Origin of the sequence: Synechococcus sp. BIOS-E4-1, from assembly GCF_014279995.1 — a bacterium.
In the GTDB taxonomy this organism is placed as follows: domain Bacteria; phylum Cyanobacteriota; class Cyanobacteriia; order PCC-6307; family Cyanobiaceae; genus Synechococcus_C.
In genome coordinates this window covers 2461720-2682462 of sequence record NZ_CP047935.1, presented here as the reverse complement: position 1 = coordinate 2682462, position 220743 = coordinate 2461720, and the positions used below count along the sequence as shown (strand labels likewise).

At 57.3% G+C, this 220743-nt stretch carries 243 protein-coding genes, 4 tRNA genes and 2 pseudogenes (1 of these 249 only partly in view); 117 read left to right on the top strand and 132 right to left on the bottom strand.

Annotated elements, in window-relative coordinates; translation table 11 throughout:
* Positions 1–1630: 1630 nt before the first annotated feature.
* Together SynBIOSE41_RS14640 and SynBIOSE41_RS14635 are read right to left on the bottom strand one after the other, a co-directional pair.
* Complete coding sequence (locus SynBIOSE41_RS14640; protein ID WP_255475807.1) at positions 1631–1831, bottom strand: hypothetical protein; 201 nt, start codon at positions 1829–1831, stop codon at positions 1631–1633.
* Between the two features lie 414 nt (positions 1832–2245).
* Positions 2246–2422 (bottom strand): hypothetical protein, encoded by a 177-nt coding sequence (locus SynBIOSE41_RS14635; RefSeq protein ID WP_186538547.1) that lies wholly within the window; start codon positions 2420–2422, stop codon positions 2246–2248.
* 340 nt (positions 2423–2762) lie between these two features.
* On the opposite strand from SynBIOSE41_RS14635, the gene SynBIOSE41_RS14630 reads away from it, so the two are divergent.
* On the top strand, positions 2763–3041 hold the full coding sequence (locus SynBIOSE41_RS14630; protein WP_186538545.1) for a DUF3104 domain-containing protein: 279 nt from the start codon (positions 2763–2765) through the stop codon (positions 3039–3041).
* Between the two features lie 302 nt (positions 3042–3343).
* On the opposite strand, the gene SynBIOSE41_RS14625 is transcribed toward SynBIOSE41_RS14630, so the two are convergent.
* Positions 3344–3688: a hypothetical protein gene (locus tag SynBIOSE41_RS14625; protein ID WP_186538543.1), complete on the bottom strand. Its 345-nt coding sequence runs from the start codon at positions 3686–3688 to the stop codon at positions 3344–3346.
* Positions 3689–3783: 95 nt separating this feature from the next.
* Between SynBIOSE41_RS14625 and SynBIOSE41_RS14620 the strand changes: the two genes are divergently transcribed.
* From SynBIOSE41_RS14620 to mscL, 3 genes are all read left to right on the top strand, one after another.
* Entirely contained in the window at positions 3784–4317 is a 534-nt protein-coding gene (locus tag SynBIOSE41_RS14620; RefSeq protein ID WP_255475806.1) for a hypothetical protein, read from the top strand.
* 1509 nt (positions 4318–5826) lie between these two features.
* Positions 5827–6237, top strand: a complete 411-nt coding sequence (locus SynBIOSE41_RS14615; RefSeq protein WP_186538540.1) for a hypothetical protein — start codon at positions 5827–5829, stop codon at positions 6235–6237.
* Between the two features lie 280 nt (positions 6238–6517).
* Positions 6518–6907 carry a large conductance mechanosensitive channel protein MscL gene (gene mscL, locus SynBIOSE41_RS14610; RefSeq protein ID WP_186538538.1) on the top strand — a complete coding sequence of 130 codons (390 nt, stop codon included), beginning with the start codon at positions 6518–6520 and terminating at the stop codon, positions 6905–6907.
* A gap of 315 nt (positions 6908–7222) precedes the next feature.
* On the opposite strand, the gene SynBIOSE41_RS14605 is transcribed toward mscL, so the two are convergent.
* Positions 7223–7417 (bottom strand): hypothetical protein, encoded by a 195-nt coding sequence (locus SynBIOSE41_RS14605; protein WP_186538536.1) that lies wholly within the window; start codon positions 7415–7417, stop codon positions 7223–7225.
* A gap of 662 nt (positions 7418–8079) precedes the next feature.
* Here SynBIOSE41_RS14605 and SynBIOSE41_RS14600 point away from each other — a divergent pair.
* The gene (locus SynBIOSE41_RS14600; protein WP_186538535.1) at positions 8080–8631 is read left to right on the top strand and encodes a hypothetical protein; all 552 of its coding nucleotides are present in this window, start codon (positions 8080–8082) and stop codon (positions 8629–8631) included.
* Between the two features lie 813 nt (positions 8632–9444).
* Here the strand turns inward: SynBIOSE41_RS14600 and SynBIOSE41_RS14595 are convergent.
* Positions 9445–9744 (bottom strand): hypothetical protein, encoded by a 300-nt coding sequence (locus SynBIOSE41_RS14595; protein ID WP_186538534.1) that lies wholly within the window; start codon positions 9742–9744, stop codon positions 9445–9447.
* A gap of 1340 nt (positions 9745–11084) precedes the next feature.
* Between SynBIOSE41_RS14595 and SynBIOSE41_RS14590 the strand changes: the two genes are divergently transcribed.
* On the top strand, positions 11085–11387 hold the full coding sequence (locus tag SynBIOSE41_RS14590) for a DUF1330 domain-containing protein (RefSeq protein WP_186538532.1): 303 nt from the start codon (positions 11085–11087) through the stop codon (positions 11385–11387).
* A gap of 297 nt (positions 11388–11684) precedes the next feature.
* Here SynBIOSE41_RS14590 and SynBIOSE41_RS14585 read toward each other — a convergent pair whose 3' ends face one another.
* Both SynBIOSE41_RS14585 and psbN read right to left on the bottom strand, forming a co-directional pair.
* Positions 11685–11882, bottom strand: a complete 198-nt coding sequence (locus tag SynBIOSE41_RS14585) for an AlpA family transcriptional regulator (protein WP_231857151.1) — start codon at positions 11880–11882, stop codon at positions 11685–11687.
* Between the two features lie 41 nt (positions 11883–11923).
* Positions 11924–12133, bottom strand: a complete 210-nt coding sequence (psbN, locus tag SynBIOSE41_RS14580; protein WP_186541281.1) for a photosystem II reaction center protein PsbN — start codon at positions 12131–12133, stop codon at positions 11924–11926.
* Positions 12134–13354: 1221 nt separating this feature from the next.
* On the opposite strand from psbN, the gene SynBIOSE41_RS14575 reads away from it, so the two are divergent.
* From SynBIOSE41_RS14575 to SynBIOSE41_RS14565, 3 genes are all read left to right on the top strand, one after another.
* Positions 13355–13591 carry a hypothetical protein gene (locus tag SynBIOSE41_RS14575; RefSeq protein ID WP_186538530.1) on the top strand — a complete coding sequence of 79 codons (237 nt, stop codon included), beginning with the start codon at positions 13355–13357 and terminating at the stop codon, positions 13589–13591.
* A gap of 302 nt (positions 13592–13893) precedes the next feature.
* On the top strand, positions 13894–14265 hold the full coding sequence (locus SynBIOSE41_RS14570; protein ID WP_255475802.1) for a DUF3104 domain-containing protein: 372 nt from the start codon (positions 13894–13896) through the stop codon (positions 14263–14265).
* Between the two features lie 353 nt (positions 14266–14618).
* Positions 14619–15179 (top strand): orotate phosphoribosyltransferase, encoded by a 561-nt coding sequence (locus tag SynBIOSE41_RS14565; protein WP_186538528.1) that lies wholly within the window; start codon positions 14619–14621, stop codon positions 15177–15179.
* Between the two features lie 168 nt (positions 15180–15347).
* On the opposite strand, the gene SynBIOSE41_RS14560 is transcribed toward SynBIOSE41_RS14565, so the two are convergent.
* Positions 15348–15527, bottom strand: a complete 180-nt coding sequence (locus SynBIOSE41_RS14560; RefSeq protein ID WP_186538526.1) for a hypothetical protein — start codon at positions 15525–15527, stop codon at positions 15348–15350.
* A gap of 152 nt (positions 15528–15679) precedes the next feature.
* Here SynBIOSE41_RS14560 and SynBIOSE41_RS14555 point away from each other — a divergent pair, with 152 nt between their 5' ends.
* Entirely contained in the window at positions 15680–15916 is a 237-nt protein-coding gene (locus SynBIOSE41_RS14555; protein ID WP_066910371.1) for a hypothetical protein, read from the top strand.
* Positions 15917–15938: 22 nt separating this feature from the next.
* On the opposite strand, the gene SynBIOSE41_RS14550 is transcribed toward SynBIOSE41_RS14555, so the two are convergent.
* Complete coding sequence (locus tag SynBIOSE41_RS14550) at positions 15939–16184, bottom strand: hypothetical protein (RefSeq protein ID WP_066910369.1); 246 nt, start codon at positions 16182–16184, stop codon at positions 15939–15941.
* A 1123-nt stretch (positions 16185–17307) separates the two neighbouring features.
* On the opposite strand from SynBIOSE41_RS14550, the gene SynBIOSE41_RS18180 reads away from it, so the two are divergent.
* The gene (locus SynBIOSE41_RS18180; protein ID WP_066910363.1) at positions 17308–17538 is read left to right on the top strand and encodes a hypothetical protein; all 231 of its coding nucleotides are present in this window, start codon (positions 17308–17310) and stop codon (positions 17536–17538) included.
* 385 nt (positions 17539–17923) lie between these two features.
* Here the strand turns inward: SynBIOSE41_RS18180 and SynBIOSE41_RS14545 are convergent, their stop codons facing one another.
* From SynBIOSE41_RS14545 to SynBIOSE41_RS14535, 3 genes are all read right to left on the bottom strand, one after another.
* The gene (locus SynBIOSE41_RS14545; RefSeq protein WP_186538524.1) at positions 17924–18289 is read right to left on the bottom strand and encodes a hypothetical protein; all 366 of its coding nucleotides are present in this window, start codon (positions 18287–18289) and stop codon (positions 17924–17926) included.
* Between the two features lie 249 nt (positions 18290–18538).
* Positions 18539–18778 carry a hypothetical protein gene (locus SynBIOSE41_RS14540; RefSeq protein WP_156486661.1) on the bottom strand — a complete coding sequence of 80 codons (240 nt, stop codon included), beginning with the start codon at positions 18776–18778 and terminating at the stop codon, positions 18539–18541.
* Positions 18779–18990: 212 nt separating this feature from the next.
* Complete coding sequence (locus tag SynBIOSE41_RS14535; RefSeq protein WP_231857149.1) at positions 18991–19326, bottom strand: hypothetical protein; 336 nt, start codon at positions 19324–19326, stop codon at positions 18991–18993.
* An 881-nt stretch (positions 19327–20207) separates the two neighbouring features.
* Here SynBIOSE41_RS14535 and SynBIOSE41_RS17865 point away from each other — a divergent pair.
* Positions 20208–20408, top strand: coding sequence for a hypothetical protein (locus SynBIOSE41_RS17865; RefSeq protein WP_222930546.1), 201 nt, complete (start codon positions 20208–20210; stop codon positions 20406–20408).
* 124 nt (positions 20409–20532) lie between these two features.
* Here SynBIOSE41_RS17865 and SynBIOSE41_RS14530 read toward each other — a convergent pair whose 3' ends face one another.
* Both SynBIOSE41_RS14530 and psbF read right to left on the bottom strand, forming a co-directional pair.
* On the bottom strand, positions 20533–21117 hold the full coding sequence (locus SynBIOSE41_RS14530; RefSeq protein WP_186538522.1) for a pentapeptide repeat-containing protein: 585 nt from the start codon (positions 21115–21117) through the stop codon (positions 20533–20535).
* Positions 21118–21685: 568 nt separating this feature from the next.
* Complete coding sequence (gene psbF / locus SynBIOSE41_RS14525; protein ID WP_066910550.1) at positions 21686–21829, bottom strand: cytochrome b559 subunit beta; 144 nt, start codon at positions 21827–21829, stop codon at positions 21686–21688.
* A 672-nt stretch (positions 21830–22501) separates the two neighbouring features.
* On the opposite strand from psbF, the gene SynBIOSE41_RS14520 reads away from it, so the two are divergent.
* Entirely contained in the window at positions 22502–23143 is a 642-nt protein-coding gene (locus SynBIOSE41_RS14520; protein WP_186538521.1) for an alpha/beta fold hydrolase, read from the top strand.
* 46 nt (positions 23144–23189) lie between these two features.
* Here SynBIOSE41_RS14520 and SynBIOSE41_RS14515 read toward each other — a convergent pair whose 3' ends face one another.
* The 6 genes from SynBIOSE41_RS14515 to SynBIOSE41_RS14490 form a co-directional block, all read right to left on the bottom strand.
* Positions 23190–23435: a lactate dehydrogenase gene (locus SynBIOSE41_RS14515; RefSeq protein WP_186541274.1), complete on the bottom strand. Its 246-nt coding sequence runs from the start codon at positions 23433–23435 to the stop codon at positions 23190–23192.
* A gap of 68 nt (positions 23436–23503) precedes the next feature.
* Positions 23504–23806, bottom strand: coding sequence for a hypothetical protein (locus SynBIOSE41_RS14510; protein WP_066910336.1), 303 nt, complete (start codon positions 23804–23806; stop codon positions 23504–23506).
* A 232-nt stretch (positions 23807–24038) separates the two neighbouring features.
* Complete coding sequence (locus SynBIOSE41_RS14505) at positions 24039–24260, bottom strand: hypothetical protein (RefSeq protein ID WP_186538519.1); 222 nt, start codon at positions 24258–24260, stop codon at positions 24039–24041.
* 63 nt (positions 24261–24323) lie between these two features.
* A complete protein-coding gene (gene gluQRS / locus SynBIOSE41_RS14500) occupies positions 24324–25220 on the bottom strand; it encodes a tRNA glutamyl-Q(34) synthetase GluQRS (protein ID WP_186538517.1) in 897 nt (298 codons plus the stop codon).
* A gap of 53 nt (positions 25221–25273) precedes the next feature.
* The gene (locus tag SynBIOSE41_RS14495) at positions 25274–25549 is read right to left on the bottom strand and encodes an HU family DNA-binding protein (protein WP_006043393.1); all 276 of its coding nucleotides are present in this window, start codon (positions 25547–25549) and stop codon (positions 25274–25276) included.
* Positions 25550–25701: 152 nt separating this feature from the next.
* Positions 25702–26367, bottom strand: coding sequence for an MBL fold metallo-hydrolase (locus SynBIOSE41_RS14490; RefSeq protein ID WP_186538515.1), 666 nt, complete (start codon positions 26365–26367; stop codon positions 25702–25704).
* Between the two features lie 69 nt (positions 26368–26436).
* On the opposite strand from SynBIOSE41_RS14490, the gene SynBIOSE41_RS14485 reads away from it, so the two are divergent.
* Positions 26437–28536, top strand: a complete 2100-nt coding sequence (locus tag SynBIOSE41_RS14485; protein WP_186538514.1) for a glycogen-debranching protein — start codon at positions 26437–26439, stop codon at positions 28534–28536.
* A 22-nt stretch (positions 28537–28558) separates the two neighbouring features.
* Here SynBIOSE41_RS14485 and SynBIOSE41_RS14480 read toward each other — a convergent pair.
* Positions 28559–28629: transfer RNA gene (locus SynBIOSE41_RS14480), tRNA-Gly, on the bottom strand.
* Between the two features lie 89 nt (positions 28630–28718).
* Between SynBIOSE41_RS14480 and SynBIOSE41_RS14475 the strand changes: the two genes are divergently transcribed.
* The 5 genes from SynBIOSE41_RS14475 to plsY all read left to right on the top strand — a co-directional run bounded on the left by SynBIOSE41_RS14475 (position 28719) and on the right by plsY (position 32974).
* Positions 28719–30077, top strand: a complete 1359-nt coding sequence (locus SynBIOSE41_RS14475; protein ID WP_186538512.1) for an MFS transporter — start codon at positions 28719–28721, stop codon at positions 30075–30077.
* 23 nt (positions 30078–30100) lie between these two features.
* Positions 30101–30850 carry an ABC transporter permease gene (locus SynBIOSE41_RS14470; protein ID WP_066910542.1) on the top strand — a complete coding sequence of 250 codons (750 nt, stop codon included), beginning with the start codon at positions 30101–30103 and terminating at the stop codon, positions 30848–30850.
* 17 nt (positions 30851–30867) lie between these two features.
* Positions 30868–31275: a DUF3119 family protein gene (locus SynBIOSE41_RS14465; RefSeq protein WP_186538510.1), complete on the top strand. Its 408-nt coding sequence runs from the start codon at positions 30868–30870 to the stop codon at positions 31273–31275.
* A gap of 125 nt (positions 31276–31400) precedes the next feature.
* Complete coding sequence (locus SynBIOSE41_RS14460) at positions 31401–32375, top strand: DUF3086 domain-containing protein (protein ID WP_186538508.1); 975 nt, start codon at positions 31401–31403, stop codon at positions 32373–32375.
* Positions 32375–32974, top strand: a complete 600-nt coding sequence (gene plsY / locus SynBIOSE41_RS14455) for a glycerol-3-phosphate 1-O-acyltransferase PlsY (RefSeq protein WP_186538506.1) — start codon at positions 32375–32377, stop codon at positions 32972–32974. The genes SynBIOSE41_RS14460 and plsY overlap by 1 nt, the downstream gene beginning before the upstream one ends.
* A 42-nt stretch (positions 32975–33016) precedes the next feature.
* Here the strand turns inward: plsY and SynBIOSE41_RS18175 are convergent.
* A pseudogene (locus tag SynBIOSE41_RS18175) lies at positions 33017–33202 on the bottom strand (orotidine-5'-phosphate decarboxylase); the annotation flags it as partial.
* A gap of 174 nt (positions 33203–33376) precedes the next feature.
* Between SynBIOSE41_RS18175 and SynBIOSE41_RS14445 the strand changes: the two are divergent.
* Positions 33377–34756 (top strand): NAD-dependent succinate-semialdehyde dehydrogenase, encoded by a 1380-nt coding sequence (locus tag SynBIOSE41_RS14445; protein WP_186538503.1) that lies wholly within the window; start codon positions 33377–33379, stop codon positions 34754–34756.
* Between the two features lie 85 nt (positions 34757–34841).
* Here the strand turns inward: SynBIOSE41_RS14445 and pyrF are convergent, their stop codons facing one another.
* From pyrF to SynBIOSE41_RS14430, 3 genes are read right to left on the bottom strand one after another with little or no spacing between them, the layout of a single operon-like run.
* Positions 34842–35579 (bottom strand): orotidine-5'-phosphate decarboxylase, encoded by a 738-nt coding sequence (gene pyrF, locus SynBIOSE41_RS14440; protein ID WP_186538501.1) that lies wholly within the window; start codon positions 35577–35579, stop codon positions 34842–34844.
* Positions 35579–36823 carry a tyrosine--tRNA ligase gene (tyrS, locus tag SynBIOSE41_RS14435; RefSeq protein ID WP_186538500.1) on the bottom strand — a complete coding sequence of 415 codons (1245 nt, stop codon included), beginning with the start codon at positions 36821–36823 and terminating at the stop codon, positions 35579–35581. Before tyrS ends, pyrF begins: the two co-directional genes overlap by 1 nt.
* A 42-nt stretch (positions 36824–36865) precedes the next feature.
* Entirely contained in the window at positions 36866–37192 is a 327-nt protein-coding gene (locus SynBIOSE41_RS14430; RefSeq protein ID WP_066911269.1) for a DUF1825 family protein, read from the bottom strand.
* Positions 37193–37316: 124 nt separating this feature from the next.
* Between SynBIOSE41_RS14430 and SynBIOSE41_RS14425 the strand changes: the two genes are divergently transcribed.
* From SynBIOSE41_RS14425 to SynBIOSE41_RS14405, 5 genes are read left to right on the top strand one after another with little or no spacing between them, the layout of a single operon-like run.
* Complete coding sequence (locus tag SynBIOSE41_RS14425; RefSeq protein ID WP_186538498.1) at positions 37317–38042, top strand: response regulator transcription factor; 726 nt, start codon at positions 37317–37319, stop codon at positions 38040–38042.
* A gap of 34 nt (positions 38043–38076) precedes the next feature.
* Entirely contained in the window at positions 38077–38658 is a 582-nt protein-coding gene (locus SynBIOSE41_RS14420; RefSeq protein WP_186538497.1) for a type II secretion system protein GspK, read from the top strand.
* A gap of 5 nt (positions 38659–38663) precedes the next feature.
* Positions 38664–39251, top strand: a complete 588-nt coding sequence (locus tag SynBIOSE41_RS14415; RefSeq protein ID WP_186538495.1) for a GIY-YIG nuclease family protein — start codon at positions 38664–38666, stop codon at positions 39249–39251.
* 37 nt (positions 39252–39288) lie between these two features.
* Positions 39289–40779: a leucyl aminopeptidase gene (locus tag SynBIOSE41_RS14410; protein WP_186538493.1), complete on the top strand. Its 1491-nt coding sequence runs from the start codon at positions 39289–39291 to the stop codon at positions 40777–40779.
* A 26-nt stretch (positions 40780–40805) separates the two neighbouring features.
* Positions 40806–41063 (top strand): hypothetical protein, encoded by a 258-nt coding sequence (locus tag SynBIOSE41_RS14405; RefSeq protein ID WP_186538491.1) that lies wholly within the window; start codon positions 40806–40808, stop codon positions 41061–41063.
* A gap of 21 nt (positions 41064–41084) precedes the next feature.
* On the opposite strand, the gene SynBIOSE41_RS14400 is transcribed toward SynBIOSE41_RS14405, so the two are convergent.
* The 9 genes from SynBIOSE41_RS14400 to SynBIOSE41_RS14360 form a co-directional block, all read right to left on the bottom strand.
* Positions 41085–41261 carry a hypothetical protein gene (locus SynBIOSE41_RS14400; RefSeq protein WP_186538490.1) on the bottom strand — a complete coding sequence of 59 codons (177 nt, stop codon included), beginning with the start codon at positions 41259–41261 and terminating at the stop codon, positions 41085–41087.
* 179 nt (positions 41262–41440) lie between these two features.
* Complete coding sequence (gene msrA, locus SynBIOSE41_RS14395) at positions 41441–42061, bottom strand: peptide-methionine (S)-S-oxide reductase MsrA (protein WP_186541272.1); 621 nt, start codon at positions 42059–42061, stop codon at positions 41441–41443.
* A gap of 11 nt (positions 42062–42072) precedes the next feature.
* Positions 42073–43251, bottom strand: a complete 1179-nt coding sequence (lpxB, locus tag SynBIOSE41_RS14390; protein WP_186538488.1) for a lipid-A-disaccharide synthase — start codon at positions 43249–43251, stop codon at positions 42073–42075.
* Entirely contained in the window at positions 43251–44102 is an 852-nt protein-coding gene (gene lpxA / locus SynBIOSE41_RS14385; RefSeq protein WP_186541270.1) for an acyl-ACP--UDP-N-acetylglucosamine O-acyltransferase, read from the bottom strand. The genes lpxB and lpxA overlap by 1 nt, the downstream gene beginning before the upstream one ends.
* A 5-nt stretch (positions 44103–44107) precedes the next feature.
* Positions 44108–44536, bottom strand: coding sequence for a 3-hydroxyacyl-ACP dehydratase FabZ (gene fabZ, locus SynBIOSE41_RS14380; RefSeq protein WP_066911304.1), 429 nt, complete (start codon positions 44534–44536; stop codon positions 44108–44110).
* Between the two features lie 42 nt (positions 44537–44578).
* Entirely contained in the window at positions 44579–45433 is an 855-nt protein-coding gene (lpxC, locus tag SynBIOSE41_RS14375; protein ID WP_066911248.1) for a UDP-3-O-acyl-N-acetylglucosamine deacetylase, read from the bottom strand.
* Positions 45433–47766 (bottom strand): BamA/TamA family outer membrane protein, encoded by a 2334-nt coding sequence (locus SynBIOSE41_RS14370; protein ID WP_186538486.1) that lies wholly within the window; start codon positions 47764–47766, stop codon positions 45433–45435. The genes lpxC and SynBIOSE41_RS14370 overlap by 1 nt, the downstream gene beginning before the upstream one ends.
* A 45-nt stretch (positions 47767–47811) precedes the next feature.
* Positions 47812–48564, bottom strand: coding sequence for a phosphoribosylaminoimidazolesuccinocarboxamide synthase (gene purC, locus SynBIOSE41_RS14365; RefSeq protein WP_066911242.1), 753 nt, complete (start codon positions 48562–48564; stop codon positions 47812–47814).
* The gene (locus SynBIOSE41_RS14360) at positions 48561–49556 is read right to left on the bottom strand and encodes a hypothetical protein (RefSeq protein ID WP_066911239.1); all 996 of its coding nucleotides are present in this window, start codon (positions 49554–49556) and stop codon (positions 48561–48563) included. The genes purC and SynBIOSE41_RS14360 overlap by 4 nt, the downstream gene beginning before the upstream one ends.
* 101 nt (positions 49557–49657) lie before the next feature.
* On the opposite strand from SynBIOSE41_RS14360, the gene purD reads away from it, so the two are divergent.
* Positions 49658–50974, top strand: a complete 1317-nt coding sequence (gene purD / locus SynBIOSE41_RS14355; RefSeq protein WP_186538485.1) for a phosphoribosylamine--glycine ligase — start codon at positions 49658–49660, stop codon at positions 50972–50974.
* 24 nt (positions 50975–50998) lie between these two features.
* Entirely contained in the window at positions 50999–53092 is a 2094-nt protein-coding gene (locus SynBIOSE41_RS14350) for an ATP-binding protein (protein WP_186538484.1), read from the top strand.
* Here SynBIOSE41_RS14350 and kaiC read toward each other — a convergent pair whose 3' ends face one another.
* The 3 genes from kaiC to SynBIOSE41_RS14335 form a co-directional block, all read right to left on the bottom strand.
* On the bottom strand, positions 53093–54631 hold the full coding sequence (gene kaiC / locus SynBIOSE41_RS14345; protein ID WP_186538483.1) for a circadian clock protein KaiC: 1539 nt from the start codon (positions 54629–54631) through the stop codon (positions 53093–53095).
* 66 nt (positions 54632–54697) lie between these two features.
* The gene (kaiB, locus tag SynBIOSE41_RS14340) at positions 54698–55057 is read right to left on the bottom strand and encodes a circadian clock protein KaiB (RefSeq protein WP_066911227.1); all 360 of its coding nucleotides are present in this window, start codon (positions 55055–55057) and stop codon (positions 54698–54700) included.
* Entirely contained in the window at positions 55054–55944 is an 891-nt protein-coding gene (locus tag SynBIOSE41_RS14335) for a circadian clock protein KaiA (protein WP_186538482.1), read from the bottom strand. Before SynBIOSE41_RS14335 ends, kaiB begins: the two co-directional genes overlap by 4 nt.
* A 126-nt stretch (positions 55945–56070) precedes the next feature.
* On the opposite strand from SynBIOSE41_RS14335, the gene rplU reads away from it, so the two are divergent.
* Entirely contained in the window at positions 56071–56445 is a 375-nt protein-coding gene (rplU, locus tag SynBIOSE41_RS14330) for a 50S ribosomal protein L21 (RefSeq protein WP_186538481.1), read from the top strand.
* Between the two features lie 51 nt (positions 56446–56496).
* Positions 56497–56763, top strand: coding sequence for a 50S ribosomal protein L27 (gene rpmA, locus SynBIOSE41_RS14325; protein ID WP_066911218.1), 267 nt, complete (start codon positions 56497–56499; stop codon positions 56761–56763).
* A 19-nt stretch (positions 56764–56782) separates the two neighbouring features.
* Here rpmA and SynBIOSE41_RS14320 read toward each other — a convergent pair whose 3' ends face one another.
* A complete protein-coding gene (locus tag SynBIOSE41_RS14320; RefSeq protein ID WP_186538480.1) occupies positions 56783–57244 on the bottom strand; it encodes a DUF2127 domain-containing protein in 462 nt (153 codons plus the stop codon).
* Positions 57245–57256: 12 nt separating this feature from the next.
* The gene (locus tag SynBIOSE41_RS14315) at positions 57257–58018 is read right to left on the bottom strand and encodes a bifunctional 2-polyprenyl-6-hydroxyphenol methylase/3-demethylubiquinol 3-O-methyltransferase UbiG (protein WP_186538479.1); all 762 of its coding nucleotides are present in this window, start codon (positions 58016–58018) and stop codon (positions 57257–57259) included.
* A gap of 81 nt (positions 58019–58099) precedes the next feature.
* Between SynBIOSE41_RS14315 and truB the strand changes: the two genes are divergently transcribed.
* Positions 58100–59002, top strand: coding sequence for a tRNA pseudouridine(55) synthase TruB (gene truB / locus SynBIOSE41_RS14310; RefSeq protein ID WP_255475798.1), 903 nt, complete (start codon positions 58100–58102; stop codon positions 59000–59002).
* 50 nt (positions 59003–59052) lie between these two features.
* Positions 59053–59796, top strand: a complete 744-nt coding sequence (locus SynBIOSE41_RS14305) for a YebC/PmpR family DNA-binding transcriptional regulator (protein WP_186538478.1) — start codon at positions 59053–59055, stop codon at positions 59794–59796.
* On the opposite strand, the gene SynBIOSE41_RS14300 is transcribed toward SynBIOSE41_RS14305, so the two are convergent.
* From SynBIOSE41_RS14300 to SynBIOSE41_RS14290, 3 genes are read right to left on the bottom strand one after another with little or no spacing between them, the layout of a single operon-like run.
* Positions 59774–63478, bottom strand: a complete 3705-nt coding sequence (locus tag SynBIOSE41_RS14300; protein WP_186538477.1) for a hydantoinase B/oxoprolinase family protein — start codon at positions 63476–63478, stop codon at positions 59774–59776. The two genes, SynBIOSE41_RS14305 and SynBIOSE41_RS14300, sit on opposite strands and share 23 nt — an antisense overlap.
* A complete protein-coding gene (locus tag SynBIOSE41_RS14295; protein ID WP_255475797.1) occupies positions 63475–64284 on the bottom strand; it encodes a glucosamine-6-phosphate deaminase in 810 nt (269 codons plus the stop codon). Before SynBIOSE41_RS14295 ends, SynBIOSE41_RS14300 begins: the two co-directional genes overlap by 4 nt.
* Positions 64281–65696 carry a SpoIID/LytB domain-containing protein gene (locus SynBIOSE41_RS14290; protein ID WP_255475796.1) on the bottom strand — a complete coding sequence of 472 codons (1416 nt, stop codon included), beginning with the start codon at positions 65694–65696 and terminating at the stop codon, positions 64281–64283. The genes SynBIOSE41_RS14295 and SynBIOSE41_RS14290 overlap by 4 nt, the downstream gene beginning before the upstream one ends.
* A gap of 88 nt (positions 65697–65784) precedes the next feature.
* Between SynBIOSE41_RS14290 and rnz the strand changes: the two genes are divergently transcribed.
* Positions 65785–66756, top strand: coding sequence for a ribonuclease Z (gene rnz, locus SynBIOSE41_RS14285; RefSeq protein WP_066911203.1), 972 nt, complete (start codon positions 65785–65787; stop codon positions 66754–66756).
* 87 nt (positions 66757–66843) lie between these two features.
* Complete coding sequence (gene psbV, locus SynBIOSE41_RS14280) at positions 66844–67356, top strand: photosystem II cytochrome c-550 (RefSeq protein WP_066911293.1); 513 nt, start codon at positions 66844–66846, stop codon at positions 67354–67356.
* Positions 67357–67427: 71 nt separating this feature from the next.
* Here the strand turns inward: psbV and SynBIOSE41_RS14275 are convergent, their stop codons facing one another.
* The 4 genes from SynBIOSE41_RS14275 to serA all read right to left on the bottom strand — a co-directional run bounded on the left by SynBIOSE41_RS14275 (position 67428) and on the right by serA (position 70841).
* Positions 67428–67814, bottom strand: coding sequence for a hypothetical protein (locus SynBIOSE41_RS14275; protein WP_186538475.1), 387 nt, complete (start codon positions 67812–67814; stop codon positions 67428–67430).
* Between the two features lie 106 nt (positions 67815–67920).
* Entirely contained in the window at positions 67921–68220 is a 300-nt protein-coding gene (locus tag SynBIOSE41_RS14270) for a ferredoxin (protein ID WP_066911287.1), read from the bottom strand.
* A 150-nt stretch (positions 68221–68370) separates the two neighbouring features.
* Positions 68371–69255, bottom strand: coding sequence for a 50S ribosomal protein L11 methyltransferase (gene prmA, locus SynBIOSE41_RS14265; protein ID WP_186538473.1), 885 nt, complete (start codon positions 69253–69255; stop codon positions 68371–68373).
* On the bottom strand, positions 69255–70841 hold the full coding sequence (serA, locus tag SynBIOSE41_RS14260) for a phosphoglycerate dehydrogenase (RefSeq protein ID WP_186538471.1): 1587 nt from the start codon (positions 70839–70841) through the stop codon (positions 69255–69257). Before serA ends, prmA begins: the two co-directional genes overlap by 1 nt.
* Positions 70842–70987: 146 nt before the next feature.
* On the opposite strand from serA, the gene SynBIOSE41_RS14255 reads away from it, so the two are divergent.
* The 6 genes from SynBIOSE41_RS14255 to SynBIOSE41_RS14230 all read left to right on the top strand — a co-directional run bounded on the left by SynBIOSE41_RS14255 (position 70988) and on the right by SynBIOSE41_RS14230 (position 75099).
* Complete coding sequence (locus SynBIOSE41_RS14255; protein WP_186541259.1) at positions 70988–71518, top strand: hypothetical protein; 531 nt, start codon at positions 70988–70990, stop codon at positions 71516–71518.
* Positions 71515–72294, top strand: coding sequence for a photosystem II S4 domain protein (locus SynBIOSE41_RS14250; protein ID WP_186538469.1), 780 nt, complete (start codon positions 71515–71517; stop codon positions 72292–72294). Before SynBIOSE41_RS14255 ends, SynBIOSE41_RS14250 begins: the two co-directional genes overlap by 4 nt.
* 73 nt (positions 72295–72367) lie before the next feature.
* Positions 72368–72439, top strand: a tRNA-Val gene (locus SynBIOSE41_RS14245).
* Between the two features lie 28 nt (positions 72440–72467).
* Positions 72468–73856 carry a UDP-N-acetylmuramoyl-L-alanine--D-glutamate ligase gene (gene murD / locus SynBIOSE41_RS14240; RefSeq protein ID WP_186538467.1) on the top strand — a complete coding sequence of 463 codons (1389 nt, stop codon included), beginning with the start codon at positions 72468–72470 and terminating at the stop codon, positions 73854–73856.
* 24 nt (positions 73857–73880) lie between these two features.
* The gene (locus tag SynBIOSE41_RS14235; RefSeq protein ID WP_255475793.1) at positions 73881–74342 is read left to right on the top strand and encodes an EVE domain-containing protein; all 462 of its coding nucleotides are present in this window, start codon (positions 73881–73883) and stop codon (positions 74340–74342) included.
* Positions 74293–75099 (top strand): hypothetical protein, encoded by an 807-nt coding sequence (locus SynBIOSE41_RS14230; RefSeq protein ID WP_255475792.1) that lies wholly within the window; start codon positions 74293–74295, stop codon positions 75097–75099. Before SynBIOSE41_RS14235 ends, SynBIOSE41_RS14230 begins: the two co-directional genes overlap by 50 nt.
* Here the strand turns inward: SynBIOSE41_RS14230 and SynBIOSE41_RS18170 are convergent.
* From SynBIOSE41_RS18170 to SynBIOSE41_RS14210, 4 genes are all read right to left on the bottom strand, one after another.
* A complete protein-coding gene (locus SynBIOSE41_RS18170) occupies positions 75051–75254 on the bottom strand; it encodes a DUF2811 domain-containing protein (protein WP_255476061.1) in 204 nt (67 codons plus the stop codon). The genes SynBIOSE41_RS14230 and SynBIOSE41_RS18170 overlap by 49 nt on opposite strands.
* A gap of 427 nt (positions 75255–75681) precedes the next feature.
* A complete protein-coding gene (locus SynBIOSE41_RS14220; RefSeq protein ID WP_186538461.1) occupies positions 75682–76062 on the bottom strand; it encodes a DUF1818 family protein in 381 nt (126 codons plus the stop codon).
* On the bottom strand, positions 76059–76286 hold the full coding sequence (locus SynBIOSE41_RS14215; protein ID WP_066911176.1) for a DNA-directed RNA polymerase subunit omega: 228 nt from the start codon (positions 76284–76286) through the stop codon (positions 76059–76061). Before SynBIOSE41_RS14215 ends, SynBIOSE41_RS14220 begins: the two co-directional genes overlap by 4 nt.
* A 25-nt stretch (positions 76287–76311) precedes the next feature.
* On the bottom strand, positions 76312–76596 hold the full coding sequence (locus tag SynBIOSE41_RS14210) for a hypothetical protein (protein ID WP_066911173.1): 285 nt from the start codon (positions 76594–76596) through the stop codon (positions 76312–76314).
* A gap of 39 nt (positions 76597–76635) precedes the next feature.
* On the opposite strand from SynBIOSE41_RS14210, the gene SynBIOSE41_RS14205 reads away from it, so the two are divergent.
* From SynBIOSE41_RS14205 to SynBIOSE41_RS14195, 3 genes are all read left to right on the top strand, one after another.
* Positions 76636–78279, top strand: coding sequence for an Hsp70 family protein (locus tag SynBIOSE41_RS14205; RefSeq protein WP_186541255.1), 1644 nt, complete (start codon positions 76636–76638; stop codon positions 78277–78279).
* Positions 78280–78352: 73 nt separating this feature from the next.
* A complete protein-coding gene (locus tag SynBIOSE41_RS14200) occupies positions 78353–79198 on the top strand; it encodes a hypothetical protein (RefSeq protein ID WP_186538459.1) in 846 nt (281 codons plus the stop codon).
* A gap of 39 nt (positions 79199–79237) precedes the next feature.
* A complete protein-coding gene (locus SynBIOSE41_RS14195; RefSeq protein WP_186538458.1) occupies positions 79238–79459 on the top strand; it encodes a ferredoxin-thioredoxin reductase variable chain in 222 nt (73 codons plus the stop codon).
* On the opposite strand, the gene pyrR is transcribed toward SynBIOSE41_RS14195, so the two are convergent.
* Entirely contained in the window at positions 79444–80004 is a 561-nt protein-coding gene (gene pyrR, locus SynBIOSE41_RS14190) for a bifunctional pyr operon transcriptional regulator/uracil phosphoribosyltransferase PyrR (protein WP_186538456.1), read from the bottom strand. The two genes, SynBIOSE41_RS14195 and pyrR, sit on opposite strands and share 16 nt — an antisense overlap.
* 149 nt (positions 80005–80153) lie before the next feature.
* Here pyrR and gpmI point away from each other — a divergent pair, with 149 nt between their 5' ends.
* Both gpmI and secG read left to right on the top strand, forming a co-directional pair.
* Complete coding sequence (gene gpmI / locus SynBIOSE41_RS14185; protein ID WP_186538454.1) at positions 80154–81785, top strand: 2,3-bisphosphoglycerate-independent phosphoglycerate mutase; 1632 nt, start codon at positions 80154–80156, stop codon at positions 81783–81785.
* A gap of 24 nt (positions 81786–81809) precedes the next feature.
* Positions 81810–82040 carry a preprotein translocase subunit SecG gene (gene secG, locus SynBIOSE41_RS14180; protein ID WP_186538453.1) on the top strand — a complete coding sequence of 77 codons (231 nt, stop codon included), beginning with the start codon at positions 81810–81812 and terminating at the stop codon, positions 82038–82040.
* A gap of 485 nt (positions 82041–82525) precedes the next feature.
* On the opposite strand, the gene SynBIOSE41_RS14175 is transcribed toward secG, so the two are convergent.
* From SynBIOSE41_RS14175 to groES, 3 genes are all read right to left on the bottom strand, one after another.
* Positions 82526–82888, bottom strand: coding sequence for an MscL family protein (locus SynBIOSE41_RS14175; protein WP_255475791.1), 363 nt, complete (start codon positions 82886–82888; stop codon positions 82526–82528).
* Between the two features lie 109 nt (positions 82889–82997).
* Entirely contained in the window at positions 82998–84632 is a 1635-nt protein-coding gene (gene groL, locus SynBIOSE41_RS14170; protein ID WP_066911151.1) for a chaperonin GroEL, read from the bottom strand.
* A gap of 74 nt (positions 84633–84706) precedes the next feature.
* Positions 84707–85018, bottom strand: a complete 312-nt coding sequence (gene groES / locus SynBIOSE41_RS14165) for a co-chaperone GroES (RefSeq protein WP_066911278.1) — start codon at positions 85016–85018, stop codon at positions 84707–84709.
* Between the two features lie 219 nt (positions 85019–85237).
* On the opposite strand from groES, the gene atpD reads away from it, so the two are divergent.
* Together atpD and atpC are read left to right on the top strand one after the other, a co-directional pair.
* The gene (atpD, locus tag SynBIOSE41_RS14160; protein ID WP_066911150.1) at positions 85238–86701 is read left to right on the top strand and encodes a F0F1 ATP synthase subunit beta; all 1464 of its coding nucleotides are present in this window, start codon (positions 85238–85240) and stop codon (positions 86699–86701) included.
* A gap of 79 nt (positions 86702–86780) precedes the next feature.
* A complete protein-coding gene (gene atpC / locus SynBIOSE41_RS14155; RefSeq protein ID WP_066911149.1) occupies positions 86781–87191 on the top strand; it encodes an ATP synthase F1 subunit epsilon in 411 nt (136 codons plus the stop codon).
* 166 nt (positions 87192–87357) lie between these two features.
* Here atpC and SynBIOSE41_RS14150 read toward each other — a convergent pair whose 3' ends face one another.
* The gene (locus SynBIOSE41_RS14150; protein WP_255475790.1) at positions 87358–88083 is read right to left on the bottom strand and encodes a M23 family metallopeptidase; all 726 of its coding nucleotides are present in this window, start codon (positions 88081–88083) and stop codon (positions 87358–87360) included.
* Positions 88084–88471: 388 nt separating this feature from the next.
* Entirely contained in the window at positions 88472–88975 is a 504-nt protein-coding gene (locus SynBIOSE41_RS14145; protein ID WP_066911139.1) for a 30S ribosomal protein PSRP-3, read from the bottom strand.
* Positions 88976–89100: 125 nt separating this feature from the next.
* Here SynBIOSE41_RS14145 and SynBIOSE41_RS14140 point away from each other — a divergent pair, with 125 nt between their 5' ends.
* On the top strand, positions 89101–89841 hold the full coding sequence (locus SynBIOSE41_RS14140; protein WP_370594131.1) for a TIGR01548 family HAD-type hydrolase: 741 nt from the start codon (positions 89101–89103) through the stop codon (positions 89839–89841).
* A 14-nt stretch (positions 89842–89855) separates the two neighbouring features.
* Here SynBIOSE41_RS14140 and SynBIOSE41_RS14135 read toward each other — a convergent pair whose 3' ends face one another.
* Positions 89856–91208: an aminopeptidase P N-terminal domain-containing protein gene (locus SynBIOSE41_RS14135; RefSeq protein ID WP_255475789.1), complete on the bottom strand. Its 1353-nt coding sequence runs from the start codon at positions 91206–91208 to the stop codon at positions 89856–89858.
* 53 nt (positions 91209–91261) lie between these two features.
* Between SynBIOSE41_RS14135 and SynBIOSE41_RS14130 the strand changes: the two genes are divergently transcribed.
* Genes SynBIOSE41_RS14130 through ald form a run of 5 tightly spaced genes read left to right on the top strand, consistent with a single transcriptional unit; the run spans position 91262 to position 97084 of the window.
* Positions 91262–92275, top strand: a complete 1014-nt coding sequence (locus SynBIOSE41_RS14130) for a CNNM domain-containing protein (RefSeq protein WP_066911135.1) — start codon at positions 91262–91264, stop codon at positions 92273–92275.
* Positions 92272–93582: a GTP-binding protein gene (locus tag SynBIOSE41_RS14125; protein WP_186538449.1), complete on the top strand. Its 1311-nt coding sequence runs from the start codon at positions 92272–92274 to the stop codon at positions 93580–93582. Before SynBIOSE41_RS14130 ends, SynBIOSE41_RS14125 begins: the two co-directional genes overlap by 4 nt.
* Before the next feature lie 2 nt (positions 93583–93584).
* A complete protein-coding gene (locus tag SynBIOSE41_RS14120) occupies positions 93585–94175 on the top strand; it encodes a nicotinate-nucleotide adenylyltransferase (protein WP_186541249.1) in 591 nt (196 codons plus the stop codon).
* A 6-nt stretch (positions 94176–94181) separates the two neighbouring features.
* Positions 94182–95915 (top strand): NAD+ synthase, encoded by a 1734-nt coding sequence (locus SynBIOSE41_RS14115; protein WP_186538447.1) that lies wholly within the window; start codon positions 94182–94184, stop codon positions 95913–95915.
* 29 nt (positions 95916–95944) lie between these two features.
* A complete protein-coding gene (gene ald / locus SynBIOSE41_RS14110) occupies positions 95945–97084 on the top strand; it encodes an alanine dehydrogenase (RefSeq protein ID WP_066910947.1) in 1140 nt (379 codons plus the stop codon).
* Between the two features lie 4 nt (positions 97085–97088).
* Here the strand turns inward: ald and SynBIOSE41_RS14105 are convergent, their stop codons facing one another.
* From SynBIOSE41_RS14105 to SynBIOSE41_RS14095, 3 genes are read right to left on the bottom strand one after another with little or no spacing between them, the layout of a single operon-like run.
* Positions 97089–97514, bottom strand: coding sequence for a YchJ family protein (locus tag SynBIOSE41_RS14105; RefSeq protein ID WP_255359967.1), 426 nt, complete (start codon positions 97512–97514; stop codon positions 97089–97091).
* A 5-nt stretch (positions 97515–97519) separates the two neighbouring features.
* Entirely contained in the window at positions 97520–98590 is a 1071-nt protein-coding gene (locus SynBIOSE41_RS14100; RefSeq protein WP_255475786.1) for a DUF3326 domain-containing protein, read from the bottom strand.
* On the bottom strand, positions 98587–98778 hold the full coding sequence (locus SynBIOSE41_RS14095) for a hypothetical protein (RefSeq protein ID WP_186538445.1): 192 nt from the start codon (positions 98776–98778) through the stop codon (positions 98587–98589). Before SynBIOSE41_RS14095 ends, SynBIOSE41_RS14100 begins: the two co-directional genes overlap by 4 nt.
* Between SynBIOSE41_RS14095 and SynBIOSE41_RS14090 the strand changes: the two genes are divergently transcribed.
* Both SynBIOSE41_RS14090 and SynBIOSE41_RS14085 read left to right on the top strand, forming a co-directional pair.
* On the top strand, positions 98777–98929 hold the full coding sequence (locus SynBIOSE41_RS14090) for a hypothetical protein (RefSeq protein ID WP_186538443.1): 153 nt from the start codon (positions 98777–98779) through the stop codon (positions 98927–98929). The genes SynBIOSE41_RS14095 and SynBIOSE41_RS14090 overlap by 2 nt on opposite strands.
* Position 98930: 1 nt before the next feature.
* Positions 98931–101471 (top strand): DUF1254 domain-containing protein, encoded by a 2541-nt coding sequence (locus SynBIOSE41_RS14085; RefSeq protein ID WP_186538428.1) that lies wholly within the window; start codon positions 98931–98933, stop codon positions 101469–101471.
* Between the two features lie 41 nt (positions 101472–101512).
* Here the strand turns inward: SynBIOSE41_RS14085 and SynBIOSE41_RS14080 are convergent, their stop codons facing one another.
* From SynBIOSE41_RS14080 to SynBIOSE41_RS14035, 10 genes are all read right to left on the bottom strand, one after another.
* Entirely contained in the window at positions 101513–101848 is a 336-nt protein-coding gene (locus SynBIOSE41_RS14080; protein ID WP_186538421.1) for a 2Fe-2S iron-sulfur cluster-binding protein, read from the bottom strand.
* A 151-nt stretch (positions 101849–101999) separates the two neighbouring features.
* The gene (locus tag SynBIOSE41_RS14075) at positions 102000–102950 is read right to left on the bottom strand and encodes a F0F1 ATP synthase subunit gamma (protein WP_186538420.1); all 951 of its coding nucleotides are present in this window, start codon (positions 102948–102950) and stop codon (positions 102000–102002) included.
* 11 nt (positions 102951–102961) lie between these two features.
* Complete coding sequence (atpA, locus tag SynBIOSE41_RS14070; RefSeq protein WP_066910967.1) at positions 102962–104482, bottom strand: F0F1 ATP synthase subunit alpha; 1521 nt, start codon at positions 104480–104482, stop codon at positions 102962–102964.
* 57 nt (positions 104483–104539) lie between these two features.
* Positions 104540–105088, bottom strand: a complete 549-nt coding sequence (atpH, locus tag SynBIOSE41_RS14065; protein ID WP_186538419.1) for an ATP synthase F1 subunit delta — start codon at positions 105086–105088, stop codon at positions 104540–104542.
* Positions 105088–105609 (bottom strand): F0F1 ATP synthase subunit B, encoded by a 522-nt coding sequence (locus SynBIOSE41_RS14060; RefSeq protein ID WP_186538417.1) that lies wholly within the window; start codon positions 105607–105609, stop codon positions 105088–105090. Before SynBIOSE41_RS14060 ends, atpH begins: the two co-directional genes overlap by 1 nt.
* Entirely contained in the window at positions 105606–106073 is a 468-nt protein-coding gene (locus SynBIOSE41_RS14055) for a F0F1 ATP synthase subunit B' (protein ID WP_186538415.1), read from the bottom strand. Before SynBIOSE41_RS14055 ends, SynBIOSE41_RS14060 begins: the two co-directional genes overlap by 4 nt.
* Positions 106074–106162: 89 nt before the next feature.
* Complete coding sequence (gene atpE, locus SynBIOSE41_RS14050; RefSeq protein ID WP_007098848.1) at positions 106163–106411, bottom strand: ATP synthase F0 subunit C; 249 nt, start codon at positions 106409–106411, stop codon at positions 106163–106165.
* Positions 106412–106581: 170 nt separating this feature from the next.
* The gene (atpB, locus tag SynBIOSE41_RS14045; RefSeq protein ID WP_066911088.1) at positions 106582–107307 is read right to left on the bottom strand and encodes a F0F1 ATP synthase subunit A; all 726 of its coding nucleotides are present in this window, start codon (positions 107305–107307) and stop codon (positions 106582–106584) included.
* A gap of 25 nt (positions 107308–107332) precedes the next feature.
* Positions 107333–107668: a hypothetical protein gene (locus SynBIOSE41_RS14040; protein WP_066911091.1), complete on the bottom strand. Its 336-nt coding sequence runs from the start codon at positions 107666–107668 to the stop codon at positions 107333–107335.
* 104 nt (positions 107669–107772) lie between these two features.
* Positions 107773–108975, bottom strand: a complete 1203-nt coding sequence (locus tag SynBIOSE41_RS14035) for a bifunctional 2-polyprenyl-6-hydroxyphenol methylase/3-demethylubiquinol 3-O-methyltransferase UbiG (protein WP_186541247.1) — start codon at positions 108973–108975, stop codon at positions 107773–107775.
* Positions 108976–109134: 159 nt separating this feature from the next.
* On the opposite strand from SynBIOSE41_RS14035, the gene SynBIOSE41_RS14030 reads away from it, so the two are divergent.
* From SynBIOSE41_RS14030 to SynBIOSE41_RS14000, 7 genes are all read left to right on the top strand, one after another.
* Complete coding sequence (locus tag SynBIOSE41_RS14030; RefSeq protein ID WP_186538414.1) at positions 109135–112050, top strand: phycobilisome rod-core linker polypeptide; 2916 nt, start codon at positions 109135–109137, stop codon at positions 112048–112050.
* A gap of 414 nt (positions 112051–112464) precedes the next feature.
* Positions 112465–112950: an allophycocyanin gene (locus SynBIOSE41_RS14025; RefSeq protein ID WP_066910979.1), complete on the top strand. Its 486-nt coding sequence runs from the start codon at positions 112465–112467 to the stop codon at positions 112948–112950.
* A gap of 39 nt (positions 112951–112989) precedes the next feature.
* Positions 112990–113478, top strand: a complete 489-nt coding sequence (apcB, locus tag SynBIOSE41_RS14020) for an allophycocyanin subunit beta (protein WP_066910982.1) — start codon at positions 112990–112992, stop codon at positions 113476–113478.
* A gap of 5 nt (positions 113479–113483) precedes the next feature.
* Complete coding sequence (locus tag SynBIOSE41_RS14015) at positions 113484–113684, top strand: phycobilisome linker polypeptide (RefSeq protein ID WP_006851140.1); 201 nt, start codon at positions 113484–113486, stop codon at positions 113682–113684.
* Positions 113685–113811: 127 nt separating this feature from the next.
* Positions 113812–115062, top strand: coding sequence for an FtsW/RodA/SpoVE family cell cycle protein (locus SynBIOSE41_RS14010; protein WP_370594241.1), 1251 nt, complete (start codon positions 113812–113814; stop codon positions 115060–115062).
* Between the two features lie 85 nt (positions 115063–115147).
* Positions 115148–115816 carry a cytochrome c biogenesis CcdA family protein gene (locus SynBIOSE41_RS14005; protein ID WP_066910985.1) on the top strand — a complete coding sequence of 223 codons (669 nt, stop codon included), beginning with the start codon at positions 115148–115150 and terminating at the stop codon, positions 115814–115816.
* A 2-nt stretch (positions 115817–115818) separates the two neighbouring features.
* Positions 115819–117111 carry a cytochrome c biogenesis protein ResB gene (locus SynBIOSE41_RS14000; RefSeq protein ID WP_186538412.1) on the top strand — a complete coding sequence of 431 codons (1293 nt, stop codon included), beginning with the start codon at positions 115819–115821 and terminating at the stop codon, positions 117109–117111.
* Here SynBIOSE41_RS14000 and queF read toward each other — a convergent pair.
* Complete coding sequence (gene queF, locus SynBIOSE41_RS13995; protein WP_066910991.1) at positions 117083–117493, bottom strand: preQ(1) synthase; 411 nt, start codon at positions 117491–117493, stop codon at positions 117083–117085. The two genes, SynBIOSE41_RS14000 and queF, sit on opposite strands and share 29 nt — an antisense overlap.
* Before the next feature lie 163 nt (positions 117494–117656).
* Here queF and SynBIOSE41_RS18425 point away from each other — a divergent pair, with 163 nt between their 5' ends.
* The 3 genes from SynBIOSE41_RS18425 (at position 117657) to SynBIOSE41_RS13980 (ending at position 118673) form a co-directional block, all read left to right on the top strand.
* Entirely contained in the window at positions 117657–118004 is a 348-nt protein-coding gene (locus tag SynBIOSE41_RS18425; protein ID WP_370594129.1) for a DUF4278 domain-containing protein, read from the top strand.
* 70 nt (positions 118005–118074) lie between these two features.
* Entirely contained in the window at positions 118075–118302 is a 228-nt protein-coding gene (locus SynBIOSE41_RS13985; RefSeq protein ID WP_186538404.1) for a hypothetical protein, read from the top strand.
* Positions 118303–118334: 32 nt separating this feature from the next.
* Positions 118335–118673, top strand: coding sequence for a P-II family nitrogen regulator (locus SynBIOSE41_RS13980; protein WP_186538402.1), 339 nt, complete (start codon positions 118335–118337; stop codon positions 118671–118673).
* 18 nt (positions 118674–118691) lie between these two features.
* Here SynBIOSE41_RS13980 and SynBIOSE41_RS13975 read toward each other — a convergent pair whose 3' ends face one another.
* Positions 118692–119519, bottom strand: coding sequence for a TlyA family RNA methyltransferase (locus tag SynBIOSE41_RS13975; RefSeq protein ID WP_186538400.1), 828 nt, complete (start codon positions 119517–119519; stop codon positions 118692–118694).
* Positions 119520–119617: 98 nt separating this feature from the next.
* Here SynBIOSE41_RS13975 and SynBIOSE41_RS13970 point away from each other — a divergent pair, with 98 nt between their 5' ends.
* The 4 genes from SynBIOSE41_RS13970 to fumC all read left to right on the top strand — a co-directional run bounded on the left by SynBIOSE41_RS13970 (position 119618) and on the right by fumC (position 122730).
* Entirely contained in the window at positions 119618–119833 is a 216-nt protein-coding gene (locus SynBIOSE41_RS13970; protein ID WP_066911000.1) for a hypothetical protein, read from the top strand.
* A 61-nt stretch (positions 119834–119894) separates the two neighbouring features.
* Positions 119895–121190: an adenylosuccinate lyase gene (gene purB / locus SynBIOSE41_RS13965; protein WP_186538399.1), complete on the top strand. Its 1296-nt coding sequence runs from the start codon at positions 119895–119897 to the stop codon at positions 121188–121190.
* Between the two features lie 15 nt (positions 121191–121205).
* Complete coding sequence (locus tag SynBIOSE41_RS13960) at positions 121206–121313, top strand: adenylosuccinate lyase (protein WP_066911005.1); 108 nt, start codon at positions 121206–121208, stop codon at positions 121311–121313.
* Positions 121314–121332: 19 nt separating this feature from the next.
* Entirely contained in the window at positions 121333–122730 is a 1398-nt protein-coding gene (gene fumC, locus SynBIOSE41_RS13955; protein WP_186538397.1) for a class II fumarate hydratase, read from the top strand.
* 11 nt (positions 122731–122741) lie between these two features.
* Here fumC and SynBIOSE41_RS13950 read toward each other — a convergent pair whose 3' ends face one another.
* Positions 122742–125516, bottom strand: coding sequence for an RNA helicase (locus tag SynBIOSE41_RS13950; protein ID WP_186538395.1), 2775 nt, complete (start codon positions 125514–125516; stop codon positions 122742–122744).
* Positions 125517–125589: 73 nt separating this feature from the next.
* On the opposite strand from SynBIOSE41_RS13950, the gene SynBIOSE41_RS13945 reads away from it, so the two are divergent.
* From SynBIOSE41_RS13945 to SynBIOSE41_RS13925, 5 genes are read left to right on the top strand one after another with little or no spacing between them, the layout of a single operon-like run.
* Positions 125590–126738: an aminotransferase class I/II-fold pyridoxal phosphate-dependent enzyme gene (locus tag SynBIOSE41_RS13945; protein WP_186538381.1), complete on the top strand. Its 1149-nt coding sequence runs from the start codon at positions 125590–125592 to the stop codon at positions 126736–126738.
* A complete protein-coding gene (locus SynBIOSE41_RS13940) occupies positions 126738–127478 on the top strand; it encodes an alpha/beta hydrolase (RefSeq protein WP_186538375.1) in 741 nt (246 codons plus the stop codon). Before SynBIOSE41_RS13945 ends, SynBIOSE41_RS13940 begins: the two co-directional genes overlap by 1 nt.
* On the top strand, positions 127478–128239 hold the full coding sequence (locus SynBIOSE41_RS13935) for a methyltransferase (RefSeq protein WP_186538374.1): 762 nt from the start codon (positions 127478–127480) through the stop codon (positions 128237–128239). The genes SynBIOSE41_RS13940 and SynBIOSE41_RS13935 overlap by 1 nt, the downstream gene beginning before the upstream one ends.
* Positions 128236–128907 (top strand): dethiobiotin synthase, encoded by a 672-nt coding sequence (gene bioD / locus SynBIOSE41_RS13930; RefSeq protein ID WP_186538372.1) that lies wholly within the window; start codon positions 128236–128238, stop codon positions 128905–128907. The genes SynBIOSE41_RS13935 and bioD overlap by 4 nt, the downstream gene beginning before the upstream one ends.
* Positions 128904–129059: a hypothetical protein gene (locus SynBIOSE41_RS13925; protein ID WP_170953744.1), complete on the top strand. Its 156-nt coding sequence runs from the start codon at positions 128904–128906 to the stop codon at positions 129057–129059. Before bioD ends, SynBIOSE41_RS13925 begins: the two co-directional genes overlap by 4 nt.
* 18 nt (positions 129060–129077) lie before the next feature.
* Here SynBIOSE41_RS13925 and SynBIOSE41_RS13920 read toward each other — a convergent pair whose 3' ends face one another.
* Positions 129078–129362, bottom strand: coding sequence for a hypothetical protein (locus tag SynBIOSE41_RS13920; RefSeq protein ID WP_255475783.1), 285 nt, complete (start codon positions 129360–129362; stop codon positions 129078–129080).
* Positions 129363–129422: 60 nt separating this feature from the next.
* Between SynBIOSE41_RS13920 and bioA the strand changes: the two genes are divergently transcribed.
* Entirely contained in the window at positions 129423–130706 is a 1284-nt protein-coding gene (gene bioA, locus SynBIOSE41_RS13915) for an adenosylmethionine--8-amino-7-oxononanoate transaminase (RefSeq protein ID WP_255475782.1), read from the top strand.
* Between the two features lie 23 nt (positions 130707–130729).
* Here the strand turns inward: bioA and SynBIOSE41_RS13910 are convergent, their stop codons facing one another.
* Together SynBIOSE41_RS13910 and SynBIOSE41_RS13905 are read right to left on the bottom strand one after the other, a co-directional pair.
* Entirely contained in the window at positions 130730–130996 is a 267-nt protein-coding gene (locus SynBIOSE41_RS13910) for a DUF3143 domain-containing protein (RefSeq protein WP_231857169.1), read from the bottom strand.
* A complete protein-coding gene (locus SynBIOSE41_RS13905; protein WP_255475781.1) occupies positions 130938–131498 on the bottom strand; it encodes a J domain-containing protein in 561 nt (186 codons plus the stop codon). The genes SynBIOSE41_RS13910 and SynBIOSE41_RS13905 overlap by 59 nt, the downstream gene beginning before the upstream one ends.
* Positions 131499–131526: 28 nt before the next feature.
* Here SynBIOSE41_RS13905 and rsmG point away from each other — a divergent pair, with 28 nt between their 5' ends.
* Positions 131527–132291: a 16S rRNA (guanine(527)-N(7))-methyltransferase RsmG gene (rsmG, locus tag SynBIOSE41_RS13900; RefSeq protein ID WP_066911027.1), complete on the top strand. Its 765-nt coding sequence runs from the start codon at positions 131527–131529 to the stop codon at positions 132289–132291.
* On the opposite strand, the gene SynBIOSE41_RS13895 is transcribed toward rsmG, so the two are convergent.
* The 14 genes from SynBIOSE41_RS13895 to rpsT form a co-directional block, all read right to left on the bottom strand.
* Positions 132267–133424, bottom strand: a complete 1158-nt coding sequence (locus SynBIOSE41_RS13895; RefSeq protein ID WP_255475780.1) for an aldo/keto reductase — start codon at positions 133422–133424, stop codon at positions 132267–132269. The two genes, rsmG and SynBIOSE41_RS13895, sit on opposite strands and share 25 nt — an antisense overlap.
* Positions 133425–133474: 50 nt before the next feature.
* The gene (locus SynBIOSE41_RS13890; RefSeq protein WP_186538368.1) at positions 133475–133873 is read right to left on the bottom strand and encodes a ferredoxin; all 399 of its coding nucleotides are present in this window, start codon (positions 133871–133873) and stop codon (positions 133475–133477) included.
* 30 nt (positions 133874–133903) lie between these two features.
* A complete protein-coding gene (locus tag SynBIOSE41_RS13885; protein WP_066911036.1) occupies positions 133904–134296 on the bottom strand; it encodes a DUF1257 domain-containing protein in 393 nt (130 codons plus the stop codon).
* The gene (locus tag SynBIOSE41_RS13880; RefSeq protein ID WP_066911040.1) at positions 134296–134499 is read right to left on the bottom strand and encodes a DUF2997 domain-containing protein; all 204 of its coding nucleotides are present in this window, start codon (positions 134497–134499) and stop codon (positions 134296–134298) included. Before SynBIOSE41_RS13880 ends, SynBIOSE41_RS13885 begins: the two co-directional genes overlap by 1 nt.
* A 71-nt stretch (positions 134500–134570) precedes the next feature.
* Positions 134571–135380: a HEAT repeat domain-containing protein gene (locus SynBIOSE41_RS13875; RefSeq protein WP_186538367.1), complete on the bottom strand. Its 810-nt coding sequence runs from the start codon at positions 135378–135380 to the stop codon at positions 134571–134573.
* Between the two features lie 15 nt (positions 135381–135395).
* On the bottom strand, positions 135396–135521 hold the full coding sequence (locus SynBIOSE41_RS18165; protein ID WP_255355652.1) for a hypothetical protein: 126 nt from the start codon (positions 135519–135521) through the stop codon (positions 135396–135398).
* Positions 135522–135560: 39 nt separating this feature from the next.
* Complete coding sequence (locus SynBIOSE41_RS13870) at positions 135561–137324, bottom strand: sodium:solute symporter family protein (protein WP_186538365.1); 1764 nt, start codon at positions 137322–137324, stop codon at positions 135561–135563.
* A 28-nt stretch (positions 137325–137352) separates the two neighbouring features.
* Positions 137353–138393: a 23S rRNA (adenine(2503)-C(2))-methyltransferase RlmN gene (gene rlmN / locus SynBIOSE41_RS13865; protein WP_186538363.1), complete on the bottom strand. Its 1041-nt coding sequence runs from the start codon at positions 138391–138393 to the stop codon at positions 137353–137355.
* Positions 138390–138542, bottom strand: coding sequence for a high light inducible protein (locus SynBIOSE41_RS13860; RefSeq protein ID WP_066911119.1), 153 nt, complete (start codon positions 138540–138542; stop codon positions 138390–138392). Before SynBIOSE41_RS13860 ends, rlmN begins: the two co-directional genes overlap by 4 nt.
* Positions 138543–138610: 68 nt before the next feature.
* Complete coding sequence (locus SynBIOSE41_RS13855; protein WP_186538361.1) at positions 138611–142714, bottom strand: DNA-directed RNA polymerase subunit beta'; 4104 nt, start codon at positions 142712–142714, stop codon at positions 138611–138613.
* 47 nt (positions 142715–142761) lie between these two features.
* Positions 142762–144666, bottom strand: a complete 1905-nt coding sequence (locus SynBIOSE41_RS13850; RefSeq protein WP_186538360.1) for a DNA-directed RNA polymerase subunit gamma — start codon at positions 144664–144666, stop codon at positions 142762–142764.
* A 48-nt stretch (positions 144667–144714) separates the two neighbouring features.
* The gene (gene rpoB, locus SynBIOSE41_RS13845) at positions 144715–148008 is read right to left on the bottom strand and encodes a DNA-directed RNA polymerase subunit beta (protein ID WP_066911056.1); all 3294 of its coding nucleotides are present in this window, start codon (positions 148006–148008) and stop codon (positions 144715–144717) included.
* Between the two features lie 271 nt (positions 148009–148279).
* Positions 148280–149065 (bottom strand): TatD family hydrolase, encoded by a 786-nt coding sequence (locus tag SynBIOSE41_RS13840; protein WP_186541238.1) that lies wholly within the window; start codon positions 149063–149065, stop codon positions 148280–148282.
* Between the two features lie 74 nt (positions 149066–149139).
* Positions 149140–149445: a 30S ribosomal protein S20 gene (gene rpsT, locus SynBIOSE41_RS13835; RefSeq protein ID WP_186538358.1), complete on the bottom strand. Its 306-nt coding sequence runs from the start codon at positions 149443–149445 to the stop codon at positions 149140–149142.
* A gap of 110 nt (positions 149446–149555) precedes the next feature.
* Between rpsT and hisD the strand changes: the two genes are divergently transcribed.
* Positions 149556–150878, top strand: coding sequence for a histidinol dehydrogenase (gene hisD / locus SynBIOSE41_RS13830; RefSeq protein ID WP_186538357.1), 1323 nt, complete (start codon positions 149556–149558; stop codon positions 150876–150878).
* 3 nt (positions 150879–150881) lie between these two features.
* Here hisD and rpiA read toward each other — a convergent pair whose 3' ends face one another.
* The 4 genes from rpiA to SynBIOSE41_RS13810 form a co-directional block, all read right to left on the bottom strand.
* On the bottom strand, positions 150882–151598 hold the full coding sequence (rpiA, locus tag SynBIOSE41_RS13825) for a ribose-5-phosphate isomerase RpiA (protein WP_186538355.1): 717 nt from the start codon (positions 151596–151598) through the stop codon (positions 150882–150884).
* A gap of 37 nt (positions 151599–151635) precedes the next feature.
* The gene (locus tag SynBIOSE41_RS13820) at positions 151636–152709 is read right to left on the bottom strand and encodes a trypsin-like peptidase domain-containing protein (RefSeq protein WP_255476059.1); all 1074 of its coding nucleotides are present in this window, start codon (positions 152707–152709) and stop codon (positions 151636–151638) included.
* Between the two features lie 104 nt (positions 152710–152813).
* Positions 152814–156377 (bottom strand): glycosyl hydrolase family 18 protein, encoded by a 3564-nt coding sequence (locus tag SynBIOSE41_RS13815; protein ID WP_186538354.1) that lies wholly within the window; start codon positions 156375–156377, stop codon positions 152814–152816.
* A gap of 181 nt (positions 156378–156558) precedes the next feature.
* On the bottom strand, positions 156559–157263 hold the full coding sequence (locus SynBIOSE41_RS13810; protein ID WP_186538353.1) for a response regulator transcription factor: 705 nt from the start codon (positions 157261–157263) through the stop codon (positions 156559–156561).
* Positions 157264–157463: 200 nt separating this feature from the next.
* Here SynBIOSE41_RS13810 and grrP point away from each other — a divergent pair, with 200 nt between their 5' ends.
* The 8 genes and pseudogenes from grrP to SynBIOSE41_RS13765 form a co-directional block, all read left to right on the top strand.
* Positions 157464–158384 (top strand): extracellular substrate binding-like orphan protein GrrP, encoded by a 921-nt coding sequence (gene grrP / locus SynBIOSE41_RS13800; RefSeq protein WP_186538349.1) that lies wholly within the window; start codon positions 157464–157466, stop codon positions 158382–158384.
* 36 nt (positions 158385–158420) lie between these two features.
* Positions 158421–158732, top strand: coding sequence for a GrrA/OscA1 family cyclophane-containing rSAM-modified RiPP (gene grrA / locus SynBIOSE41_RS13795; RefSeq protein WP_186538348.1), 312 nt, complete (start codon positions 158421–158423; stop codon positions 158730–158732).
* Positions 158729–159874 (top strand): cyclophane-forming radical SAM/SPASM peptide maturase GrrM/OscB, encoded by a 1146-nt coding sequence (grrM, locus tag SynBIOSE41_RS13790; RefSeq protein ID WP_186538346.1) that lies wholly within the window; start codon positions 158729–158731, stop codon positions 159872–159874. The genes grrA and grrM overlap by 4 nt, the downstream gene beginning before the upstream one ends.
* Before the next feature lie 158 nt (positions 159875–160032).
* Complete coding sequence (gene rimP / locus SynBIOSE41_RS13785; RefSeq protein ID WP_186541234.1) at positions 160033–160500, top strand: ribosome maturation factor RimP; 468 nt, start codon at positions 160033–160035, stop codon at positions 160498–160500.
* 54 nt (positions 160501–160554) lie between these two features.
* Complete coding sequence (nusA, locus tag SynBIOSE41_RS13780; RefSeq protein ID WP_186538344.1) at positions 160555–162018, top strand: transcription termination factor NusA; 1464 nt, start codon at positions 160555–160557, stop codon at positions 162016–162018.
* On the top strand, positions 162015–162296 hold the full coding sequence (locus SynBIOSE41_RS13775) for a YlxR family protein (RefSeq protein ID WP_186538343.1): 282 nt from the start codon (positions 162015–162017) through the stop codon (positions 162294–162296). Before nusA ends, SynBIOSE41_RS13775 begins: the two co-directional genes overlap by 4 nt.
* A 61-nt stretch (positions 162297–162357) precedes the next feature.
* Entirely contained in the window at positions 162358–165744 is a 3387-nt protein-coding gene (gene infB, locus SynBIOSE41_RS13770; RefSeq protein ID WP_186538341.1) for a translation initiation factor IF-2, read from the top strand.
* A pseudogene (locus SynBIOSE41_RS13765) lies at positions 165744–166307 on the top strand (low-complexity tail membrane protein); the annotation flags it as partial. The gene infB and the pseudogene SynBIOSE41_RS13765, both read left to right, overlap by 1 nt.
* 504 nt (positions 166308–166811) lie before the next feature.
* On the opposite strand, the gene SynBIOSE41_RS13760 reads toward SynBIOSE41_RS13765, so the two are convergent.
* The gene (locus SynBIOSE41_RS13760) at positions 166812–167033 is read right to left on the bottom strand and encodes a DUF3493 domain-containing protein (protein ID WP_074162624.1); all 222 of its coding nucleotides are present in this window, start codon (positions 167031–167033) and stop codon (positions 166812–166814) included.
* A gap of 82 nt (positions 167034–167115) precedes the next feature.
* Between SynBIOSE41_RS13760 and SynBIOSE41_RS13755 the strand changes: the two genes are divergently transcribed.
* The 19 genes from SynBIOSE41_RS13755 to SynBIOSE41_RS13660 all read left to right on the top strand — a co-directional run bounded on the left by SynBIOSE41_RS13755 (position 167116) and on the right by SynBIOSE41_RS13660 (position 182671).
* Positions 167116–167188 (top strand) — tRNA-Thr (locus SynBIOSE41_RS13755).
* A gap of 145 nt (positions 167189–167333) precedes the next feature.
* Positions 167334–168512, top strand: a complete 1179-nt coding sequence (locus SynBIOSE41_RS13750; protein ID WP_186538339.1) for a hypothetical protein — start codon at positions 167334–167336, stop codon at positions 168510–168512.
* Between the two features lie 51 nt (positions 168513–168563).
* Positions 168564–168989, top strand: coding sequence for a hypothetical protein (locus SynBIOSE41_RS13745; RefSeq protein WP_186538337.1), 426 nt, complete (start codon positions 168564–168566; stop codon positions 168987–168989).
* Between the two features lie 43 nt (positions 168990–169032).
* Positions 169033–169245, top strand: coding sequence for a hypothetical protein (locus SynBIOSE41_RS13740; RefSeq protein WP_186538335.1), 213 nt, complete (start codon positions 169033–169035; stop codon positions 169243–169245).
* Between the two features lie 8 nt (positions 169246–169253).
* Positions 169254–169472, top strand: a complete 219-nt coding sequence (locus SynBIOSE41_RS13735) for a hypothetical protein (RefSeq protein WP_186538333.1) — start codon at positions 169254–169256, stop codon at positions 169470–169472.
* A 10-nt stretch (positions 169473–169482) separates the two neighbouring features.
* The gene (locus tag SynBIOSE41_RS13730) at positions 169483–169626 is read left to right on the top strand and encodes a hypothetical protein (protein WP_186538331.1); all 144 of its coding nucleotides are present in this window, start codon (positions 169483–169485) and stop codon (positions 169624–169626) included.
* Positions 169626–172130, top strand: a complete 2505-nt coding sequence (locus SynBIOSE41_RS13725) for an ATP-binding protein (RefSeq protein ID WP_186538330.1) — start codon at positions 169626–169628, stop codon at positions 172128–172130. Before SynBIOSE41_RS13730 ends, SynBIOSE41_RS13725 begins: the two co-directional genes overlap by 1 nt.
* 179 nt (positions 172131–172309) lie before the next feature.
* On the top strand, positions 172310–172492 hold the full coding sequence (locus SynBIOSE41_RS13720; RefSeq protein WP_186538328.1) for a hypothetical protein: 183 nt from the start codon (positions 172310–172312) through the stop codon (positions 172490–172492).
* Positions 172493–172545: 53 nt separating this feature from the next.
* On the top strand, positions 172546–172776 hold the full coding sequence (locus tag SynBIOSE41_RS13715; protein WP_186538326.1) for a hypothetical protein: 231 nt from the start codon (positions 172546–172548) through the stop codon (positions 172774–172776).
* On the top strand, positions 172776–175277 hold the full coding sequence (locus SynBIOSE41_RS13710) for a DUF3987 domain-containing protein (protein WP_186538325.1): 2502 nt from the start codon (positions 172776–172778) through the stop codon (positions 175275–175277). Before SynBIOSE41_RS13715 ends, SynBIOSE41_RS13710 begins: the two co-directional genes overlap by 1 nt.
* 244 nt (positions 175278–175521) lie before the next feature.
* Positions 175522–176187: a hypothetical protein gene (locus SynBIOSE41_RS13705; protein ID WP_186538324.1), complete on the top strand. Its 666-nt coding sequence runs from the start codon at positions 175522–175524 to the stop codon at positions 176185–176187.
* Positions 176187–177659 (top strand): hypothetical protein, encoded by a 1473-nt coding sequence (locus SynBIOSE41_RS13700; protein WP_186538323.1) that lies wholly within the window; start codon positions 176187–176189, stop codon positions 177657–177659. The genes SynBIOSE41_RS13705 and SynBIOSE41_RS13700 overlap by 1 nt, the downstream gene beginning before the upstream one ends.
* Complete coding sequence (locus SynBIOSE41_RS13695; RefSeq protein ID WP_186538321.1) at positions 177614–178075, top strand: hypothetical protein; 462 nt, start codon at positions 177614–177616, stop codon at positions 178073–178075. The genes SynBIOSE41_RS13700 and SynBIOSE41_RS13695 overlap by 46 nt, the downstream gene beginning before the upstream one ends.
* Before the next feature lie 518 nt (positions 178076–178593).
* A complete protein-coding gene (locus SynBIOSE41_RS13685; RefSeq protein WP_255475778.1) occupies positions 178594–179766 on the top strand; it encodes a carbamoyl-phosphate synthase in 1173 nt (390 codons plus the stop codon).
* Positions 179767–179944: 178 nt separating this feature from the next.
* Positions 179945–180217 (top strand): Nif11-like leader peptide family natural product precursor, encoded by a 273-nt coding sequence (locus SynBIOSE41_RS13680; RefSeq protein ID WP_186538317.1) that lies wholly within the window; start codon positions 179945–179947, stop codon positions 180215–180217.
* Between the two features lie 237 nt (positions 180218–180454).
* Positions 180455–180883: a hypothetical protein gene (locus SynBIOSE41_RS13675; RefSeq protein ID WP_186538310.1), complete on the top strand. Its 429-nt coding sequence runs from the start codon at positions 180455–180457 to the stop codon at positions 180881–180883.
* Positions 180883–181833 (top strand): hypothetical protein, encoded by a 951-nt coding sequence (locus SynBIOSE41_RS13670; RefSeq protein ID WP_186538308.1) that lies wholly within the window; start codon positions 180883–180885, stop codon positions 181831–181833. Before SynBIOSE41_RS13675 ends, SynBIOSE41_RS13670 begins: the two co-directional genes overlap by 1 nt.
* Before the next feature lie 41 nt (positions 181834–181874).
* On the top strand, positions 181875–182291 hold the full coding sequence (locus tag SynBIOSE41_RS13665; RefSeq protein WP_186538307.1) for a hypothetical protein: 417 nt from the start codon (positions 181875–181877) through the stop codon (positions 182289–182291).
* Entirely contained in the window at positions 182288–182671 is a 384-nt protein-coding gene (locus SynBIOSE41_RS13660; RefSeq protein WP_222930545.1) for a hypothetical protein, read from the top strand. The genes SynBIOSE41_RS13665 and SynBIOSE41_RS13660 overlap by 4 nt, the downstream gene beginning before the upstream one ends.
* Before the next feature lie 5 nt (positions 182672–182676).
* Here SynBIOSE41_RS13660 and SynBIOSE41_RS13655 read toward each other — a convergent pair whose 3' ends face one another.
* From SynBIOSE41_RS13655 to psbA, 4 genes are all read right to left on the bottom strand, one after another.
* Complete coding sequence (locus SynBIOSE41_RS13655) at positions 182677–183006, bottom strand: hypothetical protein (RefSeq protein WP_186538303.1); 330 nt, start codon at positions 183004–183006, stop codon at positions 182677–182679.
* Positions 183007–183787: 781 nt separating this feature from the next.
* Complete coding sequence (locus SynBIOSE41_RS13650) at positions 183788–184063, bottom strand: hypothetical protein (RefSeq protein WP_186538301.1); 276 nt, start codon at positions 184061–184063, stop codon at positions 183788–183790.
* Positions 184064–184140: 77 nt separating this feature from the next.
* Positions 184141–184461, bottom strand: coding sequence for a thermonuclease family protein (locus tag SynBIOSE41_RS13645; RefSeq protein ID WP_255475775.1), 321 nt, complete (start codon positions 184459–184461; stop codon positions 184141–184143).
* A 543-nt stretch (positions 184462–185004) separates the two neighbouring features.
* Positions 185005–186084, bottom strand: coding sequence for a photosystem II q(b) protein (gene psbA / locus SynBIOSE41_RS13640; RefSeq protein WP_066904623.1), 1080 nt, complete (start codon positions 186082–186084; stop codon positions 185005–185007).
* Between the two features lie 398 nt (positions 186085–186482).
* Here psbA and SynBIOSE41_RS13635 point away from each other — a divergent pair, with 398 nt between their 5' ends.
* Positions 186483–186653, top strand: coding sequence for a hypothetical protein (locus SynBIOSE41_RS13635; RefSeq protein WP_186538299.1), 171 nt, complete (start codon positions 186483–186485; stop codon positions 186651–186653).
* 61 nt (positions 186654–186714) lie between these two features.
* Entirely contained in the window at positions 186715–186864 is a 150-nt protein-coding gene (locus SynBIOSE41_RS13630) for a high light inducible protein (RefSeq protein WP_186538297.1), read from the top strand.
* Between the two features lie 400 nt (positions 186865–187264).
* Here the strand turns inward: SynBIOSE41_RS13630 and SynBIOSE41_RS13625 are convergent, their stop codons facing one another.
* Positions 187265–187462 (bottom strand): hypothetical protein, encoded by a 198-nt coding sequence (locus SynBIOSE41_RS13625; protein WP_186538295.1) that lies wholly within the window; start codon positions 187460–187462, stop codon positions 187265–187267.
* A gap of 1148 nt (positions 187463–188610) precedes the next feature.
* On the opposite strand from SynBIOSE41_RS13625, the gene SynBIOSE41_RS13620 reads away from it, so the two are divergent.
* Positions 188611–188847: a hypothetical protein gene (locus tag SynBIOSE41_RS13620; RefSeq protein ID WP_186538293.1), complete on the top strand. Its 237-nt coding sequence runs from the start codon at positions 188611–188613 to the stop codon at positions 188845–188847.
* Between the two features lie 75 nt (positions 188848–188922).
* Here SynBIOSE41_RS13620 and SynBIOSE41_RS13615 read toward each other — a convergent pair whose 3' ends face one another.
* Complete coding sequence (locus tag SynBIOSE41_RS13615) at positions 188923–189231, bottom strand: hypothetical protein (RefSeq protein WP_186538291.1); 309 nt, start codon at positions 189229–189231, stop codon at positions 188923–188925.
* Positions 189231–189476, bottom strand: coding sequence for a hypothetical protein (locus SynBIOSE41_RS13610; protein ID WP_186538290.1), 246 nt, complete (start codon positions 189474–189476; stop codon positions 189231–189233). Before SynBIOSE41_RS13610 ends, SynBIOSE41_RS13615 begins: the two co-directional genes overlap by 1 nt.
* Positions 189477–189615: 139 nt before the next feature.
* On the opposite strand from SynBIOSE41_RS13610, the gene SynBIOSE41_RS13605 reads away from it, so the two are divergent.
* The gene (locus SynBIOSE41_RS13605) at positions 189616–189840 is read left to right on the top strand and encodes a hypothetical protein (protein ID WP_186538288.1); all 225 of its coding nucleotides are present in this window, start codon (positions 189616–189618) and stop codon (positions 189838–189840) included.
* A 108-nt stretch (positions 189841–189948) separates the two neighbouring features.
* Here SynBIOSE41_RS13605 and SynBIOSE41_RS18420 read toward each other — a convergent pair whose 3' ends face one another.
* From SynBIOSE41_RS18420 to SynBIOSE41_RS13580, 5 genes are all read right to left on the bottom strand, one after another.
* Positions 189949–190230, bottom strand: a complete 282-nt coding sequence (locus SynBIOSE41_RS18420) for a Nif11-like leader peptide family natural product precursor (protein ID WP_186538286.1) — start codon at positions 190228–190230, stop codon at positions 189949–189951.
* A gap of 468 nt (positions 190231–190698) precedes the next feature.
* Positions 190699–190929, bottom strand: coding sequence for a Nif11-like leader peptide family natural product precursor (locus SynBIOSE41_RS13595; protein WP_186538285.1), 231 nt, complete (start codon positions 190927–190929; stop codon positions 190699–190701).
* Positions 190930–191071: 142 nt separating this feature from the next.
* The gene (locus tag SynBIOSE41_RS13590) at positions 191072–191305 is read right to left on the bottom strand and encodes a Nif11-like leader peptide family natural product precursor (RefSeq protein ID WP_186538284.1); all 234 of its coding nucleotides are present in this window, start codon (positions 191303–191305) and stop codon (positions 191072–191074) included.
* 182 nt (positions 191306–191487) lie between these two features.
* Positions 191488–191772 (bottom strand): Nif11-like leader peptide family natural product precursor, encoded by a 285-nt coding sequence (locus SynBIOSE41_RS13585; RefSeq protein ID WP_186538283.1) that lies wholly within the window; start codon positions 191770–191772, stop codon positions 191488–191490.
* A gap of 179 nt (positions 191773–191951) precedes the next feature.
* A complete protein-coding gene (locus tag SynBIOSE41_RS13580) occupies positions 191952–192236 on the bottom strand; it encodes a Nif11-like leader peptide family natural product precursor (protein WP_186538282.1) in 285 nt (94 codons plus the stop codon).
* 347 nt (positions 192237–192583) lie between these two features.
* Between SynBIOSE41_RS13580 and SynBIOSE41_RS13575 the strand changes: the two genes are divergently transcribed.
* Positions 192584–192865, top strand: coding sequence for a DUF3104 domain-containing protein (locus SynBIOSE41_RS13575; RefSeq protein WP_255475774.1), 282 nt, complete (start codon positions 192584–192586; stop codon positions 192863–192865).
* A gap of 61 nt (positions 192866–192926) precedes the next feature.
* On the opposite strand, the gene SynBIOSE41_RS13570 is transcribed toward SynBIOSE41_RS13575, so the two are convergent.
* The 5 genes from SynBIOSE41_RS13570 to SynBIOSE41_RS13545 form a co-directional block, all read right to left on the bottom strand.
* Entirely contained in the window at positions 192927–193094 is a 168-nt protein-coding gene (locus SynBIOSE41_RS13570) for a hypothetical protein (RefSeq protein ID WP_186538281.1), read from the bottom strand.
* 274 nt (positions 193095–193368) lie between these two features.
* Positions 193369–193572, bottom strand: a complete 204-nt coding sequence (locus tag SynBIOSE41_RS13565; RefSeq protein WP_186538280.1) for a hypothetical protein — start codon at positions 193570–193572, stop codon at positions 193369–193371.
* 474 nt (positions 193573–194046) lie between these two features.
* A complete protein-coding gene (locus tag SynBIOSE41_RS13555; protein ID WP_186538278.1) occupies positions 194047–194373 on the bottom strand; it encodes a hypothetical protein in 327 nt (108 codons plus the stop codon).
* Between the two features lie 264 nt (positions 194374–194637).
* The gene (locus tag SynBIOSE41_RS13550) at positions 194638–194907 is read right to left on the bottom strand and encodes a hypothetical protein (protein ID WP_186538277.1); all 270 of its coding nucleotides are present in this window, start codon (positions 194905–194907) and stop codon (positions 194638–194640) included.
* Between the two features lie 236 nt (positions 194908–195143).
* Positions 195144–195217: transfer RNA gene (locus tag SynBIOSE41_RS13545), tRNA-Arg, on the bottom strand.
* A gap of 67 nt (positions 195218–195284) precedes the next feature.
* Here SynBIOSE41_RS13545 and SynBIOSE41_RS13540 point away from each other — a divergent pair.
* Positions 195285–196058 (top strand): helix-turn-helix domain-containing protein, encoded by a 774-nt coding sequence (locus SynBIOSE41_RS13540; RefSeq protein ID WP_186538276.1) that lies wholly within the window; start codon positions 195285–195287, stop codon positions 196056–196058.
* A gap of 2 nt (positions 196059–196060) precedes the next feature.
* Here the strand turns inward: SynBIOSE41_RS13540 and SynBIOSE41_RS13535 are convergent, their stop codons facing one another.
* Positions 196061–196288, bottom strand: a complete 228-nt coding sequence (locus tag SynBIOSE41_RS13535; RefSeq protein WP_186538275.1) for a hypothetical protein — start codon at positions 196286–196288, stop codon at positions 196061–196063.
* Positions 196289–196312: 24 nt separating this feature from the next.
* The gene (rsmI, locus tag SynBIOSE41_RS13530; RefSeq protein ID WP_186538274.1) at positions 196313–197179 is read right to left on the bottom strand and encodes a 16S rRNA (cytidine(1402)-2'-O)-methyltransferase; all 867 of its coding nucleotides are present in this window, start codon (positions 197177–197179) and stop codon (positions 196313–196315) included.
* Between the two features lie 23 nt (positions 197180–197202).
* Here rsmI and SynBIOSE41_RS13525 point away from each other — a divergent pair, with 23 nt between their 5' ends.
* The gene (locus tag SynBIOSE41_RS13525; RefSeq protein ID WP_186538273.1) at positions 197203–198120 is read left to right on the top strand and encodes a 3'(2'),5'-bisphosphate nucleotidase CysQ; all 918 of its coding nucleotides are present in this window, start codon (positions 197203–197205) and stop codon (positions 198118–198120) included.
* A gap of 9 nt (positions 198121–198129) precedes the next feature.
* Here SynBIOSE41_RS13525 and SynBIOSE41_RS13520 read toward each other — a convergent pair whose 3' ends face one another.
* From SynBIOSE41_RS13520 to sppA, 14 genes are all read right to left on the bottom strand, one after another.
* Complete coding sequence (locus tag SynBIOSE41_RS13520) at positions 198130–200295, bottom strand: polyribonucleotide nucleotidyltransferase (RefSeq protein ID WP_186538272.1); 2166 nt, start codon at positions 200293–200295, stop codon at positions 198130–198132.
* Positions 200296–200455: 160 nt separating this feature from the next.
* Complete coding sequence (gene rpsN, locus SynBIOSE41_RS13515; RefSeq protein ID WP_066906178.1) at positions 200456–200758, bottom strand: 30S ribosomal protein S14; 303 nt, start codon at positions 200756–200758, stop codon at positions 200456–200458.
* A gap of 43 nt (positions 200759–200801) precedes the next feature.
* Positions 200802–201884, bottom strand: coding sequence for an RIP metalloprotease RseP (gene rseP / locus SynBIOSE41_RS13510; RefSeq protein WP_186538271.1), 1083 nt, complete (start codon positions 201882–201884; stop codon positions 200802–200804).
* Between the two features lie 18 nt (positions 201885–201902).
* Entirely contained in the window at positions 201903–203180 is a 1278-nt protein-coding gene (gene serS / locus SynBIOSE41_RS13505) for a serine--tRNA ligase (RefSeq protein WP_186538270.1), read from the bottom strand.
* Between the two features lie 59 nt (positions 203181–203239).
* Entirely contained in the window at positions 203240–203401 is a 162-nt protein-coding gene (locus SynBIOSE41_RS13500; RefSeq protein WP_186538269.1) for a hypothetical protein, read from the bottom strand.
* Between the two features lie 72 nt (positions 203402–203473).
* Positions 203474–204973 (bottom strand): AAA family ATPase, encoded by a 1500-nt coding sequence (locus SynBIOSE41_RS13495; protein WP_066906015.1) that lies wholly within the window; start codon positions 204971–204973, stop codon positions 203474–203476.
* Complete coding sequence (locus SynBIOSE41_RS13490; protein WP_186538268.1) at positions 204966–205520, bottom strand: DUF177 domain-containing protein; 555 nt, start codon at positions 205518–205520, stop codon at positions 204966–204968. Before SynBIOSE41_RS13490 ends, SynBIOSE41_RS13495 begins: the two co-directional genes overlap by 8 nt.
* Positions 205517–206656: a membrane protein insertase YidC gene (yidC, locus tag SynBIOSE41_RS13485; protein ID WP_186538267.1), complete on the bottom strand. Its 1140-nt coding sequence runs from the start codon at positions 206654–206656 to the stop codon at positions 205517–205519. Before yidC ends, SynBIOSE41_RS13490 begins: the two co-directional genes overlap by 4 nt.
* Positions 206657–206731: 75 nt before the next feature.
* Complete coding sequence (locus SynBIOSE41_RS13480) at positions 206732–207154, bottom strand: PH domain-containing protein (protein ID WP_066906009.1); 423 nt, start codon at positions 207152–207154, stop codon at positions 206732–206734.
* Positions 207151–207552 (bottom strand): ribonuclease P protein component, encoded by a 402-nt coding sequence (locus SynBIOSE41_RS13475; RefSeq protein WP_186538266.1) that lies wholly within the window; start codon positions 207550–207552, stop codon positions 207151–207153. Before SynBIOSE41_RS13475 ends, SynBIOSE41_RS13480 begins: the two co-directional genes overlap by 4 nt.
* A gap of 18 nt (positions 207553–207570) precedes the next feature.
* Positions 207571–207708: a 50S ribosomal protein L34 gene (rpmH, locus tag SynBIOSE41_RS13470; protein ID WP_074159280.1), complete on the bottom strand. Its 138-nt coding sequence runs from the start codon at positions 207706–207708 to the stop codon at positions 207571–207573.
* Between the two features lie 53 nt (positions 207709–207761).
* Positions 207762–208349 carry a DUF2808 domain-containing protein gene (locus tag SynBIOSE41_RS13465; protein ID WP_186538265.1) on the bottom strand — a complete coding sequence of 196 codons (588 nt, stop codon included), beginning with the start codon at positions 208347–208349 and terminating at the stop codon, positions 207762–207764.
* 99 nt (positions 208350–208448) lie between these two features.
* Complete coding sequence (aroH, locus tag SynBIOSE41_RS13460; protein ID WP_186538264.1) at positions 208449–208829, bottom strand: chorismate mutase; 381 nt, start codon at positions 208827–208829, stop codon at positions 208449–208451.
* Positions 208826–209638 carry a signal peptide peptidase SppA gene (gene sppA / locus SynBIOSE41_RS13455; protein ID WP_186538263.1) on the bottom strand — a complete coding sequence of 271 codons (813 nt, stop codon included), beginning with the start codon at positions 209636–209638 and terminating at the stop codon, positions 208826–208828. The genes aroH and sppA overlap by 4 nt, the downstream gene beginning before the upstream one ends.
* 53 nt (positions 209639–209691) lie before the next feature.
* Between sppA and SynBIOSE41_RS13450 the strand changes: the two genes are divergently transcribed.
* The 3 genes from SynBIOSE41_RS13450 to SynBIOSE41_RS13440 are packed head-to-tail and all read left to right on the top strand — an operon-like array spanning position 209692 to position 213610.
* Entirely contained in the window at positions 209692–210654 is a 963-nt protein-coding gene (locus SynBIOSE41_RS13450; RefSeq protein WP_186538262.1) for a DMT family transporter, read from the top strand.
* Positions 210651–211754, top strand: a complete 1104-nt coding sequence (locus SynBIOSE41_RS13445) for a glycosyltransferase family 4 protein (RefSeq protein WP_186538261.1) — start codon at positions 210651–210653, stop codon at positions 211752–211754. The genes SynBIOSE41_RS13450 and SynBIOSE41_RS13445 overlap by 4 nt, the downstream gene beginning before the upstream one ends.
* On the top strand, positions 211754–213610 hold the full coding sequence (locus tag SynBIOSE41_RS13440; RefSeq protein WP_186538260.1) for a glycosyltransferase family 39 protein: 1857 nt from the start codon (positions 211754–211756) through the stop codon (positions 213608–213610). The genes SynBIOSE41_RS13445 and SynBIOSE41_RS13440 overlap by 1 nt, the downstream gene beginning before the upstream one ends.
* Here SynBIOSE41_RS13440 and SynBIOSE41_RS13435 read toward each other — a convergent pair.
* Positions 213604–214149: a DUF721 domain-containing protein gene (locus tag SynBIOSE41_RS13435; RefSeq protein ID WP_186538259.1), complete on the bottom strand. Its 546-nt coding sequence runs from the start codon at positions 214147–214149 to the stop codon at positions 213604–213606. The two genes, SynBIOSE41_RS13440 and SynBIOSE41_RS13435, sit on opposite strands and share 7 nt — an antisense overlap.
* Before the next feature lie 81 nt (positions 214150–214230).
* Between SynBIOSE41_RS13435 and SynBIOSE41_RS13430 the strand changes: the two genes are divergently transcribed.
* From SynBIOSE41_RS13430 to SynBIOSE41_RS13415, 4 genes are read left to right on the top strand one after another with little or no spacing between them, the layout of a single operon-like run.
* Positions 214231–215010 carry a PspA/IM30 family protein gene (locus SynBIOSE41_RS13430; protein WP_066905993.1) on the top strand — a complete coding sequence of 260 codons (780 nt, stop codon included), beginning with the start codon at positions 214231–214233 and terminating at the stop codon, positions 215008–215010.
* 43 nt (positions 215011–215053) lie between these two features.
* The gene (locus SynBIOSE41_RS13425) at positions 215054–216247 is read left to right on the top strand and encodes an aminotransferase class I/II-fold pyridoxal phosphate-dependent enzyme (RefSeq protein ID WP_186538258.1); all 1194 of its coding nucleotides are present in this window, start codon (positions 215054–215056) and stop codon (positions 216245–216247) included.
* Positions 216229–217014 (top strand): biotin--[acetyl-CoA-carboxylase] ligase, encoded by a 786-nt coding sequence (locus SynBIOSE41_RS13420; protein ID WP_255475773.1) that lies wholly within the window; start codon positions 216229–216231, stop codon positions 217012–217014. The genes SynBIOSE41_RS13425 and SynBIOSE41_RS13420 overlap by 19 nt, the downstream gene beginning before the upstream one ends.
* A gap of 30 nt (positions 217015–217044) precedes the next feature.
* Positions 217045–218016: a M23 family metallopeptidase gene (locus SynBIOSE41_RS13415; RefSeq protein WP_186538257.1), complete on the top strand. Its 972-nt coding sequence runs from the start codon at positions 217045–217047 to the stop codon at positions 218014–218016.
* Here SynBIOSE41_RS13415 and SynBIOSE41_RS13410 read toward each other — a convergent pair.
* The 3 genes in view from SynBIOSE41_RS13410 to SynBIOSE41_RS13400 are tightly spaced (at most 39 nt apart) and all read right to left on the bottom strand, a layout consistent with a single transcriptional unit that may run on beyond the window.
* Complete coding sequence (locus SynBIOSE41_RS13410) at positions 218011–218751, bottom strand: response regulator transcription factor (RefSeq protein WP_186538256.1); 741 nt, start codon at positions 218749–218751, stop codon at positions 218011–218013. The genes SynBIOSE41_RS13415 and SynBIOSE41_RS13410 overlap by 6 nt on opposite strands.
* Before the next feature lie 39 nt (positions 218752–218790).
* Positions 218791–219528, bottom strand: a complete 738-nt coding sequence (locus tag SynBIOSE41_RS13405) for an ABC transporter ATP-binding protein (protein ID WP_186541229.1) — start codon at positions 219526–219528, stop codon at positions 218791–218793.
* On the bottom strand, positions 219512–220743 hold the 3' portion of the coding sequence (locus tag SynBIOSE41_RS13400) for an NAD(P)H-quinone oxidoreductase subunit N (protein WP_186541228.1). 340 nt of this gene lie beyond the right edge of the window; the window shows 1232 of its 1572 coding nt (coding positions 341–1572); the start codon falls outside the window, past its right edge; it ends in the stop codon at positions 219512–219514. The genes SynBIOSE41_RS13405 and SynBIOSE41_RS13400 overlap by 17 nt, the downstream gene beginning before the upstream one ends.

Genomic DNA, 220743 nt, shown 5'->3' with positions numbered 1-220743 from the left:
GGCTAAGTCCCAACTCGGAGGGCGCAGCTGTGATTGGACAAACCAGGCTGTATTGCAGCAAAGGCGACGGGTTCCGCCTCATCGAAGTGCCGACCGAACGGGCTTCATACGAAGCCGAAAGGATCAAGAAGCAAGGCTGGGTAGTCGATGCTGCCATTCCTTTATAAAACCAGACTGCTCGCAGACTGGAGGGCCTAGGGGAAAAATCGGCAGCGATGTTGCTCGAAGTGCTCGTTCAAGCAAGCTTTTAAGTGAGATTAAATTCAATCTTAAAATGGATTCAATAAACGCAAAGCCAATTATTTGGCGCAAAATTTAAAGTTATCTGATGCTCGGAAGATACTTGTTCAGACAAGTCCAGGAAAAAGCAATTGAACACCAATCATGATTGGATCAGCTCAATACCAAGAAGAAGAGATTCCTCCTGATGCCGACTTGCCTGCCATTGGAAGCCATCCGATCCAGGAATGTACAAATTGTTGTAGCCGCAACGAAAAAGAGAGCAATACTTACAACCTCAACGAGCGAGTCACACATCACCTGAGACGGTTCATTGGCGGTCCCTAGCGGTCAAAGCCAAATTCGACACATCAGAGCTCCAGCAGGCGTGATAGTTGTCCCGTATCGATTGAGAACACACATTCACAACGTCAATTCCAGAGACGACCATCCCGTCTCCAACTCTTCAACAACTGACAGTCGTGTGAAAGCAAGACTGGGAATGGTTGTGTTTTGGGTTTTAGCCCTACAAAGAAACCAGCACGAACGATCACCATTGCTCACCTATGGGGTGTGTGAACGAACAAGAGACGCATTATCACTCCAATAACTAGCAGGGACGCCCTAGCTGGCAGGTCACGCTGTATGGCTCTCGGGCGGGATGGCTTTAGCATCTGCTGCAGCACCTAAGGCAAGGCGCTGCGGCTGATGCATCAGTCGCCGCTAAAGCCTCATGAACCAGCTCGGCAACATTTGAACGTTTACACAACGTTACGGTTGGGCTATATTGTTACGTAAATTTACGACGTGAATCGATGGTCGCCTTTCCAAGCTCAATCCAGGCAACGTCGTCCATGGATTACGAGGAACTTCTAGAAGAAATGAAAAAACTGGATATTGCTGATCTGATATTGATTCATCGCAGAGCTGCACTGACCTGAGTCGTGCTTGCTCAGAAAAACATAATGTGAAATCTCACAGAAATACTATACAAAATTATTTTTTCATCTCTAGCAGATTGCACATACAGCTCAGATGTGATGAATGAAACTGTTCCGAATGGATACTTCCCTGACTGGACAGAACAGAGAAACGCAAAAATCCATGACTAAATTCTCAGACACTATTTAAACAAATCATTCGACATTCATTGCAAGGCCTGAAGAAACGGAGTCTGTCTCAGAGAAACAGACTCCGTTAGGGATTTGCAGCTCGACCACAGAGCAGTGCCATGAGCCTCTCGAAGGCCTGATTGCTCGAACAACAAAATGCTGGCAAGGGTGGCTCACTCTGATCAATCATCGGAGCCTGCACAGTTCAAATCCAGCGAAAACCGTCGAACTCGCATGAGCTCGACAGAGTCAGAACTGAGCTCCCAAACAGCTGCTGAACAGGGGCACTGCACAACAGATCAACTGCGAACCGTGGTCTTTTGCCCATGCTTGACAGGGCGCTGACGACTTTTCAGCGCCTTGAGCATCCCCTTTTCAAGGGAAGTCAGCTTGGGCGAGGTCTCATGCAACGCTGCCCTGGCCCGCTCTTTGGCGGCATCCATGAACCTCTCTGTCTTGTCCTTCGCTTCAAATGCCATGATCTTCGGATGGTCCTCCATCAAAAGTTACACATACAAATCCAAGCTGTCCTCAAATCCATCAACTCTTTGCTGCAGCTGGAGCTGGCAGGATCCTGATCAACAGGCAAGACCCACTGGCCTTGCTCCATCGGGCGGGAGCAGCTGCTCTGAAAAGCAAGGGGTTACTCGCAACCTTGATCAGCGCGAGTACCCATACCGAGCTGCAACACCATTGATCCAGCCAGTCAGCAGTTTGTCGGCAAAGAAGCAAACGAGACCAAGGACACAAGGTGCGCCGAAGGAAGCAGCTTCTCAACCAAAATCAATATCGCAAATTAGCGTTGTCGACGCTCAGACCGATCCGCAGGAAGTTGCTCGATATCGGCAATTGCTGAAAGAAATATCCTCTATGCGAGATATTCACAGTCGTCTGAACAGCTGATCAAGCCGTACTCAGGACGTCATTCCCAGGGAAGATTTCTCCGACTGTTGCTTCCCACGACGCAGCTTCACCCAGGCTTGACCCACAATGGTGGCTTTTTTTATATCAACACGACCAAGATCGGAGTCGTCAGGGAATTCACGCCTGTCAACAGCAAGCAACTCCTCTCTTTCCTCGTTGGTGAGCATAGAGATTGACTAGTGAAAAGACAATTATAAACCAAACAATAGAAGTGCTTAAAGGCACAAATGAACTGAATTAAACGATCAGTGCATCGAAACCATGAGGAATAGACACTCAAAAGAGATGGCGATCCAATCGTCACTATGGGGGGAGGGTGTGGATTGAAGCAGATCCGACACTTCGAAAAAACACAGCGAAGAGAAGCATGAAAGCAAACTCCTTAAAAACCCCATCATCGAATAAGTCCTAATGCTTATGGACCACTTCGACTCAAGCCCTTAGAAAGCAATTATCGCCTTAGGCGATATCAGGGTGTGAGGTTCTGATCAGCAAAGCTGGAGAACCATGCCAAAAGGCAATGACCGTCCACCATTTGTCGGGGTGAAGGCTGGAGACTTCGTGCTCGTGCAATCAACACTGAATCCTGATCCGACTGATACAAATTGGTGGATTGGCTGGATTGTTGGATATCCAGATCAGTTCAAAGAAATACATGGCGTCACAATGCTGACTGTGGTTGATACCGAAAGCGGCGAAGTACGACAAGTCAATGCCGAACAGACAACGCGTTTAAGCCTTGCAGGCATGGAAAAAGGCAAAGTTGTTCCAATGGTGCGTGCCTGACCAACACAGACTGCATGTCCAGCAATAAAATCTCAAAGAACAACCACAATTCATGCAAAGCCAGGCTGAAAAGAGGGATCAAAAGCCTGGATTTCAACTGATCATGAATCAGGCCACAGTATTTCGAATTGCGCTAGCAGCTCTGCTGATTGCATCTAGAAATCTTGTACGGAAAAAGCAAACGACCTTAGTGCAAGCATTCAATAGATGCATGGAACTAGTGTCGTTCAAAAGGTCACGGCAAACAAATGATGTGCAACCAATGCTGAAGGCCGAGGACCTGCGAAGGCATTTTGATGAATTCAATCAAATCTTCGACACAACAGGAATACCGGCGGTCTGAAAGGAACAAAATCTTCTTCCTTGGAAGGAATATCACCAAGTATCATTCCAGCTTGCCAAGGGGAGTCATGAAGAGCTTGAGAGCGTGCGACCAAAACAGATGCTAAGTAGTTCTTACTCCATGCTGACATGGGATCCAAATTCAAAATCTGGCAAACTGAGCGATCTCCGACATAATTGCAAATCTGTGAGAAATAGAAGGCCAAGTGCTGTATCCACAACAGGTCAGCTTTAATAAACAAATGACTGGATCCACCATCACCAGCAGCTGTGATTTCATGACTGAGCTGTTGGGAGCTGATCACAATGTTCGAATGATGCAGACGATGGTGTGAGCTGAGGCAACGGCAAACGATAGAGCAAGGACATCATCATGGGGATACAGCTAGGCGAGGGTCCGTTGACATCCAACACTCAGCCTCTGGTGGGGCTCACTGAAGCCCAACGCCTTGGTCTGCGCGACTTACTGATCGATGTGAGCCAGGCCAGGGACTGGTCATGGGAGCTTCCGGTCCTTCTAAGAGATCGATGCTGGCTTCGCCTCGACCGCATACAGCTCAACCAGCTGCTGCGACACATTCCCCCGGATGGACGCGATGAGGCACCTGAACTAACCCATTACCAACGACTCATAGCGGAGGGAAGCGATCCATTACTGGCTCAGCAGAAATGCTGGCAGGAGTTTGGGATGGAAGATTGTCAACGAGCCCTGCATGAATACTGGGAAAGTCGCGACAGAGAAAACCACGGCTGGACTGCACGACGATATCGCCAGCTTGTGAGCATTTACAGAGACCAGATTGAGCGGGGAGTGGCAGCAGTACCAATGCTCGTACTGGCTCGCCAGGACACAGCCGAGAAACACCAGGTCCACTGGATCACAGGGACGACGCCGGCCGAAGAACTAGTCGATATAAAACTAAACTATTGCTGAAGCAGTACAAATTGAGTTCACCAATATCCCTACAACAGTGACACTGTGAGGCCAATCAAAGATGCAGCAACCGGTTCAGCAAGCCCTACGATCTTAAAATACTATGCAACCAAAGTCCCGGGGTTCTTTCGATTAATTGTTACAAACACTGACATAGCCAATAGGATCAATTTCAACCCCGATTGGACGTTCGATCTGCCCGTTAAAGTAGAAACCACCTGATGGGCTTAGGAACTCCCCCCCGATGATGCAGTGAATTATATTCTACCCCCTCAAGAACAAAGACTGAAAAACTTTAAAATCCACTGACGTAAACATGACAAGCTCCATCAACATTTACCCTCTATGATCCCGAATGAGTTCCTACATCAAAGATCTCCAAGCTCCCATCATTTTGGTCAATACGGATCAATTGATTGCCAATATGTAAATGACTTCAACCATTGTTAGTAATCCAAATGCCATCATCAGGAGCAATGACAATAACGTAAGGAGAATCCAAATAATCGCCCAAAAATTCGCTCTGAAGCCTCAGACCGGCAACAGAATCAAAGCTGAACTTGGCCACGCCACCCTGGTTCCTATCTCCACCTTTTTGAAAAGTCAGCCATACATCCCCATCAGAATCGATCGCGACGTCAAAAGGTGCATAAAGACCTGATTGATCAAAAACAATGAGCTCACGACAATCAAGTCAAAGCTGCAAATGGCGAAATAGACTTGCAGAAGCACATTGCAAAGCCAACGGTTCTCAACAGCACGATCACTTGACAATGCAACAGACATGTCAGAAAGGCTTCAAGCAGAGGACAGCTGAGCTGGTTATTGCTATAAAAAAAGTTTATAGCCTGCAAGGAACATATCCGAAAACAAACTCAAAGCATTTCTAGAAAAAGTAAAATCCGATCAAATCTCCAGCAGAGAATAAAAGAATCTAAATGCGAAGGTTGCATCGTAGACCTTGCCAAACAAGCATGATTTTTTATCACCATAGACGACTTAATCGACGTTGAACTGGGACTCGAAAGCCAAACAGTGACAGAGTTAAGCAACGAAGAAATCAACAAAATAGATGAGTAGAAAAGCGATATACCAGCAACCTAAGCAATATTAAATAAACAATTGCAAAATCAGCTGACGACTTTGCCAAAGAATGGTAAGTTAATCATTAAAGAGCCAAGCGTCAGCAAACGAACAGATGCAAACAATGATACTCTCATTAGTATTAATATACTACCCAAGCTTTCATCCTCAGTGATAATCAATAACTACAAAATGCCATGAACGCTGCGAGACCAAGTTTCTACGAATTCAAAGCCAACTACGACTCGCAACCAGAACAATGGAGAAAGAGGCTCACGGCCATTTACAGGACCGATCAGGACGTAGCCATCGCAGCATGGACATTGATCATGTCAATGGACGACTTAATGCTTGAAGTCGAAGAAACAGCCATTTTTCTTGAGCAGATTTACTCAAAAAAATAAGCATTAGATCACCAATTAAGCAATGAAAGAATCAACAAAAAAACTCGATTTAATCAGTGTGTTAAAAAAAGCTTTTGCATTATTAAGTCAACACGCTTTGATGTCAGTCGTATGTGTACTCCTACTACTCTCATCACCCACACAATCAAAAGCAGATATACAAAAGTACAACATCGTAACTGATGAATTCTATGGGCTCAACGCAGAACGAATCTTACTTGTTCCAGTTGCTGATGCTGCAGATAAGACCGTGCGGATGACGGGCAAATGCAAAAGCCGAGGGGCAACAGAGCTCTATCTCGAGGATGACCCCGTGAATGCCAGAGAGAGGTGGTATGTTCTGACTAAAAATGATAGTACCAAAGCTGATCAAGAAATATGCCTGACAGGAAATCTGCCGGCATGGTTTGAAAAACTATCATTTCTTAGATAAAATTACTCGAAATCATTTGAATCCATCGATATTTCGTCCAGAGATGTCGAATTACTCCTAGACATCCAATCACGAACTGAATAAAATCAATCAAAGACATCAATACCGTCTTACTCCCTTAACGAGACCTATCAATCACAACCTGAGTAACGCTCAAGGGCTAGCAGCCTCAAAATCCAATGGCGCACGAACAAACAGGGAGCAATATAAATCATCCACTAAGAACAATAGGGCTTTTGAAAATCCATGGCTAAAGCAAGGAAGAGACAACCCTTTTCGCATGCCAAAAAAAACCACATTCTTTTCGGATTTCAAAGCTTTTATCAACAAAGGCAATGTTGTCGACCTGGCAGTTGCCGTCATCATCGCAGGTGCGTTTGGAAAGGTTGTGAACGCAACTGTTCAATTGATCATGACCAATGCACTTGAACCAGCATTGAAAGAAGCGAATGTTCAATCACTAGCTAAATTACCAGGTGGAGAAATCATTGTTGCAGCAATAGACTTTGTTGTTATTGCTTTTGTCTGTTTCCTTGTCGTGAGGGCCGTTGAAAAGATGAAACGCAAAAAAGAAACCGTTGAAACATCAAAACCTGACCCCCAGGTTCAACTGACATCAGCCATCACACGCTTAACAGAAGTGATGGAAAGCTTCAATAACAAGTCCTGAGACCTCGATCAACTACTTCCGAGCCCGCAACTAAAAAATCAGAAGTCATGCGAGCTCAGTCCCAATCAGACAGTCCGAAATCAACTTATGGAAACAACGTCATCAGCCATCAAGCAGTCCTGTGAAAATGCTGCTTAACGAAGCAGATTTCATACCGACCAGCTAAGGCTCAAACCCCCAGGAGCAAACTTGGTTCAGCGTGATGGAGAAACACCTAAAGCTGATGATGCGAGGCCATCAAAACGCTCGTGGCTCAAACATACTCAACGTTGCAATCATCAGTGCAACGTTGGAGACCCTCCGCATCAGCAGCTGTTAAGCGGCCTTGCGCCGTCGTAAAGAGAAGCTTGGAAACGAGCGCTTGAGCGTCTCGATTTTTTCGTCCAACCTCTTCTTCGCTGAGACAAGTACAGCTTCACTCGCCCAGAAAGTGTAAAGCTGGACAGCAGTCACAAAAAAGACTGCACCAACTACCACCAGAACAAGACCGGACAGCTGATTGAAATCCATTGAGCTTCGCTTGCATACCTCTACTCAATAGTCATGGTCAATTGGTCTGTCAGCGTTCCTGCTGTTTCGGTCGCGAATCGTTAACCGCTACCGGCTCGAAAGGTGAACAACCGGGTCGCATCGTCCATCCAGGCCACATCCACAAGAAATTCATCGGCCAGAGCCTCACCGGTAGCGTAGCAGGCATTTTTACCTATTTACAATAGTTTACAAAGACCTGTAAGCTTTAATCCAATTAAATAATAAAGCCGTTTAACGATGTTAATGAATGAGCTCTGCATAAAACAACAAGTTAAAGCAGATCGGATCTTTATGGACTTTAAATACACAGAACCAGGCTCTACAGAACAGCATCAGTCTCTAAAGATGTTGAACGATCTGATTATTGAGTGGGCTCACTTCTTTGCGAACAAAGAAAGAAGATCATGCGTAACATCCCTGCTGCAGCCAACATAACAATTCAACTGAAGAATCATCAAATACTGATCAAGGCTGAGCTTTTTTGGTATCAAGCCCTAAATCTTCTACAAAACACAATGAGGATATCCTGAAAACCAATCGTTCAGTTAAAACAGTAAAGATAATTATATCGAGCCATCCAGCTCTGCAATCCAAGAATAAAATAAAAGACTAATCCTAGTCATGGCCATTAAAAGTTCATTATGAATCATGATCTAAATGAAGAGTTAGCGACCCGCTCAAACGAATTAGCAGAACTATCAAGAATGGCACCAGACGATCGAATCGCACGAATTGTCTGGTCCAGGATTCAGAATGATTTGGAACGAGAGGACAGCTTGACTCACGGAATACAATATTGCGTTTCAAATATTTATCATTTCATCAAGGTACAAATCCAGGAAAATGAACAAACCAGCTTTGCCCTTAGAAGCTGCGCTGATCTGATTCAACAGTTAGGTTGGAATGCTGGAGATATTTTTGCCAAAGACTATTCAAAGACTGTTTTTATTGACTACATCAAAGAAGCGGTTGCAATGTACACAGACACAAGGCAGCAGCATTGTGAAGACGCTCAGTGCCTTCTTGCGATGAACATGATTCACATGGTTATACAAGATATCGAGTATGTGATTAAAAAAAGGCCCGCCCAGGAGAAGCAATTATTGATAGCGTTAAGAACTGCTGCAAATTTGCGTAATCAAATGCTTAATATCTTTGGGTATCAATCAACCGCAACAGATAATAATTTTTGATTGAATTATAAAAGTTTACCTCTAAACCAACAAGAAGATGTGCGATGCAGCTCAACTGGCAAATTAAGGCCGCAGAGAGGATGAGCAGCTGCCTGCTTTGATTACTGCTCGGCTACCAGCTGTGTGAATGTCTGTGCCTTCCCTTCAACTTGACGGAGCTTCCGTTCACTTTCATAGATCCACCATTACGACCTTTGACCTTGAGCTTGCCACTGTCATTGAGCTTGACCTTGCGTGCCATCGAGGCTTTAAGTTCGCACTTCCAGCCGTTGCATCAATAGCTGAAGCCCCCGTCAGTGCAGACAAGCCAAGTGTTGCAACAAATTTCATTGTTAACGATGAAGCTCCACTCTTTTGGTAGTTGAAGATCCTCATCCTTGGCTTCTGCAAATAAGGAAATACGGCCAGAGCCGGATCATTCTTTGCAAGATTGTGAACAAAAATACAGCCCAGAATCGTGTTTGTAGGGGGTGCCTGATGGATCACTATTGCAGGGCTTAAACGATCAACAGCCTGGGCGTTGGCCCGACTAGCCACAGTTCTGTATGTGATTGATCCATATCAAACCAGCTGATCAAGATCGCCTTCCCTTACAGATCGCACTGGAGCGTCAAACAACTATGAGTTTTTACTGATTCAGCTCTACCCCAGTATCTAGCACTTTAATCTTGAGCGATTCGTCGTACATCCGCGACTCGAAGCGCCGTGCAATCCGGCTCCTGGCCTTATGCAAAAAATCTCGATTGGCCGTAACATTATATTCATACATTTGCTTATCACCCATTGATTTAATCACCAAATCACTCAGTCTGATTAATCCCAAGTCAGAGATATCACTTGGCGACCAATTTCTGAAAAATTCAACCAAATTGCACTCACCCGCCTTGATGATTTTAACTTCTCCTCCGGAATGCTGCTTTCGGTAATATTCCCACTCAATCCGGTCATTGACTCTGTTACACCAAAGAGCAGATTCACAAGCACTTTTCCATACTTTTTTACTCGGCATCGCCAATTCACGCTGATGTTGTACACCACATCATAATCAGTTTCGTAAAACATACAAACTTTTTCAATGCAATGCTGGTATGAACCCTTGAGCTGGATCCTCATGGCTCACAATGCCAAGATTCAGGCTCGGACAAGACGGGATTCAACTAAGTCATACAACTCAGGCTGACTACTTCGTCTGAAAGCATGCATCAATGCAAGCCTGGGGAGAATTAATCTTCAATCGTCTCCATGGATTGTTTTGCCATAAAATCTTTATCAAATTGCAGCAGCTGAGGGGGCGAGACTTTAACAAATCAATCCAAGTTGCCTTGCTACTTGACAGCGCACCATTTTTCATCTTCATGATCAGCAATAACGGTTTCAATATTGCAGAACCTTACGGCCACACATGAATCGATCTCATTCTAAAGCACCTGCAACTTGGGTGCTTCCTGCTTCGATCGCTTTCGCGGGACTGTGCATCTTCGGAGCGGGCTTGGTCATCCACGAACCTCTGGAAAAAATCGCAACTCGTCAAAGTCACACGATCATCATCGAAAACATGACGACTGAGCCTTTGGTCATCGCACCAAACAGGCCTTGATGAGGGACTGAGCCCTTGTTCTGGTCAGAGCAGAAACTCAGCACAGCTGAGCAGATCATTCCCCTGGGAGAGCCTGGTCTGAACAGAACAGCAGCGAGGCCCCCCGGGCTTCAAGTGCTCACTCCCGCCTGAGCTCAACAGCCTCAGGTGTATTCGATTCTGCTTGAGGAGAATCCTTGATATCTGAGAACTCTCTCTGAGACAGGAGCACTGTGGCGATCACAATGCCGACAATGCCCAGGAGAGCGAGAAAAACTTTCATTGCCAGAACTCTGCTGAATCAGTTCTGGCCTCCCTTGAGGCTCAGGTCTACGGGGCAGTGACCAATTTTTCTCTCAAGGCTTCAATGGATACATTCTGATCGGTTGTCGTGAGCGACGGCAACCCTGAATCACGTGAGTCGCCAACACGGCCATGGGTGAGCAAACACAACCAAGGCCTACAGAGGACGCGAGGTTTTGCAGAACACAGTATAAATACTCATCACCATTCATAATCAGCTTCATTCACGGTTAACGCACCACCGATCTGACAATGATTGCGTATCTGGCCTTGTTCTGGGTGTTTGTGCTCGCGGTTTATTTCCGCTTCCGGGATGATGAGTTGAATCCAGACAGCTGATGCTGATCGCCGTGGCACTACTGCTGCTTCTCTCTTTCTGCTTGTCAGACATTGAGAAATAACGCTCAAGCTACCGCCTTGATCACAAGCCAATGGATTCACTGCTGTGCCAATAAGCCATCAAATAGTCATCCGCTCAAGGCCACCGATCTCTTTGCAAGAAAGTCCAATGAACAATGAGAATTGCGCCCATCAGACGTGATCGCCAGAATCAATGGGACCGATTCATCAAGTAATGGCGAAAGGCTACTGGCTGGCGACAGGCCGAATCAACGATCCCAGAGGATTCATGGTGTATGCAGCCGCCGCTGAAGCATATCTCCAGAAGTGTGGAGCAAAAATGTTTATCCGGGACGCTCACACTGATGTGAGGGAAGGCAACCCAGGCCATCTCACTGTTCTGATCGAATTTCCGACCGTCGAAGCAGCGAAAGCTGCCTATGAGGCGCCTGAATATCAGGACATGATTCGTCTGAGGACTCCGAACAGCGAAGCCTGTTTCAGCATCCTGGAAGAAGGAGACAAGCTTGCCCGCTAAGTTTCAGCATGCATCCATACATGAACGAAAGCAATCAACCACGGATCAGTCTGGGTCATTTCATCCTGCTTGCTGATGCAAGTGATGCAGACTAATCCAGAAATGCGTGCCAACTTGAAGGTCTGATCGCGGTCTCGACAGGATGCGATTGGTCGTCTACAGCAAAACCGGCACTGTCATCCTCTGCAGTGTCGGACTAGACGGTAGAACCGAATGAAATACATATAAAGATGCAGCATCGAACCTTTAACAAATTCGAGGCACTCATGACAAAACTAACAATCATTTCAAACACTTCTAGCTCTGATGCATCTTTTCCTTCATCCATTCGATAATATCCTGTTCTAACCACACAACCGTTCTTGCACTAATTTGTATCTGCTTTGGAAAATTACCCTTTTCCATGTGGGTGTAAATGAATGTTTTCCCAACTCCAGTCATCTCAATCACCTGCGCAAGCCTTAGGAAGCGAGGTGCACCAGCGTCATTAGCCAAGGCGAATGATATTCGATGTGGGCATGGGGCAACTCAAGAACTCAGGAATTCATTGCATCATGGCTCGCATGGGAATGTCCGCCACGGGCGACAGCGCGACCCTGGCCTTGATGAGAATGCGCAATGCCTAGTTTGTGCAACCTGGCATGCTCTTCAATCTGATCCGTCAACTGCACAGAGCCAGCACCAAATGCGGTGTAAATCCCATACAAGAGGGTCCCCAGAACCAATGCGGCCAGCGAACCAATCATCAGATATGCCGAAAAGTCTTGACTTGTAAGCTCCATGAGCCCTATTTAATACTCAGTTAATACTGGCTGCTCAAAAAGGCCTTGCTGTAACGATTGCTTCGCCAAGCATTTACAATTGGCATAAATACAAGCCTTAAAGATTAACGCTGACGCGTTAATTCTATGTACGGATATCGGGCGAATGCAACTAGCAGCAAGACAACACGATGCATGCCTATGTGAGCAAATGCGCGAGCAAGAGGCACGGATGCACAAAAGCGATCCGCTCGAAACAATTTTGCCTCAGAGGAGGAATAAACATCGGAGCGGCAGGCCTGTGCGGCGAACTTCTGCGAACATCCACGAACTTGAAAAACCATTTTTGCGGGCACACACCAGCCGCATGGAACTCATGACGAAGCAAATTGACAGTGGCTAGTCAATCTCTCGGCTTTTGGCCACAAAGGATCAACTCACAAGAGCTGAAATCACCGCGAAGAGCTGCAACGTCTTGCCAGTCCACCGAGCCAGGGTTCGACGGATGCCAATCCGATTTTCGTCCCATTCAGGGCTCATCAATGCATGAACCGAAGCCGGTCAAAACGCCTGAAGCCTCGCAGCAGAAGCTCACTGAAGTTTGGCTCACACAGACTGGCCGTCAATCTGCAGAGAGCCAGGGCAGCGTCAACTGACAGACATGACAAGACAAGACAAGACAGCGCAAGGGCGATGGATGAGTGACATCTTTCCAGCATCACGAATGGAGCTCACGCCCGGTGGCCAGAAACCTGGCCCTATCAGGATCAGAACAGAGTGATGCTGTGATCCCTGAATGATCAGGCAACGTTCCGCGACAGCACACTCTCTCTTGGCCCAGCAGTACCATTGGATTGCTTAACCGCCCGTTAACCTCTTTAAGGCCTTTGTGCCACGAGATCCTGAAAGCAGGTGAAATAGATGAATCCGGACAAACAGCACCGCAAACTTTTCAGGCTCAAGCTCAAAGCTGAGGAATGCCTAACGAGGGAGCAGGCTCAAAAAATCATACGCAAAGCGGATAAAGCTCATAGAAAGCTTTCTGAAGGCCACAACAACGCAGCCTGATGGATTGATCCCGGTGTGATCCCCAGGCAGCAAACGACGAACAACATCACTCTCGGATCTTGCGAACCGGTAGAGATGCGGGTCGACAGGGGGCTTCATTGTGGTGACGATCGGTGCAACTGCCACCATCACGGCCCAATGGATGAAACCACACTGGCAATGGAGGAGCATTGGCCTGTTGAGGAGCAGCTCAAACTGGTCAACCAAGCCTGCGATCGGATCGAGCAGATTCTGGATGACCTTGTGCAAGACACGGCATGTTCCAATCATGCGATTCGCGATCTGCTGAGCACACTGTCAGAACACTGGTCTGACAGTGAACAAACCATGGACTGGGAAGCGCCAATGCGCGGCCAGCAACTTGAGGCCTGTTGACTTGCCCCCAGAGCCTCACAAATTCAAGGATCCCGACTCAATTCATGCGCCTTCACGAAGCATGTGATGCAAGGGTCTGGGGTGAACCGATGCCAGGTTGTCAGTCCAATCGTCGACAGGTTCGATTGGTCGCCTAACTGCGACTCCGGCGCTTCCCTGCAGTTGCAGCGCCGGATTAGGCGAGACCAGATGCCTGAAGGGTCTCCAGCGAGAAGTGTCGGAAAAACCACCATGCGGGAAGAACCGCAGAGCCGAGAGTGACGAATACCTAATCCTTGCAAGTGCGTGTCTTTACTCTTTCCTTGGGCGACGAACCAGGGTTAGACCTGAGGAAGAACAAACGTACTTCCATGCCGATTTACCCTCCCTTGGGACCTCCCACATCAAATGTCATCGATGCCGCTTCAGCTTTCCTGTCGATTCGACCTGGACAGTTCGTCATCGTCAGAGAGCTGACTTCTGCCACCGAAAGTGTTGATATCGAAAGAAACTGGTGGTTAGGGCAAGTGATTTTCTGCAAGGGATGGGGGAAACATTCAAGGCTGAACTCGCTTTTTCAGGTGGCGGACGTTGACGACGGCGCAATACGCTGGGTTCATCCCACCCAGGTGACCCACGTTCTGCATGGACTGGACGGGATTGGACAGGAAGGCTGGGATGGATTCGAGGACTGATCGATTCTCCGCAAAAAGCTTGAGATAAAAAAAAAGGAGGCCTTCACGGCCTCCGTCTACCTATCACCAAAGGAGAAGTGCTCGACGCCTCTCCTGTCTTCAGTATGTGTATCGCACAGAACATGTGCCTGAGATCACATACTCATTGCCGAAGGGCAGCTTGCTCTGGTATGGGATTGCAGAATCGGCAATCGGCAAAGCCCAGGTTGGGCTTGTCACTCCCCCACGATCGAGGGGCAGATCGTCATGTTCAGTGGATGATTCACCAGCAGCCTTGGTGAAGCTCCTGGACTGCCTTAGCTGGGGTCATCGTGAACAGGGGTTGTGAAGACGATCGAGCGCAGCCGAGATGGTTGGAGGTTGAAAAAATTGCCAATCTGGGAGCATGCTCGTGTGCCGTGATGATGCCTAGCCAACCGACACAACAAGCAACGAGAAAAATTCTGGAGTCAAGCGGAACGCTGATAGAAAACGATCACTTTGTCTATGCCTCGGGCGATAATGGAGCTGGGTGGGTGGCGAAGGATCTCATCAACCTCAGGCCTGAATTAGCCTATCAACTCGGCCAATTACTCGGGAAAGAAATTAAGAATAACGGCCTATATCCTGATATTGTCTGTGGACCTGCAATTGGCGGGGTGATTTGCGCCCAATACACAGCACTGGCAGTTGGCAGTCGCTGTGTATTCACCGAGCGCGTAGTCAACAAAGAAGGGGGAACTATTAACTTTGAAATCAAGCGAGGATACGCGGAGATTCTCAAGAATAAATCTGTTTTAATTGTCGACGATATTATCAACACAGGGTTTTCGGTGCGCCTCACTTATCAAGCCGTCGTTCAAGCAGGAGGAAAACCTCTGGGGATTGCCGCCTACGTGAATCGCGGCAATGTTGGAGCCAACGAATTAGGATGAAAATTTTATTTTTCTCGACGAAATAAGATTACCAGCCTGGCCTGAAAAGGACTGTCCTCTCTGCAAATCAGCCAAACCCGTGAATATTCAGTACGCACACGGAGCAGAATTCACCAGACAACGTCAAACTTTTCAAGCTGAAAAGCCATAAACTTCCATCATTGCACTTCAGATAGTCTTGGGTTGATCCACAAGGGTTGCCGAGAATTCTTGAAAAGCAACAGCTGCATCTACAGGGCTTGAATTATATTTTGATTCCCACTGATCGACCAAAGCGCGCATATCTTGCCACATATCGACCATGGCGAGTGGGTTAAATCCGGCAGGCTGGGATGAAGTATTTGACATGGATGAACTTGGCACAAGACCGCTTCCTTCTAATTGATCAGCAGCAACACTGTTGATCAGCTCTTCAGCGCAGCAACAATCAGCGATCTCAGATCAAATCAGCTGCACTGTCCCACCAGGAGTCATGATCAAGATCATTTCTGCCCTGATTCATGTCCCGAGCCACGCAACTCTTCAAAAAGCTCGACAAGTTGCTGAGCCAGCACGAAACCTTTGGAGACACCCCGGAAGCATTTGTGGATGAACTGCTGAGCAAGCTTGATGGTCAAATCAAGGCCATCCACGACAAAAACAAGCCAGACCACTGGGCTGCCATCTACGTGGAAAGGGACCGGGCTCGCATCAAAACAGCTGTGCTCAACAAAGTGATGGACCGCAGCGCACAGTGAAACCGAAACAGACTGAGGCTGATCAAGCCTCGGCTCTCCTGGAATCAATGATCCTGGCCAGTTCAAGCATGTATCCCGCAGTACACCAGCGGCCATGGCTGCGGGCACGATTCTCCACGTCAGAACGGATCTCTGCCGTTTCGGCCATCAGCAGATCCAACTCACACTGAGGAAGTTCATAGAGCTCCTGGAGTTCCACCTCACGACCCAGCAGATGACTACGAAACCATTTGCGCACCTGTTCCTGGAGTGGGATCTCTTGTGACATGCAACCGAAGGAGCAACGACCAGTCTGGCTGCTGAACCCGTTTTCAGAACTCAGCTTGCACGTCTCAAAAACTTGCTCACTGTGCCAGAGCTCGTTTTAGTAATGCAGATGCGAAAAATGGATGACCCGTGTTCTGAAAGACAACTGGCTTTCACTAGCTATTGCATCACTGTCTCTCAGCGGACTGCTATGGCTGGAGATGATCCCTGGGTAAGGAGGCTTCGCGCCCTTCCAATCAGCTCTGAGATAGGACAAAATCGGCCATGACAGAGTTGGTTGCATGTTGATCGCATTGCTTCTTTCAGGACCAGTCACACCTCCAATGCCAGCCTTGGAAAGGCAAACACCCGTAATGGAAGAACAGCCAGGCCTGCAAATAGAGACCTTTCAGCTGAATATCGATCAACAGGGGTTCAATTGCTCAGCAGGGGTCTTAGCCACAGGAAACAAAGCACCTCACGCTTACAGCACATCAAACAATACATTCGAGAGCGAGCTACAAATTCACGCCGCTCGCTGCAGAACACGGTTCTGAAAGTCTGCCCAGAATGGTGGCAAATCAGCAAAAGCTATCGTCTTGATGCAGTTCAATTCACTTAACTTCAGAGTGGCTCATCCGGACCTGGCAAAGGCTTCCTACTCTTGCCTTTAGGCAACAACGATTTCAAAGCACCAATCATGTCATTGGTTCGAGAAACATAGACAAAACTCCCTAGAAAAAAAACTGTTGCAATAACAAAAACAGTAGACGTCAGGGCATCTAGCTCAAGATTTCCAATCAGCAAACCCATCATGTTCCGCGCCCTGAAATGACACAAGATTGCAATGAATTAACAGTACCCCCGGGCGCTCCGCTGAAGCAATACCAAGACACAAAATCAATCGCTGCGTCAAAACAGACAAGAGCTACAAAATGCTCATAAGCGAGTCCGAGCGTCTTGCTTGAAAGACGAAAACGCTGTCCATCGAGTCAGCAAGCGCGCACGGCTGTTCAACTCATGCATGACTCACGGCAGGACGTCGCTTGTCCGGTGAGCCTGCAGGAGAAATGGATATCATCGGATTGTTGGCAGTTTCGGCAGGTCTGACTTAAAACACTTTCAAGCAACACCTAAGGCACACCATGCGTCCATCACTCCTACTCCTGCTGACTCTGCTAATGGTGCCGGCTGCAGCTCTGGCCCAGAAAAAAATTCCCAAAGCTCAGGGACACAACCAATGCCCACTGGGTTACGTCAACACGCTTGGCACGACCTGTGTTTCGCCAATCTATTATGAGGTCGCACCTACGAATGGAGAAGCTTGCAAGTCTGGATGGATGAATATTGGTGCTGGCTATTGCAGAAAAAAGTGAAGCCTGATTACCCCACATTTTGATTGCAAGGCCTTCAAAAAATCATAAAAACACTGCTACAAGTCGACTAGAAGAAACAATTAGGCAAAGAAAATCTTCTTCAAGCCTGCGTTACTGATAGCTGCAGTATTGATTGGCATGCCAGCAAGGTCACCTTGCTGAGCCTCCAACGATCCTTGAGTGCTCCCAGAAATTAACAGCCGAATTTATAATGTTATTGAGAAGAAAATCGAGAATAGCTGATGCCAGTCCGAAGGAATCAAAACAAGTCGAAAGCAATACTTGACCAGCTTAAAGACTATTATATCTCTTGGACGCCAAACACAATGAATCAGTCTTTGCAGAAACTATATAAAAGCAGCTGTCCCAAGGAAAGCCCAGAGTCCTACATCATACCCAAAGAATGAAATAAACCCTTGCTAACAAATACAAGCATGCAAATAGAGGTGAATGCGACAAGGTTAATCGCCGCAATATCGAAAACCACTGGACTTCGCTCAGCCTGCTCAGCACCTCCAGCAGAGAACGACTGATTGATATCGTCCCAGTAGGCCAAAACAAAACCTTTTTTAGCCGTCAGACTTCCAGAGCCAGTCACAATTCGACTTTTACTCTGGCTGGCAATCTGCTGACGGTCAATCTTTTCAGCTTCGCGCCTGAAAGCATTTTGGAACCAGTTGACGTGGCTAAAAAAACCAACCGTGAACCAGAAAATAAGCGAAACACCAATTAAAGCACTGAGCATGACCATGCCAGACTGATCCTATTGCAATAACTGATCAGCAATCATCTCCTGCAAACCAATCGAGCAAGTGTCATTTGAACCCAAAGCGAAAATCATTTGATACTATCAACAGCACTTCGTAAATTACAGGCAGGCTTTTGTATCAATTTTAAGGCTCCTATGTAGCACCGGCTGGCTTCCGTTCTTGAGCTTGCGCAATGCAAAGTGATTAACGCTGGAAGAAAAAATCATCAGGGATCAGCCAGCTTCAATCCATCAGGACTTTCCAGATGGCAGCTGTGCACGGTAATCGTCGGCAACGACATCCAGAAGCCCTAAGACGTAACGGTCACTCGCTCCAATGTCACTTTGAAGGGTTTGAAGGGTCGCACGAATATCTTCTATCGCAACATTGATTTGATTTTCAAGTTGTGACTGGCTGGGCTGCCATTCCTCAGTGAAAGATGTCGAGGAGGCAATTTTCAGGTTGATCGAATCTTGGGGCTTCGGAGGCATGGAGGATCCTCGCCGTGGAGCCTGGGAATTCCGTGCTTGGTACGCCATGAGGATCTCTTTTAATTTAAGTTTTTCATCACAAGGCAAAGAAGACTGTCAAATAGCCAACCAGCTGACCATTCAAAGACAACGCAGCCAGGCGAAAAGATCAGCAGAGCCAGAACAGAGACAAGCCGTGCCAGACCTGCAAGCTCGATAAAAGACTCCCCTGGTTAAGAGCCACGCTTGCGTCCCAAAACTTTTCTTGTAACTACGCCATCTTCTTTCTGGTAAAGAACAAGGCGGTTATCTTCTAATGTGTTGAAGCTCAGGATGCCCTTGGATCGATATTGACGATTAAAGGGAACAACCCATGATGTACCCATGGCCATGACATAGATCAATTCTTGTTGATCAGCGCTGATGCAAAAGCGCACTTTGGCATCCTTATAAACGCCAACGTCACTAACATATTGAGCCTTGAAATAATCACAACCCTGAGCACGTTGAAACTCATCTTTGATATTGGCTAGTGCAAAGCTGTTGAAACTGAGACCGAGCAGCGCCAAGAACCCAAGGCCTGGGACGCACTTCATAACCAACCCCTCATACGTAGCAGAACAGAAGCAGCATGGCGCGTTACAGGTGCGATGCAAGCGGTTTGAAGCCATTACCACGTGGAATGATCATCATCAACAGCGCAACGCAGTGGAGGCCAGCCATTGCAATCGCTACTTGAACTTGATCTGATCAATACATCCTGCTTTGAACGTGGCAGTAATTTTTCGCCATCACAGAGACAAGCTTTGTCAACACTCCACTTCGGAGAATCTGAAGAGGCGATGCCTCGACTCACTGATCCAGTGTTTCTCGAACATGCTGAGGCCCAAGTTGGACCATGGTGGGAGGCTCGCATTCGCTTGCTGTTGAAGCAGGGTTACCCTGAAGAGGGCGGTGCTCTATTCAGGGAGTTCGAAACTCCTGATAAAGGTTTCTAATCGTTTGAGCCAAAACCTGGCTGATTCGTCCAGCCAGACAGTGAGCAATTAACCATTGAACCAACAGAACGCAACGGCTTGCCATGCTGGACAGTCATCTTGATGAGGCCTCCATTTGCAGGGGTGCTCGATGAGCAAATGACTCGTTGGTGCTCATGGGAAAGTGATTGGCAAACAAGAGCAGACCAGTTTTTTCTGATGATCAGATCTTGTGGTTAACCTTTACAACACGTCCATCACAAGCACTTGATTGACCGTTGTTTTATTATCAACTTTGCTAGTGACTTTAAAGCTTAAGCTCTCTCGAGGCCAAGCACTTTAAAACGTAAAAAGTCTTTCGTACAATGAACAACACAACGAGCGACTAACAAAGCCACCACTCAAAATTAGTTTAAATGACTAGGTTTTCTCAGATCTTCCATACAATGACACCTGACAATACAAGCAACACAATGCCCAGTCCTGAAGAATACATACCAGAGAGAGCTCTAACCTACTCAGAAATGATGAATGAAGGCAGAAAGAATCTGTCAGATGGTAATCATCAAGAGGGAGATGACCTTCAAAAACGAGTGGAGGAGCTTGAGAGAAAGGTGAATCACCTTGAAAAGGTGATTCAACGCCAACTGCGCCTCGGTCGGATGGTTGATTAGTCAAGCAAGAATGTCGGTGGTTTTGAAGACAGTCAACATCTTGATAATACTCTTACTTTAGGACAAAGAGTTAATGATTGACCCAAGCAGAGAATGAAAGCAATCCTGAAAGCAGTTAGAACAATTACGACTTAGCAGACCTCATATCCAAACTCAAACAATCAAGACTGTCGTAAGTCTCAACGCCAGTTACCGGATTAACACCAGAAGCTCTTGAACACATCGCCTCACGCTGTGGATCATCAATAATGGCCCCAGAGAAGTCTGCTCCATCAATGGTCGTTGCCATAAAGAAGCTCTTGGTCAGCACAGAATCTCTGAAGTTCACATTTGTGAGATTTGCTTCTTCGAAGTGAGTTGCATAGGCGATACTGCCTTCAAGATTTGCCCCCTCAAGATCAGCGCGCTTGAGAGTCGCAACGCTGAATAAAGCACCTCTTAGATCGAGTCCGGACAGATCGTAATTGGATAAATCATATTTAACGAATTCCTTGGTAATGGGTTTTCCGTCTTCATCTCGTTCGTAAAAAGGATATTTTTCTTTAAAAGCCTCTGTCGCCTGATCACTTCCCTGCAGACTTCGATCAAGACCGACATCCGGGAGGCCACCACCACTGGGATAAATCGCCAATGCTTTTGATGGCAGCATCAGTAATGCGCAGAACACAATCGCAAGGAATGGTCGAAATAATTGACTGGCAATTCGCATAACTGATTTCATTAAACACTCCCTTTATTCAAAAAGCTACGGCAAGCAAGTGCGGCACTCTGACAACATGACCCACCTGAACGATACAAATCGAGCATTGGGGAGAGCAAAATCGCACCTTCTTGAATCTCATTGGTCGCCCGAACAGGTCCTAGATGAATGACTATGCTGCGGACTCGAAGTATGGTTTCAGTAGAGTTCTCTACCACTATTGGAAGATCAAACTCAAGCACTTCTTGCAGAGCTTATTCGACAAGCTCTCATCAGAATACATAGCGGCGAAGCAGGAGCAGACTCAGCACTCTACAGAGCCATTTACACACTTCAAGAACAAAATATTATTGAAAACATTGCTTCAACCTTGCAATAGAATTTTTTCTGCAAGAAATTCAATTTATTTAAGCCGAAATCAAGCTTTCAGCGGCGAAACAGACCTAAAATTGAGCGCAAAAATCAACCGACCAGATAAATATAACCCGAAACTAAATACATAGAAAACCAAATCAATGCCGAAAAATAGACTGCGGCAAAAACAAATTCTTCAACAAATTCAAAAGAATCCATTTGTTCAGTAAAGCGTTGCTCTACGGATAAACTGCATTGCTGCGAGCGCTCCCAAAAAGAACACAGTTGGAATACCTAATGCATTGACTGCCAGAGTCCTGACCGTAAATACAGGATAACCTCCATCTTTTCTTTTGAAAGGAGCCAAGGGACTATCGATCCACTCTTTACGGTTCTGAATCGATGGCACCCCAAAAAACTGCTTTCCCCAAACAATAATTTCCCACCGAGTAAGCCAAAATGCCGTGCTGACAACTGAGAACGCGATTGGAGAGGCAACCAAAAGGATCTTGTAATTGAACACAACAATCACTCATTTCGAATACCTTAAAAGCCGGCCCTGCCCCCCGGGTATTGATTGATGCACTATTTCAGCCTCAATGCTGCACTTGCATCGACTCATTTTTATCAATCAAATTGAACGGAATAATGTGATCCTTTGAGAGCAGCAAGCATCATTTGCATTCCAAGGTCGATCTAATTTGATCAACTCGCTGCCAATTTCACTGGTAGAGCCAATTCTGATGCTTCAGCGAGCAACATAAATCCAAGCCATGGATCATGATTTTACGCACCTTTAGTACAGATGCTCCACGTCAAAAACATTGTGCGGCGAAACAATTTGACCATCCTGAAGAAACATATTGGTTGATTGACAAACATGGAAATCAAGTCAACGCGCTCAATGTCCTGCTTCGCTCAGTGAGCCACCAATCAAGTGCAGTACGGAAAGGAGCAGTCCTCATCCCTCTCCAGCCCTTCACATTCAGGTCACGCCCGTCTTGACTGAGCGAAGAAAGACGTTCCGCCTGAGAACAGCATGGACAACACACTGACGTGTGGCCCATTAACGGGTCCAGCGACCGTGCTGCTGGCCCATGGGGCCGGCGCCGGCATAGACACGCCTTTCATGCAGAAGATGGCTCAGGGCCTTGCGCAGAAGGGGTGGCAGGTCATCCGCTTCGAATTTCCCTACATGACCCAAAGACGCATCAGTGGCCGCAAAGCACCACCGAACAGAGCCGACGTTCTGTTGAAGTATTACGTCGACCAGGTGCAATCTCTGGATGCCAATCAACCTCTGATCATCGGAGGCAAATCAATGGGGGGGAGAATCGCCAGCCTGGTTGCCGATGAGTTGTGGAGCGGAAACAGGATTCTGGGATGCATCTGTCTCGGCTATCCCTTTCATCCCCTAGGCAAACCAGAGACATTGCGAGTGAAGCATTTACAGAATCTGCAAACCCCCACTCTTGTTGTTCAGGGAGAACGTGATGCGATGGGCAGCAAGGAGGAAGTGAAAAACTATGCGCTCTCAGAGCGATTGAAGCTTGCCTGGATGCCAGATGGTGATCACAGTTTCAAGCCGAGAATACGTTCAGGTCGTCGCGAAGGGCAGAACTTCGATCTGGCTGTGGAACACATGCATGACTTCCTGCGTGGGCTGATGAATCTGGAGTGACGGTCCCCATGACATCCACGCGGGAGGAATGCTGTGGATCCAGCCCTCAGGTTTGGTTACCTCCCAGCATGTCGTCGTACCCCTCATAGGGGTTGTATTCCGCCCATCCAGGGCTGGCCTGATCCATCAGGCCGAACTCACCGTCAATCATGTCGGCTCGGGTGTTGCCGTAAGGCACTGTGTTGCAAGTGATCCCTCCACCAGCGACAGGCTGGCAGTCATCGAAACGCACCTGTGCCCGAACGGCACTAACCAGACTGGCGCTGATCGTGACCAGAGCCGCAACATTCATCAGAAACAGATTCATGACGGACGCTTGATGCATGGCCTCCCATTCTGAACGGAATCGTGAACTTCAGATCAAAGGCCTGAACAAAGACGCTCACTCTCACGCAAAGTCTCGATGGCTTTCTGGTCACGTTGTTCAGCAAGCTGCACCATCACCACTTCCGCCTGCAGTCCAAGCAGCAAGGTCTGACAGGGATAGAGCTCGCTCTCGCCGGCACGCTGCTGCAGCGCCTCTGTGATCACAAGAGCTCGATCACAGCTGTTTTCATTGAAGCTGCGGAAACATGCGAGCAGAAGCGGCCTCACGCCAGCCAGCGACGTTGCATGCACTGGTGCTTCAACGCTGCCAATCACAAGAGAGACAGTTGCAGGCATCAATGCTCTGAGCAAATTTTTCAAGACATTGTTGATAAGGAGACATGACCGAGGCCAAAGACCTGAATTGCTTCACAGAATTCAAAAGCAAACGCCAGGCCTGAAGCCTGAGATCAACTGAAAGAATGCATCCACTCGATCAATGATCGGATGTACACCGACTGGACCGCGGTTGCACTTCTACTGTTCACAGCTGTACCGCTGTTGGCTGTCGTGGCGACAGCCACATTTTTTATTTGGCAGAAGCGGAAGTCGCCGCTGCCCTGAACATGTCCTCTTTGAACCTCTCAGCTCTCTCCTCAAGGGAGTGAACAACGGAACCACCTGTCGTTGAGGGTATGGAGGTGGAGACCGGCTGGACCACACCTCTGCCCAGACAGTTCTGACAAGTCCTGAAGCGCTGCTCGGTGATGCGTTTGATGCCACTGCCGCCGCAGCTGGAGCAGATCGCCATGTCCGAGCCAAAAACGCAACTTCAGTGTGGAAGCTGCAGACGCCTGTGATCCCGAAGGCTTCCTTAAGAATTTGATTGGTCGAAACAAGCCTGCAGCGCCAATGGCCTGGCTCGAATCTCCTGCAGCAACTCGCACACCGATAAAGAGCAGTGCTGGTCAACCAGACCCAGTGAACCAGCCAGCCAGCCCACCACTCTCTGCGACGACCACTGCTGATCCCGAAGAGGGGCCAGCCCTGCGGCCTGTTCGCGCTTGGAGAGCTTCTGCCCCTCCGGATCGCAAAGCAGCGGTGTGTGTCGATAGCTGGGAGGTGGCTCCTCCAGCGATGCGATCACCGCCTGCTGAGCAATGCACACAGCCGCCAGATCGGCGCCCCGAACCACCTCGGTGATGCCCAGTGCCAGCTCATCCACCGCCGTTGAAAGGTGGTAAGCGATGAATCCATCAGCACGCCGCAGGACCAAATCACCACAGAGCGGTTCATCTGCGGCCTTCACTTTCAGCCTCCAGGACGGCAGGCGTCCATCCTGAAGACCCCAACCCCTTGCCATCTCCCTGCAGGTTCCTGGGTAGCGCCGTCCGGCACCGAGCTGGCGGCGACTGCATCGGCAGGGATAAAGCAGCTGGTCATGCCGAAGTGCAGAGAGGCAGGCGTTGTAGAGCCAGAGGCGCTGGCTCTGCATGATCACTGGACCATCCCAGTGCAATCCAAGCCAACGCAGGTCTTCGAGGGCGGACTCGACCGCGCCGACCCGGATACGTGGAGTATCGAGATCATCAATCCGCAGTAACCATTCACCTCCTAGTAGACGGGCCTGTAGCCAGGAGATCAGAGCCGTGCGCAGGTTGCCCAGATGCAGAGGACCCGAAGGAGTCGGAGCAAAACGTCCGCGATAACCCTTCAGACGCCGTTGGCGACCCTGCTCAAACACAGCCTGAAGACGATCTGGAAGGTTCACACAAGAAAGGGTGGCCCTAAAGGACCACCCCGATCAAGAGTTCTTGCAGGGAATCAGCCCTGAACGCGGTCCTTGAACATCTTGCCGGCGGTGAAGGCAGGTACGCGCTTGGCAGGAATCTTGATCTTTTCACCGGTCTTGGGGTTCAGACCCTGACGGGCAGAGCGCTCGCGGGGCTCAAAGGAACCGAAACCAAGAATGGAGACCTTCTTGCCCTCCACAACGGAATCGATGATGGTTTCGATAGCGGCGTCCACCACCAGAGACACATCGGTCTTGGTGAGCTCGGTGCGGGCGGCAACCAGATTGACGAGGTCAGCTTTGTTCATTGGGTAGGGGAAAGTGGCGGAAGCGGTTGGATCGACGATGCGGAGGTCGACATCCGCACGGCTTCCCTGAGCGCGCTAATCGTATGGAGACAATCGCTGTGCGGCAACCGAAAAACACCGTGCCGCAATGCTTTCACCGAATCTCGTGTGTATCAGACCGTGTCAAATGCTGCTTCTGACTGCAGATACCAGCTGTTGAAGGGGGCTAAATGGCCACCACGCAGGGCCCCAAGAGCCGCCCCAGAGGCCAGTCGTGGACAAGCTTCTGAAGGGAGCCACCGACGGAGTTGACGGAGGCTGCGCTGCTGTCGGGGCCAATGAAACGTGCGCCGATGCTGCAGAGGTGCCAATTGATCCCTAGCCACCGGCACGAGCAAACGTCCGCAGAACAGCACATTCACCGGCACCGGAGCATGCACAACGGCATGACCGGGAGTGGGTCCAGGCGTCCAGAGCAGTCGCAGGCCTGAGAGAGTGACAGTCTCCTCGGAGAATGTTTCGAGCTGTTCAACGCCCGGCAACAGATAGGCCTCCTGCTCTTGAACGAGCACGGGCCATTGCATGCGCTCCTGCAGACGACGCAGGCGTCCATGCCCCTCACGGCTGGTGAGGAGAATTCGGGCGCATCGGCCATGCGCCAGTTCCTGCAAGGCTTCCAAGGTGGCTTGGGTCAGCGGCGGACAATCGATCAGAACGGGTTCAGGATCCACGTCGAGCCACCAGGACGAGCCTCCACGACAGTCACGATTGGGCGGAAACAGCCAGAGATCAGGCCGGATCTGTAGAGGAGGACGGCCTGGCTCCAGCGAGGAGGTCATCACAGACACGATGAGTCACCGGAGCTATCACTACTTTGAAGGCTTCACCTGCCTCCTGGGAGTGGATCTTTGAGCGCGATCCGACGAGGCAAACCTTGGCCTCTTGGCAGCAGCATCACCGCCCAAGGTGTGAATTTCTCTGTGGCAGCTCCAGACGCCAACCGGGTGGAACTGCTGATTTTCCCTACGGCTGACGCCAGCAGCCCCGAACAGCTGATTGATCTGAACGACAGCAAACACCGCTCCAGTGACTACTGGCATGTAGAGGTGGAGGGCCTGACGGCAGGTTGCTGCTATGGCTACCGGGTGTTCGGTCCGCTCGCGCCTGGGGGCCATGGATTCCGGCCCGCGAAGGTGCTGTTGGACCCCTGTGCCAGAGCGATCACGGGCTGGTCGATCTATCGGCGTGAAGCCGCCACCGGTGCTTCACCCAACACCCATTGTTGCTTGAAGGGACTGGTCTGCGAACGGGATCGCTTCGATTTCGAGGCCCACCCCAGACCTCGGCACAGCTGGCAGCAGACAGTGATTTACGAGCTGCATGTTGGAGGCTTCACTCAACGCAGCGACAGCGGCGTCGCCCCGGATCGAAAGGGCAGCCTGCTGGGAGTGATCGACAAGATCCCCTATCTCAAGCAGTTGGGTGTGACCACGATCGAACTGCTACCCGTGCAGGCCTTCGATCCGCAGGACGCACCCCCTGGGCGCGACAACGTTTGGGGATACAGCCCACTGAGCTGGTTCGCTCCGCATCAGGGCTATGTCGGCGGCGATGACCCGATGAAGGCCAGAGATCAAATGCGTGACCTGGTGGCAGCCTGTCATGACGCGGGCCTGGAGGTGTTGCTCGATGTTGTCTACAACCACACAACCGAAGGCAATGTTGATGGCCCCACCCTGAGCTGGCGTGGATTCGCCGATCGCACTTACTACCACCAAACAGACAAGGGGGACTACCAGGACGTGAGTGGCTGTGGCAACACCATTGCAGCCCACCAGCCACTCAGCCGTGAGCTGATTCTGGAGTCGCTGCGCTGCTGGGCCTTGGAGTTGGGGGTGGATGGCTTTCGCTTTGATCTCGGCATTGCCCTGAGTCGTGGCGAAGGACTGAAGCCGTTGGATAAGCCCGCACTGTTCGAAGCGATGGAGGCCGACCCCCTGCTCAGTGAGCTCAAACTCGTGAGCGAACCCTGGGATTGCGGTGGTCTCTATCGACTCAATGACTTCCCGGCTCGGCGTATCGGGACCTGGAACGGGCGATTTCGCGATGCCGTACGCAGCTTCTGGAAAGGCGACGACAACAGCACTTGGCCCATGGCACAGCGCCTGCGTAGCAGCCCTGATCTCTATGACGGCAAACCAGCGGGCTTGGGCCGCTCCGTGAATCTGCTCACGGCCCACGACGGATTCACACTGATGGATCTGGTGAGCTTCAACAGCAAGCACAACCTCGCCAACGGTGAGGACAACCGCGACGGTGAGAATCACAACAACAGCTGGAACCATGGCGTTGAAGGTCCCAGCAGTGACCATGCCATCACCGCCCTGCGCAGGCGGCAGCAACGCAACATGCTGAGCACATTGCTGCTGGCACGAGGCGTGCCCATGCTGTTGATGGGCGACGAGGTTGGACGCAGTCAGGGAGGCAACAACAACACCTGGTGCCAGGACACCCCGCTCAGCTGGATGATCTGGTCCGAGGAACACTGCGACAGGGAGCTGCTCAACTTCGTGAAGCGACTGCTGACAGTGCGCTCAGAGCTTTCGGCACTGTTGAACCCTGTGGTTGCTCATGGCGAACAGCCACAGCAGCAGCGCCGCAGCAGTGATCCTGATGGCCTGTGGCGCCAGTGGCACGGAGTGGAACTGGGCAAACCCGACTGGGCCAGTTGGTCCCATTGCCTGGCGATGAGCCTGCATCGCGGCAAGCAGGGAGCAGTGCTCTGGGCTGGCTTCAACGCTTACTTCAAGGCCATGCACTTTGATCTGCCGAAGCCGGCTTCTCCCTGGCACCGCTTGATCGACACAGCCCTTCCCGCAGGTGAGGACCTTCCCAAGACACTGGAACCCTGGAGTCCGAGCGGCGTCCCCCTCGAAGCCAGAAGCCTGGTGGTGATGATTGCTCGCGAGTATGCCAACACGCTCAAACTCCAAGAAGCGAACTTCTGAGAAACCTGGGGTTGGAACGTCAAGCGGGCGGCGGGAATCGAACCCGCATCATCAGCTTGGAAGGCTGAGGTTTTACCACTAAACTACGCCCGCACAAATACATCTGTACCAACGCCTTGAGTGGCGTGATCTCAGGTGTTGTGCGCATTCATTATGGCGGTCCGTCTGCCCCTCCCTGCTTGATGAGCACCAGCACCCTTCCAGGGGGATCCCGCCGCCGCCTGATGGTCGCCTACGGACTGGGTGATGCAGGCACGGGACTGGCTGCAACGCAGCTTGGCTTCTACCTGTTTCCGTTCTTCACCTGTGCGGCAGGCCTGCCCGCCATCATCGCCGGCTCATTGCTCATGGTGATCAAGGTCTGGGACGCCATCAACGATCCGTTGATCGGCTGGATGAGCGACCACACCAGCAGCCGCTGGGGTCCACGCATTCCCTGGATGCTCGGAGCCGCTCTTCCCCTTGGCATTGCTCTTGCAGCGATGTGGTGGGTCCCGGAAGGCAACACACTTCAGCGCACCGCCTACTACGTGGTGATGGCAATTCTGCTGATGTCGGCATACAGCAGCGTCAATTTGCCCTATGCGGCACTTTCCACCGAGCTGACCACAAGCACGGCGATTCGCACACGTCTGAACGCAGCCCGCTTCACTGGTTCCATTCTCGCCGGGCTCAGCGGCCTGATCGTGGCCTCCATCGTGTTGACCGACGGCGCCGATGGTTATCTGCGCATGGGACGCATCACAGGCACAATCGCTGCATTAGCGACATTGGCATGCTGCTGGGGCCTTGCACCGTTCGCCAAGCGAGCTCAACGACCGAGCAACCAGGCTGAACCCGTCCTGGAACAGATCAAGAGGATTCGCTCCAATTCACGCTTTCTGATGGTTCTCGGGCTGTACCTCCTGCTCTGGTTCGGTCTGCAGTTGATGCAGGTCGTCGCCCTGATCTGGCTGGTCCAGGTCGTGAGGGTCCCCCCCGACCTTTCCACCTGGATTCTGCTGCCCTTCCAGCTGAGCGCCCTGGTTGGCCTTCAGCTCTGGAGCCTGCTCTCCAACCGCAGCGGCAGGCTTGTGGCGCTGCGATGGGGAGCCGGGATCTGGATCATGGCCTGCCTGCTCTCAACGATCTTTCCGCCAATGCAGAACGGGGGAACGACGGGGGAACTGATTCCCCTGATCGGCCTGATCATGCTGGTGGGCCTTGGAGCGTCTACTGCCTATCTGATCCCCTGGTCACTGCTGCCAGATGCAATTGATGCAGACCCGACCCATCCCGCCGGTCTTTACACCGCCTGGATGGTGTTTGGCCAGAAGCTGATCATCGGGGGCAGCATGAGTGTGTTCGGCGCGCTGCTTTCACTCACCGGGTATATCTCCACTGAAATGTGCGACGGCGCACTCAGTTTCATCGAACAGCCCCAGAATGCTCTTCTCGCCATTCGAATGAGCATGGGTTTGATCCCAGCCATCCTGGTCATGCTTGGCCTGATGGTGATAAGACGCTGGCCCGACCGCGGTGCCCACCTGCAACGCGCATGACCTCCTTCCGATTCCGAACCCAGTTGAAATCGCCACGATGGCTGAACAGGCTGGGCAGCAGCCTGATCATCGGCGGACAGGCGGTGACCGCCACCGTCCAGGGGCGCATCAACACCATCGACCTGCTGGATCAGCTGCAGGAGGCCGGACCCGGCAGCTTTCTGATCGTGATCATCACCGCACTGGCTGCGGGCACGGTGTTCAACATTCAGGTCGCCAAGGAACTCAGCAACATGGGTGCCAGCACAACAGTCGGCGGCGTTCTGGCGATTGGCCTGGCGCGTGAGATTGCGCCACTGCTGACGGCCACCCTGCTCACAGGCAAGGTGGCTACCGCCTATGCGGCGCAGCTGGGGACCATGAAAGTGACCGAACAGGTCGATGCCATCACGATGCTGCGCACCGATCCGGTGGAATACCTGGTCGTTCCCCGCCTGATCGCCATGGTGGTGATGGCCCCTGTGCAGTGCCTGTTGTTCTTTGCGGTGGCGCTCCTGGGAGGTCAGATCAGCAGCACGGAGATCTACCAGATCCCTCCTGAGGTGTTCTGGACCTCAGCACGCACCTGGCTTGTGCCGGATGACCTTCCTTTCATGCTGGTGAAAGCATTGGTCTTCGGAGTGCAGATCGCGGTGCTTGCCTGTGGTTGGGGCATGACCACCCAGGGAGGGCCGAAGGAGGTGGGCACCAGCACAACCGGTGCGGTGGTCATGATTCTGGTGACCGTGGCCCTGATGGACGTCCTCCTGACTCAGATCCTTTTCGGAGGCTGAAGAAACCCCTTAAATCCATGACCACAACAACCTCTAGTCCTGACCAAGCCCCCGTGAGCATCAGCCCAAGCCCGCGACTGGCGCTGCTGATCATTCTCTTCAGCATCTGCCTGCTGCCACTGCCGTTGAACCCATGGCCGACCATGGTTGTAGGGCTATTCGGTGTTTTCCTGTTGGTGCAAACTTACATCCTGCGTCTTGAGTTCACCGGCGACACTTTGGTGGTCTGGCGTGGACAGCAGGAATTGCGCAGATTTCCCTACGCCGAATGGCAGAGCTGGCGACTGTTTGCTCCCTGGCTGCCAGGCCTGTTTTATTTCCGCGAAATCAAGAGCATCCACTTCCTGCCGATCCTCTTCAATCCTGCTGAGCTGCGCCAGCAGCTTGAACAGCGGGTGGGCTCCCTGGAAACTCCCCAGCCCTGAGCCAGCACCACCCATTTTCAAAGCCGGCATCCAGTTCGCAGCACAATCACCGGAACGCAACGAGAACGTTGTGTTTAGGCCATGAACCCGGCGATCCGCTGAAATGAGTTGAGGACAAGCCGACCATGCCTGACGACAACGATCTGCCACTCCAGGACGCGCCGCAAGCCAAAGTGACGCACAGCGAGGCCTCCATCGCCGCAAGCGATGACGTGGAACCTTCGTCTGAATCGCTGATCCAGCTGGCACTGACGGATCTTCAGTCTCGGCGAGACAGACTGCAACAGGAGATCGACACCCTCCAGCAGCGCAAGCAGCAACTGGAGCAGGAGATGTCTGCCAGCTTCGCTGGCCAGTCCGATGCGATCGCGAGACGCGTGAAGGGGTTTCAGGAGTATCTGGGTGGAGCCCTTCAGGGGCTTGCCCAGTCGGTGGAAACGCTCGAGCTGGTGGCGCAGCCCGTGGTGGTGAAGCCTTCACCACTGGATGCCCAGGCAGCTGAAGCCGCCGCAGAACAGGCGATGGCCAACGCCGACAGCGCTCCGGCACTGGCCGACACCTTCCGTCCCGACGAGGAGCTGATCCGAGACAACCTCAGGCGTTTTATGGAGCAGCCCGACTTCTACGCCGAACCCTGGAAACTGCGCCGCAGCCTGGACGACAGCGACATCACTCTGCTCGAGGACTGGTTTTTCAATCAAGGAGGCAGGGGAGCCCAGGCCAGCCGCGGCAGTCGACCTCGCAATGTGCTGCTTGCGGCTGCCCTGATCGCTGTCATCGGCGAGCTTTACGGCGATCAGTTCCAGACCCTGGTTTTGGCAGGACAGCCCGAACGCCTGGGCGACTGGAGACGAGGCCTGCAGGATGCTCTCGGCCTGGGTCGGGAAGATTTCGGCCCGAGCAGCGGCATCGTTCTGTTTGAACGAGGCGATGCTCTCGTGGAGCGGGCGGACCGACTGGAGGAACGTGGTGAAGTCCCCCTGATCCTGATCGATGCTGCGGAACGGGTGGTGGACATTCCCGTGCTTCAGTTTCCGCTCTGGCTGGCTTTTGCAGCTGGGCCAGGCGAAACCTACGACGACGAAGACGACCTGCTCTGATGCCCATCCTCACGCTGCTGCTCGGCTACCTGCTCGGCTCCATTCCCAGCGGCTTCCTGGCCGGCAAATGGTGCAAGGGCATCGACCTGCGCACGATCGGCTCCGGCTCCACCGGCGCCACCAATGTGCTTCGCAACGTCGGGAAAAAGCCCGCGCTGGCCGTGTTTCTTGTGGATGTGGCCAAAGGCGCTGCTGCGGTGTTGCTGGCAAGAGCCCTCAACCAAAGCTCGGCTGTGAACGACTGGATCCAGGTGCTGGCTGGCCTTGCTGCCCTGGCCGGTCATATCTGGCCGGTGTGGCTGGGCTTCAAGGGTGGCAAGGCAGTCGCGACCGGTTTCGGCATGTTTCTGGGCCTGGCCTGGCCGGTTGGTCTGGCCTGCTTCGGAATGTTCATGGCCGTGTTCAGCTTCAGCCGGATCGTGTCGCTCGCCAGCGTGGTAGCAGCGCTGAGCCTGCCTTTGCTGATGGCTGCCGGTTCGGACAGCAACGCCAATCTGGTGATGGCACTGGTGGCAATGGGCCTTGTGCTCTGGAGACACCGCAGCAATCTTCAGCGGCTGATCAACGGCACCGAACCACAGGTGGGCCAGAAATCTTGAATCCAGCGGGCCGGTCTTGGATGCTCTCAGACTGAGCTATGATCAATGCACCAGCTCCTGGCAGCAGAAAGAGAAGGCAGCGCTCGGGTCTGCTGCCGTGGATATCGGCCGAGCGACCGAACTGCCTTTGGGGCGAATGCTTGGAGTGACCAGTGAGAACGGCTCCGGGTGCTGTGCCCGCAACGCTGAAGCCTCCAGAGGTGAGCACACATAGCCGCCGATGCAGGCACGAGGAATGATCTACGGAGCTGCAGGAAAGCAGCACCACGGAGAACTTCTGCGCAGAGGAGCATGCGTTGCTGAGAGAGCTTTAACACCAGCCCTCCAACACCTGGGTTGAGAGATCGCTGTCAGTTGCACGAACCATTGCAAAGATGCTGACCAGGAGCAAGCAAAGCGCTGATGAGCGAGTCTGAATTCGTCTCGATCAATCCAGCCAGCGGCGATGAACTAGCTCGGTATGCAGCACTGAGTCCCGCTGAAACGCAAGACAAAATCCTGCGCTGCCATCAGGCATTTCTGAAATGGGAAAAGGTTTCACCCCAGGATCGTGCCAGTGCTCTGATGGCCATTGCCAGGCAGCTCGAAAGGGATCGCGAGCAACTGGCTGGCCTGATCACCCAGGAGATGGGCAAGCCTTTGCGTGAATCACGATCCGAGCTCGATAAATGTGCCTGGGCCTGTCGCCACTTCGCCGAAATGGGGCAGCAATATCTCCGTAACGACTGCATTGAACTTGATGAATCCCGGGCCAATCTGATTGCGAGCCCCCTTGGGGTGATCTTTGCCGTCATGCCCTGGAACTTTCCGTTCTGGCAGGTGTTTCGTGCTCTAGCGCCTGCCTTGGCGGTTGGAAACACCCTGGTTCTCAAAGGAGCCTCCAATGTGCCCGGCTGCAGTCAGGCCATTGAGAGGTTGGTTCGTCAAGCCGGTCTTCCCGACCATGTGGTCACCAACCTGGCAATCAGAGCTGCGGACACTGGGGAGGTGATTGCCAATCCCCTTGTGCGGGGTGTGACGCTCACCGGCAGCGAAGCTGCAGGACGGGCTGTGGCGTCTTTGGCAGGAACCCATCTCAAAAAATGTGTTCTCGAGCTTGGTGGACAGGACCCCTACATCATTTTGGAGGATGCGGACATCGCACTCGCCTCTCAGAAATGTGTCCAGAGCAGGATGCTCTGCTCTGGACAGGTCTGCATTGCTGCCAAGAGGTTGATCGTCGTCAAAGCGGTGTACGACGCATTTCGCACTGCAGTGCTTCAGAGGCTGGAGCTGTTTCATCCAAGCGATCCAATGGATGAACAATGCTCACTGGGGCCTCTTGCACGCCGCGATCTCCGTGATCAGGTCCATCAGCAGGTACAAGCCAGTGTTGCAACGGGAAGTGACCTGATCCAAGGGGGCATGATTCCTGATCAACCCGGTTGGTGGTACCCGGCAACTGTGCTCGAGAACGTTCAACCGGGCAGCGTTGCCTTTGACGATGAGGTGTTCGGTCCGGTGGTGAGCCTTGTGCGGGCAAGAGATGAAACGGAGGCCATGGAGCTGGCGAACTCAAGCCGTTTTGGACTCGGAGCAGCCATCTTTTCAGCGAGCCGCGATCATGCCCTTGCTCTGGCCTCTGAACAGCTACAGGCAGGCTCAATCGCCATCAACGATTTTGTGAAAAGTGATCCCAGGGTTCCTTTCGGGGGATGCAAAGACAGTGGCTTCGGACGCGAGCTCGGGAAACTTGGAATTCACGAGTTCGTGAACGTCAAAAGCATCGTTATGGCTAACTGATCGCTTCTGGAAATCGCAGGAGGCTTGCTCACCCCACCAGCCTGCAAAAGGTCGTGTGACCGAGAAGCAGCACAAGCTCCGGGCTTTATTCAGTCTGACGGCTCTGCCGATCCAGCTCTGCGCAGCAGGCGGCAAACGCCGCGCTGGGATCCTCGGCTTTGGTGATCGGCCTGCCGATCACCAGCTGGCTGGCGCCCGCTGCAATCGCTTCCGCCGGCCCCATCACCCTGGCCTGATCACCCACAGCAGCGCCCTTCGGACGAATTCCCGGCGTGACAAGTGCAAACGGCTCCGGGTGCTGTGCCCGCAACGCTGAAGCCTCCAGAGGTGAGCACACACAGCCGCCGATGCCAGCAGTAGACGCAAGCTGCGCCAACGCCGGCACGCGCTCGGCGATGCTCTGGCTGATGGCGAGTTCCTGTTGCAAATACTGCTCGTCCCAGCTGGTGAGCACCGTCACCGCCAGCAACGTGGGTACCGGAAGCCCGGCGCTCTGCGCCCCCTTCACCGCCGCGGCCTGGGCAGCCTGAAGCGCTTCGCTGCCGGCGCAGGCATGCACCGTGATCAGTTCCGCACCCAGTGCCGCTGCCCGCCGGCAGGCACCCGCCATCGTGGCCGGGATGTCGTGGAACTTCAGGTCGAGAAACACCCGCAGGTCTTGATTGCGCAATTGCGCCACCACCTGAGGGCCGGCCTGCACGAACAGCTCAAGACCCACCTTCACCCAGCGCAGTCCCTGCACCTGTGCAGCAAAGCCCAAGGCCTGATCCGGGGCCATGCCATCGAGAGCAAGGATGATCCGATCGGCGGGGTGGATTGCCATCAGGCCACCAGCCTGCGGAAGGTCTTCTTGCCAAGCTGCAGCACCTTGCCCTGAAGCTCGGCCGCCGTGGCGAATTCCTGATTGGGATCGGTGATCTTCTCCCCCTCCAGCCGGGCAGCACCACCCTTGATCTGACGCCGGGCCTCGCTGCTGCTGGCGCAGATGCCCACAGCACTGAGCAGATAGAACGCCTTGGCTGGAAAATTCACCGCTGCAAGTGACGCCTCGGGCACATCCGCGCCGGCATCCCCGCCGCTGCTCACCAGTGTCGCCGCATCGGTCTGAGCTTTTTGAGCGGCCTCCATGCCATGGCGGCTGGCGGTCACCGCCAGAGCCATCGCCTTCTGCTTATCGCGTGCGTTGTCAGGCAAATCCTGCGCACTCAGATCCGTCAGCAATGTCACGTAGTCATCAATGGCGGCATCACCGACCTTCTCAAGCTTGGAGTACATCGACAGTGCGTCTTCCTCCAGACCAACAGTATTCCCAAGGCTTTTGCTCATTTTCTGCACACCATCAAGACCCACGAGGATCGGCAGCAGAAGACCGAACTGCGTCCCTGATCCGAAATGGCGCTGCAGGTCGCGACCCATGGCCACATTGAACTTCTGATCAGTGCCGCCCAGCTCCACATCAGCATTCACCGCCACGGAGTCGTAGCCCTGCAGCAACGGATAAAGAAATTCATGCAGTGCGATCGGTGCACCACTGCCATAGCGCTTGGAGAAATCATCCTTGGCCAGCATCTGGCCCACGGTGGCTGTCCCCAGCAGGCCAATGATCTGAGGCAGATCAAGACCTTCGAGCCACTCGCTGTTGCGGCGCACCTCAAGGCGGCCAGGTGTCTCAAAATCCAGCAGAGCCGTCTGCTTCGGCTGACCCTCGCCCAGCTGCGCCAGGTAAGTGGCTGCATTGGCCTCAACCTCTTCGGCTGTGAGCTGCACCCGCGTGGCGCTCTTGCCTGTTGGGTCACCAATCCGGGCGGTGAAGTCGCCGATGATCAGGACTGCTGTGTGCCCCGCATCCTGAAAAGCACGCAGCTTGCGGAAGAGGATGCTGTGCCCGAGGTGGATGTTGCTGCCGGTGGGGTCAATACCAAGCTTGATACGCAGGGGCCTGCCCTCACGCTCTGCCTGCGTCAACCTCGCCGCCAGCGACTGATCAGCATCATCGCCAACTCCTGCTGGGAACAGATCGGCCATGCCACGCGACAGCCATGCCGGCAGAGACGGTGTCGAAGCCATGGTCTAGGCGGAGCGATTGCGGGCTGAATCGTACGGGCCGCTTCAACTGGGCGGCTGGTCCAGCTGACTTTTCATCCGTTCCAGTGTGCCTTGCATCTGCTCAAACATCTGCTCTGGGGTAATCCCAAACTGACCCAGCTGGCTTCGCAGCTGCTCCACAGTGAGCTTGGCCTGGAAATCTTCCGACAGCTCAAAGCGCTTCATGAACACGCGGTATCGCTCCATGAGCTCCTCCATCGTGTCGATGAACTTCTTTTTGCCCTCGCGGTCAAACTTGCCGTAATCCGACCCCAGCTGCATCAACTGCTGATAGTCGCCGAACAGACGCTTGGCTTCCTCCTGAACGATCTCGGAGTCGAAGAACGCCATGGCCCACCCATCAACTTGAGCAATTCTGGACAATTTGAGCTCCCCATAACAGTGCGGATCCACGCCCCCCGATTCACGTCAACATGAATGGGTCAGCGTCAATGGCCCCGAGCCTCTCCCTTCCTTGGATCTCAGCGAACGGATCCCCTCTCTTCAGCAACGGTCCCGCCAGGGTCACAGCCTGCTCAAGCGCAGTCGCACCGCCATTGCTAGCGCCGACCTTGTTCTGCTCAGCAGCTGGACAGCCTGGTTCGAAGGACAGGGACCTTTGGTGGCTGCCTGCACCAGCGAAGATGACTGCCTGCTGAGCCTTCAAAACAGCGCTGCCAACCTGTTGCTCTGCACGGACACCCTCGAGAGCGGCAGTGGCACCAGCCTCGTGCGCCGGGCTAGGGACCACAACCCCGACATCAAGGTGTTGATGCTGCTTCAGCGTCCCATCCCGCGCACGATCCTGGATGCCATCGATGCCCGCTGCCATGGAATCTGCTCGGCTCAGGCCACCGGAACCGGCACGGTGGCGGCAGCTCTCACGGCCATCGACACCGACGGGCAGTACCTCGATCCACTGATCAGTGGCGTGTTGCACCACAGCAGGCTGAGCTGCAGCGGCGATCAGGTGCCACTGCAGGAACTCACCATGCGCGAAGAGGACGTGCTGCGCGGCCTCTGCCGAGGCATGACCAATCAGGAGATCGCCGACGCTTTGGTGGTGTCGATTGACACCGTGAAAAGTCATGTCGGCAGCCTACTGCGCAAGTTGCCGGCCAGAGACCGAACCATGGCTGTTGTCACAGCATTTCGTGAGGGGCTGGTGCAGGTTCCCACCAGGCCGCCGCGCTGGACCTAGGGTCCTGGCCAGGCTGCAAGGGAGAAACGCGGCGATGGCTCGCCGGCATTGGCTCGATCCACTGGCCCGCAAGGTGCTCCAGGCCATGGGTGACCTGCCCAGGGATCCAGTGCGCGTGGACCCCAGACCCTGGCCTGCAGAAGAAACAACGGTCGCTCCGAGTTGGTGCATCGACGTGAACAGAGCCAGCGCAGAGCAGTGGCGCCAGCTGCCGGGCTGCAGCGAAATCATGGTGGATCAGTTGCTGCGCCTTCAGCAGGGCGGGGTTCAGTTCAGCCAGATGGAGGATCTGGCTCAGCTGCTCGACATCTCGGAAAATCTCTGCGAGCAGTGGAGACCCCATCTGGTTTTCCGCTGGCACGGGGATGCCCCGCAGTTACCGGAGCAGGCACCGCTCGATCTGAATGCCGCCAGCCCTACCCTGCTGGCCACAACCCTCCCGTGGCCCGATGACCGGGTGGAACGCCTGCTCGCAGAACGGCGGCGCGAACCGTTTCAGAACCTCGCGGATCTACAGGAGCGGCTCTGCCTGCCCCCGGCAACTGTGGAAGCTCTGATCGGGCGTGTTCGTTTCGGCTCCAGACCTGCAGGCCCAAGCCTGCCGCCACGAGGTTGATCGCGATGCCTGCCTCTCCTCGCCAGGGGAACCTTTTCGAACAGGCGACACCTGCCGGTCAGGACAACAACCCTGCGGAGTTGCCACTGAATAGGCAGCAGCTCCAAAGCTGGCAGCAGCGCATCCACAGCTTCCAGAGCCCTCTGTTTCAGGCGGACGGCCGAAGTCAGGAGCAGGGCAGCCTGTTCAGCGGCCATGACGATCCAGCTTCAGGGATTCAACCCTTGTCACTCAAACCACTCCCGCTGAGTTTCTGGCGATGGCCGCAGAGCCCCCATCAGGGGGCGGCGCTGTACTGGGTCATGGACCGTCCCGCAGATCTGGAACACCCGATCCTGCTTTACATCGGAGAGACCATGGCGGCCGATCGGCGCTGGAAGGGAGAGCATGATTGCAAGGCCTACCTTGCGGCTTATCAAGAGGCCTGCGTGGACTGCGGCCTGAGCTGCAGAACCAGCATCCGTTTCTGGGGCGATGTACCCAGGGCCACCCGGGCTCGACGAAAGCTGGAACAGACCCTGATCCGACGCTGGCAGCCACCGTTCAACAAAGAATCGCGCGAGCGATGGGCCACGCCGTTTCAAGCCGCCTGAGCACAGCTCCTAGCATCGGTTCAGGCAACGGCTCTCCATGAAAATCTCCCTCTCTCCGGCCACCCCTGAGGCCTGGAGTGGTTCCGTTCTTGCGCTTGGCATTCCTCAGGACGACCCCCAAGGTCTGGTGGAGGCGATGGAACAACGCTTCAACATTCAGCTGTCGGAATGGCTGAAGCAGAAGCCCTTCACAGGCAAGAGCGGTGATCTGGCCAGCCTTCAACTGCTGCGAAGCGACTGCACGACCCTGGTGCTGCTGGGGCTGGGGGATCCCGACTCTGTGGATCGGGACAGCCTGCGCATGGCCGCCGCCGCCGCCGCCCGTGCCGCACAAGGCCAGAGTGGCTCTCTCGGCCTGATGCTGCCGATGGGATCCGAAGACCCCATCGGCGATGCCACTGCCGCTGCTGAAGCTGTACGACTGGCTCTTTACAGCGACCTGCGCTTTCGCAGCAAGCCCGAACCGAGCCTGAGACCTGAACAGCTTGAGCTGCTGGGCCAATGGCCAGGGGGCCTGAACCAGACGCTGGAAACAGTTCACCCGGTCTGCGCCGGGGTGGAGCTGGCCAGGGAGCTGGTGGCGGCGCCACCGAACAGCGTCACCCCGGAGGAACTGGCCCGAACCGCGGCAACCCTCGCCCACGAGCACGGACTTGACCTCACCGTGCTCGAACGTGCCGACTGCGAGGAGCGCGGTATGGGCTCTTACCTCTCGGTCTGCCAGGGCTCTGACATGGATCCCAAATTCATCCACCTGACCTATCGCCCCAGCGGCGTAGCCAAGAAGCGCCTCATTCTGGTGGGCAAGGGGCTCACATTTGATTCCGGCGGCTACAACCTCAAGGTCGGGGCTGCCCAGATCGACATGATGAAGTTCGACATGGGCGGCAGCGCTGCTGTCTTTGGAGCCATGCGCAGCATCGCTGAACTACGCCCAGCGGGAGTGGAGGTGCACATGCTTGTGGCCGCGTGCGAAAACATGATCAACGGCTCCGCGGTTCATCCCGGCGACATCGTCACCGCGTCCAACGGCACCACGATCGAGATCAACAACACCGATGCGGAGGGCAGACTCACCCTCGCTGATGCCCTGGTGTACGCCTCCAAGCTCAAACCCGATGCGATCGTGGATCTGGCGACGCTCACCGGAGCTTGTGTGGTTGCCTTAGGCGATGAGATCGCCGGACTCTGGACCCCGGATGATGCGCTCTCGAGTGATCTGGAAACCGCTGCAAACAACGCCGGAGAGGGCCTCTGGCGCATGCCGCTTCACAGCTCCTACCGCAAAGGCCTCAAATCGCTGCTGGCCGACATGAAGAACACCGGACCCCGCCCCGGTGGATCGATCACGGCCGCACTGTTCCTCAAGGAGTTCGTGGATGCCGGCATTCCCTGGGCCCACATCGACATCGCAGGCACGGTCTGGAGCGACAAGGGCCGCGGACTGAATCCCTCAGGTGCCACGGGCTACGGCGTGCGCACGCTGGTGAACTGGGTGTTGAAGCAGTCCTCAACCGTCGAGGCCTAAATTTCAATCTCAACGAAGCAAGCTGCATGGCCTCCAGCCCCTTTCGCTGGTATGTACGCGCCCAGCTGGGCGTTCTGCTGTTACCTGCCGGCCTCTGCCTGTTCGGGGAGGCCGTCAGCCGCAGGACACTTCAGCTGGCTGGAAGTGATGGCGGTCCATGGTGGTGGTACGGGACACTCAGCCTGATCGTGATCAATGCGGGCGTGGGGCTGATGATCGAATCGGGGCTGCTACGGGGTTATCCCGGACGTAGACCAAACGCCACAGACATACAGAATCCCTGACGATATAGAACGGAACCCCAGTCAGGACGCGACGACCATGGAGAGGGAATGGGGATTCTCGAGAGCATGAATCTGCCAGCGTGCCCTCTCCGAGCAACTGGCCATGACTCGCTCCAAGTCATCAGAGGCCTGCTTCGGAGATGGATACGGACCAACATGACGCGTCACAAGACCGTCTTTGATGATCAGCAGATACATACAGACCTTTCACAACTCACTGCAGAATGGTACGCAATCCAAACTGTGTCGTCGATGGCGTAAAACCCGCACCTTCACTGCGAAGTGGCTGATTCAGAGCGCAACGACCGCTACAGAATTTCCTCAGATTCTCGCAATCAAACCACCAGGAGTTGCTGAGTTCTGGTCTCTACAAACACCTACTTCGTCCAGGAATCACCGGTGCGAGCTTGGTCACCCCAGACCTGATCGAGGCGCTTATCCCTTCCGCAGGCCCAGCGGTAATACTTGTATTTGACTGAATTCAATTCGGCGAAATTCTGGTGGTAATCCTCAGCAGGCCAGAACTTTTCAAGAGGTTTGATCTCCACCTTGAGAGCGGATTGAGACACTCCAAGTTCCCTGGCCGCCTCTGACTGACTGGCGAGAGCCTCGCTGTTCTGTCGATCACCGCTGGTGAAGATCACGGGTCGGTAGGAGTCTCCGCGATCACAGAACTGACCCTCACCATCGAAGGGATCCACGTTGCGCCAATACGACTGAAGAAGCCTGGGGTAACTGATCCTGGTCGAGTCAAACAGCACTTCCACCACCTCCTGATGCCCAGTGGTTTCAGCACTCACCTGGTTGTAGGTCGGATTGGACACGCTGCCGCCGCTGTAGCCGCTTTCCACAGAGATCACACCAGGAAGTTTCTCTAGATCACTCTCCATGCACCAGAAACAGCCTCCAGCCAACACGGCGCTCTGTTGCTCGGCAAGCACTGAGGCGGGTGAAATCAGGAGCAAAGCTCCCACCAACAGGGATAACAAGATGCGGATCACAGGTGAACTCAGGTCGACAGCTGATCAAGGATTGCGGCAGCGGCGCGATCGGTCACTCCCGGTTCCCCCAGCGTTTGGCGCAGACGTTCATAGCCAATCAACATCCGTTGGCGCTCATCAGTGCTCTCCAACAAAGGAATGGCCTGAGCAATCAACTGGTCGGCACTGAAGTCTTCCTGCAAAAATTCAGGGACTAAGCGCTCCTTGAGCAGCAGATTCACTGGCGAAATGTGATCCACATGGAAGCGAAGCAGATGGCGTGCGACCCAGGCCGTCATGCGGCTCACCCGGTATCCGACCACCTGAGGGACTCCCTGAAGGGCCAGCTCAAGATTGACAGTTCCCGACTTGCCGAGGGCGAGATCCGCTGCGCTGAACAGTGACGGTTTGAGGGCATCAGCATCGGCGGCTGGAATGACCCGTCCACGCACATCGGCGGCTTCAAGCGCCTCCTGAAGTTCACGCTCAAAACGACTGAGACCTGCCGGCACCATCACCATCAGCTTCGGATCTCTTGCCTGCAGACGTGCCGCCACCTCCGCGAGCACGGGCATCAGATAGCGCAACTCCTGCGGCCTGGATGCAGGCATCAGCAGCAGCAAGCGTTCCTTCGGATCAAGGCCGAGCTGGCGACAGGCTTCAGCACGGTCAGGATTGCGGCCAGCAAGATCGAGCAGAGGATGGCCAACCCAGGTGACCTGCGCACCATGGGATGCATAGAAGGATGCTTCCTCCGGGAAGATCGCAAGAATGCGATCAGTGAAGGACAGAAGGCTGCTTGTGCCTTTGTCATTCATGCGCCATGCCCATTCCTGAGGAGCGATGTAGTAGGTAATGGGAACCTGCGGCAACTTGCGGCGCAGACGCTTGCCGAGACGCACATTGGCGCCCATGTAGTCAATCAGCACCACTGCATCAGGGGGCCGAGCACTGAGTTCCCTGTTGACCCTCGACTGCAGCTTCAAGGTGGGGACAACCTGTGGAAGGTGCTCCAGAAGACCGATCGAGCCCAGTGGAGCCGTATCGGCAAGAAGTTCCGCGCCAGCTGCATGCATGCGTGGTCCCCCCAGGGCCAGCACCTCAAGATCAAGGCTCCTCAAACGAGCCTGCCGATGCAAGGCCTGCACCAGAAGACTTCCCTGAAGATCACCAGACACCTCACCGGTGCTGATCAGCACACGCACCATCAGCGACCACCGACAGCAGGCATGGGGCCACGCCTTCCCTGACTGATCGATCCCTCGAGGAAAGAGCAGAGATGATCGGCCAGAGGCATCAGGGGCTGCTCACGAGCAAGACGCAGACCTTCAGCAATCACATGGTCCGAGCGATAGAGCAGCGACCAGATGTCCTGAAGCTGCTTGATTTCCTGCCCCTGATCCTTGCGATCAAGGCCCCGCCTGCGCAGACCCACGCGATTGAGGCCTCGCACCCTTCCGGGGTGGCCCTCAACGAGGCAGTAGGGAGGCACATCCCGGTCCACCCTTGTCATGCCTCCAACCATGGCCATTCCGCCGATCTGAACGAACTGGTGAATCCCCAGGCATCCACCTATCACTGCCTTGTCCTCGATCAGAACATGCCCGGCAACCTGGATGCTGTTGGACATCACGATGCCGTTGCCCAGAAGACAGTTGTGCCCCAGATGGCAGTAGGCCATTAACAGGTTGTGGTCGCCGATGCGGGTCTGCTCTCCCTCATCGGTGGCCCGGTTGATCGTGACGCATTCACGGATGGTGTTGTGATTGCCGATCACCACCTCTGTCGGAGCGCCTTTGTACTTGAGATCCTGAGGCTCGAGCCCGAGGCAGGCACCCGGAAAAATCTTGTTGTGTTCGCCAATGATGAGTCGACCGTCCAGCACCGCGTGGGGCCCGACCCAGGTATGAGGGCCAATGCGAACATCAGGACCCACAACGGCACCAGGGCCAATCACCACACCAGTGGCAAGCTCGGCCCGGGAATCGACTGCCGCAAGCGGATGAATCTGGGGAGGACGGTCCTCAGCAGTCACGGCGGGGGATCGCTGTTCACTCATCATGGTCAGTCAACCAGCGAGAACATGAGCTCCCCGGAGCAGACCAGTTGACCATCCACCGTGGCCTCAGCCTTCACCTTGCCAAACCGCTTGCGTTTGAGACTCAGCAGCTCGCAGGTGATCAGCAGCTGGTCACCGGGGATCACCGGACGGCGGAAGCGCACGCCATCGATACCGGCAAAAACAAAAAGACCTTTGGGAAGATCGGGCATCTGGGTGACGATCAGACCACCCACCTGCGCCATGGCCTCCACGATCAACACTCCAGGCATTAACGGACGTCCAGGGAAATGGCCCTGGAACTGAGGCTCATTGAGGGTGATGTTCTTGATGGCCACAGCTTTTTCACCGGGCACATGCTCCAGAACACGATCCACAAGCGCAAAGGGATAGCGGTGGGGAAGCAGTCCCATGATCTGCTCCGCAGTGAGCAGAGGCTGGGCTGCGGCGGTGGCGGAGGAGGAAGTCAAATCGGTTCAGGGCTGAGCATTGGATCGATCGGCCAGGGCCGCTGCCAGGTCGGTGTGCAGACCATGGGAGCCGCGGTAGACCAGCACCTGCGCCCGCGGAAAACCCACAAGCGCCAGATCACCGATCAGGTCAAGAAGCTTATGGCGCACCGGTTCATCGGGATAGCGCAGGGGTGGATTCAGCCAGTGGTCGCCATCACAGACCAGAGCGTTATCAAGGGCACCACCCTGAATCAGCCCCGCTGCACGCAGTTGATCCACCTGCTCACGGAAGCCGAAGGTGCGAGCCGGAGCGATCTCCGCCACGAAACTGTCCGGCGTCAGTGCCAGTGCACATTGCTGACGACCGATGGCCGGCTGGGGGAAATCAATCACGCCCACCAGCGTGAACTGCTCAGCTGGCGTGGCGGTGATCACACTGCTGCCGCGATGCAGAGCGATCGGCTGCCGCAGCTGCGGCCTAGCCGGAGCAGGTGTTGATGCCGGGGCAAGGCCTGCCTCGGCGATGGCTTCCACCCATCCCTGGGAGGAGCCATCCAAAAGAGGAATCTCCCTGCCTTCAACTTCGAGATGCACATGGGTGAGACCGCACCCGGCGATAGCAGCAAGCAGATGTTCCACCGTGGCGAGCTTTCGGTCACCCAGCTCGAGAGTGGTGCACAGCGGGCTGTCACGCACCTGGGAAGGCTCCAGTCTGAGCGGGTCGCCGCCGTTTGTTGGCCAGCTCACCCAGACGCCCGGCTGGGTCGAAGGCTGCAGGGTGACTGAGACCTCTTCACCGCTGTGCAGGCCAATGCCGCTGCGTCGGGCCGGACCCTCAAGGGTCCAGGCTCCGTCGTAATCATGAGGCCACAGGACCATCAGAACTTCCAGCCGACGCCCAGATTGAAGCGGTACTCTCCCGTGAAGTTTTGGCTGGCCACCTCCAGACGCAGAGGTCCTACAGGTGTGGTGACGATCACACCAATACCTGGAGAGACACCCGAACCTGGTTTGTCGAGCAGCTCACCTGGTTTGCCGGGGACATTGGCCTGGGATCCGAAATCGGTACCTGCATCGATGAACACTTCGCCCTGGAAGATGCTGAAGATAGGGAAGCGGTACTCAATGGTTGCTTCGCCGAAACTGCGCCCGACAGCCAGATCACAGTCGAACCAGCCGCGAACCGAGTTAGATCCACCCAGACAGAAGGCTTCATAAGGGGGCAACTGACCGATCACGGTGCCTGCCTTGATCTGGAAGGCCAGAGCCTGAGGACAATTCTCCGGTTCACCCTCCTTGGGGCGACAGCCCTTGGCGATCTTCAGCCACTTGACAGGAATGAAATGGGTGTAGCTGGTGCGGATGCGGTTGAAGGTCGGAGAGTTCTCTCCAACAGAGAGATATTGTTCCGTACCGAAACTGAAGAAATTACCTGAGGTCGGATTCCGACCATCATTCAGTGTGCTGTAAGTGGTTGCGACCCGAATACTGGCGAGCGTGTTCTGATCAGCGCAATTGAAGGCGGTACAAATCACCTCATCCTTGTTGACACGATCGTTTTTGATTCTTCTGCTGGCGATGCCGTAAGGCCTTGTCTCACCCGCATAGTTGATGGGACGGACAGCCTGAAGATTCAGTCCAGCCAATACCTGCCAGGGCACCTTCTTGAAAGGATCGCCGCCATTGAGCGGACGAGCAAAAATCACATTTCCGCCAATACGCTCCAAAGCGATTGAATCGCCCTCAAAATCAAACCAGCTGGTATCAGAAAACTCATCATTTGCCTCATCAACATTATCAAATTTGCTTCCAGCGGGATTATTGCTGGAGCTAATGGAATAGGTCTTAGATGAGTCGTTATCAAAGTAATCATTCAGAGCAACAATATCTCCATCGTCCTGACTTTGGAAGACCTGAGGAACTTCCCGGCTAAGGAAGAAGGAGGTCCGGAAGGAGGTGCGATGGTTGTCTCCTTTAATCCAGGGATCGGAGAACGTGAGGTTCGCAAGTCCACCGAACTGACCGTAGGTGAAGTTCAGTGCCAGGTCCCAGGCACGACCGAACAGATTGCTGTCGGAAAGCTGGAGCTGGCCAAAGACACCCTGACTCTGGCTGTAGCCGAGACCACCTGAGAGCGAGCCAGTGGACTGCTCGACGATGCCCAGAACGATGGTGATGAAGCCTGGCTCACCAGTGACAGGCTGCAAGGTCACCTTCACATCACTGAACAGCGATGTGCCATACAAACGACGGATGTCGCTCTCAAGCTGGGTGCGGTTGAAAGGTTCCCCGGGCTTGATGGAGATTTCCCTGCTCACCACCCACGGCTTGGTCTTGCCCTTGATCGGCTCTCCTTTCTCATTGGTGTCCTCCCCTTCCTTGTTGATGAATTTGACCTCGACACCGGCCACGGTGCCGATCAGCACCTTCAGCTGCACCACCCCATCAGGACTCACCCTGGTGGGTCCGCTAACACGGGCCAGTGAATAACCCTGATCGGCGTACCACTTCTGCAGCTCTTTCATGCGCAGCTGCAGCTCATTGAGGTTGAGCGTGCGGCCGTAATCGGAACTGAAGGTGTCCTCAATCACCTGAGGTTCGATCTTGTTGTCTTCAGGCTCAAGAACAACCTGGGTCATCACCGGGTTGGGAACCACCTGCACCGCCAGTTGCACACCCAGCGGACCGTTGATCGGCTCAATTCGCACGTCTGAGAACCATCCCGTGGCGTAGATCGCATCGAGATCAAGCTTCAGTTCCTCTCTCGTCACCCTGCTGCCAGGGCGCACACGCATGGCGTCATAGGCCGCGAGCTCGAGACGTTCCTGCTCTGGATGTCCATCGATGCCCTCAATGATCACCTCAGTGATCAACACCCTGGGCTGTTGTGGCCCCTCGTCAATCGGCTCGGCAACGGGAGTTGCGGCCGGGGCAGGGGTGACCTCGATCTGCTCAACGTCGATCTGCTCCTCGGTCAGCTCTGCCTCAACACCCTCTGCCTCGACTGCTTCTGCCTCAACGCCCTCTGCCTCAACTGCTTCTGCTTCAACATCCACCTGGATCTCTTCAGCCTGAGCAGCTTCGATCTCAGTCCCATCAGGCTCAGCCTGGGCTTGCCCCGGCAGGCCGCTGATCAATGGAAGGGCGAGGGCAAATCCCACGGCACCTCGCCGAACGGCGTTCTTGGTTCGGCTGGAGGAGAAAGCGACCATTGGGGAGACGGAAGTCGGCCGTGCCGGCCACAAACGTCGGTGAACTTAACTGCAGTTGCGGGGTGTCGGGCAGGCCCCTTGTACCCGTTTGCAGACCTCCCCGTAGGCCTCGATCACACCGCCCAAATCCTTCCGGAAGCGGTCCTTGTCGAGAATGCGTTTCTCCGCATCCATGCAGGACAGATCCCAGAGTCGACACGTGTCAGGACTGATCTCATCAGCAACAAGCAGCTCACCTGTGGCATTCAGTCCAAGCTCCAGCTTGAAATCAACCAGCTGCAGGTCGACACTCCTGAAAAAAGGAATCAGCACGGAATTCACCTTCCTGGCCAATGACTCGATCCGCCCCCGCAGCTCTCTGGAGACCAGACCCAAAAGTTCCAGGCGTGCATCCGTCAGCAACGGATCACCCAGGCCGTCATCTTTGTAATAGAGGTCAAGCAGAGCCGGTTCAAGTGCTGTGCCCTGGGCGATCGGCGTCTCGCGACAGAGCGATCCGGTGGCGATGTTGCGCAACACAACCTCAACTGGAATCACCTCGACGCGCTGGACAAGCATCCAGGTTTCCTCAGCGATTCCGCAGTAATGCGTGGGGATTCCCTCTCGCTCCAGCAACTCGAACAGACAGGCTGAGATCAGGCAGTTGAGACGCCCCTTGTCATCCAGCTGAGCCTTCTTCTGAGCGTTGAATGCAGTGGCGTCGTTCTTGAACTCCACCAGCACCTGCTGGTCGCTTGAGCCTGCATAAATGCGCTTGGCTTTGCCTTCGTAAAGAAGGTCGCCGTGAGAAATGGTCATGGCTGCTCGTTGACGCCGGTCGCGCCGGCTTCAGGTGCTGGTGATTCTCCCAGCGCGGCATGGCCACCCGGTGCCCTTGGCGAGCGCAGTTCCTGCTGAAGTTGCTGTTGTTGCTCCAGCGACCCTCCCGGCAGATCCTGATCGAGATCCAGCAGTGTGAAGCGATCATCCAGCCTGGTTGCCAGTCGCTGCAAGCGTTCGCGGGGACGTTCACCGCTGCCGCCGCTGGCAAGCTCCAGACGCAGCTGCAGCCGCAGCAAGTCCTCCGCCTGGTTCCAGGCCTGCTCCGCCGCGGCCTGATCGAGAGCCGCCTCGATCAGAGACACACTGCGTTCGGACTCCATCACATCCAGCAGCTCTGCAGCGAGACCAAGACGACGTGCTGCGATCACACCTGGCGTTCGGCCCGCAAGCAGGGTGATCACAGCCTGCTCGGGCTGCCCGGAGGCGATCTGCGCTTCTGCCAGAAGGTCAAGAGCTGAGCGAGTTAAGGGCAGTCCTTGCTCATCCAGACCCACGACAAGCTGCTCAGCATCGAGCCTGGTGAGGTCTCCTTCCGCCAGACGCAGCAGAGCCAGAACAATGCGCTCCTGATCCAATGCCGCACTGGCAGCCTGCCAGGACAGCAGCAGCCATTCCCGCCTTCGGCGACCGGGACCGGGGCCATAGCGACTGAGAACCACTTGGGCACTGTCCGGCGCCTTGCAGGACATCAGAGCCCTGGCATTGGCCATCACCACATCAAAACGCTGCGGTGCAGGAGCAACCAGCATGAGCCGATCACGCAGCAACTGGAGACGTTCATTGAGACCAAAGCTGGCCGACTCCTCGCAAGCCAACTTCAACTCAGGGATACCTCCTTCGATCAGAACGGTCTCGAAGGACTCCTGAAGCATGGGCCCTGAGGATTGGAGCGACACCGAGGAACCTGGCGCTTCGGAGCCAGGCACCACCGCCAAAAGAAGTGTCAGAGGCAGGGGGAGCAAACCCATGGGCCGGAAGGCGTTCAACAAAGATGGAACGATCTCTCCGCCATCAACAACAGCGGAGCGACGTTCAAACCTAAGGGCCTCCGCCCGAAACGCTTGCCTCCATGGCCCATTCCAGCTCCCGTCCTCAGCCCCTCCCACCGCTCCGACATCTGCTCGTGGTGGGCGGTGGTGGCCGTGAACAGTCTCTGGCCTGGGCCTTACGCCGCTGCCCAGGAGTGGAGGCTGTATGGGTCACTCCGGGAAACGGAGGGACCGTCGACCTCGACGACTGCAAGTCGCTGGGGATTGGGGAACAGGATGCCGAGGGCCTGCTCAAAGCCTGCCTGGAGCAAGCAATCGATCTCGTTGTGATCGGACCAGAAGCCCCCCTTGCCGCTGGGTTAGCCGACCGTTTGCGCGATGCAGGACTGGCCGTGTTTGGCCCCAGCGCCGATGGAGCCCAGCTTGAGGCGAGCAAGGCCTGGGCCAAGGCTTTGATGTGGGAAGCTGGAATCCCCACCGCTGGCCACTGGACCGTCGCCAGCGTCAGCGAAGGGCTTGAGCTACTGGAACAGCTTCAACGGCCACTGGTGGTGAAAGCCGATGGCCTGGCTGCCGGCAAGGGAGTCACCGTCGCCGAAACATTCGAAGAAACCGCAGCGGCGATCCGTGACGCCTTTGCCGGACGCTTCGGCTCCGCAGGCGAACGGCTGGTTCTGGAGGAACGCCTGCAAGGTCCTGAAGTGTCTGTTTTCGCCTTATGCGATGGCGAGCGCATGGTGCTGCTGCCGCCAGCCCAAGACCACAAAAGGTTGCTCGAGGGCGACAGGGGACCGAATACCGGGGGCATGGGCGCCTATGCACCCGCTCCGTTGCTTGATGAAGCCGGACTCCAGCGGGTTCAGCAGCTTGTGCTCGAACCCACCCTGCAAGCACTGAGGGATCAGGGAATCCAGTACAGAGGCGTGATCTATGCCGGCCTCATGCTGACCCCGGAAGGTCCACAGGTGATCGAATTCAACTGTCGCTTCGGTGATCCTGAATGCCAGACCCTGATGCCCTTGATGGGTCCAGAACTCGCAACGGTTCTGCAGGCCTGCGCCCTCGGGTGTTTAGACCTGGCACCCGAACTGTCGATTGCCAGCATGTGCAGCGCTTGTGTTGTCGCCGCCGCTGAGGGCTATCCCGAGACTCCACGCAAAGGGGATGTGATCCAGCTGCAGTCGGATCCCGACAGGCAACGGCAACTGTTTCATGCCGGCACATGTCGTCAGGCCGATGGCACGGTGAAGACTGCCGGCGGAAGAGTTCTGACCCAGGTCGCCCAGGCGGCGGACTTTGATCAGGCCTTCGCCAGCGCCTATGCAGGCCTCGAATTGGTGCGTTTCAACGGGATGCAGTTCCGCCGCGACATCGGTCATCAGGTGCGCCGGTCCTAGTCTCGGTTGATGTGCTCCGGCGGAATGGCCAGCGATCCAGCCACGGCTCAAAAAGAGGCCCCGGCGGAATGGGCAACTCCAAGCGCCGGAGCTGAGGAAACAACCGCAAGAGGTTTGTGGCCGCAGGCTCGCTCCTGGTGGGCCGAATTCAGCCTTCAGACCAAACTGCTGGCCGTGGCAACCCTTGTGGTGAGCCTAATGATGACGGGCATCACCTTCTTCGCGCTGAACGGCATTCAGCGCGACACGGCAATGAATGACACGCGTTATGCCAGGGATCTGGGCCTGCTGCTGGCCGGGAATGTCAGCGAGCTGGTGGCGGAAGGACGGGACCGCGAACTCGCCAACGTCACAGAGACCTTCTGGCGTTCGAGCAGAAGTCTGCGCTACATCTTTTTCGCTGATCCGGATGGCATTGTCTACCTGGGGATACCCGTCAGCGGCAGTGACGACGCCAGCAACGAGGATCTGCGCCTGAGCCGGCGTCTGGAACTGCCGGATGAACTGCGCAACCGCACCCAGAATCCGCTGGTCCGCCAGCACATGACTCCCCAGGGTCAGGTCACGGATGTGTTCGTGCCGTTGGTGGAGAACAACAACTACCTGGGCGTATTGGCTCTGGGTGTGAACCCCAATGAAACCGCTCTGGCCAGCGCAGCCCTCACCCGTGAGGTCACGGTGGCGGTGTTCATCTCCATCTGGGTTCTGGTGATTCTGGGCGCTGTTTTCAACGCACTGACCATCACCCGTCCGGTCAAGGAGCTATTGAGAGGCGTCCGATCCATTGGTGATGGTGACTTCCGTGCTCGCATCGGCCTGCCGATGGGTGGCGAATTGGGAGAACTGTTGGATGGCTTCAACGCCATGGCTTCTCAGCTGCAGGACTATGACGCCGCGAACATCGAAGAATTACAGGCTGCTCAGGTCAAGCAGGCGTCGCTGATCGCCACCATGGCGGACGGCGCGGTCTTGCTAGATGGTGATGGCCGAATCGTGCTCGTCAACCCGACGGCGCGACGCTTGTTCCGCTGGGAAGGTCGCAATCTCGAAGGCCAGGACTTTCTCAATGAGCTGCCGGAACTGCTGTCCGTTGAACTGCATGAACCGCTCGATGCTGTGTTCTCCAAGCAAACCGACACCAATGAGCTGCGTAGCAGTGTTGGCGATCCACCGAGGACCCTGCGTTTCGTGATCCAGGCGGTTCGCGAGCCAAGCGGCGACACCCTCAAGGGTATCGCCGTCACCATCCAGGATCTGACGAGGGAAGTGGAGCTGAATGCCGCTCAGAGCCGTTTCATCAGCAACGTCTCCCACGAACTGCGCACACCGTTGTTCAACATCAAGAGTTACGTGGAGACTCTCCACGACATGGGAGACCAGCTCAGTGAAGAGGATCGAAAAGAATTTCTTGGAGTCGCCAATTCAGAGACAGATCGCCTCACCCGCCTGGTGAACGACGTTCTCGATCTATCCAGGCTGGAATCCAATCGCGTTGTGCAGTTTTCTCCGGTCGATCTCCGTCCTGGCCTGGAGCAAGCCCTGCGCAGCTATCAACTCAACGCAAGCGACAAGCAGGTTGAACTGAGCCTGGAAGCCGACCGCGACCTCCCCGATGTTCTAGGCAATTGGGACCTGATCCTGCAGGTGCTCGACAATCTGATCGGCAATGCTCTGAAGTTCAGTCGCAGCGGCGGGCGATTAACGGTCAGGGCTTACACCTGGCCAGACAGCTGTCAGATGACACCTTCAGAAGCAGAAATCCACAGCAACGATGGGCCCACCTGCATCCTGAGTTCACCACTGCCGAAGATCCGGGTTGAGGTCTGTGACACCGGCTATGGCATCAGTGAAGAAAGCCAGCAACGCATCTTTGAGCGCTTTTACCGGGTTGAGAATGCTGTTCACACCGAGGTCGGCACTGGCCTAGGACTGTCGATCGTTCGAGGCATCCTCGAAAAACACGGCAGCATGATCTCAATGGCCAGTGAGCCTGACGTTGGCACCACATTCTGGTTTGAGCTTCCGCTGGCTCAGGAAGATCCTGAGGAATTGAGGTGGAGAGCTGAGCGCCAGAGTGACGAAGAACGCCTTGCTTTGACGCCGAACACAGAAAGCTGATCAGGCGTCGGGAGCCACGCCGCGGGCGATGCGCGAGAGCTCACTGCGCTCATCACTGCTGACCCGATTGGGCACCCCGGAGATGATCCGCTCAAAGTTGGAGAAGGAATCCTTGATCTGCGGACCGTTGCCGGTGATCACGAACTCACGGATGCCCTTGTCATGCCAGGAACCACGCATCTTGAACACATTGACGGCACGGGCCATTTCTCCACGGATCTCCACATACTGCAACAGCAAAATCGTGTCGGTGATGGTGGAGATATGGGAATCAGTGATCGAATGGCTGCCCATGAACTCCTCTGAGGTGTTCGTGAAGAAACCGGCGATTTCTTCCTGTTTCGCATATCCGGTCACACCGATCACGAATTGACGGAAGGCATTGTGGCTGACACCGCGCGCCAAGGCGGACAAGGAGTCAATCGCCATCCGCGAAGGCTTGAACTGACTGATCTCCGTCTTGATGATCTGCAGGTGATCCTCGAGGCCAGTCGATTCCGGATAGGCGCAGATGATCTTGAGTAGTCCGTCCTGCTCCATCTGTTCGAAATCAATACCCCAGCTGGTGCCGTTGCGGAGCAGCTGGGCTCGCGATTCCTCGTAGGCAAACAGGATGGCGCGTTCTTTGTTGCGGCAAGCATCCTCGATGAAATTCGAGACAAGCAGCGTCTTGCCAGTACCCGTGGCTCCGGTGGCCAGGATGATCGAGTCTTTGAAGAAACCACCGCCGCACATCTCATCGAGTCGGGGAACGCCCGAACTGATGCGCACATTCGAAGACCGCTGAGTGAGTTGCATGGCACCGAGCGGAAAGATGCTGATCCCATGTGCACCCATCGTGAATGGAAATTCTCCCTTCATGTGCGTGGTACCGCGCAGCTTGAGAATCTCCACGGTGCGCCGCCGGCGTTCGCCCTCCAGCACATTGCGCAGGATCACCACGTTGTCGGATACGAACTCTTCAACGCCGTAGCGAGCAATCGGACCGTATTCGTCGATGCGCTCCGTGGTCATCACGGTGGTGACACCGATTTCCTTGAGACGAGCAATCAGCCGGAAGATCTCGCGACGGACAACGAACACAGCGTCGTACTGCTGAAATACCGCAGTAATTGAATCGATCGCCACCCGTTTCGCCTTGTATTTGCGAATGGCGTAATTGATCCGCTCGATCAGACCGGACAAGTCGAAACTTCCGGCCACATCCTGACCATCGGGATCGGGGGATGCATCAAGGATGAACAACTTGTCCTGTTCGACCATTTCCTGCAGATTCCATCCGAAGCTGGCGGCATTGCGGAGGATGTCGAGAGGCGATTCTTCGAAGGTGACAAAAATTCCCGGTTCGTCGAAGTGGGCGACGCCGTTGTGCAGGAAATGCAGTGAAAAAACTGTTTTGCCGGTACCGGAGGTACCGCTGATCAGCGTGCTGCGACCGATGGGAAGGCCTCCCTGACAGACGTCATCAAAACCCTCGATCCCAGTCGGAAGCTTCTGAACCTGCATCTGTGGAGAACCACTGGAGCTGGAAATCTGCATAACGACGCTCTTATGGCTGCAAGGTAAGGAAAAAACGAGTCATCACCTGCTGGTGCACGGGCAGGCTTAAGAATCTGATTCGGCTGACTCCACCTCTTCCAACGCATCCATCAACGATGAAGTGAGACTGTTGTCGGTGAGTTCGTCGTAGAGGAGGTCCAGTCCGATCAGCACCCGTTCACGGTCGGACAGATCGCCGATGATCCGACGTACCGGAGGGGGGAGGATTTTAGAGAGAGTTGGTGTGGCGAGGATCTTGTCCTCCTCCGCCAGCTGCGGATTTTTGAGCACATCGATCACTTTTAGGGCGTAGACGCCTTTGAACTCCGTCTCGAGGATGTTGCGCAGAGTCTTGAGCGCCCTCATGGAGTTCGGCGTGTTGCCGGCCACGTAGAGCTTGAGGATGTAAGTCTTGCGTGGGCTCATGGGGCCACCTCCGGATCGGTGAGAACGCGACGTTCCCCGGCCGCGGGTGTCAGAGAGACCTCAGCAGGTATCGAACGTCGATACATCTCGCAGAGGTGAGCCATGACATCGAGCAGAGCGAGGCGATAGTCCTGAAGAAAATCGTTTTTATGCCCTTCAAGTCTGAGCTGCTTCCAGAAGTCGTCAATGAGATTCATGTGGATCTCCACAGCTCGGGTGATCGGCAGATCCCCGAAGAAGGCTGTGTTCACGAAACTCTCCAGTGCCTGGTTAGCCGCAGCCGGATCCCTGAAGTAGCTGATCAACAGATCCCGATAGGTGCGCTGAAGTGACTGAACGAGGTCCCGCTGCTCATCAGGAGGCAGGTTGGCCAGAAAGCGGGAGGGGTCTCGCTTGTAGAAAACGCCCAGATACCCGAGTCGCTCCTGCAGGCGACTAGACAGCTTCCAGGCACTGCCATCCATGGAAGGCATGGCGTTCTGTTCAGCGCCGTCTTCGGGTCTGGCATCCTTCTGCCCCTGGCGCAGGAAGCGAGAAATGGAGGCATCAACGTTGTAGCCCAGCTGCTCCAGCTGATCTCCAGGCAGATGGACCTCTTCAGGGTGGTAATCCACACGCCCCATCAACTCACCCACCACCACAGCGGGGAACAACAAACCCTCACTGCCGAGAGCTTCACGGGTCTTGTCATCCAGCAGGCACTGCTCAATCACGACGGCATCCACCGCTTCACGCTGGCGGGAGAGCAGTTCAACAACACCCTGACCCGACTCGACGGCACCGAGATCAACGGGTGCATAGCGATTCACCGGCAGCCATTGGCAGCAGATCTCAACGAGATCTCTCGTCTTGAGCAGCAAAGCGATCGTAAGTGCCGGACGAGCCATCACCGCGACAGGATCCTGAGCTGAATCTTGACGAAAGGGGCCAGGAAGACCGAGGATCTTTGTTTGTCTTTCGATTGCGGCTCAGGCCAAATCGGCTTGTCCGAGCCTGACCGCGTCCCTCAGCACATGGCCGAATCCAGCTCAACAACCTCTGCAGCTCAAGAAACGGGCACCTACGCGATCGTCGAGGCATCCGGTCAGCAGTTCTGGCTGCAGGCCAATCGTTACTACGACCTCGACCGACTGAACGCTGAGGTCGACGCGACCGTAACTCTCGACAACGTTCTCCTCGTGAAGGATTCCAAGGGCACAACTCTTGGCAAGCCTTATGTGAAGGACGCCAGTGTGGAGCTGAAGGTGATGGCGCACCGCCGCGGCCCCAAGGTGATCGTTTACAAAATGCGCCCCAAAAAGAAGACCCGTCGCAAGAATGGTCATCGTCAGGAGCTGACCAGAGTCATGGTTCAGTCGATTTCCGTCGCTGGCAAACCCATCAGCTGATCATCCGGATCAATTTCAACCAACATTCTCCCTCCTCTTCCATCCCTCCCCATGGCTCATAAGAAAGGCACAGGTTCAACCCGTAACGGCCGCGACTCCAATTCCAAGCGTCTCGGAGTGAAGGCTTACGGCGGAGAATCCGTCACCGCCGGCTCCATCCTGATCCGTCAGCGCGGCACTTCAGTTCTGCCCGGAGTCAATGTTGGTCACGGCAAGGACGACACTCTCTTTGCACTGACTGATGGCGTGGTGAAGTTCGAGACGATCCGACGCGGACTGCGCAATCGCAAGCGCATCAACATCACCGCTGCTGTTTGACCATCACGACGTCTCCTGATCAAGGACGCCGCTCTGAGCTCAGTGCCATACGGGTTGTCAACACAAGGCCAATCACGGTGAGCCCCAGAACAATCCATGTTCTGGGGCTTTGTTCATGCAAGGCATCGACGACTTCCAGAGGCAGAGCGAGGCCGAGGACTCCGACAAGCAACCACTCGCCCCAGCGGCGACCCACCCATGTGGCCCAGGCCGCCACAAGGATCAAGGCGGCATAGAGCCCCGAAACAAAAGCCAGACGCATCAGACGTGTCGGGCCCAAAAGAGTTCCCTTCACTGCCAGCGAAGAAAGAAATTGACGGTCCGCCTTCCCCCAGGTTTCGGCGAAATCCGACAGCTCGGCATAGTGAACATCCCCAAATACAGCGGCCAGGCTGATCGCAAGGAGAACTCCGGCCAGAAGGAGCTTCTTAACCACAATCAGACGAATCAGCCAGCGACCCTGTCCTGAGATCTGGGCCATCGATCGTTCAGCTCAGCTGTCCTCAATCGGACGGTAGACCCTGGTTGTGATCAGCAGTGGATGAAACAACTCCAGGAAGCGGCTCTGCAAGCAGCGAAAAAAGTCTTCCACCAGCCGCGGGTCATCGAAGTGAAAGGGGTACTCACCGTCATGCCCCTTGAAGAAATACCAGTTGAGTAGAGCCCGACCGCCGGGATTGAGGCGTTGGTGAAACTCCATCAACTGCCTCGAGGGATCAGGAAGGTGCTCAAGCACATCAAGACACACCACCGTGTCGAAACGCCGACGGGGAAGACTGTCGAGATCGCGGTGGACACTCACACGCTTCTCAAGTCCCAGACGATTAGCACGGTCCTGGACAAATCCACGGTTCTGAGGATTGAGATCCACAAACCAGACATGCCGAACGCTCTCCAGACCCGCTGCAGCCAGAGCATGCGTTCCAATACCGCCTCCGAAATCGAGCACATCGCCATGAGCAAAAAGCTTCTGCAGCCGCAGAGTGTCTGCGATGTAGTCGGCACTGCTGAGATGCCAGGCTGCCAATTCGAACAGATGGCCCGTGCCAACCGTGTCCTCATAGAAATCAGCCGCTCGCTCAGGATCGAAAGCACCCGGATGCATCGCTGCCAGATCCTCAGTGCTCTGAGGCAGTCGCTCGGCGACTTCCGCTGCTGAGAGCGATAGGTAAGACGCGAGATGCTCCTTCACTGAGAAGCCGCTGTTGAGAAACTCTTGAATGTCCACACCAGCGGAGGCATTGAGTGACTGCATGGACCATCAGGACGCGATCGGGCAAACCTACGTGCGAGCCCACTGGTGCCAAAGGCAGGGTGCCACAGTCGACAGCTGGACATGGCTTGCACATTGACTGCGCCCATCGGCTTCGCCGTGATCGACAAGCCGGCTGGAATCACCTCCCACACTTGCGTCGCTCGCATCAGGCGAGTGCTGGGCATCCGCAGAGTTGGACATGGCGGCACTCTGGATCCCGCGGTGACCGGTGTCCTGCCGATCGCAGTGGGACAGGCGACGAGGTTGTTGCCTTACCTGCCTGGTGAGAAAACCTATCGAGGCGTGATCCAGCTGGGGATCACCACCAACACCGACGACCTGCAGGGGGATGAACTGTCCAGACAATCAGTCCCAGACCTGAGCTCAGAAACGCTGGACCAGGCACTGAGTCGGTTCCTCGGCGCGATTAGCCAACAGCCCCCTCAGGTCTCAGCCGTGCACGTGGATGGTGAGCGTGCTTACGCCAGGGCCCGTCGCGGCGAGCAGATGGAGCTTGCGGCACGGCCTGTGACCATTCATCAACTGCGACTGCTGGGGTGGAGTGCAGCGCAAGCCCGTTTGAGCGTGGAGGTGCATTGCTCAGCAGGCACCTACATCCGTTCACTTGCCAGAGATCTGGGTGCAGCACTCGGATGTGGAGGTTGTCTGGCCAGCCTGCGGCGAACCCAGGCCCTCGGCTTCCATGACAACCAAGCGGTGGCTCTGCCTGCCGCGGCGGACGAGGTCGGCAAGGGGGAAATGACCTTGATGCGCCCCGAGCTGGCCTTGCCTCATCTGCCGAAGCGCCTGCTCAGTGCCAGCGAACAACTGGACTGGAGCTGTGGGCGCCGGATCGCCCCCGGCATCAGCGGCGCAGCTGATGCTGTGGTCGTTCTCAGTGACGGAGGGCGCATGCTCGGCCTCGGTGTTCCCGATGGAGAGGATGGTCTGAAACCGAAGGTGGTGTTTGAAGCGCGGGGGTGATGCTGCGAGCTCAGTACTTTGCAGTAAGCAAACGGACGCCGAAGCATCCGATGGCAGGCCACAGCAAATGGTCCCAGATCAAACGCACCAAGGCCGTGGTGGATGCCAAGCGAGGAGCTGTATTCACCAGGATCGGACGCGAAATCAGCGTGGCTGCACGCCAGGGCAGTGACCCTGATGGCAATTTCCAACTGCGCACGGCGATTGTTAAGGCCAAGGCCGCTGGTGTACCAGCAAGCAACATCGAAAGAGCCATCGCCAAAGGCTCCGGAAAGGCTGGTGACACGGAACAGCTTGAATCAATCCGCTACGAGGGTTATGGCCCCGGAGGAGTGGCTGTTCTGGTGGAAGCACTGAGCGACAACCGCAACCGCACCGCTGCCGCTGTACGGCTGGCCTTCAGCAAACACGGCGGCAACCTCGGCGAAAGCGGATGCGTGAGCTATCTCTTCCAGCACCGCAGTGAAGTGAGCCTCAGGAGCCCGGCGATCAATGAGGAGGCACTGCTGGAATGCCTGCTCAATCTGGAGGCCGATGGTTATCAGCTCAGAAGTCCCGAGGAAGCCCTGGTGCATGGTCCCTTCGAAGCGCTCGAATCCCTGCAGAAAGGACTGCGCGATCAAGGCTGGGGGGTCTCGGAATGGGGTCACTGCTGGCACCCCCTTACCCAGGTGAGACCGGACAACGAAGAGAGCACCCAACAGTGTCTGAAGTTGCTGGACGCCTTAAAGGAACTCGACGACATCTGCAGTGTCAGCGCGAACCTCGAACTCAGCGATGACCTGACCGCATAAGTGGCTCAAAGCCACCACCACCGGGAGTGCCGATCAGCAGTCGATCCCCTGGATTGACCTGAAGCTGCACGCAACCATCCAGCTCCTGTACCGTTCCATCGGCCCGGGTCAGCAGCGCCGTTCCCGCTTCGCCCGGTTCTCCCCCGGCCAGGCCGAAAGGGGCAACAATCCTGGAACCAGACAAGAGCGCTGCCGTCATTGGTTCCAGAAAGCGGAACTCCCTCTCCAACCCGTCGCCTCCAGGCCAACGACCGACTCCGCCGCTACCTCGACGGAAGCCGAAGCGTTCAAGCCTCACTGGAAATCTCTGCTCGAGAATCTCAGGGTCAGTGAGCCTGGAGTTGGTCATATGGGTCTGCACTCCGCTTGATCCAGCGAAGCCCTGGCCTGCTCCTCCGCCACCGGCGATGGTCTCGTAATACTGCCTGCGCCCGTCACCGAAGGTGAGGTTGTTCATCGTTCCCTGGGCCGCGGCCATCACCCCTAGAGAAGCAAACAGCAGATTGCAGAGCGCCTGCGATGTTTCCACATTGCCGCCGACGACTGCAGCCGGCGAGCTGGGGTTGAGCAGAGAGCCCTCCGGGACGATCAGGGTCAACGGCTGGAAACATCCGGCATTGAGGGGAATCGGCTCCTCAACCAGACAGCGAATCACATAAAGGACGGCAGCCTTGGTCACCGCCAGTGGAGCGTGAAAATTGTGCTTGCCCTGGGGACTGGTCCCACAGAAATTGAGCAAAGCCTCTTGCCGTTTCCGATCGACCTTCAAGGCCAGCTTGAGCCTTGCACCGTTGTCGAGATCAACCTCGAAGGTGCTGTCCTGAAAACGGTCGATCAGGCGCCGAACAGTGGCTGCAGCATGGTCCTGAACATGCTGCAGATAGCGCCGAACACGCTGGCAGCCCTCCAGCTGCAGCAGCTGATCGAACAATTCAGTGCCCAGATGATTGGCCGCTGCCTGGGCCTGAAGATCTGCCCAGAGAAGTTCGGGGTCTCTTGGGGGTGAGCTGAGCCCCTGCAGAAACTGATTCCAACCTTGCCGATCCGGCGTTCCCCTGGCGGACAACCAGTGGTTGCGCACCAGCAGACCTTCCTCCTCAATACTGGAGCTGAAGGGAGGCATCGAACCTGGTGTTAGACCACCCACATCGGCGTGGTGCCCGCGACAGGCCACAAAGGCGAAGGGATCGTGACCTCCCTCCACAAAACAAGGTGTGATCGCCGTGATATCAGGCAAGTGGGTGCCACCGTGGAATGGATCGTTGCTGATCACGGTGTCTCCGGCCGCCAGCGCAGGCCTCTCACCTCGTTGGATCTGCTCCAGCAGATCCACGACCGCATCACTCATCGAACCCAGGTGCACAGGGATGTGAGGCGCATTGGCCACGAGCGCCCCTTGCGAATCGAACAGCGCACAGGAAAAATCCAGCCGCTCCCTCATGTTCACGGATCGACTGGTCTGACGCAGCCGTTCTCCCATGCGCTCAGCAATTTGCATGAAACGGTGATGAAAGAGGCTGAGATCCACAGGATCCGGGACCTTGTCCTGCTCGTCAGTCGCTCCACTGGCGTCCGTCCTGGCATAAGACCTCGAAGAGGCAGCCCTGGATGTCCCCTCGAGCAGCACACTGTCGTCATCCAGCAGCCGGGCCTTCCACCCTGGCTCCAGAACGATGCTCGCCGTGGGGTCCAGGATGAGCGCGGGCCCCGACAGCTGCTGATCGCACTTCAACTGCCAGCTCTCCAGCACAGGCACATCACACCAGCCCTGCTCTCTCCAATGAACCTGAGCCCGCTGAACCCTCACTGATGAGTGGGCTTCGGCGCCATGGCCTTCAGCATTGGATTGAAGGGAGCTCTCCGCCCTCGCATCAAGCACCTCCACCTCGAGGCGTTCGGCGATCAGAGGGGCCGTGCGAGGCGGCGTGTAGCCAAACCGAAGCCGATGAGCCTGGTCAAACCTGGTTTCAAGTTGATGCAGATCCAGGTCTTCAACACCTGATGCCAGTAGGAGCATCAGACCTTGTTCGCCAGAGGCATCGCGCAGCTCGATCCTGATCTGACGCTCCGCTGCTGCCGAAGACCCTGCGGAGAGCTGCTGCAGTCCCACGAGTGCTGTGCTCAGGTCAGACCTGACCATGGCCGGCAACTGAGTCAGCAATGTCGCGTCAAGTGGACGACGGATGGAACGCTGATGCAGCTGGCGCTGACGGGCCTGGCCAAGGCCATAGGCCGAGAGCACCCCAGCCAGAGGGTGGAGCAGCACCTGCCTGAGACCTAGAGACTCGGCCAGTCGACAGGCCAGCTGCCCTGCAGCACCGCCATAAGCAACCAGCACTCCTCCACGGATGTCATGGCCACGGAAGAGGGAGACATGGCGGATCGCTCCGGCCATCGCCTCGACAGCGAGGTCAAGAGCACCTTCGGCCAGCTGCTCGGGGGCCTGGCCCAGTAGAGAGGAAAGCGCCTGAAACTGTTGACGGGTCGCCTGTAGATCAGGAGGCTGATCGCGATCAGGCCCGAAAACTGCCGGGAAGGCATCTACCTGCAGTCGGCCCAGCAGCAGATGGGCATCCGTGATGGCCAGAGGGCCACCTCGGCGATAGCAGGCAGGCCCTGGTTCAGCTCCAGCCGAGCGTGGACCCACCGTCAGGCGACCACCATGAGCACTGATGATCGATCCCCCTCCTGCCGCCACGGTATGGATCGGCAGCCGCGACGCTGTGAGCTGAAATCCGGCAATCTCGGTTTCAGCATTGCGTTCCCACTCCCGGTCAGCCGCGCCCGAAGGCAGACAGAACACATCCGTGCTCGTGCCCCCCATATCCACACCCACGAGGGCCGAGGCTCCAAGGCCCGCTTGTTGAGCGGCGGCAACAGCTCCGATCATGCCGCCGGCAGGGCCCGAAAGGATTGTGTCTTTGGCGAGCAGTGAATCTGGATGTTGCAGAGCTCCACTGGAGGTCATCACCCGCAATCGGGCCTGATCACCCAAAGCAGCTTGAACCTGATCCAGGTAGGCGGAAAGCACAGGCCTGACGGCAGCCTCCACCACCGTGGTTTGTCCTCTTGGAACCAGGCGCGGCAGTGGGCTGGCCTCATGGGAACAGACCACTGTTCTGAACCCAGCGCTACGAACTAGCTGCGCCAGCGCCTTTTCATGTATGGGATCACGCCATGCATGCATCAGCGCAATGGCGCAACAGCGGATGCCGTTCTGGTGATGACGCTCAAGCCTCTGCATGAACTCGTCCTCGAGCAGCAGTGCTTCCAACTCCCGTCCATCCGCATCCAGGCGACCGGGAACCTCTTCAACGGCGGCCAGCAACGTTGGTGGCTTGGCAATGGCCAGAGCAAAGAGGTCCTGACGGTGCTGGTCACCGATCAGCAACAGGTCAGCCAGGCCTCGATTGGTGACCAGCAGCACAGGCTCTCCCGCCCCCTCAAGCAGTGCATTGGTGGCAACGGTGGTGCCCAGCCGCAGTTCCTCGATCAATCCAGGATCAATCTGCTGCTCGGGAGTGAGCTGCATCAACTCGCGCATGGCGGCAACAGCCGGATCCCCGGGAACATCCGGCTGTTCAGAAAGCACTTTGCGCACCAACAACCGGCCGGATGGATTGCGTGCCACCAGATCGGTGAAGGTGCCTCCACGGTCAATCCAGAACTGCCAGCTGTTCAAGACAACAGCGGCAGGTGAGCACAGGCCGCATCATCCACCCAGACATGCACTCTTGAATGGCGCTGCAGCCAGCTGGCAGGTACTTCGGCACTGCAGGGGTCCAGCAAAGCTGTCCGCAGAATCTCTGCTTTGGCGGCTCCGGTAACGATCAGATGGATCTCCTCAGCAGCAAGAATCTCATCAAGACCAAGGGTGATGGCCTGCTCAGGGACCCTATCGGGGCTTCCGCCGAAAGCACTGGCATTCTGAATCCGCGTGGCTCGCTGCAACGTCACGACGCGGCAGCGACTGCCGGGTTGTGACGGTGGCTCGTTGAAACCCACGTGACCATTGCCACCAAGACCCAGCAGCTGAAGACCGATACCGCCTGCCTTCTGCAACGCAGATCCATAGCGTCGGGCCTCTTCGGCTGGATCCTTGGCCGTTCCATCCGGCAGCTGCAACTGGCAGGGAGAGAGATCGAGATGACAACCCAGTTGGGCATCCATATAGGCGGCGAAGCTGCGGTTGTCTCCGGACGACAAGCCCACGTATTCATCAAGGTTGAAACTCAGCCAGCAGCGTTTCAACTGTTCGAGCTGTGGTGTTGGCCATGCCACCAGACGCTGAATCAAAGCCTCGTAGAACGGTTCCATGGTCCTTCCCGTCGCCATTCCCAGCGGCTTGAAGCGCTCCCCTTCAAGGGCCTGGGTGAGATGGGCCGCCACGTGATCCACGATTGCCTCCATCAGCGCGAGCGGCTCCGGGCGGCGATGCAGCGCAAGTCTGGACAGAAACTGGGGCACGCAACGATCGCGGCAGGTCAACCCATCAAGGCTGGCTCCGAACCAGTGCTGAATGCCACTGATGGGTCATCAGCCGGTCGGTACGGCCTGATCGTTGCTCCGCGGTAGTAGTGATGGAGAATTTCACGGAAATCAGCGCCCTGACTGGCCAGTCCGTGGGCTCCCCACTGGCTCATGCCCACTCCGTGGCCATAACCCTGGCCTGCTGCTTCCAGCACAATCGTGCCGCGGGAAGTCACTGAAATACTTCCAGCGCGAGTCGATGCGGTCAAGCCCGCTCTGGGCGGAGGTGGGGGCAAGGGAGCCGCTGTTTTGACGGGCGCTGTTGAAGCCGGATCAGCCGCTCCGCCAGTACCGCTGGCGGAATCACGCCAGAGTCCGATCAGCTGCGGCGCTGACTCTGATCCATGATCGGCGGGATCAATGGACCCGCCAGCATCTTCCAGCTCTGCCTCCAGCAAAGAGAAACGCACCATCGTGCTCTTCAAGCCCAGACGCTGACGCAGTTGACGACCTGTGAGTACGAGGGACCCAAGCGGGCCTTGAATCCGAGCTGAACGGACCCTGCCGGTTGAGCTGGTGCTGAGCACACTCAACCGCTCCACTCCACCGGTCTCTTCAAAGCGGCGGCGCAGATCGCCTTCATCGAAACGTTGGTTCCAGCGATGCACAGGACTGTGCTGGTCATGATCTTGAACGCTCACGAGATAGGGCAGCTGGTTTTGCCAGACCTCTCCGCTGGGCTCAGTAGACCCCCCGGAACTGCTGTGAAAAACAGCATTGATCAAGCGGCCGTTATGCACCAGAACAAGAGAGCGGGTTGTGGCGACCGCGCTGCGGGTGCTTGGCGTCTCCGATTCGATGCCTTTGTAAACCTGGCTGCTCACCGTGGCCTTCACATCGAAATCCGGCTTGCGTCCCCGTTGGCGAAGGGCGTAGGTCCGGGCAGCGACGGCCTGGGCCTGCAAGGCTGCCAGCGGCCACTTGGCAGGCATCTCACTGCCAACGACACTGGGGAGATAGGTCTCAATGCCCAGCTGATTAATGGCCTGGATCCTGCCGTTGCGGACCAGGAGTACCAGATCTCCGCGATAGCGCCGGCGCCCGAGCCAGATCCCACGGGGGTCAGTCGTGCTGATCCGAATCGAGGCGAGGCCATCTGCACTGGCATCCGCAAGAGTCAGGCGCCCCCCCCGCAAGCGAACCTGCAGACGCTCCAGGCGGCGTTCGTGACGGGCGATGCCATGCACGAGCAGGGGCTGATCGCCATCGGAGCGCAGGATCAACTCCGAGCCTTCTGCCACCAAAACACGCATCTGCGGCTCCTGGGCAGTGACCGCAGTCCTGGCTTCAGCGGCCAGGGCAATCACAGCCAGTGGCAGCGTCAGGGCTGCTCCAGCAGCAGCACGACCGATGGAAATGTGCAGAACCACTCATCAGGCCAATGGTTGCTCAGTGTGCCCCGCCCTGCGGACTGCAGCCAGGCCTTCATGGCAGATTGACCATTGAGCCCACCATGCCGTGCAGGTCACCTTTCTCGGCACCAGTTCTGGAGTCCCAACCCGAGCCCGCAACGTTTCAGCGGTGGCCGTGCGACTGACTCAGCGTTCGGAACTGTGGCTTTTCGATTGTGGAGAAGGAACCCAGCACCAGTTCCTGCGCAGTGATCTGAGGCTGTCCCAGCTGCGCAGGATTTTCATCACGCACATGCATGGTGACCACGTTTTCGGTCTTCCAGGCCTGCTGGCCAGCCTCGGGCTGAGCGGCAGCAGTGGTGGTGTGGATCTGTATGGCCCTGATCCCCTCGAAAGCTATCTGGAGGGGGTGCTGCGAACCAGCTCAACAAGAATCGGCTATCCACTCAAGGTGCACAAAGTCCGCAGTGCCGCTGAAGCAGGTCGCATCGTTTTTGAAGATGCAGATCTGACCGTGCGGGCCACACCACTGCACCATCGAGTCCCTGCCTATGCCTATCGCGTTGAGGAAAAGCCGAAGCCGGGTCGCTTCGACATCAACAAGGCTCGGGAGATGGCGATCCCCCCCGGACCTGTCTATGCCTCTCTCAAGCGAGGCGAAACGGTCACCCTTGAAGATGGACGGCGAATTGACGGCAAAACGCTCAGCGGGCCAGAACAAGCCGGGGCGAGTCTCATCTATTGCACGGACACTGTGTTCTGCGAAGCAGCCGTGGCCTTGGCCAAGGGTGCAGACCTGCTCATTCACGAATCCACCTTTTCCCACGCCGAGGCCGACATGGCCTTTCAGCGACAGCACTCCACAAGCACGATGGCGGCCCAGACCGCAGCTGAAGCGGGTGTCGGACAACTTGTCCTCACCCATCTCAGCCCCCGTTATGCACCTGGCAACGCTGTGACTGCAGACGATCTGCTTGCGGAAGCCAGAGCGATTTTCCCGAACACGATCCTGGCGAAGGACTTCCTCTGCCTCGAGGTGACCGCTTCATCAAGGACCGCATGCTGCAACAGTTCGTGATCGGTGCACCCTGAACGGCGTCACTTTGATACCTCAGCGTGATACAAGAGCTTGGTGCGCTGTATCCATCAGTCTCTGGCATCCTTCATGGTTCCTCTTCTCTTCAACCTGCGAAAGTCGCTGATTCGACTGCTGATCGTCCTGCCGGTGCTGGCTGTCTTGTCGATCAGCTCACCCGTTCATGCCGCCCTCTGGGATACGGAGACACTCACCGTGCCTTCCGACCCTGAAGGCACAGCGGTGACCTTCAGCGAACAGCAGGTCAAAGCGGGTCGAAAAGTTTTCAACACCAGCTGCGGCACCTGCCATGCCGGCGGCATCACCAAAACCAACCACAACGTTGGTCTCGACCCGGAAACCCTGGCACTGGCCACACCGTCGCGCGACAACATCGCCGCGCTGGTGGACTACATGCAGGATCCCACCTCCTATGACGGCGAGTACAGCATTGCCGATCTTCACCCCAGCATGCGCAGCCGTGATCTGTATCCAGCGATGCGAGATCTCACCGATGAAGATCTGCAGTTGATGTCGGCCTATATCCTCGTGGCTCCGAAGGTTCTCGGCCAGGAATGGGGCGGCGGCAAAATTTATTTCTGAGCAACAGGGGACGATCTGGTGAATGCTGGATCGATCCAGTGAGCTAATGGCCCAGTCGTCGAGCTTTCCCTTCAGGGCGCAAGATTGCTTGGATCGAGTGATCTGGGCCGACGGCTGTACCACCACTCCTGCATTTCAGCGGTGAAGCGCATCGGGAAGAGCGTAAGCACTGTGTTCGTAGGTCTGGATCCAGGTTGAAGCAGTTCAACTGAATAGGACGGGCAACGACGCGACCCGAGATCAGCGACAAAGCGACGACCGACACGTCGCCAACTTGGTTCCTTACTGCGCCAAGCCAGGCGACAACAGGGCCAGGGAAGTTCTTCGCGGTCATACAGGCGGCAGCAGGGCCCGATCACCCGAAAGCTGTACTGGCCTCCAGAACTGGTGTGAACCGAACCATGGTCAAGCAGCCCTTCCACTTCAGGTCTCAGCGGTGCAGCGGGAACGGCGGTCATCGACAGGAAGAGAGCCACGTGACACCACACTGACAGCAAAAAGCCACCCCCGCGTGGAGGTGGCAATCGATCCTTCTTCCAGATTTTCGGATCAAGAGTCCGGAGTTCAGTAGAGCTCCTCTTCAGCGTGGGTCTTGATGGTGCAGTCGGAGGTGGGGTAGGCCACGCAGGTCAGCACAAATCCGGCTTCGATCTGATCATCATCCAGGAAGCTCTGGTCGGATTGGTCAACCGTTCCAGATGTGATTTTTCCGGCACAGGTGGAACAGGCACCCGCACGGCACGAATAAGGCAGGTCAATGCCTTGCTCTTCAGCAGCATCGAGGATGTACTGATCGTCAGGAACCTCAATGGTCTTGTTGAGGCCCTCGCTTTCGGAGACCAGGGTGACCTTGTAAGAAGCCATGGATGGAGTGAATTTGCAGAGGCTCGTAACAAACGAGCCTGCCGGACTGATCATTTCTACATCGCCCAGGCGTCAAGGCACACGCTTTAGCGACTATTTCGGCGTAAGCCCAATCAAAACAGAAACATTTATAAGGGCCACTTATCAAGGCTAGCGCCGAATCTCGAGCAAACCCCATCGACCTTGTGCAGCAAGCGGCTCGACCATCCAGCCCAGGCTCTCCAGCGCTTGTGTGAGCTTTGGTGCCTGTTCGACCAGCAGGCCACTAAGCAAACCCCGCCCGCCAGGACGAAGAACAGATTCAAAGTGGGGCGCAAGCGCTTCGATCACCGGAGCCAAGATGTTGCAGAGCAGGAGATCTGCAGGCTGATCATCAAGCAGCTTCGCCAGCACGTCCACCGACCCCTGGGTGACCCTGAGCGCATCAACGGAGAGGCCATTCAGAACAGCGTTATCGGTCGTTGCTCTTACAGCCAAGGAATCGGTGTCGACGGACAGCACCTGGCGAGCCCCAAGCCCGAGTGCCGCAAGCCCGAGCACTCCACTGCCGCAACCCAAATCCGCGACCCGCAAACCTGAGGGAGGCTCTTGCTCAAGTGCTTCAAGGCATAGACGGGTGGTGGGATGGCTGCCGGTTCCGAATGCACTGCCTGGATCCATTTTCAGGACAAGCCTGTGAGCGTGCTCTTCAGGCACATCAAGCCAGGCGGGCAGGATCAGCAGACTCTGCCCTACAGGGTCTGGCTGCCAGTGCTGTTTCCAGCTGAGGCTCCAGTCTTCATCGGCCAGTTCATCCCACACCGGCTGAGCCAGAGCGAGGCCGAAGGTGTCAGCCAGGGGCATGAGGCTGCTGAACAGCTCTGAGCGCTGATCCTCAGGCCATTCGTGGGCTGGCAACCAGGCCAGAAGGGTGCGCTGATCGGGTGTCTCAGGTGCATGCTGAACAGCGACCCGGTGCAGACCGAGAACATTCAGCTTCCAGAACAGCGATTCCTCCAGCTCAGGCTGAACCGGCAAAGACAAGCGCCACCACATCACAGCGTGACGGGATGGGCTTCCTGAATCCCGTTAATGCCGTTGATGGTGGCCAGAAGCGCAGGTGGAATCGGATCATCAATACTGAGAACCATCACGGCATCTCCGCGCACGATCCTGCGGCCCACCTGCATCGAGGCGATGTTGACGTTGTGCTCGCCCAGCAGAGAGCCGAGATGGCCGATGATTCCTGGCATATCCCGATGACGGGTAAAGAGCATGTGACGACTCGGCGGCACATTCACCGGAAATTCGTCGATGGTCGTGACCCGCAGTTCACCATCCGCGAACACCGCACCCGTCACACTGTGTCCACCCTGGCCACCGCGGGTGGTGAGCTGCAAGGATCCCCCGGCGAAATCGCGGCTGGCATCGTCCTTGACCTCCAGTACATGAATTCCTCGCCCTTTGGCTTCAAGAGAGGCATTGACATAGTTAATGCGTTCTCCGAGAGCGCTGGTGAGCAGTCCCTTGAGCGCTGCCACCACAAGGGGCTGAGAGGGGTGATTGGCGAACTCACCCTGAAGACGAACCTCCAGTTCCTGCACCTGGCCACCGCTCAGCTGACTCACTAGCAGACCAAGGGTCTCGGCGAGCTGCAGGTGGGGCTTGAGACGCTCCATGATTTCTGCGCTGAGACCGGGGATGTTGACGGCACTGCGAGCGGGGAGTCCAAGCAGGACATCGCGGATTTGCTCAGCCACATCGGTCGCCACATTTTCCTGGGCTTCTTCGGTGGAGGCTCCGAGGTGAGGAGTCAAAACAAGCCCGCGCTCGACTGCACGCAGTGGAGAGTCCTGGCCCAGAGGTTCAGATGCGAACACATCCAGACCAGCCCCGGCAATCACACCGTTGTCAATGGCTTCGGCGATGGCAGCTTCATCAACGATGCCCCCGCGAGCGCAGTTCACGATCCTGGCCGTAGATTTCATCGAGCGGAGAAGCTCGGCGTTCACGAGATTCTCGGTATCGGGCGTTCTGGGGATATGCAGCGTGATGTAGTCGGCCTGACGGAACAGATCCTCCAGGGTCGTAAGCCGGACCTGCATCTGCTGAGCCCGGTCAACCGAGATGAAGGGATCGAACGCGATCACCTCCATGCCCATCGCTTTGGCAACCTTGGCCACGTGTGAGCCGATTTTTCCCAGTCCCACAACCCCGAGCACTTTTTTATAGAGCTCATTACCCACGTATTTCTTGCGATCCCAGGAACCGGTACGCATCGATGCGTGCGCCTGAGGCACATGGCGGGACAGAGACAACAACAAGGCCAGCGCATGCTCTGCAGCAGCGATCGTGTTGCCCTCGGGCGAATTCACGACCAACACACCTCTCTGGGTGGCGGCAGGAACGTCAACGTTGTCGACCCCCACTCCAGCCCGACCGATGATGCGCAGACGATCCGCAGCCTCGATCACATCAGCGGTGACCTGAGTGCCAGAGCGGATCATCAGAGCGTCATAGTCACCGATGATCGACTTGAGCTCGTCCTGAGACAGGCCTGTCCGCTGGTCCACTTGGGCCACCTGCCCAAGAATGTCAATCCCAGCCTGATCAATGGGGTCTGAAACAAGAACTTTGGTCATCCAGCGGCGGAGAGAAAGCCATTTAGAAGTTTAGAGATCGGTCCGAACATCACTGTTGAGCAGGGAGATTGACCTCCTCCAAATTCAGGCTTCCCGCTGAATTATTGGCCTTCCATGGAGAATGGCAGCCCGCACCGAATCGCCCCATGCCCGTCTGCGTCCTGGTGCTCAAAGAACGCGCCTCTGCAGAAACTCTGGTCCAGGACCTGCAGGATTCAGGCACACCCCTCATGCGCGTTGTGCTGGTCGCTCCTGAACAATCTGGAGACGCTGAAGGTGGCCTCAAGGCAGAGCAGATCGAGAACGTCGATCTGCTCAATCCGAACATGGCCCGCAGCCGCCGCCAGCGATCCATGTCTCGCTGGCTGATGCCCTTCGGCTTCATAGCAGGGCTCACCTTCACCCAAATCACCACACTCGACACCTTTGCGCGCTTCGGTGATATCGGAGAAGCACTGATTGGCGGGCTGCTCGGACTCGGCTCAGGGTTAATGGGGAGCTACGCCGCAGCAGCAAGTGTCCCCTCCGACAACGAGGACGGAGTCCGTATTCTGCGCAATCGGCACAACGAGCAGTTTTGGTTGCTACTGCTGGAAACCCGAGCAGGTCTGGAAGTGCCCTGGCAACTGGTTCAGAAAGTACGTCCTCAGCAGGTGGTTCGCCTGAGTGAACTGTGAGTCTTCCCCGTGAGTCGTTGATCGAAGGGCTCGCTGAGCCCGAGGCAATGCACCGCCTGATCGAGCAGGCGGAAACGGTGCTGCGCACCTGGCAGCCGAGCTGGAGCAGTTTTTTGAGCGGACCTGAACTGGAAGACTCACGCCGTCTCGAGGCACTGACTGAACTGCGTTTGGTCCGAGACGGTGGGAGACCAGACACCGAACGCTGTCGTCTCCAGCTCAGTCGCAGCGATCAGGAACCGCAACCTGAGCCGGCTCCAATCTCGGGATTGAGGCTCGAGGGCAATTTCCTGTTCGACCGTGCTGAACCGCAAGACATGCGCCAGGCGCTGATTGACCTTGGCGTGAAACCTGATGGGCTTGGCGATCTCTGGCTTCGGGGTGATCGTGGAGCCCAGGCCGTCTGCACACCGGAGGCCGCGAACCATCTCAACGGCCTGACCGGACAAGTGCGTGACGTAACGCTGTCCGTGGAGGCAGTGAGCATCGACTGCTTGCAGTGGCCAGCCCAGAGACTGCCGAAGCGGTTCACCAGCGTGGAAGCATCCTGCCGACTCGATGCCATCGCCTCAGCGGGTTTCGGACTGTCCCGCTCCAAAGTGATTCGTCAGATCCGGGATGGAAGACTGCGGCTCAACTGGTATCCAGTCCGCCAGGCGAGTCGGGAACTGAAAATCGGCGACCGCCTCCAGCTTCAGGACCGGGGAAGCGTGGAAGTACTGAATCTCGAAATCACAAAACGAGATCGCTGGAGAGTGGAGATCCTGCGCCGGTGAGCTGCTAACTTCAGTCGCATCCGGTGGGCAAGCGCTCAACCGTCACCGCAGATCCTCTGAAGGGTGAAAATGCGGGCGATTAGCTCAGAGGTAGAGCACTACCTTGACACGGTAGGAGTCACTGGTTCGATTCCAGTATCGCCCACTTCCCTCGTGAGTAGAGAACGAAAAGCATGACCCTGAGTGTCGTGGTCGGACTCGGACGCTCTGGGATCGGGGCAGCCCGTCTGCTCAAGGCCCAGGGATCAGAGGTGGTGGTTCTCGAGAAGGCTGAGAACGATGCCTGCAGGCGAAAGTCAGCCGGGCTGAGACAGCAGGGCATTGATGTCCAGCTCGGACAACCCCTGGAGATATCCAGTTTCGAGCCCTGGCTCGATGAGCTCGATCAGGTGGTGATCAGTCCGGGAATTGCCTGGACGCATCCAACCCTTGAGGCATTACGAACGCGGGGAGTTCGGGTGAAGGGAGAGATGGCTCTGGCCTGGGAGACCCTGAGGCAACGTCCATGGATTGGCATCACTGGCACCAATGGGAAAACCACCGTGACCCATCTTCTCCACCACGTGCTCAGCCATGGCGGATTGAAGGCTCCGATGGCCGGCAATGTGGGATATTCCGCCGCAGAACTGGCCCTGGGATGTTTAGAGGGCTCCAGCCCTCCGCCCGACTGGGTCGTCATGGAGATGAGCAGCTACCAGATCGAAGCGGCTACCGAAGTGGCCCCGCGCATCGGGATCTGGACGACGCTGACACCTGATCACCTGGAGCGACATGGGTCACTAGACGCTTACAGAGCAATCAAGCGCGGACTGCTTGAACGGTCCCAGCTGGCGATTCTCAATGGCGATGACCCAGACATCAGCCGAACTCGCTGCAGCTGGGGAGAGACCAGGGTGAACTGGGTCAGCGCCAGCAGGGAGTGTTCAAACAGCTCGAGCGCTCGGTTGAGTGTGAGTGACGACGGCTGGGTCTGCGAAGGAGAGCGAAGACTGTTCTGCGCTGAGGCCCTCGCCATGCCCGGAGAGCACAATCAGCAGAACATGCTCCTGGTCACTGCAGCGGCTCTCGAAGCTGGATTAGCTCCGGAAACCATTGAATCAGCATTGCGCTGCTTCGATGGGGTCCCCCATCGACTCGAATCGCTAGGAACCGTTAAGGGCATTGCCGTTTTCAATGACAGCAAGGCAACCAACTACGACGCAGCTGCCGTGGGTTTGCAGTCCGTACCCAGTCCGGTGGTGCTGCTTGCAGGCGGTCAAACCAAACAGGGCGACGCTCAGCCCTGGCTGCAGCTGCTGAAAGAGCGCAGCAGCGCCGTTGTGCTGTTTGGTTCAGGGGCTAAAGAACTGCTTGGCTTGATCGAAGCGTCTGCCTTCCCCGGAGCCGTGTCCATCCACAGAGGCCTGGATGATGCTGTTCCCCATGCTCTTGAACTGGCCCGACACCACAAAGCTGCGAGCCTGCTGTTGTCACCGGCATGCGCCAGCTTCGATCAATACACCGATTTTGAAGCTCGTGGCAATCACTTCCGTGAGCTGATCCAAGCGAGCCAATCAAACTAGTCTGGAGAAAATTTCGTAGAACGCGTGGCCTACTGGCTGATGAAAAGTGAACCCGATGTTTACGGGATTCATCATCTTGAGCAGGAGCAGACAACGCTCTGGGACGGTATTCGCAATTATCAGGCGCGGAATTTCATGCGCACGATGGCCGTTGGCGATCAGGCCTTCTTTTATCACTCCAATTGCAAGCCTCCTGGGATCATTGGACTGATGGAAGTGATCGAAACAGGACTTGTGGATCCCACACAGTTCGATCCATCCTCGAAATATCACGACCCTGCGTCGAAAGCGGAATCACCACGCTGGCACTGCGTGCGTCTGGCCTATCGAGGCCGATTTCGGGACATCTTGAGTCTTGAGGACCTGCGTCAGTCCTACCAACCTGAGGAACTGGCCGTCGTTCGACGCGGTAATCGACTCTCCATTCTTCCTGTCGATGACCGAATCGCTCAGGATCTCCTCAATCGACTTGGCTCAATTCAGTGAATCGAGGGACCGTCGCCCGACAGAGCGAATACCTCTCACAACAATCATCCCCAGAGCCTGGATTGGTTTCAGTCAGGCTCCCTGGCGCTTTGTGGGCCTGACAGCTCTGATGCTGATCACCGTCACTGGCCTGAGTTTGATCTCAAAAGATCTTCAGCAAGGGGAGGGCTGGTGGCAGTCAGCCCTCAGCGATGTGCTCTTTGTTGCAACCATCCCCACAACTCTTCTGCCGATTGTGGCCTTGCTGCATCTGGCCGATCAGCTCCTTCCTTCAATCCAATCCACAGCACAGAACGAACCTGTGCAGGAGCGGCAACGACTTCGGTGGATCTTTAGACAGACCACATCCCTGGTGCTGCTGGAAGGGGTCATCCTGATCGGAGGCCTGAACATGATCAGGATCATCGGAGCACTGATTGCCAGGCAGAGCGGAGTGATCTCCACAGTGGTTCTGCTTGCGGGAGGACTGGTATTGATCCTCTGGACGTTGAGTCAGACCCTGGCCCTTCCACTTCTGGTCCATCACGGCCATCGCCCACTTGCGGCGATGGAGCACAGTCGAAGGCTGGTTCAGAACAATCGACTGAAGGTTCTCGCTCTGCTTGGCCTGCTCATCGGCGTGAACCTGATTGGCCTGATGGGAGCCTTCATCGGCCTGCTCCTCAGTATTCCGTTCAGCGCCTTGCTGCTGATGGCCAGTTGTCGAACTCAAACGCCCTGGGTCAAGGATTCTCGACGGAACATGTTGCCCACATAAAGGCGAGTGATTTCTCTCGACTCCACGCCGTGCTGAATCAGGAATCCAGCCAGAGCAGCCTGAATAAGACGGTACTGATCCCAGTTCGGGCAGCGCTCAATGAACGCAACCATGGCTTGCTGCAAGGGTTGGGGGAGCTCGGAATGAAAGCTCACTGCTGACTCACAAGAATCGGCGGTCGCCTGTCGAGCAGCAGAGGCTGAAGCAGAAGCCTTAGCAACCTCCAGCAGCGGATCTGAAACTGAAGCCTGCTCTAACGGATCGGCCAACTGCATGCAAACGCCTCGAATGCCAACTAGTTCTCCACAAATACTGACTTGCGTCAAGAAGCGGCCAAGGAGGCATTCCCACTGATTCTCCCAATGAGACTTCAGCCGCCGGAGCCCTTTACAGCGAGCGATCTGCTTCACCAGAGCCGAAAGAGTCACAGCTGTGATTCGTCAACCACAACAGTCCCCCGAAATCAGGTTTTCCACAGAAGTCCGCCATACAAGCCGAAACGCGGTGAAGCCTGTGGAAAACATTGTTTTGTCCGTGGGGAATGCTGGGGGAAAATCAATGAAGAGGCAATGATCAGCTGCTCTAATCATTACTGTTGTCCCACAACGTTCTCATCGCCTCCGCGATGGCCTGCGCAGCAGGGTCAGGCCAGCAGACTTCAAAGCCACGAGCCTGGTCACCATCACCGCTGCAGATGCCCCGAAGCGTCCAGCGTGATCGATCACCTTCGAGGCAGACCCACCAACTGCCACGCTCCAGCTCGATGCTGATGGATTCCTCCGCCATAAGCTGGGCACAGATGGATCGATGTTGATCTGTCAGATCAGCGAACAGTGAAGCCAGCTCGCAGGCTTCACTCTCCTTGAGTTCGAGGGCCCAGTGTTCTCCACCGATCAGGACGGAAAATACCGGGCGGGAAGGATCCCTGGATAATCTCCAGCCGGAGCCCTCCTCTTGAATCATCCAGGAAGAAGATCGGGCTGATCCTGTTCATCGCTCAGCTCAACGATGGCGCGCTGCACAGGCTTGACGCTGGATTCTTCAAGCAGACCATCGAAATCGTCAAAGCGACGCTGTTTGGCACGGAAAGCAATCCGAACCGTGGTCAGATAGCGATTGCTGGCCTGACGGATCAGGCTTTCACCGCGCTTGGCGAGATCCTGATGATCGACTCCGGCAGAGAGCATGCCAACAACTCATGAATAACTAATCCTAGGTGAAGAGATCACTGTGGAAAGGAACATGCATGGGGTAGCTGCGTTGCGGGCGGCCCGGGACCCTCAGAACAATCTGTCGACCCAGCCCCATCGCCACCAGCGGTCTGCGTAAATGACTGAGCAATGCACTCACTTCCTCGAGATGCTGCGCATCCACGCACTCAATACGGATGCTGCCCCAGCTGCGTGACATCCTGCAGTCTCGCAGCGGTTCCAGCTCTGCCTCGATCTGCGGATCCTCCCGATAAAAGGAAAAGACCAGCCTTCTTAAGCGATCCATCGTTGCTCCCCGTAGCCTCGACCTGACTCCAACCTGCCCATAGCGGTGGTTCAGCCCCTCGCTGCCGAACAAAACCTTCATCTTTCCGGCGCGTCTTACAACGTCGGCACCCTGGCGATCGACCTGGGAAGCACCACCACAGTGGTTGCTTTTCAGTCTGCTGAGCGATCAGAGGTGGATCTGCTCGATCTACCTCTGATCACCCGTGAGCAGGGAGCGATCCCATCGCTCATCTGGGCCGAGGACGCGGTCTCAGGGCCAGCGCTGGTTGGGCTTGAGGTGCTGGAAAACGGTTTACACGAACGCGATGCTCCTCAGCTGCATCGCGACTTCAAGCGTTGGATCGGCATGCCATCAGATCCACAGAGTGCCGAAAGACGACTCAGCCCGGAACAGGCCGGTGCTCGGCTTCTCACGGAAATCTGGAAGCGGATGCCCCCGGAACTCAGCATCGAGCGACTCGTGCTGACAGCCCCGGTGGATCAGGGCTCCGGCTATCGCGACTGGCTTCTCAAAGCCTGCGAACCGATGCAGGTCGCAGAGATCGCCTTGGTGGACGAACCAACAGCTGCTGCCCTCGGGGCTGGACTAGAAGCCGGCTCCAAGCTTCTCGTCGTCGATCTTGGCGGAGGAACTCTGGATCTATCCCTTGTCGCCCTCGAAGGGGGTGAAGGTCGTGCTGCTCCAGTGGCCCAGCTGCTTCGCTTCCGCGGCCAGGACCTCACCAACAGCCGTCAGGCGCTACGTCAGGCCAAGGTCCTCGGCAAAGCGGGCATCAACCTGGGTGGCAGGGATCTTGATCGCTGGATTCTCGACGAACTCTGTCCAGGCGGCCTGCCGGAGGAGGGTGATGGGCTGATGGCTCTGCTGAATGCGGCGGAACGTCTCAAATGTCGTCTCAGCGATCCCGATATCCCGAATCGGGAGCGCCTCTCGGAAATAGCCAATGGCCCGGAATTCGATGCGCCGAGCAACCTGTCGATGGATCGACACAAGTTCAGTCGCCTGCTGCAGGAGCGAGGGCTGTTTGATGCCCTTGAAGGACTGCTCAGCAAGACCTTGCGCGATGCCGAACTCAACGGCTGTCCGGCCGTGGATCTTGATGCTGTGGTGGTGGTTGGGGGAGGCGCCCATCTGCCCCAGCTGCGCGATTGGCTGACAGAGAAGCTTTCACCCACACCACTGCTGACACCCCCGCCGATGGAGGCGGTGGCCTGCGGTGCCCTGAGCCTCACTCCCGGAGTTCGCATGCAGGACCTGCTGCAACGGGGAATCTCACTGCGCTGCTGGAACCAGCGCAGCAACAGCCACCACTGGCATCCTCTGTTCTTACCGGGTCAGCCCTGGCCATCCAGCAAGCCGCTGGAGCTGATATTGAGCGCCAGCGGTCCCGACCAGCAGTCGCTCGAGCTGGTGCTTGGAGAGTCCAGGGGGGAGACAAGACATGAAGTCGTGATGGTCAATGGTCTGCCCCGGGTGCTGGAAAAAACCGATGGTTGGGATGACGTCACAAGGCGGCCCGACACCGCCTGTGAGCTCGCTCTGGACCCTCCCGGACAGCCTGGAGAAGATTGTCTAAAACTGCGTTTCCATCTCAATGATCAGGCGGAACTGATCCTGGAGGGAGAGGATCTGCGCACCGGCGAAAGCCTTGAGCCGAGACCACTTGGGACCGTGCGGTGATCGCGCCGTCCACAATGGCGTGTGTGTTGGCGGCAACATCCATAGAAAGGTGTCTGTCGTTCCCTGACCACCATTGGCGCTGCGTCGCCATCTCCCGAGTTTTTGGCTGATCGCCACACTGGGTGGTGTTGCATCCCTTTGCGGTTATGCGTACTGGTGGGAACAGCAGTTGCCTGGACGCCTGCGTGAAGCCGCTTCACAGGGAGATCTCGAAGCCTGCCTGCGCTACGGCGAACAGCTGGCGGCACTCCGATGGCTGGACCGGGAAGCCCCCAGCGAGCAGGCAGTCTGCCGTCGTCGTCAGGCTGAACTCGCCTGGGAGGGAGGCGACAGCACCCAGGCACTCAACCTGCAATCACAGCTTGTCAATTCGAATGTTGGCAGTGAAGAGCAGCGAAGAAGTGATCGTTCCAGATTGCTCCAGTGGCGCCAGGCACTGCGCGAGCGGGCACTTGATCAGTTCCGAGCGGGTGATCTCGAACAAGCCCTCATCACTCTCAGCCCCCTGGAACAAAAGGGACAGAGGCCGGGAACACAGCTCAGCGACAGCCTGCGAGAGACCTGGAACCGCAACAAGGTCGATCACGAACGGCTCAAGGACAAAGTTCAGCGACAGCAATGGTGGGAAGCCCTGAGTGTGCTCAATCAACTGGACCACCCCTGGTGGCAGACCCATGCCCTGCCTCTCCGCAGGCAAGTGGAGGAAGCCATTCAGAATCTGCGTGACCGGCAGGAGCACCACAGCCATGGGGCCTTACCTGCTCATACGGTCGATCCTGAACGTCTCAACACGGCTGTGGAAGAGCGACTGTCCAGCGGTATGGATCCATGGAGTGCCTTCGTCGCCGGTTGTGCTGATCTGGGCGGAGAACTGGTGGAGGAAGGGCCCGAGAGTCTCTGCAAGTCGAAGAGACCGTGAAGTCCGTGACAAGATGATTCTCAATGAGATCGTCCACTCATGCAGCCTGGCGACAAGGTCGTTGTGACCTCATCGGTGGTGGTCTACAACCACCCCCAACACCGTGGTGAAGCCTTCGATATGAAGTGCAGCGAGGGGGATGTGGTCAATGTCCTGACGGAATGGAAGGGGCGCCCGATAAGCCCCACCCTGCCGGTGCTCGTGGCCTTCGGTCGCTACAAGGCCCATTTCCGCGGTGAGGAGATTCAGTTCTCCGCCTGAAGACTCCTCAGAAAGACCCCTTCTTCCCCATCCACATCCATCAATCTGAGCTCAATGGTTTCGGTCCGCCGAGTGGGAACCGACCGACCGCAGAAATCAGGCTGAATCGGCAGTTCCCGATGGCCGCGGTCCACCATCACCAACAACATCACGCGGCGTGGCCTTCCCCAGGCCTGGATCGCTTCCAGAGCGGCACGCACCGTGCGGCCGGTAAAAATCACGTCATCGACCAGCAGCACATCACGTCCTTCGACACTCACCGGCAGCTCAGTCGCCTGCACAGGCCTCATGGCCACTCGCTCGAGATCATCGCGATGGAAAGTCGGATCGAGTGTGCCCTGGGCAATCGTCTGACCGCTCTGCTCCTGGAGGAAGCGCGCCAGCACAGCTGACAACTGAACACCCCTGGTGGGAATTCCCAGCAGCATCAACGTCTCGACCTCTCCCACGCATTCAAGAACCTGGGAGGCCAGCCGCGACAGTGTTCTGCCGACGTCCTCGGCCGAAAGGATCTCGATTCGCTCACTGTTCCCAGACGTCACCATGACCGATGCAGTGGGACAGGCGACTGTATGTCGGATATCACCTTCAAGATCCGCAAAAGCTGACCATCGTCAGCGCAAGAGTTCACCATGGGCGGGATCCGGGGGTAACTTATGAATCTAGAGAAGACCTTAAGAACGGATAGAGCTGAGTGAACGTTGCTGATCGCCATACGGGACGACCAAGCAGGGAGCGATCCATTGCTCCTGTTGTTCTGGCGATCCTGGACGGGTGGGGCGAGCGCAGCGACGCCGACCACAACGCCATCCGAGCCGCCAGCACTCCCGTCATCGATGCTCTGCGTCACGCCTACCCCCAGACCTTGATCCAGGCCAGCGGCTCCTATGTGGGATTGCCCGATGGACAGATGGGCAATTCCGAAGTCGGGCATCTCACCATCGGCGCGGGCAGAATCATTCGTCAGGAACTGGTGCGGATCGGCGACACGGTGCGCGAAAACCAGTTGAGAGCCGTCCCAAAACTCCGTGAACTGGCCGAACGTCTGCGTGCCAGCAACGGCACTCTTCACCTGCTGGGCCTCTGCTCAGACGGTGGTGTGCACAGCCACGTGGATCACCTGTGCGGACTGCTGCGCTGGGCAGCCGACGAAGGCCTGAAACACGTTTCAATCCATGCGATCACCGATGGACGGGACACCCCCACGCAGAGTGCTCCGATCTACTTGAAGCAGGTTGAGGACACCAGCCAGTCCTGTGGCGTAGGTGAAATCGCCAGCATCTGTGGTCGTTACTGGGCTATGGACCGCGACCGCCGCTGGGAGAGAACCTCACGTGCCTATGAACTGCTCACTTCCCCTGAGGTTCCGGTGAGTCAGCTGTCGGCGGCTGAAGTGCTACAAGCCAGCTACGACGGCGGCACCACCGATGAATTCATGGAACCGACACGTCTGCGTGCCACCCGTCTGAAGGATGGCGATGCCCTGCTGATGTTCAATTTCAGACCTGACAGGGCGCGCCAGATCATTCAGTGCCTGGCGAAAGAGGATTTCGCCGACTTCGAACGGCCCCAAAAGCCTCAGCTGGACGTCGTCACGTTCACGCAGTACGAAGCCGGTCTACCTGTGGAGGTTGCTTTTCCACCCGAGTCCCTGGATGACCTGCTGGGTCAGGTTGTGGCATCGAGTGGACTGCGCCAGTACCGAACGGCTGAGACTGAGAAATATCCCCATGTGACCTACTTCATGAACGGTGGTGTGGAGCAGCCGCTGGAAGGAGAAGACCGTCATCTGGTGCCCTCTCCCCGCGTTGCCACCTATGACCAGGCTCCGGCCATGAACGCCGAAACCCTCACCGTGAGCTGTATCGAAGCCATCGAGAAGGGGGTTTATTCCCTGGTGGTGATCAACTACGCCAATCCGGACATGGTGGGACATACCGGCGTGATGGAGGCCGCTACGGAGGCCATCGAGAAGGTCGACGAATGCGTTGGACGCCTGCTCGATGCCGTGGGTCGCATGGGTGGCACGATGATCATCACGGCCGATCACGGCAACGCCGAGCGGATGCAAGGCGACGATGGTCAGGCCTGGACGGCCCACACCACCAATCCGGTGCCATTGATCCTCGTGGAAGGGGAGCGCAGGAAGCTCCGTGGCATGGGTAACGCAATTCGCCTGCGCGACAACGGCGGGCTGGCAGACATCGCACCCACTCTTCTGCAGCTGCTCAATCTCGAGAAACCCGAGGCCATGACCGGAAGCACCCTGATCGAACCGATTGAGACACCCGTGCCCTCCACAGCGCGCCTGCCTCAACCGGTCTGATCGGCTCGGGCATAAAATCTGCCCATGGTTATCACTGTTCTCTCCTGGATCTGGATCGGCAGCGGCCTCTTGCTGATCCTGTTTGTCCTGCTGCACAGCCCCAAAGGCGATGGCATGGGTGGGCTCGCCGCTAGCGGAAGCACTTCCTTTACAAGTGCCAGCAGCGCGGAAGCAACCCTCAACCGAATCACCTGGACCACCCTGGCCATCTTTCTCACGCTGGCTGTGATCCTCAGTGCCGGCTGGCTGAACTGAATCAGCAGAGCCGACAACAACAGGCCCCACCCAATCGGGACCCAATGAAACCGGGGAAAACCAATTCTTTGCGGATAAGCCTCCTCACCGTGCTCATTCCCGTCGACTCCGCGGTTTTCAACCTCTTCCGACACGCGGAACGTCAGACCAGGGCCTCGCAACAGTCCTGCGATGAGCAGCGTCCCTAACGTCGCCGATCCATAAGCCACCAGCACGGCCTGAAACTGGCGCCGATCAATTCCAGCCTGTTTTCGCCCCCGAGAGCCGCAACATTCGCAGCAGCATGTTGCAGCGCGGAACTCAGCAGCTGAAATCCTGGAGCGACCAGGAGAGCGATCAAAAATCGCCTCAGTCGGGGCTGGCACGTATTGAGCGTAACCATCGATACCACTTCAGCACCTCTGAGCCAAAAACTGTTCATTAAGAACATTTGGCGAAGCTCGCGGCACTCCGAGATCGACGGTTCGACAGCAACGCCCTGAAGGCTAAGCGTCGCTTTCAGGAGACTCCAGACCGCGCAGTTTCTCCACGCCTGAGGTGGCCAACCGCTCAGAGCGATTGATCACCTTGATGATCAGAAACAGGGCCCAGCCCACGAGAAGAGAATTGAGTACAACATCGAGAATTCGGCCAATTGCAAGCTCCCCGTCGAAATAGGGAATCGCCAGGCTCTGCCAGCCACCACCACGCACGAGAGGGTTCAGCAGAGGCATGAGGAGATCTTTGCTGATCGCGTCAACGATCTGCTGAAACTGCGTGCCGACCACCACTGCAATGGCAAGATTCAGAGCATTGCCCTTCTGGAAGAAGAACTCCTTGAACTCGCGCAACCAACGACGAAAAAACATCACAGGACCTGGGAGATACTTCATTCAATCCTGAGCCGGGCACAAAAAAAACCCCGCAAAAGCGGGGCTTGATCGGCCGCCGAGGCGGCTCTGGTTGAGAAGCAGCGAATTAATAGTCGAAATCGCCACCGCCCATGCCGCCACCGGCTGGTGCGGCGTCTTTTTTCTCGGGCATGTCAGCAACGATGCATTCGGTGGTCAGCACCATGCCTGCGATTGACGCAGCGTTTTGCAGACCGGAACGCGTCACCTTGGCAGGGTCGACAATGCCGGCAGCCAGCATGTCGACATAGTCACCGTTGGCAGCGTTATAGCCATCGTTGAAGGCCTTGGCCTTCACGTTTTCAGCCACAACGGCCCCGTTGACACCTGCGTTCTCAGCGATGCGCATCAGTGGTGCAGTCAGAGCGGCAGCCACGATATTGGCTCCGATCAGCTCCTCACCCTCCAGGCTGGACGAGGCCCACTGCTCGAGCGTGGGTGCCAGGTGAGCAAGGGTGGTGCCACCGCCAGGCACGATGCCTTCTTCCACAGCAGCTTTGGTCGCGTTGATGGCATCCTCAAGGCGAAGCTTCTTGTCCTTCATCTCGGTTTCGGTGGCAGCACCCACCTTCACCACGGCAACACCACCGGCGAGCTTGGCCAGTCGCTCCTGAAGCTTCTCCTTGTCGTAGGTGGACTCGGTTTCATCCATCTGCTTGCGGATCTGCTCACAACGCGCTTTCACGGCCACATCATTGCCTTCGGCCACGATGGTGGTGGTGTCCTTGTTGATGGTCACGCGACGCGCAGTGCCGAGCATCTCGATCTTGGCGTTCTCAAGCTTCAGACCGGCGTCTTCGGTGATCAGCTGACCATTGGTCAGCACAGCCATGTCTTCCAGCATGGCCTTACGGCGGTCACCAAAACCAGGAGCTTTTACTGCAGCCACATTCAGGACACCGCGGAGACGGTTCACCACCAGGGTGGCAAGAGCTTCCTTCTCAATGTCCTCAGCGATGATCAGCAGAGGCTTGCCAGTGCGGGCAATCTGCTCGAGCACGGGCACGAGATCCTGCACGAGGCCGATCTTTTTGTCAGTGAGCAGGATGTAGGGCTCGTCCAGGACGGCTTCCATTCGCTCGGTGTCGGTGGCGAAGTAGGGAGAGATATATCCCTTGTCAAAGCGCATTCCCTCGGTGACCTCCAGTTCGGTGGTCATCGACTTGCCCTCTTCCAGGGAAATCACGCCTTCCTTGCCAACTTTGTCCATGGCATCGGCGATCATCCGGCCCACTTCCTCGTCGTTACCAGCGGAAATGGTGCCCACCTGGGCGATGGCATTGCTGTCGGCAATCGGCTTGGCGTTTTCTTTGATCTTGTCGACCAGAAAATCGGACGCTTTGTCGATGCCTTTTTTAAGGGTGATGGCATTGGCACCGGCGGCAACATTGCGCAGGCCAGCCTTGACCATTGCATGGGCCAGAACGGTCGCAGTGGTGGTGCCGTCACCGGCTGCGTCATTGGTCTTGGATGCAGCCTGACGAATCAGAGCAACGCCGGTGTTCTCAATATGGTCCTCGAGTTCGATCTCTTTGGCGATGGTGACACCGTCATTGATGATCTGGGGAGCACCGAACTTCTTTTCAAGAACAACGTTGCGACCCTTGGGGCCGAGGGTCACAGCAACGGACTCGGCCAGGATGTCAATGCCCTTCTCAAGAGCGCGGCGAGCGTTCTCGTTGTAAATGATGCGCTTGGCCATGGGGGCGGAAATGGATGGAAAGGAATAGTTGGTGACTACCGACCTGTCTCAAGCTCGTGGCAGTCAGGGGCCGGTCAGTTGACGATGGCGAGAATGTCCTTCTCGGACAGGAGCACGAACTCATCGCTTCCGAGCTTGATGTCGGTGCCTGCGTACTTGCTGTAGAGGACCTTGTCGCCAACGCCCACTTCAGGAGACTGGCGGGAACCGTCGTCGTTGCGCTTACCAGGGCCAACTTGAACGACTTCGCCCACCTGAGGCTTTTCCTTGGCGGTGTCGGGGAGCAGGATGCCGCCGGAGGTTTTCTCCTCGGATTCTGAAACCTTGACGAAAACGCGATCGCCGAGGGGCTTAACAGTGGAGACGCTGAGAGAAACAGCTGCCATGGGTTCTTGCAGGAGCAGGGACAGTGCGCCGAAGCGCCGATGCGACTCGAGCTGGCACTCAAGGTCGTCGAGTGCCAACATATGTCCGGGTTCTGCACTTCGGCCACGGGACAAGCGTGCGGGTGACCGAACCACTCCCCCCACTCTCGCGACGGTGGTATCGTTGCCCCGCTCAGGAAGGGATAGCCCTAGACGCTTCCCTCTCACACCCCCTTACTTATGGCCGCTGCTGCTCCCGCCTCCGCCGGTACCAAGGGCGTTGTCCGCCAGGTGATTGGCCCGGTTCTGGACGTGGAATTCCCCGCCGGCAAGCTGCCCAAAATTCTCAACGCTCTTCGCATCGAAGCCACCAACACTGCCGGGCAGAAGGTCGCTCTAACCGCTGAAGTTCAACAGCTGCTGGGTGATCACCGTGTTCGCGCCGTTGCCATGAGTGCCACCGACGGCCTCGTTCGTGGCATGGAGGCCCTCGATACCGGTGCACCGATTTCAGTGCCCGTTGGCGAAGGAACCCTTGGTCGCATTTTCAATGTTCTCGGAGAGCCTGTCGACGAACAGGGACCTGTTAAGTCCGACGCGACAGCGCCGATCCACCGTTCAGCACCCAAGCTGACTGAACTGGAAACGAAGCCGAAAGTCTTTGAGACCGGCATCAAGGTGATTGACCTCCTGGCTCCTTATCGCCAGGGCGGAAAAGTTGGACTGTTCGGTGGTGCCGGCGTTGGCAAGACCGTGCTGATTCAGGAACTGATCAACAACATCGCCAAAGAACACGGTGGTGTTTCCGTGTTCGGCGGAGTGGGTGAGCGCACCCGTGAGGGCAACGACCTTTACGAGGAATTCAAGGATTCGGGCGTGATCAACGCCGATGATCTCTCCAAGTCAAAGGTGGCGCTCTGCTACGGGCAGATGAACGAGCCCCCCGGTGCTCGCATGCGTGTGGGCCTCTCAGCTCTGACGATGGCTGAGCACTTCCGCGACGTGAACAAGCAGGACGTTCTGCTGTTCATCGACAACATCTTCCGTTTCGTGCAGGCAGGCTCAGAGGTGTCCGCCCTGCTTGGACGCATGCCTTCCGCTGTGGGTTATCAGCCCACCCTCGGTACCGACGTTGGCGAACTTCAGGAGCGGATCACCTCCACTCTGGAGGGCTCCATCACCTCCATCCAGGCTGTCTACGTCCCTGCTGACGACCTGACTGACCCGGCTCCTGCAACCACCTTTGCTCATCTGGATGCCACCACGGTGCTGAATCGTGGCCTGGCCTCCAAGGGCATTTATCCAGCTGTGGATCCTCTGGACTCCACCAGCACCATGCTCCAGCCCGCTGTTGTGGGTGACGAGCATTACCGCACAGCTCGCAGCGTTCAGTCCACGCTTCAGCGCTACAAGGAACTGCAGGACATCATCGCGATTCTCGGTCTCGACGAACTCTCCGAAGATGATCGCCGCACCGTTGACCGTGCCCGCAAGATCGAGAAGTTCCTCTCTCAGCCCTTCTTTGTGGCTGAGATCTTCACCGGTATGTCCGGCAAGTACGTGAAGCTCGAGGAAACCATCAGTGGTTTCAACCAGATTCTTGCTGGCGAACTGGATCACCTCCCCGAACAGGCTTTCTACCTCGTTGGCAACATCGACGAAGTCAAGGCCAAGGCCGCGAAGATGGCCGAAGAAGCCAAGTGATGCCAACAGAGGGCATCAATACATGCCCTCTGCTCTTTTCACTTCGCCACCACGCTTTTCACCAAAACACTTCATATCCATGTCCCTCACCCTCCGTGTGCTGGCACCCGACCAGAGCGTCTTCGATGGCTCTGCTGATGAGGTGATCCTCCCCAGCACTACTGGGCAGCTGGGCATTCTCCCCGGCCACGTCTCTTTACTGGCCGCACTTGATGTGGGAGTCCTGCGTGTTCGTGCTGATGGAAGTTGGAAATCCATCGCCCTGATGGGTGGGTTTGCAGAAGTGGAGGCCGACGATGTCACCGTGCTCGTCAACTCAGCTGAATTAGGAAGCTCGATTGACGGCAATTCTGCTGAAAGCGAATTGCAGGCTGCACGCAACGCCGTCAATAAATTGGAAGGACAGCCGACCTCTCCTGAGAAAGTCAAAGCCCAACAAAGCCTTAATCGCGCAAGAGCCCGCGCACAGGCAGCGATCAATCAAAGCTGATTGATTATCAATGCAACTGCCCCAGCAGTTTCACATTCGGGGCAAGACATTAAGACAACATCAATTTTTAATCTTGGCGTAGCCCCTTACAGGCTCAGCTCATATCAATCTACAAAAGAATCGATGCAGCTCAAGCCTGTTAACAACCAGTCATTAATCCCAAGGTTCATACCTTTTCTTCGATTGTGATTCCCTTCAAGAATGAAGCGGGATCAATTGCGATATCTTCTGGTGATCTGATCTCAAAATGGAGATGAGGTCCAGTGCTGCGACCTGTATTGCCCATCCTGGCGATCAGATCACCGCGACTGACACTCTCACCAACCCGAGCAAGAATCTCATTGCAATGCGCGTAGCGCGTCTTGTAACCATCAGGATGCAAAATTTCGACCATCAGTCCATAAGCACCTAAAGAGTCTGCGAAAATCACTCGTCCAGAGCGCGAAGCACGAATGGATGTTCCAACGTGATTGGCAATATCAATGCCTGAATGATGCCGTGACCAGCGCGGCCCAAAGCCCGAAGTGAAAACACCTGAAGCTGGCAAAGAATAAGCTTTCAGCAACAACTCGTTCAGATAATCGGCGAAGGATGCGAACGAACAAACCTGAGCAAGAGAATCGGATTCCGTTTCATAGCTCTCGACAGACCACGCCACTTGAGGAAGCAATACAGAATCACCGACAACAACGGGAGATTCCTGCAAACAATATTGCTCAAACAAAGCAATCATGGATCGCTTGTTCAACAGTTGCTGAGAAGCCTGAAAAACATTTTTTCCACGCTTTCCGCTAAGGCCAGACATCTCAGATTCCTGAAACTTGAATTGACCAACGTCATTCAAGATTTCCAGGCTCGATGTGGCTGCAAAGGTTGCAGAGGAACAGGCCAAGTGCGAACAAGGAGGAGAAGGAAATCAACCCATCAAAAATATTCCGTAAGACTGTAACAGACTATTGCGGACCCCAGATAGCCATATTCGCTGGGATTGGCGATCAGTATCACTCTCAATGAATCAAATGATAATTCTGATGCATGGCCGCATCAACAGCAGCACTCAAGGCAAACCAGCCTTGACCCGAACACCATTAAATGCTGCCTTCAATCAGCCAGAGAAGATCTACGCCATCAATTCACAACTGCACCAAGTAAACATTCTGAAAACAATCCGATCATCGGGACAAAGGCTGCGGCAGCTTGCAAGAAAACTGCTCTCTCGACATTAAAAAGCAGGCAATGAATTGCCTGCTAGAAACGAACAAAATTCTGCTCAATGTCAATCAAGCGGTACCGCAGAAGGTCACATCAGGGAACTTGAGCTTGGCATCATCCAAACTCTTGCCCTTGCCTTCTTCCTGCCAGTAATTGATCACTTCAGTGGCTTTGTTCAACACCTCAACGCGTTCGTTATCGGTGATCCAGGACTTACCTTCAAGTTCACTTTTCAGAGTTTCCCAGGCATCTTCACGAGGCCAGAAAAAGTAAGCCGTCAAAGGACTGGGACCACCACCAACAATTTGATCAACGGCAAGCGCCACGTTGTCGGGCAACCAGAGAATCTTCAACAGGAAGCGTCCCTCATCGGCCTTCGGGGTGTATCCGGATGGCACTCCATCAGCATCGATCGTGGCTGATGCCAACGCAGCACTGCCGCCACGCATCACCGGACGACCTTCCTTCGGCTCCTGCTGCTGATCGGCCTCAGTGCTCTGAGGAGCCTGATCAGCTGCTGCTGCCTCTGTCACGACCTCTTGGTCGACGGCAGCTCCTTCGGAAACCGTCATGGTGTCAGCGCTCAAGAATCAAGGACAAAGAACTAATCTACCAGCCGCCAAAACCCATCCCCCTGGACCGGCATCCATCCACCAGCCAGCTTCTGCTGTTCGATATCGACGGAGTGATCCGCGACGTGTCAGGCAGTTACCGCAGAGCCCTCCAGGCAACTGTGGAGCACTACAGCGGCTGGCTGCCAGCACCGTCCTGCATCGACGCCCTCAAGGGCGAAGGACGCTGGAACAACGACTGGGACGCAAGCCTCGAGCTGCTGCGCCGGCATGGCGCATCCCTGCCCTCCAGACGGGACCTGATCGATGTCTTCAGCGATTTCTACTTCGGTGGCGATCCCGATGGCGATCCAAGCGCCTGGACGGGATACATCAGTGATGAACCCTTGCTGGTGCGACGGGACTTCTTTGCCACGCTGGATCAAAACGGTTGGCGTTGGGGATTTGTGAGTGGCGCGGAGCCTCCATCCGCACGTTTCGTGCTGCAGCAGCGACTGGGACTGGTCAATCCCCCTCTGGTCGCCATGGGCGATGCCCCTGACAAGCCTGAACCCGGTGGTCTTTTGCAGCTCAGCGACAGTCTCTTGCCCCATCGCAGCGGGGGGGTCGTCGCCTATCTGGGTGACACGGTTGCCGATGTCAAGACTGTTCTCAATGCCAGGGTCCAACGCCCCGATCGTCAATGGATCAGTCTCGCGGTGTCGCCACCGCATCTTCTGCCCGGCAGCAAGGAGAGAAGCGTCTATGAACGGCAACTGATCGCCGCCGGCGCGGATCTGGTCCTCTCCAGTACTGAAGCAGCCATTCAATGGTCGATGGGCAGCAACGGCTCTGAACTTCTGGGCCACTCAACATCCGATCGCTGACGCTGCTGGGCCTCCTAGCGCTCCATGTCTTCCACGGCTTTGAGAGCTGCGGAAGTGAGCACTTCATGACCGCAGGGGACTTCGCCAAGGTCCCTGACCGCAACATCGTCCTCGATGCGAATACCGATGCCCTTCCAGCGCTCGTCAATCGCAGGCTGTCCCTCGGGAACCGCAAGCCGGTCACTGACGTAAAGACCAGGTTCCACCGTCAGCACCATGCCGGGTTCCAGCTCCACGTGATGCTCCCCGAGCCGATAGGCGCCGACGTCATGTACGTCCAACCCCAGCCAGTGCCCGGTTCGGTGCATGTACAGATGGCGATAGCAGCCCTGCTCAATCAGACCATCCACCTCTCCCTCCAGAAGGCCCAGATCCACAAGACCCTCCACCAGAACACGCACAGCCGCGTCATGAACGTCCTCGGCGGTATGCCCTGGCTTAACCCGGCGAATCGCCGCTTCCTGTGCCGCCAACACCAGGCAATAAAGCTCCCGCTGCTCGCCACTGAAGCGACCGCTCACCGGGAACGTCCGCGTGATGTCCCCGTTGTAGTAATCGCGAAGTGAGCAACCCGCATCGATCAGCAGCAGATCTCCGTCTTGAAGGACTGCGCTGTTGTCGATGTAATGCAGAACACAGGCATTGTCTCCGCCGGCGACGATCGAGCCGTAGGCGGCTCCACGGGCCCCTGACTCAAGGAAATGCTGTTCGATCAGAGCCTGAATCTGTCGCTCGTTCATCCCAGGGCGCACGGCAGCTCTAGCCAGCTCATGGGCGGAAGCAGAGATCCGCCCGGCTTCACGCAGACGTTCCAGTTCAGCGGGTTGCTTGCGCAAGCGCATCCGATGCAGCAGCGGGCAGGGTGCAAGCAGCGCCAGTGCAGCCCTGCCGGTACGCGATGCCCGATCCAGTTGCGCACCCCACGAACGCAACACCAGGGGTTCGATCGATGGATGGCTGCCGACACGGAAAGCGATGCCCTCCGCACCGTCCAGGTATTGCGGCAGCAGGGCATCGAGCTCCTGGCGCGGATGCGAGAGATCAGCACCGAAGCGCTCCACTGCACCCTCACACCCCCAACGTCGACCGGTCCAGACCTCAGCAGCTGGCTCACGGGGATTCACAAAGAGCACAAACCGCTCACCCTCGGGGCGATGTGGCAGGAAAAGGGCCACGGCATCGGGCTCATCAAACCCGGTCAGGTACCAGAAATCACTGTTCTGGCGGAAGGGCCACTCCGTATCGGCGTGGTGAGTGACCAGGGTCGACGCTGGAATCACTGCAGCGGCCTCACCCAGTTCTGCCATGAACCGCTCACGGCGATCCGCGAACAGCTGAGCATCAAAAACAGGGGCGAGATCAGCCACGACAGAGACAGGGCACCGGAGAAACGTCAGGATGGCAGTCAAAGCGTCCGCGCATGACCTCCGACCTGCTGATCCTTCTCTTGTTGGTGGTGGTGGTGCTGACCGGATCCGCCCTCTGCTCCGGGGTGGAAGCAGCGCTGCTGACCGTGAATCCGGTGCGAGTGCATGAACTGGCAGCCCGGCCGAAACCTGTGGCCGGAGCCCGCAGGCTGGCGCAGCTGCGGCTGCGCCTGGGTCGAACCCTGTCGGTGCTAGCGATCACCAATAACGGCTTCAACATCTTCGGAAGCCTGATGCTCGGCGGCTATGCCTCCTGGGTGTTCACGGAAAAGATGGACGCGGGAAATGGTGCTCTGGCCCTGTTCTCTGTCAGCCTCACGGTTCTGGTGATTCTGCTCGGGGAGATCCTGCCCAAGGCGATCGGAAGCCGCCTGGCATTGCCGGTCTCGCTAGCAAGCGCTCCGGTTCTTCACTGGCTTGGCGTTTTCATGCGACCGCTGGTGCTGCTGCTGGAGCGACTCCTTCCTGCGATCACGGAAGAGAGTGAGATCAGCACGGATGAGGAAGAGATCCGGCTGCTGGCGAAGCTCGGATCTCAGAAAGGGCAGATCGAAGCCGATGAAGCCGCCATGATCTCCAAGGTGTTTCAGCTCAATGACCTCACCGCTCGTGATCTGATGACACCGCGGGTGGCAGCTCCAACACTTGATGGCGCCTGCAACATCGAGAAGTTGCGAGTCGAACTGCTCGACAACGAAGCCCAGTGGTGGGTGGTGCTCGGCGATGCGGTGGACAAGGTGCTCGGCGTCGCCAACCGTGACCGTCTGCTGAGCGCCCTGGTGCGCAACAAGGGACATCTGACACCAGCCGACCTCAGTGAACCGGCTGAGTTTGTTCCCGAAATGATCCGAGCCGACCGCCTGCTGACCGGCTTCCACCGCGATAACAGCGGTGTGCGGGTCGTGGTGGATGAATTCGGTGGCTTTGTGGGCGTGATTGGCCCAGAGGCCGTGCTGGCCGTGCTGGCCGGCTGGTGGAGAAACACCTCAGGCGAGGCCGCTCCATGAGTGCCCTGGAGGATCGCTGCAGAGATCTGCTGCAGGGCTGGCGAGACAGGCTGGAACTGAATGGCCGTGAACAGGGACTTCTGGCCGGTGCGCTTCGGCTTCTGGATCACCAGCTTGAACGCCTGGAGCGAAGCAGGCTGCGGATCTCGGTGTTCGGCCGAGTGGGCGTCGGCAAGTCCAGCCTGGTGAATGCCCTGGTCGGTCAGCAGCTGATGGCCACGGATGTGGCCCACGGCTGCACGCGTCAGCAGCAGGCCGTGGCCTGGCCAAGAACCATTTCAGGACTGCAGAACGTCCAACTGGTCGACACCCCTGGCATCGACGAGGTGGATGGTCCGGCTCGAGCACGACTGGCGGCCAGGGTGGCCCTGCATGCCGATCTGGTGCTTCTTGTGCTGGACGGCGACATCACGCGGGTGGAACTGGAGGCCCTGGATACGCTCCAGACCATGGGCAAGCCGGTGTTGACGGTGCTGAACCGCAGCGACTGCTGGCCAGAGGATCAACTGCCGGATCTGCTGCGCAAGATCCACAGCCGACTTCCAGCAGGGCTGCCGGCTCCGCTGGCGGTGTCCGCCGCACCGCGCAAGGCGGTTCAACTGAGCGATGGCCGCATCCGCAGCCGTGAGCAACCAGCCGACGTGGAAGCACTGGCGAGCGGTCTCAGCCGTCTGCTCGAACAACATGGCCAGAGCCTGCTGTTGCTCAACAGCCTCAGGCAGGCCACACGAATTCAGCAACAGCTGGAGACAGGAAGATTGCAGCGACGCCGGAGGGAAGCCCAGGGGCTGATCGGGCGCTACGCCGCACTCAAGGCCACCGGCGTCGCCGCCAACCCGCTGCTGCTTCTGGATCTGGCTGGGGGATTCGCCTGTGATGCGGCCCTTGTCCGCCAGCTGTGCTCTCTCTATGGCCTTCCTCTCGGGGGACCGGCGGCTCGCAAATTGATCCGCCAGCTGAGTGGGCAGAACGCTCTGCTGGGGGGTGCACAGCTGGGGCTACAGGTCGCCTTGGGCTCGTTGCGGCAGCTGTTGCTGCTGGCCGCACCCTTCAGTGCTGGCCTGACACTGGCCCCTGCCGCACCAGTGGCCCTGGCCCAGGCGGCACTGGCCGTGCACACGACACGACGCACCGGTCGGATGACGGCACGCTGGCTGCTGGAGGAACGGGGCCGGGGGCGTCGACTTCAGCCAGGGCCAGCCACTCTGATGCGGCGGCTGGCCCAGTCGGATCGTGGCATCGTCGAGCTGATGCAGGAGTGGCCCCAGCCGCAGTCGCGCCCGCCTCTGCCATCACTGTTGCCCTGACCATGGCGACAAAAGCCAGAGCTGAGATTGCCTTGCTCGGGACCAGTGCCGACCCTCCGACCGTGGGCCATCAGGCACTGCTGGAAGGACTGTTAACCCAGTTTGACCGAGTCGCCACATGGGCCAGTGACAACCCGATGAAACACCATGACGCCGATCTTGAGCAGCGTTGTGACCTGCTGAAAACCCTGGTTGAATCGATCGCCAGTCCCAGGCTGCAACTGGCCCAGGAGCTGAGCAGCCCCTTTGCCGTCACCACACTGGAACGGGCTAGCGAACGTTGGCCTGACCACCGCCTCTGTTTTGTCGTGGGAAGCGATCTCGCTCAACAGATCCCATCATGGAAAGAGTCTCAGCGCATGTTGCAGCAATGCAATCTCAGCATCGTGCCCCGTGAGGGATGGCCCCTGGAGCTGTGCACTCTGCAGACCCTTCGCCAGATGGGAGCCGCTGCAAGGGTGCTGCCTCTGGGCATTCCCGCTGCTGCCAGTTCACAGGTGAAACAAAAGCAGAAACGACAGCAGGTGCCGGAATGCCTCTGGCCGCTGCTGCTGAAGCACAATCTTTATGGATTCAATGCCGCCAACTCCTGAGTGCCGATGCGCGTTGCCCTGGCCCAGATCAATCCTGTTGTGGGCGACTTGCTGGGCAATGCCACCCGCATTCTGAAAAGTCTCGACAGCCTGATCGAGACCACGGGCAGCCAACCGGACCTGCTGGTCACGCCCGAGCTGTCGCTCTGGGGTTACCCACCAAGAGATCTGCTGTTCAGCCCCACTCACCTGCAACGGCAACGGGAGGCCCTCGACGCTCTCCGCAGTGGTCTTGCCGACCGTCAGTCAGACATCGCTCTGCTGGTGGGAATCGCTGATCCAGCAGACGACGCCTTGCATCCTGCGCTGTTCAACGCCATCACCCTCGTGCAAGTCGGTGGCGATCACGTGGTGGCCCGTAAGCAACTTCTTCCCAGCTACGACGTCTTTGACGAAACGCGTTATTTCAGGCCGAGCCATGGAGCTGGGCAGATCACACTCAGCAGCGGAGACCGCAACTGGCGACTGGGGATCACCATCTGCGAAGACCTGTGGGTCGACCAAGAACTGCATGGCCGTCGTCTGGTGGGACCAGACCCTGTGGCCGATCTGATCCCCTCAAGGATCGATGCGCTGATCAACTGCTCAGCCTCACCCTTTGGCCGCCGAAAGGCTGCTCTGCGGCGCCAGTTGGCGGCACGGGCGGCGCAGCGCCTCGGCTGCCCGGTGGTATACGTCAATCAGGTGGGAGGCAATGACGAACTGGTGTTCGACGGTGCCAGCTTCGTGATGGGCAACAACGACGAGACGCCGCTTCTGCAGCTTCCGGACTGCCGTGAAGCGATACAGATCTGGAATGCCGCAGACAGGGCCCCATCGACAATCACTGAATCAGCCACGACGCAGCGAACCCAGACTGAACAGCAGGAGATGGAAGCGCTGTTCCGCACTCTGGTGACTGGTGTGAAGGACTATGCCGGCAAATGTGGCTTCCAGAGAGTCCTGCTTGGCCTGAGCGGAGGCATCGACTCAGCGCTGGTGGCTGTGATCGCTGCCGCGGCCCTCGGATCCGATCAGGTGCAAACCCTGCTGATGCCGTCCCCCTGGAGTTCGGACGGCTCACTCAGAGATGCTCTCAAGCTTGCGGATCGACTGGGAATCGCCCACACCATTGTTCCCATCGAAAACCTGATGGACGGCTTCCAGGCGACCTTGACCCCTGCCCTGGAGAGCCTTCCATCAGGGGTGACAGCCGAAAATCTGCAGTCACGCATCCGCGGCACTCTGCTGATGGCCATGGCCAATCAGCAGGGACAGCTGCTGCTGACCACGGGGAACAAATCAGAACTCGCGGTGGGCTACTGCACCCTCTATGGCGACATGAACGGCGGCCTGGCCGTGATCGGTGATCTGTACAAATCAACCGTGTTTGCGTTGTGCCATTGGATCGACAGCAGCGAGGCAAGCTTGTGCCGCAAGGAACTGGCCCTACCGGCCGAGGGAGAGCTGATCGGCAGCGCAATCCTCGAGAAACCTCCCAGTGCCGAACTGCGTCCAGACCAGAAAGACAGTGACTCACTCCCCGACTACGACCGGCTTGACCCCCTGCTGATCGACATGATCGAACACCGCCTCAGCGGGCAGGAGCTGACGGCTGCTGGCCACGATCCTGAGGAGGTGCAACGGATCGAGAACCTATTCAGGAGGGCTGAGTTCAAACGGAGACAGGCAGCGCCGTTGCTGAAGGTGAGTGCTCAGGCGTTCGGCAGTGGCTGGCGGCTGCCGATCGCCGCCGTCTGAGCCACATTGAAGACACGACTCCGTCCTCCATGGCCCATTCCGTTCTGACGGCCCCGATGGCCAGTATCGGGGTCCCAACTGAGATCAAGGCCGATGAACAGCGTGTGGCGCTCACCCCGGATGCGGTCCGTGAACTGGTGACCCAGGGCCTTGAGGTACGGATCCAGAACGGAGCCGGGGCCGGAGCAGGCATCAGCGACGACGCCTTCGCAGCGGCAGGAGCCAGGCTTGTGAACCGCGAGGAGGCCTGGGCTGCACACTTGGTGGTGAAGGTGAAGGAGCCGCAGCCGGAGGAGTTCAGTCTTCTGCGCGACGACATGGTGCTGTTCACCTACCTGCATCTGGCGGCTTACAGCCAGGTGGGAGAGGCCCTCCTGGATGCAGGCACCACAGGGGTGGCCTACGAAACGGTGCAATTGGAGAACGGAAGCCTGCCGCTGCTGGCCCCGATGAGCGAAATCGCAGGCCGACTTGCAGCGCAGGTCGGTGCCAGGCTTCTGGAACGGCCCAATGGCGGGCGTGGGGTCTTGATTGGTGGGTGCACCGGCGTGCGTCCAGCCCGCGTTGTGGTGCTGGGAGCCGGCACGGTGGGCTGGAATGCAGCACGACTCGCTGCGGCTATGGATGCCGAGGTGCTGCTCCTCGATCGCTCCCCCGAGCGGTTGCGCAGCCTTGAAGCAGACCGGCGTGGGCGCCTGATCAGCATGGTGAGCAGTCGCGGACTGCTGGAGCGCCTGGTTCCAACCGCGGATCTGCTGATCGGCGCCGTGCTGACCCCAGGAGGGCGGGCGCCGACATTGGTGGATGAGGAGATGGTGAAGCAGATGATGCCGGGATCAGCGATCGTCGACGTCGCTGTTGACCAGGGGGGCTGTATTGCCACAAGCCGTGAGACAACTCATACGGATCCAACGGTGTTCATCCATGGCGTGCAGCACTATGCCGTTGGCAATATGCCCGGCGCCGTGCCCTTCACCTCCACGGAAGCCCTGGTGAGCGTGACCTTGCCCTACATCCTCGGCATCGCTGGACGCGGCCTGGAAGAGGCCGTGACCGAACGTCCGGAGCTGCTTTCAGGGCTGAACACCGTGCAGGGTGCGGTCTGTCATCCAGGAGTCGCGAAAGCTCTTGGAGTACCACCGCGGCACCCGATGGCCTGCCTGCGCTGACAGGTCAATCCAGCGGACCGATGTAAAGCCATGGGCCTGTCGGTTCGCCATCACGCCTGCGGAACAGCGAGTGTTCGCTCAACACCTGCCGTGCTCCACCGACGCTGAAGACGGCCTCGAAACTCACGGACCCTTCCAGATCATCCGATTGACCGGCCGTGGTGTCCAACACCGTGAGGCCATGCCATCGGGTCTGCCGGCAGCTGGCACGCAGCTCACGCCGCCGCTCAACAGGTGTCCCGACGGCACCGGGATGGGTGGCGATCAGATACTCCACCTGCGCGAGCGCGTATGCGGAGTAGCGAGATCGCATCAACTGTTCCGCAGTCACCGCCTGCAGCCTGCCCCTGTGCAGTGGACCGCAGCACTGGTCCAGAGTGAAGCCGCTTCCACAGGGACAGGGTCGCGTTGGGACCTTGGCAAAGCCCATTGCCATTACTTCAGCTCCCGCAGAGAGGGCAGAGGACGGACAAGAGATGCGATGGCGAGGCCCTCGCGCAGGGCGACCAACAAACCGGCAGCTTCGGCATAAGAGCTCGCCTTCAGCACCTGAGGCCCCACATCGAGGGCCTCCGCAGTCACCGACAACATGCCTGGGTTGCTGACGGCTATCACTGGAACATCCCGTTCCAGACAAGCAAGCACAGCCTCCCCCCCAAGCGCACCATCCGGCACCACAACGGCCCCCAACTGCTCGGCGACAAGATCATCGGGCGCGATCGAACAGCCAGAAGAGAGATCCAGCAGGTCCGGCGCCCTGCTCAGACCCACCAGCACACAGGCGAGAAATGTGTAACCAAGCTCCTCGCCGGCAGCGCGTGGGTCAAGGTCAATGTCGAGGGGCAGAGCCGCAAGCGCTGGAGCATGGGCGCAGGGCATCTTCAGATGCCGAACCAGCAGATGACTGATCACGGCTTCAGCTCCGGCGAGAACATCCACTCCACTCCCGTGGCGGTAGGCAGTCAAAGCCTCACTTGTGTGATCGTCGGGGAAACGCGCCACCACAGCGATAGCGGTTGACCCTGCTGCCTTGAGGCGCTCTGCCGCTCTCAGAAGCGCGTCGGGTCGATCCAAGGTGCCCCAGCTGGTGCCGCTAGGGCCAGCAGCCAGATGCACACCCAGAGGCTCATCGGTGCTCACCACAGCGTTGACGTCAAGGCCAAGACTGGCCCTGCAGCCCTCTGCGACCTGACGATGTCGCAGCAGCAGATCCGATTCGATGCCGGCATCCAGCAACAGGCCGATGCGCTGACTGCGCCTGGGGCGCAGCCCCCAGGCAGCTGAGGCAAAACGATCGAGGGCGTAACCCTCGACGTAGTGAATGCGCGGATCACGCCAGTACAGCGAGGCGCCGTTGATCACATTGGGATGGGTAATCAGGCAACCGCTGGCCGCTGCCAGCAGACGGGCACTGGGCAGGGCATCACCTGCGAACCCCCCAATCTCACAGCCGATACCGGTCGGCACGACCATCAGCGTGGGCAGCGGTGCCGTGGTCAGCGTCATGAGTGAATCAGCACCGCTTCGACCTCAACCGCAGTTTGGGCTGTCTCAGAGGAACGATCGATGGAGGTGATGGCCCAGCGCAGCGGTTCGCCCTCCCGTTGAAGCTGCTGGAGAACCCAGGAACGCAAGCCATGAGTGGCAAGCGGTTCGGAACTGGTCAGCGACAACCGCCTGAAAGTGAGCTTCATGACCAACAGGCAAAGAGCAGGAAACAAATCAGGAGACGCCAAGCTGATTTTCGCGGATCAATACACCGGACTCTTTGTGGATGCGGTGCGCCACGAACCGTCACAAGCACGAAAACCATCACTACAACGGAAGAAAGTCGACACGAGCTGACATGCCTGCAAGCTCCTGCCCAAGCCCTCTGTCAGGTGCCACCACAACCGATTCACCCGACAGCTTGTTGTTCTTCTATGGGTTGTTATACGAGAAGGCCAAGTCCGCAGCCAAAAACAGCGCATCAGAGGAAACAAAAAATCCACTCATCAGTCCACGCGAATTAGCGATGATCGAAAGCAGCGGCACCTACATCGGTGCCGTCATCGCGACTGTTTGGGGACTACCGATCCAGCAGTTTTGGCAAAAGCAAGGGCTGTACATCAACAACGTCGAAGACGGCGGGAGCTCTCCGAACAGCTTTTACAACGCCCTGGATATTGATGATGGCGACACCATTGTATCGCCAAATACAGAGGTTCTTTACTCCAATGCTTTCCTCGACCTTTCAAACAAGGTTGTCACTATTAGATATCCAACACCAGAAATTAACGAAGGGGTTTATACAGGCATTCAGGTGATTGACCCTTACACCAACGTCCAGTTCAGCGATGGTTCAGCGAATCAAATCAAGCAGGACAACAACAGCCAGGGCATTGCAAAAAGAACTTTTTACTGGGCCGGCGCATCTAGCCATGTCATCAATCAGGCACTAGCCAAAGATCCTGACGCCATCGCCCTCACCAGTCCACAGGCCTGGGTTCTCGGTCGCATCAATGTCGACCCCTATCTGAGCAGCAACAGCAAGACCGACAGCGATCCAACCCCCTATCAGAAGTTGATGCAGAGCCAGTCACAGGCACTGGCAATCGACAAGATCCGACGATTGAACCATGAATTCAAAGCAAAGGTCAACTACACCGGCGACATCACACCGACCAGGGACTACTCAACCTCTGACGTCACAAAAAACGAAACAACCACAACCGTTGATTTTTTCACACAACTCTCAAATGCCGTCTACAACAACAGCTACAAAGGTCAACCGCTTGTTTTCTACTCTGGAACCAACATCAATGGCGAGCTAAAACCAACAGGAACGCTTTACGATCAGCAAGAACTCTTCAACGCCTTCGGGGCCGGCACCTATTCGATCGGACTGACAGCCCGGAGCAACAGCAATCAATATTCCTTCCCGGAAGGCAGCAACCCTGAGATCATCAACAAAGGGCATGAAGACGCCCTCAGAGCGATTGACCTGATCAGCAGCTCCACAAATCCCACAGAAGAGGATCATTACTGGACCATCAACACCACACTGGGCCAATACGAACCGAACTACGCAGGCTGGATAACCGCCGCCGCCGTTGCGGATGTTGGGCTTGGGGCAAACCTGGCATCGGACGGCACCTATCCACAGACGAGCAAGGGAATTGGCAAGAGCCGCAAACACCCAGAGGATTTATCCTCCCAACACGATTACAGCATCACTTTCACGCCTGAAAACAGCAAGCTTGCACCAATCAATCAACCAGGTTTCTGGTCAGTCACCGTTTACGAAAACGACAATTTTCTTGTTGGAACAGACAAAGACAATCTCAACAATTTTTACCTGAAAAACGAATTCGATCCCACGACAGGAGTTTATTCGCTGGGATCCAATCAATTTGACTACGCGGAGAATTACGGGGAGGTCGATCTCTCCATCACTCTCGCCTCCACATCACCAGGCTCAAACAGCACCGGACAATACTGGCTGCCGACCCCTGCTGAAGGCAGCAGAAATGACCAGTTCAATGTGATCCTCAGGCTGTACAACCCAACTCCAACTCGCGCCAATGGGGACAAAGATGCATCAATTTTCAGTCAGGATTCCGATCAGCGCTGGACGCCTCCCTTCATCAAGAAGCTTGGCACCACGACCAACGGCCCGCTGCAGTTCGGTCGTATACATCTTGACAAGGGAGAACGGGTTCATGATTGGTCCGAACTGGACACAGTGATCACTGACGAAAACGGGCAGTACGCGCAGTCATCCTTTGCGGGAGAGGGAACCTTGGTGTTTCACGGCGGGACAGATATCCTCACCGGCCAGCCTTATGAAGGCTTGCTGCTGGCTGATGCGGAATCGAATGTGATTTCACCACTCACGACCATCGACTGGGCACTCCAGCGCAACGGACACTCTGAGCAGAGCCGAGATCAGATTATCGATGGAATCGTGAATGCAGCCTATGAAGGTCTCAGCGGCACAATGATGAATGAGCACGCGAAGGGGCTGAATGCGGTGACGCACACCGCGCCTCATCAAGTCATTCGCAGTTCCTTCCGCGAGGCTCAGGATGTCGCCAAAAGCCAGGCAATCCTCAATCGAGCGATAGGTCGAGCGCTGACTGGTCTTTGGCAAAACATCAATGGGCATGACCTTCCTGATGTCAACAAGCTGGACAAATACAAGAGTGCCGTGATCAATCTTGCCAAGGAATTTGAAGCCATAGGCAACCTCAACTCCAATTCATTCAGAGATGCAGATGTGGCGCAGGCTCTGGACTTCGTCCAGTCCGGCAGCGGAGCTGCGCTGCGATCCCTTCTGAGCATCGGGACAGAGATGCGTGACATGGATTACTACAGCTTCATTGAGCTGTTGAGCGCTGAAGCCTGAACGCATCTCTGGACGAAAAGCAACAAACCCTGATGAGAACATCAGCTCTGGTACTGGCCGAACTGAGCCTGATAAAGCGCATCCTCCTGACCTGCAGCCGCGATGAGATCAGAACGTGGGAAGGAAACACAAAGGAGAGCGAAGCCCTTTTTGCGCAGATCCTCCTTGACACCCATCGCGTCAGGCTGGTGCACCTCACCCTCTTGGATGCGTGCGGCACAGGTGGTGCAAACTCCTGCGCAGCAGGAGCTGGGTAGTGGCACTCCGGCCTCTTCCGCAGCCGACAAAACGATCTGATTGTCGTGGCACTGAAAATGATGCTGCTGGCCATCAAGCTCAATGGTGACGGCATAAACCGCTGGAGTGTTGTCGCTCATCTGTCCTGGAATGCTCCCGTCGATGGCCTCGTCTCAGCGTAGAGCCCGCCTGAATCCACCCCAGCCACACACCGTCAGCACCGCACAAAAAAAGCCGGCCCCATGGCCGGCTGACTAACCCATACAGATTGGCAATCAGTTTGAAAGCGGATCAGACCATTGCGGCGGCGCCACCCACAACCTCAAGAATTTCCTGAGTAATGGCCGCCTGACGGGCCTTGTTGTAGTCAAGGGTGAGTGTCTTGGCGAGCGCCTTGGCGTTGTCGCTGGCATTGTTCATCGCCATCATTCGGCTTGCCAGCTCAGACGCCGCGGCCTCCTGGAGCGATCTCAGCAGCTGATTCTGCAGGTAAAGGGGCAGAAGGGCATTGAGCAATTGGTCAGGGCTCTGCTCAAAGACAATGTCCGAAGGCAGCTGAGGCTGAGTATTGGCCGGCCCTGCACCAGATTCAACCCGCAGCTCGCCGTCTTTTGTCGTGAGACGGAAGATCTCGTCATCAGCCTCAGCAATACCTTGAGGATCAAGGGGAAGCAAAGTCTGAACAACAGGGTTGCAGCTCACCAGGTTGATGAACTTGGTGTAGATGATCTCAACACGATCGGTGCTCTCGGATAGAAACTCCGCGAACACTTCGTTGGCGATCGATCCTGCTTCATCCGCTGTCGGAACCTGCTCAAGACCAGTGAAGGTGGCCTGGATCGGGTAGCTCCGATTGGTGAAATAGCTGATGGCTTTGCGACCGATCAGAACCAGATCGACCTTGTATCCCTTGCCCTGAAGCTCAGCGAAACGCGTCTCAGTGCGTTTGATGATGTTGGCGTTGTAGCCACCACAGAGACCACGGTCACCGGTGACAGCCACAAGGGTGATGGTCTCGACGTTGCGCTGCTCAAGCAAGGGAGCATCGGCATCCTCGAAACGCATGCGTGCCTGGAGGTTTTCAAGCAGTCGAGCGAGACGATCCGCGAAGGGGCGACTTCGCAACACCTGCTCCTGGGCACGCCGAACCTTGGCCGCAGCCACGAGGCGCATGGCCTCGGTGATCTTGCGGGTGTTCTTGACAGATTTGATCCGATCTCGGATCTCCTTCAGATTTGCCATATCTCAGGGCCTCAGTTGGCGGAAGCCAACATGGTGGAGGTGACTTCGGAGATGGCCTCCTTGAGCATGGTTTCAGCCTCAGGGCTGAGCACCTTTTCGTCCTGAACCTTCTTGATGAACTCAGGCTTGTTGCTCTTCAGGTACTCACGGAGCTCCCGGGAGAACTGAACCACCTGATCTTCGGGGACATCATCAATCAGACCCTTGACCCCTGCGTAAACAATGGCGACCTGCTCGGCCAGGATCAGTGGACTGAACTGAGGCTGCTTGAGTAGCTCACGCAGACGCTTGCCGCGTCCGAGCTGTTTCTGGGTTGCCGCGTCAAGATCGGAAGCGAACTGTGAGAACGCAGCCAGTTCGTCGAACTGAGCGAGTTCCAGCTTCAGGGTGCCGGCGATTTTCTTGATGGCCTTGGTTTGGGCTGCACCGCCAACCCTGCTCACTGAAATACCCACGTTGATGGCAGGGCGCAGACCCGAGTTGAACAGATCGGAACTGAGGAACACCTGACCATCGGTGATCGAAATCACGTTGGTAGGGATGTAGGCGGAGACATCACCCGCCTGGGTTTCGATAATCGGCAGAGCAGTCATGGAGCCCTTGCCCATGGCATCAGACAACTTGGCAGCTCGTTCGAGCAAACGGCTGTGGCAATAGAACACGTCGCCGGGGTAGGCCTCACGTCCGGGCGGACGACGCAGCAGCAGTGACATCTGTCGGTAAGCCTGGGCTTGCTTAGACAGGTCGTCGTAGATGACCAGGGTGGCCTTGCCCTTGTACATGAAGGCTTCAGCGATCGAAGCACCCGTGTAGGGAGCGAGATATTGCAGAGCGGCGGGATCGGAGGCATTTGCAGCAACGATCACGGTGTAATCCAGTGCGCCTCGCTCTCGCAGAACCTCCGTCACCTGGGCGACGTTTGCCGCTTTCTGACCAATGGCCACATACACACAAACAACGTCCTGATCGGCCTGATTCAGAATGGTGTCGATGGCGATAGCAGACTTACCGGTCTGACGGTCACCAATGATCAGCTCACGCTGGCCACGGCCGATGGGAATCATCGCGTCAATCGCGGTGATTCCGGTCTGCATGGGCTCATGCACCGACTTACGCTGAATGATTCCCGGAGCGGGAGACTCAATCAAACGGGTCTCAGTTGTGGCGAGATCACCCTTGCCGTCGAGGGGAACGCCCAGGGAATTCACGACGCGACCCAGGAGGGCGTCACCAACCGGGACCGAAGCGATCTTGCCGGTTGCACGGACGGTGCTGCCTTCCTGAATACCGAGGCCTTCACCCATCAGCACGGCGCCGACATTGTCATCCTCAAGATTGAGGGCAATGCCTTCAGTACCATCTTCGAACTCAACGAGTTCGCCGGCCATTACCTCTTGAAGGCCGTAAACGCGGGCGATTCCATCACCCACCTGCAGGACAGAACCAACGTTGCTGACAGAAACAGACTTGTCGTAGTCCTCGATCTGCTGCTTGAGAATCGCGCTGATCTCGTCGGGACGGATGGAAACCATGGCTGGTAAACCCTTTGACGGGGAATAAAAGAAAAATCTGAAGGGTGAAAAAAACGATCAGCTCGCCTTAGCAAGCGAAAGACCGAGTCGCCTTACTTGGCCGGAAAGACTAGCGTCGATGACCTGAGATCCCACATTGATGACGAAGCCGCCAATCAGGCTCGGATCGATGGTGAGGTCAATCTCAACGGACCCGCTGCCGACCATGGACTCAATCTTGGCGGTCAGTGATGCCTTTTGAGTGTCAGTCAGTGCCTGAGCCGAGCGGACATGCGCCAGCGAGATCTTGCGGGATTCGCGGTAGAGCTCGAGATACCGACCCAGGACGGCATCAAAAGCGGTGAGGCGATAACGATCGGCCAGAACCTTGAGCAGATTCAACAAGGAAGGCTGAATCTGCTGGCTCAGAAGTTGCTCCAGGGCTTTCTTCTTGGCCATCGGCTCAAGCACTGGTGAGGTCATGGCATCACGCAGTGACTCGCTGCTGTCCCAAAGAGCAATGAGCTCCTTGCACTGGGCTGCCACGTCCTCTGACTCATTGCGAGCGTTGGTCACCTGCAGCAACGCTTCGGCGTAAGGGGTGGCCAGGGTGTTGAGAAGAGGCATCAGGCGTCCTCCAGATTGTTGATGGAGGCGTCGATCAGACGGGCTTGAGCTGAAGCATCAAGACGTCCGGGCAGATCCGCCATCACCTTGTCGATGGCAGCCAGGGCAGCTTCGCGCCGTAGCTGCTCTGTGAGACGTGCACCTTCGGCGTTCAGATCGGCAAGAGCATCCTGCTTCAGGGCAGCCATTGCCTCGATGGTGCGCTGCTCACCATCCACACGGATGGCCTGTGCCCTGGCTTTGCCATCGGCGCGGATCTTCTCAGCTTTTTCTTTGGCAGAACCGAGATCGGCCTGCGCCTTACTCAGCTCTGTGGTGGCAGTTTTGAGTCGGGTTTCCGCATCGTTCAATTCCTTGAGAATTGACTCCCGGCGACGCTCAAGGATGCCGCCCAGCAATCCCTTGAGGAAATAAACCAGCAACCCAATGACAATGACCAGATTGATCAGGTTCGTGTCAAGGGGATTGAGGTTGATTGCGAAACCACCCTCTGCTGCAAACAAGGTGACAAGAGACATCATGAAACGGCCAGCAGACGTTGAATGATCTTTGCGCTGAACTCATCGACTTTGCTCATGAGCTGCGACTGAGCCTGCTCTCGCTGTGTCTCAATCTCACGGCGGGCTTTTTCCCTTGTGCGATTGGCATCGGCTTCGGTTGTCGCGATGGCTTCGCGATACAGATTGTCGACCTCCTGCTCAGCTTCGAGAATCGCGGCCTGAGCGGCCTGGCGAGCACCGCGGAGTTGTTCAGTGAGTTCAGCCTCTAAACGCTGGACCTGCTCAAGCTTCTGCTTGGCATCAGCAAGGCTTGTGGAGATGTAACCCTCACGATCTTCCACGACCTTGCCGACCGGACGGAAGAAGAGGGAATTGAGCAGGAAGGTCAGGAGAACCACCTGAACAGCCATTACAGGCAAGGTGGCATCGAGGTCAAAAAGACCTCCCTCCGGCACCGCTGCTTCAGCAAGCAGAAGCCAGGTCATGAAAAAGGAGCGCTGAGGAAAAGCTGATGAAGAGAAGAGTGATCACACCGGGGAGCTGCCTTCATACGAGGGAGCTCCCTGAAGATGGATCAACCGGCGAAGGGGTTGGCGAACAGAAGCACCAGAGCCACAACCAGGCCGTAGATCGTCAGCGATTCCATGAATGCCAGCGAAAGCAGCAGGGTGCCGCGGATCTTGCCTTCAGCTTCAGGCTGGCGGGCGATACCTTCAACAGCACCTTGGGAAGCGCTGCCCTGACCGATACCAGGGCCGATAGCCGCCAGGCCAACAGCCAGGCCAGCAGCAACGACGGAAGCTGCGGAAGTGATGGAATCCATGTTGAGAGCGTTGGGGGGGGGGTGCGCCGTAGCGCTGAGCAAATGAAGTGGGGATTGGTTCCCCCTGCGCAGGGACACTCTCTGTTGCAAGAGAGCGGGCCCGAGTCATGAGCGTCGGACCTACGCGCACAAGTGTTTAGCAGATCGCCTTAACGGCGAGCATTTGTCGCCTAGTGGTGTTCATGCAAACCTTCACCGATATAGAAGGCAGCAAGTGTTGCAAAGATCAAGGCCTGGATCGCACTGGTGAAAAGTCCAAGCAACATCACAGGCAGAGGAACGATCAAAGGAACCAGATAAACAAGAACTCCAACCGCAAGTTCATCTGCCAGGATGTTTCCGAAAAGACGGAATGACAGTGAAAGAGGTTTTGTAAATTCTTCAATGATCTTGAAAGGAAGCATGATCGGAGTTGGCTCTACATAGAGCTCAAAAAACCTCAGACCTTTTTTGCTTAGACCGGCATAGAAATAAGCAAGGGAAACGAGCAGAGCCATCGCCACTGTGGTGTTGATGTCTGCCGTAGGGGCACCCAGCTCGCCTTCAGGAAGTTCAAATACTTTCCAAGGGATCAGAGCACCACCCCAGTTGCTCACAAAAATGAACAGGAACAGGGTTCCGATGAAAGGAAGCCACTCTCGATAATATTTTTCTCCGATCTGGTCACGAGCGAGATCACGCAGATAATCCCAGAGAAATTCGAGCAGGTTCTGGACGCCTCTGGGGTCGCGATCCAGCTTGCGAGTACCAACAAGGACGACAGCAAGAAGTGCGCCGATCAGGATCCAGGAACTCAGAAAAACCTGGCCGTGCAGATTGAGGTTGCCGATCTGCCAATACAGATGGTTTCCAACCTCCAGTTCGGCGAAAGGCAGTGTGAAAGGCAGCAAAGCCATTGAATGCAGAAGGGGATGCGCGAGCTCAGCCGTCAATGACGGTCTGAAGAATCAAGGCGGGTTTATAGAGAAGGAAGCCGATGAAAGCAGGAAGGATCTCGAGCTGGGGGAACTTGGCCGCTGCAACAACGAGCAGCACAGGGACAACCAGCTGAAAACGACCCACTTGACGGGAACCTCCGCCGAGCCGAGCCACGCTGCGGGCGAGGAGGCGCAGGTAGAGAACACCAGCGCAGGAACCCACCAACAGGCTGCGGGCAACCATGGCGTCAAAACCAACCAGTGCGACGAGAACCGCAACCAGTGAAACCGCCAGAGTGGCCAGCATCAGGCGTTGTTGAAGTCTGGCGTAGTCGGCCATTCCAGAATCGATCGCAACGGATGCCGCGGATGATTCGGTGGGGTCGTTAGCCAGCAAACATTGCCTGAGGAGGCGCGCGGAATCTATCACGCGTTTTCTCAGGCTCAGGTTCTGCAAGCTTGCAGAAGCAGCAGCCGGCGCGACAGGAGACCTCTTGCAACCGAGACGGTCTCAGGCCCGAGGTTGAGGTCACCCAAAGGGGTTTCTGGATGGTGCTCAACAGCTTGCAGCAGTGCCAGCTCGGATTCTGAAAGAGCGATCGGCTCCAGATCCGGGCCCAGAAGGCTGGAGGAAGGCCATCCCCATAGACACGACTGTCGTCGACCAATCGCCTGGAGCAAGGCTGAATCGTCCTCCCAGCGGTTGGGATGGACAGGTCGTTTCGCCACAAAAAACTCGAAGTGACTGATCTCGGGATCGAGGTCTTCAACGAGCAGCCATTGTTCAAGCTCAGGAAGCATTGCTGCACGCTCCAGCAGTTCACCTGAAAGCAAGCGGTTCAGATCCCATACGGAGGGATTCGAAAAGCCGGCGAACTGCAGTCCGGCGGCATTAATCAAGCTGAACAAGCGACCGAGGTCGTAGCTGGTCTCCTGCGGATGGAGATACATATCAGCGAAATTCGAGTCGGCAGCGGTATCGATCAGCCAGCGTTGCTCATGGTTCTGGCGCAGACGATTGCCCTCAGGCAAAACCTGAAAAAGTTGACGGCCAAGCCGCAGACCTTCAGCACCGCTGCCAGCACCCAATCGCAACAGCGCGCTTTGGGTTCGATGAATCTCCCAACGTCCCCCATCGGCGTAGAGGAACAAATGGATCAAACCCGTGTCCGACAACAGCGAACCCAAGGCCTTCAGACCCGCAAGTGGCTCACGCAGGTGATGCAGAACGCCCACAGAATTGATGAAGTCGAAGGGTCCCTCGCCCTCCAGATCGAGAAGACTGCGCTGCTCCTGGCGTAAACCATCCACCTGATCTGCGGCACCGGATCGCTTCAATCGCTCACGGGCCACCTCAAGGGCTCCTGCACTGATATCCACCGCCAGAACCTGGGATCCGGGATTGAGATGACAGAGGTAATCGGTGCTGACACCTGTTCCACAACCCGCATCAAGAATGCGCAGAGAAGCCGCTTCGTCAGCGTGCGATGGCAAGGCGCCGTGCACGGCTGCCAGAACGCTTTCATGGCACCAGCGCCAGTTGTAGCCAGGAGGCGGTCCGTCCTGAAGAGGATCCCCCGGATATGGGAACCGGTCATAGAAGTCACTCACCACAGGGGTGGCGGCATCCGAGGGCTTGGGGTTCATCGGCGCGTCGGTTTCCGGTCTCATTATTCGGTCTGAAGCATTTCAGGGGGGGCATTGGGAACAGGCCTGAAGGACCCACCCCTGCAAACATTTGTTCATGCCTGTTCGGGAGCCCTCAGAACGAGCCGTAACGTGGCCGAATCCGGCTTGCTCCCGTTCATGACCGTGACCGCCAGCAGCGGCAGCCCAAGGGTCTCCCCCCAGCTGTTCGACACCCTGCCGCTTTCCAGCGTTCGTCAGGCGGAACAACAGGACCGTTTCCCGGACGGGGGCGAACTCGACACGCTTATCACGTTCTTCCGAAGCGGCAATGACCGCCTGGAAGCGTCAAAGATCATCGCCAGCAATGCGGAAGCGATCGTTGCCCGCGCGGCGAACAGGATTTTCGTCGGAGGAACTCCCCTTTCGTTCCTCGAGGCGCCGCTCAGCACAGGCGAGGTGTCCCAAGCCCAGGCTGTCGATGCCGCCCCGCTTGCGGCTGACCAGGCCGCTTTCGAACAATCCGTGCGCACCTTCACGGGCGACAGCAGCATCACCAAGCGTGGCAACTTCTTCACGCGGCTGTTCGATGTCGCCGGCGGTGATGCCGATGTACGAGTCGTCCTGCCCACCGGCTTCACCGCCATCAGCGTGGCCAAGTACGGCCCAGCATTCATGCGCAAATCGGTGCGCGACCTGGGCTGGTTTCTTCGCTACGTGGGCTACGCACTGGTGGCCGGTGACCCCAGCATCCTTGCGGTGAACACGCGCGGACTGCGCGACATCCTCCTCAAGAACTGTTCTCTGACCGCCACCAACGTGGCCCTTCAGGAGATGCGAGGAGCCTGTGCGGAGCTGCTTCGGGAGCGACCGGAAGCCCGCCGTCTGACCATCGACTGCTTCAACGTGCTCCTGCAGGAGCTCGCCGTTGCGACGCCCTCCACCAAACAGAAGCTCGGCAGCCGCGTCAGCCAGGGGCTTCAGCTTCCAGCGATCTATGCCCTGGCATCAGAAACAGCACAGCGTTTTGAAATGCGCCCTGGCCTGTCCGGAGCAGAGAAAGCTGAAGTCATCCGAGCCGCTTATCGACAGGTCTTTGAGCGCGACATCGCCAAGGGCTATTCCCAGAACCCCTGCCGTTCGGAAGCAAGCCAGCTGGTGCAGGGCAAGATTTCCATGCGCGAATTCATCCGCGCCCTTGGACGAAGCAAGGAGTACCGGAATCAGTTCTACGGACCCTTCGTGAACAGTCGGGTTGTGGAACTGGCTTACCGTCATTTTCTCGGACGTGGCGTCAGTTCTCTCGAGGAATTCCGCAAAGCATTTTCGATCGTCAGCGAGCAGGGCCTGAATGGTCTGGTTGATGTGATCGTCAACGGCAGTGAATATGCGCAGACCTTCGGTGAGGAAACTGTTCCTTACCTGCGCGATCTGGGTGAAGAGGCACAAGAGAGTGCAGGCTGGGGATCAAACCGTCGTTTGTTCCGCTTCAGTGCGCCGTTCGAGGGAGCACCTCAATACGTGACTCTCTATGCGTCCTACCGGCAACCTCTCGCTGATCAGCACGCTTACGGCGGCGGCAATGATCCGGTCGGCAATCAGTACGGAGCGATCTTCCCTTCGGACACCGCTTCTGTGACGACGCGTCCCGCACCGTTCAGCTATGACACCCGCCGCCTGCTGGTGAGCAATGGCATGGCGCAACCCGGACAAATGGACAGTCCTCAGTTCCGGGGCAGTCGTCCGCGCAAGGTGGGACCGCGAGTGATTCGACTCCAACAGATCGCCACCGGCGGTGCGGCGGTTCCACGCCGCGGCGGTCAGCCAAGCGTTCGCAACACCGAATCCTCCACCCAGGCGGTGATCAAAGCCGTTTACATCCAGGTGCTGGGCAACAGCGGCTACGAAGGAGAACTGCTCAAATCCCAGGAAGCACGTCTCGAAAACGGAGACATCAGCCTGCGGGACTTCATTCGCAGCGTGGCACGCTCGGATGCCTTCCGCCGTCGCTACTGGGAAGGCCTCTACATCGCCAAGTCCATCGAAGTGATGCACCGACGTCTGCTTGGCAGGCCCACCTTTGGTCGCTGGGAAATCGACGCTCTCTTCGACACGGCAGCTCGCCATGGTTTTTACGGTTTGGTCGATGCACTGATCGACAGCAAGGACTACAGCGACTGCTTCGGTGAAGACACCGTGCCCTATGAACGCTTCATCACTCCAAAGGACCTGACCACTCGACGAGCTCCTGGATTACGCAGATCCCTGGATCCCTCAATCGGAGCCAGAGTCAACGTGTCGATGGCTCCACGGCCAGAAGCAATCCGCCGCGAAGCATTGCGAACGACCGGTGACATCACCAAGAGAAATCTTGTTGACCAGAGTCGCAGCAGGATCTCCGGTGGAAAGTGGACAACCGACATCAAGGGCTTTACTCCCCCGGAACAGCTGGCCGCTTTCATGCTTCAGCGCTCATCGCGTTCCGCAGCAACACTCAACCAGTGGTCCAAAACATCCCAGTCCAACCGTGGACAAACTGGACTTCAGGCGGCACTTCCTCTCGGCGATGCCGGTGGTTACAAGCGACGCGAGGGGCTTCCCACCCAGGCCTCTTTGGCACGCGTCTCCAACGAATCCGAACTGCGGGAGATCCTTGATGCGACCTACCGACAACTGCTCAACCGCGTCCCCCTCGAGACAGAACGCCTCACCACGGCGGAGTCACTGCTGAGAGATGGACAAATTGACCTCGATGGCTTCGTCGAATCAGTTGCACTCAGCGAGCCTTTCCAGGATCGACTCTCACGGATGGCACCACTTCGTGCTGCCACTGCAGCGAGCATCGCTCTTCTCGGCAGAGCCTCAACTCCTTCGGAGACCAGCCGTTTCCTGCAGGTCAGAGCAGCCTCCGGTCAACCCACGGCTGTGCGCAATCTGCTGGAACTCCGCGCCGAGATCGGCTCCGAACCTTCGGATGTACCAGGGCTGAGCACGCTGAGCTCACGCAGTGGTGTTCCCCAGTCAACCATCACTCGAACAGCAAGCCTGTACGGCGGCAACGCTGGTTTGACCCCCCGACCTGATGAAGCTCTCTGAACACGCCGTTCAGGAAGAGAGTTTTGCCGCAAAATAACATCAATCAACGTTTGAGACGGAGTTATCAAGACCTCCGACTTTTTGCTGACTGTTTATAAAAAAGAACTTCAAAAAAACAGCGAGAAGTTCAAATAGAGCGGCCCACACTGGCAATGAAGATCTGTTACCGGGACACAGACTCTTCAGGACGCTGCCTGAGAATTAAGGGGGTTCATACGCACCTGGCCCTGCGAGGAGCGCGAATTCCACAACGGAAGATCAACAGATACAACATCTGATGGCCTTCCGACTCGGATCTCCGTGATCCGAGGCACTGCGGCCCTTAAGCTGCTTCACGATCTCAATCGAGATCACCACACCACTCACCGGATATCGGCCTCCTACGGGTGGCTGCTTGCTTCGAGGTAGAACTGCATGAGCATCGTCTCCAACTCGATCATCAACGCGGACGCCGAAGCCCGCTATCTGAGTCCAGGAGAACTGGACCAGATCAAGGCGTTCGTCAGCGGAGGCCAACGTCGCCTGCGAGTCGCTCAGGTTCTCAGCGAGAGCCGTGAGCGCATCGTCAAGACTGCAGGCGGACAGCTCTTTCAGAAGCGTCCTGATGTCATCTCTCCTGGCGGCAATGCCTACGGAGAAGCCATGACCGCAACCTGCCTGCGGGACATGGATTACTACCTCCGCCTCGTGACCTACGGCGTCGTCGCTGGTGACGTGACCCCGATCGAGGAGATCGGCGTAATCGGAGCCCGTGAGCTCTACCGATCCCTCGGCACCCCCCTCGAGGCCATGGCAGAAGCCGTTCGTGAGATGAAAACCGTGGCAATGGGCATCCTTAGTGGTGCTGATGCCGAGGAAGCCGGCTTCTACTTCGACTACGTGGTGGGCTCTCTCGCCTGATCACCGGAACCAACGCCCCTTCACGTCACTCCTGAGTCCATGCAAGACGCGATCACCAACGTCATCAACAAGTCCGACGTCCAAGGTCTCTACCTGGATACGGCATCCATGAGCAACCTCGAGAGCTACTTCGCCAGTGGTGAACTGCGCGTGAAGGCTGCCGCAACCATCAGTGCGAATGCTTCCGCCATCATCCGCGACGCCGTGGCCAAGGCGCTGCTGTACTCGGACATCACCCGTCCTGGCGGCAACATGTACACCACCCGTCGCTACGCAGCCTGCATCCGTGACCTGGACTACTACCTGCGGTATTCCACCTACGCCATGCTCGCCGGCGACACCTCCATTCTCGACGAACGTGTTCTGAACGGTCTCAAAGAGACCTACAACTCCCTGGGAGTACCTATCGGAGCAACGGTCCAGGCCATTCAGGCGATGAAGGAAGTCACCGCCTCCCTGGTCGGACCCGATGCAGGCAAGGAAATGGGTGTGTACTTCGACTACATCTGTTCCGGTCTCGGCAACTGAGCCCCATGCGGTTGTTCAAAGTCACCGCTTGCATCCCCAGCCCTGAGAAGGTTCGGACGCAGCGCGAATTGCAGAACACCTTCTTCACCAAGTGGGTTCCCTACGACAGCTGGTTCGCTGAACAACAGCGGATTCAGAAACAGGGTGGACGCATTATCAAGGTGGAGCTCTGCACCGGCGGTCAACAGGTCAACGTTGGTAACTGATTCGAATTCAAATGTGTGTTGAAACCCGGCCTCTGGTCGGGTTTTTTGTTGAGCTCCCTTGGCAAACCGTCTCAAGGACGGCTCAATACATGCAACACCTACGATCGTTTTGAGCAGCCCCACCGTGATCTCCAGAAGGAGTCGATCCTCACGTCAGGGCACCCTGCGGGAACGACAAAAGGCTGCCGCTGAATCCAAGCCTCTATGGGAGCGTTATCTGCCGCTCGAATGGTCACTCTGGCCTGCGGAAGCACGTCTGCTGCTCACACTCACAGCGATCTGGAGCCTGGCAGGCCTGCTGGTGCTCGCTTCTGCCAGCTGGTGGGTCGCTGCGCGTGAACAAGGTGAGGGGGCTTATTACGTCAAAAGACAATTGGTGTGGATGGCAGCCAGCTGGAGCCTGATGTCATTCACAGCATCGATCAATCTGCGGCGCTGGCTGAAACTGGCCGGACCCGCACTCTGGATTGGCTGCCTCTTGATCGCAGCGACCCTGGTGATGGGAACCACCGTGAATGGAGCCAGCCGCTGGCTGGTGATCGGACCGATTCAGATTCAGCCTTCCGAACTCGTGAAACCGTTTGTGGTGCTGCAAGCGGCAAACCTCTTCGCGCATTGGAAACGGAACGGGCTGGATCAAAAGCTTCTGTGGCTGAGCAGTTTCGGGATTCTGGTGCTGCTGATTCTCAAGCAGCCCAACCTGAGCACCGCTGCTTTAACCGGCCTGCTGATCTGGCTGATGGCCTTTTCAGCAGGACTGCCGCTCTTTCAGCTGTTCGGGACAGCGATCGGAGGAGCGCTTCTTGGCACCGCAAGCATCCTGATCAACGAATACCAGCGTCTGCGCGTGATTTCCTTTCTGAATCCCTGGAAGGATCCGCAGGGTGATGGATATCAACTGATCCAAAGCCTGCTGGCGATCGGCTCGGGCGGGGTTTTCGGCCAGGGATTCGGTCTCTCCACCCAGAAACTGCAATATTTGCCGATTCAGAGCACCGACTTCATCTTCGCGGTCTACGCCGAAGAATTTGGACTGGTGGGGTCCTTGCTGCTGCTTCTGTTCCTGATGTTGATCGGCTATCTGGGACTACGCGTTGCTCTCCGATGCCGAAGCAATCAGGCCAGGCTTGTTGCCATTGGTTGCGCAGCACTGCTCGTGGGCCAATCGGTGATGAACGTGGCCGTGGCATCCGGAGCCATGCCAACAACCGGACTGCCGCTGCCGCTGGTGAGCTACGGAGGCAACTCACTGCTCTCGAGTCTGATGATCGTGGGACTTCTGATCCGCTGCTCTCTCGAATCCACAGGATTGATCGGTGGGCGCGGTCAAGCTCAACGACTGGTGTCTGATCGACGCCGTCCACGTCCTGATCGATAGGCTGAACTCCGAGTTTTTCTGAACCGGCTTCACCATCGCCCTCCTCGACCTGGCACTGTCCGATCTGGCCCGAAGTGGTGAAGACCTGCTGAACCATGCACTTCAGCAGCCTGGCCCGCTCAGCCTTGGGGCCGTACTGGTCGTGGGAGCCCTCACCAGTCTGGGACCGTGCTCACTATCGCTGCTACCGGTGACGCTGGCCTACCTCGCCGGATTTGAAAGCGAACAACCTGCTTGGCAACGCAGCCTTGCCTTCTGCGGAGGCATCGTTGGAGCTCTGGTGATGCTGGGCAGCCTGAGCGGATTGCTGGGGGGCATTTACGGCCAGGTACCGGGACTGATTCCCACCCTGGTGGCTTTGCTGGCCGTGGTGATGGGGCTCAACCTGCTTGGAGTTGTACGACTGCCCCTACCGGCAGGCCCGGATCCCAATGCATGGAGTCGCAAGGTGCCTGCACCGCTGGCGCCGATTGCGGCTGGTCTGGCGTTTGGCCTTGCAGCTTCACCCTGCACCACACCTGTTTTGGCAGTTCTGCTGGGCTGGATCGCCAGCAGTGGCAATGCAATCACAGGGCTGATCTATCTCAGCAGCTTCGGAATCGGCCAGGTGCTGCCGTTGCTGCTTGCCGGAAGCATGGCGGCATCCCTTCCCAAACTGATGGCGATGCGCTCGATCAGCCGCTGGATCCCCAGCATCAGCGGTGTCGTTCTGCTCACGATCGGCACGCTCACCCTGCTGACGAGGCTGGTCTGAGCATGCGTGCGTTGAAACGATTGCTGGCACTGCTCTCCAGCTTGCGCCTAGCCATTCTGCTGCTGCTGATGATTGCACTGGCCAGTGCCGTCGGCACAATCATCCCTCAGCAGGAAGCGCCTGAGCTTTACCTGGAACGCTTCAATGCCGACCCATGGCTGGGATTGATCAACGGAAACCTGATGCTGCAGATGCAGCTCAATCACGTTTACTCAAGCATCTGGTTTCTCTCGCTGTTGGCACTGCTCGGGCTGGCACTCACCTTGTGCAGCTGGAGACGTCAGTGGCCGACGCTGAAGGCTGCTCTGCGCTGGACCGATTATTCCCGCCCACGCCAGCTGAGCAAACTGGCCTTGGCAGAGACCGTCGCCTGCAATGACAGCAGCACCGCACTGAATGACCTGGCCTCGGAGCTCAGAGGGCAGGGCTGGAACGTCAAACAACAGAGCGGTCGACTCGCCGCCCGACGGGGCGTTGTCGGCAGGGTTGGGCCTCTGCTGGTTCACACAGGTCTGGTGATGCTTCTGATCGGAGCTGCCTGGGGTGCCCTGGCAGGCCAGCGGCTGGAGCGATTCCTCGCTCCTGGACGCTCACTTGATCTGCTCAGTCCAGCCGGCGAAAACAGGCTCAGCCTCACCTTGCAGGATTTCACGATTGAAAGGGATCCAGCCGGTCGACCGGAACAGTTCAGTTCCACCCTGCTGCTCAGCCCCCAGGGCAACCCTGAAGAGCAACGCAGGATCAGCGTCAACCATCCCTTGCGCTATCAGGGCATCACTGTGTATCAGGCGGACTGGTCGCTGGCGACGATCACCGTGCAGATTGGCCGCAGCCCCCTGCTGCAACTGCCACTGAGCACCTTCCCCGAGCTCGGGGATCAGATCTGGGGACTGGTGCTTCCCACCCGTCCTGACGGAAGTGAACCGGTGTTCCTCAGCACCGGAAGTGAACAGGGCCCTGTGCAGGTGTTTGATTCAGACGGAGGTCTGATCACCAATCTCAGGCCTGGAGGAGAGGGTGCTGAGGTTCAGGGACTGCCGCTGAGAGTGGTCGAGATCATGCCGGCCAGCGGATTGTTGCTCAAACGTGACCCCGGGGTGCCACTGGTTTATGCAGGCTTCGCGATCACCCTGTTGGGGGGTGGATTGAGCATGGTGGCCACGCGTCAGATCTGGGCTGTTGCTGAAATCCAGCAGGCCAAACTGCACATTGGCGGTCTTTGCAACCGAAACCTTGCGGGCTTTGCCTCGGAACTCCCCCAGCTGATCAACAGGGTTGACGCTCTCCATGGCTGACGCGCACAACGGTGTGCACGTTTCCTCGGGGATAGAAATCAGCCTCCAACTGCATCCAGACCGGATCACAGGCCTCGACCAGATCATCAAGGATGCGGTTGGCAACCTCTTCATGGGAGATCGTGCGATTCCTGAAACTGTTCACGTAGAGCTTGATGGCCTTCAGCTCAACAACCCGAGGCCCCGGTTGATAGAGAAGTCGCAGCACAGCGAAATCGGGATAACCGGAGAAGGGACAGAGGCAGGTGAATTCCGGGAGCTCTATCGAGACCTCATAGGTGCGGCCCTGGCGAGGGTTGTCAAAACAGATCAACTCGGCATCGGCAATGGCCCTCTCCCCGTAGAGGGGAGTGCGGGTGACCTCTGCGGAAGATGCACTCATGGTCGAAAAGCGACACAACGGTTTGTAAAGACCTTAAAACCCGACACGACTGCCGCGAGCTCAGGACAAGACTTGAGAGACAACGGTTTCAGCCCTTGATTCACCTCAAACTGTTCACCATGAACAACATTTTTGCGGTAGTAATGCATTGAAGGACAAACCGTTGGGCTCGGGCCTGCTTTCACAGGCCTCTTCAGCCGGAAGTAGTCACCCGCGTGGCGAAGCAACGCTCCTTACCACGAAGCGGTCCCGATCAACGATCGGAGCACTCACCATCCTCTTCGAGGCCACGCCAATGACCACCACACAACGCACCTATCGCGGCATCCCCTACGACCCGGCGCAGCATGAGCGCCTGAGCCCGGTCAAGGTTGACCACACCTATCGCGGTCAGCACTATGACGCTCCTCTGAGCCACTCCGTGGCGACTGAATCAACTGTGGAACTCCACTACCGCGGCAGCGTTTATCAGCACCGCCGAGAACAGGCCAGAAAGCCGGTCAACTCCTGATTCGGTATCAACGCGTACATCCGCGAAAAGATCGGCGGGTCGTAATGGGGTTGACGTGTGAACCCTTTTCATGGATCTCCGCTTGCTCGCTGAAGGCCCTTCCTTCCGGTTGGTCGCGGCCAGCGTTCATGGAATCCTCTGGCTTCAGACGCATTTCGAATCCGAGCACTGGGAGCTCCTCGCCGAAGGTCACGTGATCGTGAGTCGGTCAGACGCGGAAACACTGATGTTTGACGCCTCCGAAGCCGGCCTGAACGTGAGTCCTCTTCCATCCCTCTCCCCGACACAACACGCCTGAGCTCTTAGCTTTCCCAAAGCCGGATACCAGCAATGAAAAAAGTCGAAGCGATCATCCGCCCCTTCAAGCTTGAAGACGTCAAGCTGGCCTTGGTGAACGCGGGAATCGTCGGGATGACCGTGAGCGAGGTACGCGGTTTCGGGCGACAGAAAGGTCAGGTTGAGCGTTACCGCGGCTCGGAATTCACCGTGGAATTCCTGCAGAAACTCAAAATCGAAGTGGTCATCGACGATGGTCGTGTTGAAACCGTGGTCAATGCCATTGCAGAAGCCGCGAAGACCGGAGAAATCGGTGACGGCAAGATCTTCATCTCACCGGTTGACACCGTGGTTCGGATCCGTACGGGCGATCGCGACGGATCAGCTCTTTAGAAAACCGTTTTCCTCTCTTCACTCGCTCAAGGTTGCTGAGACGACTTTCTCGACCAGAGTTTCGGGGACCTCTTGGTTGAAACGAGAGGTCAACCAAAGCAGATATTCATGGTTACCGGCTGGACCGGTGAGTGGAGAAGCCACCAGCCCTGTTGGCTTCCAGCCCAGCGGCTGTGCCGCTTGGATCACGGCATTAATGGCATCAATATGGGCAGCTGGGTCACGCACCACACCACCCTTTCCAACTCTCTGCCGTCCAACCTCGAACTGCGGTTTCACCAACACGATGGCCTCGCACTCATTGGCTTGAGCGGCTTCCACGCTCATCAGACCACGCAGGGATGGAAGCACCAGTGAGAGGGAAATGAAAGACACATCCGCCACGGCCAGTGTCGGGCGCTGATCGTCTTTCCCATACAACTGCTCGGCTGTCAGACGCCTCAGGTTGGTGCGTTCTCGCAACACCACCCGCTCATCGGTGCGCAGGCTCCAGGCGGTCTGGCCGTAGCCGACATCAATGCCATAGACGCAGCTGGCGCCGTGCTGAAGCAGGCAATCGGTGAAACCACCGGTGGAGATTCCACCGTCGAGGCAGACACGTCCGTTCACCTCAACGGGAAAGGCATTCAAAGCACCCAGAAGCTTTTCTCCACCCCTGGAAACAAATCGCGGCGGTTGCTCCACCTGAATCAGTGCCTCTTCCGCCACTTCCTGTCCAGGCTTCTCAAGACGCTGTCCATGGACATCACGCACCTTGCCGGCACGAATCAATCGCTGGGCCTGCTGGCGTGATGAGGCCAGGCCCAAAGTGAGCAGATGAAGATCCAGCCGGCGTTTACGAGCCATTTCTTCATAAAAGCAGAGGCGAAATCCGAACAAACCTGCGTGGTTCTCCCCGGAACCCAGACAACTCCTTGAGGATCGATCCGAGCCGCAATACGGTCATGTCCGCCAAGCAGCAGCCACGTCACCGACCAACACCTCGAAACGTGGTCGAACTCCTGCATCCCGGCACTTTCGTCACCATCGAGAACCACCCCAGCGATCTGCCCCCCTTCCAGGTGATCGAATGTCGAGGTGGACTCTGCACGGTTCGACAACAGGCGTGGGGACAACACGTGCAATGGGAAGTGGAACATCGTCGTCTGCGTTCTGCCTGAACGACTGGAGACGAACCTGCGTCACCGTATGGTCGAGGATTGACCATTTGTCTGCGATCCCTTGATCGAGCGCTACACCCTGCCCGAGATGGGCGCGATCTGGACCGACCAGGCCAAGTATCAGAGCTGGCTTGATGTTGAAGTGGCGGCCTGCGAGGCCAACTGCAGCCTGGGACGCGTTCCCGATGAGGCGATGGAGGACATCCGCAGCAAGGCGGCTTTTGAGCCAGCGCGGATCCTTGAGATCGAAGCCGAAGTGCGTCACGACGTGATCGCTTTTCTCACCAACGTCAACGAACACGTCGGAGACGCGGGTCGCTATATCCACGTGGGAATGACCAGCAGTGATGTGCTGGACACAGGTCTGGCCCTGCAGCTCAAGGCCTCTGTCATTCTGCTGAGGAAAGAGCTGCGCGCTCTCGACGACGCCATAACCAAACTGGCGGCAGAGCACAAGTCCACCGTGATGATCGGTCGCTCCCATGCCATTCATGGTGAACCGATCACGTTTGGATTCAAGTTGGCAGGCTGGCTGGCGGAGACCCGCCGCAACGCCGAGCGACTCGAACGGCTGGAGCGCGATGTGGCCGTGGGCCAGGTGAGCGGGGCCATGGGCACCTACGCCAACACCGATCCGGAGGTGGAACGTCTCACCTGCGACCGACTGGGCCTGACTGCCGACACCGCAAGCACCCAGGTGATCTCTCGCGATCGGCATGCTGATTATGTCCAGACCCTGGCACTGGTCGGGGCCTCACTGGACCGCTTCGCCACTGAAATCCGCAACCTGCAGCGGACGGACGTTCTCGAGGTGGAAGAGAGCTTTGCCAAGGGGCAGAAAGGCAGCTCAGCCATGCCCCACAAACGCAACCCGATCCGCAGTGAACGCATCAGCGGTCTGGCCAGAGTGCTGCGTAGCTACGTCGTGGCTGCCCTGGAGAATGTGGCTCTCTGGCACGAGCGAGATATCAGCCACAGCTCAACCGAACGGATGATGCTCCCGGACTGCTCGGTGACGCTGCATTTCATGCTGCGAGAGATGACAGCCGTGCTGGCAGGTCTGGGGGTGTACCCGTGGAACATGCTACGCAACATGAACGTGTATGGGGGCGTGGTGTTCAGCCAGCGCGTGCTGCTCGGGCTGGTGGATGCAGGCATGAGCAGGGAAGACGCCTATCGAGTGGTGCAGCGCAATGCTCACAGCGCCTGGAACAACGACGGAGGGGATTTCCGCAGCAATCTTGCAGCGGACCCCGAAGTCACCGCCAAGCTCGGCCCGCAGCAACTGGACGATTGCTTCAGCACCGATCTGCACCAGGCGAACCTGGGGGTGATCTGGGACCGTCTGGGACTTTGAGATCTGGTCTTAACCATGTTCTGGACCCCCTATGCAGACTGGATTTACGTGGTCGTGAGCGTCAGCGGCATGCTGCTGATCATTGCCCTCGTGCTCAGGCCCGGAGCGGGTCCACGCCCCTAACGCATTCACTTGCCCTGCGATGTCAGACGCGACCAGGATCGAACACGACAGCATGGGGGCTGTGGAAGTCCCTGCAAAGGCACTCTGGGGTGCGCAAACACAGCGGTCTCTGAGGAACTTCGACATCGCTGACGACCTCCTGCCGGCGGAGCTTATTCATGCTCTCGCCCGCATCAAACAGGCAGCGGCAAGCGTGAATGCTCGCCTTGGCGTCATCAGTGAGAGCGAATGTTCAGCCATCGCGACGGCTGCCTCAGCGGTTGCAGCTGGTCAGCACGATGATCAATTTCCCCTGCGCGTCTGGCAAACCGGCAGCGGCACCCAGACCAACATGAACGTCAATGAGGTGATCAGCAACCTGGCAGCTCAGGCGGCGGGTGAACCGCTCGGCAGCCACAGGCCCGTCCACCCCAATGACCATGTCAATTGTTCCCAGTCCACGAATGACGCCTTCCCAGCGGCGATTCATGTGGCAGCCGTGGAAGGTGTCGAACGTCGACTGCTTCCTGAACTGGATCGATTGATCGCTGGTTTTGCCGCCAAAACCGAGCTCTGGCAGGACCTTGTCAAGATCGGCCGCACCCATCTGCAAGATGCGGTTCCGCTCACCCTTGGACAGGAGGCCTCAGCGTGGCGCGACCAGATCGCGGCCGCCCGCACTCGCATTGCATCCAGTCTTTCGGAGGTTTATCCACTGCCACTCGGCGGCACTGCGGTGGGAACCGGTCTGAATGCCCCCGACGGTTTCGCAGAACAGGCTGCGCAGGAGCTGGCGCAGCTCACAGGACTCGCTTTCAGCTCAGCCGCCAACAAATTCGCTGTGATGGCAAGCCATGACGGGCTGGTCCATGCGATGGCACAGCTTCGCCTGCTTGCCGGAAGCCTGCTGAAGATTGCCAATGACATCCGCCTGCTGGCCTGTGGCCCACGCGCAGGACTCGCAGAGCTGCACCTGCCGGAGAACGAACCAGGAAGCTCAATCATGCCGGGCAAAGTGAACCCAACCCAGTGCGAAGCGATGGCCATGGTCTGCACTCAGGTGATCGGCCTGGATGCTGCAGTGGCGATGGCCGGCGCCGGCGGCCACCTACAGATGAATGTCTACAAACCGCTGATCGGCTTCAATCTGCTCCGCTCGATCACCTTGCTCACGGATGCCTGCCGCTGCTTCCGGGTGGCCATGGTCGAGGGAATCGAACCGAACAGGGCCAGGATTCAGCGTGATGTTGAGCAGTCGCTGATGCTGGTGACACCTCTGGCTCCGATGATCGGGTACGACAAGGCCAGTGCCATTGCGAGATACGCCCATGAGCAGGGCCTGAGCCTGCGCAATGCTGCGCTGGACCTTGGCTATGTCAGCGCTGAGGACTTCGACCGCATCGTCGATCCCGCTGACATGGCACGTCAGCAGGGCTGAAGAGAGCGCCATCAGGCGACCCGTTCCGTAGCGGGATTGAGACCCTCTGACTCCGCTGCAGCGGCCTTCTGCAGATCATCAGCTTCGGCAACTGGAAAACGGTTGATCGCCTTGAGGGCCTGACGGGCATGGCTGCGCAGCTGCTCACTGATCGCTTCGCAGTAGGGAACCTGTGCCAGCAGATCCACAGTGCGGCGCATGATCCGCACCACATCACCTTCATCCAGAGAGGTGTTGGCAATCAGGTCATTCCAGGCCGTGCCGCTGGCCCATGCCTCCACCAGTCCCATCAGCTCGGGCTCCCACCAGGCCGGCACAACAACCTGATGACGTTCCTGCGCCCGCAGCAACTCACGACGCAGACCGGAGAGGTCGTGCAGTGCCTCCTCGGCACGGGGTGGCGCCGGGAAGCCGCTCCAGAGGTCCGGACGGTTCACCTCAGTGCTGATCGCTTCAAAAACGGCGGCCAGTTCTGAAGGCGGAAGATCATCAAGGTGACCGCTCATCAGGGCCAGACCCAGCCAGAGTTCGTTGTCGCCACGGAGAGCCGCCACCGTGCGACCGATCTCCGTGGGTTCGAGCTCATCAAGGGCTGCGAAGTGCTGAAGGATCTCCATCAGAGCCAGAAAGGTCTCCCAGTGGCGGTTGGCGCGGTGGTGAAGCAGTTGCTGCCGCTCAGCGATCTCCAGCTCCAAGTCCTCCATGCGCCGGCGGTGCTTCTTGAGCTGCTTGCGATCTCCCCAGCGATGGGCGGGGTGGGCTTCCAGATCAGCCTCGAGCCTCTGCACCGTCTGCGCCTGGGAGAGCACTTCTCCTGCCAGGTCGTACTGAGGGGTCGTCATGTCATGGCGCTGAGCCATGTGCCCCACCGCCAGAGCCAAACCCCCGCTGCTCTGATCCCCATGGCGGAGCTCACCGGAACGAGCGAGTTCAGGCGTTCGAACTCCATCCACCTGCAGGCAGCTCAGCTCCGCATGCAGGCTCACCACCGCCTGACAGGGCAACATCAGCCAGACGTTGTCGATGGTGAGGCAGAGCAGCAGCGGAAACTGTCCCGGGCCCTCGCACTTCTCCACGATCACCGCCGGTGTGACGCCACCACGCAGTTGCGGGGCCTTCAGGCTGACCAGCGTTCCGACGCTCGCAAACTGCAGCGCCAGGGTGAGCTCATGCGCCAGGGTTTCCTCGGCCTGTTGCTGAAGAATGCGCATCAGTCGCCGCTCTTCGCGCAGGCGCCCTCGCCGTTTTTCGTAGTCCTCAAAGTCTTCCCACGGCACGTCACCGGCCGACCCCTGTAACTGCCCGAGCTGTAGACGCAACTGCTCAAGAATCTCCTCCTCTTCCACCAGGTCAAGGCTGGCCAGATAGCGGCCGAAGCTGCGTTCAACCAGCTCGCGCGCCTTGGCCAGATCATGACGCTGCAGCAGGTTGAGAACCATCCCATAGCTGGGAGTGAACTGGCTCACCAGCGGATCTGGAGGGCTCGTTGCCAGCTGACCCGCTTCGCGAACTCCTTCGAAACGGCTCTGCACCGTGACCACATACCCCTGAGAGTCGAGTCCACGCCGTCCTGCTCGACCAGCCATCTGCAGAAACTCACTGGCCATCAATGGACGATGGCCACGCTCTGTGCGTTTGGACAGTGACGCAATCACTGTGGTGCGCGCGGGCATGTTGATGCCCGCCGCCAGTGTTTCTGTGGCAAACACCACCTTCACCAGACCCTGCTGGAACAACTCCTCAATCAGCTCCTTCCACGCAGGGAGGACTCCTGCATGATGCGCAGCAATGCCACGCAGCAGGGCATCAGCGTGAATGCCATCGCGTACAGCTTCAGGGTTAGCGGATGAATAGGCCTTGAGACGCTCACGGATTCGGACCTGCTCCGCCTCGGTCACCAGGCACTGCACTCCAAGGTCGCGAACGGCCTTATCGCAGCCACGTCGACTGAAGATGAAGTAGATGGCGGGCAACATGTCGCGCTCGGCCATCTGGGCCACCACAAAGCTGATCGGTGGCGGTTCGGGCTGAGGAGGCCTGGGTGAGCGGCCCTTGCGCTTGTGCCCCTTGGGCGCTCGCCAGACCTTGCAGTTGGGATGAAGACCAGTGCCCTGCTCATTGAGCAACGGGTGCAGCCCCTTGGCACTGCAGAAACCGAAATGCAATGGCACAGGCCGAAAGTCACTCAGCACAAGCGTGGTGGGACCGTGCACCTTTTCAATCCAATCAGTGAGCTGCCCGGCATTGGCAACCGTGGCCGAGAGCGCCACGAGCTGGACTGGCGGCGGTGAGTGAATGATTGATTCCTCCCAAACGGTGCCGCGCTGAGAGTCATTCATGTAGTGGCACTCATCCAGCACCACGGCCTCCACGTCGGCAAGGGGATCGTCGTGCTCATCCGCCTCGGCATAGAGCATGTTCCGGAAGATCTCCGTGGTCATCACCACAATTGAGGCATCCCTGTTCACGCTGAGATCACCGGTCATCAGACCCACGTTCTCCGCACCGAATTGCTCTCGAAAATCCCGCAGCTTCTGGTTGGAAAGAGCTTTCAGCGGTGTGGTGTAAAAAACTTTCTGACCATGGGCCAGGGCGCGATGAATGGCGTACTCACCGATCAGGGTTTTTCCAGATCCTGTGGGCGCACTGACCACCACAGAATGGCCCTGGTTCAGAGCGTCGATCGCCTCCAGCTGAAAGTCATCCAGCGGAAAAGGAAACAACTGCGACGGATCCGGCGCCCCCACCTGTACGGGCTCTGAAGCCTGGGTGTCTTGATCCGCCATCAATTAATCCTAGGGACGCCGCCAAATGGGCAGTGCATCCCCAATGCGATCGGCGTGGACCGAGACTGCACGCATGAGCACTCCTCCGGCCCGTCGCCGTCAGCTGCGCACCTGGTCGCCTGCCAGGAAGCAGGAGCTTGTGCAGGCCGTCAGCACTGATTCGGACTATGGCCCGGAGCTGCTTGATCTGGCGAGCAACGATTATCTGAGCCTCTGCCGGCATCCTTCCCTGATCGCCGCGGCCGAGGCGCAATTGCGATGCAGCGGCGTGGGAGCTGGCGGCTCAAGGCTGGTGAGCGGCAGCCGCCCTGTACATGACCAATTGGAGTCAGAGCTTGCGCAATGGCTCGGACGCGAGAAAGTCTTGCTGTTTCCAAGCGGGTTTCAAGCCAATCTTGCGGCTGTCAAAGCCCTGGCGAACCGGCATACCACCGTTGTGGCGGACCGGCTGATTCATCACTCACTGCTGGTGGGCGTGCAGGCCAGCGGTGCCCGACTCCGGCGTTTTGTCCACAACGATCTTGAATCGCTGGAGCGTCTGCTGCTGCACTGTCGCAGCGAGCATCCAGACGCGCGCCTGCTGGTGATCACGGAAAGCCTGTTCAGCATGGAAGGCACAAGTCCACGGGTGCATGAGCTGGCAACAATCTGCGAGCGCCATGGAGCAAGCCTGCTCCTGGATGAGGCCCATGCCCTCGGTGTACTTGGCGAAGAAGGCCGTGGCCTGGGCTTTGGAGAACGAAGAGTGACGATGCTCAGCGGCACCTTCGGCAAGGCTTTCGGCAGCGGCGGAGCCTTCCTGGCCTGCAATGGCGAGCTTGGAGAGCAATTGCTGCAGGAGAGCGGAGCCTTCCGATACACAACTGCATTGGCACCACCGCTTGCTGCAGCAGCACTTGCTGCTCTGGAGCTGATGCGGAACAACCCCGACTGGGGCCAGACACTGGTGCAGCGCAGCAACACCTGGCGTGACCGCCTGGTCGAAGCAGGCTGGGCGCGACCGACAGGTAGCGGGCCGATCTTGCCACTACTCGTTGGAGAGGATCAGCAATGCCTGAATTTGCAACGCCATCTCGAACTCTCGGGACTTTTCACCGCTGCAATCCGCCCACCCACCGTGCCGGAAGGCAGTGCCCGACTACGTCTGGTTCTGCATCGCCTCCTTCCCGATGAGACATTGGAATCACTGCTGAGGGCCCTCTCAGATGACCGCGTTTCCTGATGAAACAGGTCATCGCCATGCATGGCTGGAGCGGCGACAGCGCAGCCTGGGCTCCATGGGAGCGTCATTTCAGCCATCGCGGCTGGCTCTGGCAAAGCGGCGAACGCGGTTACGGCAACAAGCGATCCTGCAATCCAAGCTGGGCAGAGCCAGCCAGCGGCGAAACAAACCCATGCATGGCCAGGCGGCGCAGGATCGTCATCGCCCATTCCCTTGGCCCCCATCTGCTTGACCCCTCGGTTTTCGAACAGGCCACGGATGTGGTCCTGCTCGCCAGCTTCGGGCGATTCATTCCGCAGGGGCGGGAGGGGAGGGCGTTGCGCGCTGGCCTTCGGGGCATGCAGAACGCGATCGGCAGTCCCGATGAGGCCACGATGCTGAGAACCTTCCTGAAACGCGCAGCGCAACCCGCTGATCTGGGCGGTCTGCCACCGGGACCAGAACAGCACGGACTCTCCCAGCGTGGGCGGGAATGTCTGAGAGAAGATCTTGAGCTCCTCATCAAAACCTCGGGCCTGCCAACGGGCCTGCCAGAAACCGCCCGCGTGCTGGTGGTGGATGGGATGGATGATGCGATCGTTGCGCCCGCAGCAAGCCGTGATCACCTTTTGGCCCTCACGAGCCACCTTCAGGATGCGCCCGAGCAATGGCAATTACAGGGTGTCGGTCACGCACTGATGGTCCCGGATCTGCTCGTGCGCGTCCAGGAGTGGCTTGATCACCACAGTCGAGCAAGCTGATGAACTCCATCACCAACTGGGGAGACAAAGTTCTCAGCCGTTTCGATCAATCGGCCCAGAACTACAACGCATCAGCCACGCTGCAGCACTCGGTGGCCGCTCAGCTGGCAAACCATTGCAGGCAACAGCACATCCCCAGCGGACTGTGGGTCGACCTCGGAAGCGGCACCGGTCATCTGGCCGAGGCACTGGAAGCCAGGCATCCCGGGCAGCGCGTGCTGCGTGTGGACGGCAGCAAGGCCATGCTTCAACAACACCCTCTCTGCGCCAGAACGCAGCAATGGGATCTGAGAGACCCATTACCACGATGGCCGGAGGCGCCCAGTCTTCTGGCATCAAGCTTCTGTCTGCACTGGCTGCCGGCACCAGGACAGGTCATCCGGAATTGGCTGAATCAGCTGGCTCCTGGGGGATGGTTGGCGGTGGCATTACCCGTTGAGGGTTGCTTCCCTCAGTGGCATCGCGCTGCGAAAACCACGGGCATCCCCTGCACGGCCATTGCCTTCCCAGAGATCAAGGCCTTGTTCCAGTGGGTCAGGGCTGATCGGATCAGGCTGCAGGAAGACATGTACTGCAACGCCGTTGCGGAGAGCCTGCCCAGGCTGCTGAGACCGCTGCGCAGGGTTGGAGCGGACTGCAGCACTCAGCCATCACTGTCGGTTCGAGACTGGCGCACACTCCAGCAGGCCTGGCCCGAACATGATGGTGAGGGACAGCTCAGACTCACCTGGGTGATCAAATTGCTGCTGATCCAACGATGAGAACGAGTTCAGCTGCACTGCGCCTCGTGGTCTGCGGCACAGACACAGACGTGGGCAAAACTGTGGTCAGTGCTCTGCTCGTCCAGGGGCTTAATGCCGTGTATTGGAAGCCGGTGCAGAGCGGTCTGGAGGACGGCGGTGATCGTGAGCGAGTGGTTGAGCTGATCGACCTTCCCTCCGATCGCTGGATCGCAGAGACCTATGCCTTCCAGGCAGCTGTTTCACCACACTGGGCAGCGGAACTGGAAAACACCCGCCTTGATCCAATGCAGCTGACGCTTCCAGCGACCGGAACCAGGCCACTCGTGGTGGAGACAGCCGGCGGACTTCACGTTCCACTTACCCGCTCCTGGCAGCAGATCGATCAGCTGCAGCAGTGGATGCTGCCGGTTGTGCTGGTGGCCCGCAGCGGGCTGGGCACCCTGAATCACACCCTGCTCAGTCTTGAAGCGCTTCGCAGCCGCAAAATCCCTGTGGTCGGCTTGATCCTGAATGGACCTGCCCATGCCGACAATCCGAGAACCCTCAGCGAAATCGGCGATGTTCCTTTGCTGGCGGAACTTCCCCCCCTGCATCCTCTCAATGCGGAAACCCTTCGCAATGCATGGCAAAACCAGGGTCTCGGCCCTAAGTTCGAGGCGTTTGCGAACCATCCGGACAACCGATGACAAGCCGTCAGACCTGGGCCACCGTGGCCGTTGTGCTCCTCTGCGGCGGCATTCTCGTGCTGTTCACCGACATTGAGGTGCAGCTTGTGCGCTGGTTCAACTGCGGGCCGATCGCAACCCTCGGAGAAAAAGACAGCAACGTCTGCCGTTGAAAACACCAGACAGTGATCTCAGCCCATCGGTCGTGATCGCAGTGGGCATCTGCCCATCAACAGCGCCACATGACGCACGGCCATGGTCAGAGTCCATCCCTGACGAAGCTGTTCATGGATCTGTTCGATCTGGGAGGGCGACCATCCACGCATTTCAAGCCGCGCCTTGATCGAGGGCCATCCACCTTCAAAAAAGATGCTGCGACAACCATCACTGCCAGGACCACAGCGGGGGCGCTGTGAGGCCGGCTCCACAAATCGATTGGAAGTCGACCGCACCCGGCTTTGATCGGTCTGATTCATGGCCATGGCTGGCCTCGCAATCCTGTGCCCATGATGACAACAGGCCTTCAAGCGTGCCCAGTGTCACGGAACCATCACCCCAACCTCTGGCCACCCTTCACATCGATCACAACCACCCCGGCTCTCGAGCAGGTGGTACGAGGCGAAGGGGCCCTGCTCTATCGAGCTGAAGGACCACCTCTCATTGATGCGATCAGCAGCTGGTGGGTCACGCTTCACGGCCATGCCAACCCGGTTGTTGCTGCCGCAATCGCCGAGCAGGCCGCCACGCTTGAACAAGTGATCTTCGCGGAATTCACCCATCCGCAGGCAGAACGGCTGGCATCGCGCTTGGCCCAGCGCACTGGCCTGGATCGTGTCTTTTTCTCAGACAACGGTTCCACCGCTGTGGAAGTAGCCCTCAAAACCGCCGTGCAGTGGTGGCACAACCGCGGCGAACCACGCCAGCAACTGATCGCATTTGAAGGGGCCTATCACGGCGACACCTTCGGAGCGATGGCGGTCGGAGCACGCAGTCTGTTCAGCGAACCGTTTGATCCGATGCTGTTTCCGGTGAGGCGAGTCCCCTGGCCCCAGACCCACTGGAATGACCAGGCGGTGGAAGCCAGTGAACAGCAGGCTCTCGATGACCTGGCGCAAGCACTGCAAACGCCCACCGCAGCGGTGATCCTCGAACCGCTCATCCAGGGTGCTGGCGGCATGCGCATGGTTCGCCCCCAGTTCCTGCAAGCCGTGGAACAACTGGTCAGACACGCCGGCAGCCTGCTGATCGCCGATGAGGTCCTCGCCGGTTTTGGTCGTTGCGGCCGCCTGCTGGCCTGCCAGCGCGCAGGGATTCAGCCGGATCTTGTGGCACTGTCCAAAGGACTCACCGCCGGATTCCTGCCGATGGGAATCACGATGGCCAGCGAGGCGATCTTTCAGGAGTTCCTCGGCAGCGATCCAACCAAAACGCTGTGGCATGGTCACAGCTTCACGGCCAACCCACTGGGCTGCGCAGCGGCCAATGCCAGCTTGGATTTGCTCGAAGCGGACCCGGCCTGTCATGAGCAGTTCGAACAACGCCATCAGACCAGAATGGAACGGCTGGTCGGCCATCCCAGGGTGCAACGCGTCAGGCTCTGCGGCACCATTGCCGCGTTTGACCTGGTGACCGGCGGTGAGCAGGGTTATCTCAATCCTGCGGGCAAGCTGCTCCGGGGTCTGGTGAGAGAGCAGGGTGTTTTGATCCGTCCGCTCGGGGATGTCGTCTATCTGCTGCCGCCGCTCTGCATCAGCGACGCCCAGCTGGATCAGTGCTACGACGCTCTGCACAGCGGACTGGATAATCTCCCCTGCACGTAAGTGCCGATACAAGCCCTTGGAGATCAGGGGCCGAGACGAATTGCGGTTTCCACATCCGCTCGGGTGAGGCCATAGGGGTAGGAACAAGAGCGGGGGGGGCGCTCCGAAGTCCAGGTCACACCGAGATCCTGCTGATCGAGTCGCACCACAGCACTCCAGGAAGGCTGCTCCCAGATCCAGTCGCAGGGGTCCTGATCACTGCGGGTGGCACCCAGCGCCTGCAACCACTGCTCAAGTGCCCGCAGGGAATGCTGATTGAGCGGCGTGTCCGCTGAGGGGAGTGATGCCATCGGAATCTCCGGGCTGCGCACCAGTCAGCTGAGTCTGCTCCTCCACAAGCCAACTCGGCTGCACCTGAAGTTCAAGTCCTCGGCTCAAGGCCACACCCACCCCAAGCAGCAGACAAAGCAGCAGTGATCCCAGCAGCAGCAGCAGCGACAGCCACTCACCACCGGAGAGGGGACGACGCTGACCGATCGCATGCGGCACCGGCAGAGATGGAATCACGGTCTGCTGTATTGCTTCGCTCTCCCGCAGAGCCGCGTCGTAGACGCGGCGGCGGCGTGGATCAGCGAGCTGCTCATAGGCTTCTCGCAGAAGCCTGAACTGGCGAGCCGCATCCTGTGCAGGCAAATGGGTCGTGTCTGGATGCACCGCCTTGCTCAGGCGGCGGAAGGCCTGACGCAAAGAATCAGCATCAGCACTGCGAGAGACACCCAGACGCTCGTAATAGGTTATGTTCTGAGCCTGAGGGGCCATTGCGTTCAGCAGCACCTTGGGCTTCAGCGCCATTCTAGAAAGGTGTGACGGTTAGGCCGCCATGCCGGATACATCGCCGTTTGCCAATCCGGGAGCCGAGCTCTGGTCGTTGCTCGGATGGAGCCCTGATGCCGGACAGCTGAGGCAGTTGATTCAACTGCAACAGTTGCTTCAAGACTGGAACAGCCGCGTCAATCTCACCCGGCTGGTGCAGGGGGAAGATTTCTGGATCGCTCAGGTTCTCGACAGCCTCTGGCCTCTGTTGCCTGAGCTGATGAGCCCAGACATTCCACGCCGCTGCATTGATGTCGGCACAGGTGGAGGCTTCCCCGGGCTGGCTGTGGCCATTGCTCTTCCAGGCGCTGAGCTGACCCTGGTGGATTCAGTGGGACGCAAAACTGCTGCCGTAGCTGCAATGGCACAGTCGCTGGGCCTGGGCGATCGGGTGTTGGTCCGCACTGAACGGGTGGAACGCACTGGTCAGGATCAGAGCTGTCGAGGAACTTTTGATCTTGCGATGGCCCGCGCCGTCGGCGCAGCTCCTGTGGTGGCGGAATACCTGGTGCCGTTGTTGCACAGGAGCGGAGAGGCCTTGCTTTACCGCGGGCGCTGGAACGATGCGGATGAGATTGAGCTCCAATCGGCACTGAAACTTCTGAAAGCTCGCTCCCTGAAGTTGCAACGCATGGAACTTCCATCCGACAGAGGAGGTCGGACCCTGATCAGGATTGGACCCGAAGCTGAAACACCCAGGGCCTATCCGCGCGCCACAGGCCTGCCCAGCAAAATGCCGCTGGGGGTTCAAGACGCGGACAGCCGCTCCTGAGCGGAGCCACCAGCCCGCTCACGCAGGCTGCGCAGCAGGCTGGGGATGCGGTCTCTCCATGGACTGTCATTCAGAACCGACAACAGCAGCTCCTCACTCACGCTGGCATCCAGCTCATCGGCATTGGCTCCCGGGAACCAATGACCAGCACGACCAAGCAGGCCGTAACGGGCCTTGACAAAGCCATCCAGATCCCATGCCTCCAGCAGGTTATGAAGCCAAAGCAATATCGGCAGGTTGATCTCACCTGGCGTGTTCTGCCATTCCGGTAATCCCTTTCTCCAGCTTGTCAGCCATGACGCACCAAGGGCATCACATTCCGCCATGCGAAGACGGGATTCGATCGGCGCCACCAACTCCATGGCCTGATCCAGCAGGGATACCGCCTCAAGGTGCAGATCAAGGTCTTGAGGACAGGCCGCCCCGACGCTCAACGTGTGAACCCGCGGATCACGGAGACAGAAGAGGTCATTGAAAACAATCGGATGCAGGGGATCCGTGAGCTCCAGCAGTCGTGGGCCGGGGGTGTGCAGATGCCCTCCTTTATCAGTGGGGCTGATGATGAACACACCCATGTCCTGAAGACTGGCTGCTGCGATTGCCGGTTCGTTGTCCTGACGGATGAAGTACCAGTGCAGGTTCACGTAATCGAAAACACCCGTTTCGATGGCATCGACGATTAACGCGGTGTCTCCATGAGTGGAAAATCCCACATGACCGATCCTGCCTTCGGCCTGCCAGCGACGCACCACATCAAGGCAGCCGCCGGGTCGGATCGTCTGATCGAGATGGGAATGAAGATTAATGCCGTGAATCGAGAGCAGATCGACACGATCCACGTCAAGACGGGTGAAGGACAGTTCGAGATCGGCTTCGAAAAGTTTCGGATCTGACTGGGGTGGCACCTTGGTCTGCAGGATTCGCGAGGGATCGGGAGAATCCGGCAGAGCCCAGCCAAGCTGTCGTTCTGAACTGCCGTAGTGGCGTGCGGTTTCCACATGATGGAAGCCCGTCTGCACCGCTCGTTGGAGGGTGCTCTGCAACAACCGCTGGGATTGAGTGGTGATCGCATCGGCATCAAGATCACTCCAGCTCTGCTGAAAGCGCATGCCACCCAGTGACAGCACTGGCATTGAAATCTCTGTGCGCCCAAAGCGACGGGTTGGCAGACCAGAGCTCTCCATCAGCCGTGATGGGTGTTGCGAGGGAGCTGACGAAGTGGTCGAGCCGGCGAGGGGACTCCCATCGGCAGAAGTTCCTGGGCATCCAGCTGACGCTTCAGCCCTGGAAGATCATTGAAAGCAACCCAGTGGATGCAGTCCACAGGACAGGTCTCGATCGCTTCCTGGATGCAGTCAGATGGGTCACCATCCTGTCGAATTGCCCGGGAACGACCGAGATGTGGCTCAATCACGAAGGTATTCGTGGCCACGTGAGCGCAGTAGCGGCAACCGATGCAGGCCGCCTCATCAACCCAGACCGCCTTTGACTGGAGCGCACCACCCAGGACAGGCTCAAAACCTGTTCGCTCATCCTGATCAAAGGACTCTGCAAGATAGGCGGCAGCTGCTGGATCAATCACGAATCAACGTTGCTGTCAGAGGGAACTGGTTCAGGCGTCCCAACGGGTCACAACCAGCTCAATAGATCCATCCTGGCAATCACGTTGCTCTGTGACATCAAATCCCTCATGACGAGTGGCTTCCAGCACTGACCTCAGTGCATAGCGCTGGGTCAGACGCGACAAGAACCGCTCAACCGGTACGGGCTGGCGCCAAAGATCCAAATCCGTAACGAACTCGTAAGCATGGTTTGTTTCATTCCAGCGGAAGCCGAAGTCGGCACCGCCGTCAACGGCAACTGCGAGCTCTGCTTCGACGGTCTGACCTTTGTAACCACGAACGGTCTGCTGAGTGTCGCCAGGCGTGTAACCCAGATCCTCGAGAGCCCCACGCAGCGGAGCCAGCTGACGGAGTTCGGTTTTAACGGTACTGAAATGAGACATCAGGAAGGCTCGACGGACTGGGACTGAGTGACAGGCTGGGTTGAGGTGAAAGCCTCAGAAGTGGGCTGACGCCGTTCGACAGTGCCAAGCGCTGCCTCAAGACGATCTGTGAGTTGCAGGCAGCCATCACCAGTGACACCTTCAACCCGCTCCTCAACTCGACCGTCGGGGCGGATTCGAAATCGCACTGTGCGCTGAGGCATGCACCATCACAGAATTGTTCGCATGTTAAAGGGAAGTCGTAGGTGCCGGAGTTCCCTGTAACGGGATCAGATCAGATCAACAGACCTTCGTCCAGCAGAGTCTGGAGACGATCCACGAGCTCGGGATTATCGAGCTGCTCGAGGGCCGTACGGGCTTCATCGCGCACCGTCGTCTCACGATCCTGAAGCAGAGCTGCCACGAAAGCCTCGACCATCTCATCCTGGCGTGGCTTGACAAGCTGATCATGCAGTCGGCCCAGGGCCCAGATGCAGTTGCTGCGCACAACGGGTTCACTGTCAATCCGCAGGCTCAACAGCAGCTGACCTGCCGCGAGATCAGCCTTCACAGAAGTGGTGCTTCCCGCCTCCGCCAGTGACACCGAAGCCCAGAGACGCACCGATGCCACATCCACCTGCAAAGCCCTGATCAATGGATTGAGTACAGGAGCATCCGGGTAATTACCGAGGCTCCATGCCGTGGCCTTGCGCACATAGGCGTTGCTGTCCAGCTGCAGAAGCCGCAGCAGAGCTTCCACAGCCTGCAGGGAAGGGTTCCGACCCAGTGCGTAAACAGCACTCATGCGCACCACAGGACAGGTTTCGTCGAGCAGTGGCAGGAGCAGTGGGACGGCACGAGGGTCACGATGTTCACAGAAGACCCTCAACCCTTGAAGGCGCTGATCATGCCCCTGTTTGAGCCATTCCAGGCCCTCATCACAGGCTCGAACCGCCTCCAGGGCATCACCTTCCGGATCATCCGGGGCAATCTCATCGAGAGGATCACCCATGAGTTCTGCGGCGAGTTCTCGCTCCAGCACATCAGGATCGATGGCCAGCTCAGCCATGAGGTCCTCGTTCTGGATGCTGGATGAATCGCCCATGGTCCGATCGTAATCTCAGCTGATCGGAGCGGGCGCCAGCATGTCGCCCGGAAGCCAGATGCGAGCGCTCACAGCGACAAGGGCCAGCGCGAACAGTGCCACGATCAGAATGGGAAGCAGAGTGCTGCGGAAAAAAGCCAAATCGCTGACGGATGTCCAAACATTGTGACTGCCGCCCGATCAGACCGGAGCGGCGGATCGCCCGATCCAGCGAAGAAGCATCAGAGAAGCCACTGCCAGAACCAGGCCGAACCAACCCAGCTGCTGCTGATGCAACAGGAATGCCCCTGATCCAAGCAGAGCGCCGAAAAGCAGTCCGGAACTGAACAGGAAGCGGGCAAGAAGGTCTGAGAGGGATTCCGAAGCGGTCGCATCAAGGCCACCACGCCATCGGCTCCAGCCAGGTCCAGGAGGACGAACCTGAAGCACGAAACGTTCCAGAACCGCTGGGGACTCCGGGGGGGTCAGCAACATCACCGTGATCCAGATCAAGGCCGTGAGAGCTGTGGTGACCATCAGGCGTTCTCCGTAATCAGCGATCTGAAGCAGAGGAACAACCGAGGTCACCAGGCCCACCACAAAACCGCAGAGCATGGCGGCCAGCTCAGCTGCAGCATTGATCCGCCACCAGAACCAGCGCAGAACGAGCACCACACCAGGTCCGGTGCCGATGGCGATCACGAGCCGGAACACCGTGCCGATGCTGTCGCTGATCAGGGCTGTGACCACGCCAAGCACAAGCAACATCACACTCATGAGCTGACCCACCAGCAGAAGCTCCCGCTGAGAGGCATTCGGCCTCAGAAAGCGTTGATACAGATCATGGGTGAGGTAGCTGGCTCCCCAGTTCACGGATGTACTCACGGTGCTCATGAAGGCTGCCACCAGGGAGACCACCACCAGTCCGAGTACCACAGGAGGCAAAAACTGAACCGCGAGTGTCGGGTAGCTGAGTTCCCAGTCAGCCTGGTCAGGAAGCAGCACCAGGGCAGCCAGGGCCACGATCACCCAGAGCCAGCTGCGCAGCAGATAGTTGACCACCAAAAACACCCAGCCAGCGAGCCGCGCCTGCTGTTCATCCTTCGTGGCCAGCATCCGTTGGATGAACTCACCACCACCGTCACTGCGGCGGAAACTCCACCACTGCACGGTGAGATAAGCGAGAAAAGTAGAGACACTGATCCCCGCGCCGCCGATCCAGGAGAAGCCTTCAGGACCCCAGCGCCAGGGAACAATCGACAGCAGTTCTGGGCGACCCAGCGCATCCAGCTGATCCAGCAGCGATTCCATCCCCCCGGCCGCATGAACTGCCGCCCATGCCACAGCGGCTGCCCCCAGAAGCGCCAGCAGGAGCTGAATGAAATCGGTGATCACCACGGCCCACAATCCACCGGCGACGGTGTAAGCGAGCACGAGAACAGCCACAATGATCAACAGCAGCAGAGTGTCCGAAAGGCCACCGGCTGCAACTATCGGCTGATCAGAGACGATGCCAAGCGCTTCGACCACCTTGCGCATGGCGAGAAAGGCATAGCCGATGCCGATGCAGTTCACCGGCAGCGCCAGCAGAAAGGCCTTGATACCTCGCAGCCAGGCAGCTGCAGGGCCGCCATAGCGCAACTCCGTGAAAGCAGCATCCGTGAGCACCCCGCTGCGCCGCCATAAGGGTGCGAACACCACGGCCATCGCGACATGCGCAAGCCCAAAACCCCACCACTCCCAGTTCGCCGCGAGGCCTCGCGTGCCCACGATCCCTGCTACATAAAGGGGCGTATCGATTGAAAACGTTGTGGCCGCCATTGATGCACCAGCGAGCCAGCCGCTGAGACGTCGGCCTGCCACGAAGTAATCGTCTTCGTCCCGATTGCGTCGCGCCAGCCAGAGACCGAGGGCCAGCGTGGCTGCCAGATACACGATCAGAATGGTCCAGTCGATCGGAGCCATGGAGCCGCGCAGATAGTCGCAGTCTCCCTTACTGCTGTCGCGATCTCCTCAGCTGGCCACAGGCCGCATCCTGGTCGAGGCCCCTACTGGAGCGCAGGCTCACGGCCACACCGCGCCTTTCAAGCACACGGCGGAATCCTTCAATACGTTCACGGGATGGACGCTGAAACTCTTCTTCCTCAATCGGGTTGTAGGCAATCAAATTGACGTGACTCTGAAAACCCCCGACACGGTCAGCCAGTTCCTCGGCATGCTCTGGCCGGTCATTGAGTTCTCCAAGCAGGATGTATTCGAAGCTCACCCGTCTGCCTGTGACCTCCAGGTAGTGGCGACAGTCGTCGAGCAGAACGTCATAGGGGTAGAACTTGGCGGTTGGGATGAGATCCTCCCGCAACTGCTGATTAGGTGCGTGCAAACTCACCGCCAGGGTGAACTGAGCTCTGCCCAGGGTTTCAATGGCCAGCTCAGCAAGCTGAGGCAATGTTTTTGGCACGCCAACGGTGCTCACAGTGATCCGGCGCTGGCCGATGCCCAAATCATCACTGAGGCAACGGATCGCTTCCAGGACGGCACGGCTGTTGAGCAGAGGTTCACCCATCCCCATGAACACGATGTGAGAGGGACGGCGATCCATCACCTCCCGCACACTGAGCACCTGATCGACAATTTCGTGGGTACGCAGTGAACGCTGCAACCCGTCTTTTCCAGTCGCGCAGAAACGGCATGCCATCGGGCAGCCCACCTGACTGGACACACAGACAGTAAGACGTTGATCCGTGGGAATGCCCACCGTTTCGATGGTTTCACCGTCATCGGTGGCCAGCAGCAGCTTGGTGGTGGCATCGGATGCCACTGAACGATGCACCTCTTTCAAGCGGCCGATGCTCACACCCTGATCGCTGAGCGTGGCGCGCCAGGCCTTGGGCAGAACAGTAATGTCGTCGAGAGAACGAGCACCCTTGGAATAAAGCCAATCGTGGAGCTGACGCCCTCGGAAAGCTTTCTGCCCCTGGGACACCACCCAGTCCTGAAGCTCGGCCGCGCTGCGACCGAGCAGAGCTTTGCTCACCAGATCAGAAGCCCATGCCCAAGCTTGATTTCCACGGCAAGCAAGGCGATGAATCCGAGCATGGCCATGCGTCCGTTGAGACGCTCGGTATGGGTGTGAAACCCATAGCGGGGCAGACGACGAACGGGAATCGTGGTGGGTTCAAGCATGGACAGAGTCGGCTTCAGCGCACAGTTTGAAAGGGACAGGGTGATGGGCGCGGCGGCGACCGCAGATTTCACTCATCGCTGAGAAGCCCCTCCTCCTGAAGCCCTTCCACGGCCTCGGCATCAACCACCTGCTCTTCCTTCAGCTCATTGTCAGCATCAGGGCGTGCGAATGCGGCGAAGTTGGCACCACCCTCAATGCCATGACGGCTACGAGTGGCCTCCAGATCGGCATCGCTGGGGTCATCCAGAACTGCCGTGGCATCTTTCACTGGAGCGGCGGGCATGTCGACGGTGTAATCGGGACGCAGGTTCTGCATGCGGCGGTAACCGACGGGATCCTCAGCAAGAATGTCGGGATGGGGGCCGGCTTCCGCACGCAGTTCCTCTTCGAAACCACTGAAACCGGTGCCTGCGGGAATCAGGCGCCCGATGATCACGTTTTCCTTGAGACCGCGGAGCCAGTCGCTCTTGCCCTCGATGGCGGCTTCAGTCAGAACCCTTGTCGTCTCCTGGAAAGAGGCGGCGGAGATGAAGCTGTCGGTATTGAGGGAGGCTTTGGTGATCCCCAGCAGAACCGGAGTGAATTCGGCGGGAGCGCCTCCGGTGATCGACATCGCCTGATTGGTGTCCTCCACCTGACGAAGCTCAATCAATTCGCCGGGCAGCAAGGTGGTGTCGCCTGCATCCTCAACCCGCACTTTGCTGGTCATCTGACGCACGATCACCTCAATGTGTTTGTCGTCGATCGACACGCCCTGGGATTTGTAGACGTTCTGGACTTCAGTCACCAAGCGATGTTGCAGGTTGGCGATCGCCTCTTGGGCTGCATCCATCAGCGGCTTGCGACTGCGCAGATCCTCGAAGAAACACTCCAACAGCTCATGAGGATTGATCGGACCGTCCGTCAACAGCTCGCCGGCTGTGACCTGCTGGCCATCGTTGACCATCACGTTGCGACCCAGCAGGATCGGATACTCGCCGATGGCATCATCGGTCTCGATGACTGTCACCACAGTTGTTTCATCGTCTTCACCCTGCTTGATCTCGACCGTGCCGGGCTTCTTGCAGAGAATCGCTGATTCCCGAGGACGCCGGGCTTCCAGCAGCTCCTCGATTCTGGGCAGACCCTGAACGATGTCACCGGTCTTCTGGCGTTCAAACACCAGCAATGCAAGACCATCGCCTCGCTGAACCAGATCCCCGTCGCGAACATGCAGGAGGGAGTCCGGTGAAATCATGTAAGGACGGCCGAGACGAAGCGTGACAGCCTTGCCATCCACCCGTTCCACCTCGCCACAGCAATCCGCGAGCTGGCCTTCAGCGAGAAGGTCACCGTCAACAATGCGCTGCCCCACAGTCACGACAGGCTTGGCGGAGGTACTGATGGTGACGGTGTCTTCCGCACGCTCCACAATCAAGCGACGCACAGGCTCACTTTCAGTGGCTTCAGGCATCTGAGCCACACCCTCCTGCTTGCAGAGGATCTGAGTGGTGGCCACCACATCGCCGGCCTTGATCGACTGACCATCCTCGATCTGGAGTTCGGTGTGGGTGGAACCGTGACTGGAGTCGGAAATCGTGTCGCGGCGGACGAGAATACTCTCCAATATCACCAACTGGAGACGTTCGATCGTCTTGGCACGCCTGTCAGGCACTCGTTCCACATCCACAGTCATCTGTGGGGTGGTATCGAATGTCTCAAGCATCAGCTGTGTGCGCAGCAGCTCGACACCCTCAACAGACTTGACCAACTCGTTGTCTTTGAACGACAGGCGCTGAGTGGCCTTCAGGCCGAGGTGAGGACCATTTGGTTGCTTGACGTGTCCGAGATCAGGGAGCTGTGCCTCATTCGGAATGGTGTATTCCTCAATCGGGCGAAGCAGCAGACCTGAGCCCTCCGGAGTTTCAACGGTTTGCACATACACCATGGCGTCGCTGCTGATGCCCTTGGCGATCGGTTCACCCGGATTGACCATGACACCGTCGCCGGTGAAACGCTCGAGAGCTTTTTTCTCAGTGCAGAGATGGAAGCTGCCGCTGCGCACGATGATCTCGCGCAGGATGTCGTTTTTCTGAGTGACGGTGACGATGCCGGCCGTCTGGCTGAAGATGTCCTTGACCACTTCAGTACCGGCTTCGATCCACTGACCGTCTGTGATCATCAGCAGGGAGATGTCCTTGTTGATCTCATGGGTTTCCTGAGGAATCCAGAGCAGGGTTCCACCCTTATTGACCTCGTAACCGTTTTTGGCGGATCGGGCCTTCTTGATGGCCAGGCCGGGAGCGAAACGAACCAGTCCACCGGTCTGGGTGCGGAAGCGATCGTCGTTGAGTTCAGCGACGACTTCGCCACTGCCGATCTTGCTGCCTGGGATCGTATTGAGGCGGTAACGGGTGCCGTCTTTGGCCTCCAGATTCCAGATCTCGCCAGCATGGGTGGATTCACCCTGCAGCTTGAAGTCACGCAGGGTCATCGAGGTGGTGACGATCTGCACCTCACGTGAATCACCAAGGGCGTCTCGCAGGCGAACGGCGCCGCCGTACTCACTGGCCTGGCTGGCTTCCGCGAGCACCTGGCCTGCCGTGACCTGAGCACCAGCTGTGACCACAGGCTGGGCATTGGGGGGAAGGTTGTAGACATCCCCAGCAAGCACCCACATCCTTCCGAGACGTTGTGCCTTGTGGGTGATGTTGCCCTGGCGGTCAGTGACTTCCCTGGGCTGAATGGTGGGGTCATAGCTGACCTGTCCAGCCAGATCACAGATCACGTCCTTGGTGGCCTTCTCAACACTCTTCTTGACGGCACCGGCGGCGATCTGAGCGACGGTCACGTCCGCGGCGATCTCCTGACCGTTGTCTACAAACAGCAGCGAACCGCTGGTGATCTCGATCTTCTGAGCCTTGCCCTTGCCGGAGGGATTGATGGTGAGCTTGAAATCAGCCTCAGCTTGCTGGGCGTCAACTCCATGGGGGGTGCGGTAAGGACGCACGCGTGCTTTGGCGCCGTACTCAACAGTGCCCTCCACCTTGGAGCGGACCACGCCGGATTCCGCCGTTGACACACCACCGGTGTGGAACGTTCTCATCGTGAGCTGCGTTCCGGGCTCACCAATCGACTGGGCAGCGATGATGCCGACGGCCTCTCCGAGGTCCACCAGTTCGTTGTGGGCCAGAGCCCAGCCGTAGCACTTACGGCAGACCGAGCGGTTGGCCTCACAGGTGAGCGGCGAGCGCACACTCACCGCCTCAACCCCAGCCTTCTGGATCCGCTGAGAGAGAGGCGGGTCGATTTCAGTGTTGCGCTCGGCGAGCACCTCACCCTCGGCAGACACCACCTGATCAGCGGTTAGACGACCTACCAGGCGATTGCCGAACTTACCGTTCTCAGCCTTCACAACGATCAGACGCGTTGTGCCGCAATCGTCCTCGCGCACAATCACGTCCTGCGCGACATCCACAAGACGTCGGGTGAGGTAACCGGAATCAGCCGTACGCAGTGCCGTGTCCACCAGACCCTTGCGGGCGCCATAGGAGGAGATGACGTACTCGGTGACGGTCAGGCCTTCACGGAAATTGGTGCGGATCGGCAGGTCAATGATCTCCCCCTGAGGATTGGCCATCAGGCCGCGCATGCCGACCAGCTGGCGCACCTGGGACATGTTTCCCCGGGCACCGGAGTTGGCCATCATCCACACCGAATTGAGTGGATCGTTCTGGTTGAAGTTCTTCTTGACCGCATCCACCAAGCGCTCGTTGGTCTCGGTCCAGGTGTCAATGACCTTGGTGTGACGCTCAACCTCCGTAATCACACCAAGGCGATAGGACTCCTCGGTTGCCGTGATCAACTCTTCCGCCTCTCCCAGAAGATCCTGTTTCGCCTCGGGAACCTTCAGATCGTCCACCGAAATGGACACTGCAGCCTGGGTGGCGTATTTGAAGCCAAGATCCTTGAGCTGGTCAGCCATGGCGGAAGTGGCCGCCGTGCCGTGGTGCTTGTAGGCCCAGGCAACCAGCTGTTTCAGACCCTTTTTATCCACCACACGATTGCGAAAGGGTGGTGGGGTCTTGGCCAAAGCGCGGGCTTCCTTCGCTGCGGCAGCCGCAGCCTTGGCCGCCTTGGCCGCCTTGGAAGACTTGGAGGACTTACGGGATTTGGAGGGGGTGGAGGTCATGACAGCGCTGAGAAATCGTGTTTATGGAGTGGATCGGTCTTAATCGTTCAGGTGGCTGCCACTGCATCAATGATGGTGTGATTCATCACCACACGGCCCACAGTCGTGAGGACGTAGCGGCTGATCAGAGCGCCTTCCTCATCAAAACGGTCGCGGCGGTAGGTCCACTGCTCGAGCCGCGTGCCATCGGACAGAGATTCACTCTTCAAGGGCTCATCGCGCTCGTCATCGTCCTCAACGTCGCCGTTGAAGCGAACCCAGACCCAATCGTGCAATCCGAGGCGTTTGTCCTCGAAGGCATGAATCACGTCCTCCAAGTCGGAGAAGGTCCGGCTGCGATCCCCGAATTCAATCGGGCTCATCTGCGGCTGAAGCGCCGTCAGGTAATAGGCGCCTAGCACCATGTCTTGAGACGGCGTGATGATCGGTTCGCCGGTGGCAGGAGAGAGGATGTTGTTGCTGGCCAGCATCAACATGCGTGCCTCGGTCTGGGCTTCGATCGCCAGCGGCACATGAACGGCCATCTGGTCACCGTCAAAGTCGGCGTTGAATGCCGGACAGACGAGGGGATGGAGCTGGATGGCGCGGCCATCCACAAGTTTGGGCTCAAAAGCCTGGATACCCAGTCGGTGCAGGGTCGGAGCACGGTTGAGCATGATCGGATGCCCCTCGATCACCTCCTGCAACACCTGCATCACCTCATCATCAGCACGCTGGATGAGCTTCTTGGCAGCCTTGATGTTGTTGACAATGTTCTGACGGATCAGGCGATGAATCACGAAGGGCTGGAACAGCTCGATCGCCATCTCCTTGGGCAGACCGCACTGATGCATCTTCAGTTTCGGACCCACCACGATCACGGAACGACCGGAGTAGTCGACACGCTTGCCCAGCAGGTTCTGACGGAAACGACCCTGCTTGCCCTCAATGATGTCGCTGAGTGACTTGAGGGGGCGGTTGTTGGCACCGACAACGGTGCGGCCGCGTCGACCGTTGTCGATCAAAGCGTCCACGGCCTCCTGCAGCATCCGCTTTTCATTGCGGACGATGATCTCCGGGGCAAGAATTTCCTGCAGACGCGCAAGCCGGTTGTTGCGGTTGATGACCCGGCGATAGAGGTCATTGAGGTCAGAGGTGGCGAAACGACCGCCATCCAGCTGCACCATCGGGCGCAGATCGGGAGGAATCACCGGAATCACATCGAGCACCATCCACTCCGGACGGGCATTCGTGGCGATGAAGTTATCGATGACGCGCAGGCGCTTGATCAGCTTGGCTCGTTTCTGACCCTTGCTGCTGGCGATTTCCTCACGCAGCTGTTCAGCCACCTCATTGAGAGTGAGGTCTTCCAGCAGCTGCTTCAGCGCTTCCGCACCGATTCCGACCACCGGCTCATTCTCAATCTCGGAATCTTCGGCATAGATCTCATCCTCGATCTCCAGCCACTCGTCCTCGGTGAGCAACTGTTTGTACTTGAGATCCTTGTGATCACCTGGGTCAAGGACCACGTAGCAGTTGAAGTAAACAATCTGCTCGACATCGCGCAGAGGCATGTCCAGAAGGATTGCCACGTAGCTGGGAATGCCCTTCAGATACCAGACATGAGAGACAGGAGCGGCAAGCTTGATGAAGCCCATGCGATGCCTGCGCACCCGACTTTCAGTGACCTCTACGCCGCAGCGCTCACAGACGATGCCGCGGTGACGCACCCGCTTGTATTTGCCGCAGTGGCATTCCCAGTCCTTGGACGGGCCGAAGATCTTTTCGCAGAACAACCCGTCCATCTCTGGCTTGAGGGTTCGGTAGTTGATGGTCTCCGGCTTGGTGACTTCACCCACCACCTGTCCGTTGGGCAGGGTGCGCTGACCCCACTCCATCACCCGGTCGGGCGAGGCGAGTGTGATCTTGACGTAATCGAAGTGGTTCTCGGTCCGAAGGTTGCTGTTGGTCATTGACGGTTAAGGAAGAGGGAGCGGTTTGTCGGTTCGTTCGTTGATCCGTCAGTCCTCGTCGTAGTCAGCGACGCCCAGGGATTCGTAGGTGGGCCTGCTGGGGGTGCTGCGACGTGGATTCACGTCCTGCATCAGGTCCACTTCTTTGCCTTCATCGGTGAAGACGGCGATGTCCAGGCCCAGCGACTGAAGCTCGCGCATCAGCACCTTGAAGGATTCCGGGGTTCCCGGACGCGGGATCGGCTTGCCCTTGACAATGGCGTTGAGAGCTTCGTTGCGACCTTGCATGTCGTCGGACTTGACGGTGAGCAGCTCCTGAAGGGTGTAGGCGGCTCCATAGGCCTCGAGAGCCCACACCTCCATTTCTCCAAGACGCTGGCCACCCTGCTGGGCCTTGCCCCCCAGAGGTTGCTGAGTCACAAGTGAGTAAGGGCCAGTCGAGCGGGCGTGGATCTTGTCATCCACCAGGTGAACCAGCTTGAGGAAGTGGGAGTAACCAACGGCGACAGGTTGATCAAATGGCTCACCGGTACGTCCATCGATCAGCTGGAGCTTGCCGGGGTCATCCGGGTTGTAGATCCACTCCTTGCCGGGCTGTTTGGCTGCGGTCTTCAGGAAGGCCTCAACAGTTTGTTGAGACTTCTCCGCGCCATACATCTCGTCGAAGGGCACAACCTTCACACGGCAGTCGAGGTTGGACGCGGCCCAACCCATGAGCAGCTCGAAGACCTGTCCGACATTCATGCGGCTGGGAACGCCGAGAGGGTTCAGCACGATGTCCACAGGAGTGCCATCGGGCAGGTAAGGCATGTCCTCACGGGGGAGGATGCGGCTGATGATTCCCTTGTTGCCGTGGCGACCGGCCATCTTGTCGCCAACCTGAATTTTGCGGCGTTGGGCCACATAAACACGCACCACCATGTTCGCGCCGGGCGGCAGCTCATCACCCTGTTCACGGGTATAGATGCGCACATCCACGACACGTCCACGTTCGGTGCTTGGCACCCTCAGTGAGTTGTCGCGAACATCACGGGCTTTTTCACCGAAGATCGCACGAAGCAGTTTCTCCTCAGGTGGTTGATCGGATTCACCCTTCGGCGTGACCTTGCCGACAAGTATGTCGCCGCTTTCGACGAATGCGCCGATGCGGATGATGCCCATTTCATCGAGGTTGCCGAGGCTTTCCTCCGCAACGTTGGGAATCTCTCGGGTGATCTCTTCCGGACCCAGCTTGGTCTGACGGGCCTCGATCTCATACTTCTCGATATGCACCGAGGTGTAAAGGTCATCATTGACCAGACGCTCACTGACAAGGATGGCGTCCTCGTAGTTGTAGCCCTCCCAGGGCATGTAAGCGATCAGCACGTTCTGACCGAGAGCGATCTCACCGCCTTCACAGGCAGATCCATCAGCAAGCACCTGGCCCACGATCACCTGGTCTCCCTGGCGAACAATCGGACGCTGGTTCAGACAAGTGTCCTGATTGGAACGCTGGTATTTCTGAAGGAAGTGAGTATGTTCGAGACCTTCCTCGTCCTGGACCACAATCGCAGTGGCGTCGACGAAGGTCACAGTGCCGTTCACACGGGTGATCGGAACCATGCCCGAGTCGCGGGCGACCTGGGTTTCCAAACCTGTTCCCACAAGCGGTCGCTCCGGACGCAACAGCGGAACGGCCTGACGCTGCATGTTAGAGCCCATCAGTGCGCGGTTGGCGTCGTCGTGCTCCAGAAAGGGAATCAGGGAGGTGGCAACGGAGATCACCTGCACGGGTGAGAGCTGCACGTAATCGACCTGCTCGGGGGGGACCTTTTCAAAATCCTGCCGATATCGGACAGGAATCAGATCCGCGAGAATCGTTCCATCGCTGTCGGTCGCCACATCTCCAGGAGCGACACGGCATTCGTCCTCGAGGTCTGCCGATAGATAGATCGGATCGCCCTGCTTGAGCACCCGACCGTTCTCGACTTTCCAGAACGGGGTTTCGATAAAGCCGTATTCGTTCACCCTGGCGTGGGTTGCGAGTGAATTGATCAGGCCAGCATTGGGACCCTCGGGTGTCTCGATCGGGCAGAGACGTCCGTAGTGGGAAGGATGAATATCACGAACAGCGAAGCCAGCACGCTCCCGTGTCAGACCACCTGGGCCAAGCGCTGAAATGCGTCGCTTGTGCGTGAGTTCAGCCAAAGGATTGGTCTGATCCATGAACTGACTCAGCTGACTGGAGCCGAAGAACTCCTTGATGGCAGCGACAAGCGGCTTGGGATTGACCAGCTGGGCAGGGGTGAGCGAGTCGGTCTCACCAACGGTCATGCGTTCCTTGATGATTCGCTCAAGGCGGTTCAGACCCACACGCACCTGGTTCTGAAGCAGCTCACCCACCGAGCGGACCCGGCGATTGCCCAGATGATCGATGTCATCGAGGCTGGCACCACCGACATCCAGCTCAAGATTGATCAGGTAATCAAGGGTTGAAAGCACATCCTCGTGGGTGAGGGTGCGCACGGAGTCGGGGATGGTAAGACGAAGTTTCTTATTGATCTTGTAACGGCCCACCCGGCCAAGGTCGTAGCGCTTGGGATCAAAGAAACGGGTCTGCAGCAGCTGCTGACCACCACTGACTGATGGCGGCTCACCCGGACGCAGCTTCTTGTAAAGCTCGAGCAAAGCCTGATCCTCGGAGCTGATGCCCTCGTCGTTGGCGGCTTCAATCGACTTTTTGTAGTACTCCGGATGCCGGAGCTTGTCGATCACATCGTTGTCCGACAGCCCCATGGCGCGCATCAGCACGTGGGCGTTGATCTTGCGAGTCTTGTCAACCCGGACATGCAGCAGATCGTTCTTATCGGTCTCGAACTTCAACCAGGCCCCGCGGTTGGGGATGACGCTGGCGTTGTAGGTACGACGCCCATTCTTGTCCATTTCATCCTTGAAATAGACACCAGGGCTGCGCACGATCTGATTCACGATCACGCGCTCTGCGCCGTTGATGATGAACGTCCCCCGCTCGGTCATCAACGGCAGCTCGCCGATGAACACCTCCTGTTCCTTGATCTCACCGGTCTCCTTGTTGACCAGCCGGCAGGTCACATACATCTGTGAGGCAAACGTCGCATCACGACGTTTGGCCTCTTCCACATCATGGCGAGGACGCTTCAGTCGGTACTCGCTACCGACGAAATGGAGTTCTAACTTGCCGGTGTAATCGGTGATCGGCGAGAAGCTCTCGAGCTCCTCGATCAGACCTCTCTCAAGAAACCACTTGAAACTGGCACGCTGTACCTCCACCAGATCGGGCAGATAGGTGGCGGTCTTGGCGACCTGAATCGCGCTGCTGCTCATGCGGAGACCTGCAGGTATCGGAGGGGACAGTGGGGCCTGAAGGAGACAGCCGGTTCAACCAAGGAGTGAGCTTTCAGCCAAAACAGCGGCTGCCATCCCTCTAGAAGGGACGACCTCCGCGATCACTGGCTTTAGAAGACTCGGGTCAGAACGGCTGACGTCGTCAATGCACCGGACGGTAATGGACGCTTCGGGAGCCCAAGCACAGAGAACCATGCTTGGCCAGGCCAATAAGTCATCTTACACTTTAGCGGTACCGCAGTCTGCAAGGTCAGGGAAGCCTGAACAGACGCCTTGCATTGGCAGTGCTGTCCTGAGCAACCTGCTCGAGCGACTGCTGGCGCAGCTCAGCGACACGCGTGGCTACCGAAGCCACGAAAGCAGGCTCATTGCGTTTACCCCGGCGGGGAACCGGTGCCAGAAAAGGGCAATCGGTCTCCACCAGGAATCGATCCTGAGGAACCTGCTGCGCACAATCATGGGTGGGAACCGCCTTAGGAAATGTCACGGTGCCGCTGAAGCTGATGTACAGCCCCAGCTCCAGAAACTGATGCATCTCCTCTGGGGTTCCTCCCCAGCAATGCATCACTCCGGCGGGACAACGTCCTTCGAGCCTTCGCGCGCGCAGTTCGGTCAACATCGGTTCTGCCGCATCACGGCAATGGATGATCACCGGCAGGTTGAGCTCCACGGCCAGGTCGAGCTGGGGCCGCAGGATTGCAAGCTGTTCATCCAGATTTTTGTCGCGGAAGAGATCCAGACCGAGCTCGCCAATGGCCACCACCCGACTGTCATCGAGCGCTGCCAGGCGCAACACATCGGCTGTGTCCTGACTCCAGTGCTCGGTATCGAGTGGATGGACACCGACGGAGTAACGCATCTCCGGGAATCGATCCGCCAGCGAGCGGATGGCAGGGATCTCACTCGGTTCGACACAGGCATGCAGGAGCGACTTCACACCAGCACCACGCCAACGCTCAGCCACAGCCTCGAGATCCTCTTCAAAGCTACGAAAGACGATGTGACAGTGACTGTCGATTAACACCGGAGTGGACATCGGATCCTGAAACGCGCCTTCAGGATCCATTCTGCAGGGATTGAGTTCAGTCGAACCCAACCAGTGATCGGCATTCAGCCTGCTGCAGGAGCGGGGTCAATCGCTTTTTTCACAGCAACCGTAAGTCGGGCTTTCTGGTGGGCACCGGTGTTGCGATGCAGCACACCACGCTTCACAGCTTTGTCGATCTTGCTGAATGCAGCATTCATGCTGGATTGAACACCGGCTTTGGCCTCATCGCCTGGACTAGCGGTGTAGGCGTCACAGGCACTCAGGCAGCGCTTCATGAGGGTGCGCATGGCGGATTTATAGGCCTTGTTCTCGAGGCGATTGCGCTCGGCGATCTCGACGCGCTTCTTTGAGGACTTGTTATTGGCCACAGAGGCGGATTTCTCATCGACAATCCATAATCTTAACTCAGGGACCCCATGGACCCCATCGAGATCATCCGTGGTGGCCCTAGCTTGAAGAGACCTGACAGCGGGCGTTGATGACCACCCTGAGCACGGAGCCAGCGGCGAACGGTCTGCCCAGATGCCTCGAGAGCGCAGCGGGGGCTGAGCACCAGCTCGATCGGATTTCAACCCGTACGACTGGCCAGGCCCAGAGGGAGGCAACCGCAACGGTCGAATCCATCATCGAACGCGTGCGCAGTGAAGGCGACCGTGCCCTAATGGCGCTCACCGAACAATTCGATGGTTTCCGTCCGGAGCCGCTTCGCGTTCCAGCGATTGAGCTGAAACAAGCCTGGGACAAAAGTCCTGCGAATTTGAGGGATGCCCTGGAACTCGCCCATCGTCGGATCCAGGATTTTCATCAGCGTCAGAAGCCACAGGACCTTGATGTGCAAGGCGTTCACGGCGAACGATTGGGACGGCGATGGCGACCGGTGCAGGCCGCCGGTCTCTACGTACCTGGCGGTCGAGCCTCCTACCCGAGCACGGTGCTGATGAATGCGGTTCCGGCAAGGGCCGCCGGTGTGGAAAAACTGGTGATGGTCACCCCGGCAGGACGCGATGGCCAAGTGAACCGCACGGTTCTGGCGGCAGCACACCTGGCGGGTGTGCAGGAGGTGTATCGAATCGGAGGGGCCCAGGCGGTCGCCGCTCTTGCCCTTGGCACCCAAACCGTCCCCTGCGTCGATGTCATCAGCGGGCCGGGCAATCTCTACGTGACACTCGCCAAAAAGCTGGTCTATGGGCAAGTCGGCATCGACTCCCTCGCCGGCCCCAGCGAAGTGCTGGTGATCGCCGATGACTCGGCCTGCGTCGCTCAGGTCGCTTCGGATCTCCTGGCTCAGGCGGAACACGATCCACTGGCTGCAGCCATCCTGCTCACCACGTCCCAGTCTTTGGCTGATGCTCTGCCCGCGGAGCTCGCAGCTCAGTTGAGCAAGCATCCGCGTGAGGCCATTTGCAGGCAATCCCTCGGTCAGTGGGGGCTGGTCGTGGTCTGCGACAACCTGGAAACCTGCGCGCGCCTCAGCGATCGATTTGCACCGGAACACCTGGAACTGCTGGTGGAGCGGCCACGGATGCTGGCAGATCGCATTCAGCAGGCAGGCGCCATCTTCATCGGTCCCTGGAGCCCTGAAGCGGTCGGCGATTACCTGGCAGGCCCAAATCACACCCTGCCCACATGCGGTTCGGCCCGTTACAGCGGTGCGCTGAGCGTGGAGACCTTCATGCGCCACACCTCAATGATCGAATTCAGCCGTGAAGCCCTCGAAGCCACTGGCGGAGCGGTGGTTGAACTGGCCGGCAGCGAAGGACTGCACAGCCATGCGAACTCGGTGAAGGTCCGGCTGGACTGACAGTCAGCCAGCCTTGTCCAGTCGACGAACAGCGGCCACGCCGTCGTTGACTTCACCCACCAGCACCTCATCGGCAAGGTTCACGAACAAACCATTCTCCAGAACACCGGGAATGTTGTTGATGCTTCGCTCCAGATCCACAGGGCCTGAAATCCCGCCTTCAAAGCGGACATCCAGAACGAGATTGCCCTGATCGGTCACCACTGGTCCAGCCTTGCGATTCGCCATGCGCAATTCAGCTTTTCCGTTCATCGCGGCCAATTGCTGCTGAACCTGACGCCAGGCTCCCGGCAGAACCTCAACCGGCAGAAGAAATTCGAGGTTGAGTCGCTCGACAAGCTTGGTGGAATCCACAACCACAATGAAACGTTCCGCGCGAGCGGCAACAAGCTTCTCCTGAACGTGGCATGCACCACCGCCCTTGATCAGCTGGAAGGATGGATCCACCTCATCGGCACCATCGATGGCCAGATCAATCCGATCCACAGCATTCAGGCTGCGCAGGGGGATTCCCAGCTCAGCAGCCAGCACTTCTCCCTGAAACGACGTGGTGACGCCGACGATGTCCTTGAGCTGTCCTGAAGCCAGGCGCTGCCCGAGTCCCTTGATCATCAGCGCTGCAGTGGAACCCGATCCCAGACCCACGATCATGCCGTCACGGAACTGTTCGACCGCCACTTCTGCGACGGCCTTTTTCATCTGGTTCTGAAGATCTGACATCACTCAGGATTAAACCGGCGAGACCGTAGCAAGGGTTTTATCCGAAGCCCGGTAATGGCTCGGGCTTAACAGACAGCTCCAGGTCTTTTTCTCCACGGATGATCTGCAGAGTCAAGGGCTGATGGATCTCAGCCTGATCAACCTGCTGAAGCAGTGTCTGGGGATCATCAACAGGAACATCTCCTGCCTTGACCACCAAATCGCCGCGACGCAGGCCAGCGCGCTGAGCAGGACTATCCGGCAGCACAGACTGAACCAAAGCACCAGATCGTTCCGGCAGCTCAACCAGCGCATTGGGATCCCGGTTGTGCTCTCTAGCGATTCTCTCCGTCAGAGCGATCAACTGAAGCCCAAGATAGGGATGAACAACCTCCCCGGCCTGCTGCAGCTGCTCAGCAACGCGGCTCGCAAGGTTGATGGGGATGGCAAAGCCAAGTCCAGCCCCGGGGCCGGATCTAACCAACGTGTTGATACCGATCACTCGGCCATCGGCATTCACCAGAGGGCCTCCTGAATTTCCGGGATTGATCGCAGCGTCGGTCTGAATCAAGTCAAGACGCTTGTCGTTGAAACCGAGGCTGCTGATGTTGCGATGCAGGCTGCTGACAATTCCGAGGGTCACGGTCCGCTCCAGGCCGTAGGGCGTGCCCAAGGCGATGGCCCAGTCTCCGACATCCAGAGCATCGGAGTCACCGAGCCTGGCCGGCTTGGGTGAGTCGTCCCCCTCCAGCTGGACCAGCGCCAGATCCGTAACCGGGTCACGCCCGATGACGACACCATCTCTCTGATCGCCGTCGGCCAGGGTGACATTGACCTCCTCCACCTGTTCCACAACATGGGCATTGGTGAGCACCAGCCCCTGCCGGTCGATCACAACCCCGGAACCCTGACCACGTTGACGCTCAGGTCCGTAGCCTGGCTCGCCGAGCAAATCCCTCAGCAGCGGGTCGATCAGATTGGGGTCGAAGGGCTGGCGTTCCACCACGCGCTCTGTATCGATTCGCACCACTGCAGGAGCAACGTTGCGCACTGCATCAGCCACGAAGCTGTGGGTGCCGGGAAGCGCATTGGATGCGGCAAGCACCCGGGCCGGCAGAAGAATGAATGACAGGGCAATGGAAAGGGTTCCCAACCACCTGAGAACCCATTGCTTGGACAACCGGCCAGGAACCACAGACGAAAGCGAGATAACTGCGCTCACGCTAAGGGGGCCAATCAGAACATTTGCGTTGAATCCACAAGAGAGGAGCCATCGTCGCGGTCATCCATGGAGACCGCTGTGTTGAAAGGATCAGGATCAGAACGGTTCATCCCCCCCCCAACAGAACCTGGGTTGGATTGGGTGAAGTCATCGGGCCCGAATTGACCGTCACCGCCAAGAATGAAATCGAACTGCTCACTGCGCGAGATCACTTCATCGAAGGTCGCCGATCCGCGTAGCAACTCTGAAGCCGCTGTGATCAAGCTCTGATCTCCACTGCTGTCATTTGACAAAGCCCAGAACATCATTCCGCCGAGTCCCATGTCATCAACGAATGCCGTTTTACCAGCGATCGTTGCGGGCGTTTCAACGGAACTCCAGACGCGGGTTGCATCGTTGTAGGCAAAGGCTGCCTTGGAATCATCGTCCCAGATCAATTCATAGGATCCATCATTGATGCCGGTGATGAGATCTTTCTGGTCATAATTACCAACCTCGAAGGAACCAGGGGCTTGCCGGGAATCTCCATAATTTCCCAACCCCAGCGTTTCTCCGGCATCAACATCACCCCAGGCACGAGTGTACGTAGGCGCTCCGAGAATCACCTTGTTGAGGTCAACATTATTGAGCTGAAACTGCTCAATTGCTGTAACAACATCATAGCCACCAGGGTCATTGATCATGGCCGCCTGATGACCAGTTTTAGATTCCCAGCCTCCATGGAAATCGTAGGTCATCACATTATAGAAATCGACGTAGGGATCAACACCTGGCAGATTCAGATTAGCGAGCTTGTCATAACCACCGGCGGTGGCGATCGATACCTCATAATCCTCACCCGTTACTTGCTCAAGTTGATCAAGCTTTCCCCTCAGCAGTTCAAGAGTGAGAGCGAAGTTGACGCCATCTTCAGGACTGGATGCGTTACCTGATTCGCCACCACCACCAGGATACTCCCAGTCAAAATCAACCGTATTAAAGAAGTCATATCGCTGAAATACATCAACAATATTGTCAGTGAATGCTTCTCGATCAGCTTCAGAGTCAACAGCCAGACTGAACTCATCTGACAAGGTCCAACCACCTAGAGCGAACCCCAGATTCACTTCAGGATGAAGCTGTTTAAGCAGATCAAACTGCCTCAGGTTTCCGACATAATCGACAGGCGTATTCCAGCCCATGGGAACACCGGTCACAGTCACCGATCCGTCTGAATTGGTCGTGGCGACGAAATCAGCTCCTGCCGTATATGCCTGAAAACGCTCGGACTCCAGCTCCAGCCAATCAGCCTGTGAAAAGGTTCGACTGACCTGCTCAGCTGCAGTGAAACGCTTGTCTGTGGCCGCCCAGGTATCGAACAGCTGAACATCGCCGTTGGCCTTCACATCAAAGAAGCTGTAATTGATGTGAGTGAGCTGTTCAACATTGATGTCCTGCACGAGGAAATCACGTTCGTAGATCCCCCATTCCTCAAAATAGGCAACCACCTTTTTGTCTGATGCACTGATCTCCTGGCCGGAAGTCGTCACAACCTCCGGAGCAATCACAAGGCGATCCGTCGCACTCCCAGGTTGGACAGGGTTGACAAGATCTTCAGGCTGAGAGGATGTGCTGACCCCATCAGGCTCGGCGGACACGGGATCTGTGCTCGTGGGAAGCGATGTGCCCGTCGGGGATAAAGCTGGGGCTGCTGTATCAGCCAAGCCACCTGTCGACACAACCTCTACAGACACCTCGGAATCAGTAGACGCGACCTCCGAACCATTCACCTGCGAGAAAAACAACGCGCTTGTGAGTTCGCCACTGTTGGGAATGCCCTCACTGACGGCATTGAAACTCACATCAATGCTCTGCCCCGCTGCAATCGTGTTGTTCCAAGTTGCTGGTGTGAGGGTCACCCTGGTGCCACCGCCTGACAGCGCTTCGAGATCAGAGGACCCAGCCCAACTCTGGAAATTGCTGTGGGGGGTGTCGAAGCTGACGGACCAGTTGTCGATCGCGCTCTCCGAGATGTTGGTGATCCTGAGAATTCCACTCATCCCACCCCAGTAGAGGTTCCCGCTCGCCTCGAGCATCAGTGCGTTGCTATCAGCAGATGCGGGGGAGGGTGCTTCCTTGACGACATCCTCCACGACCCCGAAATCCACAGGCTGATCAGCAGCGACGTCAGCGCTTGCCGGCTCAGCGAAAGACAAGCCACTCTCTGACTGTGCGTCACCTTCAGAGGGCGAGAACTGCTGCTCGTCCAAAGGCTGGGGATCGGAGATGACGGCTTCGCCGGCCATGAACTCCGGCGCCTGGATCGCAACAGGTGCAACAACATCAGCGAAGAATTCAGCACTGGTGAGGGCACCACTGTCAGCCAGGTCCTCACCCTGAGCGTTGAAGCTGATCGAGATTTCACCGTTGGCGGCAATGCTTCGATTCCAGTCGGCAGGTGTCAAGGTGACTTTGTTGAGACCGTTGCCTGCATCGGAAACCTGGACTTCGCCTGACCAGCTTTCAAAGGAACCATGCGGCGTCAGGAACGAAACCTGCCAATCTTCAACAGCCACTCCCATTGGGTTGCGAACGATCAGGTTGCCGCTGATGCCGCCGCCCCACCAGAGGGATCCATCCACATCGAGCTGCAGACAGCTGTTATGAACATTGGAACCTCCAGGCAGGTTCATCACCGCCGCGGAAAGATCCGGAGCTGTCATGTCCATGTCCATGTCCATATCCATATCCATATCCATGGACATGTCCATGACACCCATCCCACCGGAATCCTGCTGAGAGGCTGGACCCACGGGGACCGATTCACTTTGATCCGCTCTCTCCTGAATCAGACGCTGGCTCTCATCAAGAGAGGTCGGCTGCCCGGGAGCCTCACCCGCAGCCGTGACGAATTGCCCGGGCCGGGATTGCGCACCATCGGTGTAACCACCATCGGGAGTGAACAGACTTGTGCGATCTGCCAAGGCGAGCTGCTCGGGACTGAAGCCAAACGCTCGATCAAGAAGATCCTCCTCAATCTGATCAAAATGGAACTCCAAATTAGCGCCAATCAGATCCTCCTTCTGGATCCCAGTGAAAACAAACTGCTGGCCATTTGGCTCTGAGCTGATGACCAAATCCGCGCCAACGTTCTCAACCTCCAAGCGTTCACGGGTACCGAAGTAGAGAAAATTAATCTTGTCTGTCAGAGGATTGAAATTATCAATCCTGGTGACGCTGTCTTTCTCATGCGAACGGATGTAAACAGTGTCCTGGGGAACTGAATCAAGATTGTCAAAGCCAGGTCCAGTCTGGTTTTCCCAGGACATGACAGCACCAATATCCTGGCGAAGATGCTCATTCGCCACTGGAGCAAAGTTATCTGCGCTGAGATCGCTCCAACGGATACCAAGTCCGTCGGTGCCAAGAATTCGCTGAAACTGATCAGGCTGCCATGGGAAAACAATTGTCGCGAAACCATTCTCATCCTGGCCGAGAATCAGGCTGTGAACAGAAACATTCCCGAAGTCAAGCTTGTCAGACACCGGATCAAAGCCACGAATGTCCTGACTGAAATCACCAACAGCAAAAGTTGCCATGGATCAAGATTGTGCGAGGTAGTGAAATCATTGCCGCTGACGATGAGATCAACAATCCTTCATTCCTAGGGTTTACGGTTAAATCCAGACACAATCTGAGCAACCAATTCATCAGAAATTCACAGCTCAGAAATTGTTTAGTCACATAGTTGGTTACACCCATCGTTTTCAGGGCGTCGTTTCAGTCAACCCAGTGACGCCTGATTCCTTCCACCGCAGCAGCAGTGCGGTCCTTCACGTTCAGCTTGCGCATGATCGACTGCACATGACCTCTTGCCGTGGTTTCAGCGATCAACAGCGTCTCAGCAATTTGCTTGTTGGTCATGCCATCGCACAGCAGTGTCAGCACCATGCGTTCCCGATCTGACAGGGCATGGGCGTCACGGGGGTCTCTGTGACAGATGGCATAGGGGATGAATGGATCCACAAATCGCTCACCGGCCTGGATCGACTGCATCGCATTGGCGATTGAGGTCAGATCAAGGCTGCGGCGTGTGAGGACCACATCCGCGGGACTGGCGAGAGCCTCCCGCATCAGGGTGGGATCCGCTCCTTTGAGCGTAAAGACTGTGGCGATCGGAGACTCCGGCACAGACCGACGCTTGAGGTCAACAACCAGATCCAGCCCCCGACATTCCTCCAACTGCTCGCTGACGAAGGCCAGCACTGGTTCGTAGATGCCATCCAGACAGGACAAAGCCTCCTCACGGGTCGAAGCGATCCCGATCAGAGGACATTTTTGGTCGCTGCCTTGCAGGGCGAAGAGACTGGCCAAGGCCAGGGCATAGGGACGATTGGCTGTCGCCACAAGGATGCGATGGCTGCCAGAGAGATCCCGCAGATGCTGGCTCAGAAGGCGGAATGACTCATCAATGGTGATCAGCACTGATCAACTCCATTGTTTTCGCTCTCTCAGGATGGAGCTTGGCTTGGACGATCGCAGCCCAGGCGCGGGGATCAATCAGAACGACAGGATGAGGAGCGTCAGGCTGGTCCTGATCGGGCAGGTTTCCAATTTCTCGAACTGGTCGCTTCGGCAAGCCGTGCCTAGTGATGTGATCAAACCGATCCGACGGTGTCATCCCTATGCGCCTGATCCAGAAGGCCGCAACCGGCCTGCTTGCTCTTTCCACAATCGCCCTGGTGGGGTGTCAGAACGAGAAGCCTGCAGCGGATAACTCGGCCGAGAGTTCAACAGCCAAGAGCGTCTATGACACAGGCAAGCTGAGAGCTGTGGTCATTGGTGATTCATTGCCGATGGTCAAGAAAGACGGCGACAACTACGACGGCCTTTCGTTCGTGGTTCTCGAAGCGATACGAGATCAGATCAATGTGTCCCCGAACAAAAAAGACAAAGACGTCAGCATCGAGCCGGTCGCTGCGGATTCCGCCCGCGACGGCCTGGACATGATCCGATCCGGAGCTGCTGATATCGCCTGCGGTGTTGCCTTCACCTGGCAAAGACAGCGAACACTGACTTACACACTGCCGTTCTCCGTAGGCGGAGTGAGACTGCTCGCCCCAGCGGGTATCGATGGCACTCCCAAGAGCCTGAACGGCAAAACGGTCGGTGTTGTGAAAGACAGCATGGCGGCCAACGTGCTTGCGGAATCAGTGGATGATGCCAACTTCCAGTTTTTTGACACGCCTGATCAGGCTCTGGCAGCGGTCAAGGACGGCAGCGTTGAGATTCTCGGCGGCGACAGCCTGTGGCTGAGAGCGAACCAGGCTGCAACCGCACCGGATTCCTCATTGGTTCCTGACAGGCCCTATGCCCGCTCAGGAGTGGGCTGTGTGGTGGCTGATACCACCCCCCATCTCCTCAACATCAGCAATCTGGGTATCGGTCGCCTGCTCTCGGGCTACATCAACGACGACGACGGAGTCCGCTCGGCCATCAACACCTGGATTGGCACAGAAAGCACTGTGGGCCTGAAGGAGGAGCAGATCAATCGCTTCTTCACGATCGTGCTCTCCACCGCAGCTCAATTCAATCCGCAGTCCTGATACCGATTTCTGATTGATCCATCATTTCCCTGAACCATGAACAAAGCCAGTCTTCTTTCCCTCGCCGCCGTCCTGGCAACGAGTGCGGTCCTGTGTGAATCATCCAGAGCCGCCGTGCACAACGAACCCGATCTGGGCAACTCCCTCGAGCAGCGCATCGAGCGCATGAGCCCTGAAGCCTGGGCTGTGATGCAACGCAATGGCGTTCGCACCGACGAAGAGATCGCTCGCGCCTGGGGCAATGGCGGCGGCCGGGCCTGGGGCAACGGCGGCGGCCGGCGCCGGGCCTGGGGCAATGGCGGCGGCGGCTTCGCCAACGGCTACCGCGGTGGATTCGCCAACTGGTGAACCATTCCGACTACGGCCCGATCGGTCTGCTGGTGATCCAGTCGACGTCACTCTGCAACCTCGACTGCAGTTACTGCTATCTCCCGGATCGCCAGCGACGCAACGTGTTCAACCTTCAGCAGCAGCTACCACTGCTGCTGGAGAGAGTCTATGAAAGCCCGTTCTGGGGGCCCCATCTCTCGATCCTCTGGCATGCCGGTGAGCCGCTGACGCTGCCCACCAGCTTCTATGACCAGGCCAGCGCCATCATCGAGAGCCAGACCGCAGGCCTGCAGGAGCAGGGGGTGGTGATCGAACAACATCTGCAAACCAACGCAACGCTGATCAACGACGACTGGTGCGACTGCTTTATGCGCAACCGGATCGTTGTTGGAGTCAGCGTCGACGGCCCTGAGGACATTCACGACAGCCACCGACGCTTCCGAAACGGCAAGGGTTCTTATATCCAGACGATGCGCGGTATCCGCACACTGCGCGAGCGCGACATCGATTTCCACGCAATTGCTGTCCTGACCGCTGATGCTCTGGAACAACCGGAGCGGATGTACGCCTTCTTCCGGGATGAAGGGATTCATCAGCTCGGTTTCAATGTGGAGGAGCAGGAGGGAGTGCACACCAGCTCGTCGATGCAGGGCCTGTTGAAGGAAAAGCTCTACAGAGAATTCCTTTCACGGTTCTGGGCCTGCAATGAAAAAGATGGTTTCCCCATCCAGGTTCGTGAGTTCGATCAGGTCATGGGCATGATCGCGGGAGGCCAACGCCTGCTGCAGAACGAAATGAACCGTCCTTACGCGATTCTCAGCGTGGACGCCAAGGGCAACTTCTCAACATTCGATCCGGAACTGCTTTCGGTCGAAACCGAACGCTATGGCCTGTTCAACCTGGGCAATATCCGCGATCTGTCGCTGATGGAGGCCACTCAGACTAAGCCGTTTCAGAAATTGCTTCGTGACATGTCTTCCGGCATGAAGCGATGCCAACAGGAATGCGAGTACTACGGCTTCTGCGGTGGCGGAACGGGCAGCAATAAGTATTGGGAGCACGGCAGTCTGGATGCCACAGAAACCTGCGCGTGTCGTTTTTCCAGTCAGATCCCCGTGGATGTGCTGCTGGAGAAGCTGGAAACAGCAGCCGGCCCCTGAGCAAGGCATCGGATCAAGCACTGATCGAACTCCGCTCGTAGAGGGGGGGGTCGGCAATCCTTTAAATTGGAATCACGGCCTGGTGAGATCCTCTCTCCGGGAGGGTGATCAACGCATCCACCATCGGGCCTGAGCCCGAGACCACCCTTCCCGCGCCCTTGCCCCATCCACTTCTTCCGGATCTCACTTCTTTGGCCAAGATCACGGCCGAAAGCCATGGATTTGCACTGGTCAGTGCCCAGGTGCTGACGCATCTGCAACCGATGACCCTGCAGGTGCAGATCCGACGCGGCAATGGAGATGACGTTTCCCTGGATGACTGCGCCGGTTTCAGTGCACCGATGGGAGAGGCCATCGAAGCCTCTGCTCTGCTCACGGAGGCCTATGTTCTGGAGATCAGCAGCCCCGGGATTGGGGACAGGCTTCAGTCGGACAGGGATTTTCAAACCTTCCGGAGCTATCCCGTTGATGTTGTCCACAAAGACGACGAAGGCCGGGAGCAGCGTTTGTCGGGAACCCTGCTGGAACGCACCGAAGACCACGTCCAGATCAATATCCGCGGCCGGGTCAAACGGATCCCGAGGGATTCGGTGATCAGCGTTGAGCTCACAAGCCCCACAGGCTGAACAGATCACAACCGACCCCTTTTTTCCGCTCCATCACTCCTCCTCATCACCGCTATGGCACTCGTTCTCCTTCCCGGCCTCAGCAACCTGATCGATGACATCAGTGAGGAGAAAAAGCTTCCTCCTCAGGTGGTTGAAGCCGCTTTGAGAGAGGCACTACTCAAGGGCTATGAGCGCTACCGCCGCACCCTGTATCTGGGAATTGGAGAAGACCCCTTCGACGAGGAATACTTCAGCAATTTCGACGTTGCTTTGGATCTGGAGGAAGAGGGCTACAGAGTTCTCGCCAGCAAGATCATCGTGGAGGAGGTGGAGAGCGAAGACCACCAGATCGCGCTGGCTGAGGTGATGCAGGTGGCAGAAGACGCCCAGGCCGGCGACACGGTGGTCCTGGATGTCACGCCGGAGAAGGAGGATTTCGGCCGCATGGCTGCGGCCACAACCAAACAGGTGCTGGCCCAGAAGCTGCGTGACCAGCAACGACGGATGATTCAGGAGGAGTTCGCCGACCTTGAAGATCCAGTTCTCACGGCCCGCGTGATCCGTTTCGAGCGCCAGTCTGTGATCATGGCTGTGAGTTCAGGACTGGGTCGTCCTGAAGTGGAAGCGGAGCTCCCACGACGCGATCAGCTGCCCAACGACAACTATCGCGCCAATGCCACCTTCAAAGTCTTTCTCAAAGAGGTCAGCGAGGTTCCAAGGCGAGGTCCTCAGCTTTTCGTGAGCCGAGCCAATGCGGGTCTTGTGGTCTACCTCTTTGAAAACGAGGTGCCGGAAATCCAGGAAGGCTCCGTCCGCATCGTTGCCGTGGCAAGAGAAGCCAATCCCCCTTCACGATCCGTCGGTCCCCGCACCAAGGTTGCGGTGGACAGCATCGAGCGCGAGGTGGACCCTGTCGGAGCCTGCATCGGCGCCCGCGGCTCCAGGATTCAGCAGGTGGTGAATGAACTCCGCGGGGAGAAAATCGATGTCATCCGCTGGTCGCAGGATCCCGGCCAGTACATCGCCAACTCGCTCAGCCCTGCACGGGTTGATGTGGTTCGGCTCGTCGACCCTGTCGGACAACATGCCCATGTGCTGGTCCCACCCGATCAATTGAGCCTGGCGATTGGCCGAGAAGGACAGAACGTGCGGCTAGCCGCACGCCTGACCGGCTGGAAGATCGACATCAAGAATTCGAGCGAATATGACCAGGCAGCAGAAGATGCCGTTGTCTCGGAACTGATCGCTCAACGCGAGCAGGAAGAGGCACTGCAACGTGAAGCCGAAGAACGACTCGCTGCTGAGCAGGCCGCTAGAGCGGAAGAAGATGCGCGCCTGCGTGAGCTCTACCCCCTGCCCGAGGACGAGGAGGAGTACGGCGAAGGAGCGGAAGAAGCGATGGCAGACGCCGAGGTCTACGAGGAGTCAGCTGAATCAGAGCCCGCTGAACTGGAGCAATCGGAAGCTGCCACAGATCAGGGACAAGCTGAGACTGAAGAGGTTGTCAGTGATCCCAACGAGGAAGGAGCCCGGTGAACATCTCACGCCCTGTCCTGCGTCGGTGTGTCGCCTGCCGAGAGCTGTTTGATCGCAGCATCCTCTGGCGGGTCATCCGCGACCATCGGGACGGGGTTCTCCTTGATCAGGGCATGGGGCGATCGGCCTATCTCTGTCGCAAGGAGAGCTGTCTTGAGGAAGCACAGCGCCGAAAACGACTGCATAAAGCCCTGCGATGCCAGGTGCCCGACAGCGCGCTTGAGGAGCTGAGACAGCGACTGAAACCAAACAAGGAATCAGCCGCTGAGGCAAGATGAACACTGGCCCCACCTTGTGTGGTGCCCCGAGCACCCGTGCCCGGACCGACCGGAGACCTGAATGACCAGCAGCGGCAAAGTCAGAATCTATGAGCTGTCCAAGGACCTTGGCCTGGACAACAAAGACGTGCTGGATGCCGCTGAGAAGCTGTCCATTGCGGCCAAAAGCCACAGCAGCTCAATCAGCGAAGTCGAGGCAGGCAAGATCCGCACGATGTTGAACAGCGGTGGTGCGACCCGCCCGACTGCAGCTCCCTCGAAACCCGCACCAGGGAAGTCAATCCTTTCGGTGAAAAAGGCGGCCGGCGTTGATGCCTCTGCGCCGGTCAAGCCAGCACAGCCGAAACCGGCTCCTGCTCCAGCCGCACCCATCCGCGCTGCCGCAACGCCTCAGCGACCGCCGGCTCGGCCAGCCGCTCCCGCAAAACCTGCGGCACCGCATGCTGCTGCACCCCAGAAAACCGCTGCACCGAAACCCGTGGCACCGCCACAGACGCTGGTTCGCAAGGAGCCTCCCAAAAAGCAGCCTGCTCAGAAACCGGTTGAACGCCAATCCCAGGTACCCCGGCAGCCGACACCTCGACCAGCCGCTGCCCCAGGGCCGAATCGCACCGCCAGCAGACCTGCCTCGCCGCCGGCAAGACCCAGTGCGCCCTCATCCACAACAGCAGCCAAACCCCGCAATACGGCACCGATCCGTCGGGCACCAAGCGAAGGGGGTGCGCGCCCGACCCCACCACCACCTGGACGCCCCCAGCCCAAATCACCGGTGAACCGAACGGTGCCACCACCGCAGAGACCTGCCAAGCCGGAACTGGTGGGTCGTCCCCAGCCGAAGCGGCCTGGAACCGGTGCTCCCCAAAGACCAGGGGCTCCCCGACCTGGTGCTCCTGGCGGTCAGCGCGCTGGGTCGCCACAACGTCCAGCTGGTGCACAACGACCAGGTGCACCCTCTCGCCCGGGTTCACCATCTGGCCGCCAGGGGGCCGGACGCCCCGGCAGCACCCTTGAATTGGTAGGCAAGCCGATCCGTCGCGACAGCAGCAGCAACCGCGGCGAGGGAGGGCGGCCTGGAGCCGGGACTCGCAGTGGAGCTGGCTCTAATCGACCTGCAATGCCTCCCGGCATGCGCAAGCCGGTTGCTCCCGGTGAGCTCATGCAACTGCAGAAGCCCACAGGTCGACCGGCGGTGCCACCGCCGCGCCGTCCAGACGGCACCCCTGTCTCGCCCCGCGCTGATGGCCCCAAGGCCACACCGCCGGTCAATCGGCCTACACCCTCTCCCGCAACCGCACCTCGTCGTCCAGGCTTCCGTCCTGGAGCAGGTCCTGGCGGACAACGACGTCCCGGACGACCCGACTGGGATGACAGCGCAAAGCTCGAAGCTCTGCGCAATCGCTCTCCCCAGAAGCAACGCCAGAAGGTTCACATCATCGGCGAAAACGATGATTCGCTGGCCGCACAGACCGGTGGTTTCGCCGGTGAACAGGAAAACATGGTGTTGTCGGCGAGCCTGGCTCGTCCCGCCAAACCCAAATCCCAGCAAAGGACCACACCCAAACCTGTGGCGGCCATGCGCAAGCGGCGCAAGGAAACCGCCCGCCAGCGTCAGCGGCGCAGGGCCATGGAGCTTCGTGCAGCTCGTGAAGCCAAGCAGGTGCGGCCGGAGATGATTGTTGTGCCGGAGGACAATCTCACGGTGCAGGAGCTCGCCGACATGCTCAGCGTGGAGAGCTCGGAAATCATCAAATCCCTCTTCTTCAAGGGGATCATCGCCACGGTCACCCAGACCCTGGACATGCCCACGATCGAAACGGTGGCCGAAGAGTTCGGTGTGCCGGTCCTTCAGGACGACGTGGAGGAGGCTGCCAAGAAGACCGTTGAAATGATCGAAGAGGCGGACCGTGAGCATCTGATCCGACGTCCACCCGTAGTGACCGTGATGGGTCACGTCGATCACGGCAAAACAAGTCTTCTCGATGCAATCCGCAAAGCTCGGGTTGCCGCCGGAGAAGCCGGTGGAATCACCCAACACATCGGTGCATACCAGGTCGAGATCGAACACAACAACGCAGCGCGTAAACTCACATTCCTCGATACGCCTGGCCACGAAGCCTTCACGGCCATGCGTGCGAGGGGTACCAAGGTCACTGACGTGGCGGTTCTGGTGGTGGCAGCTGACGACGGTGTGCGCCCGCAGACCCTGGAAGCCATCAGCCACGCCCGCGCTGCAGAAGTGCCGATCGTGGTTGCCATCAACAAGATCGACAAGGAAGGAGCCTCGCCTGATCGCGTTAAGCAGGAGCTGTCTGAACAGAACCTGCTTGCAGAGGAGTGGGGCGGCGATGTGGTGATGGTGCCTGTGAGCGCCATCAAGGGAGAAAACATCGACAAGCTGCTGGAAATGCTGCTGCTGGTCACCGAAGTGGAAGACCTGCAGGCCAACCCGGATCGCATGGCCCGCGGCACCGTGATCGAAGCGCACCTGGACAAGGCCAAAGGCCCAGTGGCCACCTTGCTTGTCCAGAACGGCACCCTGCGAACCGGCGATGTCGTGGCAGCTGGGCCTGTCCTTGGAAAAGTGCGGGCGATGGTCGACGATGCAGGAATGCGCCTGAAGGAAGCCGGCCCGTCCTTCGCAGTCGAAGCTCTCGGATTCAGCGAGGTACCCACCGCCGGCGACGAGTTCGAGGTCTACGCAGACGAGAAGTCCGCACGGGCCGTTGTCGGTGATCGAGCATCAGACGCCCGTGCAACCCGCCTGGCTCAGCAGATGGCCTCTCGCCGCGTCTCGCTCACCGCGATGTCAGGTCAGGCCAATGAGGGAGAGCTCAAGGAACTCAACCTCATCCTCAAGGCCGACGTCCAGGGTTCTGTCGAAGCCATCCTCGGTTCTCTGGAGCAGCTGCCCAAGGACGAAGTCCAGGTGAGGGTTCTGTTGTCAGCACCTGGCGAGGTCACCGAAACCGACGTGGACCTCGCGGCTGCTTCCGGAGCCGTGATCATCGGCTTCAACACCTCGATGGCCTCAGGTGCCAGAAAGGCGGCTGATGCCAACAGTGTGGATGTGCGTGATTACGACGTGATCTACAAGCTGCTGGAAGACATCCAGTTGGCGATGGAAGGTCTGCTCGAACCTGAGCTGGTCGAGGAAGCCCTGGGTGAAGCTGAGGTCCGCGCCGTGTTCACCATCGGCAAGAGTGCTGTTGCCGGTTGCTATGTCACCACCGGCAAGATTCAGCGCAACTGCAAGGTTCGGGTCCACCGCGGCAAGGAGATTGTCTATGCAGGTGATCTCGACTCACTGCGTCGCAATAAAGACGATGTGAAGGAAGTGGCCACCGGTTTCGAGTGTGGTGTAGGCACCGATCGCTTTGCCAATTGGCAAGAAGGTGATCGCATCGAAGCCTTCAAAATGGTCACGCAGCGCCGCAAGCTCACCACCTGATGATCAGCCGCCGAGAGCCACTGCTCTGGCTTCAGTTGATGGCATTTGCCGTCATTCCACTGGAGCTCGAGCTGATCAGGCTCCTGCTGGCCGGACCTGCATTCGGCCCTGCCCCGGCTCTCGAACGCCTGCTGATCTGGGGCCTTGCGGTCGTCGCGCCAGGTGTGCTGCTCTGGCGAAGGGCTCCCGACTGGGCCTCACTGCTCCTCGTGCGCATCCCGGCAGCAAAGCGCACTGTTGATCAGCGTCGCATCAGTGCCATTCAGCAGCCACTTGGTCTGAAAGCAGCTCTGATCATCGGCATTGCACTGCTCCTGCCGATGTTCTGGTGGATCGACCATTCAGCTCTCTTGGTGGTTGAGTTCTCCCCCACGATCGACAGCAGCCGACTTACGGCTTTGTTGATCGCGGCACCATTGCTGGCTCTGATTCTTTGGCAATGGCAACAGCTTGTTCAGGCCATCTGGCTGTTGACCCGCAGCGATCAGACTTTTGCAGACCTCACGCCAATCAACCCGGCCGACCTGCAGAGCAACCACCTTTCTCTTGGCCTGGGGCTTCTGCAACTGCCGCCTCTGGAATGGGAGGAAACCGATGTGATTCGCCAAAAACCTGAGACGGAAGTTTCTGAAAACAGTGAAGGCCAGGTCCACCAATCCGCTGCTGATCAAGCGCCTGATCCACAACCAGAACCTGCTGAGACCCATGGTGATGAGGACGTCCAGGAAGACGAGCCTGTAGCGATCAACAAGGCAGTCGAGGTCATCTCGGTAGACGAGGAGCACGCCAACGACACAGTGGCATCGTCTGACTTCGAAGCGATCCATGCTGAGCAACAACCGCTCGAAGAGCCTTGCAATGACGACCAGAAGCTGCAGAGCAGTGCCAACAACTCTGTTGCCGGCGGCGAGGCTGAGATTGATCAGCCATCAGTTCAGCCATCTGCTCTCGATTCAGCACCCAGCTCGCAAACGCAACCCGCACCAACAGCTGATGATGAGGACTTGCCAGAAAAGACCTCGGAGATAACCGAAGTCAGCTCGGCTAAAGGCCAATCAGAAGCAGAGTCAGCCGTCGCCGCGGTCACGATCGAACCAGAGCAACCCGCCGAAGAGCACCACAGCCCCGACCTGGATGGCCAGGTCAGTGCCGACAACACTGTTACCGGCACTGATGCTGAAACTCATCACGAAAAGGCCGAGACCACCGGAAGCGAACAGGGCGATCCAGAGCAACCTGCGCAGCCCCCTCCACGGAGTACGTGATTCGCGCAGCAGCCTTTCCCGCATCGCCGGATCCAGTCCCTGATCTCCCTCGGGTTCAGCGCTCAAAAGCTGTCTGCGTGAACCTAAATGTTAATTTCCTAGGGGCGCCGATGTAGCTCAGCCGGTAGAGCAACGCTTTCGTAAAGCGTGGGTCGCCTGTTCAAGTCAGGTCATCGGCTTAAGGCTCAAACCCAGTTGCAGCAGGAGTTCTCCGCTGTCGCTGGGTTTTTTATTTGCCTTGAATTTTGACGAGTTTCGGGGTTTGCTCTCACCCTGCTCTCACTATGTGCTTATATTTGACCCACGCCTAATTGCTCTCACCCCATGGCTGACACGGCCAAATGGATCACCAGACTTCGCAACAGCTGCCCAAAGGGCTGGTCTGTCCGCAACATGCGGGGAAAGGTCTTCCTGAGCGTTCGTTCCGGCAAGGGAGGCACCACCGCCACGACCGTGACGCTGCCAACCGCCTGGGCTGCCGACACCGTGCCCGAGACAGTGCAGCTGATCACTGAACTGCACAAGTTGGTGGGCGAAGGTTTCGACCTGCGGGATGCAGTCGCCAAGTCCACTCAGCCAGCCGCGGCCACACGGCCAACAGTGACGAGCGAATGGCCAGTGCTGGTGGAAAAATTCCAGGCTGACCGCGAAGTGCTGGCACCCGTCACCGAGACCAGCTGGAAGCGCAACTACAAGCCATTCCTGGAGCGCATTGTTCTGCTGATGGGCACGTCATCGCCACCGGCCAATGCACGGGCGCTGGCCATCCGTCTGATTGAACCCTGGGCCGAAATGCCAACCAACAGGGGCAAGGCAATCAAGTGCCTGCGGTTGTTCCTTGAGTTCGGCGTGGAGGAATGCGGCCTTCCACCAGAAAGCTGGACCCTCACCGACCGTGCCGTGAAGCAACTGCGTGGCGCGAAGGCTGAACGCCGCACCGTGGCCACCATCACTGACGCTGAAATCCTGCAACTGTTGGATTCGCTGGCCGACACCGACGCTGCCAACCGTTGGCGCAATGCAATCCAGCTGATGGCGCTTTATGGGTTGCGGCCAGAAGAGCTGAACCACCTTGTGGTGAAGCAGCACCCAACGACAAAGCAACCGGCGCTGTTCTGCACCTACCAGAAGGTCTGCAACCGGGTGAAAACCAAGCAGCGGTGGCTGATGCCCTTGCCGCTCACAGATGCCTTTGGCGAACAGGTGGACTGGAACCTTGCTGGTGCGATGGCCATCGGCCAGTTGCCGCTGCCACCCCTGGCTGACAAATACGCAGTACGGACATTCCTTGAGCGCCAGAAGTATTGGCTGGAACTGAAAGAGCAATACACGGCATGCGGCGAATGGGTCAGGCCGTACAGCTTCAGGAATGCGTTTTCACTGCGTGCGCATCACTTAGGCCACCGCAATGACGTGATCTGTTTGGCGATGGGGCACAGCCTCAGCACTCACGAAAGCAATTACGAGTGGGCGCGAGACACATCAGTTTTGGAGCACGTCTGAGGGGTTAATGCCTCAGCACCCCTCTCACCGAAACTTCGCAGGTGGGGGCTTGTGACTGCCGGAAGTCTCGGCATACTGCCGGTACGACGTTGGGGCTTCGAGCCCCCCTCCCTGCTCGCAGGGGGCCTGTGCCCACCGGTTTGGCAGCCGATGGTGAATCGGGTCGGGTTGCCGTTATCGCTGTTTCCTCGCGATTCCTTCCCCATCCGTATGACTCGCCGCTCCTCAAAGAAGCCTCTTGGCTCTCGTCGCTTTCACCTTGATCTCCCACCAGAGCTTCAAGGCAAAGAGCGTGAGATCCGTGAGTTTCTGAGTACCGCTGGCAAACCGCCAGTGGTTCCTGAAGGGTGCGTGGTCATCACAACCATGCCTCGCTGCGTTGCTCAAGAGCATTGGCGCAGGGAACTGGAAGCCATACGACGGGCAAGGAAGTTCTGGGCTGACCAGAAACAAATTCGCGAGCCAAAACAGCGATAACGCAACCGCCACTTGTTCCTTTGTCCCTGAACTTGTGGCATCAATGTCTGAAAACCAATGGCTCCTGACCGGGCCAATGGCGGATGAACTCGGAATTTCTGTCCGAACCATTCACCACTACCGGGCGTCTGAACAGTCCCCATGGACTCAAGGACGCCACTACAAACGACGCACCCCGGCTGACAGGTCCCCATGGATCTGGGACCGCGAACTGACCATCAAGGCTTGGGAAGTTGCCAAGGGGGGTGCCGCTTGAAAACGACCATGACCGAACGCCAGGCCGTCATCACAGAGGCCATGCGCGAACTGTTGATGCTGTCCAGGCAGCTGCACCCAGACACCCCTGATTGGGATCGCCGCGAACCACTGATTCAGGCGTTTTCAATGCTGACCGCTGCTGGCAAACCAGGCGAATCCGACCGCATGGATTCCATGTGGGGACTGTTGACCGTCTTTCAACAGGAGGGCCTGAACGATGGCTGAACTGCACTGCTTGAAAAAACGGCTGGTCTCCATCGACGGGGAACTGGCCAAACATCGCGGGCCTGCTTCCGAACGACAAAGCGACCTGCTGCGAATGCGGCGGGAAACGCTGTTGGAGATGCGGGATGCGGAACGCGCTTTCTGGGGGGACTAATGACGCGCACCACCTTTACGGTGTCGCGTGCTGCTGAATTTTTCTCTGAAAAAGAACTCGAAATGCAGATGGGGGCTGGCCATAACCGCTGGCTGCCCATGCTGCTGAAAGAGTTAGTGGACAACGCTTTGGATGCCTGCGAAGGCTCCGGCGTTGGCCCAACCATTGAGATCAGCACCACAGACGACACGATCACTGTCAGCGATAACGGCCCTGGAATTCCCGCCAGCACCGTTAAAAAATCGCTGGATTATCTGAGCCGAACCAGCAGCAACAACCTTTGGATCAGTCCAACCAGAGGGCAGCTGGGCAACGCGCTGAAATGCCTCTATGCCGCTGGCTACGTGGCCAATGGCAAAGGATTAGTGGTCATCACAGCAAACGGAATCCGCCACACAATCACGGTGGGTTTCGACGAAATCCAACAGGAACCAACTCTCTGCCATGACACCGAAACGGTGAAGCCAAGCAACGGCACATCAGTGCAGTTCTGTTGGCCCAGTGATGAAAACGAGGCTTATGCAATTGATTGCGCAGCTCGAATTGGCTTGTTCAATCCACACGCCTTGATCATGGTCAATGCTGTGCCATTTGCTGAACCACAAACCGAGCGCGACCTTGGCTTTAGCAAGTGGAAGCCAGACGCCCGAATCCCCGTTAGCTGGTTCTATCGCCACCAATTCAAGTCGCTGCTTTGCGCCCATATCAATGCCAGCCCTGAGATGTTCACCAGGGATTTCATCAAGCTGTTTGCGGGCATGTCATCAACCTGGACACAGGCTGCAGTTCTGGATGACCTGAGGTTGCAACGAACCACGATCGCAGACGCATTCACCCGTGATGGCGAAGTGCATGAAGTCCTTGTGGAGACACTCCACGACGCGATTGCTTCTTACAGCGGCGAAGCGCCAAAAGCCAAACGGTTAGGAATTATCGGCAAGGGTGTGCTCGAACGTCTTACGCAGTTGCGTGATGTTCGACCTGATTCCGGCACTTACGCCAAGGTCGCTGTTGAAGACCATTGCCGACCATTCGTTGCAGAGGCATGGTTCGTCGCTGAGACCGAATCTGACGGCGGCAGCACTTTGATTTTTGGCATCAACAACAGCACTGTTTTTGTCTCGCCCAGTGACCTGATCAGGGAAGTTCTGGCCGACAACCTGATTGACCATGAAGACCCTGTGACTGTGGTGCTTCATCTGGTTTGCCCAGGTTTCCACTACGTGGATCGCGGAAAGTCTCGAATCGCTTTCAGCGAAGAACAGCAGGAAGCGATCACCACAGTGCTCACCAAGGTGTGCAAAAAGTGGAGGTCGGTCAAAGCAAGGCTGCGACGGGATCAACGTTCCAGTCAGAGGGAACTTGAACGCCTTTCAAGAAAGTCCACCATCAGCGCCAAGGAAGCGGCCTGGGCTGTGATGGAGCAGGCATATCTAAAGGCCAGCGGCGATGGTGCATATCCCGCCAATGCCAGACAGGTGATGTATGCGGCCCGTGCCCAAATTCAAGAAATGACGGGCAAACCACTGTCGGACCAATACTTCACCCAGACGTTGCTGCCAGATTTTCAAATCGAAAATCCTGAACTGACTGCTGGGTGGGACGTGGTCTACGACGACCGGGGCCACTTGGTCGAACCCCACACCGCCAGAAACATTCCACTTGGCACCGTCAATGTGCGCGAGTACGTGAACGGATGGACTGAACCACAGATCGGCGAAGTTGAGCCTTCAGTGCCGTTATCCATCAGCACCAGCGGCCCTGCCGGTTGCTACAGCGCGGCCATCTTCATTGAAAAAGAAGGCTTCACAGCTTTGTTTGAAAAGGCCCGCACCCGCAATTTGTTTGATGTGGCGATCTTTTCCACAAAGGGCATGAGCACAACCGCCAGTCGACAGCTGGTGGACAAACTCAGTTCACAAGGGGTGCCGATCTTCCTGCTGCACGATTTCGACGCTGCAGGGATGACCATTGCGAGGACCATTCGCAGTGATGGTCGGCGCTACAAATTCAGCTGTGAGCCTGAAGTCATTGATTTAGGGCTGCGACTTGAACAGGCCAAGCGCATGGATCTGGAATCAGAGGAATTCCAGTGGCCTACCCGCCAGAAACAGGACCCAACAGACAACTTGAAAAACTGCGGTGCGTCTTCTGATGAACTGGCGTTTTTGGTCGAAGGCAAAGACGGTGGGCGATGGTCAGGCAGAAGGGTTGAGCTAAATGCCATGACTGCTCCACAATTTGTGGAGTTTGTGCATGGTGAGCTGGAGGCCCAAGGCATTAGCAAGGTGTTACCTGACGAGGAAACACTGTCAGCTGCTTTTCAGCACGTCTGCTTGCGCAATGCAATGGAAGTAAAAGTCGACGAACTGTTTCAGCAGGCTGAATCAAAAGATCAGATTTTTACATCGCCCGATGATCTGTCTGAGATGGTGCTTGAACGAATAAAAGGGACAAGCTTGAACTGGCAGGACGCAGTCATCGAGATTGCAGAAAGCAGCTAGCAAAGAGCCACTGATCAAACAGCCTCCAGCTGGGGGCTTTTTTATGCGTGGAAATGCTTAAGTTTCAAATGAATTTTCCTGCAAAGTAATGCAAGCGAATGCAGAGGCTTGCAAGGTATTCAGAACCTGCAATTTGCATCAATTAGTGTTCGCTTGTTCAACCACTTAAGCAACCTTCGATGCTCATCGCTCCCAAACCTTGCGGTTCAGGCGAACGCAAAAGTGCTGGCATGTCCATTGTCATGGACCACGATCTAAGGCGTTTCCTTGAGGACTATCGCCGTAATCAGGGCCTGCGTTCTATCGCTGACGCCGCACGCGAACTGATTTACCTGGGTTCCTTGGCCGTCGCTGACGCCTGAACAAAAAAACGGCCCGAAGCACCACCCGCGGACCGAAAGCCTTTGAACGTGACATGCGAACTGTAATTGAATTACCGCAGGGCAATGAAGCCCTGCAACGGGAATACCTTTCAGCACTGGCTGATTCCCTTTGCACTGAGTTTGCAGAAGATTTCTGCATCCAAAGGCACCGCAACTTGGCGGCACAGGCCATTGACCTGCTGATCACCAACTATCCCGATTGCCCGCGCTGGGCATCCATTGCTGTGGATCAACTGACCGTGATTCTGGAGAACTGCGACTGATGGAATCACCACAAATCGACATTCAGGCCGCACGGCACTTCCTGACCCTTATCGGCAAAAACGGTGATGCACGGTTTCGCGCATTCCCCCACAAGAAAACGCCACCAGAACGCAAGAAACAACTTGGCGCACGCAAGTTTGGCCGCAGCGAAGCAAACGACGCCGTAAAGCAAGCGCAGAGCGATGGCCTTGGCATCTACGTCGTGATCAACACCGGCGGTGACACCAAAAGCTCAATCACCGAATGCGTGGCCTACTTCGCTGAGTTCGACGGCATGACCGAAGAACAGCAGCACTCAATCCTGTTTGAACAGGGCTTGATGCCAGAGCCATCTGCCGTGGTGCGCACTGGCGGTGATTCCCTGCATGCCTATTGGCTGCTGTCTGAACCCATTGCTGACACCGAGCAATGGCAAGACGACATGAAGCGTTTGGCCGCTTATCTGGGCAGCGACCCTTCGATCAATGACCCGTCACGGGTGATGCGCCTGCCTGGCTGTTGGTACATGGACGGCGAAGGCAAGCCCGTGGCCCAGGTCACGCTGATCCACGAATCAAAGGCCCGCTACAGCCGCGAAGAAATCATCAGCCGACTGCCAGAACCGGCACCAACACCAACACCAACACCAACCGCAGCCAAGGCCGTTTCAAGCAATCGCAGCAGCCAGAGGGCATTGGACCGTCTGTGTCGTATCCCGCCCAGAAAACCGGGCAGCAACAACCGCGATAAATATCTGCCCTTGCTGTGGTCACTGGCCCACATCATTGGCCCTGAACAGGCTGGCCAGCAGATGACCATCCACAGCCCTGAATGGGCGAAGGATGAAGACCTGACCGCCAAGGCCAAGGAAGCAAAAGGCGAAATCACTGACGGCACCTTTTTCCAGCTTGCCCGTGATGTTTGGGGCGTCGAAGCACACAGCAGCGAATGGATCAAAGAACAGCTGTTTGAGTGCCTGCGAGACGGGCTTGATCCCGGCCAAATGGCCGTCGAAGTGCAGAACATCGCTGCACAGGCAGACGTTCACGTTGCTGCCGTCGAAAAAATCCTCAATGGCCTTTGTGCTGCCGATGAAGACACCGAAGCCGCAGCGGAGGTGTTTGAAGTCATCACGTTGGTGGATGCAGCCGCAAAGCAGGTTGAAACCATCCAGCTGGAACAGTTCCTGCCATCAACCATCACCGGGGCACTGCAGACCGTGCAGCAGGGCATCCATTACAAGGACCTGACGCTGCTGATGGCACAGCTGGCGATGACCAGCAGTTGCTTGAAACTTGGCACCCGAATCAATGGCAACCCATTCACCGATTGGGAAGTGCCGATGAACCTGTTTGGCATCGATGTAGGGCCATCCGGTGCGCAGAAATCACCGCTGGTCAAAGCGATCTTCACCAAGCCATCAGAGGAAATCCGGCATCAGCTGAGTCGCGTAAACGCTGAACGCTTCGAGTCATGGGAACTGGAATGCAAGGAACGCAAAGGGCCAAACAAACCGCCGCGGCCTGTGGCCTTGCTCCACACGACGAATGACTACACAGCCGAGGCATTGGCCGATCAACTGGCAGCCCATGAAGGCAACGGCATGTCATTGCTGGTGCTGCGTGATGAAGTCGCGGCCCTGTTCGATTCCTTCGGCAAGTACAAGCAAGGCGGAAAGGGTTCAGGCGGTGATGAACAGCAACTCCTGGAAATCTTCGATGGCGACGGTTTCAACTCCATTCGCTGCAGCAAAGGCCGCACCTATGACCACTGCCACGTTTCGCTGTATGGCGGCATTCAGGACGATGTTCTGCGGCGTCTGATTGCATCCGGTGATGCAAACGGCAAATGGGCGCGGTGCATCTTTCTGCCGCTACCGGAAATGACTTACCGGCTGCCGAAGTTCACAGCTGAAAAACGACAGCAGCGCCTGGAGGCAGAACGCACCCTGAAGTCCATTGCCACGTCGCTATGGCAGCAAGCGCCGCGCACCTATGAACTCGACGACGACGGGATCGAGCTGCTGTCTGATTACGCCTTCCAGTGCCAACAACTTCGCAATCAATCAGACCTGAATGCGGTCAAGGCCCTGAAAAACAAGTCACCGGGCAAGGCACTGCGCATCGCTGGTTTGCTGCACATCCTTCATTGCCAGCAGAACGGTCAATACCTGGCCCAGGTGCCAATGCAAAGGCTGCAGGAAGCAATCCTGCTGATCGAAACACTTGATGACTGGACTGCGGCATTCCATGCCACCGCACGACTTGAGAAAGGCGCAGCAAATGCAATCCACAATCGCGAAAAACTGCTGCGCCGTATTCATGCAATCGCACTCAAGACGAAAGGCCCCGTGACGTGGAAAGTCATCCGGGATGCCATGAAGGGCAGCGAGAAAAAAGGCATCACCGCAGCTATGGCGAAGGTGATGCTTCAACAGCTGCATGACATGGGGATCGGTCAACTTTCACAGGGGAAACGCGGTGGTGTCGCTTACCGGGCTTTGACCAAATTTCCTGACTAAGGGGACGGTCTGTGTCCCCCGTCAGGTCCCCACAAACCTTCCGGTGACACAAAGGGTTTTCAGGGATAAAGGAAGGGGGAACTTACTTTTATCTATTTCTACAAAATGACTCTTTTTTTATATATACAAGGGGGGTGGGTCCCACATTCACCCTTATCCGCAAAACACCAGACAGACACTTGGAAGCAAGGAGGGAATTAAGGGGGATTAAGGGAGAACTTTCTGAACTCGCTAATCTGTTGCCATGCGCCAAACGGTCGTGGAACAAGGTCGCCCTAGAGGCAATAAAACCACCGCAAACAGTTCTCGGATTGAACGAGACATTCGCGCTTATGAACTCAATTTGCAGGGGTGTTCTGTTCGTGGGGTCTGTGAAGAACTGGGCATCAAATCCACGCAGACTGCTCACAACGCAATCCAACGCGGCAAGCAACACGTCATCGACAAAGGCATCGACATTGACGAACGCCGCATAGAAATTGATCAGCTGTTCGCCAACACGCTGGGAATGCTTGCGGGTGAAGTTGCACGGCAAGTCGATGAGGGTCGAATCGTCACCATCGAACGCAGCGATGGCTCACGAGAGGTTCGCCGCACCAAGGGCATCGATCCCCGCACCGCGGAGGCATTGGCCAGGTCTGCTGACCGATGGGCTCAATTCCTGGGCATCACCGATCGCGCCAATGAGGTTCAACAGCAGGCAACTGTCATCCAGCTTTCTGCCCCTGCTGATGGCGCTTCCTTCACTGACCGCTGGAGTGCGTCAGAAACGGTCGATGTGGCCGTAAGTGAGAGCAAAAGTGAGAGCACATGCACGCTGATGCCTGCAGAAGCAAGTCCAAAACTGCAAGCACCTACGCCTAGAGGAGGCGTTACAGCCCCTGAACGCGTCCAACCGGAACTGTTCTGATGACCACAACCGCACCCGCGCCACAGGCACCTGAAATCAAGGAACCCACCCTCACGCAACAGCTGATGCTGGATGCGCCATTTGGTGATGACCTGTGCATCATCTCGGCCCGAGGAACAGGAAAAAGCTGGGGAATCGCCATGGTGCTGGCCAGGGATGCAGCCCACTTCAAAGGCAAGTTCTCAGCACTGGTCACACGTCAGACCTTCCAGGGACTCACCGAGCTCCAGGGCCTGCTTTGGCGTTATCTCACCGTGGCCTTCCCAGGGACCACCTACAGCTCAGCTGACATGACTTTCCGGTTGGGGGGCAAGTCGATGCCCTACGGAAAGCTCGAGCTTGCTTACACCGGTGCAGGCCCAGCTGAGCAAGTGAAGGCACTGGCCAGGCTGCAGGGTCGATCGTTCATCTGCGCGATGCACGACGAGGTGGGCAACCACTTCGACAGCAGCTTCATCGACATGGCAGCAGCCACGTTGAGGGGCCCTGCTGGAGTGCCGACGAGGACCATCCTGTTGGGCAACCCTGGAGGCCCTGCCCACCCATGGCTGCAGGCGAGATATGGAATCCCTGCGGGTTATCCGGAGCCAGGCAAGGCAAGTCGCTTCTGGAGCGAAGACCTGGGCAAACACACGATCTTTGCGAGCTTCACGGCCAGCTCAAATCAGCATCTGGATATTGATCAGTACATCCGGAACATCAAGGTTGCAGCAGCTGATGACCCTGCACTTTTGGATGCGTGGCTGCATGGGCGGCTGGATGTCGACATTGCAGGAGCGTTTTTCGGCAGCAGTTTTGGTGTGCGGCGCAGCCTGCGTGATGTGCGGCCTGGAGGCATCCCACAGCAGGAGTTGAAGCGTGCGTTCGTCTGCATGGACTGGGGCTGCAGCGCACCAACGGTGGCTTATCTGTGCCTGCCTGACCCAGAGGGTGCACCGAGGGGGAGCATCTGGCTGCTGGATGAGTTTTATGTGGCGAGCTCTACGGCTGGCGGGCAAAGGGACTGGACCCGCGGCACTTATCTGAGCAATGCCGAGCAAGCGGTGGGAATTATTGAATGGCTGGCCAGGTGGGGCTTAAGGCCAGGCACCACAAAGGTGGTTGCCGACGATGCGGTGTTTAACGCGACTGGCAGCGATCGGGGCAGCACTGCAGGTGACTTCAAAGCTGCTGGGTGTCCGTTGGTGCGTGCGGGAAAGATGAATGCACGGGAGGCCAATGGCTTGGCGTTGGTCAGAACGATGCTGCAGGCGGCTGGTCGTGATGCTGAAACGCCATGGCTGATGTGGACGCAGGCATGCCAGGGGTTGATGGCGACATGGCCAACGCTGCCGAGGCATCCGCGGGATGTGGAGCGCATTGCTGATGGTTGTGCGAATCACAGCCTTGATGCGGTCCGTTATGGCGTGCAGTGGTGGCGGGCTAAGTGGAAGACGGGCAGCGCGAAAAGTCGAATGGGGCAAGTGTGGTGATGAATATCCAGAACGGTGATGTTGTGAGGTTGGCCGGAAGTGTGACGTTGGCTGAGTTTGGGCTGGCGTTATGTGATGACGACGGCGAGATGTTGGAGATTGATGGGGAGGTGATGAGAGTGTTACCGCAGTGGGTGGATGTGAGGATTAAAAGGATGCTGAAAACGGTGAGTTTTGCTGCACCAATGGAAGGTGCAATTCGGCGGATGGTACGGCGTGAGGAAGTGCTCGAGGTATTGGATGGTGAAGCGCGGTTATGGCCTAATGCAGCAGCGTTAAAGGGTGTGAGTGATGAAAGGGAAGGCAAGGTGAGCAAGGCTGCAGCACCGGTGTTTTGGACTGTTGGTGTGGATGAAATCCCTATGAGCTACCCAAACGGGGGAGGCAGGCGGGTGGGATACCACCCGAATGGGTGATGTGGATCCGATTGATTCCGGAGATGGTGAAGAGGTCCAGGAGGGAGGACCTCCACATGGAATTGAAACTGGGGAATTTGCTCCTGATGAACCAATCCGAAAAGGTCCTGAAACCGAACTTTGAGGGCGGATGTCCCCTCTTCCAAGCGGCATTCATGGGGCATAGACCGAAAAGATACCCCTCGGACTAGAAAAAATGAAAAGCTTTTCTGACTACATCGAAAACGTGTCTGCGATCGAAGCCATAGAATTGTATGAAACACAAAATCATATTTTAAGGGAAGAATTCAGTGATATGAATTCTTATCAACGCAAAGAACTTTCCATGATCACAGCACGCAGAAAGCGAAAGTTAATTCTCGACGTTCACTGGCTAAATTTCTGTTGGCAACTGAAAGATGCTAAGCAAACACCTTCTGGCACTTGGAAATCATGCCCACCTGAGAAGTGACAGTAATTAGGGCCTACGGGCGCAACCAAGCAAAGCCCGGCATCATGCGCGGACTAACGCCTGATCCATGCTTCGCCGCCTTTCCATTGGATTACTGGCTTCTGCTGTTGCCATCGCCCCGCTGCCTTTAAAGGCACAGGACGGCAGTGCAGAGGATCTGGGTGATGTGATGAGCATCAGCCTTAAGGATGTGGTCAAGCCGACCTTTGGCTTCCAGGGCGCACTGCAAGGTGCTGGAACACCAAACCAAGCAGGTATTGGTGGGTTCTTGCCACTGTCTGTTGGAGACAACAGCGCGTGGTTCGTTGATGCCCTGGTCAATGCCAACTTCGCTGATCGTGAGGGCTACAGCAGCATCATCAACACTGATGTTGCTGGCACCACCGTCAGCACCTCCACGCGTGTTGGTTATCGCTGGTTAAACAGTGACCGCAGCTGGATGTATGGACTGAATGCTGGTTATGACAGCCGCCCGATGAATACGGGTGGAACCGATACAGGCATCAATGTCATTGGTACTGAGAAGAGTGCGTTCTTTCAACAGGTGGCAGTCAATGCAGAAGCGGTCTCCAATAACTGGAACTTCAATGCCTACGCCCTGGTTCCTATTGGGGAAGTTGAGCAAAGACTCAACTGGTTTTTCTCCGGTGGTGCTCTGGATACTTATGGATTGGATGTTGGCTACTTCATCATTCCTGAGCTGAATGCCTCTGTTGGTTACTACTACCAAAATGGTGATTCAGGTAAGGCTGATGCTTCTGGTGTGCTCGGACGCTTGGCTTATGAGATCAGCAGTGGTTTAACAGCAGGGGTAAACATCTCCTATGACGAAGCTTTCGATACCAGAGTTTCAGCTGACATTGAAGTTCGCTTTGGTGGTTCATCTACAGAAGACCAGCGCAAGCAAGTTCAAGAGCTACCTGTGATTAATGCCCTGATAACAACTCCAAGCAATCGCACTATCAGGGTTTACGATCACGCCCTTTTTAGTGATTGTGTAGAAGGCACAGGCGCAAACTCAGGCACTGTTTGCACTCCTGAAGGCGGCTCTGGGGACATCAGTGGATTACCCCCGCCCCCCCAGGGTCCACCTGACGATCAAGCTGCGGCTACCTGTGGTCCCCAAAATGACAACGACAACTGCAACTTTGGATCAGTTGAGGGCGATGCTGGTAGCGACGGGAGTTGCATATTTCCCACATTCAAGGGGCCAAATGGTACGTGCATAAAACCCCTTTAATTAAGTTCAAGTGATGTTGATGGTCAACCTGAGTATCTGGATTGACTAGCAACTTCGGCCAATACTCGTTCAGCGGCAGAAATCAACTCCGACTCGTTGGCACGATTGAGCGCAGTATGTATTAGCTAAAGACACTGCAGCAGACTGTTGCTATGACTGCTGAATAGACCTAATACCCATGTCAGAAGAGCAACTCAAGGCATTCCTCGCCAAAGTCAAAGCTGACACCAGCCTTCAGGAGAAGCTAAAAGCTGCTGCAGCTGCTGCTGCTGCTGATTCAGACGCAGTTCTTGCGATTGCGAAAGAGGCGGGATTTAGTATCTCTGCTGATAACCTGAAACAGGTTCAACAAAAGCTTTCTGAAGAAGAATTGGAAAATGTGGCTGGTGGTAAATGTACCGCAGGGAGTTTATATCAGACAGGTGTGGTAGATGATTATAAATGCGTATAGGTGAGGTAATGTATTCAACTCATATTAGCAATCTGAAGCCCCTGCATTGTCAGGGTTTTTTGTTTTTTTAATAGCCTGACTAATCTCATAAATCAGCCTCCAATGCCTGGCACGATTGAGCGCAGTTGAGCAGAGATAGATAAAACCGACTTTTTAGAATGGGGTTGTAAATGGGACATTGCAGCCCACATGAAAATGACACCAAAGCAGATTCAATTATTGAATCAAGCTTGCAAGATGGCAGGCATTGATTCGAGCAAGATCAGCCCTAGTAATCCGTTCGAGAAGAATGGATCTACTGCGGGGATGTTGCAGGCAGCGATGGCAGAGATTGACCCAGCGCAGGCTGCTAGGTGGCGCGTTGCTGCTGGTGGATCGCTGAGTGTGGCGACGATTGCGGAGCTACAGGGTGGAGAGGAGTTAAGTGCTGCGGCGCAGGCTGATTTGTGGGCGCATGATCCTGAGTTCGTTGCTGAGTTTCAGCAGCAGCGAGAGAAGGGCCTTGAGGCACAGCTGAAGGCATTGGAAGACGGCGCCAATCAGAAGCGCTTCCAGAACGCTGTGGTTCGTGCTGGTGGTGATGAGCGCCAGGCGAAGCGGCTGATTGCTGCAGAGGACGCAGAGCAAGCGGCTCGTGAACAGCAGCGTCAGGGAGTGATGAGCTGATGGCTAAAGCAATCAAGAAGGCACCGGCGGGTGCTGTTGATCGCGCTCGTAGGAGAGCCCTCGGCGAAGTGGAGGCACCTGCTGAACCTGCAGTGCTCGGCACTCCTGCTGCTGCTGCACCGTCAGCAGCCCCCAGCGGTCGGTTTATTCAGGGCAGTGATGGTCATCGTTATCCAGAAGAGTTCTTCGATCTCTCCCCCGCGGATCAGAAGCGGTTTAAGGAGTTGATAGCCGAGCGGCAGCAGCAGACCGCTGATGAAAACACTGTTGCCACCGTCGCCAATGGTGTTCTGGATGCACTGGATTCAGAACGCAAGGCGCGGAAGGTGCTGGAGAGCCAGGTGGCCACGTTGCTGACGCTGGTGGAAGCGCAGCAGCGGCGGATGGATCAGATGGATCTGCAGGTGCAGGCCGATAAATCCACGGCGTTGCTGGAGCAAGAGGCAGCGATCGCGCAGCAGGTCACCAATCTGTCGGCGATCAGGGCTGAAGCCGGTCAGGAGGCTGCGCAGCATCAGCAAGAGCGTGAGCAGGCTGCAGCGGAGCATCGCGATCAGCTCGAAGCACAGGCGACTGCGATTGATGCGTTGTCGGGATCGGTGAAGAGCACCACGGCGTTGATGGAGCAGAGGGGCAACGCAGTTGAGGCGCAGCTGGTGGCTGGTGAAACCCGTCAGCAGAAGCTTGAGGTGTCGCTCGCCAACTTGGAGGGTCAGACCGATGCCTGGACTGATCCGATCACCAGAGGTGAGGTCAACACCATGGCGACGACGGCCGTCAGCGAGCAGTGGCGATCGCAGTTCGCTGCGCTGGTGGATGCCGTTGCTGAAGAGCTGCAGATCCAGTTCCCGAATGGTGTTCATGCCGGGCGGATGGATTCTGAATACGTGCGCCGCCAGAAGCGTGATGCAGCGCTGATGGCCGAGCAGCGCCAAGGGGCTGGTGCATGAGAGCCACAAGGTCTGACAAGGGCTCAGCCCGTAAACCTGCAATGAGTTCTGAGGAAGCGGTCACTCGTCATCTGAAGTTCAATCGAGCAGGCAAGACCAAGCGATTCACCGCAACCATTGCTGGGATTTATGAGCTTGGCGGCGCTGATGGTGTTGTCCAGTGGGCTTACAAACGCATCGACAACAGCATTGGCTCACCAGCTGAGCTGACTCAACTGCGCTTGTTGTTGAAGGCGTCTGCTTATGCAGAAGCCCGCAGAGACAGACAGCTCAATAAGGAATGGGAGCAAGCGGCAAAGCGTCGTGATTACGAACAGCTGTGGCTTGGTCTCTTGAGAGATCGAGACCTGCAGGAACGAGCCAAAGCAAGAAAAGAGTTCGACCCAAGGCGATTAGTTCAAGAGCGCCTGGAACGAATGAAGCAACAGACGAGACAACCCGCAGGGGCAATGGCATGAGCATGAGATCAAGGCTTCTGAACGACGTGGTGGATCCACCCGTTCAAGACATCGAGCCTGGGGGCATCGTTGTCGAAAGGGCGCCCGTCGAACCTGCTGCTGATGGGGGCATCAGTGGCTTTCCTCTTGAACCCACGCCAACCGCAACGGTGTGGGACGCGTTCAGTGGTCGCCCCGACTGCAGCAACGACACGACCGATTTCCTGGAGCAGCTGGATGCAGAGCCACGGCTGAGATCCACAGCAATGCTCCGCTCGCTTGGTCGTGTCCGTGAGCAGCTGGAGGCGATGCCGGAGCAGTCAGCTCTTGATGCACGGGTCTGCGTGTCGCTAAGCGATGCGCTCGTGCTGATGACTCAGCTGATGCAGAAGCTGCGCTGATGGATCTATGGCTCTTTGTTGATCACGTATTCAGCGGCGTGCATGTTGAATTTCCCGTCTTTGGCCCATTCCGCGTAGAGATCCGCGCCCATGGTCACCTCGGCGGTGAACTTCACCAGCGTCACGTTGCTGTGGCCCTTGCTCGAACTGCTTTCAGTGCGGGTGTTGATGTGTTGTTTCTGGTTTTGGATGTCCTCTTCGCGAGGCGAAATCCAGAGTCCCCATGCCTTTGTGTTGATCTCTTCCCGAGGGTTCATCGATTCGTAGCTGATGAGTCCACCATCCCCGGAGGCCAGGGGTGGGCGCATCACCTGATCGGGGGGTTTCGATGACAAAACTGCAATGGACAGATAAAAAAAGAGGAGGGCCCCACCCTCCTCAGATCGACGCGTCTTCAACTTTCCCGTCCTCAGACGAGCTAACAGTGCAGAACGGCGAACAGATACGTCGTAGTTATAAATACTTAGGCGAGCATCCCCTCACTTTGGGTTTCGGTCTGGTGAGCTTCCTGCATGCGGGAACTTTCAGCCTTCGGCCTCGCGGCTGTAGAGCTGCGAGCTGATCGCCATCAGCGCCAAGAAAACAGTGCTGATGGACAGAATTACGAGACTGTCGATGGTCTTTGACCTCTTCTGGAGTGGAAAGACTCTCGCAGAGATTTAATCCGAACTTTCCGTCTCAACCTGGACAGTCAGCCGATCACTGAGCCCAGCTGCCTTGTAAAGGCTGAGCGTGAAGCAAGCAGCGCCGAAACTGACGATCAGAACTAGGAGGTCGGTGGTGCCGAACATGAGACTTCTGATATTGAATAAATGTTAAGCGGCTCATTGCGGAATGTAAAGCGGATATCCGTAACGGCGTTCGCTGCCCGCGCTGTCCGGGTCCAGCTGGACAGTGAATCGCTCGCTTGGGGGATGGGCCTTCACCACCCTTTCAGCGACGGTGAATTGTCTTTAACTAATAATTACTGCGCTCAAATGTCGATCAGATCAGCGCAAGCGGCACCACATCAGCACTGGTGAGACGGCCAACATCCCGGCGCGGCTGCTTTGTGAGGGGAGGTCGCATGACGACGAGCCCGGTGACACCGCCATCACCGCCGGGCAGATCGTCATGTCAGCCACGTGGGTGAACAGGATCAAAAGTCAAGTGGATGTCCGCAAGCGACACCAAGACGGCAATCATGTCAGCGACAACACCAAACGACATTGCCGCAATGATCAACATCACGATGTGATCGCTCCCTGAGAACTTGCGATCACGTGACGATGAGTCCGGCATTGGGCACCCGCCGGGTAAGTCGTCATGCCTGCCACCCCGATCAAGCGGGGTCAGCTCCTGAGTGCCCTCATCGGGATAGCAGCCGGAGTAAGTGGCGACGGAGGTGCTCATTGCGTCCACCCGCATTGGTGCGCGTACTTCCAATAGATGTCTGCATGGCCAGAGGCGACCAGTTGCTGTTGCACGTTTCAGTCATCCACAAACAGCTCAGCCACCGTGCGGCCATAACGGTCTTTGGTGATGCGTCTGATGCCTACGCCACGGCCAACGACAAGCCCGCGCAGATAGTCCCGTGCTGCTTGGGCAGGAACAGGGTTGGCACACTTACCACGCAGTTCTGGTGTGTCCATACAAGCCAGCCTGATCTTTTCGCCGGTATTGCTGCGGCAGGTGTCGCCGTCGTAGCAGCTGCGGATGGTTACGGTTTCCAGGGCTGCAGCAGGCTGCGCTAGGCCAAGCACCAACAGCAGGGCTAGAGACCAGTTCGCAGCGGTTCGAGGCGTCGTCATTACTGCCCCTCATCTGAGCTTGGGCAAGCCGTCTTCACTATTGGATTTTTTGCCGGTGAAGGCAATGAGCAGGATGGCTGGTTGCCATATGTGTGTTCGCTGACGAAAGTATGTTTGTCGAGATCGGAGGAGCTTTGACAGCTGACACTCCACCAGCGCAGATCGCAGAAGCAGACTGACTTCTGGCCCCTGCTCCAACAGTCTCAACAATGACCTGGGTTGGTCGTTTGGTTAGGTACACCTCAGATACGTCACGCCAATCGCCGCTCCGTTTGCACCGCCTTAGGTGCCCTAGGAGAAAACAACCCGACACCTAGAGCAAATGGCCCCAGGGCGCCTCTAGCCAGAAGCTTCGACCCCTTCTTTTTTTCTACAAGCGATGGGTTGAACAATGCACAAACGAGCGAAGTAGGCCGTCTTTCCAGGGGGAGGGCGGCCTTCCTCTTTGGTGTTAGCTGACCAACCACCCAGCCAACAAAAAGCCCCCTCGTGAGAGGGGGCTTTCCGATTCAGCTAAAGCTGAATCTCTTGGAGACTTCAGCCTCAGCCGATGGCGGGAGCTTGCAGAGCCACAGGAGTGGACTCAGCAGCAGCCAGGTCGAGGGGGAAGTTGTGAGCATTGCGCTCGTGCATCACTTCCATGCCGAGGTTGGCGCGGTTCAGCACATCAGCCCAGGTGTTCAGGACGCGGCCCTGACCATCAAGGATGGACTGGTTGAAGTTGAAACCGTTCAGGTTGAAGGCCATGGTTGACACGCCCAGGGCGGTGAACCAGATGCCGACAACGGGCCAGGCAGCCAGGAAGAAGTGCAGGCTACGGCTGTTGTTGAACGATGCGTATTGGAAGATCAGGCGACCGAAGTAACCGTGGGCAGCCACGATGTTGTAGGTCTCTTCCTCTTGGCCGAACTTGTAGCCGTAGTTCAGTGAATCGTTCTCAGTGGTTTCGCGAACCAAGGAGGAGGTCACCAGTGAACCGTGCATGGCGGAGAACAGTGAACCACCGAAGACGCCAGCCACACCAAGCATGTGGAAGGGGTGCATCAGGATGTTGTGCTCGGCCTGGAACACCAACATGAAGTTGAAGGTGCCGGAGATGCCCAGGGGCATGCCGTCAGAGAAGGAACCCTGACCGAAGGGGTACACCAGGAACACGGCGGAGGCAGCAGCCACAGGTGCGCTGTAAGCAACGCAGATCCAGGGGCGCATGCCAAGGCGGTAGGAGAGTTCCCACTCGCGACCCATGTAGCAGAAGATGCCGATCAGGAAGTGGAAGACAACCAGCTGGTAAGGACCGCCGTTGTACAGCCACTCGTCGAGAGAAGCAGCTTCCCAGATGGGATAGAAGTGAAGGCCGATGGCGTTCGAGGAGGGCACAACAGCACCGGAGATGATGTTGTTGCCGTAGATCAGGGAGCCGGCGACGGGCTCACGGATGCCGTCGATGTCGACGGGGGGTGCTGCGATGAACGCAACGATGAAGCAGGTGGTGGCAGCCAGCAGGGTGGGGATCATCAGCACACCGAACCAGCCCACATAGAGGCGGTTGTTGGTGGAGGTGACCCACTCGCAGAACTGCTGCCAGCCATTAGCGCCGGAGCGCTGCTGAATGGTGGTGGTCATGAGAACGGAAAAGAAGCCTGTGGGTCGAAACCCGGCGGCAGGTAAAGAAAGTCGGTTGACCGACCACAACAATGTAAAGCTTCTTTGCGCGATGTGAACCTTTCGAATCGCCAAAACCGGGACAGCAACCTTGATCTCAACGATCAGCTCAGCTAATCGTTATTGCGTATGGATATGTGGGGTGGTTGATAAACGACCGGAAAGGGAACTTATGCAGTCGTTGTGATTTTCGCCTGAACAAATAGAGGCCAAGACCACAAATGAACATCGACCCCGTCCGATCTGGGTGGAGCTAGCGGGGCATGTCTCGTTTCGCGTGTTCGGTCCCTTGGCGGGTTTCACCGTCACGGGCAGACCAGCTTGCTGGCGATGCTTTTCACATCTTCAAACGACCAGCAATGTCTACTGAAATCCGCAACTGGGATGTCGTCGCCAAAGCGTTGGAAGCAGCCGGTGACACGTCAAGCCAGATGTATGTCCGCGCCAAAGCTTTGGCACTTGGCAAGCTTGACCCGATGCCGACCAGCTCCCCTGAGGCTCCGTACAGCATTTCAGCTGTAGCTGGCTGATCACACCTTTGCAAAGCCTCACCTCCGTGAGGCTTACAAACTCAATCAATCAATCAAAGACATGACAACTTCAACTCAAACCCAAACCCGATTCGGCTTCAGCGACTTTGCTGAGACCTGGAATGGTCGTCTAGCAATGATGGGCTTTGTCATTGGCCTTGGCACCGAGCTGCTCACCGGCCAGGGAATCCTCAGTCAAATCGGTTTCTGACTCCGTTCAATCGTGATCGCATTTGTGACGACCTGCCCGGCGGGTGACCATGCCGGAATCATCGTCACGTGATCGCATCCTGTACTCCACGCGACAACATCGTGAGGTTGACCACTTGAGCAGCCTCGTTTGGTGTTGTCGCTGACCTGATCGCCACCATGGCGTCGCTTGCGGACGTTTAATCGAATTTAATTCTGTTCACCGAAGTGGCTCGTATCACGATCTGCCCGGTGGTTATTGCCGTATCACCGGGCCTTTCGTCAGAAGGTCTCAACCCACAAAGCAACCTCGCCCCGATGTTGACTACATCGGCAGTGCTGTTGTGGTGACGCTGGAGACCTGATCGTTGCTCTGGTGACATCTGTCCCTGACGAATCGGGGCTTGCCGATGCAAGAACAGTTATGGAGTTAAAGGAGCCTCGATCGGTATTGGAGACTCCATGGGTATTTGCTTGATCCCGTCCTTGGCTGCATCTGCAGTAATGAAGCCACCAATGATCACAACCGCTAAGCAGCTCAGACCACTAAAGACTGCAACCGCTGTGATCACAGCGGTTATTTGATCGCCTGTGTTCCCTGGATCAGTGCTTGGAACCATCAAGTGAATTCATCTACTCCTGTTCTGGCTGGCGACGATCCTCGTAGCAAGAAATTATCAGATTCCCTCCTGCTTCAAAAGAAGTCGGCATGTTGGAAATCGATCGACCACCAGTCTGGCAAGGGTCGTTCTAGGCGAGGAAGCTTTTTGCTGATCTGAGTGATAAACGTCCACCGGAAAGTGAATTATGCAAAAGGTCTGACACGTATCGCCTACCGGCTTTTTGAGCTTCTTGAATTGACTTGAAATTGCCAACAAAGTCGTAATCGGAACCATCAATAGTTGCCGTGACTGCGTATAGGCCTTTGGTTACTTTTTGGACGCTCCAGCGCAAGAAGTAGGCTGGAGTTTTCTTGGATGCATTCATGCTCGTCTCCATTTCGTTTGTCGAACTTATGCTTATCCGAATCAATAAGCGGACAGGCTTATCATTTCGCAATTAGGTATTTATTTTTTATTCGGTATTAGGGAGTGATTGGATGCATGCTGTTCTTGTGTTGTGCTTTCGTAGGGATCGTTTAAGCGATGCGTTCAGCATCAGGCCTGCGCGGTTTTTGGCAGTATTCACCATGGACTTCCCGGAAAAGCCATTCCAATGAGTATTTTCTCTTATGAGTGAATTTCTAGGTAGTTTATTCATCGACACAAATTAATTGACTTTCCTGTGCAGCGCCTCCTATAGAGCTCTCACTCGGGAGCCAAGCATGTACGAATTGAAGAAAGAGTCCCTTCAAAGTTCTATCACTGAAAGATGGGATGCACTAGAAGAGTATTTCGTCTGCATCACAGAATGCGATTTAAATGATAAAAATTGCATTACTAGCTGCCTTGTTACTCATTTGAATATTGATGATGGATCAGTAAGTACCGTTTCGGTTTAGACCGTATGCCCCCGTAAGGAGTGGTTTTTTTTGTTTGCCTGCAGTGTGCGGGTGGAAGCGTTGCCCGCCTAAGTGGTGACCCCGTTCAATCCGGGTGGCAGGCATCAATTTTTACCGTGAACTAGCCGTCTAACGGGTGGTAATGATGAGGGTTGGGGAGTGATGGAGATCACCCGCCTTTTTTTGTTGTGATCCGTTGGGTCAACGCAGACCTAGTCAGTCACATTTTCACAGCCCCCTAGGACTGACTGAGGCCACACTGGTGTGATGAAACGACTCATCCCCATTGCAGCCGTTGCAGCCGCTTCGATACTGCTGGTGGGTTGCCAGTCGAAGAGAGCTATTTGTGCTCAATATGATGCGCAATCAACAATGTCTGGGCTAAATCCTCCAGAAATGAACATCCATTACTGGAAAAAGCTGGGAATTGAAGGGCCAATGCCCTCCATTAATAGAAATGTAGAAGTCGCAAACAACCGTTTCTGCCGTTTCTACAAGAACTAATACTGCAACCTTCTAACCAGATACTTCTGTCCGACAACTCAAAGGCTTCTTCAGTGCGGCAAAGTGCCTGGCTAGCTAGTCCGACTGACACATAGAGACCAGTAAAGACAGCACACACTCGTAGTCGATGCATCCATAGGCATTGCCATGCCCAACCTCAAATTGCTCGGCGAATTCCTCTTCGCTCAGCTTTGCTTGCCAGGCGAGTGCATCACGCCGTATCCAAGCCGAAAGCTCTTCTGGCTTTTGACAGCACAGCAGCTCTTCATTTCCTGCATCGCTGATCAAGTCAACGACGATGAGTGCGTAGCGATGAGTTGCTTCTTCCAGCTCTCCCTTTCCCCATAGCTGCTCGATGTACTGAAGTGCCTGTGATCGATTCATCAGCGAAATCCAGGCTTCTGTCCTGCCCCGAATCCCACAAGTTCATTCAGCAGACGGATTGCACCAATCGCATTGCTCTCCCTGCCTACTGCAACTGCATCAGTAGCGATCTGCTCCAGCATCTGCACCTTGCTGGCAAGCATGTCGACCCGGTCAATATCGCTGAGGTCAGCCTTCACCACATCCCTTGCTTCGCGGACGTATCGAGAAGCTTGTTCTGAAGACAGCCCCCATGAATTCGTCACATGGTGCATGAGCTGTCGTTGGGATAAACCTTTGACGATCAGATTGGCCAGCTCTTAAAAGCGCTGTCTTCTCAGCCTTTGTGCATTTCTTACCCATGCATCAATTCTGACAGGCGCAATTGATGCCAATGAAGTTTGAATGTGGATCCTGTCGGCCGACGGCCAGCGCCGACTCCAGGTGGACTCGACCTGCAAGCGGGTGATCCGTTCACTGCGGAACCTGACTTTCAAACCCGGCAAAGCCGAGCCGATGGATGACGACAACAGCCACATGGCCGAGGCCACGGCCTACATGGCGATCGCAATCAGCAAAGGCCTCACACTCTGGACAGTCGGAAGCAGCGAGACCATCTCGGTCTGGTGATCATCACTTCACTCCAACGACAAGACTGAAGCGTTGAGGAGACAGGTGTTCCCTTTCCCGAATCAAAAATTGCCCTCAAAAGAGGGCAATTTGCCAATATCTACGACCTCATTCTTCAGGGTATCCGACTTCATTGTCCAAGGACGTCTTACAAACGCATCCCCAAGTACAGCTTTTCTGTGCCCTGGCACCTCCACCGCCGGAAACCGCTTCAAGTTCCTGTGCTGAAAGGCAATCACCTGCGTACAAATCATCCACAGGAACTGTGTAACCAAGTTCCTTGGCTATCTCAGCGACCGCCTGAGGACTTGTTGATGCTTTAAGTCTAGACCGCAGACCTTCGTCAGCTGAAACCCGCTGCATGAAGGCATTGAGTTGATCATTTGACAACAGAAACAAAATCTTAAATCATTTTATAGCTATATCTTCTGAATCAATTAGGTGAAATTGAGCCAAAATAGGGTTAATTTAACTGCCCGAGCAAGTTCATTTTTTACAGGCAGTTCTAGACTTCGCTCCGATGGCTGATTACGTTCGGATTTACAAAAAACTCAGGCGAGAGCTTGACACTGTTTTGGTGTCAATGAGATTTCGCCGAATTTAGCGAAAAGGGCAGTGCTCATCACTGAACAGCAGACCTCACGATCCAAGATCTTGACGGGCGAGAAGGAGCGCTGGACACCCATCAATACCCCGAAATCTTACAAAGCTATTTCGCTCAATCGTGCCAGGCATTGAGGGATTATTCATGGGCTATTAGGGGTGATTGAAGAAATAAAAACCCCTCTAATGCAGGGGCTTTGATGAGTTTGATTCAATCATATAAAAGTGAACTAACACCCATAATCACTATTGTGACTAAGCTGCACCAGAATATTGAGACTCAAGAGCTAAACAGCCACATCCCCCAGCCACGCCTTCCAGCTCCTCTTCGCTGAGCTGGTTGATCTTATCAGCAGTGAATTCGTGACCGTGTTCTTTAGCAACGTCTACAACATCTTCAGGTGTTTTTGCCGCTTTTAGCTTGGCTTGAAGATTGGTATCACCTTTGACTTTTTCAAGGAAGGCCTTGAGTTGTTCTATGGACATGGCTATCGGATGTCTTCAAAGGTTATAGCAACGATCTGCTATAGAGGCTTTGGCTAATAATTGCTGCGCTGAATTGATGCCAGATATTGGAGATTAATTTGTGAGTTTTTGAATACGCAAGCTGTGCATGGAAGTTATGAGGTCAGTCATATTGACACCAGTTACCTCCAAGCTCGGTACTCCAGTTGGTGCCACCAGCCACGTTTTCAAGTTCTTCATCACTGAGCAGGATGATTTTATCTACAGTGAATTCATAACCATGCTCCTTAGCTATAGTTACAATTTCAAGATGCGACTTAGCAGCTTTTAGTTTCTCCTTGAGATTGGAATCGCCTTTGACTTTGGTGAGGAAGGCCTTGAGTTGCTCTTCTGACATGGGTATGAGGTCTGTTCAGCAGTCATAGCAACGACCTGATGCAGTGTCTTTGGCTAATACTTACAGCGTTCAATCGTGCCAGGTATTGAAGGCTGATTGATGGTCTTTTTGGGGTGATTGAAGAAATAAAAAGCCCCTGTCAACGCAGAAGCTTTGAGTGTGTAGGCTGTGGCCGTAAATACTTAACAAGTCAACAAGGACCAGCCACAGCATTCACCCGGTGTATGACAAAATAACCCACAGGTTTCTACACCCGTCATTCCAGCCATTCCTTCCAGCTCAGCATCAGACGGGGTTTGACGATCCTCTTTCTTTTTATGATGCTCTTTTATGTCTTCTGTGGTGATAGAGAACCCAGCAGCCTTTGCAATAGCAACAACATCAGCATCTTCTGCCTTTAACTGCTCCTGTATTGAGGTGTCTGCTTGAACCTTGGCGATGAATGCTTTCAGTTGCTCTTCTGACATGGGTGTCGAGAGTCTTTAATGGTTATAGCAACACCCTGTTGCAATATCTTTGGCTAACAATTACTGCGCTCAATCGTGCCAGGTATCGGAGGCTGATTGATGGTCTTTTTTGGGGTGATCGAAGCAATAAAAAACCCCTGCGCAGGGGCTTTGATGAGTAGGCTCACATCGGTCGAGTTCTAGTCACAGAAGGGAGTGCTAGTCGAACAGTGAAACAGTGAAGGATTGACCGGGGGGGTCCAGAAGGAATTAACACACCCCGGCCGCCGCAGCCCCCCAGCCGCGCCTTCCAGCTCTTCTTCAGTCATCTCTGATTGTGCCATCTTATCAGCAGAAATCATAAATCCCGCCTCTTTCGCAATCGCAAGAACTGCGTCTGAATCATCAGCAGCTTTGAACTTCTCCTGAAGACGGGTGTCACCTTGGACCTTTTCGATGAATGCTTGGAGCTGTTCTTGGGACATGATGTGTCTCCGTTTGGAACCCTTTCGGTCTACGCCTGCTGTTTAGAAGTCGGAAGAGGAACAGCCGCACAAGAAGATACGGTTTCAAGATCCTTCGTTGGAAGGAGTAGCCAGATTTGGCTTGAAGTTCAGTCATATTCAGCGGCAAAGCTGGATCGAAAGAATCAACATGAAAAGTCCTGCGCTTGGCGAGGTGATAGCAACAGCAGAAGCCAGCAAGCCAATGAAGAGAGGGCGAAGTATGGATCAGGCGTCAGTCCGCACATGATGCCGAGCCTTCCCTGGTTGCGACCGTTGCGGCAGCGTTTACCGGGCATGACTAATACAGGCGTCCTGGCTTCAAGAGCGTGTCAGTCGATCACGGTCACTACAACCAACAGAACCCCTCGGAGAAGCCGATCGTCCTGAGCGTGGTTCCGGGCATGACGGTGATCGTGCGCCACGACTATCTGACCTGCGAAAAGTCTGACAAGGATTGGTGGATGGGGCAGGTGATCTACTGCGGCGGCGCTGCCCGTGACCCGAGCATTCGCAACCTGATTCAGATCGCTGATGTGGATTCAGGCATGATCCGCTGGGTCAACGCTGCACTGGTGACTCATATCCTTCCGAGGGAATCAGTGCAATAAAAAACCCCGCACTTGGCGGGGCGTACTTGATCTCACTTGGTGAGAGGCCTGCGTTCAGTTCTTACAAGACTCTTCCCAGAGGTGCCAGGACGCGATCCAGATTGCCGAGGTACATTCCCCCAGCAGCAGCTTCCAACTCTTGATCGAAGAGCGGTTCAAGCTCTGGCTGGGTGGAGGTTGGAATAGCTTCCTTGATTTGCAAGGGAGCATTGAAGATTGAAGTAGTCATTGTTTTAAAGCTGATAAGTGTGTGAGTTGTGTTGGAGGCGTTGCCCCCTCGACTCCTTCAAGATCACAGCCTTTCTGATGAACCCCACTACATAGCTCTGGTGTAGAACCCTCGAAGTTCTAGTGAGCTTCTGGTGAACCGCTCAGAAGTGAGTGCCCAACTGGATTTAGCTCACGCAGAAGCCGGTGAAGCCAAGGCTCCAGGGCAGTGAAAAACCCCGCACTTGGCGGGGCTTGGTTGGTGTGAGGTGTTTTGTCGGGAGATCGATAGCGAGTTACTTATTTTTCATTTGATTGATCTGATCCTTCAGGTCAGTCAGTTCTTTCAAAACATCAGTGTTGTATTGGTCTGGTGATTGTGGGCTGCCTTGAGTCGGAGACCTTTCCTCACCTGATCCTTTAAGCCCTTTGAACATCAAACCACCACCAACAGCAATCATCGCGATGTAAATAGCAAGCTGCCAAAGCGTTGTTGGCATGAATGACATTCTCACGCTGTTCAGAACTCCGAGTTAAAGAGCCGACAACGAAGCCCAGATCAATAACTTTGACCATCGCTCATATGCGCCTGCAAAAGCCATGCAAAGTCCAATACCAAGTGGCAGCAGGAGTAATCCCATACCTGGGCTGCCCCAGGGGAAGGCAAACCCAGAGCCCCAACCTCGTCCATAACCAGACCTGACCGCACCTCCGATAGCCATCGGCGCTCTTACCATCACTTGGTTTGACAGAAGAAAGACACCAGCAGCAAAGAAGCAGCCACCAATGATGAATTGAACGAAGTCGGATAGTGGATTGGATTTGTTCATTGACTTGTTAAACGATGATTCTCAAAGTTGTTTTGTCGGGAGATCGATAGCGACTACTCAACGCCCCCTGCTTTTCCCTTTCGGGTTTTGTATAGCTCTCAGCCCCGTGTTCATGGCTTCAGGCTTCCCGACAGTGAACAAAATTCACCAAATTTCTGGGCATGCTTTTCGTACTGCCGCCCACATTCCGTCAGTAATTCGATTAGCCAATAGATAACTTTGTCCCGCCTGAGTCCCTTTTCCTATAAGATAAGTACGATTGAAATCAGAAAAATAACTTTTATTGACTGAATTTAAGTTGCGCCCAGTCGGGCAAAGCACTGAATGTAATGCTGGATTATTAAGCCAAGCATTTTCCCAATGAGATACAGGCAAGGCTTCCATGGCACTCATATCATTCGCAGATGCTGGAGCGCCTGTAATTACTAGCGGTGTAATTGCAATAGCAGCTAGAGAATTAAAGAGTTTCATTTGATTGATTTAGATAGTGGAGGTCATCCCTCCTGGACCTCTTCACCATCTCCGGAATCAATCGGAGTCACATCACCCAATCAGGTGGTCTTCCACCCGCCTGACTCCCCCGTTTGTGTAGCTCACAGGGATTTCATCCACACCAAGAGTCCAAAACACTCGCGCTGCAGCTTTGCTCAACTTGCCTTCCCTTTCATCACTAACACCCTTTAACGCCGCTGCATTAGGCCATAGCCGCGCTTCACCATCGAATACCTCCAACACTTACTCACGTCGCACCATCCGCCGAATCGCACCTTCCATTGGTGCAGCAAAACTCACTGTTTTCAGCATCCTCTTAATTCGTACATCCACCCACTGCGGTAACACTTCCATCACCTCCCCATCGATCTCCAACATCTCGCCGTCGTCATCACATAACGCCAGCCCAAGCTCAGCCAACGTCACACTTCCGGCCAACCTCACAACATCTCCTTTCTGGATATTCATCACCACACTTGCCCCATTCGACTTTTCGCGCTGCCTGTCTTCCACTTAGCCCTCCACCACTGCACGCCATAACTGACCGCATCAAGACTGTGATTCGCACAACTATCAGCAATCTGTTCAACATCCCTTGGATGCCTAGGCAGTGTTGGCCATGTCGCCATCAGTCCCTGGCACGCCTGCGTCCACATCAGTCATGGCGTCTCAGCATCACGCCCAGCCGCCTGCAACATCGTTCGCACCAGTGCCAGGCCGTTGACCTCCCGTGCGTTTGGTGTAACTGACGCCCCCTGATGGATTCGAACCATCGACCGACTGCTTAGAAGGCAGTTGCTCTATCCAGCTGAGCTAAGGGAGCATGAAGCTCATTCTTGCAGTCAAACCAGGGAGCAGCATCTAAAGTTGAAGGCTGCTCAAAATGCTCGATGGCACCAAGCCGGCTTACTAACAGTCAAAAGCAGGAGCTTTTGGTCCGTTATCGCGCCGGGGAGTCAACCGCCGCTCTCGCTGCGGCTTACGGATGCAGCGCGAATACGGTCAGTCGCACTGTTCGCACCCTATTGAGTCCAGAGGATTACGACGCGCTCAAGTCGGCGCGTGCTCGCGCTTCTTTGACCACAGCTCAGGTTGATTCACTCGAAGCGAATGAGGTGCCTGAAGCTGCAGCGGATCACGGGCGAGCCCCTGAAATTCCCGTTGAACCTGAGCTGACGCAGGCCGATGAAGTTGATGGCAGCGTCACCCTTGCCCTCGATGATGCGGACGATTTCGGTGATGACGATACTGATGAGGTCTCCGATGACGAGCCCTTCGATGCGCCATCGGATGGGGTTTTTCAGGAGATTGCTGTTCTGCCGGTTGATCTGCCGCAAGTCAGCAGGGAGCAGGTCAGCTGTCGTCCTTTCGTTACCGGCATCCTTCCCGACAGCGTTTACATGCTGGTCGATAAGACGGTTGAGCTGGATCCACGACCACTCAGCGAGTTCCCTGAACTGGGTGTGGTCAATCCCGAAGAGCTGGCACGCCAGGCCTTATGCCTCTACTCCAGCCCTCGCTCTGCCAAGCGTCAGTGTGGACGAAGCCAGCGTGTGATCAAGGTTCCCGATACCCAGGTGTTTGAGCGCACTTCTCGCCATCTGCTTGCCAGGGGAATCACTCGCCTCGTGCTGGAAGGCGCCCTGTATTCACTGGATGTCTGAATTCAGCGTTGTGTGTGAGGCATCAACACCACCGCGAGGCTGCCACCGCTGATCACTCCCAGAACAGTGCTGACTCCAACAATGAAGCCTGCAGGCAGTGGTGCCGTCGTCCCCACGCCCAGTTTCAACCTGTAGCGGTCGCTGAGATTTTGGGCACCAAGGCAAAGCACCACAAGCAAAGCGGCACTACCACCCAGCGTGATCAGCAGCAGTCTCAGGCGCAGCAACATGCCGCGGGTTTCGCGCAGCTCCGATCAGTCTGCCTGTTTCTGGTTCTCATGCAGCAGTGCGTACAGCTCCCGCCGTGATCGTCCGGCGCTTCTGGATAGATCCTTGGCTGCGTCACTGGGCTTCATGCCCTGCTTGATCAGTGCTGTGAGTTGCTGGCGACACTGATCGTCGTTCATGGTGGCTTGCTCCTGTTGCGGAGCACCACCCAGCACCAGTGTGAATTCACCTTGGGGAGGATGCTCCTTGAAATGTTCGAGGGCCGCGATCACGGTCGGTCCCACCTGTTGTTCATGACGTTTGGTCAGTTCGCGGGTCACCTGTAGAGCGCGTTGATCACCGCAAAGTTCCTGAAGCTCTTCCAGCAACTTCACCAGACGATGCGGAGCCTCGTAAAGCACCGTGGTGCGTTCTTCTGCAACCACTGCTGCCAAGCTTTCGCGCCGCTCACGCCCTTTGGTCGGCAGAAATCCTTCGAAGCAGAAGCGGCCGCTGGGAAGGCCACTGCTGACCAGTGCTGTGGTCGCGGCGCAGGGGCCGGGGATGCAGATCACGGCATGGCCGGCTTGTCGTGCTGCAGCCACGAGCTCTTCGCCTGGGTCACTGATCCCGGGCAGTCCGGCATCACTGATCACGGCAACGCTGTGGCCACTGCTGAGTTCGTTGAGCAACTGAGGAATGCGGCCATACGTGTTGTGCTGATGGAAGCTGCAGCGGCGGGCTTTCGATCCCAGGGCTGTGAGCAGTTGGCCGCTATGGCGTGTGTCTTCGCAGGCGATGGTGTCCACGGCGACCAGCAGGGCCCGTGCTCTTGGTGAAAGGTCGCCCAGATGACCGATCGGTGTGCCCACCAGATAGAGAACACCAGCTTCCGGTTCGGCGCGCTGCTTCACAATGGCTCCGCCCAGATCACTCCATGATGCCGACTGCGATGAACCTGCCTGCCGGCATCAGTCAGGACAGCCTGCTCGAGGCACTGCGCCCTCTCTGCTGGGGGGCCGCCGACATTCTGCGGGCCTATGCCCGCGCTGAGCAGCCTCCCCATGGTTTTTCCCGGGCCCTGAGTGTTGACAACGGTGGAGAGGGGCCTGTCTCTGCAGCTGACCTGGCGGTGAATCAATGGTTGCTGGATGGTCTGCGTTCAGCGTTCCCCGATGCTGGCTGGACCTTGCTCAGCGAGGAGACGGCCAAAGAGCAGCTCACCGATGGAGAGCCCTTGCCTGCCGAATGGCTCTGGATTCTGGATCCTCTGGATGGCACCAAGGATTTTTTGCAAGGCACAGGCGAATACGCCGTTCATCTGGCGCTGGTGCAGGGTCAGCGTCCTGTGCTGGGTGTGGTGTTGCTTCCGGAGGCGGATGAGCTGTGGTTCGGTGTGGTGGGTGATGGCAGCTGGTGCGAAAACCGCAGCGGCATGCGCAGTCCCGTTCGCTTCAGCGACCGCTCTGCTGAGGGCGAACTGATCATGGTGGCGAGCCGCAGTCATCGGGACGATCGGCTGGAACGACTGATTGCAGCTCTTCCTCTTGCCGGCTCCAAGTCTGTCGGCAGTGTGGGTTGCAAGGTGGCCACCATCCTGCGAGGTGAGACCGATCTCTACATCTCGCTCTCTGGCAAGAGTGCTCCTAAAGACTGGGATATGGCAGCACCTGAGGCCGTGTTGCTGGCAGCTGGTGGTGCCTTCACCCATGCGGATGGTCGTCCGCTGGCCTACAACACCGGTGATGTGCGTCAGGCAGGTTGTCTGATCGCCAGCCATGGAAAAGCCCATGCCGCGCTTGAGCAGCGAGCGGCACGGGCCATGGAGACAATCGATCCTGGTTTTCAGGTCTGAGGCGACCGCTCAGGAGAGGGGAGCAACCGGCGTGGGGGCTGGTTCGGGCTCAGTGTCTTCGCCGTTCTGAGGCACACCGCGCAGCGTCAGGTTGATGCGACCGCGGTTATCGATTTCGCGGACGCGAACGGTGACCTCGTCGCCGACCTTGACCACGTCTTCCACCTTCTCAACTCGAGCTTCAGACAGCTGCGAGATGTGGATCATGCCTTCCTTGCCAGGAAGGATCTCCACAAAGGCGCCGATCGGAATGATCCGGGTGATGGAACCGCTGAACACCTCACCTTCATTCACCTTGCGGGTGAGCCCTTCGATGATCTTCTGCGCCTCATCAGCCGCCGCTCCGTCGTGGGACGCAATGGTGACAATGCCGCTGTCCTCGATGTCGATCTTGGTGTTCGTGCGTTCGGTGATCCCCTTGATGGTCCGTCCACCTGGGCCGATCACGGTACCGATCAGTTCCGGGTCAATGCGGAAGCTGAGCAGGCGAGGGGCATGCGGTGACATGCCGTCGCGGGGGGTGTCGATCGCCTCGAGCATTTTCTCGAGGATGTGGAGACGGGCCGGACGGGCCTGATTGATCGCCTCGGCAACGGTTTTGATTTCCAGGCCGGTGATCTTCATGTCCATCTGCAGAGCGGTGATGCCCTTGTCGGTGCCAGCCACCTTGAAGTCCATGTCGCCGAGAAAGTCCTCGATGCCCTGAATGTCGGTGAGGATGCGCACCTCCTTGCCTTCTTTGATCAGACCCATGGCGGCGCCGCTGACGGGCGCTTTCAGAGGTACACCGGCGTCCATTAGGGCAAGGGTGCTGCCGCAGACAGAACCCATTGAGGTGGAGCCATTGGAGCTGAGTACCTCACTCACCACCCTCACCACATAAGGGAAGGTGTCCTTCGCTGGCAGCACGGGCAAGATGGCTCGTTCTGCAAGGGCTCCATGGCCGATTTCGCGCCGTCCAGGGGAGCGCATCGGCTTGGTTTCACCCACTGAGTAAGGGGGGAAGTTGTAGTGGTGGAGGTAGGTCTTCTCGGTGTTGGGGTTGAGATCGTCCATCTCCTGGGCATCGCTGGGTGTGCCCAGGGTTGCGGTCGACAGCACCTGGGTGAGGCCGCGCTGGAACAGACCAGAGCCATGCACGCGCTTGGGCAACACGCCGGCCGCTGCGCTGATCGGACGCACCTGATCGAGACTTCTGCCGTCGACACGTTTGCCGTCTTTCACGATCTGCTGACGCATCAGCTTCTTGGTCAGGGCTTTGAAGCTGGTCGGCAGTGCTTTGCTGTTGCCTGAAACAAGCTGACGGACGGGGTCGGAGTCCTTTAGACCCTCAATGGTTTCAGCGGTTTGATCACGGATGGCATCAAGCTTTTCGTCGCGCTCGGTCTTGCTCTGATCGAACTGGCTGAGCACATCGCCGATTGATTTGCTGCAAGCCTTCTCCAGATAAACCGGCAGAGTGGTGTCTTCGCTGGGAGCCTCTGGCTTCACCTGCTCGATACCAGCTTCTTTGAGTATGGATTCCTGAGCCTTGATCAGCTCACAGACCGCCTCGTATCCGAAGTCGATCGCTTCAATCACATCCCCTTCCGGCAGCTGATTCGCACCTGCCTCAACCATCACCACACCATCGGGTGTTCCGGCAACGACCAGATCGAGATCTCCTCGTTCGATCTCTCGGAAGCTGGGGTTGAGCACGAAGTCGTCGCCGAGAAGACCAACTCGCACCGCGGCCATCGGACCCTGGAAGGGTATGCCTGCCAACAGTGTGGCCATTGAGGCACCTGTCACAGAAAGCACATCCGCCGGAACACGCTCATCAAGCGACATGCAGGTGGCCACGATCTGGATGTCGTCTCTCATCCAGCTCGGGAAGAGAGGCCTCATCGGCCTGTCGATCAAACGGCAGATCAGTGTGGCTCGCTCGGGAGGTCTCCCCTCACGACGCATAAAACTCCCTGGAATCCGTCCTGCTGCGTAAAGGCGCTCTTCGTAGTCGCAGATTAGGGGAAGGAAATCGATTCCTTCTCGACCTTTGGAACGGGTGGCTGTGACAAGCACCGAAGTGTCGCCGCATTCGATCATCACCGAGCCACCGGCCTGGGGGGCATATCGCCCCGTGGTCAACCGAATCTCCCGACCGTCAAAGGAGATCGACTGTGTCTGACCTTGCACTGTTGTTTATGTCTTTCTGTCAAGGTTGATTCTGGCACTTCACAGGATTGAAACGTCAATCCCACCGAATCCAATTCGATTCGCTCTGTCACATCCATCAAAAAAGGAGGTGTTCAAACACCTCCTCAACTGCATCACTTTTAAGCAGAGACTCGACCAATCACCAGCTGGACTTGACCACGCCGGGAAGTTCACCTTTGTGGGCGCGTTCACGAAGCTGGTTGCGGCAGAGGCCGAAGTCGCGATAAACGCCTCTTGGTTTGCCCGTAGCCCAGCAGCGGTTGCGCATACGAGTGGGTGCGCTGTTGCGGGGCAGTGCCTGGATCTTGCGGTGGATCTCAAGCCGCTCCATGGGGTCCTTCGCTGCATGGAAGGCGGCCATCAGGGCAGTCCGTTTGGCTGAGAAGCGCTCAACCATTTTCTTGCGCTTCGCATCGCGGGCGATCATCGACTTCTTGGCCATGCAGCGATTGAAAACGAGCAGTTCAATCAGCAACCATACAGTTTCATTGGCCGATTAATTGACGCACCACAGGAAGCTGGCTGGTGTCACGCACGATCAGCAGCACACTGAGCCCGAGTACAAGCAGCAGGCTGGACTGCATCACAGCCAGTTGAAACCGCTCCGGCAGTGGGCGTCCGCGCAGACCCTCCAGCAGCAGAAACACCAGTTGTCCACCATCGAGCAGCGGCAGCGGCAAAGCGTTGAGGACCGCCAGGTTGATGGAGATCAGAGCCAGAAAGAGGGCGAGACCCGACCCTCCCTGGCTCGAGAGTTGCGCACCCATTTCCACAATCTTCACCGGGCCTGAAACCTGCTGAGCGGTGGCGCCGAAATTGGTGAACAAGCCTGCATAGCCAGACACCGTTCTGCTGAAGAGCCCGCCAAACTGCTGGCTGGACACGCTGAGCGCTTCCAGAGGTGAGCGCACGGGTCGCGTGGAGCCGCTGACGACTTCTTGAAGCTGGGCGCCGATACGACCGATTCCCTGCTGGTTGGCAGGCGTGAGCTGAAGTGGCGTGACCACATCGTTTCTAAGCACCTGAAGCGTGAGCGGCTGCCCCGGGCTGTTGCGGATCGGATCGACTGCCGCCTGGACAGCCGGCTCTCCACGGCCGAGATCAACGGCATCGATCGACAGGATGCGGTCGCCGGGTTTCAGCCCGGACAGAGCCGCCGGTTCGCCGCCCTGCACGCTCATCACCATGACGCCGGGCCCAGGTTCCCCAGGGACTCCTGTGGTGGCCGTGTGTCCCACAAGAACCAACCAGGCCAGCAGCAGATTGGCCAGAACGCCAGCACTGATCACCAGCATCTGCTGTGGGATCGGCCGGTTGCGCAATAAATCGGGATCGTCTTTGGGAATGTCGCTCTCTTCATCGTCTTCGGGGAATGAAACGAATCCACCCAGAGGGAGTAATCGCAGGGCGTAGGTGACGCCTCCCTGCTCGGTTTTGAGCACAGCGGGCCCGAATCCCACCGAAAAGCCATTGACTCGAATGCCTTGCAGACGGGCGGCCAGGAAATGGCCCGCTTCATGAATGACGATCAACAGCCCCAGAGCCAGCAGTGAGGCCAGAACGTTCATGGATACCTTTCAATCCACTCATTCTGGCTGGATTCTGTCCCCACCGAAGTAAGGGACCAGTGCCTGAGGCAGCAGCACACTGCCGTCGGACTGCTGACCGTTTTCCAGCAGAGCGGCCATGGTGCGGCCGATCGCCAGACCACTGCCATTCAGGGTGTGAACCAGCCTGGTCACTTTTCCTTCCTTGGTGCGAATCGAGGAACGCCGTGCCTGGAAATCACCGCAGACGCTGCAACTGGAGATTTCCCGGTACGCACCGGCGCCTGCGAGCCAGACCTCGAGGTCATAAGTGCGCGATGCGGAAAATCCCAGATCACCGGTGCAGAGTTCCAGCACCCGGTAAGGGAGTTCCAGGGCCTGAAGCACAGCCTCGGCATCCGCGGTGATCTGCGTATGAGCTTCGGCTGACTGGTCAGGGTGAACAAACCAGTACAGCTCAACCTTGTTGAACTGGTGCAGACGGATCAGTCCCCGGGTGTCACGGCCGTAGCTGCCGGCTTCTCTTCGAAAGCACGGGCTGTAGGCCACGTACTTCAAGGGCAGTTGATCCCCCGGAATGATTTCGTCGCGATGCAGGGATGTCACCGGCACCTCCGCTGTGGGCGTCAGCCAGAGATCGTCGTCCGCGCAACGGAAGCTTTCCTCGGCAAACTTCGGCAGCTGCCCTGATCCGGTGAGACTGGCGCTGTTCACCAGCACCGGTGGCAGCACCTCGCGGTAGCCCTTGCCGCCATGCAGATCGAGCATGAAGTTGATCAGAGCGCGCTCCAGTCGCGCTCCCTGGCCAAATAGGGTCACGAATCGGCTCTGGGCAATGCGCACGGAACGCTCGCTGTCCAGAAGGCCGAGACGGTCGGCAATCGCCCAGTGTTCCTCCAGGCCTTTCTGCTGGCGGGGGATGCCCCAGCTGCGCACCTCAACGTTGTCATTTTCATCCTTGCCGTCTGGGCAGTCAGCCGAGGGAAGGTTGGGAAATGTGAGCAGCTGAGTCTTCAGCGTTGAGGCAATCTGTTTTTCCTTTTCCTCGAGAACCGACACCTTCTGCTTGATGGCGTTGCCCTGCTGACGCAGTTCAGCAACTTCGGCACCCTTCGGATCAGCTCCACCTTTGATCTTGAGGCCTACATCCTTGCCAATGCGGTTGCCTTCCGCCTGAAGCGTGCTGCGTTCTTGTTCGAGATCGCGTTGATGCTGAGCGATCTGCTGAAGGGAGCTGAGATCCACATTCAGGCCTCGGCGTCCCAGCTGAGTGGCAATCAGCTCGGGGTTCTCTCGCACCAGACGCTGATCGAGCACAGGGGTTCGGATGATCGCGCCGGCAGCCTAGGCGTCCGCTGTCAGCGCTCTGTCAGCACTCAGAAAACCTGCCCAACCATCACAGCCGCCACGGCTGAGAACAACGTGATTCCCAAGGCGGTGAGAGGGTTCTGGCCCTGAGAGACGGCCACCGTGGTGATCACCCCGGCTCCAAGGCAGGCAGCTGCCAGTTGAGTGGTGATTTCGGAGGAACGGTTCAATTCCAGACTTTCGGCGGTCCTTGGAACTTACGGAGCCTGGCTGTGTTCGTCCCAGGTTGAAGGGGCGGATCGTTACGCCGTGTCAGGGTTCGTTACGGCTCGCAATGATGCAGGCCTCGCTCGCCCGGCACTGGCCCATTGCTTGAGGCTTTCCATCTGCTCCCTTGCCGTGCGTGACAGGGGTACAAGCTGCGATGCCGCCAGGATCATGTCGCTTTCGGTGAGTTCACGGATTTCGGCGAAGGCCAGGTGCATCGCTTCAATCACCACTTGCTCCAATTCAGCGCCGGAATAACCGTCCGTGCGATCGACCACGGTTGACAGCGGCAGATTGAGACCAGGACGGCGCCGCTGCAGGTGAAGGCTGAGGATGCTCAGACGCTCATCTCTCGAAGGCAGATCCAGCAGAAAGATTTCATCAAAACGTCCCTTGCGCAGCAGTTCTGCCGGTAGACGCTCCACGCCGTTCGCGGTGGCCACCACAAACACCGCCGATCGTTTCTCGGCCATCCAGGTGAGCACGGTGGCCAGAACACGCTGACTGGTGCCGCCATCACTGCGGCTGTCATTGCCGAATCCCTTGTCGATCTCATCGATCCAGAGAACGCAGGGCGCCATCGCTTCAGCCCGTTGAATCATGTCGCGGGTCCTGGCTTCGCTGGCTCCGACCAGGCCGGAAAAGAGGCGGCCAACGTCAAGTCGTAGTAGTGGCATTGACCAGCTGTGGGCGATTGCTCTGGCTGTGAGTGACTTGCCGGTGCCCTGAGGACCCACGAGCAGCACTCCTCTGGGCAGAGGAAGTCCGAAGCGGCGTGCATCGTCGTTGAAGGCCCTGTGACGTTGATCAAGCCAGTGCTTGAGCGTTTCCAGCCCACCGATGTCGCCAGGCGTTGCATCCGTTCGGCAGAACTCCAGCACTTCGCTGCGGGCTAGTGAAAGCCGTTTCTCCTCCAGCACATCGACCAAGTCCTCGCGGCTGAGAGATCCACGTTGTGCGAGAGCTTTGGCGGCCACATGCCGCACCCTCGTCTCGCTCAGGCCGCAGCAGGCATGAGTGAGTTCCTCGAGTACATCAGCCTCCAGGGCTCGACCGCTAGCTCTGGCGATGTTGGCGAGCAGTGTTCGTAACTCCTGCTCCTGGGGCAAAGGGAGATCCATCAGCGTGAGCGCCTCGTCCAGGTCGGCGGGTGGCGTCCACTGCCCGCAGGTCACGATCAAGGTGTGTGGTGTGGTTCGTAACTGGCTGGCGAGGTTCCGCAGCATGCGGGCGATTCCAGGGTCCTCGCAGAACCGGTGCACATCTTTGAGAAGCAGCAGGGTTGGACTGGAGGGGGAGCGCTCCTGCAGCCACTGCAGCACCGCCATCGGCTGTCGAGCTCCCAGTTGTTCCTGGCCCAGGGCGCCGCTGAGGCCTCCGACGAAATCCCAGCAGGTGAGAGTGCGGTCGGGCAAGCGCTCCGATGTCTGGCGCAGCAGCGTTTCCACGCGCTCCTCTTCATGGCTGCGGATCCAGATCAACGGTGTGCCTGATCGGATCAACAGGTCCAGTTGTGCGATCCAGTTATCAGTCATGGTTCGTCCCTTTGCGTTGCATCGACGACTGCAGATCCTTCAGGGCCTGCCAGCGAGGATCTGGTGTGGAACTTTGCTCCCCGCTAATTGCAGAGAGATCCGACGGTTGTTGCGGCATCCCGGGGCAGTGCTCCCCGCAGCGATTGACGACCGACATCTGCAGGCTCAGCTGTTCAAAAACCCAGCGTTCTGGTTCGAAATCCCCGCTTGGGTTCAGGCACTCCATCAGACCATCGGCTGAAGTTTGGTCCACACCCGCTTCAGCGAGATGACTATCGCTGGGCTCCTGGCCCAGCCAGATCAGTTCCTTGGAGATAGCACTGAGCTGTTGGTTGAAGTGTCCGAGGCAACGGTCGCAACGAAGGCAGACGATGGTCTGAACCGATCCTTCAACCTCTAGAAGATTGCCGAGATGTTCAGCCCTGAGAGTTCCTCGCACTGGAGTGAGGCTGGGCATTTCATCAAGTTGACCATCCACTGACCAGACCCTGGAGGTTCCCAGAGCTTGTAGCTCCCTGAGCGGTACCGGCTCAAGGCCGGGAATCATTTGTTGCCGCCCTTTGGCTCGAAAGGCAATCGGCTTCCTGAAACTCCACCGGCTGTGGCTGCCGCGGGTTGCTGCTTGAGCTGTTCGTCCACGATGGCCTGCAGATTGTCAGGCAAAGCTTCACGGGTCAGCAAGAAGGTCTGCAACGCCTGGAAGATGTTGGCGATCACCATGTACAGCAGGACGCCGGCCGGCAGGGGGAAGAACAGGAACATTCCTGTGATCAACACAGGCGTGATCTTGTTGGCTGTTGACTGCTGAGGATTCGCTGGCATACCCATCCCCGACAGCAGCTGGGAGATGAACAGGCTCAGGCCAAAGGAGCCCACAAGGATGGCGATGTCCCAGTTGACGGCACCGTCGGTGTAGAAACCGACCTGACCAAGAGCTTTGATGAACAGGAAACCACTGCGGGCTGCCAGACCGGGGATCTTGCCCTCAACGGTCGCATCACCAGGAGACAGCGCTGTGATCTCTCCGGCTTCAGAGACGGAGACAATCGACTCCCCTTTGGTCACCGTCCAGGCAGGCAGGAAGGACTTGCCGTTCTCAACACCGTCAAGTATCTCCCCGAAAGCCTCGCCACTTTTGGCCTGAAGCTGGATCTGAACGCTGTCGCCGGTGCCGATCTTGGTTCCGCCGGGCAGGCTGGCGATCACGGGGAAGTGATCGGTTTCAGTGACAAAGATCGAGTGGCTCGCACTGGTAAATGGTTTGGGCTCAACCGCAGCGATCTGCTCTGCGGGCAGCACTTTCAGATTGAGGGTGTAAGGAACGTCTGCGAACGGTGATCCACGCAGCGTGGCGAACAACGCGAACAGAATCGGCATCTGCACCAGCAGGGGCAGGCATCCGGCCAGCGGGCTGCCGAACTCCTTCATCAATTTGCCCATCTCCTCCTGCTGTTTCTGAGGGTTGCTGGCGAAGCGGGACTTGATCTCAGCCTGCCGCTTCTGCATCACAGGCTGGGCGATCCGCATGCGCCGTGCGCTGCGGATCGATCCCGCGCTCAGCGGGAACAGAGCAAGGCGGATCACCACCGTGAGAGCCACGATCGCGAGCCCGTAGCTGGGCACCAATCCATAGAAGAAATCCAGGATCGGCAGCAGCAGATTGTCGGAGATGTAACCGATCACGATGGCGTTCCGATGGGCGGTGAAGGGTGATGCCAGTGTGCAACAGCGTCGAGGCCGTCGCGTTGGTGCGCAGGCTCAGGCAGCGAATCCTTTGCTTGGAATGCTGTCACTGCTCGATCCGTTGGATTCTGGTCTGCTGGTGATCCTTTCCTGGATGTAGGTCTCAACCTCACGGAAGCGTGGCATCGAACGGAGCTCGAGCCGTGATCCATCCGTCAGCACGAGAACCATGTCACCCCACGCGCCGAAGCCACGGGGAACACAGCGCACCTCACGGATCTGGCTGTAGACCACCTGGCTGCGGTCCTTACCCATCCAGCCGCCGCTCACGGACACTCGCCGACTGGTGACGCGAAAGCGCAGCCAAAGAGCTCGCACGATGGCCCCTACGGTGAATGGCAGGGCAATCAGGGTGAAGCCCAGAAGGATGTTGAAGATGAGGTCCCCTTTCGCAGGACCTCCCTCGTAAAAGGTGTCTTCCTTGATGGAGCTGGTCATGGCTTCAGGCCCGCCTGTTCAAGCAATCTGTCGCATTCTTCCAGCAAGTCGTGATCCTCGGTGGCTGCTCCGGGTTTCAAACTGACCAAAATCCAGACGCTGGCGTGTTCCGGAGCATGTTCGAACCTTATGCGCAGATGGTCGTGCAGGCGCCTTCGCAATCGATTCCTGATCACGGCGCGCTTGCTGACTTTGCTGCTGATCACCACTGCCACTCGACAGGTTGGAGTCCCGCGTGGAAGATGTGATGTAGCCGTGGTTGCTCGGCGTTTAAGCAGGGAGTGGTGGGCTGAGACCTTTCTCAGCACCATCAGGTTGCCGTGGAAGCGCTTGCCTTTCCGATGCAGATGATCAAAACAGCGATGGCCGCGCAGACGCATGGATGCCGGCAGGACCATCGCGGCAATCCGAAAGAATCAGACAGAAAGGCGTGAACGTCCGCGCTTGCGGCGGCTGCGGATCACACGACGTCCGGTGTGAGTGCGCATGCGCACTCTGAAACCGGATACGCGCCTGCGCTTGCGACTTGTGCCTCCGAGAGTTCGTTTCGTCATGGAATTTTTCCGGCACCCGGCCTTTTGTCAAGGAGCGAGTTTATCAGCAGGGGTCAGTCGATATCCACAAGCCAGCTGCCGAGGTAGCCGGATACGGGAACGTCTCCCGGTGCCTGCGCCAGGGCATTGAATTGGAACATTCCCCCCTGGCTCGGATTGAAGACGTTCATGACCACGGCATAGGTACCACCAGTTGGAATCGGAGTGTCAGGGAAAACCTCGATGGCTGTCTGTTTTTCATTCACTTCAAATACCGCCGGCAGCACTTCCTTGCACTTGCTTCTTGAGAGCATCCCGCCCATCGACATCTTGCAGAGTGAGAGATTCTGTGGGCGGATGCGCGCGTTGAAATAGCTGGGCACCGTGATGCTCAGTTTGAGGATCGCGGTCTTGCGATCCTTCTTGCGCAGCATGAAGAAATATTCTGAGCGCTCACGCCGGCGTTGGCTGGTCTGAACGAAGTACAGCTTCCGATATCCAGTTCCTGAATCCCACCGGAATTCCAGCAGAGAAGGTGTGTTCTGTGCAAAAGCGGGGGGTGTTGATAGGGGTGGCACCGCCGCTCCACCGATGACTCCGCAACCAATCAGAGCTGCAAGTCCTGCTCTGCGAAGGGGAGTGAGAGAACAACGTCTTTTCATCGTGATTCGGGAGCAGTCGGCGCGGACGCCGTAAGTCGTGAGTGGATTGTCGTGAGAATCTCACGAACGCAGGTGCTTCGGGGGTCGGCCACTGATCTGTCAGTTGTGACCAGATCGGTCCGGGCGCAGCCGTGATGCTCCCCTCAGGTAGGGATGGTGAAGTGGCCGATCGCATGGAAGCCAGGCGTGGGCCAGCAGACGGATGCAACGGGCAAGATCTCCCTGGACGGCCATCTGCTGGACATCCAGAAGGGCCACTTCTTCCCAGCCTGTGCGGTGGCGCGCCACCGCTGCGGGAAAGCTGGCGTCCAGATCGGCGGTCACGGAGAACGTCACCGAGACCAGCTGATCTGGATCCAGGGCGTTCTGGTCCATCAGTGCGTCCACCAGTTCAGCGACAGCCTCATGGATGGCATGGGCGTTGTTGTCAGCGCAGGTGGTGGCACCGCGCAGGCCTCGCAGCAGCCGAGGGGCTGTCATGGTCTGTGCATCCAGAGGGGCTGGCCGCTCAGCTCAAGTTCAGTGGTTAGCAACTGATCGAGTCGCAGCAGAAGGCTGGATCCAGGCAGGCTCTGCAGAAGGCGCTTGCGAGGTTTGCCGAGGGTCACAGGCCGGCAGCGCTCCTCATCAAGTTCAGCTAGACGGGCTGCAACCAATCGAGCCTGCTCCTCGTCCCCCAGCTCATCCACAAGGCCCAGATCCTTGGCCTGCGCACCACTGAACACGCGTCCATCAGCGAAGGTGCGAACCTTGTTCTTGTCCATGCCACGACCCTCGGCAACGGCGGCGACGAATTGGTCGTAACTGCTGTCGATCAGGCTCTGCAGCAGCTCACGTTCCTCAGGACTCAGGGCTCGGTCGGGGGAAAGAATGTCCTTGTAAGCACCGCTCTTCACGGTTTCGAAGCGGACACCCACTTTCGACAGCAGTTCCGAGAGATTGTTGCCCCGCAGAATCACACCGATCGAGCCAGTGATCGTGCCTGGATTGGCCACGATCGAATCAGCTGCCACGCCGACATAGACCCCTCCGGAGGCGGAAATGTTGCCGAAGCTGGCCACCACCTTGCAGCCTTTGTCGCGCAGGCGCAGCAGAGCGGCATGGATTTCCTGGCTGTCGCCGACCGTTCCTCCTGGACTGTCGATGCGCAGCAGAAGTGCCGGGAATTCCCGCTCCTGCACCTCGCGCAGAGCCTTCAGCACTCTGCGTCGTGTCGAGCCACTGATCGCGCCTTCAATCACGATGCGCGCCATGCGGCGTTTGGACTTGCGGCGCCAAAGCCACCCCATGATCCTCCGTTCAACTCGCCGGATCTTAAAAAGGACCCTATCGGCCTACTTCCATGACGACGCTGCAGCGCGGGCTGCTGATGGTGTTGCCCTTCGCTCTGTGGGGTACTGCAATGGCGGCCATGGCCCCTCTTGTGGAGTCTGGTGGGGCTCCGCTTGTGGCCTGTCTGCGCCTGCTGCCGGCAGGCATCGTGCTGCTCATTGCCGTTCCTTACCTGGGCAGGTCGTTGACCATTAATTCAGCTGATCGTGGCTGGTTTCTGGTTTTCACCCTCGTCGATGCGATTCTTTTTCAGTTCTTTCTGGCCAAGGGGCTGCAGGGCACTGGTGCAGGCCTTGGATCGGTCCTGATTGATTCGCAGCCCCTGATCGTGGCTCTGCTCGCACGCTGGCTGTTCGCGGAATCGATCAATCCGATCGGCTGGATCGGTCTTGTGCTCGGACTTTCCGGAATCGTCTGTCTGGGGGTTCCGGCACCTCTCCTGCAGCACTGGTGGTTGCAGGCTGATCTCTCCGATCTGCAGGCTGGATGGCAGGACGGCACGGGCTGGATGCTGCTGGCGGCTTTGGCGATGGCCCTGGGCACCGTGCTCTGTCGCTTCGCTTGCAGAAACAGTGATCCCGTGGCGGTGACCGGCTGGCACATGGTTCTGGGTGGATTCCCTCTGCTCGCCTGGCATGGTCTTGATGCCAGCACTGAGCTGATCCCACCCTGGTCGGCCTATGACTGGGCTCAGATGGCCTACGCCTCGCTTTTGGGCAGCGCGCTTGCCTATTCCCTCTTTTTCTGGTTTGCCAACCGGGAGGATCTCACCGGTTTCAGCACGCTTGGATTTCTCACACCGGTGTTTGCGCTTGCCTCAGGGGGGGTGTTGCTGGGGGAACGGCTTGACACCCTGCAATGGTTGGCGGTGCTGCTGGTGCTGATCTCAGTGCTGTTGGTGAGTCAGCGACAGCGTCTCTGGGAGCCCTGGCTTTCTGCCTCGATCACCCGTCCAGGGGATATGAAGGCATGAACGATCGTCCTCTGACTCTGGTGCTGGTCAGCACACCTGTAGGACAGCTCGGCAGCGGCAGGGGGGGTGGGGTTGAGCTCACGCTTGCATCGTTGGTGAAGGGTTTGGTCCAGCGTGGCCATCGCCTGCATCTCGTGGCCCCGGAAGGGTCCTGTTTACCGGTGACGGATGGCACGGTGACACTGCATACCGTTCCGGGGGTTGATCAGCCGAGTTGGCAGCATGCGGATCGGAACGCACCGATGCGGATCCCCAGGGATGCTGTGCTGCCTCGACTCTGGGATCGCGCCTTGGGGCTGGGCAGCGATGTCGATGCGCTGCTCAATTTCGGTTACGACTGGCTGCCGTTATGGCTCACTCCTCACGTGGCTCCAAAAATTTTTCATCTCGTGAGTATGGGTTCCGTGTCTTCGGTGATGGACGCTGCCGTGGCTGATCTGGCCCGATGGGATCAGCGCCGCCTTGCGTTTCACACCCGTCGTCAGGCCGACGACTTCGCCCTGGTAGAGCCTCCTGAAGTGGTCGGTAACGGGTTTGATCTTTCCCGTTACGAGCTGCAGCTCACAACGGGTGGTCCGCTGGGCTGGGCCGGACGTGTGGCACCCGAAAAGGGGCTTGAGGATGCGGCGTCGGTAGCGGCCCAGCTTGGCGAGACACTGCGTGTTTGGGGGCTGGTGGAGGACGATGCCTATGCGAAGCGTGTCGAGAGTGCCGTTCCAGCAGGCACTGTTGAATGGTGCGGCTTCAAGCCCACAGCTCAGCTGCAGCGTGAGCTTGGCGGTTGCAGAGCGTTGCTCAACACGCCCAAGTGGAATGAGGCATACGGCAATGTTGTCGTTGAGGCCTTGGCTTGCGGTGTACCAGTGATCGCCTACAACCGCGGCGGCCCCGGAGAGATCATTCAGGACGGCGAAACCGGTTGGCTTGTAGCCCCCGATGATCGGGAAGCCCTTGCCGAAGCAACGCTTAAGGCGTCGGCCATCGACCGTCTTGCCTGCCGGCGCTGGGTCGAGCGTTGCGCGAGTCAGGAAGGACTGGCAGCTCGGGTCGAAGCCTGGATGTGCAGGGGGCTGACACCAGTGGATGGCACCATCTCCTGATGACAGCGGATTCATCAGCCCCGACTCCCTCAGTCGTTGTTCCAACAGCTCGCCAGCGCCGGCGTGGAATGCTGCTCATCCTTGCGCTGGCACTGGCGATCTTCTGCTGGCAGCTCGGCAATACCGGTCTCGTTGATGAAACGCCTCCTCTATTTGCGGCGTCGGGCCGTGCGATGGCGGAGACCGGTGATTGGCTCACACCAAGGGTCAACGGATTGCCCCGGTTCGATAAACCACCATTGGTGTATTGGCTGATGGGCCTGGGATATGCCCTGCCGGCCGGAAACATCTGGGATCCGCTAGGCACCTGGGCGGCTCGACTGCCCTCGGCCCTGGCCTCGGTGTTGACCATGCTTGCACTGGGGGACACCCTGCTGCGGTACCCACTGCAGGGCGATTCATATCCCCGTCGGACGGCCATCGCCGCAGCACTTGCGTTCGCCCTGTCTCCACTGGTACTGATCTGGAGCAGGACGGCTGTCAGTGATTCGCTACTGACTGGGACGCTCGCTCTCAGCCTGCTCTGCCAATGGCGCTGCTACGCGAGTGGATCGGGTCGACGTTGGTGGCTGGCCTGGATCGTTCTGGCCTTCGCCGTGTTGACCAAAGGCCCCGTGGCGGTGGTTCTCACAGGTATCACCCTGGTGCTGTTCGCTTCGATTCGCCGGGATCTGTCAGGTCTGTGGACTTCTCTGAGGCCTTTGCAAGGACTCCTGATCACAGCTTTGATCAGTCTTCCCTGGTATGCAGCAGAGCTGCTGGTGGAGGGGCAGCCTTTCTGGGACAGCTTTTTCGGCTATCACAATCTTCAACGCCTTACCAGCGTTGTGAACGATCATCTGCAGCCCTGGTGGTTTTTCGGGCCCGTGCTGGTGGTGGCGTCATTCCCCTTCACGCCGCTGCTGTTATTCGGATTGGGCAGGGTGATTGCCGATTTCGCGGGAGGCGCTTCCTTTCAGCGCCGACCCGCTCGCCAAAGCCTGGGCCATTTCGCCGGCTGCTGGTTGCTGGCGGTGTTTCTGCTGTTCACCGCAGCGGCGACCAAGTTGCCCAGCTATTGGCTGCCAGCTACACCGGCCGCAGCCTTGCTGATTGCATCTACGGCCCTTCCCCCGTCTCTTCAGCAACGCCGGGGGTTGCTGATCGCCTGGTGTTCAACTGCGCTTTGCACCGCAGTCCTGGCGGCTGGTCTGCTGGCATCGCCCCTTTGGATACCTCTGATTCAGGATCCGGAGATGCCCACCTTGCCGGCTGAGCTGATGGCCAGTGGGTTGGTGATCAGAGCTGCTGTGTGTTTCATCGTTGCTGTCCTGCTTGGAACAAGGAGTTTGTGGGGCTCTGTGCCCGGACGACTGCTGGCCTGGCAGGGACCGATGGTGCTGTTTCAGCTGATTGCCCTCGTGCCGATGATCCAGCTTGGTGATCGGGTCCGTCAGCTGCCGGTGCGGCAGGTGGCAAAGCAGGTTGTGGAGCAACGTCGTCCAGGAGAACCCCTGGCGATGATCGGCGTGCTCAAGCCCTCGCTTCACTTCTATACAGACCAGGTGGTGGTCTATGAAGGCCAGTCACAAGCAGCTCTCGCCAACCTCGCTGATCGTCTCAGTCATGAGCAGCGACAAGGTTTCCAGGGCTTGCCCATTACCGAGGTCGATGCTTCACCCTCTGTGCTGGTCGTCATCAACCGTGGAACGGCAGCCAAGCAGCACTGGCAGGGTCTCCAGCCTCAAAAGCTGGCGAGCGCGGGCATCTACGAATTGTGGCGGCTGGACAGATCACGGCTTGAGAAGCGTGCTGCTGATCTGCGCGATGCAGGTGTGGCTCTCACCTGGAAGAAGCCGAGACCTGAGCGTTACTGATCGCGATCATCCGGCCTCGACAACTCGCTCAGTTGGATGCGGCGGCAGAAGCTGCAATGCCCCCATTGCGCCATTTCGCCCATGGGAGAGGGGGTTCCACAACGGGGACATGCCGCGATGCCATGCACGTCAATGCGACTTGGGTGTCGTTTCCATTCCTCGAGGGGGTCTCCGATCACCTCACGCGGTGTTGGATGGTGTTGTTGAATCCGCAGATCACGCACGGGATGGCCTGCTGCACGAATGGATGCGAGCAGCTGAGGCTTGCTGTAAAGCAAGGCCTGGCGCCACTGGGGATGCCTGGCCCCCACGATCAGCGTTCCACTCCGCAGCGCCAGTGGTTGGCAATGGCTGGAGAGGGGATCGCCGGCCAGTTTCGGCCAGTCCTGCCAGAGCGCAGCCAGTGAACCCTCCTGTCTCCAAGTTCGTTTAAGAGTCTCAAGACATCCGCTAATCGGCTGAACGGGTTCTGGTTCAGGGGGCATCAGCACTTCTCCCTTCCCGAAGCGGCGCCGCTGCGATTTCGGGGCCCGACCCATGCCAATTGCCGATTTTGAGTCGACCTTAGGCAGGTGCTCTTGATTTGCTCGCTACCCTCAAATTGCTGCTCGCCCCGATCCATGGGTTTCTTCGACCGGCTCAGCCGACTGCTGCGCGCCAATGTCAACGATCTCGTGAGCAAGGCCGAGGATCCCGTCAAGATTCTCGACCAGTCCGTGGCTGACATGCAGGAGGATCTGGTGAAGCTGCGCCAGGCTGTTGCCATGGCGATCGCCAGCCAGAAGCGCCTTCGCAATCAGGCTGATCAAGCGGAATCCCAGGCACGTACTTGGTACGAGCGGGCAGAGCTCGCTCTCAAAAAGAACGAAGAGGATCTGGCCCGAGAGGCACTCACCCGGCGTAAGACATTCCAGGAGACCTCGGCCTCTCTGGCCAAGCAGGTGCAGGGGCAGGACGCCCAGGTGGAAACCCTCAAGAAAAGTCTTGTGGCCCTCGAAGGCAAGATCGCCGAGGCGCGCACCAAGAAGGACATGCTCAAGGCCAGGGCCCAGGCGGCCAAGGCTCAGCAGCAGCTCCAGAGTGCAGTGGGAAATATGGGCAGCAATTCCGCCATGGCCGCCTTTGAGCGGATGGAGGACAAGGTCCAGGCGATGGAAGCCAGCAGTCAGGCAGCAGCTGAACTGGCAGGGGCCGATCTGGAGAGCCAGTTCGCAGCCCTTGAGGGTGGTGATGATGTGGATGATGAACTCGCTGCCCTTCGCCAGCAACTGGCCGGTGGCCCTGAAGCCGTTGCACTGCCAGCGGCTGATCAGGGCAAGGCTGATGCTGTCCAGCCTGTCAACGTTGCGGAAGTCGACAACGACCTCGAAGAGCTCCGCCGCTCCATCGACAAGATCTGATCAGGGACCGTGATCACCCGCTTCCAACCGCAGACTTCTCTGGATGATCACCTCTGATCGCCTTGCAAGGCTCGGCAGCGGTGTCTTCGATCGCAATGACCGGCGCAAATCGGCATACGTCGACAGCGAACGGCAGAAGCATCAGGCTCTGATCGACCTGTCTCTCGGCTCCACTGATCTGGCGCCACCAGACGCTGCCGTGGAAGCCATGGCCGAGGTGCTTCAGCATCCCTCCAGCGCCTCGTACTGCCTTCATGCAGGGACGCAATCGTTCAGGAGTGCTGCTGCCGCATGGTGTCAGCAGCGCTTCGGTGTTCAAGTGGACGCCCAGACCGAAGTGCTCCTGCTGGTTGGATCGCAGGAAGGTACGGCGCATCTGCCTCTTGCGGTTCTTGATCCCGGCGATTCGGCGCTGATTCTTGACCCTTCCTACCCCTCTCACCGGGGTGGACTGGAACTGGCGGATGCCGACATTCACACCCTTCCACTCACCGCTGAGCGGGACTGGGCTCCGGACTTCGACGCGCTCTCCACAGACCAATGGCAGCAGTTGGCTCTGATGGTTCTCGGTTTTCCTCATAACCCCACCGCCCGCACCGGGGAGCAGGCCTGGCTTGACGAGGCCATGAACCGTTCCGTTCAGCACGATCTGGTGCTGGCCCACGACAACCCTTATGTGGATCTGGCGCTGGAGGGCGATGCCCCGTCACTGCTGCGCTGCCCCCACTGGCGTGAGCGGGGAATCGAATTCTTCTCTTTGTCCAAGGGATGGTGTCTCGGAGGATTCCGGCTGGCGTTTGCGGTGGGGGCTGCTCCGTTGATCAAAGCCTTGCGCCAGCTGAAAGGCGTCGTTGATTTCAATCAGTGTCAGGCGCTGCAGCGGGGCGCGGAGGTGGCGCTGGATCAACATGCCGACTGGCCATCACGTCTCCTGCCCGTTTATCGCCAGCGCCGCGACCGCATGCGACAGGCCTTGGCTGATCTTGGCTGGACTGTGCCGGTTCCATCCATGGCCCTCTACCTCTGGATGCCTATTCCGGAATGGGCATGTGCAAGGGGGTGGAGCGACGAACAGCTTGCGGCTGAGTTGTTGGCCCACTGCGGCGTGGCGCTGACTCCGGGCTCCGGTTTTGGTGACGCGGGTCGTGGCTGGTTGCGGCTGGCTCTTGTCCGTCCGGTCGAGGATCTGGAGCAGGCTGTGATTCGCCTGCATCCCTGGTGGGAGAAGCACCATTGACCTTTGTGAGGACTGGCCGGGGGCGATTGCTGCATGATCTGCGTCGCCATGGTGATGACTCCTGGTGGCTGAGGCGGTTGGGCGTGTGTGCCAGCACTGAGACCGAGCTGTCTCAATGGCTCGTGCAGCACCCCTGGTGTGGCCTCCATCCACGCGCAGTGTTGGCTGACCATCAGATCCGTGCTCATGGACAGTACGGACGCCGCTGGATGGCATCGAGGGGCGGTGTCTGGTTGAGTGCGGCTCTTCCCTGGCCTCAGCAGCAATGTTCAACGGGCTTGTTCGGTCTCACCGTGGCTCTCGCCCTGGCGGAGCAGGTCGAGTCCACTGGCCTTCAGGTGTCCATCAAGTGGCCCAATGATCTGTTGATTGATTCCCGCAAGCTGGCCGGTGTGCTGCCCACACTGGTTTTCCGCGGCAGTCGGGTCCGTCTAGCCAGGATAGGGGTGGGTCTCAATGTGAGTAATCCCGCGCCGCCTGGAGCAGTCTCCCTGAGGGAACGTCTTTCTTCAGGGCGATGTCGGCTGAGGGTCTGGCAAGGAGCCGTGCTGCGCGCACTCGACCGCGCCCGCGAGCTGGCACTTGATCCCTGCATGGTGGTCCGTCAGGCCGAGCAGCGTCTCTGGGCTGAATCGGTTGCTGATCCAGGCACGGGAGAGGCCTGGCAAGTGCGAGGCATCGGCATGGACGGACGTCTGCTTCTGGAGCAGGGGACCCGGAGGACAAGCTGGACCCGTTGGACAGACAGCCCTGACCAGGATCTCTAGAGTCTCGCTCGATGAGACCGTCTTGTTCCGTTGGTTCTGCGTTGGCTTGCCGCATCGGTTCTGCTGTCCATCCCTGCTCTGCAGGGTCCAGTGACCCCTCCTGAGCTCAAGCCGGCTCCACCTCCACTCACCTTCGATCGTTCGCTGGAGTCCCTGGAACGAAATCGCGTCATCACTCCGCTCGAGCGACGGCAGCTTGAAACGGGGGAACAGGCCCGGCCCATTGATGTTCCTGCGTTCCAGAAGGCCTGCCGCAGCGGTGCCCTCTCGCAGCAGGAATGCAGCAGCGGTGTGGCGGTGCGCCGCCGTAGTTCCCGTCTGCAACCCCGCGTGGTCTGGAAAGGTCGTGACGAAACGCTCACAGGGTTGTCCAGACGCGGGTTTGATGGCACACCGCTTCCTCCGATCTCAGTCCCGGTGAAGGCTTTGCTGGCAGGCTCCTCTGCCACGTTCCGCCTGGAGACGGTGTTTGCTGTTTCACCCAGGCCCGCATCGATCTCTGGCAACGGTGATCGCAAGCTGCTGTTCCCGATCATCGGTTCAGCCATCACCACCAGTGAATTCGGCTGGCGGATCCATCCGATCATCGGTAGATGGCTGATGCATGCCGGCAAGGACCTGGCAGCCCCTGAAGGGACCCCAGTTGTCGCTGCTTTGTCAGGAACGGTCCTGAGCAGCGGTCTGGCCGGTGGTTACGGCATTGCTGTGGAGCTGGATCATGCCCAGCCCAAACGCCGGACCCTCTACGGACATCTTTCAGAGATTTACGTGAAGTCCGGCCAGAAGGTTCATCAGGGTGAGGTGATCGGTCGTGTGGGCAGCACGGGGCTCAGCACTGGACCCCATTTGCATTTTGAACTGCGCAAGCCTGAGGCCGGCGGCTGGGTGGCTGTCGATCCTGGCGATCTGGACCTCAATCCGCTCACTGCTTCCGGTGCAGACGCCGTGTCGCTGCTTGTGGGTCAGCTGATGACCAGTCTCGAGCGCTCGCAGGACTCATGACGTCTCAAGCTGACGCTCTTCCCGCAGGATGAAACCCACACCTCTCACGGTGTGAATTAAGGCAGGACGCTCACTTGATTCGATCTTCTGACGCAAATAGCGAATGTACACATCGAGAAGATTGTCGTCGCCGTAGAAGTTCTCACCCCAGACTCCGTGCATGATTTCAGTGCGTTCAAGCACTTTCCCCTGACCACGCATCAGGAAATTCAGCAATTCGTACTCCTTCACGGATAACTGAATCAACTGGCCGGAACGGCTCTCATCCCTGGTGCTCGTGTTCATCACCAGATCTCCGACCTGGAGTGTTTCAGGATGCTGTCCATCGCCAGCTGCAGCAGAGAATGTGCTGGCACGTCTCTGCATGGCCCGCAGTCGAGCCATCAATTCCTCGATGGAAAAAGGCTTGACGAGATAGTCGTCAACTCCAGCATCCAGGGCCGTCACACGATCAGCGACGTCGTCGTGGCCGGTGAGCATCAGGATCGGTGTGGTGATGGCGCTACTGCGAATTCTCTGACAGATGTCCACACCGCTGAAATCGGGAAGATTCCAGTCCAGAACAATCAGGTCCGGGGATGGCTCCGTGCGGGCTCGGATCAGGCCAGTGGCACCATCCGCGGCCACATCAACCTCATACCCCTCAACCTCCAGTTCCATTTTCAGGAGTTCCGTGAGGCGAGCCTCGTCGTCCACCAGTAGGAGCCTCGTCTTCGGAGTGGCGGAGGAGACCATGTAATCCAGTTCACCCACACACCAGCCTAATCAGCAAGCTCAGGTCGGCTTGGAGTCGTGGGCGCGACCATCCCAGCGTTCGACACGACCGTCCCGAAAATGAGCCACCCGTTCAGCACGAGCCGCAACATCATCTTCATGGGTGACCAGCACCAGCGTGATCCCCTGGTCGTGCAAGGCGTCGAACAGATTCAACACGTCATCCGTGGTGCGTGAGTCGAGGGCACCGGTGGGTTCATCAGCAAGGAGCAGGGCAGGCTGGTTGATGATGGCTCTGGCAATGGCCACTCTCTGCTGTTGACCGCCGGAAAGCTGATTCGGCTTGTTCTCCATTCTTTCCCCAAGGCCAACGCGGTCCAGCGCTTCTATGGCTTTGTCGCGTCTCTGCTTGGGTGAGAGCCCTGCATAGATCATCGGCAGCATCACGTTCTCGAGAGCCGTCGCGTGGGGCAGCAGATGGAATTGCTGAAACACGAAACCCAGCTGCTGGTTGCGCAGATCCGCCAGGGCATCGTCATCAAGCTCCTCTACGGCACTCCCATTGAGGTGATAAGAGCCGCTGCTGGGGCGGTCGAGGCAGCCCAGAATGTTCATTGCAGTGCTTTTGCCAGAGCCACTGGCACCCATCACGGCGAGATAATCGCCTTTACGCACGGTCAGATCCAGTTGATCGAGCGCCCTGACCAGGCCAGCGCCAGTTCCATAGATCTTGTCGACCCCGCGCAATTCAGCGACGGGTAAGCGTTGACCCGCCGCTCGGTCAGCCAAGGGTGGCATCGGAGGCATTGGCGATCGCCTGCTGCAGGATCGGGGTTCCAGCGACCGCATCACTGGCCCACTGGAAGAGGGGATTGGAGAGGATCCCACCAACAGCTGTGACCACTACGCAGGTCACCAGAGCAACGCGGAGTGGAGGCAGTCCCAGGGTGTTCCACTGGACCGGCGGATAGGACTTCACTGCATCGGAGGCTTCCTGGGGTTCCTTGACCACCATCATCTTGATCACTCCGATGTAGTAGTAGATCGAAACCACCGAGGTGATCAGGCCCACCACCACCAGCAAATACTGGTGATCAGCCCAGCCCGCGAAGAAGAGATAGATCTTGCCGAAGAAGCCGAGCATGGGCGGGATGCCACCAAGCGACAGAAGGCAGAGACTGAGCCCGAGTGTGATCAGGGGATCCTTCTGATAAAGACCGGCGTAATCGGAGATTCGATCACTGCCGGTGCGAATTGAAAACAGGATGATGCAGGCAAAAGCCCCCAGGTTCATGAACAGGTAGGCAGCCATGTAGAGGACCATGGCGGCGAAACCGTCCTCGGTGCCGCAAACCAGGCCGATCATCACGAAGCCGGCCTGACCGATGGAGCTGTAGGCCAGCATCCGTTTCATCGAGGTCTGGGCGAGCGCAACGACATTGCCGAGGGTCATGCTGAGCACCGCGAGAACGGTGAACAGCAGTTTCCATTGCGTGTCGAAGCTGCCAAAACAGCCCACGAGGATTCGAAGAGCCAGGGCGAAACCGGCGGCTTTGGAACCGACTGACAGGAAGGCGACAACCGGGGTCGGAGATCCCTCGTAAACGTCTGGTGTCCACTGATGAAACGGCACTGCCGCGATCTTGAACGCCACGGTTGCCAGCACGAACACGAGTGCCAGAGCAGCAAGAGGGGTGGGACTGGTCAGCAGTGATTGCCCGATCGCTTCAAGGCTGGTGGAGCCGCTGAGTCCATACAGGAGTGATGAACCGTAAAGAAAGACCGCAGCTGCGGCGGAACCCACCAGCAAATATTTCAGCGCCGCTTCCGAACTGCGGGCATCGCGTTTCATGTACCCGGAGAGCAGGTAACTCGCGACTGAGAGAGTTTCCAGCGAAACAAAAATGCTCACCAGATCGGTGGCACCGCAGAGCAGCATGCCTCCAAGCGTTGCCGCTAACAGGATTGCGGCGTATTCACCCACAGGGGTTCCACCCTGTTCGGCATACCTCC

Excerpts from the sequence above, each read along its gene's own strand:
- SynBIOSE41_RS14640 (WP_255475807.1), bottom strand. The coding sequence starts at position 1,831 with ATGGAGGACCATCCGAAGATCATGGCATTTGAAGCGAAGGACAAGACA.
- SynBIOSE41_RS14635 (WP_186538547.1), bottom strand. The coding sequence starts at position 2,422 with ATGCTCACCAACGAGGAAAGAGAGGAGTTGCTTGCTGTTGACAGGCGT.
- SynBIOSE41_RS14630 (WP_186538545.1), top strand. The coding sequence starts at position 2,763 with ATGCCAAAAGGCAATGACCGTCCACCATTTGTCGGGGTGAAGGCTGGA.
- SynBIOSE41_RS14615 (WP_186538540.1), top strand. The coding sequence starts at position 5,827 with ATGAAAGAATCAACAAAAAAACTCGATTTAATCAGTGTGTTAAAAAAA.
- mscL (WP_186538538.1), top strand. The coding sequence starts at position 6,518 with ATGCCAAAAAAAACCACATTCTTTTCGGATTTCAAAGCTTTTATCAAC.
- SynBIOSE41_RS14605 (WP_186538536.1), bottom strand. The coding sequence starts at position 7,417 with ATGGATTTCAATCAGCTGTCCGGTCTTGTTCTGGTGGTAGTTGGTGCA.
- SynBIOSE41_RS14600 (WP_186538535.1), top strand. The coding sequence starts at position 8,080 with ATGAATCATGATCTAAATGAAGAGTTAGCGACCCGCTCAAACGAATTA.
- SynBIOSE41_RS14595 (WP_186538534.1), bottom strand. The coding sequence starts at position 9,744 with ATGAGGATCCAGCTCAAGGGTTCATACCAGCATTGCATTGAAAAAGTT.
- SynBIOSE41_RS14590 (WP_186538532.1), top strand. The coding sequence starts at position 11,085 with ATGGCGAAAGGCTACTGGCTGGCGACAGGCCGAATCAACGATCCCAGA.
- psbN (WP_186541281.1), bottom strand. The coding sequence starts at position 12,133 with ATGATTGGTTCGCTGGCCGCATTGGTTCTGGGGACCCTCTTGTATGGG.
- SynBIOSE41_RS14575 (WP_186538530.1), top strand. The coding sequence starts at position 13,355 with ATGGATGAAACCACACTGGCAATGGAGGAGCATTGGCCTGTTGAGGAG.
- SynBIOSE41_RS14560 (WP_186538526.1), bottom strand. The coding sequence starts at position 15,527 with ATGTCAAATACTTCATCCCAGCCTGCCGGATTTAACCCACTCGCCATG.
- SynBIOSE41_RS14555 (WP_066910371.1), top strand. The coding sequence starts at position 15,680 with ATGTCCCGAGCCACGCAACTCTTCAAAAAGCTCGACAAGTTGCTGAGC.
- SynBIOSE41_RS14550 (WP_066910369.1), bottom strand. The coding sequence starts at position 16,184 with ATGTCACAAGAGATCCCACTCCAGGAACAGGTGCGCAAATGGTTTCGT.
- SynBIOSE41_RS18180 (WP_066910363.1), top strand. The coding sequence starts at position 17,308 with ATGCGTCCATCACTCCTACTCCTGCTGACTCTGCTAATGGTGCCGGCT.
- SynBIOSE41_RS14545 (WP_186538524.1), bottom strand. The coding sequence starts at position 18,289 with ATGGTCATGCTCAGTGCTTTAATTGGTGTTTCGCTTATTTTCTGGTTC.
- SynBIOSE41_RS14540 (WP_156486661.1), bottom strand. The coding sequence starts at position 18,778 with ATGCCTCCGAAGCCCCAAGATTCGATCAACCTGAAAATTGCCTCCTCG.
- SynBIOSE41_RS17865 (WP_222930546.1), top strand. The coding sequence starts at position 20,208 with ATGCCCAGTCCTGAAGAATACATACCAGAGAGAGCTCTAACCTACTCA.
- SynBIOSE41_RS14530 (WP_186538522.1), bottom strand. The coding sequence starts at position 21,117 with ATGCGAATTGCCAGTCAATTATTTCGACCATTCCTTGCGATTGTGTTC.
- SynBIOSE41_RS14520 (WP_186538521.1), top strand. The coding sequence starts at position 22,502 with ATGGACAACACACTGACGTGTGGCCCATTAACGGGTCCAGCGACCGTG.
- SynBIOSE41_RS14515 (WP_186541274.1), bottom strand. The coding sequence starts at position 23,435 with ATGAATGTTGCGGCTCTGGTCACGATCAGCGCCAGTCTGGTTAGTGCC.
- SynBIOSE41_RS14510 (WP_066910336.1), bottom strand. The coding sequence starts at position 23,806 with ATGCCTGCAACTGTCTCTCTTGTGATTGGCAGCGTTGAAGCACCAGTG.
- SynBIOSE41_RS14505 (WP_186538519.1), bottom strand. The coding sequence starts at position 24,260 with ATGGCGATCTGCTCCAGCTGCGGCGGCAGTGGCATCAAACGCATCACC.
- SynBIOSE41_RS14495 (WP_006043393.1), bottom strand. The coding sequence starts at position 25,549 with ATGAACAAAGCTGACCTCGTCAATCTGGTTGCCGCCCGCACCGAGCTC.
- SynBIOSE41_RS14490 (WP_186538515.1), bottom strand. The coding sequence starts at position 26,367 with ATGACCTCCTCGCTGGAGCCAGGCCGTCCTCCTCTACAGATCCGGCCT.
- SynBIOSE41_RS14475 (WP_186538512.1), top strand. The coding sequence starts at position 28,719 with ATGAGCACCAGCACCCTTCCAGGGGGATCCCGCCGCCGCCTGATGGTC.
- SynBIOSE41_RS14465 (WP_186538510.1), top strand. The coding sequence starts at position 30,868 with ATGACCACAACAACCTCTAGTCCTGACCAAGCCCCCGTGAGCATCAGC.
- SynBIOSE41_RS14460 (WP_186538508.1), top strand. The coding sequence starts at position 31,401 with ATGCCTGACGACAACGATCTGCCACTCCAGGACGCGCCGCAAGCCAAA.
- plsY (WP_186538506.1), top strand. The coding sequence starts at position 32,375 with ATGCCCATCCTCACGCTGCTGCTCGGCTACCTGCTCGGCTCCATTCCC.
- SynBIOSE41_RS14445 (WP_186538503.1), top strand. The coding sequence starts at position 33,377 with ATGAGCGAGTCTGAATTCGTCTCGATCAATCCAGCCAGCGGCGATGAA.
- pyrF (WP_186538501.1), bottom strand. The coding sequence starts at position 35,579 with ATGGCAATCCACCCCGCCGATCGGATCATCCTTGCTCTCGATGGCATG.
- tyrS (WP_186538500.1), bottom strand. The coding sequence starts at position 36,823 with ATGGCTTCGACACCGTCTCTGCCGGCATGGCTGTCGCGTGGCATGGCC.
- SynBIOSE41_RS14430 (WP_066911269.1), bottom strand. The coding sequence starts at position 37,192 with ATGGCGTTCTTCGACTCCGAGATCGTTCAGGAGGAAGCCAAGCGTCTG.
- SynBIOSE41_RS14420 (WP_186538497.1), top strand. The coding sequence starts at position 38,077 with ATGGCTCGCCGGCATTGGCTCGATCCACTGGCCCGCAAGGTGCTCCAG.
- SynBIOSE41_RS14415 (WP_186538495.1), top strand. The coding sequence starts at position 38,664 with ATGCCTGCCTCTCCTCGCCAGGGGAACCTTTTCGAACAGGCGACACCT.
- SynBIOSE41_RS14410 (WP_186538493.1), top strand. The coding sequence starts at position 39,289 with ATGAAAATCTCCCTCTCTCCGGCCACCCCTGAGGCCTGGAGTGGTTCC.
- SynBIOSE41_RS14405 (WP_186538491.1), top strand. The coding sequence starts at position 40,806 with ATGGCCTCCAGCCCCTTTCGCTGGTATGTACGCGCCCAGCTGGGCGTT.
- SynBIOSE41_RS14400 (WP_186538490.1), bottom strand. The coding sequence starts at position 41,261 with ATGTATCTGCTGATCATCAAAGACGGTCTTGTGACGCGTCATGTTGGT.
- lpxB (WP_186538488.1), bottom strand. The coding sequence starts at position 43,251 with ATGGTGCGTGTGCTGATCAGCACCGGTGAGGTGTCTGGTGATCTTCAG.
- lpxA (WP_186541270.1), bottom strand. The coding sequence starts at position 44,102 with ATGAGTGAACAGCGATCCCCCGCCGTGACTGCTGAGGACCGTCCTCCC.
- lpxC (WP_066911248.1), bottom strand. The coding sequence starts at position 45,433 with ATGGTCCTGTGGCCTCATGATTACGACGGAGCCTGGACCCTTGAGGGT.
- SynBIOSE41_RS14370 (WP_186538486.1), bottom strand. The coding sequence starts at position 47,766 with ATGGTCGCTTTCTCCTCCAGCCGAACCAAGAACGCCGTTCGGCGAGGT.
- purC (WP_066911242.1), bottom strand. The coding sequence starts at position 48,564 with ATGACCATTTCTCACGGCGACCTTCTTTACGAAGGCAAAGCCAAGCGC.
- SynBIOSE41_RS14360 (WP_066911239.1), bottom strand. The coding sequence starts at position 49,556 with ATGGGTTTGCTCCCCCTGCCTCTGACACTTCTTTTGGCGGTGGTGCCT.
- purD (WP_186538485.1), top strand. The coding sequence starts at position 49,658 with ATGGCCCATTCCAGCTCCCGTCCTCAGCCCCTCCCACCGCTCCGACAT.
- SynBIOSE41_RS14350 (WP_186538484.1), top strand. The coding sequence starts at position 50,999 with ATGGCCAGCGATCCAGCCACGGCTCAAAAAGAGGCCCCGGCGGAATGG.
- kaiC (WP_186538483.1), bottom strand. The coding sequence starts at position 54,631 with ATGCAGATTTCCAGCTCCAGTGGTTCTCCACAGATGCAGGTTCAGAAG.
- kaiB (WP_066911227.1), bottom strand. The coding sequence starts at position 55,057 with ATGAGCCCACGCAAGACTTACATCCTCAAGCTCTACGTGGCCGGCAAC.
- SynBIOSE41_RS14335 (WP_186538482.1), bottom strand. The coding sequence starts at position 55,944 with ATGGCTCGTCCGGCACTTACGATCGCTTTGCTGCTCAAGACGAGAGAT.
- rplU (WP_186538481.1), top strand. The coding sequence starts at position 56,071 with ATGGCCGAATCCAGCTCAACAACCTCTGCAGCTCAAGAAACGGGCACC.
- rpmA (WP_066911218.1), top strand. The coding sequence starts at position 56,497 with ATGGCTCATAAGAAAGGCACAGGTTCAACCCGTAACGGCCGCGACTCC.
- SynBIOSE41_RS14320 (WP_186538480.1), bottom strand. The coding sequence starts at position 57,244 with ATGGCCCAGATCTCAGGACAGGGTCGCTGGCTGATTCGTCTGATTGTG.
- SynBIOSE41_RS14315 (WP_186538479.1), bottom strand. The coding sequence starts at position 58,018 with ATGCAGTCACTCAATGCCTCCGCTGGTGTGGACATTCAAGAGTTTCTC.
- truB (WP_255475798.1), top strand. The coding sequence starts at position 58,100 with ATGGCTTGCACATTGACTGCGCCCATCGGCTTCGCCGTGATCGACAAG.
- SynBIOSE41_RS14305 (WP_186538478.1), top strand. The coding sequence starts at position 59,053 with ATGGCAGGCCACAGCAAATGGTCCCAGATCAAACGCACCAAGGCCGTG.
- psbV (WP_066911293.1), top strand. The coding sequence starts at position 66,844 with ATGGTTCCTCTTCTCTTCAACCTGCGAAAGTCGCTGATTCGACTGCTG.
- SynBIOSE41_RS14275 (WP_186538475.1), bottom strand. The coding sequence starts at position 67,814 with ATGACCGCCGTTCCCGCTGCACCGCTGAGACCTGAAGTGGAAGGGCTG.
- SynBIOSE41_RS14270 (WP_066911287.1), bottom strand. The coding sequence starts at position 68,220 with ATGGCTTCTTACAAGGTCACCCTGGTCTCCGAAAGCGAGGGCCTCAAC.
- prmA (WP_186538473.1), bottom strand. The coding sequence starts at position 69,255 with ATGTGGTGGCGCTTGTCTTTGCCGGTTCAGCCTGAGCTGGAGGAATCG.
- serA (WP_186538471.1), bottom strand. The coding sequence starts at position 70,841 with ATGACCAAAGTTCTTGTTTCAGACCCCATTGATCAGGCTGGGATTGAC.
- SynBIOSE41_RS14255 (WP_186541259.1), top strand. The coding sequence starts at position 70,988 with ATGCCCGTCTGCGTCCTGGTGCTCAAAGAACGCGCCTCTGCAGAAACT.
- murD (WP_186538467.1), top strand. The coding sequence starts at position 72,468 with ATGACCCTGAGTGTCGTGGTCGGACTCGGACGCTCTGGGATCGGGGCA.
- SynBIOSE41_RS14230 (WP_255475792.1), top strand. The coding sequence starts at position 74,293 with ATGACCGAATCGCTCAGGATCTCCTCAATCGACTTGGCTCAATTCAGT.
- SynBIOSE41_RS14220 (WP_186538461.1), bottom strand. The coding sequence starts at position 76,062 with ATGATTCAAGAGGAGGGCTCCGGCTGGAGATTATCCAGGGATCCTTCC.
- SynBIOSE41_RS14215 (WP_066911176.1), bottom strand. The coding sequence starts at position 76,286 with ATGCTCTCTGCCGGAGTCGATCATCAGGATCTCGCCAAGCGCGGTGAA.
- SynBIOSE41_RS14210 (WP_066911173.1), bottom strand. The coding sequence starts at position 76,596 with ATGGATCGCTTAAGAAGGCTGGTCTTTTCCTTTTATCGGGAGGATCCG.
- SynBIOSE41_RS14195 (WP_186538458.1), top strand. The coding sequence starts at position 79,238 with ATGCAGCCTGGCGACAAGGTCGTTGTGACCTCATCGGTGGTGGTCTAC.
- pyrR (WP_186538456.1), bottom strand. The coding sequence starts at position 80,004 with ATGGTGACGTCTGGGAACAGTGAGCGAATCGAGATCCTTTCGGCCGAG.
- secG (WP_186538453.1), top strand. The coding sequence starts at position 81,810 with ATGGTTATCACTGTTCTCTCCTGGATCTGGATCGGCAGCGGCCTCTTG.
- SynBIOSE41_RS14175 (WP_255475791.1), bottom strand. The coding sequence starts at position 82,888 with ATGTTTTTTCGTCGTTGGTTGCGCGAGTTCAAGGAGTTCTTCTTCCAG.
- groL (WP_066911151.1), bottom strand. The coding sequence starts at position 84,632 with ATGGCCAAGCGCATCATTTACAACGAGAACGCTCGCCGCGCTCTTGAG.
- groES (WP_066911278.1), bottom strand. The coding sequence starts at position 85,018 with ATGGCAGCTGTTTCTCTCAGCGTCTCCACTGTTAAGCCCCTCGGCGAT.
- atpD (WP_066911150.1), top strand. The coding sequence starts at position 85,238 with ATGGCCGCTGCTGCTCCCGCCTCCGCCGGTACCAAGGGCGTTGTCCGC.
- atpC (WP_066911149.1), top strand. The coding sequence starts at position 86,781 with ATGTCCCTCACCCTCCGTGTGCTGGCACCCGACCAGAGCGTCTTCGAT.
- SynBIOSE41_RS14145 (WP_066911139.1), bottom strand. The coding sequence starts at position 88,975 with ATGACGGTTTCCGAAGGAGCTGCCGTCGACCAAGAGGTCGTGACAGAG.
- SynBIOSE41_RS14130 (WP_066911135.1), top strand. The coding sequence starts at position 91,262 with ATGACCTCCGACCTGCTGATCCTTCTCTTGTTGGTGGTGGTGGTGCTG.
- SynBIOSE41_RS14125 (WP_186538449.1), top strand. The coding sequence starts at position 92,272 with ATGAGTGCCCTGGAGGATCGCTGCAGAGATCTGCTGCAGGGCTGGCGA.
- SynBIOSE41_RS14120 (WP_186541249.1), top strand. The coding sequence starts at position 93,585 with ATGGCGACAAAAGCCAGAGCTGAGATTGCCTTGCTCGGGACCAGTGCC.
- SynBIOSE41_RS14115 (WP_186538447.1), top strand. The coding sequence starts at position 94,182 with ATGCGCGTTGCCCTGGCCCAGATCAATCCTGTTGTGGGCGACTTGCTG.
- ald (WP_066910947.1), top strand. The coding sequence starts at position 95,945 with ATGGCCCATTCCGTTCTGACGGCCCCGATGGCCAGTATCGGGGTCCCA.
- SynBIOSE41_RS14105 (WP_255359967.1), bottom strand. The coding sequence starts at position 97,514 with ATGGGCTTTGCCAAGGTCCCAACGCGACCCTGTCCCTGTGGAAGCGGC.
- SynBIOSE41_RS14100 (WP_255475786.1), bottom strand. The coding sequence starts at position 98,590 with ATGACGCTGACCACGGCACCGCTGCCCACGCTGATGGTCGTGCCGACC.
- SynBIOSE41_RS14090 (WP_186538443.1), top strand. The coding sequence starts at position 98,777 with ATGACCAACAGGCAAAGAGCAGGAAACAAATCAGGAGACGCCAAGCTG.
- SynBIOSE41_RS14095 (WP_186538445.1), bottom strand. The coding sequence starts at position 98,778 with ATGAAGCTCACTTTCAGGCGGTTGTCGCTGACCAGTTCCGAACCGCTT.
- SynBIOSE41_RS14085 (WP_186538428.1), top strand. The coding sequence starts at position 98,931 with ATGCCTGCAAGCTCCTGCCCAAGCCCTCTGTCAGGTGCCACCACAACC.
- SynBIOSE41_RS14080 (WP_186538421.1), bottom strand. The coding sequence starts at position 101,848 with ATGAGCGACAACACTCCAGCGGTTTATGCCGTCACCATTGAGCTTGAT.
- SynBIOSE41_RS14075 (WP_186538420.1), bottom strand. The coding sequence starts at position 102,950 with ATGGCAAATCTGAAGGAGATCCGAGATCGGATCAAATCTGTCAAGAAC.
- atpA (WP_066910967.1), bottom strand. The coding sequence starts at position 104,482 with ATGGTTTCCATCCGTCCCGACGAGATCAGCGCGATTCTCAAGCAGCAG.
- atpH (WP_186538419.1), bottom strand. The coding sequence starts at position 105,088 with ATGCCTCTTCTCAACACCCTGGCCACCCCTTACGCCGAAGCGTTGCTG.
- SynBIOSE41_RS14060 (WP_186538417.1), bottom strand. The coding sequence starts at position 105,609 with ATGATGTCTCTTGTCACCTTGTTTGCAGCAGAGGGTGGTTTCGCAATC.
- SynBIOSE41_RS14055 (WP_186538415.1), bottom strand. The coding sequence starts at position 106,073 with ATGACCTGGCTTCTGCTTGCTGAAGCAGCGGTGCCGGAGGGAGGTCTT.
- atpE (WP_007098848.1), bottom strand. The coding sequence starts at position 106,411 with ATGGATTCCATCACTTCCGCAGCTTCCGTCGTTGCTGCTGGCCTGGCT.
- atpB (WP_066911088.1), bottom strand. The coding sequence starts at position 107,307 with ATGGCTTTGCTGCCTTTCACACTGCCTTTCGCCGAACTGGAGGTTGGA.
- SynBIOSE41_RS14040 (WP_066911091.1), bottom strand. The coding sequence starts at position 107,668 with ATGGCCGACTACGCCAGACTTCAACAACGCCTGATGCTGGCCACTCTG.
- SynBIOSE41_RS14035 (WP_186541247.1), bottom strand. The coding sequence starts at position 108,975 with ATGAACCCCAAGCCCTCGGATGCCGCCACCCCTGTGGTGAGTGACTTC.
- SynBIOSE41_RS14030 (WP_186538414.1), top strand. The coding sequence starts at position 109,135 with ATGACCGTGACCGCCAGCAGCGGCAGCCCAAGGGTCTCCCCCCAGCTG.
- SynBIOSE41_RS14025 (WP_066910979.1), top strand. The coding sequence starts at position 112,465 with ATGAGCATCGTCTCCAACTCGATCATCAACGCGGACGCCGAAGCCCGC.
- apcB (WP_066910982.1), top strand. The coding sequence starts at position 112,990 with ATGCAAGACGCGATCACCAACGTCATCAACAAGTCCGACGTCCAAGGT.
- SynBIOSE41_RS14015 (WP_006851140.1), top strand. The coding sequence starts at position 113,484 with ATGCGGTTGTTCAAAGTCACCGCTTGCATCCCCAGCCCTGAGAAGGTT.
- SynBIOSE41_RS14000 (WP_186538412.1), top strand. The coding sequence starts at position 115,819 with ATGCGTGCGTTGAAACGATTGCTGGCACTGCTCTCCAGCTTGCGCCTA.
- queF (WP_066910991.1), bottom strand. The coding sequence starts at position 117,493 with ATGAGTGCATCTTCCGCAGAGGTCACCCGCACTCCCCTCTACGGGGAG.
- SynBIOSE41_RS13985 (WP_186538404.1), top strand. The coding sequence starts at position 118,075 with ATGGATCTCCGCTTGCTCGCTGAAGGCCCTTCCTTCCGGTTGGTCGCG.
- SynBIOSE41_RS13980 (WP_186538402.1), top strand. The coding sequence starts at position 118,335 with ATGAAAAAAGTCGAAGCGATCATCCGCCCCTTCAAGCTTGAAGACGTC.
- SynBIOSE41_RS13975 (WP_186538400.1), bottom strand. The coding sequence starts at position 119,519 with ATGGCTCGTAAACGCCGGCTGGATCTTCATCTGCTCACTTTGGGCCTG.
- SynBIOSE41_RS13970 (WP_066911000.1), top strand. The coding sequence starts at position 119,618 with ATGTCCGCCAAGCAGCAGCCACGTCACCGACCAACACCTCGAAACGTG.
- SynBIOSE41_RS13960 (WP_066911005.1), top strand. The coding sequence starts at position 121,206 with ATGTTCTGGACCCCCTATGCAGACTGGATTTACGTGGTCGTGAGCGTC.
- fumC (WP_186538397.1), top strand. The coding sequence starts at position 121,333 with ATGTCAGACGCGACCAGGATCGAACACGACAGCATGGGGGCTGTGGAA.
- SynBIOSE41_RS13950 (WP_186538395.1), bottom strand. The coding sequence starts at position 125,516 with ATGGCGGATCAAGACACCCAGGCTTCAGAGCCCGTACAGGTGGGGGCG.
- SynBIOSE41_RS13945 (WP_186538381.1), top strand. The coding sequence starts at position 125,590 with ATGAGCACTCCTCCGGCCCGTCGCCGTCAGCTGCGCACCTGGTCGCCT.
- SynBIOSE41_RS13940 (WP_186538375.1), top strand. The coding sequence starts at position 126,738 with ATGAAACAGGTCATCGCCATGCATGGCTGGAGCGGCGACAGCGCAGCC.
- SynBIOSE41_RS13935 (WP_186538374.1), top strand. The coding sequence starts at position 127,478 with ATGAACTCCATCACCAACTGGGGAGACAAAGTTCTCAGCCGTTTCGAT.
- bioD (WP_186538372.1), top strand. The coding sequence starts at position 128,236 with ATGAGAACGAGTTCAGCTGCACTGCGCCTCGTGGTCTGCGGCACAGAC.
- SynBIOSE41_RS13925 (WP_170953744.1), top strand. The coding sequence starts at position 128,904 with ATGACAAGCCGTCAGACCTGGGCCACCGTGGCCGTTGTGCTCCTCTGC.
- SynBIOSE41_RS13920 (WP_255475783.1), bottom strand. The coding sequence starts at position 129,362 with ATGAATCAGACCGATCAAAGCCGGGTGCGGTCGACTTCCAATCGATTT.
- SynBIOSE41_RS13910 (WP_231857169.1), bottom strand. The coding sequence starts at position 130,996 with ATGGCATCACTCCCCTCAGCGGACACGCCGCTCAATCAGCATTCCCTG.
- SynBIOSE41_RS13905 (WP_255475781.1), bottom strand. The coding sequence starts at position 131,498 with ATGGCGCTGAAGCCCAAGGTGCTGCTGAACGCAATGGCCCCTCAGGCT.
- rsmG (WP_066911027.1), top strand. The coding sequence starts at position 131,527 with ATGCCGGATACATCGCCGTTTGCCAATCCGGGAGCCGAGCTCTGGTCG.
- SynBIOSE41_RS13895 (WP_255475780.1), bottom strand. The coding sequence starts at position 133,424 with ATGCCAGTGCTGTCACTGGGTGGCATGCGCTTTCAGCAGAGCTGGAGT.
- SynBIOSE41_RS13885 (WP_066911036.1), bottom strand. The coding sequence starts at position 134,296 with ATGTCTCATTTCAGTACCGTTAAAACCGAACTCCGTCAGCTGGCTCCG.
- SynBIOSE41_RS13880 (WP_066911040.1), bottom strand. The coding sequence starts at position 134,499 with ATGCCTCAGCGCACAGTGCGATTTCGAATCCGCCCCGACGGTCGAGTT.
- SynBIOSE41_RS13875 (WP_186538367.1), bottom strand. The coding sequence starts at position 135,380 with ATGGGCGATTCATCCAGCATCCAGAACGAGGACCTCATGGCTGAGCTG.
- SynBIOSE41_RS13870 (WP_186538365.1), bottom strand. The coding sequence starts at position 137,324 with ATGGCTCCGATCGACTGGACCATTCTGATCGTGTATCTGGCAGCCACG.
- SynBIOSE41_RS13860 (WP_066911119.1), bottom strand. The coding sequence starts at position 138,542 with ATGCTTGAACCCACCACGATTCCCGTTCGTCGTCTGCCCCGCTATGGG.
- SynBIOSE41_RS13855 (WP_186538361.1), bottom strand. The coding sequence starts at position 142,714 with ATGACCTCCACCCCCTCCAAATCCCGTAAGTCCTCCAAGTCTTCCAAG.
- SynBIOSE41_RS13850 (WP_186538360.1), bottom strand. The coding sequence starts at position 144,666 with ATGACCAACAGCAACCTTCGGACCGAGAACCACTTCGATTACGTCAAG.
- rpoB (WP_066911056.1), bottom strand. The coding sequence starts at position 148,008 with ATGAGCAGCAGCGCGATTCAGGTCGCCAAGACCGCCACCTATCTGCCC.
- SynBIOSE41_RS13840 (WP_186541238.1), bottom strand. The coding sequence starts at position 149,065 with ATGTCCACTCCGGTGTTAATCGACAGTCACTGTCACATCGTCTTTCGT.
- hisD (WP_186538357.1), top strand. The coding sequence starts at position 149,556 with ATGACCACCCTGAGCACGGAGCCAGCGGCGAACGGTCTGCCCAGATGC.
- rpiA (WP_186538355.1), bottom strand. The coding sequence starts at position 151,598 with ATGTCAGATCTTCAGAACCAGATGAAAAAGGCCGTCGCAGAAGTGGCG.
- SynBIOSE41_RS13815 (WP_186538354.1), bottom strand. The coding sequence starts at position 156,377 with ATGGCAACTTTTGCTGTTGGTGATTTCAGTCAGGACATTCGTGGCTTT.
- grrP (WP_186538349.1), top strand. The coding sequence starts at position 157,464 with ATGCGCCTGATCCAGAAGGCCGCAACCGGCCTGCTTGCTCTTTCCACA.
- grrA (WP_186538348.1), top strand. The coding sequence starts at position 158,421 with ATGAACAAAGCCAGTCTTCTTTCCCTCGCCGCCGTCCTGGCAACGAGT.
- nusA (WP_186538344.1), top strand. The coding sequence starts at position 160,555 with ATGGCACTCGTTCTCCTTCCCGGCCTCAGCAACCTGATCGATGACATC.
- infB (WP_186538341.1), top strand. The coding sequence starts at position 162,358 with ATGACCAGCAGCGGCAAAGTCAGAATCTATGAGCTGTCCAAGGACCTT.
- SynBIOSE41_RS13760 (WP_074162624.1), bottom strand. The coding sequence starts at position 167,033 with ATGCGGGAAAGGCTGCTGCGCGAATCACGTACTCCGTGGAGGGGGCTG.
- SynBIOSE41_RS13750 (WP_186538339.1), top strand. The coding sequence starts at position 167,334 with ATGGCTGACACGGCCAAATGGATCACCAGACTTCGCAACAGCTGCCCA.
- SynBIOSE41_RS13740 (WP_186538335.1), top strand. The coding sequence starts at position 169,033 with ATGTCTGAAAACCAATGGCTCCTGACCGGGCCAATGGCGGATGAACTC.
- SynBIOSE41_RS13735 (WP_186538333.1), top strand. The coding sequence starts at position 169,254 with ATGACCGAACGCCAGGCCGTCATCACAGAGGCCATGCGCGAACTGTTG.
- SynBIOSE41_RS13725 (WP_186538330.1), top strand. The coding sequence starts at position 169,626 with ATGACGCGCACCACCTTTACGGTGTCGCGTGCTGCTGAATTTTTCTCT.
- SynBIOSE41_RS13720 (WP_186538328.1), top strand. The coding sequence starts at position 172,310 with ATGCTCATCGCTCCCAAACCTTGCGGTTCAGGCGAACGCAAAAGTGCT.
- SynBIOSE41_RS13715 (WP_186538326.1), top strand. The coding sequence starts at position 172,546 with ATGCGAACTGTAATTGAATTACCGCAGGGCAATGAAGCCCTGCAACGG.
- SynBIOSE41_RS13710 (WP_186538325.1), top strand. The coding sequence starts at position 172,776 with ATGGAATCACCACAAATCGACATTCAGGCCGCACGGCACTTCCTGACC.
- SynBIOSE41_RS13705 (WP_186538324.1), top strand. The coding sequence starts at position 175,522 with ATGCGCCAAACGGTCGTGGAACAAGGTCGCCCTAGAGGCAATAAAACC.
- SynBIOSE41_RS13700 (WP_186538323.1), top strand. The coding sequence starts at position 176,187 with ATGACCACAACCGCACCCGCGCCACAGGCACCTGAAATCAAGGAACCC.
- SynBIOSE41_RS13685 (WP_255475778.1), top strand. The coding sequence starts at position 178,594 with ATGCTTCGCCGCCTTTCCATTGGATTACTGGCTTCTGCTGTTGCCATC.
- SynBIOSE41_RS13680 (WP_186538317.1), top strand. The coding sequence starts at position 179,945 with ATGTCAGAAGAGCAACTCAAGGCATTCCTCGCCAAAGTCAAAGCTGAC.
- SynBIOSE41_RS13675 (WP_186538310.1), top strand. The coding sequence starts at position 180,455 with ATGGCAGGCATTGATTCGAGCAAGATCAGCCCTAGTAATCCGTTCGAG.
- SynBIOSE41_RS13670 (WP_186538308.1), top strand. The coding sequence starts at position 180,883 with ATGGCTAAAGCAATCAAGAAGGCACCGGCGGGTGCTGTTGATCGCGCT.
- SynBIOSE41_RS13665 (WP_186538307.1), top strand. The coding sequence starts at position 181,875 with ATGAGTTCTGAGGAAGCGGTCACTCGTCATCTGAAGTTCAATCGAGCA.
- SynBIOSE41_RS13660 (WP_222930545.1), top strand. The coding sequence starts at position 182,288 with ATGAGCATGAGATCAAGGCTTCTGAACGACGTGGTGGATCCACCCGTT.
- SynBIOSE41_RS13650 (WP_186538301.1), bottom strand. The coding sequence starts at position 184,063 with ATGAGCACCTCCGTCGCCACTTACTCCGGCTGCTATCCCGATGAGGGC.
- SynBIOSE41_RS13645 (WP_255475775.1), bottom strand. The coding sequence starts at position 184,461 with ATGACGACGCCTCGAACCGCTGCGAACTGGTCTCTAGCCCTGCTGTTG.
- psbA (WP_066904623.1), bottom strand. The coding sequence starts at position 186,084 with ATGACCACCACCATTCAGCAGCGCTCCGGCGCTAATGGCTGGCAGCAG.
- SynBIOSE41_RS13635 (WP_186538299.1), top strand. The coding sequence starts at position 186,483 with ATGTCTACTGAAATCCGCAACTGGGATGTCGTCGCCAAAGCGTTGGAA.
- SynBIOSE41_RS13630 (WP_186538297.1), top strand. The coding sequence starts at position 186,715 with ATGACAACTTCAACTCAAACCCAAACCCGATTCGGCTTCAGCGACTTT.
- SynBIOSE41_RS13625 (WP_186538295.1), bottom strand. The coding sequence starts at position 187,462 with ATGGTTCCAAGCACTGATCCAGGGAACACAGGCGATCAAATAACCGCT.
- SynBIOSE41_RS13620 (WP_186538293.1), top strand. The coding sequence starts at position 188,611 with ATGAAACGACTCATCCCCATTGCAGCCGTTGCAGCCGCTTCGATACTG.
- SynBIOSE41_RS13615 (WP_186538291.1), bottom strand. The coding sequence starts at position 189,231 with ATGAATCGATCACAGGCACTTCAGTACATCGAGCAGCTATGGGGAAAG.
- SynBIOSE41_RS13605 (WP_186538288.1), top strand. The coding sequence starts at position 189,616 with ATGTGGATCCTGTCGGCCGACGGCCAGCGCCGACTCCAGGTGGACTCG.
- SynBIOSE41_RS13595 (WP_186538285.1), bottom strand. The coding sequence starts at position 190,929 with ATGTCCATAGAACAACTCAAGGCCTTCCTTGAAAAAGTCAAAGGTGAT.
- SynBIOSE41_RS13590 (WP_186538284.1), bottom strand. The coding sequence starts at position 191,305 with ATGTCAGAAGAGCAACTCAAGGCCTTCCTCACCAAAGTCAAAGGCGAT.
- SynBIOSE41_RS13585 (WP_186538283.1), bottom strand. The coding sequence starts at position 191,772 with ATGTCAGAAGAGCAACTGAAAGCATTCATCGCCAAGGTTCAAGCAGAC.
- SynBIOSE41_RS13580 (WP_186538282.1), bottom strand. The coding sequence starts at position 192,236 with ATGTCCCAAGAACAGCTCCAAGCATTCATCGAAAAGGTCCAAGGTGAC.
- SynBIOSE41_RS13570 (WP_186538281.1), bottom strand. The coding sequence starts at position 193,094 with ATGACTACTTCAATCTTCAATGCTCCCTTGCAAATCAAGGAAGCTATT.
- SynBIOSE41_RS13565 (WP_186538280.1), bottom strand. The coding sequence starts at position 193,572 with ATGCCAACAACGCTTTGGCAGCTTGCTATTTACATCGCGATGATTGCT.
- SynBIOSE41_RS13555 (WP_186538278.1), bottom strand. The coding sequence starts at position 194,373 with ATGAAACTCTTTAATTCTCTAGCTGCTATTGCAATTACACCGCTAGTA.
- SynBIOSE41_RS13540 (WP_186538276.1), top strand. The coding sequence starts at position 195,285 with ATGGCACCAAGCCGGCTTACTAACAGTCAAAAGCAGGAGCTTTTGGTC.
- SynBIOSE41_RS13535 (WP_186538275.1), bottom strand. The coding sequence starts at position 196,288 with ATGTTGCTGCGCCTGAGACTGCTGCTGATCACGCTGGGTGGTAGTGCC.
- SynBIOSE41_RS13525 (WP_186538273.1), top strand. The coding sequence starts at position 197,203 with ATGATGCCGACTGCGATGAACCTGCCTGCCGGCATCAGTCAGGACAGC.
- rpsN (WP_066906178.1), bottom strand. The coding sequence starts at position 200,758 with ATGGCCAAGAAGTCGATGATCGCCCGCGATGCGAAGCGCAAGAAAATG.
- rseP (WP_186538271.1), bottom strand. The coding sequence starts at position 201,884 with ATGAACGTTCTGGCCTCACTGCTGGCTCTGGGGCTGTTGATCGTCATT.
- SynBIOSE41_RS13495 (WP_066906015.1), bottom strand. The coding sequence starts at position 204,973 with ATGACTGATAACTGGATCGCACAACTGGACCTGTTGATCCGATCAGGC.
- SynBIOSE41_RS13490 (WP_186538268.1), bottom strand. The coding sequence starts at position 205,520 with ATGATTCCCGGCCTTGAGCCGGTACCGCTCAGGGAGCTACAAGCTCTG.
- SynBIOSE41_RS13480 (WP_066906009.1), bottom strand. The coding sequence starts at position 207,154 with ATGACCAGCTCCATCAAGGAAGACACCTTTTACGAGGGAGGTCCTGCG.
- SynBIOSE41_RS13475 (WP_186538266.1), bottom strand. The coding sequence starts at position 207,552 with ATGGTCCTGCCGGCATCCATGCGTCTGCGCGGCCATCGCTGTTTTGAT.
- rpmH (WP_074159280.1), bottom strand. The coding sequence starts at position 207,708 with ATGACGAAACGAACTCTCGGAGGCACAAGTCGCAAGCGCAGGCGCGTA.
- SynBIOSE41_RS13465 (WP_186538265.1), bottom strand. The coding sequence starts at position 208,349 with ATGAAAAGACGTTGTTCTCTCACTCCCCTTCGCAGAGCAGGACTTGCA.
- aroH (WP_186538264.1), bottom strand. The coding sequence starts at position 208,829 with ATGACAGCCCCTCGGCTGCTGCGAGGCCTGCGCGGTGCCACCACCTGC.
- sppA (WP_186538263.1), bottom strand. The coding sequence starts at position 209,638 with ATGGGGTGGCTTTGGCGCCGCAAGTCCAAACGCCGCATGGCGCGCATC.
- SynBIOSE41_RS13450 (WP_186538262.1), top strand. The coding sequence starts at position 209,692 with ATGACGACGCTGCAGCGCGGGCTGCTGATGGTGTTGCCCTTCGCTCTG.
- SynBIOSE41_RS13445 (WP_186538261.1), top strand. The coding sequence starts at position 210,651 with ATGAACGATCGTCCTCTGACTCTGGTGCTGGTCAGCACACCTGTAGGA.
- SynBIOSE41_RS13440 (WP_186538260.1), top strand. The coding sequence starts at position 211,754 with ATGACAGCGGATTCATCAGCCCCGACTCCCTCAGTCGTTGTTCCAACA.
- SynBIOSE41_RS13435 (WP_186538259.1), bottom strand. The coding sequence starts at position 214,149 with ATGGGTCGGGCCCCGAAATCGCAGCGGCGCCGCTTCGGGAAGGGAGAA.
- SynBIOSE41_RS13430 (WP_066905993.1), top strand. The coding sequence starts at position 214,231 with ATGGGTTTCTTCGACCGGCTCAGCCGACTGCTGCGCGCCAATGTCAAC.
- SynBIOSE41_RS13425 (WP_186538258.1), top strand. The coding sequence starts at position 215,054 with ATGATCACCTCTGATCGCCTTGCAAGGCTCGGCAGCGGTGTCTTCGAT.
- SynBIOSE41_RS13410 (WP_186538256.1), bottom strand. The coding sequence starts at position 218,751 with ATGGTCTCCTCCGCCACTCCGAAGACGAGGCTCCTACTGGTGGACGAC.
- SynBIOSE41_RS13405 (WP_186541229.1), bottom strand. The coding sequence starts at position 219,528 with ATGCCACCCTTGGCTGACCGAGCGGCGGGTCAACGCTTACCCGTCGCT.